Source organism: Algibacter sp. Ld11, assembly GCF_045066735.1.
Classification (GTDB): Bacteria; Bacteroidota; Bacteroidia; order Flavobacteriales; family Flavobacteriaceae; genus Algibacter.
The window spans coordinates 57,672-241,945 of the sequence record NZ_JBISHH010000011.1 but is presented as its reverse complement, the minus strand read 5'-3'; the positions used below and the strand labels follow the sequence as shown (position 1 = coordinate 241,945).

At 33.3% G+C, this 184,274-nt stretch carries 171 protein-coding genes and 3 tRNA genes (1 of these 174 only partly in view); 106 read left to right on the top strand and 68 right to left on the bottom strand.

Annotated features, from left to right (window positions below; translation table 11 throughout):
• The first annotated feature begins 69 nt into the window (after positions 1-69).
• The 4 genes from ACJJV4_RS06510 to ACJJV4_RS06495 all read left to right on the top strand — a co-directional run bounded on the left by ACJJV4_RS06510 (position 70) and on the right by ACJJV4_RS06495 (position 3,030).
• Positions 70-237 (top strand): hypothetical protein, encoded by a 168-nt coding sequence (locus ACJJV4_RS06510; RefSeq protein WP_405292651.1) that lies wholly within the window; start codon positions 70-72, stop codon positions 235-237.
• A gap of 45 nt (positions 238-282) precedes the next feature.
• A complete protein-coding gene (locus ACJJV4_RS06505) occupies positions 283-450 on the top strand; it encodes a hypothetical protein (RefSeq protein ID WP_405292651.1) in 168 nt (55 codons plus the stop codon).
• A 66-nt stretch (positions 451-516) separates the two neighbouring features.
• On the top strand, positions 517-2,346 hold the full coding sequence (locus ACJJV4_RS06500) for an ATP-binding protein (protein ID WP_405292650.1): 1,830 nt from the start codon (positions 517-519) through the stop codon (positions 2,344-2,346).
• A gap of 9 nt (positions 2,347-2,355) precedes the next feature.
• Entirely contained in the window at positions 2,356-3,030 is a 675-nt protein-coding gene (locus ACJJV4_RS06495; protein ID WP_405292649.1) for a response regulator, read from the top strand.
• Positions 3,031-3,297: 267 nt separating this feature from the next.
• Here ACJJV4_RS06495 and ACJJV4_RS06490 read toward each other — a convergent pair whose 3' ends face one another.
• The gene (locus ACJJV4_RS06490; protein WP_405292648.1) at positions 3,298-3,801 is read right to left on the bottom strand and encodes a DUF456 domain-containing protein; all 504 of its coding nucleotides are present in this window, start codon (positions 3,799-3,801) and stop codon (positions 3,298-3,300) included.
• 140 nt (positions 3,802-3,941) lie between these two features.
• Between ACJJV4_RS06490 and ACJJV4_RS06485 the strand changes: the two genes are divergently transcribed.
• The 3 genes from ACJJV4_RS06485 to ACJJV4_RS06475 all read left to right on the top strand — a co-directional run bounded on the left by ACJJV4_RS06485 (position 3,942) and on the right by ACJJV4_RS06475 (position 6,560).
• The gene (locus ACJJV4_RS06485) at positions 3,942-4,307 is read left to right on the top strand and encodes a BlaI/MecI/CopY family transcriptional regulator (RefSeq protein WP_405292647.1); all 366 of its coding nucleotides are present in this window, start codon (positions 3,942-3,944) and stop codon (positions 4,305-4,307) included.
• The gene (locus tag ACJJV4_RS06480) at positions 4,304-5,908 is read left to right on the top strand and encodes a M56 family metallopeptidase (protein WP_405292646.1); all 1,605 of its coding nucleotides are present in this window, start codon (positions 4,304-4,306) and stop codon (positions 5,906-5,908) included. Before ACJJV4_RS06485 ends, ACJJV4_RS06480 begins: the two co-directional genes overlap by 4 nt.
• A gap of 175 nt (positions 5,909-6,083) precedes the next feature.
• Positions 6,084-6,560, top strand: a complete 477-nt coding sequence (locus tag ACJJV4_RS06475) for a hypothetical protein (protein ID WP_405292645.1) — start codon at positions 6,084-6,086, stop codon at positions 6,558-6,560.
• A gap of 38 nt (positions 6,561-6,598) precedes the next feature.
• Here the strand turns inward: ACJJV4_RS06475 and ACJJV4_RS06470 are convergent, their stop codons facing one another.
• Both ACJJV4_RS06470 and ACJJV4_RS06465 read right to left on the bottom strand, forming a co-directional pair.
• Positions 6,599-7,723 carry a glycosyltransferase gene (locus ACJJV4_RS06470; protein ID WP_405292644.1) on the bottom strand — a complete coding sequence of 375 codons (1,125 nt, stop codon included), beginning with the start codon at positions 7,721-7,723 and terminating at the stop codon, positions 6,599-6,601.
• A complete protein-coding gene (locus ACJJV4_RS06465; RefSeq protein WP_405292643.1) occupies positions 7,720-8,640 on the bottom strand; it encodes a hypothetical protein in 921 nt (306 codons plus the stop codon). The genes ACJJV4_RS06470 and ACJJV4_RS06465 overlap by 4 nt, the downstream gene beginning before the upstream one ends.
• A gap of 142 nt (positions 8,641-8,782) precedes the next feature.
• Between ACJJV4_RS06465 and ACJJV4_RS06460 the strand changes: the two genes are divergently transcribed.
• The 9 genes from ACJJV4_RS06460 (at position 8,783) to ACJJV4_RS06420 (ending at position 15,054) form a co-directional block, all read left to right on the top strand.
• The gene (locus ACJJV4_RS06460; RefSeq protein WP_405292642.1) at positions 8,783-9,421 is read left to right on the top strand and encodes an outer membrane beta-barrel protein; all 639 of its coding nucleotides are present in this window, start codon (positions 8,783-8,785) and stop codon (positions 9,419-9,421) included.
• A complete protein-coding gene (gene ruvC, locus ACJJV4_RS06455; protein WP_405292641.1) occupies positions 9,418-9,987 on the top strand; it encodes a crossover junction endodeoxyribonuclease RuvC in 570 nt (189 codons plus the stop codon). Before ACJJV4_RS06460 ends, ruvC begins: the two co-directional genes overlap by 4 nt.
• A 10-nt stretch (positions 9,988-9,997) precedes the next feature.
• Positions 9,998-11,230 (top strand): radical SAM family heme chaperone HemW, encoded by a 1,233-nt coding sequence (gene hemW / locus ACJJV4_RS06450; protein ID WP_405292657.1) that lies wholly within the window; start codon positions 9,998-10,000, stop codon positions 11,228-11,230.
• Positions 11,231-11,244: 14 nt separating this feature from the next.
• On the top strand, positions 11,245-11,997 hold the full coding sequence (locus tag ACJJV4_RS06445; RefSeq protein WP_405292640.1) for a cyclase family protein: 753 nt from the start codon (positions 11,245-11,247) through the stop codon (positions 11,995-11,997).
• 46 nt (positions 11,998-12,043) lie between these two features.
• Positions 12,044-12,652: a DUF4230 domain-containing protein gene (locus ACJJV4_RS06440; RefSeq protein ID WP_405292639.1), complete on the top strand. Its 609-nt coding sequence runs from the start codon at positions 12,044-12,046 to the stop codon at positions 12,650-12,652.
• Between the two features lie 71 nt (positions 12,653-12,723).
• Positions 12,724-13,086, top strand: a complete 363-nt coding sequence (locus ACJJV4_RS06435; protein ID WP_405292638.1) for an MmcQ/YjbR family DNA-binding protein — start codon at positions 12,724-12,726, stop codon at positions 13,084-13,086.
• 150 nt (positions 13,087-13,236) lie between these two features.
• Positions 13,237-13,482: a hypothetical protein gene (locus tag ACJJV4_RS06430; protein ID WP_405292637.1), complete on the top strand. Its 246-nt coding sequence runs from the start codon at positions 13,237-13,239 to the stop codon at positions 13,480-13,482.
• Between the two features lie 127 nt (positions 13,483-13,609).
• On the top strand, positions 13,610-14,188 hold the full coding sequence (locus ACJJV4_RS06425; RefSeq protein ID WP_405292636.1) for a PhnA domain-containing protein: 579 nt from the start codon (positions 13,610-13,612) through the stop codon (positions 14,186-14,188).
• A gap of 221 nt (positions 14,189-14,409) precedes the next feature.
• A complete protein-coding gene (locus ACJJV4_RS06420) occupies positions 14,410-15,054 on the top strand; it encodes a hypothetical protein (protein WP_405292635.1) in 645 nt (214 codons plus the stop codon).
• Here ACJJV4_RS06420 and ACJJV4_RS06415 read toward each other — a convergent pair.
• Both ACJJV4_RS06415 and ACJJV4_RS06410 read right to left on the bottom strand, forming a co-directional pair.
• A complete protein-coding gene (locus ACJJV4_RS06415) occupies positions 15,051-15,713 on the bottom strand; it encodes a polysaccharide deacetylase family protein (protein WP_405292634.1) in 663 nt (220 codons plus the stop codon). The two genes, ACJJV4_RS06420 and ACJJV4_RS06415, sit on opposite strands and share 4 nt — an antisense overlap.
• Positions 15,714-15,716: 3 nt before the next feature.
• Positions 15,717-19,100 carry a DUF2723 domain-containing protein gene (locus tag ACJJV4_RS06410; RefSeq protein WP_405292633.1) on the bottom strand — a complete coding sequence of 1,128 codons (3,384 nt, stop codon included), beginning with the start codon at positions 19,098-19,100 and terminating at the stop codon, positions 15,717-15,719.
• Between the two features lie 162 nt (positions 19,101-19,262).
• Between ACJJV4_RS06410 and ACJJV4_RS06405 the strand changes: the two genes are divergently transcribed.
• Positions 19,263-19,335: transfer RNA gene (locus ACJJV4_RS06405), tRNA-Gln, on the top strand.
• 151 nt (positions 19,336-19,486) lie between these two features.
• Here the strand turns inward: ACJJV4_RS06405 and ACJJV4_RS06400 are convergent.
• Positions 19,487-19,843, bottom strand: coding sequence for a hypothetical protein (locus ACJJV4_RS06400; protein WP_405292632.1), 357 nt, complete (start codon positions 19,841-19,843; stop codon positions 19,487-19,489).
• Positions 19,844-19,990: 147 nt separating this feature from the next.
• Here ACJJV4_RS06400 and ACJJV4_RS06395 point away from each other — a divergent pair, with 147 nt between their 5' ends.
• The 6 genes from ACJJV4_RS06395 to ACJJV4_RS06370 all read left to right on the top strand — a co-directional run bounded on the left by ACJJV4_RS06395 (position 19,991) and on the right by ACJJV4_RS06370 (position 26,836).
• A complete protein-coding gene (locus ACJJV4_RS06395) occupies positions 19,991-20,506 on the top strand; it encodes a CvpA family protein (protein ID WP_405292631.1) in 516 nt (171 codons plus the stop codon).
• Positions 20,507-20,779: 273 nt separating this feature from the next.
• Positions 20,780-22,213 (top strand): stage 0 sporulation family protein, encoded by a 1,434-nt coding sequence (locus tag ACJJV4_RS06390; protein ID WP_405292630.1) that lies wholly within the window; start codon positions 20,780-20,782, stop codon positions 22,211-22,213.
• On the top strand, positions 22,200-22,694 hold the full coding sequence (locus ACJJV4_RS06385; protein WP_405292629.1) for a gliding motility lipoprotein GldH: 495 nt from the start codon (positions 22,200-22,202) through the stop codon (positions 22,692-22,694). The genes ACJJV4_RS06390 and ACJJV4_RS06385 overlap by 14 nt, the downstream gene beginning before the upstream one ends.
• Before the next feature lie 49 nt (positions 22,695-22,743).
• Entirely contained in the window at positions 22,744-25,095 is a 2,352-nt protein-coding gene (locus ACJJV4_RS06380; protein ID WP_405292628.1) for a penicillin-binding protein 1A, read from the top strand.
• 296 nt (positions 25,096-25,391) lie between these two features.
• Positions 25,392-26,093, top strand: coding sequence for a CoA transferase subunit A (locus ACJJV4_RS06375; protein ID WP_405292627.1), 702 nt, complete (start codon positions 25,392-25,394; stop codon positions 26,091-26,093).
• 89 nt (positions 26,094-26,182) lie between these two features.
• Positions 26,183-26,836 (top strand): 3-oxoacid CoA-transferase subunit B, encoded by a 654-nt coding sequence (locus ACJJV4_RS06370; protein ID WP_405292626.1) that lies wholly within the window; start codon positions 26,183-26,185, stop codon positions 26,834-26,836.
• Positions 26,837-27,183: 347 nt separating this feature from the next.
• On the opposite strand, the gene ACJJV4_RS06365 is transcribed toward ACJJV4_RS06370, so the two are convergent.
• From ACJJV4_RS06365 to hemB, 7 genes are all read right to left on the bottom strand, one after another.
• Positions 27,184-28,860 (bottom strand): ABC transporter ATP-binding protein, encoded by a 1,677-nt coding sequence (locus ACJJV4_RS06365; RefSeq protein WP_405292625.1) that lies wholly within the window; start codon positions 28,858-28,860, stop codon positions 27,184-27,186.
• On the bottom strand, positions 28,861-29,574 hold the full coding sequence (locus ACJJV4_RS06360; RefSeq protein WP_405292624.1) for a 3'-5' exonuclease: 714 nt from the start codon (positions 29,572-29,574) through the stop codon (positions 28,861-28,863).
• Positions 29,571-30,722, bottom strand: coding sequence for a serine hydrolase domain-containing protein (locus ACJJV4_RS06355; protein ID WP_405292623.1), 1,152 nt, complete (start codon positions 30,720-30,722; stop codon positions 29,571-29,573). Before ACJJV4_RS06355 ends, ACJJV4_RS06360 begins: the two co-directional genes overlap by 4 nt.
• A 64-nt stretch (positions 30,723-30,786) precedes the next feature.
• Positions 30,787-31,347, bottom strand: coding sequence for a DUF4442 domain-containing protein (locus ACJJV4_RS06350; RefSeq protein WP_405292622.1), 561 nt, complete (start codon positions 31,345-31,347; stop codon positions 30,787-30,789).
• Positions 31,313-31,786 (bottom strand): methylated-DNA--[protein]-cysteine S-methyltransferase, encoded by a 474-nt coding sequence (locus tag ACJJV4_RS06345; RefSeq protein WP_405292621.1) that lies wholly within the window; start codon positions 31,784-31,786, stop codon positions 31,313-31,315. Before ACJJV4_RS06345 ends, ACJJV4_RS06350 begins: the two co-directional genes overlap by 35 nt.
• Positions 31,786-32,871, bottom strand: a complete 1,086-nt coding sequence (locus tag ACJJV4_RS06340; protein WP_405292620.1) for a CNNM domain-containing protein — start codon at positions 32,869-32,871, stop codon at positions 31,786-31,788. The genes ACJJV4_RS06345 and ACJJV4_RS06340 overlap by 1 nt, the downstream gene beginning before the upstream one ends.
• A gap of 187 nt (positions 32,872-33,058) precedes the next feature.
• Entirely contained in the window at positions 33,059-34,051 is a 993-nt protein-coding gene (hemB, locus tag ACJJV4_RS06335; protein WP_405292619.1) for a porphobilinogen synthase, read from the bottom strand.
• A gap of 53 nt (positions 34,052-34,104) precedes the next feature.
• Between hemB and ACJJV4_RS06330 the strand changes: the two genes are divergently transcribed.
• On the top strand, positions 34,105-36,732 hold the full coding sequence (locus ACJJV4_RS06330; RefSeq protein ID WP_405292618.1) for a DEAD/DEAH box helicase family protein: 2,628 nt from the start codon (positions 34,105-34,107) through the stop codon (positions 36,730-36,732).
• 6 nt (positions 36,733-36,738) lie between these two features.
• Here ACJJV4_RS06330 and ACJJV4_RS06325 read toward each other — a convergent pair whose 3' ends face one another.
• From ACJJV4_RS06325 to hemA, 9 genes are all read right to left on the bottom strand, one after another.
• The gene (locus ACJJV4_RS06325; RefSeq protein WP_405292617.1) at positions 36,739-37,125 is read right to left on the bottom strand and encodes a YchJ family protein; all 387 of its coding nucleotides are present in this window, start codon (positions 37,123-37,125) and stop codon (positions 36,739-36,741) included.
• An 18-nt stretch (positions 37,126-37,143) separates the two neighbouring features.
• Entirely contained in the window at positions 37,144-38,046 is a 903-nt protein-coding gene (hemF, locus tag ACJJV4_RS06320) for an oxygen-dependent coproporphyrinogen oxidase (protein ID WP_405292616.1), read from the bottom strand.
• A 6-nt stretch (positions 38,047-38,052) separates the two neighbouring features.
• A complete protein-coding gene (locus tag ACJJV4_RS06315) occupies positions 38,053-38,598 on the bottom strand; it encodes a GNAT family N-acetyltransferase (protein ID WP_405292615.1) in 546 nt (181 codons plus the stop codon).
• Positions 38,585-39,346 (bottom strand): EI24 domain-containing protein, encoded by a 762-nt coding sequence (locus ACJJV4_RS06310; protein WP_405292614.1) that lies wholly within the window; start codon positions 39,344-39,346, stop codon positions 38,585-38,587. Before ACJJV4_RS06310 ends, ACJJV4_RS06315 begins: the two co-directional genes overlap by 14 nt.
• Before the next feature lie 159 nt (positions 39,347-39,505).
• Positions 39,506-40,531: a uroporphyrinogen decarboxylase gene (gene hemE / locus ACJJV4_RS06305; RefSeq protein WP_405292613.1), complete on the bottom strand. Its 1,026-nt coding sequence runs from the start codon at positions 40,529-40,531 to the stop codon at positions 39,506-39,508.
• A 1-nt stretch (position 40,532) separates the two neighbouring features.
• Positions 40,533-41,249 carry a potassium channel family protein gene (locus ACJJV4_RS06300; protein ID WP_405292612.1) on the bottom strand — a complete coding sequence of 239 codons (717 nt, stop codon included), beginning with the start codon at positions 41,247-41,249 and terminating at the stop codon, positions 40,533-40,535.
• 30 nt (positions 41,250-41,279) lie between these two features.
• The gene (locus ACJJV4_RS06295; protein WP_405292611.1) at positions 41,280-43,031 is read right to left on the bottom strand and encodes a TrkH family potassium uptake protein; all 1,752 of its coding nucleotides are present in this window, start codon (positions 43,029-43,031) and stop codon (positions 41,280-41,282) included.
• Between the two features lie 57 nt (positions 43,032-43,088).
• Entirely contained in the window at positions 43,089-44,663 is a 1,575-nt protein-coding gene (gene hemC / locus ACJJV4_RS06290) for a hydroxymethylbilane synthase (RefSeq protein ID WP_405292609.1), read from the bottom strand.
• A complete protein-coding gene (hemA, locus tag ACJJV4_RS06285) occupies positions 44,656-45,918 on the bottom strand; it encodes a glutamyl-tRNA reductase (protein ID WP_405292608.1) in 1,263 nt (420 codons plus the stop codon). The genes hemC and hemA overlap by 8 nt, the downstream gene beginning before the upstream one ends.
• A gap of 182 nt (positions 45,919-46,100) precedes the next feature.
• On the opposite strand from hemA, the gene ACJJV4_RS06280 reads away from it, so the two are divergent.
• The 6 genes from ACJJV4_RS06280 to ACJJV4_RS06255 are packed head-to-tail and all read left to right on the top strand — an operon-like array spanning position 46,101 to position 50,883.
• Positions 46,101-47,009, top strand: a complete 909-nt coding sequence (locus ACJJV4_RS06280) for a helix-turn-helix transcriptional regulator (protein WP_405292607.1) — start codon at positions 46,101-46,103, stop codon at positions 47,007-47,009.
• Between the two features lie 51 nt (positions 47,010-47,060).
• Positions 47,061-47,216 (top strand): hypothetical protein, encoded by a 156-nt coding sequence (locus ACJJV4_RS06275; protein ID WP_405292606.1) that lies wholly within the window; start codon positions 47,061-47,063, stop codon positions 47,214-47,216.
• A gap of 11 nt (positions 47,217-47,227) precedes the next feature.
• Entirely contained in the window at positions 47,228-47,932 is a 705-nt protein-coding gene (locus tag ACJJV4_RS06270; protein WP_405292605.1) for a ThuA domain-containing protein, read from the top strand.
• A gap of 5 nt (positions 47,933-47,937) precedes the next feature.
• A complete protein-coding gene (hemH, locus tag ACJJV4_RS06265) occupies positions 47,938-48,969 on the top strand; it encodes a ferrochelatase (RefSeq protein ID WP_405292604.1) in 1,032 nt (343 codons plus the stop codon).
• Between the two features lie 2 nt (positions 48,970-48,971).
• Positions 48,972-50,327 (top strand): MATE family efflux transporter, encoded by a 1,356-nt coding sequence (locus tag ACJJV4_RS06260; RefSeq protein ID WP_405292603.1) that lies wholly within the window; start codon positions 48,972-48,974, stop codon positions 50,325-50,327.
• Positions 50,328-50,334: 7 nt separating this feature from the next.
• The gene (locus tag ACJJV4_RS06255; RefSeq protein WP_405292602.1) at positions 50,335-50,883 is read left to right on the top strand and encodes a CopD family protein; all 549 of its coding nucleotides are present in this window, start codon (positions 50,335-50,337) and stop codon (positions 50,881-50,883) included.
• Between the two features lie 46 nt (positions 50,884-50,929).
• Here ACJJV4_RS06255 and ACJJV4_RS06250 read toward each other — a convergent pair whose 3' ends face one another.
• A complete protein-coding gene (locus ACJJV4_RS06250) occupies positions 50,930-51,754 on the bottom strand; it encodes a universal stress protein (protein ID WP_405292601.1) in 825 nt (274 codons plus the stop codon).
• Positions 51,755-51,968: 214 nt separating this feature from the next.
• On the opposite strand from ACJJV4_RS06250, the gene rimP reads away from it, so the two are divergent.
• The 4 genes from rimP (at position 51,969) to ACJJV4_RS06230 (ending at position 57,405) form a co-directional block, all read left to right on the top strand.
• Complete coding sequence (rimP, locus tag ACJJV4_RS06245) at positions 51,969-52,430, top strand: ribosome assembly cofactor RimP (protein WP_405292600.1); 462 nt, start codon at positions 51,969-51,971, stop codon at positions 52,428-52,430.
• Positions 52,431-52,443: 13 nt separating this feature from the next.
• Positions 52,444-53,676 carry a transcription termination factor NusA gene (gene nusA / locus ACJJV4_RS06240; RefSeq protein WP_405292599.1) on the top strand — a complete coding sequence of 411 codons (1,233 nt, stop codon included), beginning with the start codon at positions 52,444-52,446 and terminating at the stop codon, positions 53,674-53,676.
• A 100-nt stretch (positions 53,677-53,776) separates the two neighbouring features.
• Positions 53,777-56,620, top strand: a complete 2,844-nt coding sequence (gene infB, locus ACJJV4_RS06235) for a translation initiation factor IF-2 (RefSeq protein WP_405292598.1) — start codon at positions 53,777-53,779, stop codon at positions 56,618-56,620.
• 95 nt (positions 56,621-56,715) lie between these two features.
• Positions 56,716-57,405, top strand: a complete 690-nt coding sequence (locus ACJJV4_RS06230; RefSeq protein ID WP_405292597.1) for an aspartate/glutamate racemase family protein — start codon at positions 56,716-56,718, stop codon at positions 57,403-57,405.
• On the opposite strand, the gene ACJJV4_RS06225 is transcribed toward ACJJV4_RS06230, so the two are convergent.
• The 8 genes from ACJJV4_RS06225 to ACJJV4_RS06190 form a co-directional block, all read right to left on the bottom strand.
• Positions 57,402-58,304, bottom strand: coding sequence for a serine/threonine protein phosphatase (locus ACJJV4_RS06225; protein WP_405292596.1), 903 nt, complete (start codon positions 58,302-58,304; stop codon positions 57,402-57,404). The genes ACJJV4_RS06230 and ACJJV4_RS06225 overlap by 4 nt on opposite strands.
• Positions 58,305-58,397: 93 nt before the next feature.
• Positions 58,398-59,126: an SGNH/GDSL hydrolase family protein gene (locus tag ACJJV4_RS06220; RefSeq protein WP_405292595.1), complete on the bottom strand. Its 729-nt coding sequence runs from the start codon at positions 59,124-59,126 to the stop codon at positions 58,398-58,400.
• 101 nt (positions 59,127-59,227) lie between these two features.
• The gene (locus ACJJV4_RS06215; RefSeq protein WP_405292594.1) at positions 59,228-62,674 is read right to left on the bottom strand and encodes a hypothetical protein; all 3,447 of its coding nucleotides are present in this window, start codon (positions 62,672-62,674) and stop codon (positions 59,228-59,230) included.
• Positions 62,675-62,817: 143 nt separating this feature from the next.
• A complete protein-coding gene (locus ACJJV4_RS06210) occupies positions 62,818-63,996 on the bottom strand; it encodes an acyl-CoA dehydrogenase family protein (RefSeq protein WP_405292593.1) in 1,179 nt (392 codons plus the stop codon).
• A gap of 172 nt (positions 63,997-64,168) precedes the next feature.
• Positions 64,169-64,882, bottom strand: a complete 714-nt coding sequence (locus tag ACJJV4_RS06205) for a tRNA1(Val) (adenine(37)-N6)-methyltransferase (RefSeq protein WP_405292592.1) — start codon at positions 64,880-64,882, stop codon at positions 64,169-64,171.
• Between the two features lie 36 nt (positions 64,883-64,918).
• Complete coding sequence (rimM, locus tag ACJJV4_RS06200; protein ID WP_405292591.1) at positions 64,919-65,449, bottom strand: ribosome maturation factor RimM; 531 nt, start codon at positions 65,447-65,449, stop codon at positions 64,919-64,921.
• 191 nt (positions 65,450-65,640) lie between these two features.
• Complete coding sequence (locus ACJJV4_RS06195) at positions 65,641-66,156, bottom strand: 30S ribosomal protein S16 (RefSeq protein WP_304405957.1); 516 nt, start codon at positions 66,154-66,156, stop codon at positions 65,641-65,643.
• A gap of 118 nt (positions 66,157-66,274) precedes the next feature.
• On the bottom strand, positions 66,275-67,333 hold the full coding sequence (locus ACJJV4_RS06190; protein ID WP_405292590.1) for a lactonase family protein: 1,059 nt from the start codon (positions 67,331-67,333) through the stop codon (positions 66,275-66,277).
• Positions 67,334-67,532: 199 nt separating this feature from the next.
• On the opposite strand from ACJJV4_RS06190, the gene ACJJV4_RS06185 reads away from it, so the two are divergent.
• The 11 genes from ACJJV4_RS06185 (at position 67,533) to ACJJV4_RS06135 (ending at position 81,914) form a co-directional block, all read left to right on the top strand.
• Positions 67,533-67,982: a PA2169 family four-helix-bundle protein gene (locus ACJJV4_RS06185; protein WP_405292589.1), complete on the top strand. Its 450-nt coding sequence runs from the start codon at positions 67,533-67,535 to the stop codon at positions 67,980-67,982.
• Positions 67,983-68,170: 188 nt separating this feature from the next.
• Positions 68,171-72,559, top strand: coding sequence for a DNA polymerase III subunit alpha (gene dnaE / locus ACJJV4_RS06180; protein WP_405292588.1), 4,389 nt, complete (start codon positions 68,171-68,173; stop codon positions 72,557-72,559).
• Positions 72,560-72,737: 178 nt separating this feature from the next.
• Positions 72,738-73,469 carry a hypothetical protein gene (locus tag ACJJV4_RS06175; protein WP_405292586.1) on the top strand — a complete coding sequence of 244 codons (732 nt, stop codon included), beginning with the start codon at positions 72,738-72,740 and terminating at the stop codon, positions 73,467-73,469.
• A 9-nt stretch (positions 73,470-73,478) separates the two neighbouring features.
• Positions 73,479-76,241 (top strand): carboxypeptidase-like regulatory domain-containing protein, encoded by a 2,763-nt coding sequence (locus tag ACJJV4_RS06170; protein WP_405292584.1) that lies wholly within the window; start codon positions 73,479-73,481, stop codon positions 76,239-76,241.
• A 2-nt stretch (positions 76,242-76,243) separates the two neighbouring features.
• Positions 76,244-77,461, top strand: a complete 1,218-nt coding sequence (locus tag ACJJV4_RS06165; protein WP_405292583.1) for a DUF4249 domain-containing protein — start codon at positions 76,244-76,246, stop codon at positions 77,459-77,461.
• A complete protein-coding gene (locus ACJJV4_RS06160; protein ID WP_405292582.1) occupies positions 77,449-79,203 on the top strand; it encodes a hypothetical protein in 1,755 nt (584 codons plus the stop codon). The genes ACJJV4_RS06165 and ACJJV4_RS06160 overlap by 13 nt, the downstream gene beginning before the upstream one ends.
• Positions 79,204-79,462: 259 nt before the next feature.
• Complete coding sequence (gene trxA / locus ACJJV4_RS06155) at positions 79,463-79,780, top strand: thioredoxin (RefSeq protein ID WP_042496930.1); 318 nt, start codon at positions 79,463-79,465, stop codon at positions 79,778-79,780.
• Between the two features lie 85 nt (positions 79,781-79,865).
• Positions 79,866-80,411 (top strand): ClpP family protease, encoded by a 546-nt coding sequence (locus ACJJV4_RS06150; protein ID WP_405292581.1) that lies wholly within the window; start codon positions 79,866-79,868, stop codon positions 80,409-80,411.
• Between the two features lie 110 nt (positions 80,412-80,521).
• Positions 80,522-81,451: a DUF58 domain-containing protein gene (locus tag ACJJV4_RS06145; RefSeq protein ID WP_405292580.1), complete on the top strand. Its 930-nt coding sequence runs from the start codon at positions 80,522-80,524 to the stop codon at positions 81,449-81,451.
• 81 nt (positions 81,452-81,532) lie between these two features.
• Positions 81,533-81,606 (top strand) — tRNA-Asp (locus ACJJV4_RS06140).
• Positions 81,607-81,840: 234 nt separating this feature from the next.
• A tRNA-Asp gene (locus ACJJV4_RS06135) sits at positions 81,841-81,914 on the top strand.
• Between the two features lie 398 nt (positions 81,915-82,312).
• Here ACJJV4_RS06135 and ACJJV4_RS06130 read toward each other — a convergent pair.
• Both ACJJV4_RS06130 and ACJJV4_RS06125 read right to left on the bottom strand, forming a co-directional pair.
• A complete protein-coding gene (locus ACJJV4_RS06130) occupies positions 82,313-82,747 on the bottom strand; it encodes a hypothetical protein (protein ID WP_405292579.1) in 435 nt (144 codons plus the stop codon).
• Positions 82,748-82,851: 104 nt separating this feature from the next.
• A complete protein-coding gene (locus tag ACJJV4_RS06125) occupies positions 82,852-84,087 on the bottom strand; it encodes a 3-deoxy-D-manno-octulosonic acid transferase (protein WP_405292578.1) in 1,236 nt (411 codons plus the stop codon).
• Between the two features lie 160 nt (positions 84,088-84,247).
• Here ACJJV4_RS06125 and ACJJV4_RS06120 point away from each other — a divergent pair, with 160 nt between their 5' ends.
• Both ACJJV4_RS06120 and galE read left to right on the top strand, forming a co-directional pair.
• Positions 84,248-85,402 (top strand): DegT/DnrJ/EryC1/StrS family aminotransferase, encoded by a 1,155-nt coding sequence (locus ACJJV4_RS06120; protein ID WP_405292577.1) that lies wholly within the window; start codon positions 84,248-84,250, stop codon positions 85,400-85,402.
• The gene (gene galE, locus ACJJV4_RS06115) at positions 85,395-86,417 is read left to right on the top strand and encodes a UDP-glucose 4-epimerase GalE (protein WP_405292576.1); all 1,023 of its coding nucleotides are present in this window, start codon (positions 85,395-85,397) and stop codon (positions 86,415-86,417) included. The genes ACJJV4_RS06120 and galE overlap by 8 nt, the downstream gene beginning before the upstream one ends.
• A gap of 71 nt (positions 86,418-86,488) precedes the next feature.
• Here the strand turns inward: galE and ACJJV4_RS06110 are convergent, their stop codons facing one another.
• On the bottom strand, positions 86,489-87,355 hold the full coding sequence (locus ACJJV4_RS06110; RefSeq protein ID WP_405292575.1) for an MBL fold metallo-hydrolase: 867 nt from the start codon (positions 87,353-87,355) through the stop codon (positions 86,489-86,491).
• A gap of 115 nt (positions 87,356-87,470) precedes the next feature.
• Here ACJJV4_RS06110 and cyoE point away from each other — a divergent pair, with 115 nt between their 5' ends.
• The 14 genes from cyoE to tsaB all read left to right on the top strand — a co-directional run bounded on the left by cyoE (position 87,471) and on the right by tsaB (position 99,755).
• The gene (gene cyoE, locus ACJJV4_RS06105; RefSeq protein ID WP_405292574.1) at positions 87,471-88,364 is read left to right on the top strand and encodes a heme o synthase; all 894 of its coding nucleotides are present in this window, start codon (positions 87,471-87,473) and stop codon (positions 88,362-88,364) included.
• A 2-nt stretch (positions 88,365-88,366) separates the two neighbouring features.
• Positions 88,367-88,948: a heme-copper oxidase subunit III gene (locus ACJJV4_RS06100; RefSeq protein ID WP_405292573.1), complete on the top strand. Its 582-nt coding sequence runs from the start codon at positions 88,367-88,369 to the stop codon at positions 88,946-88,948.
• Between the two features lie 316 nt (positions 88,949-89,264).
• Entirely contained in the window at positions 89,265-90,236 is a 972-nt protein-coding gene (locus ACJJV4_RS06095) for a cytochrome c oxidase subunit 3 (RefSeq protein ID WP_405292572.1), read from the top strand.
• Between the two features lie 53 nt (positions 90,237-90,289).
• Positions 90,290-90,670, top strand: coding sequence for a cytochrome C oxidase subunit IV family protein (locus ACJJV4_RS06090; RefSeq protein WP_405292571.1), 381 nt, complete (start codon positions 90,290-90,292; stop codon positions 90,668-90,670).
• A gap of 187 nt (positions 90,671-90,857) precedes the next feature.
• Complete coding sequence (locus ACJJV4_RS06085) at positions 90,858-91,574, top strand: hypothetical protein (RefSeq protein WP_405292570.1); 717 nt, start codon at positions 90,858-90,860, stop codon at positions 91,572-91,574.
• Positions 91,575-91,583: 9 nt separating this feature from the next.
• Complete coding sequence (locus tag ACJJV4_RS06080) at positions 91,584-92,327, top strand: SCO family protein (protein ID WP_405292569.1); 744 nt, start codon at positions 91,584-91,586, stop codon at positions 92,325-92,327.
• On the top strand, positions 92,320-92,850 hold the full coding sequence (locus ACJJV4_RS06075; protein ID WP_405292568.1) for a DUF420 domain-containing protein: 531 nt from the start codon (positions 92,320-92,322) through the stop codon (positions 92,848-92,850). The genes ACJJV4_RS06080 and ACJJV4_RS06075 overlap by 8 nt, the downstream gene beginning before the upstream one ends.
• Before the next feature lie 64 nt (positions 92,851-92,914).
• Entirely contained in the window at positions 92,915-93,133 is a 219-nt protein-coding gene (locus ACJJV4_RS06070; RefSeq protein WP_405292567.1) for a hypothetical protein, read from the top strand.
• Positions 93,134-93,294: 161 nt separating this feature from the next.
• Complete coding sequence (locus tag ACJJV4_RS06065; protein WP_405292566.1) at positions 93,295-93,996, top strand: ABC transporter ATP-binding protein; 702 nt, start codon at positions 93,295-93,297, stop codon at positions 93,994-93,996.
• Between the two features lie 37 nt (positions 93,997-94,033).
• Positions 94,034-95,218: an ABC transporter permease gene (locus tag ACJJV4_RS06060; RefSeq protein ID WP_405292565.1), complete on the top strand. Its 1,185-nt coding sequence runs from the start codon at positions 94,034-94,036 to the stop codon at positions 95,216-95,218.
• Positions 95,219-95,220: 2 nt separating this feature from the next.
• The gene (locus tag ACJJV4_RS06055) at positions 95,221-96,465 is read left to right on the top strand and encodes an ABC transporter permease (protein ID WP_405292564.1); all 1,245 of its coding nucleotides are present in this window, start codon (positions 95,221-95,223) and stop codon (positions 96,463-96,465) included.
• Positions 96,466-96,477: 12 nt separating this feature from the next.
• A complete protein-coding gene (locus ACJJV4_RS06050; protein WP_405292563.1) occupies positions 96,478-97,602 on the top strand; it encodes an efflux RND transporter periplasmic adaptor subunit in 1,125 nt (374 codons plus the stop codon).
• Positions 97,592-98,941: a TolC family protein gene (locus ACJJV4_RS06045; protein ID WP_405292562.1), complete on the top strand. Its 1,350-nt coding sequence runs from the start codon at positions 97,592-97,594 to the stop codon at positions 98,939-98,941. Before ACJJV4_RS06050 ends, ACJJV4_RS06045 begins: the two co-directional genes overlap by 11 nt.
• Before the next feature lie 136 nt (positions 98,942-99,077).
• Positions 99,078-99,755 (top strand): tRNA (adenosine(37)-N6)-threonylcarbamoyltransferase complex dimerization subunit type 1 TsaB, encoded by a 678-nt coding sequence (gene tsaB, locus ACJJV4_RS06040; protein WP_405292561.1) that lies wholly within the window; start codon positions 99,078-99,080, stop codon positions 99,753-99,755.
• Between the two features lie 87 nt (positions 99,756-99,842).
• Here the strand turns inward: tsaB and ACJJV4_RS06035 are convergent, their stop codons facing one another.
• The 4 genes from ACJJV4_RS06035 to ACJJV4_RS06020 form a co-directional block, all read right to left on the bottom strand.
• Positions 99,843-100,658, bottom strand: coding sequence for a mechanosensitive ion channel family protein (locus ACJJV4_RS06035; RefSeq protein WP_405292560.1), 816 nt, complete (start codon positions 100,656-100,658; stop codon positions 99,843-99,845).
• A gap of 85 nt (positions 100,659-100,743) precedes the next feature.
• Positions 100,744-101,097, bottom strand: coding sequence for a DUF1304 domain-containing protein (locus ACJJV4_RS06030; RefSeq protein WP_405292559.1), 354 nt, complete (start codon positions 101,095-101,097; stop codon positions 100,744-100,746).
• Between the two features lie 182 nt (positions 101,098-101,279).
• On the bottom strand, positions 101,280-101,480 hold the full coding sequence (locus ACJJV4_RS06025; protein WP_405292558.1) for a dodecin family protein: 201 nt from the start codon (positions 101,478-101,480) through the stop codon (positions 101,280-101,282).
• An 88-nt stretch (positions 101,481-101,568) separates the two neighbouring features.
• Complete coding sequence (locus ACJJV4_RS06020) at positions 101,569-102,471, bottom strand: NifU family protein (RefSeq protein WP_405292557.1); 903 nt, start codon at positions 102,469-102,471, stop codon at positions 101,569-101,571.
• 172 nt (positions 102,472-102,643) lie between these two features.
• On the opposite strand from ACJJV4_RS06020, the gene ACJJV4_RS06015 reads away from it, so the two are divergent.
• Positions 102,644-103,648 carry a type IX secretion system membrane protein PorP/SprF gene (locus ACJJV4_RS06015; protein WP_405292656.1) on the top strand — a complete coding sequence of 335 codons (1,005 nt, stop codon included), beginning with the start codon at positions 102,644-102,646 and terminating at the stop codon, positions 103,646-103,648.
• Between the two features lie 91 nt (positions 103,649-103,739).
• On the opposite strand, the gene ACJJV4_RS06010 is transcribed toward ACJJV4_RS06015, so the two are convergent.
• Positions 103,740-104,924, bottom strand: a complete 1,185-nt coding sequence (locus ACJJV4_RS06010; RefSeq protein WP_405292556.1) for a vWA domain-containing protein — start codon at positions 104,922-104,924, stop codon at positions 103,740-103,742.
• Positions 104,925-105,145: 221 nt separating this feature from the next.
• Between ACJJV4_RS06010 and ACJJV4_RS06005 the strand changes: the two genes are divergently transcribed.
• The 3 genes from ACJJV4_RS06005 to ACJJV4_RS05995 are packed head-to-tail and all read left to right on the top strand — an operon-like array spanning position 105,146 to position 108,656.
• Positions 105,146-107,323 (top strand): histidine kinase, encoded by a 2,178-nt coding sequence (locus tag ACJJV4_RS06005; protein ID WP_405292555.1) that lies wholly within the window; start codon positions 105,146-105,148, stop codon positions 107,321-107,323.
• A gap of 32 nt (positions 107,324-107,355) precedes the next feature.
• A complete protein-coding gene (locus ACJJV4_RS06000; protein ID WP_405292554.1) occupies positions 107,356-108,090 on the top strand; it encodes a LytR/AlgR family response regulator transcription factor in 735 nt (244 codons plus the stop codon).
• A 50-nt stretch (positions 108,091-108,140) separates the two neighbouring features.
• Positions 108,141-108,656, top strand: a complete 516-nt coding sequence (locus ACJJV4_RS05995; RefSeq protein WP_405292553.1) for a gamma carbonic anhydrase family protein — start codon at positions 108,141-108,143, stop codon at positions 108,654-108,656.
• A 160-nt stretch (positions 108,657-108,816) separates the two neighbouring features.
• Here the strand turns inward: ACJJV4_RS05995 and murI are convergent, their stop codons facing one another.
• From murI to ACJJV4_RS05950, 9 genes are all read right to left on the bottom strand, one after another.
• Complete coding sequence (gene murI, locus ACJJV4_RS05990) at positions 108,817-109,596, bottom strand: glutamate racemase (RefSeq protein ID WP_405292552.1); 780 nt, start codon at positions 109,594-109,596, stop codon at positions 108,817-108,819.
• Between the two features lies 1 nt (position 109,597).
• Positions 109,598-110,233, bottom strand: a complete 636-nt coding sequence (def, locus tag ACJJV4_RS05985; RefSeq protein WP_405292551.1) for a peptide deformylase — start codon at positions 110,231-110,233, stop codon at positions 109,598-109,600.
• Between the two features lie 33 nt (positions 110,234-110,266).
• Positions 110,267-111,544, bottom strand: coding sequence for a rod shape-determining protein RodA (rodA, locus tag ACJJV4_RS05980; protein WP_405292550.1), 1,278 nt, complete (start codon positions 111,542-111,544; stop codon positions 110,267-110,269).
• The gene (mrdA, locus tag ACJJV4_RS05975) at positions 111,544-113,481 is read right to left on the bottom strand and encodes a penicillin-binding protein 2 (RefSeq protein ID WP_405292549.1); all 1,938 of its coding nucleotides are present in this window, start codon (positions 113,479-113,481) and stop codon (positions 111,544-111,546) included. The genes rodA and mrdA overlap by 1 nt, the downstream gene beginning before the upstream one ends.
• The gene (locus ACJJV4_RS05970; RefSeq protein ID WP_405292548.1) at positions 113,478-113,984 is read right to left on the bottom strand and encodes a rod shape-determining protein MreD; all 507 of its coding nucleotides are present in this window, start codon (positions 113,982-113,984) and stop codon (positions 113,478-113,480) included. Before ACJJV4_RS05970 ends, mrdA begins: the two co-directional genes overlap by 4 nt.
• Complete coding sequence (gene mreC / locus ACJJV4_RS05965; protein WP_405292547.1) at positions 113,977-114,798, bottom strand: rod shape-determining protein MreC; 822 nt, start codon at positions 114,796-114,798, stop codon at positions 113,977-113,979. Before mreC ends, ACJJV4_RS05970 begins: the two co-directional genes overlap by 8 nt.
• 24 nt (positions 114,799-114,822) lie before the next feature.
• A complete protein-coding gene (locus ACJJV4_RS05960; RefSeq protein ID WP_405292546.1) occupies positions 114,823-115,851 on the bottom strand; it encodes a rod shape-determining protein in 1,029 nt (342 codons plus the stop codon).
• Between the two features lie 193 nt (positions 115,852-116,044).
• Complete coding sequence (gene purH, locus ACJJV4_RS05955) at positions 116,045-117,577, bottom strand: bifunctional phosphoribosylaminoimidazolecarboxamide formyltransferase/IMP cyclohydrolase (protein WP_405292545.1); 1,533 nt, start codon at positions 117,575-117,577, stop codon at positions 116,045-116,047.
• 253 nt (positions 117,578-117,830) lie between these two features.
• On the bottom strand, positions 117,831-118,286 hold the full coding sequence (locus tag ACJJV4_RS05950) for a GAF domain-containing protein (RefSeq protein WP_405292544.1): 456 nt from the start codon (positions 118,284-118,286) through the stop codon (positions 117,831-117,833).
• A gap of 69 nt (positions 118,287-118,355) precedes the next feature.
• Here ACJJV4_RS05950 and xrtF point away from each other — a divergent pair, with 69 nt between their 5' ends.
• Together xrtF and ACJJV4_RS05940 are read left to right on the top strand one after the other, a co-directional pair.
• On the top strand, positions 118,356-118,907 hold the full coding sequence (xrtF, locus tag ACJJV4_RS05945) for an exosortase family protein XrtF (protein WP_405292543.1): 552 nt from the start codon (positions 118,356-118,358) through the stop codon (positions 118,905-118,907).
• A complete protein-coding gene (locus tag ACJJV4_RS05940) occupies positions 118,900-119,337 on the top strand; it encodes an exosortase F system-associated membrane protein (protein WP_405292542.1) in 438 nt (145 codons plus the stop codon). Before xrtF ends, ACJJV4_RS05940 begins: the two co-directional genes overlap by 8 nt.
• 136 nt (positions 119,338-119,473) lie before the next feature.
• Here the strand turns inward: ACJJV4_RS05940 and ACJJV4_RS05935 are convergent, their stop codons facing one another.
• The 3 genes from ACJJV4_RS05935 to ACJJV4_RS05925 all read right to left on the bottom strand — a co-directional run bounded on the left by ACJJV4_RS05935 (position 119,474) and on the right by ACJJV4_RS05925 (position 123,386).
• Complete coding sequence (locus tag ACJJV4_RS05935; protein WP_405292541.1) at positions 119,474-121,510, bottom strand: M3 family metallopeptidase; 2,037 nt, start codon at positions 121,508-121,510, stop codon at positions 119,474-119,476.
• 160 nt (positions 121,511-121,670) lie between these two features.
• Positions 121,671-122,153 (bottom strand): 5-(carboxyamino)imidazole ribonucleotide mutase, encoded by a 483-nt coding sequence (gene purE / locus ACJJV4_RS05930; RefSeq protein WP_405292540.1) that lies wholly within the window; start codon positions 122,151-122,153, stop codon positions 121,671-121,673.
• Positions 122,154-122,231: 78 nt separating this feature from the next.
• A complete protein-coding gene (locus ACJJV4_RS05925; protein ID WP_405292539.1) occupies positions 122,232-123,386 on the bottom strand; it encodes a 5-(carboxyamino)imidazole ribonucleotide synthase in 1,155 nt (384 codons plus the stop codon).
• Positions 123,387-123,524: 138 nt separating this feature from the next.
• Here ACJJV4_RS05925 and ACJJV4_RS05920 point away from each other — a divergent pair, with 138 nt between their 5' ends.
• The 4 genes from ACJJV4_RS05920 (at position 123,525) to ACJJV4_RS05905 (ending at position 127,128) form a co-directional block, all read left to right on the top strand.
• Positions 123,525-124,634 (top strand): adenylate kinase, encoded by a 1,110-nt coding sequence (locus ACJJV4_RS05920; RefSeq protein ID WP_405292538.1) that lies wholly within the window; start codon positions 123,525-123,527, stop codon positions 124,632-124,634.
• Between the two features lie 210 nt (positions 124,635-124,844).
• Positions 124,845-125,840, top strand: a complete 996-nt coding sequence (gene obgE / locus ACJJV4_RS05915) for a GTPase ObgE (RefSeq protein ID WP_405292537.1) — start codon at positions 124,845-124,847, stop codon at positions 125,838-125,840.
• 163 nt (positions 125,841-126,003) lie between these two features.
• Positions 126,004-126,525, top strand: a complete 522-nt coding sequence (locus tag ACJJV4_RS05910; protein ID WP_405292536.1) for a DUF4136 domain-containing protein — start codon at positions 126,004-126,006, stop codon at positions 126,523-126,525.
• A gap of 39 nt (positions 126,526-126,564) precedes the next feature.
• Positions 126,565-127,128, top strand: a complete 564-nt coding sequence (locus ACJJV4_RS05905) for a hypothetical protein (protein WP_405292535.1) — start codon at positions 126,565-126,567, stop codon at positions 127,126-127,128.
• 1 nt (position 127,129) lies between these two features.
• Here ACJJV4_RS05905 and ACJJV4_RS05900 read toward each other — a convergent pair whose 3' ends face one another.
• Positions 127,130-128,563, bottom strand: coding sequence for a M64 family metallopeptidase (locus ACJJV4_RS05900; protein ID WP_405292534.1), 1,434 nt, complete (start codon positions 128,561-128,563; stop codon positions 127,130-127,132).
• Between the two features lies 1 nt (position 128,564).
• Positions 128,565-129,086 (bottom strand): hypothetical protein, encoded by a 522-nt coding sequence (locus ACJJV4_RS05895; RefSeq protein WP_405292533.1) that lies wholly within the window; start codon positions 129,084-129,086, stop codon positions 128,565-128,567.
• A gap of 121 nt (positions 129,087-129,207) precedes the next feature.
• On the opposite strand from ACJJV4_RS05895, the gene ACJJV4_RS05890 reads away from it, so the two are divergent.
• The 13 genes from ACJJV4_RS05890 (at position 129,208) to ACJJV4_RS05830 (ending at position 141,337) form a co-directional block, all read left to right on the top strand.
• Entirely contained in the window at positions 129,208-129,663 is a 456-nt protein-coding gene (locus ACJJV4_RS05890; RefSeq protein WP_405292532.1) for a GNAT family N-acetyltransferase, read from the top strand.
• A 7-nt stretch (positions 129,664-129,670) separates the two neighbouring features.
• Positions 129,671-130,210, top strand: coding sequence for a DUF1697 domain-containing protein (locus tag ACJJV4_RS05885; protein ID WP_405292531.1), 540 nt, complete (start codon positions 129,671-129,673; stop codon positions 130,208-130,210).
• A gap of 107 nt (positions 130,211-130,317) precedes the next feature.
• Positions 130,318-131,397, top strand: coding sequence for a diphosphomevalonate/mevalonate 3,5-bisphosphate decarboxylase family protein (locus ACJJV4_RS05880; protein WP_405292530.1), 1,080 nt, complete (start codon positions 130,318-130,320; stop codon positions 131,395-131,397).
• A gap of 29 nt (positions 131,398-131,426) precedes the next feature.
• Positions 131,427-132,356 (top strand): mevalonate kinase, encoded by a 930-nt coding sequence (locus ACJJV4_RS05875; protein ID WP_405292655.1) that lies wholly within the window; start codon positions 131,427-131,429, stop codon positions 132,354-132,356.
• A gap of 66 nt (positions 132,357-132,422) precedes the next feature.
• On the top strand, positions 132,423-133,325 hold the full coding sequence (locus tag ACJJV4_RS05870) for a geranylgeranylglycerol-phosphate geranylgeranyltransferase (protein WP_405292529.1): 903 nt from the start codon (positions 132,423-132,425) through the stop codon (positions 133,323-133,325).
• Between the two features lie 106 nt (positions 133,326-133,431).
• Positions 133,432-134,310 carry a pseudouridine synthase gene (locus ACJJV4_RS05865; RefSeq protein WP_405292528.1) on the top strand — a complete coding sequence of 293 codons (879 nt, stop codon included), beginning with the start codon at positions 133,432-133,434 and terminating at the stop codon, positions 134,308-134,310.
• 645 nt (positions 134,311-134,955) lie between these two features.
• Entirely contained in the window at positions 134,956-136,353 is a 1,398-nt protein-coding gene (locus ACJJV4_RS05860) for an arginine decarboxylase (protein WP_405292527.1), read from the top strand.
• Entirely contained in the window at positions 136,343-137,281 is a 939-nt protein-coding gene (gene speB, locus ACJJV4_RS05855) for an agmatinase (protein ID WP_405292526.1), read from the top strand. The genes ACJJV4_RS05860 and speB overlap by 11 nt, the downstream gene beginning before the upstream one ends.
• Positions 137,271-138,245 (top strand): deoxyhypusine synthase family protein, encoded by a 975-nt coding sequence (locus ACJJV4_RS05850; RefSeq protein WP_133969035.1) that lies wholly within the window; start codon positions 137,271-137,273, stop codon positions 138,243-138,245. The genes speB and ACJJV4_RS05850 overlap by 11 nt, the downstream gene beginning before the upstream one ends.
• A 1-nt stretch (position 138,246) precedes the next feature.
• Positions 138,247-139,773: a bifunctional GNAT family N-acetyltransferase/carbon-nitrogen hydrolase family protein gene (locus tag ACJJV4_RS05845; protein ID WP_405292525.1), complete on the top strand. Its 1,527-nt coding sequence runs from the start codon at positions 138,247-138,249 to the stop codon at positions 139,771-139,773.
• A gap of 134 nt (positions 139,774-139,907) precedes the next feature.
• Positions 139,908-140,222, top strand: a complete 315-nt coding sequence (locus ACJJV4_RS05840; RefSeq protein ID WP_042497143.1) for a hypothetical protein — start codon at positions 139,908-139,910, stop codon at positions 140,220-140,222.
• Positions 140,223-140,236: 14 nt separating this feature from the next.
• Complete coding sequence (locus ACJJV4_RS05835) at positions 140,237-140,461, top strand: hypothetical protein (protein WP_159019204.1); 225 nt, start codon at positions 140,237-140,239, stop codon at positions 140,459-140,461.
• Between the two features lie 96 nt (positions 140,462-140,557).
• Positions 140,558-141,337, top strand: a complete 780-nt coding sequence (locus ACJJV4_RS05830; RefSeq protein ID WP_405292524.1) for an RMD1 family protein — start codon at positions 140,558-140,560, stop codon at positions 141,335-141,337.
• Positions 141,338-141,425: 88 nt separating this feature from the next.
• On the opposite strand, the gene ACJJV4_RS05825 is transcribed toward ACJJV4_RS05830, so the two are convergent.
• The 4 genes from ACJJV4_RS05825 to lysS form a co-directional block, all read right to left on the bottom strand.
• Positions 141,426-141,896, bottom strand: coding sequence for a hypothetical protein (locus tag ACJJV4_RS05825; RefSeq protein WP_405292523.1), 471 nt, complete (start codon positions 141,894-141,896; stop codon positions 141,426-141,428).
• A 147-nt stretch (positions 141,897-142,043) separates the two neighbouring features.
• Positions 142,044-144,479: a zinc-dependent metalloprotease gene (locus ACJJV4_RS05820; protein ID WP_405292522.1), complete on the bottom strand. Its 2,436-nt coding sequence runs from the start codon at positions 144,477-144,479 to the stop codon at positions 142,044-142,046.
• Positions 144,480-144,595: 116 nt separating this feature from the next.
• Positions 144,596-145,813 carry a hypothetical protein gene (locus tag ACJJV4_RS05815; protein WP_405292521.1) on the bottom strand — a complete coding sequence of 406 codons (1,218 nt, stop codon included), beginning with the start codon at positions 145,811-145,813 and terminating at the stop codon, positions 144,596-144,598.
• A gap of 859 nt (positions 145,814-146,672) precedes the next feature.
• Positions 146,673-148,370 (bottom strand): lysine--tRNA ligase, encoded by a 1,698-nt coding sequence (lysS, locus tag ACJJV4_RS05810; RefSeq protein ID WP_405292520.1) that lies wholly within the window; start codon positions 148,368-148,370, stop codon positions 146,673-146,675.
• 333 nt (positions 148,371-148,703) lie between these two features.
• Between lysS and ACJJV4_RS05805 the strand changes: the two genes are divergently transcribed.
• On the top strand, positions 148,704-148,862 hold the full coding sequence (locus ACJJV4_RS05805; RefSeq protein ID WP_405292519.1) for a YqaE/Pmp3 family membrane protein: 159 nt from the start codon (positions 148,704-148,706) through the stop codon (positions 148,860-148,862).
• 82 nt (positions 148,863-148,944) lie between these two features.
• On the opposite strand, the gene ACJJV4_RS05800 is transcribed toward ACJJV4_RS05805, so the two are convergent.
• Complete coding sequence (locus ACJJV4_RS05800) at positions 148,945-149,391, bottom strand: hypothetical protein (RefSeq protein WP_405292518.1); 447 nt, start codon at positions 149,389-149,391, stop codon at positions 148,945-148,947.
• A 367-nt stretch (positions 149,392-149,758) separates the two neighbouring features.
• On the opposite strand from ACJJV4_RS05800, the gene ffh reads away from it, so the two are divergent.
• From ffh to ACJJV4_RS05785, 3 genes are all read left to right on the top strand, one after another.
• Positions 149,759-151,087 carry a signal recognition particle protein gene (gene ffh, locus ACJJV4_RS05795; protein WP_304406037.1) on the top strand — a complete coding sequence of 443 codons (1,329 nt, stop codon included), beginning with the start codon at positions 149,759-149,761 and terminating at the stop codon, positions 151,085-151,087.
• 113 nt (positions 151,088-151,200) lie between these two features.
• Positions 151,201-152,079: a bifunctional methylenetetrahydrofolate dehydrogenase/methenyltetrahydrofolate cyclohydrolase FolD gene (folD, locus tag ACJJV4_RS05790; RefSeq protein ID WP_304405996.1), complete on the top strand. Its 879-nt coding sequence runs from the start codon at positions 151,201-151,203 to the stop codon at positions 152,077-152,079.
• Between the two features lie 33 nt (positions 152,080-152,112).
• Positions 152,113-152,367, top strand: coding sequence for a hypothetical protein (locus tag ACJJV4_RS05785; protein ID WP_405292517.1), 255 nt, complete (start codon positions 152,113-152,115; stop codon positions 152,365-152,367).
• 53 nt (positions 152,368-152,420) lie between these two features.
• Here the strand turns inward: ACJJV4_RS05785 and rluF are convergent, their stop codons facing one another.
• The 3 genes from rluF to ACJJV4_RS05770 are packed head-to-tail and all read right to left on the bottom strand — an operon-like array spanning position 152,421 to position 154,394.
• Positions 152,421-153,176 carry a 23S rRNA pseudouridine(2604) synthase RluF gene (gene rluF, locus ACJJV4_RS05780; RefSeq protein WP_405292516.1) on the bottom strand — a complete coding sequence of 252 codons (756 nt, stop codon included), beginning with the start codon at positions 153,174-153,176 and terminating at the stop codon, positions 152,421-152,423.
• 18 nt (positions 153,177-153,194) lie between these two features.
• Positions 153,195-154,022 (bottom strand): alpha/beta fold hydrolase, encoded by an 828-nt coding sequence (locus tag ACJJV4_RS05775; protein ID WP_405292515.1) that lies wholly within the window; start codon positions 154,020-154,022, stop codon positions 153,195-153,197.
• Between the two features lie 3 nt (positions 154,023-154,025).
• Positions 154,026-154,394 carry a cupin domain-containing protein gene (locus ACJJV4_RS05770; RefSeq protein ID WP_405292514.1) on the bottom strand — a complete coding sequence of 123 codons (369 nt, stop codon included), beginning with the start codon at positions 154,392-154,394 and terminating at the stop codon, positions 154,026-154,028.
• A 74-nt stretch (positions 154,395-154,468) separates the two neighbouring features.
• On the opposite strand from ACJJV4_RS05770, the gene lipB reads away from it, so the two are divergent.
• Entirely contained in the window at positions 154,469-155,167 is a 699-nt protein-coding gene (lipB, locus tag ACJJV4_RS05765) for a lipoyl(octanoyl) transferase LipB (RefSeq protein WP_405292513.1), read from the top strand.
• A gap of 53 nt (positions 155,168-155,220) precedes the next feature.
• Positions 155,221-157,245: a DNA primase gene (gene dnaG, locus ACJJV4_RS05760; RefSeq protein WP_405292512.1), complete on the top strand. Its 2,025-nt coding sequence runs from the start codon at positions 155,221-155,223 to the stop codon at positions 157,243-157,245.
• On the opposite strand, the gene ACJJV4_RS05755 is transcribed toward dnaG, so the two are convergent.
• The gene (locus ACJJV4_RS05755; protein ID WP_405292511.1) at positions 157,240-157,872 is read right to left on the bottom strand and encodes a response regulator; all 633 of its coding nucleotides are present in this window, start codon (positions 157,870-157,872) and stop codon (positions 157,240-157,242) included. The genes dnaG and ACJJV4_RS05755 overlap by 6 nt on opposite strands.
• Before the next feature lie 99 nt (positions 157,873-157,971).
• Complete coding sequence (nadE, locus tag ACJJV4_RS05750; protein ID WP_405292510.1) at positions 157,972-158,760, bottom strand: NAD(+) synthase; 789 nt, start codon at positions 158,758-158,760, stop codon at positions 157,972-157,974.
• Between the two features lie 93 nt (positions 158,761-158,853).
• On the opposite strand from nadE, the gene gldB reads away from it, so the two are divergent.
• The 12 genes from gldB (at position 158,854) to ACJJV4_RS05690 (ending at position 172,520) form a co-directional block, all read left to right on the top strand.
• Positions 158,854-159,825 carry a gliding motility lipoprotein GldB gene (gene gldB, locus ACJJV4_RS05745; RefSeq protein WP_405292509.1) on the top strand — a complete coding sequence of 324 codons (972 nt, stop codon included), beginning with the start codon at positions 158,854-158,856 and terminating at the stop codon, positions 159,823-159,825.
• Positions 159,818-160,150 (top strand): gliding motility protein GldC, encoded by a 333-nt coding sequence (gene gldC / locus ACJJV4_RS05740; RefSeq protein ID WP_405292508.1) that lies wholly within the window; start codon positions 159,818-159,820, stop codon positions 160,148-160,150. The genes gldB and gldC overlap by 8 nt, the downstream gene beginning before the upstream one ends.
• A gap of 211 nt (positions 160,151-160,361) precedes the next feature.
• Positions 160,362-160,844 (top strand): cytidine deaminase, encoded by a 483-nt coding sequence (gene cdd / locus ACJJV4_RS05735; RefSeq protein WP_405292507.1) that lies wholly within the window; start codon positions 160,362-160,364, stop codon positions 160,842-160,844.
• Between the two features lie 166 nt (positions 160,845-161,010).
• The gene (pdhA, locus tag ACJJV4_RS05730; RefSeq protein WP_405292506.1) at positions 161,011-162,009 is read left to right on the top strand and encodes a pyruvate dehydrogenase (acetyl-transferring) E1 component subunit alpha; all 999 of its coding nucleotides are present in this window, start codon (positions 161,011-161,013) and stop codon (positions 162,007-162,009) included.
• A gap of 3 nt (positions 162,010-162,012) precedes the next feature.
• Positions 162,013-163,641, top strand: a complete 1,629-nt coding sequence (locus tag ACJJV4_RS05725) for a 2-oxo acid dehydrogenase subunit E2 (RefSeq protein ID WP_405292505.1) — start codon at positions 162,013-162,015, stop codon at positions 163,639-163,641.
• Positions 163,642-163,725: 84 nt separating this feature from the next.
• Positions 163,726-164,655 (top strand): M28 family metallopeptidase, encoded by a 930-nt coding sequence (locus ACJJV4_RS05720; protein WP_405292504.1) that lies wholly within the window; start codon positions 163,726-163,728, stop codon positions 164,653-164,655.
• Positions 164,648-165,331: an SDR family NAD(P)-dependent oxidoreductase gene (locus ACJJV4_RS05715; protein WP_405292503.1), complete on the top strand. Its 684-nt coding sequence runs from the start codon at positions 164,648-164,650 to the stop codon at positions 165,329-165,331. Before ACJJV4_RS05720 ends, ACJJV4_RS05715 begins: the two co-directional genes overlap by 8 nt.
• A 372-nt stretch (positions 165,332-165,703) precedes the next feature.
• Positions 165,704-168,334 carry a gliding motility-associated C-terminal domain-containing protein gene (locus ACJJV4_RS05710; RefSeq protein WP_405292502.1) on the top strand — a complete coding sequence of 877 codons (2,631 nt, stop codon included), beginning with the start codon at positions 165,704-165,706 and terminating at the stop codon, positions 168,332-168,334.
• 4 nt (positions 168,335-168,338) lie between these two features.
• On the top strand, positions 168,339-169,250 hold the full coding sequence (locus tag ACJJV4_RS05705) for a type IX secretion system membrane protein PorP/SprF (protein WP_405292501.1): 912 nt from the start codon (positions 168,339-168,341) through the stop codon (positions 169,248-169,250).
• Between the two features lies 1 nt (position 169,251).
• Complete coding sequence (locus ACJJV4_RS05700) at positions 169,252-171,279, top strand: OmpA family protein (RefSeq protein ID WP_405292500.1); 2,028 nt, start codon at positions 169,252-169,254, stop codon at positions 171,277-171,279.
• Positions 171,280-171,283: 4 nt separating this feature from the next.
• Positions 171,284-171,919: an HAD family hydrolase gene (locus tag ACJJV4_RS05695; protein ID WP_405292499.1), complete on the top strand. Its 636-nt coding sequence runs from the start codon at positions 171,284-171,286 to the stop codon at positions 171,917-171,919.
• A 76-nt stretch (positions 171,920-171,995) separates the two neighbouring features.
• On the top strand, positions 171,996-172,520 hold the full coding sequence (locus tag ACJJV4_RS05690) for a ubiquitin-like protein (protein WP_405292498.1): 525 nt from the start codon (positions 171,996-171,998) through the stop codon (positions 172,518-172,520).
• 42 nt (positions 172,521-172,562) lie between these two features.
• Here the strand turns inward: ACJJV4_RS05690 and ACJJV4_RS05685 are convergent, their stop codons facing one another.
• Positions 172,563-173,882, bottom strand: coding sequence for a hydroxymethylglutaryl-CoA reductase, degradative (locus ACJJV4_RS05685; RefSeq protein WP_405292497.1), 1,320 nt, complete (start codon positions 173,880-173,882; stop codon positions 172,563-172,565).
• Positions 173,883-174,033: 151 nt separating this feature from the next.
• Between ACJJV4_RS05685 and ACJJV4_RS05680 the strand changes: the two genes are divergently transcribed.
• The 4 genes from ACJJV4_RS05680 (at position 174,034) to ACJJV4_RS05665 (ending at position 180,339) form a co-directional block, all read left to right on the top strand.
• A complete protein-coding gene (locus tag ACJJV4_RS05680) occupies positions 174,034-176,220 on the top strand; it encodes a S9 family peptidase (RefSeq protein ID WP_405292496.1) in 2,187 nt (728 codons plus the stop codon).
• A gap of 30 nt (positions 176,221-176,250) precedes the next feature.
• Positions 176,251-177,804: a peptide MFS transporter gene (locus ACJJV4_RS05675; protein ID WP_405292495.1), complete on the top strand. Its 1,554-nt coding sequence runs from the start codon at positions 176,251-176,253 to the stop codon at positions 177,802-177,804.
• 59 nt (positions 177,805-177,863) lie between these two features.
• Positions 177,864-179,648, top strand: a complete 1,785-nt coding sequence (locus ACJJV4_RS05670; RefSeq protein WP_405292494.1) for a peptide MFS transporter — start codon at positions 177,864-177,866, stop codon at positions 179,646-179,648.
• Positions 179,649-179,790: 142 nt separating this feature from the next.
• Positions 179,791-180,339 (top strand): thioredoxin family protein, encoded by a 549-nt coding sequence (locus tag ACJJV4_RS05665; RefSeq protein WP_405292493.1) that lies wholly within the window; start codon positions 179,791-179,793, stop codon positions 180,337-180,339.
• A 16-nt stretch (positions 180,340-180,355) separates the two neighbouring features.
• On the opposite strand, the gene ACJJV4_RS05660 is transcribed toward ACJJV4_RS05665, so the two are convergent.
• The 4 genes in view from ACJJV4_RS05660 to ACJJV4_RS05645 are tightly spaced (at most 37 nt apart) and all read right to left on the bottom strand, a layout consistent with a single transcriptional unit that may run on beyond the window.
• Positions 180,356-182,389 carry a ComEC/Rec2 family competence protein gene (locus ACJJV4_RS05660; RefSeq protein WP_405292492.1) on the bottom strand — a complete coding sequence of 678 codons (2,034 nt, stop codon included), beginning with the start codon at positions 182,387-182,389 and terminating at the stop codon, positions 180,356-180,358.
• A gap of 24 nt (positions 182,390-182,413) precedes the next feature.
• Entirely contained in the window at positions 182,414-182,989 is a 576-nt protein-coding gene (locus ACJJV4_RS05655; protein WP_405292491.1) for a C40 family peptidase, read from the bottom strand.
• A gap of 7 nt (positions 182,990-182,996) precedes the next feature.
• Entirely contained in the window at positions 182,997-184,109 is a 1,113-nt protein-coding gene (lpxB, locus tag ACJJV4_RS05650) for a lipid-A-disaccharide synthase (protein WP_405292490.1), read from the bottom strand.
• Positions 184,110-184,146: 37 nt separating this feature from the next.
• Positions 184,147-184,274: the 3' portion of a hypothetical protein gene (locus ACJJV4_RS05645; protein ID WP_405292489.1), read on the bottom strand. It continues 154 nt past the right edge of the window; the window shows 128 of its 282 coding nt (coding positions 155-282); its start codon lies beyond the right edge, outside the window; it ends in the stop codon at positions 184,147-184,149.

Genomic DNA, 184,274 nt, shown 5'->3' with positions numbered 1-184,274 from the left:
ACAGGCGGCGACATCGACGAATAGATAACAAACAAATAGCGAAACAATTCACATTAAAAACACAGAATAATGAAAGCATTAAAAATCACATTCATATTAGCCTTATTAGTAACAGTATTTACATCATGCACAGAGCAAGACTTAAACGATGATAGCGTATTAGCAGGAAATCAAACCGAGAACACAGATACAGGCGGAGATATTGATGAATTCACAGGCGGCGACATCGACGAATAGATAACAAACAAATAGCGAAACAATTCACTTTAAACACACAAAATAATGAAAGCATTAAAAATCACATTCATATTAGCCTTATTAGTAACAGTATTTACATCATGCACAGAGCAAGATTTAAATGATGATAGCGTATTAGCAGGAAATCAAACCGAGAACACAGATACTGGCGGAGATATTGACGAATTCACAGGTGGTGACATCGACGAATAATAGGAAAAAATTTAATCAACTAAAAAAATAATAATACATTTGGAATAATCCCAAAATGTGGTACTGTTGAGACTTAGTATATTTGTAATAGTGTTTGTCTGTAATCTTTCTTTTTGTCAACAGGAAGATGCTTTTAGAGTAATAGATTCTCTAAAGAAAACTATTTTTAACTACAAAGAGCAAGATTCTTCTTTAATCGCAGATGCACATTATTTAATTGCAGATAGGTTTAGAAAGAGTACGCCTTATGCCGATAGTGCTTACTATTATTATCATAAGGCAGAAAAAATATATATTAATTTAGGAAGCGATTTTAAATTAGCACGTACTATTTACGGCATAGCTGTAATATTAAAAAATGAAAAAGATTTTATAGGTAGCGAGGTCGCCTGTTTTGAAGCTATTAGTTTGTTAGAGCCTCTTTACGAAACTCGTTCGGTTATAGAAACCAAGTCTTATATTTATAACAATTTAGGAATTGTTTTTAAAGAATTAGATGAGTTTGAACAATCAATAAAATATAATAAAAAAGCGCTTGAGCTAAAGAATAGACTAAATATTAAAAGTAGTATCGATGTCACTAAAAATAACCTTGCTAATACTTACAAAAAAAATAAGCAGTATAATCTAGCGCTTAATTTTTACAGTGAAATTTTATCAAATAAAAAATTAATTACAGAACGCCCGAGTATATTCTCTTTAGTACTCGATAATTACGCACATACACTATTTCTTTCCAATAATTTAAAAGAACTTCCAGGTTTATATCATAAAGCGCTTAAAGTTAGCGATAAGGTAAATAAAGATGACTATAATTCCATAATTATAAACCAGCATTTAGCGGAGTACTACTACGATAATCTCAGAAATACTGATTCAGCGAGATATTACGCGTATAAAGCAAAAAATATATCGGAAAAATATTATACCGATGATTTATTAAAATCTTTGCTTTTACTATCTAAAATAGAAGATGATCATATTGCCGTTCAGCATTTTAATGAGTACATTAAACTAAGCGACAGCTTACAAAAAAATGAACGCAGTATCCGTAATAAATTTGCAAGAATTCGTTTTGAAACAGGTCAAAAAGAAAAGGAAAATATACAGCTAACCAAAGAGCGTATGTGGTTGTTTATTATTTCGGTAGTCATCGTGATATCTTCCTTTCTATTATATCTCGTAATCACCCAACGAAATAATAATATTGAATTAAAATTTGTTCAAAAGCAACAAGAAACAAACGAAGAAATTTATAATCTCATGCTTTCTCAAAATGAAAGCATTGAAGAAGCGAGAGATTTAGAAAAAAAACGCATTTCTCAAGAACTACACGATGGTGTTTTAGGTCGGTTATTTGGTACGCGTTTAAGTTTAGACAGTTTGAATAGGAACCATAGCGATCAAGCCGTTAAATCAAGAGATTTATATATATCTGAATTAAAAACTATTGAAGACGAAATTAGAAAAGTATCTCACGAGTTAAATACAGATTTTGTCTCGGGATCTGGATTTATAGATATTATTAAAACACTCGTAGAAACCCAAACGTTGGCTTACGGTTTAAAGTATAATTTACAGCACGATGAATCCATAAGCTGGGACGATGTTAATAATAAAAAGAAAATACACGTTTATAGAATTATACAAGAAACATTACATAATATTTACAAACATGCCAATGCAGAATATGTAAATATTAGTTTAAAATTAAAAAATGACGTAATTTGCTTGTCAATTATAGACGATGGCTCAGGTTACGATGTGGAGAAAGCAAGGTCTGGTATTGGTTTAAAAAACATGAATTCAAGGATTAACGAAATTAACGGCATACTAAAAATAACTTCAATTAAAAATCAAGGAACAACTGTAATGATTGAAGTACCAATGATCTAACCAAAAAAAATGATTGAAAAATTAAAAATATTAATGATCGATGATCACCCTATGATTATTGAAGGGTATCAAAATACATTGCTTTTTACTAAAAAAGAGAATCAAGAATTAGAAATTGATATTGCAAATAATTGCGACGAAGCCATTAAATATATGGATCAGGCCGTATCTAGCAATTTACCTTACAATGTACTATTTGTGGATATTAGTATACCACCTTCTAATGATGGTGTTATGAGTTCTGGAGAAGATTTAGCGGAATACGCTAGAAAAGTTATACCTAATGCTAAAATTATTATTCTAACTATGTTCAATGAATCTTTTAGAATACATAATATTATAAAAACTATAGATCCTGAGGGCTTTCTAATAAAAAGTGATTTAACGTCAAGTGAATTAGCTAGTGCTTTTCAAGCTGTAATTAATAATCCACCTTTTTATAGTGGTACCGTTAACAACCATATTAGAAAATCAATTGTTAGTGACATTGTTATTGATGATAAGAACCGAAAAATACTCCATTTACTATCGCAAGGTGTGAAAACTAAAAACTTAGCGTCGCACTTAGATATTTCATTAAGTGCAGTAGAAAAGCGTAAACGTCAGTTACGAGACATTTTTGATGTGCAAGATGGTCAGGATGAGACGTTACTGAATGAAGCTAGGAAAAAAGGTTTTGTATAGTTTTTCTTACAATAATGTTAAATTTATAAGTTTTTTAGTAAAAAAAAATATTTTTTTTATTCCCGAAAGTAGCACTATACTTCATTTGTGTTATTTATCAGTAAGACTGTTACGGGTTTCCCGCAGTTTGAAAAGAAAAAATCTTTTTATCTTTGATACATCAACACTTCGAAAATTAATTAATCCCTCAATTTTTTTGTTGATAATAGCAATTTACATAAACCCTGTGGAGGTGAGAGACCCACAGGGTTTCTTCTGTTTAATAGTTTAGTAAGTAAAAATAGCACTTCCGTAATCTATAAGTATTCCAATAAAAAGACCTAAATAGATAACAGCAACAAGAAATTTTATAAACGTTGAGGTTAAAAAACCGATAAACGATCCAAATGCCGCTTTTGTTGCCGTTTTAGTATCATTTTTATTTATAAGTTCTCCAATTAAGGCTCCAAAAAAAGGACCAATAATAATTCCTCCTGGAATAGGAGCAAATAAGCCTACAATAAGGCCTACCGTTGTACCTATTACTCCATATTTAGTTCCGCCAAAACGTTTTGTGCCAATAGCGGGAATAATATAATCGAGCACCCAAATGGCAATCGCAATAAGCAATGTTATAATTAGAAAAGATTTATTCATGGGTACAGCATCCGTAAAATGTGCTATTAAAAGTCCAAACCAACTGGTTATTGGTCCGGGTAAAACAGGTAAAAAGCTCCCAATAATACCTAATAGTATAAAAAAAGTGGCAATAATAATTAAAATAATATCCATATAAAGTGTTATGTTTTATAATAATAAGACGAAATACCATGTTAAATGTTACATTTTTAAACTAAAAAATTAGTTTGAACTAAATATTTAGTTATATTTGTAGAACTAAGTTTTTAGTTGAATAAATAATTTCTATATAAATGAAACAACTTACTAAAGCAGAGGAAGATATTATGCAAATACTGTGGCAACTCGGAAAAGCCAATGTAAAAGCTATTATTGAAGAGTTTCCTGAGCCTAAACCCGCTTATAATACGGTGTCTACTATTGTTCGTATTTTAGAAAGTAAAGGTTTTGTTGATTATGAAAAAGAAGGGAAAGGTCATGTGTATTTTCCGTTAATGCAACAACAAGATTATAGTAACCAATCTATAAATAAGTTAGTGGATAATTACTTTCATGGATCATTTAAAAGTATGGTGTCCTTCTTTATGAAGAAAAATGATATCAGTTTAAATGAGCTAGAATCGGTGCTAAGCGAGATTAATAAAAAGGAGAAATCATGATACATTACATTATTCAAACTATAGCTTTTCAGGTGTTCTTTTTACTGATTTACGATGTATTCTTAAAGAAAGAAACTTTTTTTAATTGGAACAGGTTCTATTTAATAATTACGGCATTAATGTCTTTTGTACTTCCTTTAGTAAAAATAGCTAGTTTTAAAAATGTGGTGCCCGAAAACTATATCATTCGGTTACCTGCTGTTATGTTGGGGCAAATGCCAGCAAATATAAAAGAAGAAGGTCTCAGTCAAATAAATTTAGTTTCCGGATTTTCTTTTTTAGAGGTCATATTTTTTTTAGGCGTTGGGGTAGTTGTTTTATTACTTATCTACAAGTTGAGCAAATTGTTAATGCTAATTAGGTTAAGCCCTAAGGAGCGTAAAAAGCATTTTATTATAGTCAGACTTTTAAAAAGTAGTGCCTCATTCTCATTTTTCAAATACATTTTTTTAGGTGAAAGCCTTAGCCAGGAAGAAAAAGAAATTATTTTAAAACATGAATTTGTGCATGTAAAACATTGGCATAGTTTAGATTTAGTGTGTTTTGAGCTATTGCGCGTTCTGTTTTGGTTCAATCCGTTAATTTATATTTATCAAAATAGAATAGCAGAGCTACACGAGTTTATAGCCGATGCCGAAGCAATTAAAATAGAAGGTAAGTTAAACTATTATCAAAACTTATTAGCTCAGGTTTTCGACACGAAAAAAATATCATTCATCAATCCATTTTTTAATCAATCATTAATCAAAAAACGAATCGTTATGTTACAAAAATCAAAATCAAAACAAGTTCATTTATTTAAATACGCGTTACTAATTCCTATGGTTTTGGGTATGCTGGTTTACACCTCATGCGCAGATAATAGTGAGGAAAAAGAAGTTCCAAATTTAATTAATTCAGAAATTAGCGAAGATACAGAGTTAATTAAAACGGTTAAAGAAGTCAAATATTTAATACAGCGGCAAGGTAATATTAGTAATCTAGAAGAAAAGGGACTCGATCTTTTATTGAAGACGGTGAAAGGTTCTACGCTGAGCGGTGCACTTGTTGAAGAAATTCAAGAATTCATAGCAAAGAAAGACGAAACAGAGTTAACTGAAGAAATAGCAAATGTTTTGTATCAAATTCAAGCTCAAGGAGAAGTAAGCGAAGCGGAATCTAAAGCCTTAAAAGGTTTATTGATTTTAACGAGTGAAGACGGCCTAAATGATCCGTTTTTCGCTGATGTTTTAAATGATGTCGAAATCCCTTTCGGAATTATAGATCAGGTTCCTGTGTTTCCTGGTTGCGAAGAATTAGGAGATAATGCAGACAAAAAAGCGTGTATGTCCAAGGGAGTTCAAACCTTAGTTGCTAATAACTTTAACACAAAAATAGCTGATAGTTTAGGGCTTACTGGAAGGCAACGTATTAATGTTATTTTCAAGATAAATAATGAAGGAGAAGTTGTAGATGTTAGATCTAGAGCACCACATCCAGATTTATCTGCAGAGGCTATTCGAGTTATTAAATTATTACCAAAAATGATTCCTGGAGAACAAGGAGGGAAAAAAGTAAATGTACCGTATTCGTTGCCTATAGTTTTTCAAATACAGGAATAGTAGTTTAATTTATATTTAAGAAATGATATTTTTAAACCGAAGTGAAAGCTTCGGTTTTTATTTTGCTTTGTTTTTTGAAAAATAAAGTGCTCAATTATGCTTTTAAGTGCCTTATTTTGAACAAAAAGAGTTTAAAAAGTAAAAAAATCGTACTTTTCGGCTTTAGTTTTAATCTATGAAGCAAATTTGTGTTTTTCTATCTGTTTTAATGCTCTGCTCTTGTGAGTATTTTAATGTGAAAAAAACATCATCTGAAGCCATTTTAAAAGAAGAGCTACAAACCTTCAATTGGAATGATGTTGATGCCTATCCTAGTTTTTCGGCGTGCGATTCCGTGGAAACCAAAACGGATAGAAAGTCTTGTTTTGAGCATGTTTTAACCTTACATATTTGGGAGTATTTAAAACAAGAAAGAATTGTGGTTACTAAGGATGTTAGTGATACTATTATTTTAAGTTTTCGTGTTTCGGAATTGGGTGATTTAAAACTGATTAACACCAAAATAGATTCAATAACTCGACATGAAATTCCAGAGATAGAAGCATTACTTTACAAGAGTTTAGAGCAATTACCACCTGTTTTTCCTGCTACTAAAAGAGGGCAGCAAGTTAAAACTGAATTTCAGTTGCCTATTATTATCGATATCCAGTAAGGGTTTACCAATCAATATCAAATTTGAAAATGGGTGTTTTATTTTTTAAAGCTTCGGCCTTTCCATTTGTAGGTTTTAAAAATGGATAAGAAAGCAACATACACGCTAAAAAACGGATAGATAAAAAAAGAAGGTATATAGCTTTCAAAAACTTTTCTTTGATTAAAAAAGGCAGCTGTTTTACTTATCAGATAAAAATCGATATTGAATTTAATAACTAGAATATAAAACAGTGTTTTCAAAGGGAAGCATCCTATCATTAAAAGTAATATTGCAGATAGTGTTAAAACATTCATTAGTAGAACAATAAGCCCAGTAAGTTTGCCGAAATTATTTTTGTAAGCACTAGTTTTAGAGGCCCATCTTAATCGCTGCTCTATTAAACTATGCCAAGTAGTTTGCGCATTTGTTTTTACTATAGCGTGCTCACATTTTAGATAATGAAGATCACTAGAGTAGTTTTTAGCAACTTTTTCTAACATAAAAACATCGTCACCACTTGCAATATCTGTATTGCCTTCAAAACCGTTAATTGTTTTAAAGAGCGCTTTTGTATAAGCGAAATTAGCACCGTTACATAAAAATGGTTTATTAATACCAAAACTACCTATGGTGGTACCTTGTAAACTTAAAATATCTAAAGTTTGAAACCCGTTTAAAAAACTTGGTTCAATATGGTAAGTTACAGGAGCAGCAATGCATTTTGTTTTTGTAGATTGAATAAATTCATCAAAACTATCAAGCCAATATTTTGGCAAAGAACAATCAGCGTCAGTGGTAATAATCCATTCATGCTGAGCTATAATTATAGCCGCAGTAATGGCGTCTTTTTTAGGGGAATGTGTTAATCGGTTATTAGGGATTATTTTGGTATTTTGTGCTTTCTCATTAAAAAAAGATGTAATAATTTCGATAGAGGTATCTGTAGATTCGTCGTCAATAAAAATAATTTCAAAAAGATCTTTTGGGTAGTTTAGGTTTTCTATCGAGTTTAAAAGGACAGGCAAGTTTTCAGCTTCATTCCTAAAAGGGATTAAAATTGAAAATTTTGTAGTGTTTGGTAGGTTTTTTAATTTAAAAAGTGGAGTTTTATTAAAACCATACGCAAACCGCCATATTAAAATAAGATAAATTAAACTAATAGAAATACTTAAAAAAATCATGAGTTTAATTGGGGTTTCGGCATTTTAAATTGGAACACAAAATAGCTTCCAATAGCACTTGGTATTACAGAATTGAGAATCCACATCATGGTTATTGTACTTAGAATTACCAATTCATTTACGCCTAAAAATTCAAACAAATATACGGCTACGCTACCTTTTATCACAACATCTAATATAAAAATTGTAGGAATAATAGACATTAGTAGGTGCATAGAGGTAATGGCCATCATGCTATTGAAGTATCCAATTTCGATTTTAAATATTTGTAATAGAAAGTAAAATTGAAATGAAAAAAGAGCATACCGAATAACAGATAAGGTGAAACCAATATATAATTCCTTTTTTTGAAATTGAGTAGTGAAGGCTTTTAGTTTTTGTAGAAATAATACATTAAAACCTATATCATATTGTGCTAATCCGTAAACAATAAGGCTAACAATAAGTGTGCCTAGTAGAATGGTAGTTGCGAGTCGAAAATAATGTGTTTCTAAATGGTATCTGCTAATAAAAGTAAACAAGCCAATAACTCCAAAAATAGTGGTAATACTCATTTGCTGTAAGTTACCTAGCAGGTTTGTAAGCATAACGCGTTTGCGTAATTCTGGAAGGTAAAACATAGCTTTAGCTCCATATTCTCCAATACGATTTGGTGTTATTATCGAGGCGGTTAATGATGCTAAAGTTTGTTTTAAGGCTTGGTTTAGAGTTGTTTTTTTTATAGTTGAAATTAAAATTTTCCATTTTACTATTTCGAAAAACCAGTTGAAACCACTTAAAAGAAGTAAAACAAATATGTTTGCAATAGATAGAATAGTGTTTGCAGACAAAAATGAAGTAAAACTGGAAAAACTAAGTTCACTGTTGTAGGCTAATTTCTCATATATAAAATAAAATGCAACAACAACTATGCTCAATTTAATGAGTACAAAAAAGAATTGTTTAGTTTTGTGTGGTCGCATTCAATTAAAATAGTCTTCCATTGAGGTTTGGCAAATCGCGTTTGTTTTTAAATACCTTTTTGGAAGAATAAATTGCAAATTAAATTAATATTATTACATGGCTCTTTTTTTTAAAATTAATAAACATAAACTATTTATTTTAGTTTGTGTTTCATTTTCATATTTAAGCTTTGCACAAAGTGATACAAGCACCTTTAAGGCACAATTTGCTTTGGGGGTAAATAGCCCGTCTAACAGTGGTTTTGTAGATGGTTTTGAGGCGAACGGCGTTAATTTTCCAACTATTAATCTAGGGTTGCAATATATGTTTAAGCCTTTAATTGGTGCTAAGTTAGATTTAGGATACAACCGGTTTTCAAGTGCAGAAAACTCCGTAGAGTTTAAAACCAACTATACACGCGTAAATGCACAGTTGGTTTATAATGCGTCCAACCTTTTGGGTTTATATAATAATATAGGTGTATTTGCACATGCAGGTCCAGGTATTTCCATGATAAAACCTTTGGGTAATTACGGCGACAATAAAACTACGTATTTAAACGCTATGGCAGGTCTGGAATTTCATTATGGAGTTTCAGATAAGTTGTCGTTATATTTAGACACCTCTTATATTCTAGGTTTTGGTAAGGAATTTAATCCTATTAACGATGGTTTTGGCTCGTTTAATGGAAATTTATTAACCATAACCGTTGGGGCGTCTATTTCGCTAAGTGGTTGTAAATATTGTGGGCAATGAAGAAAGAAAGAATAATTTTAGGCATTGATCCAGGTACAACCATTATGGGTTTCGGACTTATAAAAGTGGTTGGTAAAAATATGCAGTTCTTGCAAATGAACGAGTTGGATTTAAAAAAATATAGCGATCACTATTTAAAATTAAAACTCATTTTTGAGCGCACTATAGAACTTATTGATACCCATAACCCAGACGAAATAGCTATTGAGGCACCTTTTTTTGGTAAAAATGTACAAAGTATGCTTAAACTTGGTCGGGCCCAAGGTGTTGCAATGGCTGCAGGTTTAAGTCGCGAAATACCTATTACAGAATATTTGCCTAAAAAAATTAAAATGGCTATTACTGGTAACGGTAACGCCAGTAAGGAGCAAGTTGCTAAAATGCTGCAAAGTCTGTTAGGCTTAAAAACATTACCCAAAAATCTCGATTCTACCGATGGCTTAGCGGCAGCTGTTTGCCATTTTTATAATTCTGGGCGGGTAGAAATTGGCAAAAGTTACACCGGTTGGGATGCTTTTGTAAAGCAGAATGCAACGCGCGTAACCAAAGGAACTCAAAAAAAATAGAGTGTTACATATAAATAAAACTCAAAAAAGTGAATGTTCCGAGATATTGGAACAGGCAGCAGGCGCTATATATATCCATATTCCGTTTTGTAAACAAGCTTGTTTTTACTGCGATTTTCATTTTTCAACTTCATTAAAAAAGAAGGATGAATTAATTCAATGCTTAGTAAAAGAATTGGAATTAAGAAAAAATAAATTTGAAAATATTACGGTTGAAACTATTTATTTTGGAGGTGGTACACCAAGTTTATTATCTACGGAAGAGATTCAACTTTTAATAGATACGGTTTATAAGAATTACAAAGTTGTAACCAATCCAGAAATTACATTAGAGGCCAATCCAGACGATTTATCAGCTGAAATAATTCTAAAACTTTCAAAAAGCCCAATAAACCGACTAAGTATTGGTATTCAATCTTTTTTTGAAGAAGATTTAAAAAGTATGAATAGGGCTCACAATAAAGATGAAGCTTTTCGCTGTTTGGAAGAAGCAACCAAGTATTTCGATAATATAACCATCGATTTAATTTACGGTATTCCAAATATGAGTTTACAGAAATGGAACGAAAATCTAGAAATCGCCCTAAATTTTGGAATTAATCATATTTCTAGCTATGCCTTAACTGTAGAGCCAAAAACGGCCTTAGATACTTTTGTTAAAAATGGGAGTTATCCTCCAATAGACGAGGCTTTAGCGTTAGAGCATTTTAATCATTTAGTAGAGAAAACGGAAGCGAATGGTTTTGTGCATTATGAAATTTCAAACTTCGGGAAACCTAATTATTTCTCTAAACATAACACGAGTTATTGGCAGGGTAAACCGTATTTAGGTATTGGGCCTTCTGCACATTCTTTTTATGGAAATGAGCGCAGTTGGCATGTTGCAAACAATTCTAAATATATTCAGGCTATTCAAATCAGCGAATTGCCTAATACTATAGAAATTCTTACTAAAGAAGATCAATTTAATGAATACGTGATGACGGGTTTGAGAACCATTTGGGGGGTTTCATTTAAAAGAATTGAGGCTGAATTTGGAGACGTTTTTCTTCAGCATATAAAAAAATATTCAGATAAATTTATAAAAGAAGATTTATTGATTATTTCTAATAAAAATGAGCAAATAGCTCAGGGTAAATTCGATACCGATTTAAAAAGTAACGCGAGTAGCCAAATTTTGAAAACAACCCAAAAAGGTAAGTTTCTTGTTGACGGAATTGCTTCCGAATTATTCATGATTTAACTATATTTGATGATATGCAAACAACAATTCAATATAATTCAAGAAAACTTCAAATAGATTTAAAAAAGCCTATAGATATTTCTATTGCAATTCAGGCTTCTAGCAGCAGTGTTAATGCCTGGTATATCGATGGCCCAAAAATTGAGCCTGCTAAAGATGGCGAATGGATTGCCAGCGTTAAAGAAGGTGCGGCTATTAACTTTAATAATATTACTTTTAATCCGCATGCTCATGGTACACACACGGAATGTGTTGGTCATATTACCGAAGAAGTTCATTCTATAAATCAAAATTTAAAGCAGTTTTTCTTCTTAGCTGAGGTTATTACTGTGGCGCCAGAGCGTTTAAATGATGATTTTGTTATTTCTAAAAAACAGCTGCAATATGCCTTAGGTAATAAAAAGCGTGATGCTGTAATAATACGCACATTACCTAACACTAAAGGGAAATTGTCACGTCAATATTCTAATACAAACCCTACGTATATACTAGAAGAAGCAGCTCTTTATTTACGTGAAAAGGGTGTAAACCATTTGTTGGTAGATTTACCAAGTATAGATAAAGAACAAGATGAAGGTGAGCTTTTGGCTCATAATGCCTTTTGGAATACTGGCGGAAAATTACGAATGGATGCTACAATCACAGAGTTTATTTATGTAGATAATAGTGTGGAAGATGGTGAGTATTTTTTAAATCTGCAAATTGCATCTTTTGAGAATGATGCTAGCCCAAGCAAGCCTATTTTGTATAAGGTAGAGCCAGTTTAATAATTTTTGGAACAAAACTTGATTTCAAAAAAGTAAAAACGAAGTAATGGAAGCATTTTTAGGAATAATAATCGGCATATTGTCAACAATGGGTGTGGTAACTTATACCAAATCACTTAAAAAGAAAAGCTTGGTAAATGCGCAGTCGGTTTTATTGCTAGACAAAATAAAAAAGGTGTGTAAGTTTATTACAGTAGAAGGTGATTTTGCCGAAATTTACCACTATGAAGATGTTAAGGAGCGTTTTTTAAAACTTGTAAGCAGTCGAAAAAAAGCTTTGGTAATTATCAATGCCAAAGCGCATGTGGGTTATGATTTAGCTAAAATTGATCTAAAAGCCGATACGGAAAATAAAAAGATTGTTTTAGAACATTTTCCGCAACCTGAAATTTTATCGATAGAAACAAATTTAAATTATTACGATAAATCTGATGGTATCTTTAACAAATTTGAAGCCTCAGATCTTACAGGTTTACATAAAGAAGCTAAACTTCATATACAAGCCAAGGTACCCGAAAGTGGGCTTATTGAAATTGCACAGAAAGAAGCTCTAGAAACTATTTTGCTAATGGAAACTATAGTTGAGACTATTGGATGGCAACTTGATTATTCGGCTTTAAAAATTGAAGAACCAAATAAAAAGTTAATAAAATAATTTCTGTGTCTTCAAATTTATTTTAAATGAAGTTATAGTTTTTTTTAAATTTCAACGTAAAATAAAGACCAATGAACATTGAACAACTCCGTAATTATTGCCTAAGTAAAAAAGGGACAACTGAAGACTTTCCGTTTGATGAAGATACTTTGGTGTTTAAAGTACTTGGGAAAATGTTTGTTTTGGCAGGCTTAGCAAAATGGGAGCGTGGCGAAGCATCCATAAACCTAAAAGCAGATCCAGAATACTCCCAAGAATTACGTGCAGAACACGGAAGTATTCGCCCGGGCTTTCATATGAGTAAAAAGCATTGGAACACTATTTATATTCACGAAGGAGAATTATCTCCTGAACTTATCTATAAACTTATCGATCATTCATACGATATGGTTTTAAAAGGCATGAGTAAAAAAATGCAAAATTCTTTAAAATAATTATTTCGCAAGCACTTGTTTTTCAGTCACTTTGTTGTATGTTTAGGTGCTTCTCTCTCTCCAACAAAATTTTAGCATAATCTATCTAGGCTATACAGCCTTAAAGTCGTAATTAATTAACCATTATATTAACTTTAAAATTAACAGATTATGAAAAAAACGAATCAATTATTCGCTACAATTGTTGTGTTATTATTGTTTTTTGCAACAACTCTCCGAGCACAAGAAAAAAAAGAAGTAAAGTATATTACGGTGACAGAAAGTCACTGGAATATGGACAAGGAGGCTTTTCCGGAGAATGATGAGAATAAGGCTAAAGTAAAAACATGGAATTCTTATTTTACTGGTGTCCATGGTGATTATGTGTATACTATTATCCATGATCTAGCAAAATAAATAACGATAATTGAGTTTAAGGGAGGGCGCACCTTGCGTCCTTTTTTATTTAATAAAAATATTACAGAAACCTAAATTTGTTCAATCTTCTATTTTACTGTACTATTGCAAAATTAAATTTATACTTATGAGCGTTTTACAAACATTACAAGAGCGAAGCAATTCTAGTTGCGAATTATGTACTTCAAAAGAAGACTTAAATCAATATACAATCCCGCCGTCGTTGAACGAAAATGTAGGGAATGATGTTTTAGTTTGTAAAACTTGTTTAGATCAGATTAATGGCGATGTAGATATGGATGCTAACCACTGGCGTTGTTTGAACGATAGTATGTGGAGTGAGCATGTTGCTGTGCAAATTATGGCTTGGCGTATGTTACAAAGGTTAAGAAATGAAGGTTGGCCAAAAGATTTGTTGGATATGATGTATCTTGATGATGATGCTATGGCTTTAGCAAGAGCTACTGGAGAGCATGAAGATGCAGCAAGTAAAATTATTCATCGTGATGTAAATGGTGTTATTTTAGAAGCAGGAGATAATGTAGTGTTAATAAAAGATTTAAAAGTAAAAGGGTCTAGCATGGTTGCCAAACAAGGCACCCCTGTTAGAAATATTAGACTGGATCATGAAAATGCTGAGTTTATAGAAGGTAAAGTTGGGCCAACGCAAATTGTAATTATTACAAAGTATGTGAAGAAAACATAGTTTTTATTCAGCTTAAAAATATTTAAACGGTTAAAGTTTTATTGATAATTTCAATAAAACTTTAACCGTTTTTTTTGTTTCTGGAATTCTAATGAAATAAAATTTTATGTTTTTAATGAAAATTGACAGTTGAGTCTCAAAAAAATACAATTGGGAAATAAAAAATTCTGTAAATTGAAGAATAATCTCAAATTTGAAGTAATAAAACTAATTAACTACAGATGGAAGAAGCGATTAAAATTTTGATATACATTCATGCCTTTTTTGGTGGCCTTGGATTAATTACAGGAATTGGAAGTGTTATTGTGAAAAAGGGAAGTCCTGCGCATAAAAAAATGGGGAAATTATTTTCTATTGGTATGTTGGTGAGTTCTTTAATTTCGCTGCCAATTTCGTGTATGCCCAATCATGAAAATGTGTTTTTATTTTTAATTGGTTTGTTTACCATATATCTGGTTTTAGCTGGAAATCGTACCTTAACTTTTAAAACTAAAAAGCAAGCTGACATGACAGATAAATTGATTTCGGGCTTTATGGTGTGTTTCTCGGTATTAATGATTTTAAATGGTACTTATGGTCTTGTAAATGGTTCTTCTATTAATGTTTTGTTTTTATTCTTTGGTGGTTTCGGGCTGTTTATGAGTATTCAAGATTTTCGATTCTATAAAGCGTCTAAAAAATTTAAAAATACTTGGTTACGATTACATATCGGAAAAATGATAGGTGCTTTAATTGCATCTATTACAGCTTTTATTGTTGCTGGTTTGGGTATTGGAAATATAGTAGCTTGGACGTTGCCAACTATTATCGGTACACTATATATTATATATTGGAAAAGAAAACTGAAACTAGGCGTTAAATCTTAAAAGGTTAACGATTTAAATTGATAACCTTGCTCGCTAAAATGTTTTAAAACCTTTGGGAGTGCGTATTGCATGTTTTTTGAAGCTTTTACACTATCATGAAAAACAACGATACTTCCGCTTTTAGTTTTTGAAATAACGTTTTTTAAGCACTTAATTTCGCTTATATCCCTCTGCCAGTCGAAGGATAAAATATCCCACATTATTATTTTGTAACCAAGCTTAATAATCTGTTTTCCTTGTTTTGGTGTTATTTTGCCATAAGGTGGCCGAAATAATTTAACAGTACCAGATGTTGTATTATGTTGTTGAGGTTTTTCTTTTTGAATTTGTTTTTCAGCGCCATCAACTTCAGTTAAATAATTGGCTGTATTAGTTTTCCAGCCTTTAACATGGTTTTGGGTATGGTTACCAATAGCATGTCCGTTTTCTAGAATGTTACGGAAAATCTCAGGATGCTTTTCAATATTATTTCCAATACAGAAAAACGTAGCTTTAGCATTATGTTTCTTTAATGTTTCTAAGGTCCAATTTGTTATTTCGGGTGTTGGACCATCATCAAAAGTAAGGTAGATTGTTTTTTCATTTGTTGAGATGTCCCAAATGTAATTTGGGAACATCTTCTTTACAACAAATGGTGTTTTTATAGGTGTTAAGGTCATGCCTTATTCTATAGGTTCAATGGTGTCTGTACTTACGCCTGCAGGAATATCTTGGTTTTCTTCCGGAGCGTATTCATCTTGATCACTGTCACCATAAAAATATTTAAACATTTTTAGGTGATCGTTAAAAATATCGCCTTCAGTTTCAGCAAAAGGGATGTCGTATTTTATTAAAACATCAACTAAGCCTTTGTAGCGTTGTATGTCGGTATAAATATCTTCAAACAAACGCTCTTGTTTATCCGTTTTTAACTTACTGTAATATACTAAGTTTTCTTGATATTTTTGAGCGACTTCTTTAAATAAACGTTGCGCTTTTTCTTTGTTTCCTACTTCGTAGTAAGCACTAATATAAGGCTCTAAAAGTGTATAATATCCAAAATATTCAACAGGCATGTTGTCCATGGCTATATCTGCTATTTCCTCAGCTTTATCTATTTTATCCTCATTAATTAATTGCTCGGTTAATCTTGCTAAGTTTCCCCGATATGTAATTGAGTTTTTACGAGTTTCAACATCGTGATAAATGTCTGGACTTCCGCTATTTCCCCAATCCCATTTTTTTACTTTTTCATACATTAAATCGCTATCTACACGTCCCATATCAAACGGGTTCGATCTATCAACCTCAGTTTTAATAGGTACTAGTTTGTAGCACATACCATCAAGTTGAAGGTAATCTTTCATCCAAATATAATCGTCGTCACCAAAGCTTCCGCCTGTAAAATAGATTGGGCGATTCCATTCATTGTTAGCTACAATGTCTAACATAAGTAAACGGTTTTTGTATAGTGCACCGCCTTTAATTGTAAGGTCAATATAAGGCACGATTTTATCTGCATCTTCCGGTTTAACAATACCCGAGTTTAATGCATTTTGTTTATTTACCGGCAGGCGTAATGTTTCGGTTGGTAAATAACTAGCTTTTAAATCTTGTCTTCTTACTTGAGAAATATCGACACCTTGCTGCTCTAAAACATATTTGTATTTAGTTTTAGGATTATCACTTGCAATGAAGTCTAAAAATTTCTTCACTTCGATGGTATCTTTAGTTACAGGCTCTATTACGATATAATCGTTAGTGCCATATTTGTATAAATCGTGCGTTAATTGAGACGGTACAGGGTCGCTTTCGTAAGCCTTCCGTTTCATTTGGTCTATATACCAATCGGTTTGAAATAAACTTGTGTTTACTACACGTACATCGGTTCTGTAGCCCTCAATTTCTTGAGCGTACCAAAGTGCGAATGTATCGTTGTCCCCAATGGTAAATAGAATACCATTTTCTGCACAAGAATCTAAATACATTTTAGCCATAGCATTGGCGGTGTATTTCCCAGAGCGGTCATGATCGTCCCAGTTGCTAGCAGCCATAATTCCAGGAACCAGAATTAAACAGGCTATAGTAACTATTGGTGCGGTAAGTTGTTTTGGTAAATATGTTTTAAAGAAATCGTACAATGCGTAAACGCCAAAACCAATCCATAGAGCAAATACGTAATAAGATCCTACTACGGAGTAGTCGCGCTCACGTGGTTCAAACGGGCGTACGTTGGTATAAACTTGGATAGCAATTCCTGTAAACAGGAAGAATACAAGCATCACCCAAAATAATTTTTTATCTTTATTGTAAAGGAAGAATAAACCGATAATACCTAGAATAAGCGGAAGCATATAATAGGCATTTCTCGCTTTATTATTTTTAACATCGCTAGGTAGGTTATCTTGCGAGTAACCTAAGTGCCATTCGTCAATAAATTTAATTCCTGTTATCCAGTTACCATGATTATCGTAACGACCTTGAATATCATCTTGTCTTCCAGAAAAATTCCACATAAAATAGCGCCAGTACATGTAACCTAATTGGTATTCAAACATGTAAATTACATTACTAATTAGTGAAGGTTTTTCAACTTCAATTAAGCTTTTTTCTTTTTTCAAGAAGTTATTATAATCTTCGTAATCCACATTGCCTTGCGCTACCTGATTTTTAAAATCATTAAGTTGGGCTTTGTATTTTGTAATTTGGTTTAATGCGTATGTTTTAGCTTGTTCTTCGCTTGCTCCTGCATTAATGGCACTTCTGTAATAAGAATTCTGTGCGTCAGGTTTTACTTTAAAATCTAAAAAACCAGAAAACATCATATAGTTTTCTGCATGCTCGGCACTCCACATTCTTGGTAAAATAGAAGCGTGTTTAGAGTTGTAGTTTTGTTTTGCTTTTTTCCAATCGTTTACAACAACGTATTCGCCTTTTTCTTTGTCTTTTTCATACTTAGGTTTATCATCTACATACGGGTTGTTTTCATCTAAATAAGCGTATTGATCGGTAAATTGAGGGCCGTAAAACAAATGCGTTTCGGGGTATTGCTCTAAGTTATAGTAAGCCAATAATTCTCTTGCGCTCGATGGGTTGTTTTCATTAATTACCACATTGGCATTAGCACGAATTGGCAACATTAGCCAGGTCGAAAAACCAATGATAACAAAGGTTAAACAAAGAATGGCAGTGTTTAAATGTACAAAGTGCTTTTTTCGAGTGTATTTTAAACCGTAAAAAATAAGGCCAACAAGTAGTAAGCCAGCAATAATAGATCCTGAATTAAAAGGTAAGCCAATAGTGTTCACAAAAAAGATTTCGAAAGCACTAAATATTTTTAAGATGTTCGGAGCTAAAAGTTTAAAAACAAATAATAAAATTCCAACCGAAGCAATATTTGCAATAATGAAGTTTTTTATAGTAACGGTTTTGTAATTCTTAAAAAAGTAAATTAGGCCTATGGCGGGAATTGTTAATAAGCCCATAAAGTGAACTCCAAAAGAAAGCCCAATAACAAATGCAATTAAAATAAGCCATCGATTCCCTCTCGGGTTATCCATATCTTGTTCCCAGCGTAAACCTAGCCAGAATAAAGCCGACATAATTAATGTCGCCATTGCATAAACTTCGGTTTCTACAGCATTAAACCAAAACGAATCGGTGAAAGTAAAGGCTAAACTACCAACTAAACCACTGCCTAAAATGGCGTAAGCTTGGTTTTTGTTTATCTCACCATCTGTTGTAATCAGTTTTTTTAATAGAATGGTTATAGTCCAAAACATAAAGAGAATAGTGAATGCACTAGAAACAGCACTCATCATATTCATCATCCAACCAATTAAAGCATTATTTCCAAATGTGAAAATGGAGAAAAAAGCACCTAACATTTGAAATAACGGCGCTCCCGGTGGGTGGCCAACTTGTAGTTTCGAAGAGGTTAAAATATACTCTCCTGCATCCCAAAAACTCACCGTTGGCTCAACAGTTAAGCTATAAGTAATAAGTGCTATTAAAAAAGAGAACCATCCTAAAACAGTATTCCATTTTTTAAAGTTAAAATTTGCCATAAAAATCTATACATTAATTGCTTTGGCGAATTTAATAATAAATAGTTAATACCTTAACTTTTTAAGGAAACGTTAAGTGTTCAAAAAAAATAATTGAAAAAAAAATTGAAAAAGTTTGCACAAAGGAAAAAAAGTTCTAAATTTGCCGTCTCGAATAAAGAATGGCCCATGGTGTAACTGGCAACACGTCTGTTTTTGGTGCAGAAGAGTCTAGGTTCGAGCCCTAGTGGGCCAACTCTGAAACCAACCCTAATTACGAAAGTAATTGGGGTTTTTTTTGTGCTATACTTTTTGAGTTTTGAAAATAAAAAAAGGCTCTAAATAGAATTTATAGAGCCTTAAAAATATTATTAACCATAATTTATTATTCAAATTTGAATAATAAATTAAGATATATATTCTGTTTCTAGAAAGTAATTTACAATAGCCTCTTTCATTAAAACACTTTGTTCTCCCGCTTTTAAATGCGGCAGAGCTTCTAGAGTTGTGTAATGCGGCCAGCCATCTTTATCTACAAAATCGAGTTGGTAATATCCATAAGGCATTAATAGTTTGCAAATAGCAATATGCATTAAGTCTAATTTTTGGTCTTTTTTAAAAGCGCGCTCCAATTGCCCGAGTTCTTGTACGCCTATTAAATAAATAATAGCGTCAAGATCTAAGGTGTCCCCATCTGCAAATTGATCAGATAGTTTTTTAACAACCAAGTTCCAGCGTTCCTTTAATTCTTCGTCTCTTGCCATTTTTAGTTTTTAAATTGAAATTTTTAGCAAAGTTAACGAACCTTTTGCTATTCTAAGATAACATAGTTAGCCATTTGCCGTTATTGTTTATATTGGCAGTATTAGTGTGTAAATTCTTTTATTTTATATTTGCATTAAATTGTTACTATGGGTGTTATTGATATTGTTTTAGGGGCATTAATTCTATTTGGTCTAGTTCGTGGTTTTATGAAAGGACTTTTTGTTGAGGTTGCTTCTTTAGTTGCTTTGGTTGCCGGTGTTTATGGTGCCATACATTTTAGTGATTTTGCGGCCGAGTTTTTGCAAACTAAAACCGAATGGGACGAGAAGACTGTAAGTATAACGGCGTTTGCTGTTACTTTTGTAGTTATTATTTTGGCAATTTCTTTAGCAGGAAAAGCATTAACTAAATTGGCCGATTTTGCTGCGCTTGGCATTATTAATAAATTGGCAGGTGGTGTTTTTGGAGCATTAAAAATTGCTGTTATTTTAAGTGTAGTTTTAATAGTTTTTGATAGAATGAATAGCACTATTACTTTTATAGATGAAGAAAATATGGAGGAATCGATGCTTTATGCACCAGTAAAATCTTTAGTGCCTATTATTTTTCCTAATATTCTAACACCAAAAGAAGATGATGGAAATGAGGAAACTGAAGTTTAGTTTCATAAAATTGAAGAACAAATTATATTATAAATAATTGAAATTAACCAAGATAATTGCCATTCACGACTAAAGCAAAAATCTTTGTTTCTAGTCTTTAGAATAATCTTATCTTTACATCTTGAAGTTATGTTTAATTAATAAACTTCATCAACCGTGTTATACTCTTGCTTTCACAATTTAAATAGCTGTAAAGTAAAGATTCAAAATAAATAGTTATAAACCTTCTTCTGGTAAAACTTTGGTTTTATTCAGAATCAATATATAAAATATATGGCTTGCGCAAGTTGCTCAACAAAAGACGGCTCTCCTAGTGGCTGCAAAAATAATGGCACCTGTGGTACAGATAGTTGCAATAAATTAACTGTATTTGATTGGTTAGCAAATATGTCTCTTCCAAGCGGCGAAAAACCATTCGATTGGGTGGAAGTACGTTTTAAAAACGGTAGAAAGGATTACTATAAAAACTCCGAAAATTTAACACTAAGTATTGGTGATATTGTAGCGACACAAGCACAATCTGGTCATGATATTGGTATGGTTACCCTTTCGGGGGAATTGGTACGCGTACAAATGAAACGCAAAAATATTTCGGTAAATCCACCTGAAATTTCAAAAATATACAGAAAAGCAAGTCAAAAAGATATTGATATTTGGCAAGCCGCCCGTGATAAAGAAGAGCCGATGAAGGTTCGTGCACGCCAGTTTGCAATAGATTTAAAGCTTCAAATGAAAATTTCGGATATCGAATTTCAGGGCGATGCTAGTAAAGCTACTTTTTATTATACAGCTGAAGAGCGTGTAGATTTTCGTGAATTAATTAAAGTTTTTGCTCGTGAATTTAGAACACGAATAGAAATGAAACAAGTTGGTTTCCGTCAAGAAGCCTCGCGACTTGGTGGTATTGGTTCTTGTGGTCGCGAACTGTGCTGCTCTACTTGGTTAACAGATTTTAGGTCTGTAAGTACTTCGGCAGCGCGTTATCAACAATTATCACTTAATCCTCAAAAATTAGCAGGACAATGTGGGAAGTTAAAATGCTGTTTAAATTACGAACTCGATACGTATTTGGATGCTTTAAAAAGTTTTCCAAAAACAGACATTAAGCTTAAAACAGCAAAGGGCATAGCGGTTTGTCAAAAAACAGATATTTTCAAAGGGCATATGTGGTATGCTTATGAAGGCGAGTGGATGAATTGGCATAAAATAACCACTGAGCAGGCGAATGAAATTATAGCTGCGAATAAAAAGAACGAACCTATTGCGAGCCTAGAAGAATACGCATCCGATGTTATAGAAGATGTTAAAACGGAGTTTGAAAATGTAGTTGGTCAAGATAGTTTAACACGTTTCGATAGTCCAAAACATAATAACAAACGTAAAAACAATAGAAGGAAGCCGAACCAAAAGGGAAATCAGAATTCTAATCAGAAACCAAATCCAAATCAAAAGGCTGGAGGACCAAATCAGAAAAGGAGAAATCCTAATCAGAAAAATAAGAATCCTAACCGAAAAGTTGAAGGTGCGGTTGCAGCAAAGCCAGCACAAAAAAGAGCTCCAAAGAAAAGAACTCCGGATGGTGCGAAAAATGCGAATACAGCTGCAAAACCAAATAGTAATCCAAGCAAGAATAACAGAAACAGGCATAATAAAAGAAAACCAAAACCAAAACCAAAACCGCAAAACAACAATAATGCTACCGAATAAAAGGGTCTTGTTTTTTTTAGTAATCGCATTGGTGTTTGCATCATGCGACTCTAATCGTATTTTCGATGAGTATCAATCGGTGCCAAATACTTGGAATAGGGAAAACGTTATTCGTTTTAATGTAAATCTAACCGATTCTATTCAACCGTATAATTTATTTGTAAATCTTAGAAATACAAATGCTTATAAATTCAATAATATATTTTTAATTGTTGAAATGGTAAACCCGAATGGAAAAATTCAAAAAGATACGCTTGAGTATAAAATGGCCGAACCTAGCGGGAAATTATTAGGTACAGGCTATACCGATATAAAAGAAAATAAACTTTGGTATAAAGAAGGTTTTGTATTTAATGAAACTGGCGAATATAAGGTTAATATACACCAAGCGATGCGGGAACGCGGTAAAGTAAATGGTGTTATCAATCTAGACGGTATAACCGATGTTGGCTTTAGAATAGAAAATCCAAAAATAAAGTAATACCTAAATTTTAAAACTTAGATCTCACATAATTTAAGGCTATTAAACCATGGCAAAAGCAAAAAAAGAAACAATTACAGTTCAAGATTTTTCAAAATACATTCGATGGTTTTGGGTAGTATTTTTAGGAGGTATTCTTTCAATTATTTTAGTATTTTTATTAGCATCTTGGGGTGTGTTTGGCGAAATGCCAGACCATACCGTATTAGAAAATCCTAAAACAAATTTAGCAACAGAGATTCTTTCTTCCGACGGACAAACGTTAGGGAAATTCTATTTTAATGATAACAGAACACCAGTTGGATATAATGAATTACCTCAGTACTTAGTTAACGCCTTAATTGCTACAGAAGATGCACGTTTTAAAGATCACTCTGGCATTGATGCTCGAGGAACTTTACGAGCGTTGGTAACGCTTGGTAGCGGTGGTGGAGCTAGTACTATCTCGCAGCAGCTAGCAAAACAGTTATTTCATGGTGAAGGTTCTAAAAATATAGTAGAGCGTGTTTTGCAAAAAGTAAAGGAATGGATTATCGCTATTCGTTTAGAGCGTCAGTATACTAAGGAAGAAATTATTGCACAATACTTTAATATTTACGATTTTTTAAATAATGCCGATGGTATTCGAAGTGCATCACGTATTTATTTTGGTAAAGAACCAATAGAGTTAGATTTAAAAGAATCGGCTATGCTTGTAGGGATGTTTAAAAATTCATCTTTATTTAATCCAAGAAAAAGAGTCGAGCTAACAAAAACACGTAGAAATGTGGTGTTAGCGCAAATGGAGAAATATGATTTTATAGATCAAAAAGTTAAAGATTCACTTCAGAAAACCGATTTAGATTTAAACTATTCTCCAGAATCGCATCGTGAAGGTATTGCTACCTATTTTAGAGGGTATTTGGATGGGTTTATGAAGGACTGGATTAAAACAAATCCTAAACCAGACGGAACAAAATATAATTTGTATAACGACGGTTTAAAAATCTATACAACTATCGATTCTCGTATGCAAAAGCACGCTGAGGATGCAGTTCAACAACATATGCCAAGATTACAAGCAGAGTTTTTTAATCAAAACAATCTGAAAAAAAATCCAACAGCACCGTTTTTAGATCTTGATAAAAGTGAGGTTGCTTCCTTATTGAGGAGAGGAATGAAACAGTCTGAGCGTTGGAGGCACCTTAAATATGATTTAAAAAAATCTGATAAAGAAATAGAAGCGTCGTTTGAAACACCATCAGAAATGACTGTTTTTGCATGGGAAGACGGTAGAGCGTCAGAAATAGATACTATCATGAAGCCTATAGATTCTATGCGCTATTATAAATCATTTTTGCGTACAGGTATGATGTCTATGGATCCGCAAACAGGCCATGTTAAAGCATGGGTTGGTGGCATGAATTATCGCCATTTTCAATACGATATGGTAAACCAAGGAAAGCGTCAAGTCGGATCTACATTCAAACCTTTTGTGTACACCGCAGCCATGGATCAGTTGCATTTATCACCATGTTACGAGTTGCCAGATGTTCCATTTTGTATAGAAGCTAATAAGTATGGAAATCCAGAAGAATGGTGTCCTAAAAACTCTAATGGAGATAGTGACTATGGGGGAACAAGAACCTTAAAAAACGCATTAGCTAATTCTGTAAATACTATTACAGCGCAACTTATTGACAAAGTTGGACCGCAAACCGTTATAGATTTAGTTAGAAAATTAGGTGTTGAGTCTGATATTCCAGCGGTGCCATCCATAGCATTAGGAACACCAGATATTAGTGTTTACGAAATGGTTGGTGCTTATTCCGCTTTTGCAAATCAAGGGGTTTATACTAAGCCAGTTATGGTAACAACTATTGCCGATAAAAACGGAACTATTTTATATCAATTTAAACCAGAAACACGCGATGTTTTAAGCGCAGAAACCGCTTATGTTACCGTAAAGCTTATGGAGGGTGTAACACAATCTGGCTCTGGGGCACGATTAAGAGGTCGAGGAAGAGATTCATATAGAAGTGATTTTAGGAAAGCGGTTACAGGGTATCCATACGATTTTAAAAATGCTATTGCAGGTAAAACAGGTACTACGCAAAACCAAAGTGATGGCTGGTTTATGGGTATGGTGCCAAACTTAGTAACTGGTGTTTGGGTTGGAGGTGAAGATCGATCGGTGCATTTTCCAAATATTACTTACGGACAAGGTGCAACGATGGCATTACCAATTTGGGGTGTTTATATGCAAAATTGTTATGCAGATAAACATTTAGATGTTTCTAAAGCTAATTTTGAAAAACCTAAAAACTTATCTATTAATGTAGATTGCTCTAAGGTTGATACTGATAGTGACTCTGATAGTGATCAAGAAGAGGATAATACACCTCATGATTTAGATTTTTAAAACGTAATAGTTTTTTATTATAAAGTAAAAACCATTCTGAAAAGAGTGGTTTTTTTTTGTTTTATAATAAAACGTTTTTAATCTTTTACCTTTAAATTTATTAGGGTTGGGGGCTAATAAATCGATACTTATATCTTGTTGTACTTATTTGATTAGAATCTTTAAACCACTAAATTAGATTGATAATAATATTATATATTTAAATTTTAGTATTCTTTTGAATTATTCGTAAATTTATGCAGCTTTAAATGATGTATTTGTAAATTGTTTGAACTTAAATATAAAATGAATTTATAATGATAAATAAAAAAGTTGATAATGTTGATGTTGCTCTACAAGGTGTAACCGATAACATGACGCTTATGCTTGGTGGATTTGGCTTAAGTGGAATACCCGAAAACGCTATTGCCAAATTGGTTGGTTTAGGTGTAAAAAATTTAACGTGTATTTCCAATAATGCTGGTGTTGATGATTTTGGATTAGGTTTATTACTTCAAAAGCGACAAATAAAAAAGATGGTGTCATCTTACGTTGGTGAAAATGATGAGTTCGAGCGTCAAATGCTTTCTGGAGAGCTCGATGTTGAACTTATTCCACAGGGCACTCTAGCAGAGCGTTGTCGTGCTGCACAAGCTGGTTTTCCTGCTATTTATACGCCAGCTGGTTATGGTACTGAAGTTGCCGAAGGTAAGGAAACTCGTGAATTTGATGGTAAAATGTATGTGTTAGAGCATGCTTTTAAAGCCGATTTTGCTTTTGTTAAGGCCTGGAAAGGCGATGCCGCAGGTAATTTGATTTTTAAAGGAACCGCTCGAAATTTTAATCCGGTAATGTGTGGTGCTGCAAAAATTACTGTTGCTGAGGTTGAAGAGTTGGTGCCACTAGGGAGCTTAGATCCGAATCAAATTCATATTCCTGGTATTTTTGTACAGCGTATTTTTCAAGGAGAACGTTATGAGAAACGAATTGAGCAACGCACAGTAAGACCGCGCAGTTAAATTTACTTATTCTTTTAGGTAGAGTTTTAAAATTAAGAATCCAAATTAAGATGTTTTCGCTTTCGCGGAACTAATAAAGATACAAAATCATGTTAGATAAAATAGGTATAGCAAAGCGTATTGCAAAAGAAGTTCAAGATGGTTATTACGTTAATTTAGGAATAGGTATTCCTACTTTAGTGGCAAATTACGTTAGAGAAGGTATAGAAGTTGAATTTCAAAGTGAAAATGGCGTCTTAGGCATGGGGCCTTTTCCTTTTGAAGGTCAGGAGGACGCTGATGTTATAAATGCAGGAAAACAAACCATAACAACCTTACCTGGCGCTAGTTTTTTCGATTCTGCTTTAAGCTTCTCCATGATTAGAGGACAGCATGTAGATCTCACAATTTTGGGTGCCATGGAAGTAGCTGAAAATGGAGATATTGCAAACTGGAAAATACCAGGACGGATGGTTAAAGGAATGGGAGGAGCTATGGATTTGGTTGCAAGTGCTGAGAATATTATTGTTGCCATGATGCATACCAATAAAAAAGGAGAATCTAAACTTCTTAGAAAATGCACATTACCATTAACAGGTGTTGGGTGTGTTAAAAGAATAGTAACTAACCTTGCTGTAATTGAAGTCACTGCAATCGGGTTTAAGCTTTTAGAGCGTGCTCCCGGAGTGTCAGTAGAAGATATAAAAAATGCTACAGAAGGCACGTTAATAATTGATGGTGTCGTGCCTGAAATGCAATTTTAGGAATTTCGTTAAAGATAGATCAATGGTATAAGTGGTTAAAACGTTAAAATTTAATGTATTTCATCGATAATATATGTTTTTAAACCGATTTATTGAAATAAAAGTATATATTTACAGTGACCAAAGAAACCAAGTTTAATTATAGATTTCCCCAAATCTACCATAACCTAACCATTATGAATTTTGCACCAAATCTACCTGAACAACCTACAGTTAAAGTGAGTAAGTTTCAAGAATCCCTTCAAGGAAATTTACAATTTTTAAAAGGCTTATTTTACTTAACCAAGAAAATTTTCATGCTATAACCTTCCCAAGTTATAGTGTGAATTTATTTTCTAGTACTTTGGTTAAATGCCTTTCGGAATTGCCGCAATGAGTTTTTTGGTATAATCCTTTTTAGGCGTTTTGTAAATAGTATCGGCGTCGTCCAATTCTTCAATTTCACCTTTATTCATAACCAATAATTGGTCGCTCATATATTTTACAACGGCTAAATCGTGTGAAATAAATATGTATGTAAATCCAAAATCTTCTTTTAGTTCATTTAATAAATTTAAAACTTGTGCTTGTACAGAAATATCAAGTGCGGAAACAGATTCGTCGCAAACAATAAGTTTTGGCTGTAAAGCAATGGTGCGTGCAATACCAATTCGTTGACGTTGTCCGCCCGAAAACTCATGAGGATATCTATTAAAATAATCTTCAGATAATCCAACACGGTTTAAAATATCTATTACTTTTTCTTTTCTTTCTTTTGTAGAATTGAATAATCCATGAACCTTCATAGGTTCCATGATAGCTTCGCCAACGGGCATTCGCGGGTTTAAGGAAGAGTATGGGTCTTGGAAAATAATTTGAATTTCTTTCCGAAGTTTTCTAGTTTCCGTTTTAGTTAATTTGGTAATATCGATGCCGTTGTATAAAATTTGTCCGGCCGTGGCTTTATCCAATTGAAGAATAGCATTTCCAAGGGTCGATTTTCCACAACCAGATTCTCCTACTAATCCTAATGTTTCACCAGGATACAATTTAAAACTTACATTATTTACGGCCTTAAAAGATGTTGCTTTTTTTAAGAAACCAGCATTGGAATAATATTCTTTTTCAACATTAATAACTTCTAACAGTGGTGTTTGACTATAAATTTTTTCATGATTAATTTTTCTATCATGGTCGGTTACAATTTGGGTGGACGTTGTGTCTTCCAAAAAGTCTTTTATAGTTGGTAAGGTTTTTAAGCGTGTATCTAAAGATGGACGCGAGTTAATTAAAGCTTTGGTGTAATTATGTTTTGGGTTTTTGAATATGGTTTTAACTCGGCCTTCTTCAACTAAATTACCTCTAAACATTACCAAAACATGGTTAGCAATTTCGGATATTAAAGCCAAATCGTGCGTAATGAATATTATACTCATTTTGGTTTCGGCCTGTAGTTCTTTCAGCAGTTTTATTATATCCTTTTGTACCGTAACATCTAATGCTGTTGTAGGTTCATCGGCAATTAGAACATCGGGTTTGCAGGCAATAGCCATCGCAATCATAACTCGTTGTTTCTGGCCTCCAGATATTTCATGTGGATATTTGGTATAGGTACGTTTTACGTCGGGTAACTTTACTTTTTCAAATAAAGATAGTGTTTCGTTTTCGGCTTCTGTTTTGGATAAACTCGTGTGTTGTAAAAGTATTTCTTGCACTTGCTTGCCGCAAGTCATCGACGGATTTAAAGAACTCATAGGTTCCTGAAAAATCATGGCTATTTGTTTGCCTCTTATATTTTGAAATGCTTTGGGTGATAGTTTGGTTAAATCCTCATTCTTAAATAGAATACTGCCAGAAGTGATTTGAGAAATCTTCTTAGGAAGTAAACCTAATATGGCTAATGAAGATACAGATTTGCCTGAACCCGATTCGCCTACAATACCTAAAATTTCATTTTCTTTTAGGTTGAAAGATATATTATGGATTACTTCATTACCATTAAATGCAATGGATAAATCGGTTACGGTAAGTATGTTTTTCTTCATTTAAATATGAATAATTTCGTCGTCTGTTAAAATGGCATCACCTCGCAATCGTAAAAATATTTGAGCTACCGCAATGGTATCTTTTTCGCAATAGGTAACAATACGGTCGATTTCGTTCTCTTCGTAAAATACGCGATAAACTTCGCTGCCGTCAATATCATCTTTTGGAGACGGAATCCCTAATACATTTGTTAATAATTTTAAGGATGTATAGGTTTTATAATCACCAAACTTCCATAATTCTAGAGTATCTAGATGTGGAACTTCCCATGGTTTTTTACCAAATAAATTTAGTTTTTGCGGTATTTCAATATTGTTTATAATCATGCGTCTTGCAATAAAAGGAAAATCGAATTCTTTACCATTATGACCGCAAAGTAAGTGTTTTGCTTGATTAAAATGAGTGTTTAATAGTATTTTAAAATTGTTTAATAGTTTTGTTTCTTCGCCGTGAAATGATGTTGTTCGAAAAGTTCTAGCGTCATCATTAATTTTAAAGTAGCCTACCGAAATACATACAATTTTACCAAACTCAGCCCAAATTCCGGCACGGTTATAAAATTCTTCGGCGGTTTCATCATCGTTGCGCTGGTATTTAGATTTGTGTTCCCAAAGCGCTTGTTTTGTTTCGTCTAAATCAGAGAAGTATTGTGTTTCTGGAACCGTTTCAATATCCAGAAATAGAATGTTTTCTAAGTTAAGTTTACGTATCATTTTTCCAGCATTTTATAGGCTTCGTTTATATATATAGATATATCATCAGTAAAAGTAGCAACTGTTTTTATTGGCCCCTTAGAGTGTCCTAGCCTTACTATTATTATATTATCGTTTGGTTCTACAATAACGTATTGCCCTAAGTGGCCCCGCATCATAAAAAAGTGTTTGTCCTTTATTGTTTTTAACCACATACCATAACCGTATTCTGGACTGTTTTTAAAACGCGGTGTAATAGATTTTGCTACAAAAGAAGAATCTAAAATTTGCTTACCGTTCCATTTCCCAAAGTCTTTATAAAGCTTACCAAAGCGCGCAAAATCTTTGGCATTACTCGCTATGCAACAGTAGGCTTTTACTAAATCGTGACTGTCGCTATCGACTTGCCATAAGGTTGGGTTTTCAGAATTCAATGGTTTCCAAAAGCTTTCGGTTAAATAGTTATAGAGTTTTTTACCTGTAGCTTTCTCTATAACCATAGCTAACATTTGTGTGTCACCACTGGCGTATTTAAAAGACTGTCCAGGAGTTTCTATAACTTTTAAACTGTTGGTTACCTTGGCTAAATCATCATCAAAATAAGCACGTGTTGTAATGGATAGGGGTGAATAGTACGCTTCATCCCAATTGGTTCCGGAAGCCATACTCGATAAATCCCCAACTGTCATTTTTTGAGCTAAATTGTCGCAAAATTCAGGTAGAAAATCACAAACTGGCTGGTCTATGGTTTTTATGTAACCGTCTTTAATAGCCTTGCCTAAAAGGCCAGATACATAACTCTTCGCCATGGAAAAGGAATTAGAAGGTGTGTTTGCATTAAAACCATCGTAATAATTCTCAAACCAAATACTGTCGTTTTTTATAATCACGTAAGCAATGGTTCCGTTTTCCTTATTAGTTTTGGATAATATCTCTGTTTCTTTTATGGAATTATAGTCTACGTGGTTCGGCCAAGGAATTGGGTTGTTAGTTTCGATAACTCTGTTGTCGAATTCTTTATAATCTTCCAAAAAGGCTGTGGTGTGGCCTTTAAGGTATATGGTTCTAACGGCTTTTATTAAGTAATCTGTGTCGGTTATGTAAAGTATTGCTATAATTAAAGCTAAGAGTATAGCTAGCCATTTTAAAAGTTTTTTAAGGAATGTCATTTATTTAGTTTAATGTGGAAACTAAAGATAATAAAATTCTATTCTAATAAAAATTAAGAATGTTTTATGAAGAAGATTTCGTTTTACGCTTACGCTTTTCTTTGTAATACTGCTTATCGGCAACGTAAATAGTTTTTGATAATTGAGCGATAACGGTATTGTTTTTATCTACAATATTTGGTGTTTTCACTAAGTTAAATTCCCCGTTTTTAGAAACTTCATTTTTAATATTTTTTATATCGTCTTCAGAAAAAATAAATTCAGTGAATACGGTTTCTTTGGCTGGCCGTTTAAAATGTATTGTGGCGCTTTTATCCCAAACCACATAGTTGTCTCCAAGAATATTCATGAGCTGAATCATGTAGATTGGGTCTGTTGCCGAAAATAGACTACCACCAAAAATGGTTCCAACAAAATTACGGTTTTTAATACTTAATGGAATTTTTATTTTAACATATCGTAAATCTTCTGATACCGTAACTAGTCTTCCTGTAGATCGTCTATACATTGGAGACCAGTTAAACCCATATTTATAAATTTGAGCATCGGTAAAAAAGCGTTTTGCAATCTTGGTTATGGTTCTATACATTCTAAAAAAGCGATTGTTGTTTGTATGGGCTTTCATGATTAATTAGCCATTGTTTGCGGTGAAGTCCACCAGCATAGCCTGTTAAACTGCCATTACTGCCTATAACGCGATGGCATGGTACAATAATCCAAAGTGGGTTTTTTCCGTTAGCATTAGCAACGGCCCGAATAGCTTTTACATCGCCTAGTGTCTTAGAAAGTTCTAAGTATGATGTGGTTTTACCATGAGGAATTTGCTCTAAAGCAGCCCAAACGCGTTTTTGAAAATCGGTGCCTTCTGCATTTAATTTTAGGTTGAATTGAGTGCGTATACCTTCAAAATATTCTTTTAGTTGAATAGCGCAATCTTCTAACTCTACAGGTATAATATCGGTTTCTTTTTCTTGAGAATTTAAAACCGTAACCTGAGTGATACCATCTACATCACCAACAATTTTGGTAAAACCCAAAGGCGAGTTGATGATACAGGTTTCCATTAGTTTTCAGGAGTTTGTTCGTCTAAGATACCGAGTTTTTTAGCACGTACTTCCCAACTTTTTCTAGCCATCGATTGTAGGTCTGATACGTTATCACTTTCGTCCATTATTTCTAAGCCTAAAAGGGTTTCAATAACATCTTCCATAGTTACTAAACCGCTAACAGAGCCATACTCATCGACTACTAAAGCCATATGGTTTCTAGTTTCAACAAGTTGTTCAAAAAGCTTTGGTATTGGTAAATTACGTTCTACAATAATTATATTTCTAGTAAGTTCTGATAGTTTTTTTGTGCCGTTACCTAAGGCCATTTCTTTAAAAACTTCATCTTTTAAAACTAAGCCTGTTATGTTATCTGGATTATCAGAATAAATTGGAATTCTAGAAAATCGTAAATTAAGATTTTTATTAAAAAACTCTTCTACTGTCGCGTTTTCATCTTCTGCCAGCATAACCGTTCTTGGCGTCATGATGTTTTTGGCAAAGACTTCCTTAAATGTTAGTAAATTTTTAATTATTTTACTTTCATTTTCTTGAAAAACACCTTCTTCATGAGCCATATCAGCCATTACTAAAAAGCCTTCGCGGCTTAAAACACTGCCGTGACCTTTGCCACCGATAAGCTTTGTTGTTAATTGAAGTAGCCATAAAATACCTGTCCATTTTAACGGGAAAATTAAAACAAGTAAAGTTTTGGATGTAAAGTTCGCCAATTGTTTCCAGTAAGTTGCTCCAATGGTTTTTGGTATAATTTCCGAAGCTACTAAAATTAAGAACGTCATAATTGCAGAAACAACTCCAACCGTGTTTATACCCCAAAATTCAATTTTGTATGGTAAACTTTCGGCTTGTATTCCTACCATCATGGCACCTAAAGTATGCGCAATAGTGTTTAATGTTAATATTGCAATTAACGGTTTATCGACATCCTTTTTTAAGGATTCTAGCGTTAATGCATACTCTTTACCTTCTTGTTTTTTAACGTTTATAAAGGTTGGTGTTACACTGAGTAAAACAGCCTCAAGTATGGAACATAGAAATGAAAAGAAAATAGATACGGTTGCCCAAAGGATTAATGCGGTCATTAATAATGATTTTGTTAAATGCTAATTTACAAAATCAAATCAATTTAAAGATATAATAATACAACTAGGACTAGATTATTATAAAAGAGAGCCGTGAGGTGGATGAATAATTAGAAAAACAAAAAATCGTCGACCTAAATATTAAAATATCTAAGTTGACGATTTGTGAAGTTATATGTTCTAGAAACTATCCGTTTAATATTTTCACGACATCTTTAGCAAAGTAACTCGCTATAATATCTGCGCCAGCACGTTTAAAAGCCATGGTGGTTTCCATCATTACTTGATCGTGATTTAACCAGCCTTTTTCAGCTGCAGCTTTTATCATAGCATATTCGCCAGAAACTTGATATACTGCTACTGGAACATCTACTTCATTCTTGATATCTCTTAAAATATCGAGGTACGATAGTCCTGGTTTTACCATAACAATATCCGATCCTTCATCAATATCCATTAGGGTTTCGCGAATAGCTTCTATTCTATTTCCGCAATCCATTTGGTAAGTTTTTTTGTCTTTAGGTACATCAACCAAATCAACAGGAGCAGAGTCTAGAGCATCACGAAAAGGCCCGTAAAAAGCCGATGCGTATTTTGCTGAATAACTCATAATACCTGTGTTTTTGAAGCCTTCGTTTTCTAATAACTGACGGATTTGTAACGTTCTACCATCATTCATATCACTCGGCGCTACAAAATCGGCGCCTGCTTGTGCATGTGTTAAAGCCATTTGCGATAATACAGCAGCAGACTCATCGTTTATAATCATACCATTTTGTACAATACCATCATGCCCAAAAGACGAATATGGATCTAGCGCAACATCCGTCATCACTAACATATCCGGACAAACGTTTTTTATGGTTTTAATAGCGCGATGCATTAATCCGTTCGGGTTTAAAGCTTCAGTACCATTATTATCTTTTAAGTTGTCTGGTACTTTAACAAAAAGTAAAACCGATTTAAGTCCAAGATTCCAAAGTTCTTTTATTTCACCTTCTAATAAATCTAAGCTATACCTAAAATAGTTTGGCATCGATGCTATTTCATCTTTAATGCCTTTCCCTTCAACCACAAAAAGGGGCACTAAAAAGTCGTTTGGTGTTATTATAGTTTCACGAACTAAACTACGAATAGCTTCATTAGTTCTCAATCTTCTATTTCTTCGTAATGGATACATAGTTTTTATTACTTTTATCGAATACAAAGTTAATAATTTAAACCCTTTTTATCTTGCTCGAATCGTTTCGATTTTTAGAATTTAACTTTCCTTGGCGAAGTTATCAGGCTAATTTGCTAAAACACTTCAAAAGCCATATTGCAGATAATCATTTCCATGTTATTGCACCTCCAGGATCCGGAAAAACCATTCTAGGCATTGAGATTATTCGAAAATTAAACAAGAAAACCTTGGTTTTGGCTCCAACGCTAACCATTAGAAATCAATGGGAAAATCGCTTACAAACCTTTTTTACTAAAGATGAAGACTTTAAGTCGTTTTCTTTCAATTTAAAAGCACCTAAAGATATTACCTTTTCTACCTACCAATCGTTACATGCTTTTTACAAAACGTTCGAAGATAAAAATGATTATTACGCCTTTTTCAAAAAGCATAATATTCAAACATTGGTTTTAGATGAAGCGCATCACTTAAAAAACACATGGTGGACTTGCTTAATAGATTTAAAAGAAAATATTCCGTTTCACTTGGTAGCCTTAACCGCCACGCCACCTTATGATAGCGATAGAACGGAAGTTGCTAAATATTTTAAGCTATGTGGAGACATAGACGATGAAATTGCGGTGCCGGACTTGGTTAGAGAAACCGATTTATGTCCACATCAAGATTTTGTTTACTTTTCTAAACCTGAAGATTTAGAGATTAATTTTATAGTTGAATACAGAGAGAAAATAGCAACGTTTAAAGATGAATTAATAGAAGATGAAATTTTTATTTCTTTTTTAAAAGCACATCGTTTTTATAAAAGCCCGAAGTATCATTTAGAAGCTATTTATAGTAATACCGAATATTTTTCGGCCATACTTATTTTTTTAAATACCTGCGGAATTATTATTGAAAAGGAAAAACTTGAGATTCTTGGTTTTGAAGGAGATGAAACGATTCAGTTTCCAAAGCTACAATTAGAATGGTTGGGTGTTTTATTTCAGAATTTATTAGTGTCCGATCGAGAACTTTTGATAGATCACGAAGTTTATTTATTGGCGTTGGAAAAGAAACTCCGCCAATTAGATGTGTTTCGAAAAAGACGAGTAGATTTTATTGGTGAAAATTTGCTGTATAAATCACTCTCAAACAGCCCGAGTAAATTAAAAAGTATAGTAGATATTGTAAAGGCAGAACGCGAAAATTTAAAAGAAGATTTGCGTTGCGTTATTTTAACCGATTACATTCGAAAGGAATTTTTAAACACGCAAAAAGAACTCATAAATAGTATTGGTGTTATGCCAATATTTCAGTTTATAAGAAGTAGTTGCTCGCATAAAGAAGATTTAGCTGTACTTTCTGGAAGCTTAGTTATTGTGCATAAAAGCGTATTGGAGCCTTTTAATAAGGTTGAAAGTTGTGATGATTTTTCCTTTTCTCCTTTAGAAATTGATGCCGATTTTTTAGTTGTTTCATCAAAAATTAAAACAAAAAAGAGTATTGTTAGCATCATTACAAAGCTTTTTGAAGAAGGAGATATTAAAGTTCTGGTGGGGACAAAATCGTTGCTTGGTGAAGGTTGGGATGCACCTTCTATTAATAGTTTAATTTTAGCTTCCTTTATTGGTTCGTTTGTTTCATCTAATCAAATGCGTGGTCGTGCTATTAGAAAAGATGGCGATAAGCCAAATAAAACTGGGAATATATGGCATTTGGCCTGTGTGGATATTACAGATGCAAACGGTGGGCGAGATGTTGAAGTTTTAAAGCGACGTTTTGATGCTTTTGTTGGTGTTACTAATAATGATATTCCGTTTATTTCTAGCGGTATTGATCGGTTAGAATTTCCTGAGCATTTTTTGGAAGAAGATATTGATGTTTTAAATGAAACGACTTTAAAACGTGCAAAAAACAGAAGTGAAACAACCAAAAAATGGCAAGACTCTATTGGTAAAGGAACTAGATTAACCAAAGATGTGAGGTTGTTTTATATAGGCGATAAACCTTTTACTAGACAGCGACAATTATATTACTTTGATGCTATTCGTTTTTTTGTAGTCGAGTTAATGCTTGCTATTTCTGTGTTTTATGTCGAGTTTATTTTAAGAGGTATAAACCTCGTGATACAACGTGGTGTGCTATATTTTATTTATGCCTTTCTAGCTGCTTTTTTATTTTCGTTTGGACTTAAATTATATCGTGCTATAACGCTTTATATAAAACATGGATATCTGTACAAAAAGATACAAAATATGGGGCTTTCCATATTGGATACCATGGTTGAGTTGAATTATATAACAACGAACAAAGACGTATTAATAGTAGCATCTAGTCTTGTGAATAAAGGCGATGTATCGTGTAGTTTGCTTGGCGGAAATGCTTATGAAAGTGCTGTGTTTTCTAAAGCGTTAAGCGAAATTGTAAACCCGATAGATTCACCGAGATATCTTATTATTAAAAGTAGTTTCCTCAGAAAGCGATTAGATATTGAAAACTTCTACCCGGTTCCTGAGATTTTCGGAGATAAAAAAGCGAAGGCCTTAGTTTTTCAAAAGCATTGGAGCACGCATATTGGTAAAAGTAAATTGTTTTACACAAGGCATAAGGAAGGGCGAAGATTACTCTTAAAAGCTAGATTGGCGCATGTACATAATGCTTTTAAGAAAGTATCAAAAGAGGTTATGGTTTGGAAGTAGAAAGATTTACTTGCTGTGGCCTAAGTAATACCAGTGTTTGTTTTCTCTTGCAAAAGCCGATTTTTCGTGTATCACATCTACTTTTCCGTTTTCGAAAAAGTAAGCGTTAAATGTAACTGTACCTTTGGTGTCGTTTTCTTGTCCTTCGGAAGTTTCAAGAACTTCTAGTTTTATCCATTTTACTGATTTCGCCCAGTTTACTATAGCTTTTTTTTCTTTTATTGGGCGTGTAGATGCGTGATGCGTAGCCATTAAGTAATCGCCATTAGCCAAAACAAAAGCACTGTAGCGCGAACGCATAAGTTGTTCTGCTGTTTTAGCTTCGGCAATATTATGGTGCGCTTTTTGACAACAGTCTGTGTAAGGTTTTGGATTTCCGCAGTGGCAATTCATAGTAAAAACATCAATATTTTAAACCCAGTCAATCGGATTTTGTAAAACTTCAATTAGTTTTTCTTCTTCACTACCAACTTCTGGATGATGATCGTAAACCCATTGTACATGCGGAGGTAAACTCATTAAAATACTTTCTATACGTCCGTTGGTTTTTAATCCGAAAAGGGTGCCTTTATCGTGCACTAAATTAAATTCCACATAGCGTCCACGACGAATTTCTTGCCAATTACGTTGTGCTTCTGTATATGATAAAATTTTACGCTTTTCAACAATTGGTACGTAAGCTTCTAAAAAACTATCGCCTACTTCGGTTACAAAATTGTACCAGTTTTCCATAGTCATGTCTTCGGTTGCTTTGCAGTAATCGAAAAACAAACCGCCTAATCCGCGGCCTTCATTTCTGTGTGTGTTATAGAAATACTCATCACAACGGGTTTTGTATTTTGGGTAAAATTCTGGGTTGTGTTTATCGCAGGCTGTTTTACATGTTTGATGAAAATGTTTAGCATCTTCCTCAAATAAATAATAAGGCGTTAAATCTTGTCCGCCACCAAACCAACTACCTACAATCTCTCCAGTTTTATCATACATTTCAAAATAGCGCCAATTGGCATGCACGGTTGGTACCATTGGGTTTGTAGGGTGAAGTACCAAACTTAAACCGCATGCAAAAAAATCGACATCGCCAACTTTAAAATAGTCTTGCATAGATTTTGGTAATTTGCCGTTTACACCTGAAATATTTACACCGCCTTTTTCGAAAACATTACCGTTTTCTATTACTCGCGTGCGTCCGCCACCACCTTCTGGGCGTTTCCAAATATCTTCTTGAAAGGTTGCCTTGCCATCAATAGCTTCTAGTTTAGAGGTGATGCTGTCTTGAAGGTTTTGAATATATTGGTAGAATTTGTTTTTCATTTTAAATTATTCCATTTCATAATACAACTCATAAAGTTCCATGTCTAATGGGCTTTCGTTTGGAGGTGTATGTTCGTTTTTTAATGTTTTTATCCAGGTAAAGCTGTTATTTGTCGCTACAGCCACACTGGCATGATTATCTTTATGTACTATAATTTGAAGCGTTTTCAAACCTAAAGTTTCAAAAGCATAATCAGATAATATACTAACGGCTTTAGTAGTTATGCCTTTGCCTTCAAATTGATAGCCAATGCAGTAAGCAAATTCGGCTTGTTTGGTTGTCCAGTCTAGTTCTTTTAGATAAACTAGGCCTGCAACTTCATTAGATCCGTTTTCTTTTATGGTGAATAAAAACTCGTTTTTTAATTCAAATTGTTTCACCTTTTTATCAGTGAAGCATTGTGCCAAATCGGGGGTTAAATTCTCTTGTAGTGTTTTTGGAAAATACCGTTTTAAACGGTCGTCATTAGCAGCTATAAAATTACATAATGGCCAAGCATCTGTTGGTTTTATAGCGTTAATGGTGAAGTTGTTAAAACTAAGCGTTACCATATGTTTTGTTATTTTTTAATTCTAATGCATTAACTGTTTTTACAGTAGCTGCAGTTACCGATAAAGGTAGCACTAAAATAACACCAATAATTGGAATTAATAAAAATAGAATAAAAACAATACCATTACCAATGGCTAAGCCACGGTTTTTGCGTACAAATTGAACACTGTGTTTGTATTGAAAATGGCGTTCTAAGGTGTAATCCATATTACCAAAACCGGCATAGTAGGCTTGTAGTAGAAATAGGAGTATGGCTGAAAATATGTTAACAACCGGTATGAATTTTAAAATAAGTAATGGAATAGTTAATAGTAGTTCCATTAATAAGTTTCGGCCATTTATTTTTATCCCACGCATTAATTGTTCTAAAAACGTCGTGTCTCGGTGAGAATGTGGAGCGTTGCCTGTTAGGTGTGCTTCAATTTTTTCGGAAACGGGACTCATAAATGGCGCAGATAGAGCCATTATAATGTGTTTAAACAATATTAGACCTATAACTAGAATAACAAGCCCGCCAATAAAAGTACTGATAGAGGTGAAGGTCTCTTTGCCCCAATCCCAGATCCAAATTTTAGAGATGAAATTACCAACATTATCAGATAACCCATAAGCTGAACTGAAAATAATGGTTGCCGTTACAAAGCTAATTAGCATAGGTACTGCAAAGAATTTCCAGAGTTTTAGCTTTGATATTAAACTGAAAGCACCGAAGTATGCTTTTATTCCTGAAATTATATTTTTAATCATAACGTTGCTCTTGCGTTAGCGATTGAACGGTCTGTTTAAGCTCCCCGACCTTTTTCGGGAGGGAGCGAGTAGTAAAAGCGCGACCTAATTTTTTACAGCTATATATATCATGTTTAGGTAAAATGTTACTAAAAAAATTAGGTAACGCCCAAAAAAACTTTAAACTTTATATTCTTTCACTGCATCGATAAATGCGCGTGCATTTTCTATTGGGATGTTTGGTAAAATACCATGCCCTAGGTTTACAATGTATTTATCTTTGCCAAATTCATTAATCATTTGGTGTACCATTTTTTTGATTTCTGCTGGAGGCGAAAACAAGCGTGTTGGATCGAAATTACCTTGTAGTGTAATATTTCCGCCGGTTAAATAACGTGCGTTACGAGCCGAACACGTCCAGTCAATACCGAGTGCAGAAGCACCAGAATTGGCCATTTCGTTTAGGGCAAACCAGCACCCTTTACCGAAAGCGATAACTGGAGTTTCGTCTTTTAATGCATCAATAATTTGTTGGATATACTGCCAAGAAAACTCTTGATAATCTACAGGAGAAAGCATGCCTCCCCAAGAATCGAATACCTGAACAGCGTTAACACCGGCTTTTACTTTTTCTTTTAAGTAAGCAATAGTTGTGTCTGTAATTTTTTGTAGTAATCCGTGAGCTGCAACTGGATTTGTAAAACAAAATTCTTTGGCTTTATCGAAGTTTTTGCTGCCTTGACCTTGTACGCAATAGCATAAAATGGTCCATGGTGATCCTGCAAAACCTATTAAAGGAATGTCGTCGTTTAATTTTTCTTTCGTTGCTTTTATAGCTTGATAAACATAGTCTAGAGCTACAGTAACATCTGGCACTATAACGTTGTCTACATCTTTTTGAGAACGAATAGGGTTTGGTAAATATGGACCAAAATTAGGTTTCATTTGCACTTCGATGTTCATGGCTTGTGGTATTACCAAAATATCGCTAAATAAAATGGCAGCATCCATACCGAAACGGCGAATGGGTTGCACCGTAATTTCACTTGCTAATTCTGGAGTTTGGCAACGTGTAAAAAAATCGTACTTTGCTTTAATTTCCATGAATTCTGGTAAATATCTACCGGCTTGGCGCATCATCCAAACTGGCGGACGCTCTACAGTTTCACCTTTTAATGCTCGTAAAAATAAATCGTTCTTTATCATGTTATATATTTTTATTTCTTAAATCGTATTCTTCTTGGCCAATGCAGTAGTTTTCTATGTCTTTGTTATTGCCATAAACTACTAAAACATCGTTTTCGAGTACTAAGGTTTCCGAAGTAACACGACCAATACTTTCTTTTATAATTTGTTTTTTACCTAAAATATTATGTTTTTCTCTTTCTCTAATTATGGTAATTAAAGTAAGTTGAAATTTGTTTGTTGTATCTAGTTCTTTTAATGTTTTTCCGAAGAATGCTTTTTTAGCTTTAACTTCTGAAATGGTGAAATTATTATCTAATTGATAATTTTCTAAGGTAGATTTAAAATTTATTTGTTTTGTTAATCGGTTAGCCGAATCTTGCTCAGGATGAATAATGCTATGAACACCCATGGCTTCTAGAACAGTATCGTGAATAGGGGAAAGAGCTCGGCTAATAATTTTTACATCGGATAATTTTTTAACAATTGCTGTGGTAATTATTGCTGCTCCTTCATTTTCACCAATAGCTACAACAACTTTATCGGCATCTTTTAACGGCACAGCATTGTAGGCTAGTTCATTTGTAGAATCCATACAAATAGCAAAAGAAACCTGATCTTTTAGCAAGTTGATTTTTTCCATTTGTTTGTCTATGGCAATTACTTCGTTGCCTGTTTCGGTAAGGCTTATTGCTAAGGCATGTCCGAAATTTCCAAGTCCGATAACAATTATTTTCATTTTATTAATTATTTATTTTTGAGTAACCTTTTAGTTAATCAAAATATTCTCTTTTGGATACTCGTAAAATTGATGGTTTATTTGTCGTAATAAACCTATCATTAAGTTGAGCATACCGATACGGCCGATAAACATGACTAAAATAATAACATATTTACTAGGTTCTGTTAAAGTTGGTGTAAAATTTAAACTTAAACCTACTGTGCTATAAGCCGAAAAGCACTCGAAAGCAGCTGTTAATAGCGGAGTGTCTTTTGGTTCGAATATTAATAATGCCATTATAGAAAAACCTATTACAATAAGCGAAATACATAAAATAGCAAAGGCTCTCGATGTTGACTCTGCTGAGAACCGTTTTCCGAAAATTTCAATACGACTTTTACCTTTTGCCGTTGCAATAATATTTAAGGTTGCTAAAGCAAAGGTACTTGTTTTTATCCCACCTCCGGTTGAAGCAGGCGAAGCACCAATCCACATTAAAAATATAACGAATAAAAGTGATGGTATAGTCATATTGCTATAATCAATAACGTTAAATCCGGCAGTTCTTGGACTAACAGAATTAAAGGCTGCGTTTGTTAGCTTGCCAATTATTGTGGTGTGCTCTAGCATCGTGTTGTTGTATTCTGAAATAAAGAAAAATACCCAGCCTACAAATAATAAAATAGATGTAGTATAAATTACAATTTTGGTGTTTAATGTAATTATCGGAATCCGTTTATGCACAGCATCTCTTTCAAATATTTCAAATAATGAAACCTTAATTTTTTTGTAGAAATTAAAAATGATGTTGTGGCCAAGACCACCAAAGATAATAAGCATCATAATTACCCACTGAAAGCCGTAATTAAAACGAATGCTCTCTTCAAACAATCCTGATGGTAAAATGGAAAATCCTGCATTACAAAATGCCGAGATAGAATGGAAAATTGAAAAGAATAATTTGTCTTGAATAACACTGTTGCCTTGTATGGAAAAATAAATAAATAGGGCGCCAATAAGTTCTAGAGACATGGTAAATATAACCACGTTTAAAGCTGCTCTAAAGACATCTTTTAAACCATCTTGCGCAATAAAATCTTTAGTGTTTAAGCCTTCTTTAAACGAAGAGCTTCCTCTAAAAAAGAACGCGAAAAATGATGTGAACGTTAGAATGCCTAATCCACCTAATTGAATTAGGACAAGTATGATAGATTGCCCTATAACCGTGAAATCGTGGCTGGTGTCTAAAACAGCTAGTCCTGTAACACAAACGGCACTCGTTGCTGTAAAAAGTGCGTTTGTAAAAGTGATACCGTTTAGGGTGGCACTCGGTAGCATAAGTAAAAAGGCACCGAGAATAGCTAGAATTAAAAAACTACCTACAAACACAATGGCTGGGTTAAAGTAGACTTCGTAAATGTACCGTACCAATACAAGTAGCCTCAATAGGAAATACAAAATAAGCCCTAGTTCTAATATGGGCTTAATTTTTTGCAAAATAAAATGGTAGTCGTTATTAATATGCGTTAATGAAACCAGTATAGAAGTTACGAGTAATAGCGAGATAATTGCTATGTTAACTATGGCGACGCGTTTGTTGTTTTTATATTTGTAAATAAAAAGCTTTAGTGTGTTAAATGCAAGTAACAATATGGATAGAGCAATTAACCAAAAAACATGTGGCGATGTATAGTTATCGGCATGGTCATAACCAAAATCAAAAACAATAAAAAATAATACGATTATATCGAAAAAGCGATACACGTAATTTAATAATGATTGTTTTTTTAATTTAGGCATTTTAAATATACTGGTTTATTAAGAAAACCTGTTTTTAAAATAACAGCAAGTTAGTTATTAGATATAGTGTTCGTTCACTAACTCGATAACACTTTCTACCGTTGGTACTTTTGCTACACGAACATCATCAAAATGCTTTCTGGCTTCCCCTGCTGTAGTCTCGCCAATACAAAAAGCAATAACTTCTTTATTGTTTTTTTGTGTAAAACTTTCAACCGTAGAAGGGCTATAAAACATAACCGCTTCTACTGAGTCGCTAACTTTTACACCATCGTATTTTGTTTGGTAGGCTTCAATTTCGTTAACTTTTAAGTTATTTTCACTTAAAATAGTTGGTAAAGCATCTAATCTAATGTCGCTACAGAAATAAGTAACTTCGGCACCTTCCATATAGTCTACTAAGTATTCAGCTAGTTTTTTAGCGTTATTTTCAGAATGTTTTACTTTACCAATTCTGTTTTCAACTAGACGTTTGGTTCTACGTCCAACACAGTAAATGTTTTTAAACTGTAGTTCAACAGCCGAGTAATTTGTTGTAAGCGATTCTACTGCATTTTTACTAGTAATTACGACGTTTTGTATTTCTTGTTTTAAAAATCTTGGATGAATACGGTTTAAACTAATTTTAACCACATCGGTACTTTCAGATTTTACTTTTTCATGAAACAATAAACGTTGGTCTTCTGTTAAAGATTTTGTAGAATATACATTTGTTTTTCTATCAGCATCTTTTATGCTATCCATTAAGCGTTTACCGCCGCGTTCTATTACAAAATCGGCGCAGTATTGTGCAATATCATTATGCTCACCTAATTTTTTAACCCGAGTAACATCAATACGTTTTGTTCCGTCAGGACTTAGTAAAACACCTGTAAAGGTTATTTCTTCATCTTTTATATAAGCTAAGGCTCCAATAGGTGCTGTACATCCGCCTTCCAATTTATTTAAAAATTCGCGCTCTATGGTTGTACAGATTTCAGTTTCTTCGTGGTTTAATTCTGCGCAAATAGCTCGAGTTTCTTCATCATCTTCTAGAGCCGTAATCATAATTGCGCCTTGAGCTGGCGCAGGAATCATCCAATCTAAATTAATAGCATCTTCTGGTCTAATTCCAATACGTCCAATACCAGCAGCTGCAAAAATAGCACCGTTCCAATCGCTGTTTTCTAGTTTTTCTAAACGCGAATTTACATTACCACGTAAATCTGTGATAGTATGCGTTGGGAAACGATTTAACCATTGTGCACGTCTACGTAAACTACCTGTTGCAATAACGGCATCTTTAGAGCCTAAAAATTCTTCATTGTCTTTAAAAACCAAAGTATCTTTTACATTTCCACGTTTTAATACGGCAGCTTGTACAATACCCTTTGGTAAAAGCGTCGGTACGTCTTTTAAGGAATGTACAGCAATATCGATATCGTTATTTAGCATAGCGATATCTAATGTTCTTGTAAAAATTCCGGTTATACCTAGCTCATATAGAGGTTTGTCTAAAACTAAATCACCTGTAGATTTTACAGGGACTAACTGTGTTTTATGACCTAAATGTTCGAGTTGACTTTGTACTATTTTGGCTTGCCATAACGCTAATTCGCTATCGCGAGTACCAATTTTTATAATTTTAGACATTTTTTGTAGAAGGTTCTAATTGGAACACTTTTTTAATAAGTTCAAGACTTTCGTCTGTAGAAACGTCATCATCTTTTAAGTGATGCGCAAAATGATTTGTGATTTTCTGAATGATGTTGTTGCTGATTATTTCGGCTTGAGATTCGTTAAAATCTGATATTTTTTTACGTTGTGTATCTAATTCTGCCGTTGCAAAACCATTCAGTTTATGTTTTAGAGCCTTAATAGTTGGTGCAAATTTTCGTGTTTCTAGCCAACCGTTAAATTCTTCTTTTACTTCTTCTATAATCGCTTCCGCGGAAGGAATGTGTTGCTTTCTAGCTTCTAGAGTTTGATCGGTAATTTGAGATAAATGGTCTAAATGTACCAATTTAACACCGTCTAATTCTAATACATTTTCATCTACATTTTTTGGAATCGATAAATCTAAAATTAAAAGCGGTTTATTGCTTTGTATAATGTGTTTATCAATAGTTGGGCGTTGGGCTCCGGTAGCTACAATTAAAATATCCGAATCGGTTATTTCTTCCTGTAAATTCGAGTAATCTTTAACTAATAGATTAAATTTTCCGGCTATTTGTTCTGCCTTCGTTTTAGTTCTATTTATTAAAGTGATATGTTCGTTTTTGGTATGCTTTACTAAGTTTTCGCAAGTATTTCTACCAATTTTACCAGTTCCAAAAAGAAGAATATTTTTATTGGTAATATCTTTAACTTCATTAAAAATGTATTGTACCGAAGCAAAAGAAACCGATGTGGCTCCAGATGAAATTTCAGTTTCATTCTTAATACGTTTACTAGCTTGTATTACAGCGTTTATTAAACGTTCAGAAAAGGGATTAAGTAATCCATGTTTTCTAGATAGTCTAGCACTAATTTTTAACTGACTAATAATTTCGAAATCACCAAGAATTTGGCTGTCCAAACCAGAACCTACACGAAACATGTGCGATATAGCTTCTTTGTTTTTATAGATGTAAGCCACTTCCTGAAACTCTTCAACGGTACCCCGTGTATTATCGCAAAGTAATTTAATAAGCTGAAAAGGGTGCTGTGCAAAACCGTAAATTTCAGTTCTGTTACAAGTAGAAGTAACTACCAAACTTTCAATATTATTTTCTTTAGCTTGATTTAAAAGTGCAAGTTTACCTTCTTCGCTCAGACTAAAATGTCCACGAATATCTGCATCGGCTTTTTTGTAACTTAAGCCAATAGCATAAAAGTAACTGCTTTTTGAAACGTTATACTGTTGCATGCGTTGGTTAAAAATGTGTGGCAAAAATATACGGAAGGTGACTTAAAAAGTAACGCTCAAAGAACTTTTAGTGTCGTTTGTGGTTTTTTAACGTTGTTTTTGCTCTAAATGTGATAAATATCATATTTTTGTAATGAAATCGGATGATTTGAAGTGATTAATTTAGAACCAATCTAAATAAGATGAATAAAAATAGCGCTGTCAATACCCAGAAAAGTAACGCTCAAAGGTCGTTTTTGGAAACAGAGGTAGATGAGGGTTTTACGGTTTTAATGTATAAAAATGATGAAAGTGAAACGCAAAACATTGTAAAAGATATACATAGCGATTTTATACAATTTCATTTTTGTCTTAAAGGCTCCAGTCAGTTTGTGTTTAATGAAGGGCGGTATACTTTAAGTATTCTTGAAGAAAATTCTTTACTGTTGTACAATCCACAACGGGATTTACCAATAAATTTAAAAATTGAACCGAACTCTTGGATGGTTTCTATATTGATTTCAATCAAGAAGTTTCATGGTTTGTTTTCTCAAGAAGCGGGGTATATTACTTTTTTAAGTGATGATAATAAAGATAAAAAGTATTATAAAGATGGTGTTATTTCGCCATCTATGGCTATAGTTTTAAATCAACTTATAAATTATAATCTCAACCTTTCAATAAAAAACTTATATTTCAAAGGTAAAGCCTACGAGCTTTTAAGTTTGTATTTTAATAGGAACGAAGATGCCGATGTTGAACAATGTCCTTTTTTGGTAGATGAAACTAATGTTATAAAAATTAGAAAGGCAAAAGATATTGTGATTTCTCGAATAGCAGAGCCACCAAGTTTACAGGAGCTTGCTGATGAAATTGGATTAAATATTAAAAAATTAAAAGAAGGCTTCAAACAAATTTATGGCGACTCAGTTTTTAGTTTTTTATTCGACTATAAGATGGAAGTAGCAAGAAAGCTACTTGAAGCCGGTAATGATAATGTAAATGAAGTTGGTTTAAAGGTAGGTTATAGCACATCGAGTCATTTTATAGCAGCTTTTAAAAAGAAATATGGCACCACGCCTAAAAAATATGTGATGTCTTTAACATCGTAAATAATAGAAGTGATTAATTAAACAAGGTTTCTTCTGAAATAAAATAAAAAAATGAAATATTTAACACCAGAAATTGCTGCTTTAGCGAAATTTGCAAACACGAAAACTTTAGCAAGGTCAAGCACATCATGCGGAATTTTTCAAGATTGTGATTATATAGAAGCGCGACCTAAACTATACCACGAGCAACTAAATAAAACCAAATAAAAGACAAATAAATGAGAGTATTATTAATTGCGTTTTTAGCATTTTTCACGTTAACCAGTTATGCTGCCGATAAAGTGTTAGTTTTTTCAAAAACAGCCGGCTTTAGACATAAATCTATTGAAACTGGGGTAAAAGCTATTGAGGCGTTAGGCTTAGAAAATAATTTTACAGTAACGCACACAGAGGATGCTGCAGTGTTTTTAGATAAGAAATTAAAAAAGTACGACTTAATTATTTTTTTAAATACTACAGGAGATGTTTTGAATGCTAAAGAAGAGCAAGGTTTTAAAAAATATATTAATAAAGGCGGAAGTTTCTTAGGTGTTCATGCTGCAACAGACACAGAATTCGAGTGGGCATGGTATGGTAAATTAGTTGGGGCTTATTTTATAAGTCATCCAAAGCAAACCGAGGCTACTATGCGTGTTAAAGATAATAAGCACAAGGCTACAAAACATTTGCCTAGCCCTTGGACGCACTACGATGAGTGGTATAATTTTAAAAATATTAGTAAAGACTTACATGTGCTATTAGAATTAGATGAATCGAGTTATAAAGGTGGAGAAAATGGTGATTTTCACCCTATAGCATGGTGTCAGGAATTCGATGGAGGCAAAATGTTTTACACAGGAATGGGACATACTATAGCATCTTACTCAAATCCAGAATTTAAGCAGCATCTTTTAGGTGGAATCTTATATTGTTTAGATAAATAAAATAAATGAAAAAAGGTATATTACTTGTCAATCTTGGTTCTCCAGAAAGTCCAGAACCAAAAGACGTAAAAAAGTATTTAGGCGAGTTTTTAATGGACGAGCGTGTTATTGATATTCCATATATAGCACGAGCTGCCTTGGTTAAAGGTATCATATTAAAGACGAGGCCAAAGGCATCTGCTGCAGCTTATAAAAAGATATGGTGGGACGAGGGCTCTCCGCTTATTGTGCTTTCAGAAAGACTTCAAAATAAAATTCAAAAACAAGTAGAATACCCTGTTGCTTTGGCAATGCGTTATGGAAGCATGACAATTAAAAAAGGACTGCAGGAATTGGTTGATAAAGGTGTAGAGGAGGTTTTGCTTTTTCCGCTTTATCCGCAATTTGCGATGGCAACTACTGAAACTATTACCGTTTTAACTGAAGAGTTGCGCCAGGAGTTTTTTCCAAGTTTAAAAATAGAATCTGTTCCGGCATTTTATAATAAGCCAGATTATATTGAAGTACTTTCAAATTCTATTAAAAAACATTTAGAAGGTAAAAACTACGATCACGTTTTGTTCTCATATCACGGTGTTCCTGAAAGGCACATTAGAAAAAGTGATGTGACACAGTCCCATTGTAAAATTGATAAAAGTTGTTGTATAACACCTAGTAAAGCTCATGAGTATTGCTATAAACATCAATGTTTAGAGGTGACCCGTTTGGTGGGTGAAAGGCTTCAATTTAAAGAAGGAGCGTTTTCAACTTCCTTCCAATCACGTTTAGGTTTCGATCCATGGTTGCAACCCTATACCGATAGAACTATTGAGCGTTTGGGTAAGAGCGGTGTGAAAAATATGGCGATTATTACACCAGCGTTTGTTAGCGATTGTTTAGAAACTCTCGAAGAAATAGCAATGGAAGGTCAAGAGATTTTTCATGAGGTGGGTGGTAAAGATTTTACAACTGTACCATGTTTGAATGATGACGATGAGTTTGTAGCGTTACTTTCTAAATGGATAAATACTTGGGCTGAGTCTAAAATCACTGCTTAATAATGTCAAAAGTACCCTCCGATGGTTTTGGTGCGCAACCCATAAGTAAATTATTGGTTAAGCAAGCCGTTCCTGCGTCTATTGGTTTGTTAGTAATGTCGCTAAATATTTTGGTTGACACTGTTTTTGTTGGGCAATGGATTGGGTCTATCGCTATTGCAGCTATAAATATAGTCTTGCCTGTTTCGTTTTTTATAGCGGCTCTAGGGATGAGTATTGGTATTGGAGGTGCTTCAATAATATCGCGTGCGCTTGGCGCTTCAAATTACGAAAAAGCTTTAAAAACCTTTGGGAATCAAATAACACTTACGTTGTTAATTGTGGTTTCTATGGTTATTTTAGGTTTACTCTTTGTAGACAATATTATTTTATCCTTTGGAGGGAAAGGTGCTATTTTCGAGCCGGCAAAAATCTATTATAAAATTGTACTTTATGGAGTGCCGTTTTTGGCATTTTCCATGTTAGGGAATAATGTGATGCGGGCAGAAGGGAAGCCTAAATTTGCTATGTATGCTATGATGTTGCCATCGGTGAGTAATTTAATTTTAGATTATATTCTTATTAATGTCATGGGGTTTGGGATGGAAGGTGCTGCTTGGGCAACTAGTATTTCTTACCTTTTTTCTTTTGGGTTTATTGTGTGGTTTTTCATTTCTAAAAACTCAGAGTTAAGAATTAGTGGAGCTCATCTGGGGTTAAATTTTCCTGTAGTAAAAGAGATAGCGTCTTTAGGTTTTGTTACACTTGCGCGCCAAGCTGTAGTAAGTGTTACTTATTTATTTATGAATAATATTTTATTCGATTTAGGTGGTGAAACATCGGTTACGGCCTATGCCATTGTGGGTAGAATGCTAATGTTTGCTTTATTTCCGGTGTTTGGTATTACGCAAGGGTTTTTGCCTATTGCTGGTTTTAATTATGGTGCTCACAATTATGAGCGTGTTAGAGAGAGTATAAATATAGCGATAAAGTATGCTGCTATTTTAGCAACACTTATTTTTATTTTACTCATGGTTTTTCCAATATCTATAACCAAAGTGTTTACCACCAATCTAGATGTTATTGCGCAAACGCCAAATGCAATGCGTTGGGTATTTGCAGCAACTCCAATTATAGCGGTGCAACTTATTGGTGCCGCATATTTTCAGGCTATAGGTAAAGCAACACCTGCTTTGTTACTTACCTTATCTAGGCAAGGTTTCTTTTTTATTCCACTGATACTAATATTGCCAAAATTTTACGGAGAATTAGGGGTTTGGATGTCGTTCCCTATTTCCGATTTACTCGCAACAATAGTTACGGCATATTTTTTAAATCGTGAAATACGAAGAGATTTAATATTGAAAACTACAAAATAACTCAATTATGGAATATTATAATTATATAAAATCGTTTCACCTTATTTTTGTTGTCACATGGTTTGCAGGTTTGTTTTACATTCCAAGGCTTTTTGTGTATCAAATTGAAGCACATCATAAACCATCACCAGATAAAGAGATTTTGGGTAAGCAGTTGCAAATTATGACGAAGCGCTTATGGTATATCATAACTTGGCCGTCAGCTATTTTGTGTACTATTTTTGCTGTTTGGTTAATGATTCTACAGCCGTTTTGGTTGGAGCAACCGTGGATGCATGTTAAGCTTACTTTCGTGGTTTTACTTTTTATTTATCATTTAAAAACACATCAATATTTTAAGCAGTTGCAAAATGGTATAGTGAATAAAACATCTAGTTTTATGCGTATTTGGAACGAAGGTGCCACGTTTATACTTTTTGCTGTTGTGTTTTTAGTTATTCTAAAGAGTGCAATTAATTGGGTTTGGGGTGTTGTAGGAATTATTGTTTTAGGTGTTTTAATTATGCTCGGTTTTAAAGTGTATAAAAACATAAGAAGTAAAAATCCTGATGCATAAAAAACAATCTGCCTTAAACTTTATTAAAGCAGATTGCTTAATGTTTTTAAATTTTGAAAGTAATTACGGGGCGTTTTGCGTGGTTTACTAGATCCTCACTAATGCTGCCATTAAAAAAGTGCGAAATACCTTGTCGGCCATGAGTACTCATGCCTATTAAGTTCGCGGAAATGGATTCTGAAAAATTCATAATACCACTTTCAATATTGATGTCGTTATAAATATTTTTGCTAAGTTCGGGGAAATCGAATGCATCTAAAAAGATTTGCATTCTTCCGTTAGCTTCTCCCGAGGTCATAAAATTATTTGGTGTGTTCACTAAAAGTAAATGCATTTTAGCGTTAAAAATTTTAGCGAACTGAAGCGATTTTTCATAGCTAGGTATACTTTCCTCTTTAAAATCGGAAGCGAATACGAAGTTGTCAACTTTGAAAGATTTGTGTTCATTTTTTATTACCAAAACCGGTATTTCCGATGTTCTTACAACTTTTTCAGTATTGCTTCCAATAAGCATTTCTTTCAATCCGCTTACACCATTAGATCCCATAATAATTAAATCAATATCATGTTTTTTACTGACATGAAAAATCCCTTTAAAAATTTCGTGAAAATCAACTGTTTCATGTACGGTAATGTCTTTTAAGTAATCTTTCTTTTTTAGGGCTTCAAATTTTTTGTGTGCTAATTTCATAAAAAACAAAGCTTCAGGAAAGTCGCTATGCGAGTTTAGAGCATCAACCTGATCTATTGGTAATTCAATAATATGTAATAAATAAATTTCGCAATCATAAGTTCGTGCCAATTGGGCGGCAACCTTTAAAGCATTTTCGGCTTGGTCGGAAAAATCTGTGGGAACGAGAATTTTTTTCATAAAGTTATGGGGTGTTTAGTAGTTGGTTAAGACATTATCTGTAGAACAGATACAAAGCTTAAATGTACACTTATTAGGTTGTAATATAAGCTGTGGCATAGCTAAATTTATGAAATATTCCTTTAAAAATCAATAAAATGTTATATATTTGCACCGTTGAAAGGCGAATTAAGGAAATGAGGGGACAGAAAGTCCCCTCTTTTTATACTAGAAAATGTTAAAAACTACCGTAAAAAACTTACTCGAAGAGGCGTTAGCAGAGCGACAAGATTTATTTCTTATCAGCTTAGCTATTAGTGCCGAAAACCATATAAACATTGTTATCGATGGTGATAACGGCGTTTTAGTTGAAGACTGCATTTTTATTAGCAGGTTTGTTGAGAATGATTTAGATAGTGAAGAGCATGATTATTCTATAGAAGTAATGTCGGCAGGAGCAACAGCTCCATTGACAGATCGACGCCAGTATGTAAAAAATATAAATAGAACGCTTAGTGTGCGTACAAGTGCCGAAGAAATAGAAGGTGTTTTAACAAACGCGACCGAAAACGATATTCAACTAGAATGGAAAGCTAGAGAACCTAAGCCAGTAGGTAAAGGTAAAGTGACGGTAAATAAGCAAGCGAATATTGCTTATCAAGATATTATAGAAGCAAAAGTTGTGATAAAATTTTAAATCGAAACCAGTTATGGAAAATATTGCGTTAATTGATTCTTTTTCAGAATTCAAAGACGATAAGCTTATTGACAGAGTAACGTTAATGGCTATTTTAGAAGATGTTTTTAGAAGTGCTTTAAAACGAAAATTTGGAGATGATGATAATTTTGATATTATTGTAAATCCAGATAAAGGCGATTTAGAAATTTGGAGAAATAGAGTCGTTGTAGCTGATGGTGAGGTTGAGGAAGAAAATCAAGAGATTTCGTTATCGGAAGCTCGCAAGATTGAACCTGATTTTGAAGTAGGTGAAGATGTATCGGAAGAGGTAAAACTTATCGATTTAGGTCGTCGTGCTATTTTAGCATTACGCCAAAACTTGATTTCTAAAATACATGAGCACGATAACACTATTGTATTTAAGCATTTTAAAGATTTAGTAGGAGAGATTTATACAGCAGAAGTTCACCATATTCGCCATAGAGCAGTAATTTTGCTAGATGATGAAGGGAATGAAATTGTACTTCCAAAAGATAAACAGATTCCATCAGATTTCTTTAGAAAAGGAGATAACGTTCGTGGTGTAATTGATAGTGTAGAGCTTAAAGGCGCGAAACCAACAATAATTATGTCGAGAAGTTCTCCAGTGTTTTTGGAGAAATTATTCGAACAAGAAATTCCAGAAGTTTTTGATGGTTTAATTACCATTAAAAAAGTAGTAAGAATTCCAGGTGAAAAAGCAAAAGTAGCTGTAGATTCTTATGATGATAGAATTGATCCAGTAGGAGCTTGTGTTGGTATGAAAGGGTCTCGTATTCACGGTATTGTTCGTGAATTAGGAAACGAAAATATTGATGTAATCAATTATACTAGTAACTTACCATTGTTTGTTACTAGAGCATTAAGCCCAGCCCGTGTAACTTCTGTTAAATTAAACGAAGAAACAAAACGTGCTGAGGTAATATTAAAACCAGAAGAAGTAAGTAAAGCTATTGGTAGAGGCGGTCATAACATCCGTTTAGCAGGGCAGCTTACAGGCTTCGAGATCGATGTGTTTAGAGAAGGCGCAGAGGAAGATGTAGAATTACGTGAATTCTCTGATGAAATCGAATCATGGATTATTGATGAATTTAGTAAAGCTGGATTAGACACCGCTAAAAGTATTTTAGAACAAGAGGTGAAAGATTTAGTTAAAAGAACGGACTTAGAGGAAGAAACCATTAATGACGTTATTAGGATTTTAAGAGAAGAATTCGAAGAATAATATCAATTTCATAAAAATTATAAGAAATTATCGTTTGATGTTCCTTAATTTTATGATAGAATTGGTATAATATATATATTTGAGTATTTTAAAGGCAATTATGGCTGAAACAATTAGATTAAATAAAGTATTACGCGAGCTTAACATATCTCTCGATCGTGCCGTAGAATTTTTAGATTCTAAGGGTGTCGAAATAGAGAAGCGTCCGACTACGAAAATATCAAAGGAAACATATAAATTTCTTTCCGATGAGTTTCAAACAGACGCAAGTAAAAAAGTGGCATCTTTAGAGGTTAGTGAAGCAAAACTAAAAGAGAAAGAAGTGTTACGTGAGCAACGCGAGCGTGAACTTGAAGAAAAGCAAAAAGCAGCTGCCAAAAGAGAGGAGATTATTAAAGCAACTAAGCCACTTACCGGACCTAAGCAGGTTGGTAAAATTGATTTAGAAGGTAAAAAAGAAACTCCAAAACCTGCAACTGAGGTTAAACCAGAAGTGGTTGAGCCTAAAGTTGAAAAACAAGAGGTTGTTAAAGAAGTCGCTAAAGAGGTTGCTAAGGAAGAAGCAGTTGCTCCTGAAGTAGCAAAACCAGTTGAAGAGGTTAAAAAAGAACCTGTTAAAACCGAAGAAACTAAGCCTAAAGTTGAAGATAAGCCAGCTGCAAAAGCTGCAACAACTCCAAAGGCGGAAGTTAAACAAGTTGCAACAGAGAAAATAGAAAAACAAGAAAGCATCATTGTTGATGGTGAAGTTGTTACTCCTGAAGAAAAGGTAAAAACACAATACCAAAAACTTACAGGACCAAAAATAGCTGGTGATAAAATTGATTTATCTCAATTTAATAAGCCTAAAAAGAAACCTGTAGAAAAGAAACCTGCAGCAGGTGCAGCGGCAAACAAGAAAAAACGTCGTCGTATTAGTAAAGCTGGAGCTCCTGGAGATAATAGATCTGGAGGAAACAACAGGCCAGGTGGAAATGATCGTTTCAAAGGCAAACCAGGAACAGGTCCAGGACGTCGTAATATTGTTAAAGAAGAACCTAGTGAAGAAGATGTAAAAAAACAAGTGCGTGAAACACTTGAGAAACTTCAAGGGAAATCAAGCAAAGGTCGTGGTGCTAAGAATAGAAGAGATAAAAGAGACAAGCATAGAGAACAAACTGAAATTGATCAGCAAATAGAAGCAGCTGAAAGCAAAATCATTAAGGTGACCGAGTTTGTTACGGCAAGCGAAATGGCAACCATGATGGATGTTGGTGTAACTCAAATTATTTCGGCATGTATGTCGTTAGGTATGATGGTTACCATGAACCAACGTTTGGATGCTGAAACATTATCTATTGTAGCCGATGAGTTTGGTTATCAAGTAGAGTTTGTTACTGCTGATATTGAAGAGTCAATTGAAGAAATAGAAGATAAACCGGAAGATTTAAAATTACGTGCGCCAATTGTTACAGTAATGGGTCACGTAGATCACGGTAAAACATCGCTTCTAGATTATATTCGTAAAGAGAATGTAATCGCAGGAGAGTCTGGTGGTATTACACAGCATATTGGAGCTTATGGCGTAGAGTTAGAGAATGGACAAAAAATTGCCTTCTTAGATACACCGGGTCACGAGGCCTTTACAGCCATGCGTGCTCGTGGTGCTCAAGTTACCGATATCGCTATTATTGTAGCCGCTGCCGATGATGATATTATGCCGCAAACAAAAGAGGCTATTTCACATGCGCAAGCTGCTGGAGTACCAATTGTATTTGCAATTAATAAAATAGATAAGCCAGATGCTAACCCAGAAAGAATTAAAGAAGGTTTAGCACAAATGAATCTTTTGGTAGAAGATTGGGGTGGTAAAATACAATCACACGATATCTCTGCTAAAGTAGGTACTGGTGTTAAAGAATTATTAGAAAAAGTATTGCTAGAAGCCGAATTATTAGAGCTTAAAGCAAATCCTGAAAAAGCAGCAGTAGGTACTGTAGTAGAAGCCTTTTTAGATAAAGGTAGAGGTTACGTATCAACTATACTAGTACAAGCCGGAACACTTCGTGTTGGTGATTATGTTTTAGCAGGTAGAAATAGTGGTAAAGTAAAAGCCATGCATGATGAGCGTGGAAACGATGTTGTAGCTGCAGGGCCATCAACACCAGTTTCTATCTTAGGTTTAGATGGTGCTCCACAAGCAGGTGATAAGTTTAATGTATTTGAAGATGAACGTGAAGCGAAACAAATTGCTTCTAAACGAGCACAGTTACAACGTGAGCAATCTGTTAGAACACAGCGTCATATTACATTAGATGAAATTGGACGACGTATTGCACTTGGTGACTTCCAAGAATTAAATATTATCCTTAAAGGTGACGTTGATGGTTCTGTTGAGGCATTAACCGATTCGTTCCAAAAATTATCTACTGAAGAAATTCAAGTTAATATCCTTCATAAAGGTGTTGGAGCCATTACAGAAAGTGATGTATTGTTAGCTTCGGCTTCCGATGCTATTATTGTCGGCTTTAACGTTAGACCTGTTGGAAACGCAAGAATGATTGCCGATAAAGAAGAAATCGATATCCGTACATATTCTATTATCTACGATGCTATTAATGATCTTAAAGATGCAATGGAAGGTATGTTATCTCCAGAGTTGAAAGAAGAGATTTTAGGTACAGCAGAAATTAGAGAAATGTTTAAAGTATCTAAAATTGGTACTATTGCAGGATGTATGGTAACGAACGGTAAAATAACACGTAATGCAGGTATCCGTTTAATACGTGATGGTGTAGTTGTGTATACTGGTGAATTAACATCGTTAAAACGATTTAAAGATGATGCTAAAGAAGTTACTAAAGGTTACGACTGTGGTATGCAAATTAAAAATTACAACGATATCAAGGAAGGCGATGTAATAGAAGCATTCCATGAAGTTGAGGTTAAGAAAAAGTTGAAATAATTAAAAATTAACTTTATAAATTATAAAAAAGCCAGAACTTAAGTTCTGGCTTTTTTTGTTTTGTAAGTTGATGGAATAGCACTATTTTTAATAATATGAAAACAATAGGCTTAATTGGAGGCATTACTCCCGAATCTACAGTGTTATACTATCGAGTTTTAAATCAATTAGCGGCGTCCAAGTATGGTGAACCACATTCTGCTAAAGTTGTTGTTAATTCAGTAGATTTTGGAGAAATTTCAAAATTACAATCGGAAAATAGGTGGGATATATTAAATGAAGTAATGAGTAGCTCAGCATTAAGTTTAGAGCGTGCAGGAGCTGCTTGTATTTTAATTTGCGCTAATACCATGCATTTAACTATTGGTGCTGTGGAAGCAGCTGTGAACATTCCAGTAATACATATTGCAGAAGCAACTTCAAAACAAATATTAAGTAAAGGTTTAAAAAAAGTAGCGCTATTAGGAACAAAATATACTATGGAAAAGACATTCTATATTGATGTTTTAAAAACCTTTGGTATAGAAACTATAATTCCAGAGTTAGATGATAGAAATGAAATTCATAGAATTATTTATGATGAATTATCTAAAGGAAAATTAACATCAAATTCAAAAGCCATTTATCTTAAAATCATTCAGAAATTAATACAAACTGGAGCAGAAGGTATTATTTTGGGGTGTACTGAAATTCCATTACTTATACAGCAAAAGGATGTAAGCGTGCCTGTTTTCGATACAACAACCATTCATGCCAATGCCGCATTCCATTTTGCTACTACTTAAACAGACGTTTTATAAGCAATTAAGTCTCTAGGTCCTTCTAAAATATCTTTAATAATTTGTAGCGTACCATCATCTTTGGTGGCTATGCTCCATTTTATAAGTGAAATTTTTCCTTTTTCAATTTCTATTCCTGTAATACTTCTAGGGTGTACACAGCTGCCATCATTAAAAAACGCAATGTCTCCTGGTTCTGGAAAACGAGGTCTGTGTGTATGGCCAACTACAGTTACTAAGTTGTTATTATCGGTAATCCAATTTTTCGTTTTTCGTTCTACCTTTATAAGTTCGGTGTAGTTTTTAGCAGGACTCGTGGGGTCGGCAATTCCCATAACATTTAAGGGTTTCCATAATACGCGAACCATAAAACGACTCCATTTCCAGAATAAATAGTTCCACCAATCGGCTTGGTGACCATGCGTTAAAAATATTTCTTGGCTAGTAGAACAATGTTTTAAAACAATGCCTTCGTGATATTTTATATCTGTAAACAACTCTTCATCTTTACCCGTTTTCGGATCAAAATAAGTGGATAGGTGCTTTTTAACATAGCTCGGGTCTCTGTATACCATATCATGGTTTCCCCAAATCATATGCAATCTATTGCCTTTGTGGAAGTTTTTTAAAAGCATATAGACATTTTTGTGAGCGTCTAAAATAGATTTAAACGACAGGTTTTCCCAAAGCTCATCTCCATCACCAATTTCGCAATATTGAAATCCTTCATCGTAATAATGCTTTAAAGCATGATAATAAATGTTTCTATTGTTCGAGAAATCGTCGGCAAAACTATTATCGCCGCGGTGGCAATCACTAAAGAGTATAAACTTGCTATCATCATCAAAGTCGATGATTTTAGCAGTTTTATAAGCATTATCTAATCTTTTTCTGGCTGAAAACATAAGGTAAATGTAACAAATTTTCAGAGAGCATATTCATTATCTCTTTGATGAAAGAAGTAAAAAGCATGGGAGACATTACTATTAACACCGGCTTTATTCTTTTTTGAGTTTCTCAAGAGCTACAGGTAATAGTCGCTCTACAAATTTAGCATAAGCTAATTCCGAAGGATGTAAACCATCTGAAGCAACAAGGGTAGGGTCTGTGAAGCCTAACCTAGTAATATCTGTGATATTCACAAAGCTAATATTGTTTTTTGAGCAATAGTTTTCTGCAAAAGAATTATAAGTATCTATGTCTTCGGATACGTTTGCAAATTCTTTACCAACTGGTGTAAAAGCATAATCTGGAATAGATATAACGATTACATTAGTCTTATTAGATTTTGCTTTACTAATAGCTGTATTAATGAGCTGCGGAAATTCATTGCTGTAAATAGAGAAGGCTTTTCCTTGGTATTGATTGTTAACGCCTATTAAAAGCGTTACTAAGTCAAAATTTTCCGTTTCAGGTTTATTCTCGATTGCGCTAATTAAGTTAGAGGTTGTCCATCCTGTTTGAGCAATAATTTCTAGTTCTATTGCATTAATTAATTCTAATTTTGGAAGCAGCTGAGATTTTAATTGCTCAGGAAATCTACAGGTATCGCATACACTTTGGCCTATGGTATAACTATCACCTAAAGCTAGTATTTTAATCGAATTTATTTCGGGAACTTCTATTTCCATAGTTTCTTTTTGTGGTGTTATGGTTGAGTTCTCAGAACATGCCAGCAGCATAAAAACGATAAATGGTATAGAAAGTAAAGCCAATTTCAATTTCATTTTTTTATTTTAAAGATACGGTTTAGATTATAAAAATGAAAATCATAAAAAAAAGCGTTTCAATTTCGAAACGCTTTTTAATCAATTAAGAAAAGAATACTTTAATGTCTATACAACGGATCTGCGCCAATAGTACCCGCTAATTCCTTTAAATACTCTTTAGATATTACATTGCTGTAATGTTCCTTAGCGGCATGTAAACGATCTTCTATATTCATTTCAGAAACAAGAATATCATTATTGGGGTTTTGCATGAAATCTTGCAAATAGGTTATTTGTGCTTCATAAAAGCTCAGGTCTTTTTGTTGTTTAAGTAATAAACGCTCTTTATACCAATCGCTATTTAAAACATAATCTCTGTCAAAATATTTACGTAATTCTGGGTCGCTAATTTGTTTACCTTCATACGAACCATAAGCCATAATATTTAATAGAATTTTTAATGGCGGAATGGCCGATGTAATGCTACCATCTTCAAAATAACTTAAAGCTACCTTTTCTTGCGCTTCAACAATATTATTAATTCCATCTACATAATCTTCTAAACCTTGTAATTCTGGTTTTAGCATTTTTTCGTTGAAAACAGCTGTTGGCTCATCAAACAAGCGATTTAGACATCTTAAAGAGAACGTTTTTGTAATTCTGTAACCCAATCTACTAGCTAAAATAGTTTTTCCATTATGTTCAAAATCTTCAATTTTTTCTAGTGCACCATGTTCTATTAATTGCTTAGGGTCTCTATCTTCTGGAGTTAAACGTGCCCAAATCTCGGGTATAAGTAAACTAATATCGTGATCTACTTTATTTTCTCCGCCAACATAACCCGCAGCAGTGCTAAACGCATCAGATTCTGTTAAAATATGTGATAATAAGGCATTGTTTAAATCGGTTGTTGGAGTTAACATATTGAAAGGGCTTTTTGTTAAAGCACCTTCCGATCCCGCTCCAGTTGTAGATGGAGATTTACCTGTTAAGCTACAAATAAAATCCATGAATAATTCTGGTGTTTCCTGATAATGTATTGGGTTGTAAACTGCCAATGGGCGTATGCCTGCTTTTCTGTCGGCAGGATTATTTCTACGTCCTGGTAGCACGGCATTCACAACTTGAATTACGGGGTCTTCAGATGGGATTTTACGGAATAATCGAATACCAATTTCACCTAAATAACTTTCTTTAGTTTCCTCAGTATTTATATTACGCTCTAAGTAACGTGGGTTTTTAGTTGGTTCTCCATCTACAATTCTAGTATGCGATGGTAATGCAAAATACTCTTCCTCGTTTGGACTCTTAATAACGCTAATAATTAAGTCTTTTACAGGTTGTGTATATTTATCAAAATTGATGGTGTCTTCATAAATTTCAATGGCGTCTTTCTTTTTAAGTAGCTCGTAATTTGTTAAGTATGTGTTTGGAGATACAATATCTCTTTCTGCATTTTTATCATACCCTCGAACAATGGCTTCATCTGGCCTTTGGAACAAGTACGATTCACAATTTGCGACAACCTTTAAGCTCTTGTTTTGAAACTTAGGACTTAGATGTTTAAAGCGCTCACGTGGAATTGTTATTGAAGCAGAAATATCATCTTCAGTTTGAATTTTTATACTTGCAGAAAAATCTGAGCGTAATTTATTTAGTAACCAATTACCGTTTTCATTAAACCCAATACGTACATAACTACCAACAACAGGTGTGTTATTGTAGAGTAAACCAGTTCCTTTTTTGCCATTGATAAATTCTACCGACATGCAATCTTTCCAATTTAAATCTTCGAAATCTTGGCGGTAAAGACGTTTTACAAAAAGAACTAAGGAACGGATGTGTACCGGGATGTTGGTTACAAAGTCGTTGTATTCATCAGAGCATTCATCCGATGGTGTTAATAATTTTACAGCCGAACCTAAGGTTCTTCCTTTACTTAAAAAACTTCGTGATGGCGGTAGAGTAGGGTCGTAATCTTTCCAACGTTTGGAATAGTTGAATTCAATTATTTCATCGGCCTTTTTAAAATCTTCATCAATATCTCTAATATTGAACGTGCTATATGTAATAGCGTTTAACATAGATTTTGAAATTTCAGATTTACCACCTCCAGAAACCGTGCAAGGTTTATGGCAGAATATGCCTTCGGCCATAGTGTTTACTATACGCCAAAGAGGAATGGCTGGGTGTTTTTCTAAAGTAAATTTATTACCCGTTGGGTGAACATATTTCTTTTTAGGCGATAGCTTAAGTTTGTGCTCTTTTCCGTTATGCTTCCAGGTAATGCTATTCGTGTTTGTATTAATGTAAGATGCTTCTGGAATGTAAATAATGTCCGGGTATTTTTTATCTATCGCATAATTTTCTGGTTGAATTTCAATTCTATCGCCTAAATATGTTTTAACATCTTCAAACGTGAAATTGTCGCCATGTTTCCCAGAAAACGCAACACCATCTACAATGGCCCCCATAACACCTCTAGGGTAAGCAATAGCTCCTCCTGAGTGTTCTTCTTCAACAAGTCCAAATAAATTAGCACTATAGCTTATTTGTGTTTTTATTTCTTTTTTAGAATACCCGTAATAATTATCGGCAATAATAGTAACAACAACACCTCTGTCGTCTCTACAGGTAATTTTAAAGGCACCACCTTCATTGTAAAGCTCATCGTCATTTTTCCAGCACATGCCTTCTTTTTTCTGACGTTCGGTAGCATCATCAATATGTGGTAATCCTACATCTTTCTTTTTTAAGGTTCTTAATTGCGGCGCTAGAATAATACATCCTGTATGCCCTGTCCAATGTTCTGTGTCTAATCCAGCGTCGTTTTCAGCTAAATTGGGGTTGCCAGCATTTCCGAAAATAGATTCAACAAAATCTAAATTACTTACTAAACTTCCTGGAGCAAAAAAACGGACTTCTAAAGATTTTTTAGAAATAACATTTGGAACTTCCGGACAGACCATAGGTCTTAATAGCATGGATACTATTGTTTTTGCCTTATCTTCTTGATTAGAAGTAAAGGGCAATGTTTTTAATTCATCTGAAGGATTAAAAGCAGCGTTTAGAAAGTGAGCAAAAGCAATTTTCGGAACTTCCTTTTTATCTAAAGGAACAGGTAAATTACCTTCCACAATATGAAACGTACCTTTTGTTGTCCGTTTATCGTGTAACGGATTATTTAAAATACCTTGTTTTATTCTATGCGATGTTACGTTGTTACTCTGGAATGAGTTTCCATCTGGTGGTAAGCTAATTTCTCTTGCGTGTCCTTTTTTCGACAAAATAAGTGTATCGTTAGGTAATACGTAAGGTTTGTCGATAGAAATATCTTGGAGATAATCGTTTATAAAATTTTGAATTCTAGTATCAACAGGTGAATGGTGATTTGCTAAAAGCCGAGATTTTTCACGAATGCTCTTTATTAAGCCGCTCGTTAGTTCTTCAAATTTTGAATCACCAAACTTTTCTAAACTATCTTTTTTGTCTCTGTAAATAGGCTGCCCTAATGATGCTAATTGTAGATTGATAAATTGAACGATGTCTTTTCTAGATTCTTCCATAATGCTGTTTTATGCTTTTAAACCGTGTAAAGGGTTCTATTCTACGTAAATATAAAACGTAAAGCGCATACAAAACATGTCAAATGTCAGTAATCTTAAAAATTTAAGGAAAAGGCCGTTTAATATATAAATATTTAACAAATCTACTTAAAAGCGTTAAATCCTGTAATATCTAACCCTGTGATTAATAGATGTATATCGTGAGTTCCCTCGTAAGTAATAACACTTTCTAAATTCATAGAGTGACGCATAATAGAATATTCGCCAGTAATTCCCATACCACCTAGCATTTGTCTAGCCTCGCGAGCAATGGTTATAGCCATATCTACATTATTGCGTTTAGCCATTGATATTTGGGCAGAAGTCGCTTTATTCTCATTACGTAAAACACCCAAACGCCAAGTTAAAAGTTGCGCTTTGGTGATTTCTGTAATCATTTCGGCTAGTTTTTTTTGCTGTAATTGAAATTGTCCAATAGGTTTTCCAAACTGTATACGCTCCTTACTATAGCGTAGCGCTGTATCATAACAATCCATAGCGGCACCAATAGCTCCCCAAGCAATACCGTAGCGCGCAGAATCCAAACAGCCAAGAGGTGCGCCTAAACCAGATTTGTTAGGTAATAAATTTTCTTTCGGAATTTGTACATTATCAAAAATTAATTCGCCAGTTGCCGAAGCCCGTAACGACCATTTATTATGGGTTTCTGGAGTAGAAAAACCTTCCATGCCACGCTCCACAAGTAAGCCATGGATACGTCCATTTTCATCCTTAGCCCAAACAACTGCAATCTCTGCAAAAGGCGCATTCGAAATCCACATTTTTGCACCATTCAATAAATAGTGGTCACCTTTATCTTTAAAGTTAGTAACCATTCCTGACGGATTACTGCCATGGTCGGGCTCGGTTAATCCAAAACAACCAATCCATGTGCCATTAGCTAGTTTTGGCAAATATTTTTGACGTTGTGCTTCGTTACCATATTTCCAGATTGGGTACATCACTAAAGACGATTGTACCGAAGCAGTAGAACGCACACCAGAATCGCCGCGTTCAATTTCTTGCATAATTAAACCGTAGCTTATTTGGTCTAAACCGGCGCCACCATATTCCAGAGGTATGTATGGACCAAAGGCTCCAATTTCTGCTAAGCCACCTATTATTTGTTTAGGAAACTCTGCTTTTTGTGCATATTCTTCTATTATAGGAGAGACGTCTCGTTTTACCCAAGCACGAGCTGTATCACGAATTAGTTTGTGTTCATCGGATAATAAATCGTCTAAATTATAATAATCGGGAGCTTCAAATAAATCTGGTTTCATAGCTAAGATTTAAGTTTTATTCAAAGTAGAAAGCTTAGTAAAAAGAGGATTCTATTAACCACGTTGTACTTATAAAACGTAAACGAGATTATAGGTTCTTTACTAAAAAACTTCTTTTATTAAGAATAAAACAAATTACACTATCAAATTTAAAGAATAATTAGTAAATCGATTACATTTTTAAGTAAAAATCTTTAGTTAAATTAATGTAATCTTGGGTGTATTGATGTCTATCAGTTTCAATAATAAGTTCTGTGTTAGTAGTTTCGCTTTCGCTGAAGGAAAACGTTAGCATACTTCGTTTAACTTCAGTTTCAGGATTACCCTTAACTCGGCAAATGTTGTTAGGATATAATAAGACATTTTTAGCTAATGCAATAAAGTTGTCTTCTTCATTAAAAGGAATGATAACATTGAAACTACCTTCTGGAGAGAGCAAAACAGATACACTTTCTAATAAATGATTAAAAGGCATAGCGTCTTGAAAACGAGCTAAATCGCGCGATTCATTCTCGGTTTTATAATCTTCGGCATAAAATGGCGGATTGCAGATTATTAAATCGTATTCATCATCGATTTCTTCAGCAAACTCTTCTAAAGAGGCATGGTAGCAGAATAATCGATCTGCCCATGGGGATTGCTCAAAATTATCGACACATTGCTCGTAAGCATCATCATCAATTTCTATAGCATCGATAACTTCGGCATAACTGCGTTGTGCGAGCATTAAGCCTAAAACACCAGTTCCGGCTCCAATATCTAGAATAGCAAACGGATTTTTTTCTAAGCTAGCCCAAGCGCCAAGTAAAACAGCATCTGTACCAATTTTCATAGCACATTGATCTTGATTAAGGCTAAATTCTTTGAATTTGAATGGCTTGCTCATAGAAAACATTTTTTTGAAAAAATTTTAAGACGAATTTTATTCTTCTAGATATAAATCAATTAAACCCTCTGGAGTTTCTACTATAATCGTTTTGTTTTTTCGATCTACTTTATTGATAAACTCATCGTTCATGGGTATTAAAATTTCAATACCATCTCGGTCTATTTCAAAAAGCGATTGTGCTGTAGAGTCGTTAATAGCTTTAATAACACCAACGGTTCCAAAATTTATATCTTCAACAGTAAAGCCAATAACTTCATGAAAATAAAACTTATCACCTTCTAGTTTTGGTAACAAATCTAGAGGTAAATAAAGGCCACTTTTCATTATAGCATCGGCATCGGCTTCTTCGTCTACATCTTCAAATTTAATGCGAAGTAGTTCAGATTTGTGTAACTGAGAGCTTTCAATAAAAAAAGGTACCAAGTTATTACGGAGTTCTAAAAATATAGCATCTAAATTTTCGTAAATATCCGGTTCGTCTGTATCTAGTTTGGCTAAAATTTCGCCTTTAAAACTGTATTTTTTTACAATTTTACCTAAGTAAAAACAATCTTCTTTTTTCATGGAATGCTTGGTTTTTTTCTATTTCCGCCTAAGCGTAAACCTCATTTAATAAATGAGAGTCAAAAGTAATTAAATTTTATAATTAATAGTATGCGTAATCTAACAGCATTATTTTCTGCAGACTTTAATTTTAGAAAATAAAAAACTCCGATATTGCTATCGGAGTTTAAAAGTATAAAAAAATTTGTTTTTTATTCTTCTTCGTTTGATGCTTCTGCTTCAACTTCAGGAGCAGCTTCTTCAGCTACTTCTTCAACAACAGGAGTTGCCGCAGCAATTCTTGCTTCGTTAACCGCTTTTTCTGCTGCTAATGCATCAGCTTTTGCTTTTGCTTCAATTTCAGATAAACCATCAGCTTTAGCTTGAACTTTTCCTGTTTTCTCTTCTAACCAAGCTGCAAATTTTGCTTCTGCTTGCTCTTCAGTTAAAGCTCCTTTTCTAACACCACCTGCAAGGTGATTTTTAAGTAAAGCGCCTTTGTAAGACAATAAAGTTTTAGCTGTATCGGTTGGTTGTGCACCATTTTGTAACCATGTTACAGCACCATCAACGTTTAATTCAACAGTTGCTGGGTTTGTGTTTGGATTGTAGATACCTAATTTCTCTAAGTATTTACCATCTCTTTTTGATCGTGCATCAGCTGCAACGATCCAGTAAAAAGGTTTTCCTTTTTTACCGTGTCTTTGTAATCTAATTTTTACTGCCATAATAATTAATTATTTGAGGTTCGCGACCTCGGTTATTAATAAGGGCGCAAATATACTATAAAAATTTAATTATCAGCTTATTATTTCTTTTCAAATTACTTTAAAATAGATTCTTCTGTTAGAAAAGTAAACAAACTGGAGTTGGTACTGCGTAATCTTTTGAAAATGTGAGCTTTCCGGTAGTCGAATCGATACTGTAAACAGCAATGTTATTACTTTTTCTATTGGCTACAAGTACAAATTTACCAGTAGGATCTAAAGTGAAGTTTCTAGGCCAATCGCCATGAACGCTAATGTTTTGAATTTTATCGATTGTTCCCGTTTTTATATTTCTTTTAAAAACAGCAATGGAGTTTTCGCCACGGTTAGAACCGTATAAAAAACGCTCGTCTTTAGATAAGTGAATGTCTGCGCAGGAGTTCTTTCCGGTGTAGTTTTCATCCAAAGTAGAGTCATGGTCTATTTGCTTGAATCCTTTTTTTGTTTTTTTAGCTGTAGTTATTGAACTTCCGTATTCATTTATTATATAAATAAACTTTCCATTTTTGCTTATTGAAAAGTGCCGAGGTCCAGGGTTGCCTTCCGTTTTAATAATGCTGGAAGATTTTAATTGATACGCATCTTTTTTTAATTGGTATTGATATACGCCGTTTCGACCCAAATCTGAAACAAATAAATCTTTTTTATAAAATTGTGCTGAATGGGCGTGCGATTTCTCAGATTTCGAGTTGTGGTCAAAAACTTGCGACGCTTCATTTAAACTCCCATCATCATTTAAATTATAAATAGAAACGGTACCTGCACCATAATTAGAAACTACTGCTTTTGTACTATTTGTATTTACCGATACATGGCAAGGCCCTCTACCATTACTACTTTGTGTGTTTAAAAACTCAAGTTTTCCGTTAGGTTTTAATTTAAATGCGGTTACGGCACTTTTTTGGCCTTCACTAACCGAATAAATCACTTTTTTATTTTTAGAAAATGTTAAAAATGACGGGTTTTCTGTAGCTATAGCTAATTCTTTTTCGCTTAACTCTCCGGTTTCTGTGTTAAATTGAAGTCGATAAATCCCTTCGCTCTCATAATTGGTGTATGTGCCAACGTAGAGTGGTGTGTTTTGAGCGTAAAAATTAAAAAAGGATAAGGATGTGAGTAGTAAGAATATTTTTTTCATGAAAAGGTGTTCTATTTATTTAGCTTAATTATGCTAATTTATGATAAAATATGCTGTGTTTTGTTAATCAATCATAAAGTAATTTAAAATACTGTTAAATGGTTTTATAAAGGGTGTTTGCGCTATTATTTTTGTGTTTAAAATGGCATGACATAAGCGTGTCTAGATAATTTGTTAAATTTTTAAATGACGTATAATTATGCATTACTCAGAAAAAATATCGAAGCAATTGAATGCTTTGTTGGTTAAAAATTACGATGCAGAGAAAAGTTATCTGAGTGCAGCAGAAAATGTAGAAAACCGAACATTAATAGAGTTTTTTGTACGGCAGTCTGTTGAGCGAAGATTGTTTGCTCAAGATATAAAAAAAGAAATTTTACGATATGGTAAAGCCCCTAAAATTTCAGGAAGCTTTATGGGTGATTTGAATAAAATTACCATTAGTTTTAAGGCGATGTTTAGTTCTAATAATGTAGATTTGATTTTGCGTGAAGCCGTTAAAAGAGATATTGCTAATTTGGCAAAATATAACGAAGTACTTAAAGATAGAATTCTACCAACTCGTATTGTGACTCTGTTAGTAAAACAAAAAAATGCTATAGAATTTGCCATATCATCGAGAAAGGTTGAAATGAAACTTGTTCCATAATTGGTATGGTATTCTATTATAGTTGTTTATAGATTAATTTTAATTTGTTCAAAACTCTTTAAGGCCTCGGGTTAAAAAAGAAAATATTCTCTGTATTTTTATAAACTTTTTCTAATCAAATTTTCGTTGTAAAAACAAAGAAAGTTTTAAAGGTTAAATAGCTTAATTTCAAAAGACTAAAATACGGCATGTACTTAATTTTCGATACAGAAACTACCGGATTACCAAAGCGTTGGGACGCACCGATAACAGATACAGATAACTGGCCTAGGTGTATACAGATTGCTTGGCAACTCCATGATGATATGGGGAACTGTATTGAACATCAAGATTATTTGGTGAAACCTGAGGGGTTTAATATTCCTTATGATGCTGAAAAAATCCATGGTATTTCTACGGAATTAGCACAAGAACAAGGTGTTCCGTTAGCCGAAGTTTTGGAGAAATTTAATGAGGCTTTAGGTAAAACCAAATTTGTGGTTGGTCAAAATGTAAAGTTCGATTTAAATATTATGGGCGCCGAGTTTGTGCGTGGTGATGTAGAAAACCCATTGCAAGAACTTCCTGTTTTGGATACGTGTACGGAGCATACAGCTAAATTATGTGAAATTCCTGGTGGACGTTATGGTAAGTTTAAATTACCAACATTATCAGAGTTGCACGAGCATTTGTTTAATGTTGGATTCTCGGAAGCGCATAATGCCACTGCCGATGTGGAGGCAACAACGCGCTGTTTTTTCGAATTGCTACGTTTAGGGGAGTATACCAAAGCGCAGTTAGATGTTGAGCCAGAGTATTTTCAGGATTTTAATGCGGCAAATCCAACCACTATTGATCTTATTGGTTTAAAGCACATAAACCTCAAACGTGAAAGTGCAAAAATTCTTGAGCGTATCAAGAAAAGTGAAAGTAGCGATTTATCTTCTGAAGATATTAAACAGAATGTTTCTGCTTTAGCCGATGTCGATTTTGTTCATCTACATAATCATTCACAATTTTCGGTATTACAATCAACAATGGGAGTTGCCGATATTGTTTCGGCGGCAGCCGAATATAATATGGAAGCTGTAGCACTTACCGATCATGCAAACATGATGGGAGCTTTTCACTTTGTAAATGCTGTAAATAAGCATAACGGCGGCGTAAAAGCTAAAAAGAAAGAAGCAGAAATTACAGGGGCTACAGTTACAGCAAAAGAAATGAAACCTATTATTGGTTGTGAGTTTTTTGTGTGTGAAAATCATTTAGATAAGTCGAGAAAAGATAATGGTTATCAAATTGTGATAATCGCTAAAAATAAAAATGGGTATCATAATCTAGCAAAGTTATCATCACATGCCTTTGTAAATGGATTTTATTATATCCCTAGAATTGATAAGAAGTTAATTGAAGAATATAAAGAAGATTTAATTGTTTTAACAGGGAATTTATATGGTGAAGTACCAAGTAAAATTCTGAACATTGGAGAGAATCAAGCCGAGGAAGCTTTGCTTTGGTGGAAAGAACAATTTGGCGACGATTTATATGTGGAGCTTATGCGCCACAATCAAGAAGATGAAGATCGTGTTAACCCAACATTAATCTCACTCGCAAGAAAGCACGATGTAAAATTAATAGCTTCTAATAATACTTATTATAGAAAGAAAGCTGATTCTAATGCTCATGATATTTTGTTGTGTGTAAAAGATGGTGAAAAACAAGCAACGCCAATAGGTCGTGGTCGTGGATACCGTTATGGCATGCCAAACCAAGAGTATTATTTTAAATCTCCCGACCAAATGAAAGAGCTTTTTAAGGATGTTCCTGAAGCTATTTCTAATGTACAAGAAGTTGTTGATAAAGTTGAGGCTTATCAATTAGCACGTGATGTATTATTGCCAGCCTTTGATATTCCTGAGCAATTTGTTCATGAAGAAGATAAAGTAGATGGAGGTAAACGCGGTGAGAATGCTTTTTTACGCCATTTAGTTTATGAAGGTGCTAAAAAACGTTATGGAGAAGAACTATCGGAGGTTGTTATAGAACGTCTCGATTTTGAGTTAGGCGTAATTGAAAAAACGGGATATCCAGGGTATTTTCTTATTGTAGAAGATTTTATTCGAGAAGCTCGAAATATGGATGTTTCGGTTGGTCCTGGTCGTGGTTCTGCGGCAGGATCGGTTGCTGCATATTGTTTATGGATTACAAACATTGACCCGCTTAAGTATGATTTACTTTTTGAGCGTTTCCTAAATCCCGATCGTGTAAGTATGCCCGATATTGATATCGATTTTGATGATGAAGGTCGAAGTCGTGTTATGGATTATGTAATCGAGAAATATGGCTCCAACCAAGTGGCACAAATTATTACATATGGTACCATGGCGGCCAAATCGTCTATTCGTGATACCGCACGTGTATTGGATTTACCATTGTTTGATGCCGATAGAATTGCGAAATTAATTCCGAATATGTCTAAGCTCGGAAAGATCTTTGGCCTTTCGGAAAAAGAACTCGGACAAAAATTTAGAGCGGAAGATTTAGAAAAAATTAATGAACTTCTAAATATTTCTGATGGTAGTGATTTACAAGCTGAAACTTTAAACCTCGCTAGAACGCTAGAAGGTTCGGTTAGAAATACAGGAATTCATGCCTGTGGTGTTATTATCACGCCAGATGATATTACCAAATTCGTACCAGTTTCATTAGCGAAAGACTCCGATTTATACGTTACCCAGTTTGATAACTCGGTGGTGGAAGATGCCGGACTGCTAAAAATGGATTTCTTGGGGTTAAAAACATTAACCCTAATTAAGGACACCGTTAAAATAGTAAAGGCTAAGCATGATATTTTGCTTGATCCGGATACTTTTCCTTTAGATGATGAAGAAACATATGCTTTATTCCAACGTGGTGAAACGGTTGGTGTATTTCAGTATGAATCTCCCGGGATGCAAAAACATCTTAAAGATTTAAAGCCTACTGTTTTTGAAGATTTAATTGCCATGAATGCCTTATATCGTCCTGGACCAATGGAGTATATTCCAAGTTTCGTTCGCAGAAAACACGGTGATGAAGATATTGAGTACGATTTACCTGCAATGGAAGAATACCTAAAGGAAACTTATGGTATTACCGTTTACCAAGAGCAAGTAATGCTACTCTCGCAAAGTTTGGCTGGGTTTACTAAAGGTGAAGCCGATGTCTTACGTAAAGCAATGGGTAAAAAGCAAATTGCTGTTCTTGATAAAATGAAACCTAAGTTCATTGAGCAAGCCAGTGCTAATGGACACGATGCTAAAATTTTAGAAAAGGTTTGGAAAGATTGGGAAGCCTTTGCAAGTTACGCCTTTAATAAGTCGCACTCTACATGTTATGCATGGATTGCTTACCAAACGGCTTACTTAAAAGCGCATTACCCTGCAGAATATATGGCTGCTGTTTTATCGAATAACATGAACGATATTAAGCAGGTTACATTCTTTATGGAAGAGTGTAAGCGTATGAAATTAGATGTTCTTGGGCCAGATATAAATGAATCGTTTTATAAGTTCTCAGTTAATAAAGATTATGCCGTCCGTTTTGGAATGGGCGCTATAAAAGGCGTAGGGCATGGTGCTGTAATGACTATTGTAGAGCACAGGGAAAAAGATGGGCCTTACAAGTCTATTTTCGATTTTGCTAAACGCATTGATTTACGTGCTGCTAATAAAAGAGCTTTTGAAAATTTAGCTTTAGCTGGTGGTTTTGATGGTTTAGCCGATACACACCGAGCACAATATTTTCATGATGATGGTGATGGTATTACCTTTTTAGAAAAAGCAATTAAATACGCACACAAGCACAAAGAAAATGAAAACTCAGCACAAGTGAGTTTGTTTGGAGAAGCTAGTGATGTACAAATACCTGAGCCCGAAGTTCCGCCTTGTGAAGAGTGGGGAACCATGGAAAAACTAAGCAAAGAACGTGAGGTTGTTGGGGTTTATATTTCTGGACATCCACTAGACGACTTTAAAACAGAAATGAAAACTTTTTGTAACGGTACTATTGGGATGTTTAATGATTTAAACCTTTATGTAAATCGCGAAATTGTTTTTGGTGGCGTAGTTACCGATGTGCAACATCGTGTAAGCAAACAGGGTAAAGGCTGGGCTATGTTTACTATTGAAGATTATACGGATAGTTTTGAGTTTAGAGTTTTTGGCGAAGAGTACTTAAAGTTTAGACACTTTTTCATGATTAATAGCTTTGTGTTTGTAAAAACCTTTGTTCGAGAAGGTTGGACTAATAAAGATACAGGTAAGAAAAGTGATCCACGATTGCAGTTTAATAGTTTCCAATTATTGCATGATGTCATGGAGAACTACGCAAAAAAACTTTCTATTCAATTAGATGTTAGAGATTTAACAGAGCAAAAAATTATGGCTTTAAAAGAGTTGCTTAATGAGCATCCAGGAAGTCAAGCACTTAATTTTTTAGTTTATGATATGAAAGAGAAAATTAAGTTACCTATGATTAGTAGAAAACAAAAGGTGAAAGTATGTCAAGAACTCATAACAGAATTAGAGGTGCAGCAAGTTAAGTATAAGTTAAATTAGTTTTATTTTTTTCAGTGATTTTGATTTTTTGATTAATAATTCTCACTGTTTTATTGTTTTTGTTAAAAAATGTGCATAGTTTAGCTTACTAGTTAATATGTTTTTAAACTGTTATTAACAGTCATTTAAATGGCTGTTTTTTTATTTTGTTTAAATATATGTTATAATAGAAAGTTTTATGAGGCCATTGCTCTTATTGTATTTAGTTTGCTTGTTTTCTTCTAATTTGCTGACTTCGCAACCCAATTATATTGATAAAAATCCAAATTATTATAGTGTTTTAGATTCTTTTTCTAAAGAGGAAAATAGAAGTATTTATAACGGATTAGAATATTTTGATATTTATAGATGTTGGGATACAGATAATAATAAATTCTATCAAAGTTATGATTTTTTTAATGGTACCGTTGTTTATGACGGTGAGCCATTTTTTAATTTAAAATTGAAGTATAATCTCTTAGACGATTTAATAATTCTAGAGTTTGTAAATAAAAAAGTTAATTATTTACAATTAAACTCTAATATGGTAGAATCGTTTTTTTTGGGTGATTCTAAATTTGTTCGATTACCAATAAATGAAGAGTTAACTTCTTTTTATGGTAATGGTTTTTTTAAAGAAATTAATAATACTGGCACTAAATACAAGTTGTATGTTAAATTGAAAAAAGAAAAGCATAAAATAATTAAAGACAATAAGCTTTATTATACATTTAATGAGAAAGCAACCTATGTTTTGTGTTTTGATGATCAATTTTTAAAAATCAATTCTAAAAAGGATTTAATAAAGGGAATACCCTTAAGAAAAAAAGAAATTCAAACATTTTACAGTAAAAATAATCGACTCTATAAAAGAGATAAAGAATTGTTTTACGAAAAGCTTTTTAATCAATTAAATAATTTAGAAAAGTAAAATTGTAATATGATTAGAACAGTATTTACTTGGTTGTTTATTTTGATGGCACAAACAATCATCTGTCAAACAGATAAAGAGATAACAATAGAATTTATTGGTGTTAACAGATTAGAAGCGCTTAAGGATCTTGAGAAAAAAGTTGATTATAAGTTTTATTTTGAAGCAGGTTGGTTTGATGATTCAAAAGTTACAAAATCGTTTACAAATGCTACTTTAGAGTTTATTTTAACTGAACTATTAGAAGAGACGTCTATTAATTTTCTATTATTTGAAGAGAGAGTTATTTTAACTAAAAATAATGCCATCATAGATCAATTACCTCCGGGTTTAAACGGGGTTGTTGAAACTAATGAATCTAGCTCCGTCGTGTCTAGTGTTAATAAAACACCCGTTTTTCAAAAACAGTATAAATCAAATTCATCTAATAGTAATAAAGTTATATCTATAGGTAAAGAGACTAAAAACCGTAATATAGATAAGGTTTCTATTTCCGGGCATATTAGAGATGCTAATAACTTCAAAGGCATAGATAACTTGGTTTTGTATGTAAAAAATAAAAACATTAACACAACTACAGATGCATCTGGGTTTTATACTTTGGAACTTCCTTTAGGAGAAAATATATTAGAAACGTCTTCACTTTCTTATGGTAAAACAAGTAGAACGCTTTTGGTTTATGGAGAAGGAACCTTAGACTTTATGTTATCAGAATCTGCTGAATATTTAGATGAGGTTGTTATAGAGTCTGGTAGAGATGATAATATTAGAAAAGCTGAAGTAGGTGTTACTAGAATAGAAGTAGAGGGAATAAAAAATATTCCGCTAGTATTAGGCGAACGAGATGTGCTTAAGGTAGCTACAACAATGCCTGGTATAAAAACGGCAGGAGAAGGCGCGTTAGGTTATAATGTTAGAGGTGGTAAAGTTGATCAGAATTTGATACTTTTTGATGGTGCTACCATGTATAATCCTTCTCACTTTTTTGGTGTGTTTTCAGCTATCAACCCTTTTGCTACGGGGAGCGTAAATATTTATAAAGGGAGCATTCCTGCGGAGTATGGTGGTCGACTTTCATCAGTAATAGATATTTCAACTAAGGAAGCGAATAATGAGAAATTTTCTGGTGAAGGTAATATTGGCCCTGTAACAGGAAATTTAATGTTAGAAATACCGGTTGTTGAAGGTAAAGCATCTGTTCTAGCAGGAGTTAGAGCAACGTATTCAGATTGGGTTCTTAAGGCTGTTTCCGAGGAGTCTATTAAAAATAGTAAAGCTAATTTTTATGATGCTATTTTAAAGTATAATCATAAAATTAATGATAAAAACGATATACAGGGAACAGGTTATTTTAGTAACGACCAGTTTAGTATTACTTCAGATTCTATTTATGAATACAGTAATAAGCTTGCTTCATTAAAATGGAGTCATGAATTTGATAAAAAAAATAGAGCAACATTGCAATTGGCAACAAGTGAGTATAAATTTAATATAGTTTACGATGGTGATTTTAATCGAAATTTTGATTATGGTTACAGCATTAATGAGACAGAATTGAAGCTAAATGCAAAATATTTACATAGTAAAAAACATAAATTCGGATATGGTTTTAGTAGTAAGTTTTACTCTATAAAACCAGGTAGTATTGAGCCTTTAGGAGACGAGTCTGTAATTGAAAGGCAAAGTGTAGATCAAGAAAAAGGTTTAGAATCTGCTGTTTTTATTTCAGATTTAATTGAAGTAAATAAAAAATTATTATTAGATGTTGGGTTTAGGTACTCTATATACGCCGCTTTAGGAGCAAGTACTCAAAATATTTATGATGTATCGCAACCTAAAAGTGAAGAATCGATCATTGAAGCTAAAACATATAGCAAAAATGAGGTAATTAAAACTTATGGAGGTCCCGAATATCGAATCTCTGCTCGATATGAATTAAAGCCAGATTTATCAATAAAAGCTGGTTACAATAAAACCATTCAGTACTCACATCTACTGTCTACAAATTCAACAGCTTCGCCTGTAGATTCATGGAAGTTGTCAGATTTGAATATAGAGCCTCAGCGTGCCGAGCAGTATTCTTTGGGAGTATTCAAAAACTTTGATGACGGGTTGTATGAGTTAAGTCTTGAAGGGTATTATAAGAAAATGAATAATTTATTAGATTTTAAAACAGGAGCTCAGGTGTTTTTAAATGAAGATATAGAAACAGAATTGCTTCAAGGTAAAGGCAAAGCATACGGCGGAGAAGTATTATTAAAAAAGGAAAAGGGGAAATTTAATGGATGGATAGGGTATTCATATTCTCGATCTTTTGTTAAACTCGATAGTGATATTTTAAGTAATCAAGTAAATAATGGGGAGTATTTTTCTGCAAACCAAGACCGACCGCACGACCTTAGTATAATTTCAAACTATAGACTCACCAAACGTTATAGTTTTTCTTTAAATTTCAATTATCAAACGGGGCGCCCTATTACTTACCCTGTAGGGAAATATAACTATAACGGTAGCGAGCATGTTTTGTATAGTGATAGAAATGAACATAGAATTCCTGATTATTACCGTTTGGATTTAGGAGTAAATATTGAGGGGAATCATAAAAACGTGAAATTGGCTCATAGTTTTTGGAATATTTCGGTTTATAATGTTTTAGGCAGAAATAATCCGTACTCTGTGTTTTTTGTAAATAATTCAGGAGAAATTAAGGCTTACAAATCATCTATATTTTCTGTTCCTGTTCCTACAGTAACTTATAATTTTAAATTTTAAAAATGAAATTAAATAAATTATATACTCATATTTTTTTGTTGTTTGGCTTTTGTTTTCTTTTTAATTGTACCGAAGAAATTCAATTATCAACCGAAAATTTTAAAAATGTTTTGGTGGTTGAAGCTACAATAACAGATGAATTTAAAACTCAAGAAGTAAAAGTTACAAGTACTTTTCTTTTAGAAAGTGATACACCGGTTTTTGATGCTGGTGCCAGTGTACAGGTTGCAACTAGTAGTAAAACTTATAATTTCCATCATGTTGGTGAGGGAGTTTTTTATTCAGATGAACAATTTCAAGCTATTAAAGATGAAAGCTATAAATTATTAATTACAACTTCCGATGGTAAAAAGTATTATTCTAATTCTGAGGTGTTGGCTCCTAAAGCAGAGTTGGAAAACTTGTATGCAGAATTGGGGAGCTCAGAAGAAGGTAGTGGAGTTTATGTTTTAGTCGATAGTAATAATGATTTAGATGGAGCTGCTTTTTTTAGGTATGAATATGAAGAGACCTATAAAATTGTATCGCCATATTTTAGATTTCAAGATATTTCTATTTCTAATATACAAGGCGTATCTAAAGAACGTACCTATGATATTGATATTGTTGAGAGGCCAGCAGATCAGCAAAACTGTTATAGCACAAATACTTCTACCGAAATTCTTCTCATGAGCGTAAGTAGTTTAAGTGAAAACAGAGTTTCGAGATTTCCAATTAAGTTCATTTCGGAGAATAGCCCTTTTTTGAGAGATAGATATAGTATTTTGGTTAAGCAGTATGTGCAATCGGCCGATGCTAATAACTTTTATAAAATTTTGAAAGAATTAGGGGGAGATAGCGAAAGTGTATTTGTAACGAATCAGCCAGGTTTTGTTCAAGGAAATATTTTTTCTGAAGAAAGTTTAGAAGAAAAAGTTATAGGTTTTTTCGATGTGTCTACGGTTACTTCAAAAAGAATTTATTTTAATTATGCTGATTTTAATTTTGTTTTACCACCGTATTATTTTGATTGTGAGGTAAGATTGCTTGATTACGATAAAGTAGGCAGTGTTGATCCATATCAGCTTGATGAAAGGTCAATTTTATTAACGTTATTAACAGATAATCCTCCGTTTAAATATATTTCAGGTTTTGGTACGCTTTATGAGATTGTTGATCCTGAATGCGGAGATTGTTCAACTTTTGCATCTAACATAAAACCAGAATTTTGGGAAGATTAATTAAACAAATACAGTTTTTTATAGGTGTCGTGGTGTGTCTGTTTGTTATTCAGGCTTCGGGACAAATAAGTAAAGAACAGCTAAGCGAGGTTAGAAAAGTAATACCAACTGAAAAAGTTGTTGTGCATGCTAATAAAAGTGTTTATTTGGCAGGCGAAACTCTGTATTATAAATTTTATAGTTTAACAACAAACAATAAGCCAAGTGATGTTAGTGATGTTGGATATGTACAGTTAATTGGCGCAAATAATTATTTGCTGTTTGAACATAAATTAAATTTAGAAAAAGGATTAGCAAGTAGTGATTTTTTTATGCCATCTAGTATTAATACGGGACACTATAAATTATTAGGTTATACTAAATGGATGGAGAATAATGTTTCTTCACCATTTTTCGTAAAGGATATTTATGTAATAAATCCGTTTACTGTAAATGGTAGGTTGTTTCAAGAAAATCAAAATAATACTAAAAATACGGTACGTATAATAAGAAATGAAAATGTAACAAATAATTTCGATAATCAAGTTGATAAAATAAGTCTAGATATAGAAAAGCAATCTTACGCAACACGAAGTAAGGTTGTTGTTAATTTGAAAAGTAATTTGGGAGATGTTTATAATGGAAATTATTCACTCTCTATTCAGCAAATCGATTCTTTAAAACTTGATACATACGAACAAGTCAATGAAAGTGTAAAAGATATTAATGGTTTTTATCTGCCTGAAATTAGAGGTGAAATTATTTCTGGGAAAGTGTTTAGTAGAAAAGATGGAACGTTGGCTACAGATAAAATTGTAACATTAACAATGCCCGGAAAAGATTATATTTTTAAGAATGTTAAAACAAATGATGTCGGAGCTTTTTATTTTAATCTTTATGAAAACTATAAAGGTGGGGTAGCTTTAATTCAGGTGCAAGATGTTTATAAAGATCAATATAATGTTGTTTTAGATTCAGAATCATTTTTATACTCTAAGGATTTAAAGTTTAATGAGGTTAAGTTAGATACTAATATTAAGCCGTGGTTGTTAAAACAAAGTATTCGTAGACAAGTAGAGAATGCTTATGCTAACTCTAAAAAGGACAGTGTTGTGTATAGGGTGCCTGAAGGTGTTTTTTATGATAAGCCATCCCTAACTTATGTTTTAGATGATTATAAAAGGTTTTCAACGGTTAGAGAAACATTTGTGGAGGTTATTCAAAACGCGGCTATTAGAGAGTCTAAAGAAGGTTATAGTTTTAGGGTTAACGCGTTAGTAGAATTTAAAAATAGCGCCTTTAAAGATTATGATCCATTAGTTTTAGTTGATGGGTATTTAATTCAGGATAATGCAGATATAGTAGATTTTGATTGTGATAAAATAGAATCTGTAAGTTTAGTGCGTGGTATTTATTTTTCTGGACCGGTAATTTATAATGGTGTTTTAGATTTTAAAACAAAAAAGGGAAATTTTAAGCCTTTACATAATAACGAAGGTTTAGTAGCATTTAATATTGAGGCTCCGCAAGCGTCAAAATTATATTATCATCCTAATTATACTGTTGAAAACGAAAGTTTAAAAAGAATTCCCGATTATAGAACACAATTATTGTGGGTTCCAAATTTAGAGTTGAAAAAAGAGAACAATACAATAGAATTTTACACATCAGATGTTATTGGAGATTTTGAAATAGTTTTAGAAGGGTATTCTGCAAATGGTGATTACCTTAAATCTAAGCGTGTAATTCAGGTTGGTAATTAAAAATTATTAATTCAAAGCCTGAAATTTAAAACCTATTCTAAATAGCGCTAGGGATTGAACGACATGTTTAAGCTCCCCGACGATAGGAGGGAGCGAGTAGTGAAAGCCCGACCCTTGCGGTAGCGCCAAAATATACTATTAAATAGCTGTACTCAATGCCATTATAGGGAAAACAAATGATAGCTTTGTAAGGATTCGAGAAATTTTTGACTAAATTTGTGTTATTAAAATGAATTAAGAACTTAAAAATATAAATATTATGGCATTAGAAATTACGGATGCAACGTTTGAAGAAACGGTTTTAAAAAGTGATAAACCGGTATTAGTTGATTTTTGGGCAGCTTGGTGTGGACCATGTAGAATGGTTGGACCAGTTATTGAAGAAATTAGCAGTGAGTACGAAGGAAAAGCCGTTGTTGGTAAAGTAGACGTAGATGCAAATCAAGAATTTGCTGCAAAATATGGAGTACGTAACATTCCTACTGTTTTGGTTTTTCAAAACGGTGAGGTTGTTGGTCGTCAAGTAGGTGTAGCGCCTAAAGCGACTTACGCAGAAGCGATTGATGCGCTTTTATAACATATACTAAAAGAAAAATTGAAAAGGTTTGCCGTAATGGTGAACCTTTTTTTATTTTAGATGAAAATTAAAAGATATTAAAAAGATGAGTGGACATAAAAAAATTCAAGACGCAATAGACAGTAATTTTATAGAGCAACGTAAAGTGTTTTTATGGGGTCAGGTTGATGATCATTCTGCAAAGCATGTTGTAGATAGGTTAATGTATTTAGATGCTTTAGGTACCGAAGATATTACGCTTTATATTAATAGCCCTGGAGGTTATGTAACTTCTGGTTTTGCTATTTACGATTGTATTAAATCTTTAAAAAGTGAGGTTTCTACAGTTTGTACGGGGTTTGCCGCATCTATGGGGTCTTTAATTTTATCTGCAGGGCAAAAAGGTAAGCGTTTTATACAACCTCACGCTCGTGTTATGATACATCAACCAAGTGGTGGTGCTCGTGGACAAGCTAGTGATATTGAAATTACGGCTAAAGAAATTGTAATTACGAAAGAATTAAGTGCTCAGATTTTAGCAGACAATTGTGGGCAAACATTTGAAAAAGTAATGAAAGATTTTAATCGTGACCATTGGATGGGTGCAGAAGAGTCTGTTGCTTACGGTATTGTAGATCAGGTTGCTAAATAAAAAGAATCAATTTTTGAGAATATAAAAACAGACCGGCTTGTTAAGTTTAACTTCACAACAAGGTCTGTTTTTTTTTGTTTTATAAGTAAAGTGTAATTAACTGTAGTGATATGAATTTGCAAAACGAACTAAATAAGGCGGAAGGTTTTAAAAATCTAGGATTACTTGCTAAGCAAGTAGTAGAGGGGTTTATTGCTGGCATGCATAAAAGTCCGTTTCATGGATTTTCAGCAGAGTTTGCAGAACATAAAATTTATAACCCGGGGGAAAGCACAAGGCATATAGACTGGAAATTATTTGCCAAAACAGAAAAACTGTATACAAAACGCTATGATGATGAAACCAATTTACGTTGCCACATTATTTTGGATAACAGTAGTTCTATGCACTACCCGCAAATGGATAGTTTTTCTATTGATAAATTAAATAAAGTAGGGTTCTCTGCTTTAGCATCTGCAGCTTTAATGCATATGCTTAAAAAACAGCGTGACGCGGTAGGTTTAAGTGTTTATAGTGATACTTACGATTTTTATGCTTCTGAAAAAGGAAGTGAACGTCATCACCAAATGCTTTTGCACGAATTGAGTAATGCGGTGATCTCGAAACCGCTAATGAAGCAAACGCAAACTTATAAGTACCTGCATGAAATAGCAGAAAACATCCATAGACGTTCTTTAATTTTCTTATTTACCGATATGTTTCAAACATCTGAAGATGAGGTTAAGCTTTTTGAAGCATTACGCCATTTAAAATATAATAAACACGAGGTGGTTTTGTTTCATGTTTTTGATAAAGAAAAGGAGTTAAATTTCGATTTTGATAATAAGCCAAAACGTTTTATTGATGTTGAAACAGGCGAACATATTAACCTATATGCCGATTCTATAAAACAAAACTATAGCAAAACGGTAAATAGCTATTTTTCTAATCTGAAGTTGAAATGTGCACAATACAAAATAAAATACGTTGAAGCGGATATAAATAAAAATTTCAATAACATACTGACAACGTACATGGTAGAGCGACAGCGGTTTATTTGATGAATTTTTTTTGAAAAAAATAATAAAAAAAGTTTGTGTGATTTAAAAAAGCGTGTATCTTTGCACTCGCAATAAAGCAACGGTCTGGTAGTTCAGCTGGTTAGAATGTCGCCCTGTCACGGCGAAGGTCGCGGGTTCGAGTCCCGTCCAGACCGCAAAAATTGCAAACAAAGAAGCTCTGAGAAATTAGGGCTTTTTTTGGCAATAAGAAGTTGTGTTGTTCCCGAATTAATTCGGGGAAGTAGTTTTACCAAATTTAGTTTGGTAATCCAATGAGAAGCTTTCCTTTTTTCTGTAAAGAAGATTGGGATGCTTTTTTGTTTTAATTGTAAATTTAAAATTGGTTAGATTATAATAATAGTGTATATTCGCACTCGCAATAAAGCAACGGTCTGGTAGTTCAGCTGGTTAGAATGTCGCCCTGTCACGGCGAAGGTCGCGGGTTCGAGTCCCGTCCAGACCGCAAAAATTGCAAACAAAGAAGCTCTGAGAAATTAGGGCTTTTTTTGGCAATAAGAAGTTGTGTTGTTCCCGAATTAGTTCGGGGAAGTAGTTTGCCAAATTCAGTTTGGTAATCCAATGAGAAGCTTTCCTTTTTTCTGTGAAGAAGATTGGAATGCTTTTTTGTTTATAGAGGTTTTTATGAAAACAATAGGTTTTAAATGAGAGAAGTTATTCGTTTATTATTGTTTTAATATATTGCCAGACGTGTTTTGTAAGTGTTTGAAAATATTTTGAATCGCTTTTTTTTACCTTTATTTAGCGTTAGAAGGAAGGTGTCTTAAATGAAATAAAAAAATAGAGCATAAAAAAGCCACCTTAAAAAAGGTGGCTTTTGAAATTTTAAAGTAATAATAAATATTAGTGCTTTAATTTATCAGCTTCAGCTTTTACAGCGTCAGCAGCTTTGTCTAATTTTTTACCAGCAGCATCAACAGTTTTGTCAACAGCTTCTCCAGTTGCTTTAGCAGCATCATTTACCGCTTCACCAGTTGCGTTTGCAGCATTTCCAGCAGCCTCAACAGCTCCGTCAACAGCATCACCAGTTGCTTTTGCAGCACCTTCTACAGCATCACCTGTAGCTTTAACAGCACTATCAACAGCGTCTCCAGTTGCAGATGCAGCATTTTCTACAGCATCACCTGTAGCTTCAGCAGCATTTTCAATTGCGTTTCCAGTTGCGTCAGCAGCATTTTCCATAGCGTCTTGAATAGAACCTTTTTTCTCATCTCTACAAGAAGTAAAAGACATACCTAGAGCTACTAATAAAGCTGTACTTAATAATAATTTTTTCATTTGTTTGTGTTTTAGTGTTTTATTTTAATTCTGCAAATCTAATATCTTTTAAATCAGATTTGTTAAAATCTGTTAATATTTACAATTTTGACACTAGATTCGAGTTATATACGCAGATAATCGAGGATTTGGATGACGGCACCCTTATTTTTTTTAATATAAGATGAATTATTTTGTCCAGATTGCTTACGAAATGTGGAATTCTCAATTAATTTATCTAGAATTGTGTTAAATTCTTGCTGGTTTTCTATTGAAAATAAGCCTTTTATGTTTATCATGGCTTGAGCTTCAGGGAATTTTTTGTGATTTTTACCAATTATTATAGGAATACCAAACACAGCAGGTTCTAAAGTGTTATGCAGACCTGTAGTTCCCATAGCACCACCAATATAGGCAATATCTGCATAGCTATAAATTTTTGTAAGTATCCCAATTGTGTTTATAATAAACACCTTTGCTGCTTTTAGGTTTTCATTATTTTTTTCTGAAAACAAAACCGAATTAACTTTTAAGTTTTGTTGAAGTTGATTTATTTGTACATCCTTTATATTATGTGGTGCAATGATGAATTTTACATGATCTAGTGTTCGGGAGTTAATATAGTTGGTTAATAGCTTTTCACCTTCTGGCCAGGTACTTCCTGCAACTACGCAAAGTTTATTGTCTTTAAATTTTTCGATAAAATCAAGGTTGTTATCTAATTCTAATTGACTAGTAACTCTATCAAAACGCGTATCTCCAGATACTGAAACTGCATTATAGTTTATTGATTTTAATAGCGTTTTAGAAATTTCGTTTTGTGTAAAAATGTGTTCAAAAGCAAATAAGGCATTTCGTAAATGTTTTCCGTAAAATTTAAAGTATGATTGATTGTTTCTGAAGGCGGCCGAAATGAGAATAGCTCTCAATTTTCTTTTTTTTACTTCATTTAAAAAATTGGGCCAAATATCATATTTCACAAAAATGGTGAGTTCCGGGTTTACAAGATCTAAAAAGGTTTTGGCGTTCTCTTTTGTGTCTATTGGTAAATAGACTACCACGTCGGCAATTGGTGAGTTTTTCCTGATTTCGTAACCCGATGGCGAAAAAAAGGAAAGTACAATTTTATGGTTAGGGTAGTGCGTTCTTAATTTTGTAAAAACAGGTAAACCTTGCTCATACTCTCCTAAAGAAGCGCAGTGAAACCAAAGGGTTTTGTCTGTTTTTTGGAGTTTTGTTTTTAAAGTTTTAAACGTGTTTTTTCTCCCAATAACACCGCTTTTAATTTTTGAGTTAAATGGCGAAATGGCTTCAAGCGCAACGTCTGTTAGTTTTATGAGTATGTTATAAATAAAAGCCAATTTTTTTCTTTGGCGCTAAAATACATTCTTTAAAAGGAATTCATTGCTTAACGTTTATGAATTTTGTAATTTCGTAGCTGTTTAATTATTAATAAACAAACTAAAGGAGTTCATTAAAATGAGTCTTTCATTCAGAAAAAAAGACTTTAATTTATTTTAGATGAAGAAAATTCAAATGGTTGACCTTAAAGGTCAGTACAACGATATTAAAGATGTCATTAATCCTTCTATACAAGAAGTTATTGAAACCACCGCATTTGTAAACGGACCACAAGTTCACAAATTTCAGAGTAATTTAGAGCAATATTTAGGAGTAAAGCACGTAATTCCATGTGCCAATGGTACCGATGCTTTACAAATAGCCATGATGGGGTTAGGTTTAAAACCAGGTGATGAGGTTATTACTGTAGATTTTACCTTTGCAGCTACCGTTGAGGTAATTGCTTTACTGCAATTAACGCCTGTTTTGGTTGATGTAAACGAAGATGATTTTAACATTAATATTGAAGCTTTAAAAGCAGCTATTACACCAAAGACTAAAGCTATTGTGCCTGTGCATTTATTTGGGCAATGTGCCAATATGGAGGCGGTCATGGAAATAGCAGAAGCTCATAATTTATTTGTAATTGAAGATAATGCGCAAGCCATTGGAGCAAATTACACTTATAAAAATGGTAAAAAAGTAAAAGCAGGTACTATCGGAAATGTTGGAGCAACTTCATTTTTCCCTTCTAAAAACTTAGGGTGCTATGGAGATGGCGGCGCTATTTTTACAAATGATGATGCTTTGGCGCACACCATTCGAGGTATTGTAAATCATGGTATGTACGAGCGTTACCATCATGATGTTGTTGGAGTAAATTCTCGTTTAGATAGTATTCAGGCTGCAGTTTTAAATGCTAAGTTGCCGCACTTGGATAACTACAATAAATCGAGACAAGCATCTGCTAGAAAATATAATAAAGCTTTTAAAGGTATAGCGAGTATTGTGACGCCTAAAGTTTCTAATAATTGTTCTGAGATTTGTGACACATGTGATTGTCATGTTTTTCATCAATATACATTGCGAGTAAAAGGTGTCGATCGTGATGCTTTAGTGAAACATTTACAAGCGAATGATATTCCTTGTGGTGTGTATTATCCAATTCCTTTGCATAAACAAAAAGCATACTTAGATTCTCGATATAACGAGGCAGATTTTGGTGTAACCAATCAATTAGTGAAAGACGTTATTTCTTTACCTATGCATACTGAGTTAGAAGATGATCAAATTGAATTTATAACATCAACTATAATAAAATTTATAAATGGATAAGGTATTAGTAACAGGAGGTCTGGGTTTTATTGGGTCTCATACGGTTGTGGAATTACAAAACGAAGGTTACGAAGTTGTAATTATTGACGATTTATCAAACTCTTCAGAAAAAGTATTAGATGGTATTGTTGCCATTACTGGGAAGAAACCTGTGTTTGAAAAATTAGATTTAAAAGAAAAAGATAAAGTTGAAGCCTTTTTTGCAAAGCATAGCGATGTAAAAGGTGTAATACATTTTGCAGCAAGTAAAGCAGTTGGAGAAAGTGTAAGTGAACCATTGAAGTATTATGAAAATAATATTGGAACGTTAGTTTACATTTTAAAAGAATTAAGAAAATTGCCGTCTGCAGGATTCATTTTTAGTTCATCTTGTACTGTATACGGGCAAGCGGATGAATTGCCTATAACGGAAAATGCGCCAGTAAAACAAGCAGAATCTCCTTATGGAAACACGAAGCAAATTGGTGAAGAAATTATAAAGGACACTTGTAAAGTGTCGCCTAACTTAAAAGCGATAGCTTTACGTTATTTTAATCCCGTTGGAGCGCACGAATCTGTTGAGATTGGAGAGCTACCAATAGGAGTGCCACAAAACTTAGTGCCATTTATTACACAAACTGGAATTGGTTTACGTGAAGAACTTTCGGTTTTTGGTGACGATTATCCAACACCAGATGGAACGTGTATTCGTGATTACATTCATGTGGTAGATTTAGCAAAAGCACACGTAATTGCTTTAAAACGTTTATTGGAAGGTAAGAATAAATCTAGTTACGAAACGTTTAACTTAGGCACAGGAACAGGGAGTTCTGTTCTAGAAGTTATAAAATCTTTCGAGAAAGTTTCTGGTGAAAAACTGAATTATAAAATTGTAGGTAGAAGGGAAGGCGATATTATTTCGGCTTATGCAGATACTGATAAAGCAAATAATGAATTAGGTTGGAAAACAGAATTATCTTTAGATGATGCCATGCGTTCTGCATGGAAATGGGAATGTAAGGTAAGAGGTAAATAGATTATTAAAATATTGTACATTTTTAAAAAGCCGTTTGAAACTAATTTTTCAAACGGCTTTTATATTTTAATTTAGTTTTTTAAACTTTGGTAAACGGTACGTCTCATTTTTTCGCTGTTAATAAAATGGTCACCATAGCCTAAATCATCATATGTTTTGGTTAACAATGTGTTTGCAGAAACTTCATCTTCGGTTTTCCCATTTTTAATTTCTTTTAAAACAGCTGCTTTTACCGTCTCTAGCATGTTTAAAAATGTTAAGTATTCTGCTTTGTTAGATAAGTTTCCGTGCCCTGGAATAATTTTGGTGTCATTATCAACAACCATTAGTCCTGATTTTACTGCATTTATATAGCCGTTTATACTTCCTCCAGAATTAATATCTATATAAGGATAACGTGCGTTAAAATAAGTGTCGCCAGTATGTAAAACATTACTTTCTGTAAAATATAGCATAGCATCACCATCGGTATGAGCATTTTCAACATGAAAAAGAGCAACCTGTTCATTGTTTATTTGTATGTTTAATTTGTCGTTAAATGTAATTACGGGTATTGCCGATTTACCACTGTTTTCCAAAAGACGTGTTCTAACGTTTTCGTGTGCAATAATAGTTGCTCCTAGGTCTCCAAGGTTTTCATTACCACCAGTATGATCGCCATGATGATGCGTATTTGCTACAATCTTTATAGGCTGATCACTAAGTTTTTTTATTGCAGATATTATTTTTGGAGTTAAAGGTGCAAATTGAGTGTCTATTATTAAAACACCATCATTCCCGATTGAAACACCAATATTTCCGCCGCTACCTTCAAGCATGTAAATGTGATCTGATAGTTGTGTAGTTTTTATATTAACCTTATCGAATTTCGATTGGGCATTAATGTGAAGATTAAATAAAAGGAGGAAAATAATTAATAAGGATTTTAACAATTTCATAATAAACGGTTTTACTTTTTGTATAAAGGTATTAAAAATGCTATCAACATTGCTCAAATTATTAATATAGAGTATCTTTGCACTCGCAATATAAAATGCACTATTACAGACAAGTTTGAGCAGATCGAAAACAACTATAGAAAATCCTGGTTTAATTTCAGATTTTAAGGAAATTACAAAAATGCGATTAGCATTAAGTGTTGTGTTTTCTTCACTTGCTGGTTATTTGCTTGGTGTCGATACAGTCGATTTTAAAACCTTAACCTTACTTGCTTTTGGTGGTTATTTTATGGTAGGTGCTTCTAACGCCTATAACCAAATTATTGAAAAAGATTTGGATGCTTTAATGGATAGAACTAAGAATAGGCCTATTCCTGCAGGGCGTATGTCTGTAAACACAGCATTTGCTATAGCAACTATTTTTACCATTTTGGGTCTTGCTATTCTGTATAGTATAAACAAGCAAACTGCCATGTTTGGTGCTATTTCAATATTTCTATATACCTGTGTTTATACGCCTTTAAAAACAAAGACACCTATTTCTGTTTTTGTTGGTGCAATTCCGGGAGCTATTCCATTTATGCTTGGTTGGGTAGCGGCTACTAATGATTTTGGCATTGAGCCAGGAACGTTATTTGCTTTGCAGTTTTTCTGGCAGTTTCCGCATTTTTGGGCTATTGGTTGGTTTCTGTTTGAAGATTATAAGCGTGGAGGCTTTTTTATGTTGCCCACAGGGAAACAAGATAGAGGTACTGCTGTACAAGTTATTATGTATACTATTTGGACCATTTTAATTTCAATAATTCCTGTATTTGGATTTACTGGGCGTTTGCAACTTTCTATTGTTGCTGCAATTATTGTTTTTATACTTGGTTTGGGAATGCTTTATTATGCGATTCAATTATTTAAAAAAATGACAGAGCAATCTGCAAAACAACTTATGCTATCTAGTGTGGCTTATATTACGTTGGTGCAAATTGTTTATGTAATCGATAAATTTATAAGTTAATCATGGATTTAACTCAGGGAACAAGAGAAGAGAAAACAGGCAGAGCAAAAAAAATGATGCTTTGGTTTGGTATTATTTCGTTAATCATGTCTTTTATGGGCTGGACGAGTGCTTTTATTGTAAGTAGCTCACGTCCCGATTGGTTAAGTGATTTTAGATTGCCAAATGCTTTTATTATTAGCACCGTTGTTATTGTAGTTAGTAGTATTACTTTTTTGTTGGCAAAAAAAGCACTGAAAAATGGCCAACATAAGGCAACAAGCTTATGGTTATTAGTAACCTTAGTTTTGGGTATTGTCTTTATTTATAATCAGTTTGCTGGTTTTAGACAAATTATAGATTTGGGTTATAATTTTACAGGACCAACCAGTAATGTTACCATGTCGTACGTTTATTTAATTGCTTTAGTGCACATTTTACACGTTGTGGTAGGGTTAATTTGCCTGTTGGTTGTAATTTATAATCATTTTAAACAAAAGTATAGTGCAACTAATATGTTAGGTTTTGAGTTGGCAGCAACCTTCTGGCATTTTATAGATATTCTTTGGGTTTATTTATTTATGTTTTTATACTTTGTTGGATAGTTTTCTATAGTTTAATTGTTTGTTAAAGCCAGTTTCTAAAGGTGTTTAGCGAATTATTTATAGGAGTGATAAAACTATGGGTTTTAAGTTGGATTTTTGCAAGTTGGCCCGCGTTAGGGATTGAACGGCTTGTTTGAAATCCTTTTTGTTTTCCTAAAAAATAAAAAGATTGAGTAGTGAAAGCCCGACCCTTGGGGAACGCCCAAAGGTTTTTGAAGCAGGAATATGGGATAATAGTAATTTTTATTGTTTCATATTTTATTAGATAAATAAATTGATTATTTTTGTCCAACTTTTAAATAACAACCAATTATATATGAGTACAGCAGTAGCAGAAGGCAAAACTTGGAATGGCGGGAATGAACCGTTAAAGGCAAGTTACGGTAAAATGATGATGTGGTTTTTCATTGTTTCGGATGCTTTAACATTTTCCGGGTTTTTAGCAGCTTACGGATTTTCTAGATTTAAATTTATTGATGCTTGGCCAATTGCCGATGAAGTGTTTACTCACTTTCCCTTTTTACATGGTGTAAATGCACCAATGTATTATGTGGCGTTTATGACTTTTGTACTTATTATGTCATCGGTAACGATGGTATTGGCGGTAGATGCGGGACACCATTTAGATAAAGGAAAAGTTACTATTTACATGTTTTTAACTGTAATTGGTGGTATAATTTTCGTTGGATCTCAAGCTTGGGAATGGAATACATTTATTAAAGGCGAGTACGGTGCAGTACAAACTAAAGGTGGTAATATTTTACAGTTCGTTGATACCGAAGGTCATCGCGTAGCAGTTAAGGATTTTGTTGCTCTTGCCGACCATAAGGATAGAGCGATACATGAGAAAAAGAATGGTTTATGGTTTGTAAGTGAGTCTACTTTACCTGCCTATACTGTTGAAGAGGTTGTTAATGGGTTAGAAGCTCATGATAACGTTTTAATTAGAACTCAAATTTTAAATGAAGAAGGAGAGAAAACAGTATTGTCTAGAGCGGAGTCTTTAAAAACTTTGAAAGATAATGGAACATTATATGTTGAGGGTGCTAACTTGCACGTTAACGAATATGGTTCTCCGTTATTTGCCGATTTCTTTTTCTTTATAACAGGTTTTCACGGTTTTCACGTATTGTCGGGTGTTATTATTAATATCATTATTTTCTTTAATGTGTTATTAGGAACTTACGAAAAGCGTAAAAGCTACGAAATGGTAGAAAAAGTTGGTTTATACTGGCACTTTGTAGATTTAGTTTGGGTATTTGTATTTACATTCTTCTACCTGGTTTAATAAAAAATATATTTTTCAGTTCCTATAAATAGGAGATATAAAAAGCATTTAAAATGGCACACGAGCATAAATTAGAAATATTTAGAGGTTTAGTTAAATTTAAATCTAATACTCAAAAAATTTGGGGTGTTTTAGCATTCTTAACTCTTATAACTGTTATTGAGGTTGTATTGGGTATTATTAAACCAGAATCTTTATCTGGGCATGTTTTTGGTATGAAAGCTTTAAACTGGATTTTTATTATCTTAACTATAGTTAAAGCGTATTATATTACTTGGGATTTTATGCACATGCGTGATGAAACACCTGGTTTACGTCGTGCGGTAGTATGGACAGCTATTTTCTTAATGGCATACTTAGTATTTATTTTATTACAAGAAGGTGGATACGTTTTTAGAGTATACGATAATGGTTATATTAAAAGAGATTTTTAATATGAATTAAATTTTGAATGGTTGAGTTTTCAGCCTTTGAGATTAGATATATAAATTAATCCCGCTGAAAGGCGGGATCTTTTTTTTAAGCAATGTTATTAAGATAAATTAACAAAGTATAGACGGTTTTTAGGCCGTCTTTTTTTATTTTTGCAACATGCTAAATAAAGCCGAAAACGAGTAAGTTATGGATAGAAAAAAAGTGGGTCGCTATGCTGTATTAGGAATTTTATTTTTTCTTCCTGTTGCGTTTTTATTGATTTTATATCCTTCTACACATAACTATCAACCTTTAGACATTGTACAAGATCAGGTTTTGGATATAGATGCCTTTACATCGGATACCGATGAGCCTGTTGTTTTAAAAGATCATATTACTGTTTTGGGTTTTTTAGGTAATGACCCGATGAAAAATGCGATTGAAGCATCTAACTTAAAGGAGCTGATTTACGATAAGTTTAAGGGTTTTAAAAAGTTTCAGTTAGTAATACTAATGCCTAAAGGAACAGAGGAAGCTGTTAAGAAGCTTAAAGCGGAAATAAACTCGTATGATGATATTAGGTTCTGGCATTTTGTTTACGGTGATCCTGCGGATATTAAACGTGTTTATTTTAGTTTGAAAAGTAAGACGGATTTAAATCCCGATTTGTCTACGGCAGATGTTTTTATTATTGATAAAGATTTAAACCAACGTGGTCGCTTAGATGATAGAACTGATAAGGAACTGGAGAAAAACAGTCCAGTTTACGGGCTAAACGGATATAATTGTATTGAAGTTGCAGAAGTTAAGAATAAAATGAGCGACGATTTACGTATTGTATTTACTGAGTATAGACAAAAGCGTAAAGGCGAGTTTAATTCGGATATTAGACGAGCAAGTGATTTAAAAGGTAGTATAAAATAATTTTATAACATGAAGAAAAAGAATAACTACTCATACATTGGGATCGCTTTCGTGATTTTAGTTTTTGGAATTATTTTTATCCCAGAAATTGTAGATCGCGTTTCTAATAACGATATTTCGAGACAATCAGGAAGAAGCGATCAAAAGCAGGTGGTTCCAAAAGTTTCCGATTTAGCGTTTATTGAAATTAATGGAGAAGCTAAAAAAGTGCCAGCCTTTGCATTTACCAATCAAGATGGTAAAACGGTTACCAATAAAGATTACGAAGGTAAAGTATATGTAATAGAATTCTTTTTTACAACCTGCCCAACTATTTGCCCAAGAATGAGTATGAATTTGGTGCAAATTCAAAATACTTTTGATGGGTTTGAGGATTTTGGGGTAGCATCATTTACTATAAATCCGAGTCATGATACACAAGAGGTTTTAAAGGCTTACGCTGAAAAATACGGTATAACCAACCCAAATTGGAATTTAATGACTGGTGAAAAAGAAACTATTTATGAGTTGGCTAATACAGGTTTTAACTTGTATGCGGCTGAAGCTGAAAATGTGGCTGGGGGCTTTGAGCATTCTGGTAATTTTGCTTTAATTGATAAAAATGGATTTATAAGATCACGAACAGACGATTATGGCAACCCTATTATATATTACAGAGGTGTAGTGTCGGAGTCTGAGAAAGTGGATGACGATGGCGTAAAAGAAGAAATTAGCGCGTTAAAAGCAGATATTAAAAAACTATTGAATGAATAACGATAACAATACTTTAGACGATAAAAAATACAATAAACTTATTATTGTACTTTCTGTAGCAATACCTGTGGTTGTAGCTATTTTATTTGGCGTTAAAATTGATGCGGAATTACCTGTGTTTCTGCCACCCATTTATGCGTCTGTTAATGCATTAACAGCTCTTGTTTTGGTATTGGCTTTTATTGCTATCCAAAATAAAAAGGTAAAACTTCATGAACGTTTAATGAAGTTTGCCATACTACTATCTTTGATTTTTTTAGTGATGTACGTTGCTTACCACATGACGAGTGATTCTACTAAATATGGTGGGGAAGGCATGGCCCGTGTAGTTTACTACTTTATACTTATAACGCATATTTTACTGTCTATAGTTGTTATTCCTTTTGTGCTAATCACCTATGCTCGAGCTATTACAAATAACATTGAAAAGCATCGTAAAATTGCTAAAATTACTTTTCCGCTTTGGTTGTACGTGGCTGTATCTGGTGTGGTTGTTTTTATAATGATTTCACCTTATTATTAGTGCCTTTCGATAAGTAAGCCTAAACTGTAATCGATTTGTTAGGTTAATTTATTTTCTAAATACTATGAAAACTAAAATAATATTTTTTCTGTTTACACTGTTTTTCTTTTTAGAAACCAATGCACAATGCGCTATGTGTAGAGCTGTTTTAGAAAGTGAAGAGACTGGAGCTGCGGCCAAAGGTATAAATGATGGCATTGTGTATTTAATGGCAATACCTTATGTTTTAGTTGCAGGAATAGCCTTTGCGATATATAAAAAGTATAATAAAAAAGAAGTGTAATTATTTGATTTTGAGATTTCTATTTTGTTTTTGATGCTGTTAAAAAATTAATAATTATTTTTTTTATCGAATATTGTAACATTTCTTTGTTTGAGTAGTCTTACTATAAAGTCGTTGTTTTTAACCAAAAGAGAAACGATTTTATCAATCAATCAAAACATATGTTAGAAATCCGTCAATTGCACAAATCCTATCCCATAGGAGATTCAAGTTTACATGTTTTAAAAGGCATCGATTTATCGGTAGAAAAAGGAGAAATGGTGGCTATTATGGGCTCTTCTGGATCTGGGAAATCTACATTACTGAACATTATTGGTATGTTGGATGAAGCTGATGAAGGCGAATATATTCTAGACGGCTTACCAATAAAAAATCTTACCGAAAAGAAAGCAGCAGTTTATAGAAATAAGTTTTTAGGTTTTATTTTTCAATCATTCAATTTAATAAATTACAAATCGGCACTCGAAAACGTGGCGCTTCCTTTATACTACCAAGGTATGAAGCGAAAAGAGCGTTTGGAGTTGGCTATGTTTCATTTAGAAAAAGTAGGTTTAGCCGATTGGGCAAAGCATTTACCTAAAGAACTTTCCGGAGGGCAAAAACAGCGTGTGGCTATCGCTAGGGCTTTAGCGGCAGATCCTAAATTATTATTGGCCGATGAGCCAACGGGAGCTTTGGATACCAAAACATCTCATGAAATAATGGATTTTATCCAGCATCTTAATGATGAAGGAAAAACAATTTTAATGGTTACTCATGAAGAAGATATAGCAGCCATGTGTAAACGTAATGTTAGGCTGCGTGATGGGGTTATTATTGAAGATAGAAAAGTTGAACAAGTAAGAGCCAAGTTATATGTTTGATTTAGATCTCTGGCGAGAAATATTCCAAAGTATTAATATGAATAGAACTCGGAGTTTACTCTCTGGGTTTACGGTGGCTTTCGCTATTTTGTTATTTGCTATTTTGTTTGGTATAGCAAACGGTTTACAAAACACCTTTCAGGAGGCTTTTGGTACCGATGCCAATAATTCCATTATTATTTTTCCAGGAAGAACTACCAAGGCAAATAAAGGGATGCAGGTTGGTAGAAGAATTCAGTTTAAAAATGAAGATCGCGAATTTATAAAGGAAAAATATGGCAATAAAGTTCAGTTTATTACTTCTAAGGTAAATAAAAGTGTTAATGCTTCTTTCAAAGGCGAAAAGAATAGTTATCAACTTCGTGGTGTTTATCCCGAGTATATGTTTATTGAAAACAATGTGGTTAAGGAAGGGCGATATATCAACCAAAGCGATTTAATCAATAAAACGAAAGTAGTTGTTATTGGTAAAAAGGTTGAAGATGAATTATTCTTTAAAGAAACTGCCATTGGAAAATATATTAACCTTAGCGGAATTCAATATAAAGTAGTGGGCGTTTTTACTGATGATGAAGGTGATAGTGAAGAAAGTATTATCTACATGCCAATTACAACTATACAACGCGTTTATGGTAATAACGATTTGGTAGATTTAATACATCTAACTTACAATCCGGAAATGAATTCTACAGAAGCACTTGCTTTAGGTGTTTCAATAGAAAAAAGTTTAAAAGAAAAATTTGATGTGGCCCGTAGCGATCAACGAGCTATTCGTATCAGAAATATGGCTCAAGGTACAAAGCAGGTGGATATGATGACTACCAGTTTATCCATAATTATACTCGTTATAGGCTTTGGAACTTTAATTGCAGGTATTGTTGGTATTAGTAATATCATGATTTTTATTGTTAAAGAGCGCACCAAGGAAATTGGTATTCGTAAAGCACTAGGTGCATCACCAAGATCTATTGTTTCTATTATTTTATTAGAATCTATAATAATTACGGCTATTGCAGGATATGTGGGTTTATTGGTAGGTGTTGGTGTTTTAGAACTCGCCACACCGGTTTTAAAAGATTATTTTATAAAAGAACCAGGAGTAAGTAACAGCTTAGTAGCAGGAGCAACCATTACATTAATAGTTGCGGGAGCCATTGCAGGGTATTTACCAGCAAAACGAGCATCACAAATTAAGCCCATTGTAGCTTTAAGAAACGATTAACTATGTTTAAATTTTTACTAGAGAAAGATACCTGGCAAGAAGTTTTCGATAGCTTAAGCAAAAACAAACTAAGGTCTATTTTAACCATGGTTGGTGTTTGGTGGGGTATTTTATTACTTATTGGTTTACTAGGTTCTGCACGTGGTTTAGAGAATTCTTTTAACGTGTTGTTTGGAGATTTTGCAACTAACAGTGTTTTTGTTTGGGGGCAAAGTACTGGGAAACCTTTTAAGGGTTTTCAAGAAGGTCGAGAGGTTAAATTATCATTATCCGACGCTAAAAAAATAGAAGAAAATGTTGAAGGTATCGAGTTTGTACTTCCTAGAAATCAAAGAAGCGCAACGGTTACAAAAAACTTTTTATCTGGTAGTTTTCAAATGGCAGGCGATTATCCGCTTTTAGATCAACTTCAAAAGAAAAAATTAATACACGGCCGTTTTATCAATCAGAATGATATTGATGACAATAAAAAGATTGTAGTCATTTCAGAAGACGCTTATAAACAGCTTTATGAAAAAGATGCCGAAGTTATTGGAACCTATTTAATTATTAATGATATTAATTTTAAAGTTGTTGGAATGTTCGATTCTGGTAACGTTAATATGGGGCCATCTACAGATATGCACATTCCGTTTACTACCTATCAACAAATTTACAATCAAGGCGATCGTATAGGTTGGATGATGATTACTGGAAAACCAGAATATGATATTAAGCAAATAGAAGAAGATTCTAAATTATTACTGAAAAACTTAAATAATATCCACCCAGAAGATAAGCGTGCATTCGGAAGTTTTAATTTAGGAAAAGAGTTTTCTAAAATGACGGGCTTTTTAACCGGTATGCAATTTTTAACATGGTTTGTGGGTATTGCCACATTAATAGCAGGTGTTTTTGCTATTGGTAATATTTTATTAATAACCGTTAAAGAGCGTACTAAAGAAATTGGAGTGCGTCGTGCATTAGGTGCAACGCCATTCGAGATTAAAAGACAAATAGTTGTCGAGGCTGTGTTTTTAACATTAGTAGCAGGCCTGTTTGGTATTATTTCCGGAGGTTTAATTTTAATACTCCTCGATAATCTTTTTGGTCAGGGAGCCGATGCTGCATTAGTAAACGCATCTGTATCTATAGGTGTAGTATTTACAGCCTTATTGATATTAGTCGTTTTAGGTACTTTAATAGGCTTAATTCCAGCAACAAAAGCAACAAGTATTAAACCAATAGAAGCTTTAAGAGAAGAATAAACAATCAAAAAAATGAAAAAAACAGTAAAAATTATTGCAGTAATAGTAGTCATCTTACTATTAGCCTTAGTATTAAAGTATTTTAAGGATGCAAATTCTAAAGGTATTGAAGAGTTTAAGGTCGAGTCACCTTTTTACACATCAATTAATACAAAAGCAGTTGCCACAGGGAAATTAAACCCAGAGGAGGAGATTGAATTGAAACCTCAAATTCCTGGTATTGTAGATAAGATTTTAGTTGAAGAAGGAGACAAGGTTAAAAAAGGAGATTTAATTGCTACTATTAGAGTGGTACCAAACGAGCAAAGTTTGGTAAGCGCAAGTAGCCGTATATCATCTACTAAATTATCTTTTGAGAACTCAAAAGTATTGTACAATCGAAACAAAGCTCTTTTCGAAAAAGGTGTTATTTCTAAGCAAGATTTTGAGAACAGTGAGTTAGGTTACAATCAAGCCAAAGAAACTTACGGACAAGCGCAAAACGATTATCAAATTATAAAACAAGGTTCTATTTCTGGCGGAAGCTCGGCAAACACAAATATTGTTGCTCAAATTCCTGGTACTATTTTAGAAATTCCGGTAAGAGAAGGCGATCAAGTAATTCAAAGTAATAACTTTAATGCAGGAACAACTATTGCCACTATTGCAGATATGAGTTTAATGATTTTTGAAGGTAAAGTTGATGAGGCCGAAGTAGGAAAATTAAAAGAAGGTAAGGTGATTAAAGTTGTTTTAGGAGCTATTGCAAACAAAGAATTTCCTGCAAAATTAACGTTTGTTGCTCCAAAAGGCATTGAAGAAAACGGAGCGGTACAGTTTACTATTAAAGCTGATGTTGAAATAGATTCTACTACAAATATTAGGGCAGGGTATAGCGCTAATGCAGAAATTGACATTGAAGCTAAGGATAGTGTTTTGGCTATTAGAGAAGCGTTACTGCAGTATAATAGAATTACAGAAAAACCTTTTGTTGAAATATCTGAAGGAGATAACAAATACCGTAAAGAAAACGTAGAGTTAGGTCTGTCTGATGGTATAAATGTAGAAATACTAGAAGGCGTTAAAGAAGGCGATAAGATTAAGGTTTGGAATAAAGCATCAAAAGATAACGAAGATGAGGACGAAGATGAAAACTAAAAACACCAAGTTACAAGGTTTTAAAAGTCTTATGTTTTGTGCTGTTATGTGCGCTGCGGTTACATCTTTTTCTCAGGAAAAACTTTGGACTTTGCAAGAGTGCGTAAGTCATGCTTTAGAACATAATATTACCATAAAGCAAGCAGAAAATACACTATTGACAAACGATCAGGATATAATTGCCGCAAAAGGACAATTTTTACCATCATTAAGTGCAAGTACATCTCAAGGTTTAAGTTTAGGAACCTCTTTAGTAGCTCAAGGTATTTTCGCGAATAGAACCAGTCATTCTACTAATGTTGGTTTAAGTGTTTCTCAAACGGTTTTTAATGGTTTTAGAAATTTAAATAACAAAAAATCTGCATTGTTAAACCGCGAAACCAATGGCTTAGAACTTAACAGAATTAAAGACGATATTTCGCTTAATGTTGTAAACGCCTATTTAAATGTACTTTTTAATAAAGAAAATTTAGAAACCGCTCAGGCACAAATACTGTTTAGTGAAAAACAGCTAAATCAAGTAAAAAGCTTAGTTGATGCTGGAGTACAGCCTGCAGCTAATATTTACGATGCCGAAGCTACTTTAAGTCGTGACGAGCAACAAGTAACCTTAGCGGAAAATAATTTCAATTTAGCATTATTATCATTATCACAACTTTTACAAGTGCCTTACAATGGGTTTAATGTAGAAATAATTGATATCAATTCACCTTCTGAAGCGGTAATGTACAACAGCGTAGATCCTGTTTTAAATTATGCTTTAGAAAATAGAAATGAAATTAAAATTGCGGAAAAGAATATTGAAAGTGCAGAGTTAAATACCGAAATTTCTAAAGGAGGTTACTTGCCGTCGGCATCTTTAAGTTACGGTTTTGGTACTAATGCCTTTTATTCAAATTTAACTAATAACGAAGAAGCTTTTTTAGATCAATTAAATACGAATAAAGGACACAGTTTTAATTTAGGTATTAGCATTCCTATCTTTTCTAGATTTCAAAATAAAACAAATGTTGCAAAGTCTAAAATTCAAGAAGATAATTCTAAGCTTCGTTTAGAACAGGCGAAAATTGATTTAGAGTCTAATATCCAGCGTGCTTATACCGATGCTCAAGCAGGTTTAAAAGCGTATTTGGCAGCAAAAAAATCCTTAGAATCTCAAAATTTAGCGTTTAATAACTCTAAAGAGCGTTTTGATATTGGTGTGCTAACTGCTTTCGATTTGGAGCAAGCTCGTGTGCAACTTATAAATGCAGAATCTTCGCTAATTAATGCTAAATACGATTTCGTTTTCAAAACAAAAGTATTAGATTTTTACATGGGTAAATCGTTAGTAAAATAGTTCTCGGTTCTCAATTTTAAATAATAAATTAAGGCTGTCATTTTAAATAAATGATAGCCTTTTTACTTTTTATAGAGTAGTAATATTTTTCTAATAATAAAAACAATATTTTTGCAATTCCAATGAAAATGAAAACATGAGTACATTTATATTAAATATAGAAACAGCAACTACAAATTGCTCGGTATCCATTGCAAAAGATGGTGAAACTATTGTTTTAAAAGAAGATAACGATAAAAGTTATTCGCATGCCGAAAGACTTCATGTTTATATAGACGAAGCCTTAAAAGAAGCTGGGATTGATTCTGTAGATTTAAGCGCGATAGCGATTAGTAAAGGCCCAGGATCTTATACGGGATTGCGTATTGGAGTTTCTACAGCAAAAGGGCTCTGTTTCGCTTTAGGTAAACCTTTAATTTCTGTACCAACACTAGAAGCTCTTGCTTATAAAGTGCAATTAGAAAATGGTGTTATTGTGAGTATGTTAGATGCCCGACGTATGGAAGTGTATTCTGCTATTTACGATTCTAATTATAATGAAATAAGAACAACTGAAGCTCAGATTTTAGATGAAAACGCTTTCGCGGAAAATTTACAGAACGGAAAAGTCTATTTTATAGGAAATGGTGTTGATAAAACAAAAGCACTTATTACAAACCTGAATGCCATTTTTATTGAAGATAAATTACCATCGGCTAATGAAATGAGTGCCTTGGCTTTTAAAAAATATCAAAATAATGATTTTGAAGATGTGGCTTATTTTGAACCTTATTATTTAAAAGATTTTGTGGCTTTAAAGCCAAAGAAAAAATAATAGAATTATTTATTTTGAATATAAAAAAAAGCCCTGATAGTTTTAACCATCAGGGCTTTTTAAATTAATAAGTTTTAAACTAAATGCTTATCCTTCTTTATGTATTTCAACTTGGTGTGGGTAAGGAATTTCAATTCCAGCCGCATCAAGAGCTTCTTTTACATTTTCAGTAATACCAAAATAAACATCCCAGTAATCTGCAGTTGTACACCATGGTCTTACAGCAAAATTAATTGAGCTATCGGCTAATTCCGATACATTTACAGTAGGAGCAGGGTTTTGTAATACTTTAGGGTGCGATGTTAATACATCCATAAGTACTTGTTTTGTTTTCTTAATATCAGAGTCGTAACCAACACCGAACGTTAAGTCTACACGACGAGTTCCTTCTGTAGTATAATTGATAATATTTCCGTTTGATAAAGATCCGTTTGGAATAATAATTTCTCTATTAGATAGGCCAGTTAATTTTGTAGTAAAGATTTCAATTTCCTTTACAACTCCAATTTCACCTTGAGCTTCAATTAAATCACCAATTTTAATAGGTTTAAAAATCATAAGTAAAACACCTCCGGCAAAATTCCCTAAAGAACCTTGTAAAGCTAAACCAACAGCTAAACCTGCTGCTGCTATAATGGCTGCAAAAGATGTAGTTTCTACACCAACGGTACCTAGAACAACAATGATTAAAACAATTTTTAATCCCCAGCCAGCTAAGTTTAATAAGAATTTTTGAAGGCTTACATCGTAATTTCCTTTAGACATTACCTTTTCGGCTGCCTTTAATATTTTCTTAATAACCCAAGAGCCAATAATCCATATGACAATGGCGCCAATAATTTTAATGCCATAATCTGCCGCTAGAGCAATCCATTTTTCTGTGTCAATGTTTTCTAAATCCATAATTTTTGTTGATTTTTTGTTTTGCAAAATTAAAAACTATAATGTTGTTTAATTAATTTATAATGATAAAAAAATATTAAATGTTTTAAGCTATACTTAATATAAGCGCAATAATGGCAGGGATAGACTGAAAGTAAAAAAGCTTAGGCTGTTTGGTTGAATAAGCGCCGTAAACTCCTGCAATAGTTACACATATTAAAAAGAAATGGATAAATGCTTGATTTTCTATAAAAACCGCAAAGAGAATGCCAGCGGCAATGAAGCCATTATACAAGCCTTGGTTTGCCGCTAAAACCTTAGTTTCTTCGGCAAATGCTTTCGATTTAATCCCGAATGATTTTATGGTTCTAGGTTTTGTCCAAAAAAACATTTCTAAAGTTAAAAAGTAAATGTGTTCTATGGCAACAAAGCAGGTGAAAATAAGTGCTAAGGATTTCATATTAAGTTTTTATTTTAGTTGCAACAATATGTTAAAGTTGTACCATTAAATCTTGTTAAAGTTAGTAAAATAATTACCTATAGTATTTAGTCCTTTTTTTTTATAAGTCAGCTTAAAGTTAAAATGATAAAAAAAGCATCCTAAGTAAATTATAGAATGCTTTTTTATTTTAAGTATAACTTTTAGTTTACTTCAAAAGTTATTTTTAAATTTACTCTAAAATCTGCTACTTCACCATCCTTAACGCTTGCGCTTTGGTCTTGAACATATACAGAACGAATATTTTTCACGCTTTTTGCTGCGTGTTTTACTGCTTTTCTAGTTGCATCTTCCCAGCTTTTTTCTGAGTTTGCTAATACTTCAATTACTTTTAATACTGCCATAATGTTTAATTTATTGGGTTAAAAAATAGTTGTCTCAATAACAGAGACCGTTATTAAGTAAGACCCTAAATAAATTAAAACGTCACTATTAACCATTAATAGCTTCTACCATTGCTACTTTTCCTGGAAGCATTTCTTTTAGCATGTTTTCAATACCACTTTTTAGAGTGTAAGTAGACGATGGGCAACCGCTACAAGCACCTTGTAAAAGTACGCTTACATTTTTGGTGTCTTCATCGTAAGAAATAAATTGGATATTTCCTCCATCACTAGCTACGGCAGGTTTTACATATTCTTCAAGAATATTTATAATTTCTTTAGAGGTGTCGTCGAGCGTATCAAAATGTGTATCTACTTGTTCTGTAGATTTTTTTAAAGTTTCAACAGCTTCGGGCACAACAATTTCTTTTCCGTCTTCAATATAACTTCTTATAAATTCACGAAGTTCTAATGTTATTTCTCCCCATTCTGCAATGTCATACTTTGTGACAGATACATAGTTTTCGTCAAGAAAAACACTTTTCACGAAAGGAAAATGAAATAATTCGGTTGCCAAAGGTGAAAGTTTAGCTTCATCAATAGAAGTGAACTCAAAAAGTGCAGCTACAATTTTTTTATTAGCTACAAATTTAATTACAGCAGGGTTTGGTGTGCTTTCTGCGTAGACAGTAACAGGAACTTTTTTAGATACAGCAGTTTCTTCAACTACAACACCGCCATCATTTAAATAGGCTTCTATTTGTTCGGCCATTTCATCTTGGACGTCTGTCCACTCTACAATGCTATAACGCTCAACAGCAACAAAATTACCAGATATGTAAACCTTTTTTACAAATGGTAAGTAAAATAATTGCTGCGCTAAAGGCGATTTTTTAGCTTCGTCTATATTATTAAATTCAAAACTTTGGTGCTGTGTAATGAATTGATTTAACTCAAATTTTACTATGCTATCGTTAGATGTTTCTTTAACAGAAACCTTGAAATTACTCATTTTAACTATTTTTTTACAAAAATACTAAAAGAAAACTTTAGATATCCATATATTTGAGTTTTGTTGCCCGATTGTAGGAGAGAACTAAGTAATGATTTACTATTAAGTTTGAGGCTATAATTTTTTGATAATGAAGGCGTTTATAATAGCAAAAATACCTCGTGTACAAGTTATGAGATTAAAATTTAGTTTTGTGGTAATTGCAAGCATGTTATTTTCCAACATGGCAACTTCTCAAGAAGGATTACCAATTTATACAGATTATCTAACCGATAATTATTATTTAATCCATCCATCGATGGCTGGTGCTGCAAATTGTGCTAAGTTACGTCTTACGGCGCGTCAACAATGGTTTGGGCAAGAAGATGCTCCGAAGTTAATGACTATGAGTGTAAATAGCCGTATTGGAGATACGCCATCTGCAGTTGGTGGTATTTTGTATACCGATAAAAATGGATATCATTCTCAAACGGGTGCCTATGCAACTTATGCACATCATCTTATGTTTTCGAGGTCTCCAGTAGATTTAAACATGCTTTCTTTTGGTTTAAGTGCTGGAATTATTCAGTATAAATTAGATGAAACTTCTTTTCTTTTCGATGGTCCAGATCCAATTATTGATGGTACGGTGCAAAGCGAAACAAACTTTAATTTAGATTTTGGGTTTTCTTACCAATTTTTAGATTTTTATGCACATGGTACAGTAAAGAACTTAGTTAAAAACTCAGGAATTAATAGCGACCAAAATATTACAAGTAACTTAAGACGATACCTGTTTTCCTTAGGTGCTGTTTTTGGTAAATATGGTAGTTCTTGGAGTTATGAGCCGTCGTTAATGTTTCAATATCGTGATGCTACAAAAGAGGGCGGTATTGATATTAATGCTAAGGCTTACAAGCAAATGGATTTCGGGAAAGTTTGGGGTGGTATTTCATATCGTCAAAGTACTGATGGTGCAGAATACTTAACAACAAGTAATTCGGTTAAAAGTCAAAAGCTACAGCAAATAACACCAATTTTGGGTGTAAACTATAATCAGTTTATGTTCGCTTATACCTACACCTATCAGTCTAATTCTTTGGTGTTCACAAATGGTGGGTTTCATCAATTTACATTAGGGTATAATTTTAATTGCAGAAAAGAAGCTTACCACTGTAACTGTCCAGCAGTTAATTAAAAATAATTTTTATTAGAATTCATTATAAAAGAGTAAATCCCGCCAATTTTTGGTGGGATTTACTCTTTTTAGAAAGATTTATGCCGGTATTTTATTTATTCCAGCTATAGTTTTTCTTTTTAGCTTGAGCCTTTATTGCATTCGTCATGGCATTTTCTAAACCGTTTTCGCCTTCTATTTTTTGTTTCGAAATATAGGCTTTACGTTTAGAGTTTAGTTGTTGTATTTCATTTTGAATTTGTGTACGTTCCTTGCGTTTGATTTCAATGTAGCTTTTAATTTCATTAGCAGATTTTCCTTTTAATTCAGTCGGTAATGCATCGTCTTTTAAGTCGGAAATAATAACTTCTTCCATTTCATCTGCATCAACCAAATCCCACGATTTGTTTTTGTATAAGTGTGAACTTTTACTCACAGATCTACTCACAGCATTTGCTTTACTGTAACCTGCGGCGTTTTTATCTTGCTCAGCCTGCATTTCCATTTTGCGTTGGCCTTTTACGCCGTAAATTACGTAAGTGTTGTTTAGTTTTTTATTTAAAATTAAAATCGCATCGTCATAAGGTGATGCTATATGTACTGTTTTAGTATTTTGCTCAATCGCCATATAATCGCCTTGTGTTAACTCCGCACCAGCCTTCCATTTGCTAGAAATGCCTTGTCTGTAATTTCCGCAAAAAATGGTATTTACCGTAACATCTTTTTCGTTAGCATTTGCGCTAGCATCTTGGTAATTTACTTTACCTTGTGTAAAGGCTTCGTTTCCTGCGATAAAAATAAGTTTTAAATCGTCTGGGTTTTTGCCCCATTCTAATTGGCTTAAAGAAGTTTGAATAACTTGTCCGCAATATTCTTCCCCACCGTTTGTAGTTAACGAGAATAGCTCTTTAGAAATATCATCCAAATCATCACTAAAGGCTAAAACCTGTTTAATGTAGCCTTTGTCTGCGTTTAAATTATCATTTCCATATTCATATAATGCAATTTGTAAGTTTGGTTTATTGGTGCCACATTTAGCATACGACAATTCGTTTACAATATCCCAAAGCTGCGCCTTAGCTTGGTCTATTAATCCATCCATGCTATTACTAGTATCTAATAAAAGAGCCACCTTAATAAATTGTTTATTAGATGCTTCGTGGTTCATTTTATTTTCAACTTCGCGCTCAACGCTATGTTCAGCATAAAGTTCAGGTTGTTTTTTTGTGTTGGCATTGCAAGAAGTGAAACCAATTAATGCAGTGCAAAAGGCTATTGTTTTTAAGTGCGTTTTCATAGTGTTTTTGTTTTTTTAATGAGAAAGATTTCAATACTGTAAAGCTAAAATCAATTAACTGAAGAATAAAATGAGAATGAGTAAGGGAGGCATTTAAATACGTGATATTAACTTTTAAATGAGTAAAGGCAACTTTTTGGTTGGTAAAAGACACTTTTTTCTAAAAGCATCATTTTATTATACCAAGTAAAGTGCGTAAGTTTATCATTGTAAAAATTATAATGAAGACTTTATTTAAACATATCACTATTTTAAGCGTTTTACTATGCTGTACTTTTACAAAGGCGCAGATTAGTAATACATTTAATACAAAAGGAGAACGCTTTACAGTGCGGGGTTCTGTGATAGAAAGTGATACTAGAAAACCCATTTCCGATGTAAACATTGAAGTTAATGGAGGCGGATATGCTACAACCGACATTATGGGCGATTTTCGAATTGAAGTTCGAATAGGTGATGAGCTTACTATTAGGTATAAAGATTTTGAAACCGTTTATTATACCATTAAAAGTAACGAACGCATAGAGGTGCAAGTGGAAACGAACAATGTCGATAAGGTTTTCTCTAAATATAGTAAGCGGTCTCGTAGTAATCCTGAATCTTTTAAATCGCTTATCGATTCTGCAGATGTCTATTTAAAAAAAGATGCTCGAAAAAGTATTCAGTTTATTTCTGATGCTTTGTTAGAAACCAATTCTGCTAAAGAAAACAGTATAGCATACGAAACTTTAGGGGATGTGTATTTGTATTGGAAACAGTACGATTTAGCTGTGTATAACTACCGAATAAGCATGCAAAGTACAGAAACTAATGAGGTATCTTTAAAACTGGCAAATGCTTATAAGTTCAACAAAAACTATCAAGAAAGTATTCAGGTCTATCAGACCATCAACAAAAGAGAACTTACCAACTGGCAATTAGTGTCGCTTTATGAAGGTTTGGGCGATGTGTATTTGTTAATCCAGAATTTTGATAAATCTATTGAATATTATACCGAAGGGTTATCTATAGCGAAAACACATTTAATAAAGCCTAAGGAAACCGATTTAAACTCTAAAATAGCTCAGGTTTACAGCGCAAAAGGAGATTCAGACAAGGCCAAAGGGTTTTTCTACAAATCGCTTAACTTGGCAAATAGTGAAAATAAAAAACGCGCTGTTTCTGAAAAATTAAAAGTAGCCGATTTTCAAAATGATATTAATGATTATTCCGAAGAAATTCAACTAAGGAAAGAAGCACTCAATACTATCAATGAGATTGAAACCGATTCGGTCTTCGATAATGAAAGTGCATTAACACCGCAAAAACAAAATTATAAAATAGGGAATGCTTATGCTTCTCAAGGCGATGTGGCAAACGCAATAAGCTATCTCGAAAAAAGTATTGAAGAAGCAGAAAGTAAAGAGGATTTAATAGTGAAAAAAGATGCTAAAAGAAAGCTCTCTGAAGTTTACGAATCTGCAGAAGATTATGAGAAATCTTTAAAAGCTTTTCAGGATTATGTAGATTTAGTAGATCAGGTTTATGCAAAAAAAGAGCAACAAATTTCGCAAGCGGCTCGTTTTAGTAAAGAGCTCGTAAGTAAGCAAAACAGAATAACTAGTTTAGAAAGCGATCGCGAATTATCAGAAAGTAAATACCAACTTTCAACCGAGCAAACCAAACGTCAAAAACTTATTATTTATTCATTAATTGGAGGTTTAGTTTTGTTATTATTGGGTGCTTTTTTTATGTTTAAATATATAAAACAACAACGTTTAGCAAATAATTTATTAGCATTGAAAAGCTTACGCAGTCAAATGAATCCGCACTTTATTTTTAATGCACTTAATTCTGTTAATAGTTTTATTGCATCTAATGATGAGCGAACGGCCAATAAATATTTAACCGATTTTTCACTACTTATGCGAGCTGTTTTAGAGAATAGTGAGCAAGATTTTATTCCTTTAGAAAAAGAAATAAAGCTATTAGAACTTTATACTAAGCTAGAGCATTTTAGGTTTAAAGATAAATTTGATTATAGTATTAGAGTAGATGAGAACATAAATGTGAACGATTTTGTTATCCCGCCTATGTTATTGCAACCTTATATAGAAAATGCCGTATGGCATGGTTTACGCTATAAAAAAACAAAGGGAAGTTTAGAAATAACAATCGCGCAATCCAAACCGGATGAAATAACTATTAGCATTACAGATGATGGTATTGGTCGTGAAAAATCTAAAGCATTAAAAACTGAGCATCAGCAAAAACAAAACTCAAAAGGTATGGGTAATATTAAAAAGCGTGTGTCTATCTTAAACACGATGTACAAAGATAAAGTGGATGTTTCTATTAGTAATTTTCAAGATGAAGAGGATACGGGAACACAAGTTAGTGTAACCCTAAAAAAAGATTAAACGTTTATATTTAAAAAATCAAATTTAGAGATATGAAATTATCCTCAATAATTGTTGAAGACGAAGAAACTAGTCGAGAGATTCTAAAGAATTACTTAAAAAAATATTGTCCAAATGTTGTTATTTTAGGTGAAGCGTCGAACGTTGAGGAAGCGTTGGTTTTAATTCGAAACAACGATTTAGATTTAGTGTTTTTAGATGTAGAAATGCCTTATGGAAATGCCTTTGATTTGCTAGATAAGGTAGGCGATGTTAATTTTGAAACCGTATTCGTAACCGCATACAATCATTATGCAATAGAGGCTTTAAATGCCCATGCGAGCTATTATTTAATGAAACCTATTTCTATTGACGAACTTATAAAAGCTGTTGATTACGTTGCAGAAATTAAGATTAAAGAAAATGCTTTACAAGATGAAATATTAGTACCTAAAACAAATAGTATTACGGGTAAAATTACTATTCCGCAGCTCGATGGTTTTGAGGTTCTAGAAACAGCTGATATTTTGTATTGCAAAGCCGATGATAATTACACTGAAATTTATTTAAGCAACAATAAAAAGAAATTGGTGAGTAAAACGCTTAAGTATTTTGAAGACGCTTTGAGCAATTCTGGCTTTGTTCGTGTGCATAAATCATACTTGGTAAACGTAAACGAAGTTGTAAAATATTTGAAGGGAAAGGGAGGTAGTGTTTTACTTAGTAACGGAAAAGAAATAATGGTTTCTGCATCGAAAAAGGCTCATTTACTATCATATTTTAAATAAGTTCACGATATTATTTCCGCGAAAGCGTAACCTATAAAATTTAATAAATTATGCCCATTATAAAAACAATAAACGGAAAAACACCAAAGTTGCCAAGCGACTGTTATATCGCCGAAAATGCTGTAATAGTTGGGGATGTTACCGTAGGAAATGCATGTAGCATTTGGTTTAGTGCCGTGATTCGAGGAGACGTTCATTACATCAAAATGGGCAATAAAGTAAATGTGCAAGATGGAGCTGTAATACATGCTACCTTCCAGAAATCGCCAACAACCATAGGTAATAATGTGTCTATTGGGCATAATGCTATTGTACACGGCTGCACTATTCAAGATAATGTTTTAGTTGGTATGGGGAGTATAATTATGGACGATTGCGTTATTGAAAGTAACAGTATTATTGCAGCTGGAGCTGTTGTTACTAAAAACACACGTGTTGAATCGGGTAGTATTTACGCTGGTGTACCTGCTAAGAAAGTTAAAGATATAAGTGAAGAGTTAATATCAGGAGAAATAAACCGCATTGCCGAAAACTACATAAAATATTCGAGTTGGTTTAAGGAGTAATTTGTTGAACTAAAATTATTGAGACCTTTATTATTTGAATATAACCTAGTGCTGTGTATTCTATAAAATGGAGCTAAAGTTTTAATACTTCAATAACTGACTTACTTTATCTTTAATAATATACATTTTAAATACGATGACAATTTGATTGTTTTGTTAATTAGAAATCAGCAATTTCAATATTAAATTTTTTGTTTAAAAGAGCATGCATGGTATCCGGATTTCCGTTAGTTAAAAACATGTTTTCAGCTCCGTTTGTGGTAGTGTTTAGTAAATTATATTGTTCTAAAATAGCTTTAGTCTGTCGGGCTACGGCTTGGCCAGAATCTATAATTTTAACGTGTTTTGGAAGTATATCTAGAAGTAACGGCATTAAATATGGATAATGCGTGCAGCCTAAAACCAAATGGTCTATGTTGGCGGCTATCATGGGGTTGAGATAGATTTTTAATAACGACTTCATTTCTGGAGAATGTAATTTTCCTGTTTCAATGAGATCCACAATACCTTCTCCAACTTGCTCAATAATATTAACGCTTTTTGAAAACATACCCGCCGTTTTTGAAAATAAAGCACTGCTTAATGTGCCTTTTGTTGCTAGAATACCAATAGCATTTGTTTTGGTTTGTAAGGCTGCCGGTTTTATGGCTGGTTCTATTCCTATAAAAGGAATTTTATAATGCTCACGAAGGTAATCTATGGCATTTGTAGTTGCTGTATTACAGGCTACTACTATTATTTTACAATTGTTGTGTAGTAGATATTCGGTGTTTTTTATGCTTAAATCTACAATGGCTTCTTTGCCTTTAGAACCGTAAGGCGCATGTTTGCTATCGGCTAAATAAAGCGTGTTCTCGTTTGGTAAAAGCGTGTTAATTTCTTTCCAAATGGAAGTTCCTCCAACCCCAGAATCGAAAATGCCTATTGAGTTTTTATTCATTTTAAAGCTTGGGTTTATTGGCGTCGCGTACTTCTTTTTCTAGATGGTCTAAATATAAAATACCGCTTAAATGATCTATTTCGTGCTGAAATATTACTGCTGTAAAATCGTTAATGGTTTCTTTTTTATGTTCAGCGTTCATAGTGTCATATTCAATATCGATAGAAAAGGCTCGACTGTTAAGCATGTCGCTACGGTTGGGGATGGATAAGCAGCCTTCTTTTACCGATTGTTTTTCCGTTGAATATTTGGTGATTCGTGGATTTAAATACACCTCGAAAGGGTGGTTTTCTTTATCGAAACGTTGTACCCAAATAATGTTTTTTAAAATGCCTACCTGCGGTGCGGCAATACCAACTCCCATAGATAAACTGTCTCTAACTGTAGCGTAGAGCCTGCTAACAAAGGTTTTTAAAACAACATTGTTTGGCGATGGTTTTATGTATGCACTTTTCGAACGTAGTAAAAGTGAATCTTTTTTATTAGTTATTTTAAAAACACGCATGGGTGCTAAGCTATCGGCAATTGAAATTAACTGCGTTTGCTCTTTAGAAAAACTTTGGTCGGTAAGCGTTTTACTACTAGAGCAGCTAGCTAATATAATTAGTGTAAAAAGTGTATATAGTTTATTTTTCATTAGAGTAAACATAATAAAATAACGATGAGTAAACTACCATTCGTTTATTTTGTTGGAATCTAATTTAATAAAAATAAAGATTAAAATAGTAAATGCCCAAAGCCCAGAGCCTCCATAACTGAAAAGAGGTAATGGAATACCGATAGTTGGAATTAAACCCATAACCATACCGATATTAATTAAAAAGTGGATAAAAACAATAGCCGCAACACCATAGCCATAAACACGACTGAATTGCGATTTTTGTAGTTCGGCCAAGTGCAATATACGTAGTAATAATAAAACAAAAACTATAACTACAAACGAGCTACCAAGAAAACCCCATTCTTCGCCTACGGTACTGAAAATGTAATCGGTATGCTGTTCAGGTACAAATTTTCCGGTGGTTCGTGTACCCTCCATAAAGCCTTTACCCGAAACTCCGCCGGAGCTTATTGCTTTTTCCGATTCGTTTAGATTATAGGCAAATGTTTGCTTCATTTTTTGAAGTTTAACAGGGTCTTTTTCTAAACGTAACCAAAGACTTATACGGTCTTGTTGGTGGGGTTGTAAAACGCTTTGATAGAAAAATTTTACTCCAAATGAAACGGCTAATGCCGCTATTATAATAAGTGCTAGGTGATAAACTCTAAGTTTTCTTTTACTTAGAAAATGATAAGAAATCACGATAATAATAGCAATAATTGATGTAACAATAGCTCCAAATTTTAAAGATAAAACAGAAAGCAGTATGACTGAAACGGCAAGTGTTAAATAATATTTAGGTAAGCCTTCACGATACAAAACAAAAAAGAAAGCACCGTAAACAATGGTACTCCCAGTATCGTTTTGCAGTAATACTAAAACGGCTGGAGTAATAATTATAGCAAATGTTTTTATTTGATCGCTAAAATTTTTAATGTTAGTATTTAGATCACTAATGTATTTGGCAACCGCTAATGCTGTGGCTGTTTTTGCAAACTCACTAGGTTGTAAGGTCATGCCGCCAATGGCATACCAAGAGGTGGCTCCGTTTACGTTTTTACCGAATATAAACAACCCAACTAGTGAGAGCATAGAAATAATATAGATTACACTGGAGAAGCGTTCATAAAACTTCGCGTCTATGGCTAGTAACAATATTATTAAACCAAAGGTTAGAAAAATAAAAATTAGTTGTTTCCCGAAGGGTTGTGAAAGATCGAAATAATTTAGTGTGGTTCCGGTGTGTGATGCTGATAAAATATTAAGCCAGCCAAAACCAACCAAAAGAAAGAAAAGGAAAATAGTAATCCAGTCGAATTTAAAATGCCTGTTAGTATCTCTAACCATTAATTTGCTGTTTTATTGATTTTATTCAGCTCTGTTTTCAGTCTATTGTATTCTTGGTCTTCAACAATTTGTAAGCTTGTTTGTCCGTTAATTTTAAATGGTTCGCCAGAATAAGGTTTAGCGTATTCATTTTCTAAACTATGTTTCAATAACCATTCTTCTAAATCTTTTCGGGTAATTTCCTTTTTAATATGTTTTTCAATCATTAAACTAGCAATACGCCCAGCGAAACGACTGCCCCAATATCCGTTTTCAACAAAAACAGCGATTGCTATTTTTGGGTTATCTTTTGGTGCAAAAGCTAAAAATATAGAATGATCTGTAAGTTGTGTTTTTACACTATCAATTTTAACAAAGTTTTCTACGGTCCCTGTTTTTCCGCAAATGTCAATATCTTTAACTTGTAAAGAAGCAGCAGTACCTTTTTTATAAACTTGTAACATGCCTTCGATAACTGGTTCGAAATTCTGTTTGTCTATAGTGGTTACTTTGGGTTTTGTAAATTGCTCGGGGAGTGTTTCATTTTCAATACTTTTTATAATATGTGGTGTAAAGTAATGGCCACGATTTGCAATAGCAGCTGCCATATTAGCTAATTGAATAGGTGTTGTCGCAACTTCTCCTTGACCAATAGCATTAGAAATGGTATAAGTAGAGTAGAACGTGTTAGGGTAGATGTGCTTGTAATAATCTCGATCTGGTATCCGGCCTTTTTGGCCAACAAATAAATCGTTATTTAAAAATTCGCCTAAACCAAAGCTTTTGGCATGCTTGCTCCAAGCGTCAATACCATCGGAAGCATTACCGTTTTTATCTAAAATTTTTCTGTAAGTGGTAGCAAAATAGGCGTTGCATGAACGTTGTATACCCGAAATCATATCGTTTCTAGTTCCACTATGGCAGTGGCATTTCATAAAGCGGTTTCCGTATTTATAACCTCCGTAACAGGTAACAGTTTCATCAGGACCAATAACTTCTTCTTGTAGAGCGATTAGAGCGTTCATTAATTTAAATGGAGATCCTGGCTCGTAAACACCTTGTAAACTTCTGTTGAAAAGAGGTTTTGCTATAGAATCATTATAGAGTTTTGTAAAGTTTTTAGAGCGGTTTCTTCCAACTAAAATATTTGGGTCGTAGGTAGGAGCAGCAACCATCGCTAAAATTTCCCCAGTTGATGGTTCTATGGCAATAACGCCACCACGTTTATTTTGCATAAGTAATTCGCCGTAAGCTTGTAAGTCGGCATCGATAGTGATTTTTATGTCTTTACCTTGTTCGGGAATAATATCGAATTTGCCATCTTTATAAGGGCCAATGTTACGGTTAAATCTGTCTTTTTGAATAAATTTTAAACCTTTAACGCCACGCAATGTTTGCTCATAAGAAGCTTCAATACCTTGCTTCCCTATAAGGTCACCCATTTTATAGTAATCGTCTCGGTTTATAATAGCATTATTTACCTCGCCAATATCACCTAAAACATTGGCTCCAATTGTTGTTTCGTAATGCCGAAGTGAACGTTTTTGTATATAGAATCCTTTAAATTTTCGCATTTTCTCTTGAAGTACCGCATAATCAGATTTTGATAAATGCGAAACAAATACTGAAGATAATCTAGGAGAATAATGACGCGCTTTGTTATATGTTTTTATAAATTTTTCTTTGTCAATTTTTAATAGATTACAAAACTCTAAGGTATCAAGAGGTTCAACTTCTCGTGGAATAACCATGACATCGTAAGATGGTTGATTAGAAACTAAGAGTTCGCCGTTTCTGTCGTAAACAAAACCGCGTTTAGGGTAGTCCCAAACTTTTCTAATGGCGTTATCATCATATAAGCTATCTGAATTCGAGCTGTACACTTGAAGATAAAAAAGCCTAGAAATAAATAAAACACCAACAAGAATGATGGAAATAAAAAGTAAAAATTGCCTCATTTCGTTTTTCTACTAAAAATAATTGTAATTAATATAATCAATATAATACTGAATATACTTGAGAATAACGCTTTTTGAAGGATTAAAATTATTTTTGAAAAGTTAAATATTTCTAAACTAAACAAAACGAGGTGATGTACTATGGTAAGTAGTGCAATATAAGTGAGTTTGGCTCCAAAATCTACGGCGTTAAAGCGAATGGTTTGGTGCTCGTAAATCATACCAAAAGAGGATTTTAATAGAATAGGGCGAATGTATGCTATAAATACGCACGCCGCTGCGTGAATACCACCAGTATCAAGAAATAAATCGATTGAAAGGCCTAAGAAGAAGCTAAGTAGAATAATGACGATGCGATTGTTTCTAACTGGGAAAAAAGCAATTAATAAAATGTAGATGTATGGGTTTATATATCCTAAAAAATTAATGTGGTTGAAAATTAATACTTGAAAAAGAACGAGTATTATAAACCGACTAGCTTGGGCGAAAAATAAACTATTCATTGCTAATGCCGTTTAGAAGGTTTTTAATTTCAGGTAGATTGATGTTTTTAATAATGTAAACATGCTCAATATTCGTCATGTCATTAAACAACAATACATTTATTTCATAATAATTTTCGGTGTTATCCAATTTGAAATCACTCACTGTACCAATGGGAATACCTTTAGGAAAAATAGAAGAAAGTCCAGATGTTACAATAGTATCTCCTGTTTTAAAGTTTGCAATTTTTGGAATATCTACTAATTGTGTAATTCTTGAGTTTTTTCCGTTCCATTTTAGCGAACCGTAGTGGTTGCTCTTTTTTAACTTAGCACTAATATTACTAGTTGTATTTAATATTGAAATAACGGTTGCGAAATTTTTACTTGTTTTATTTACAATCCCTAAAATACCTTTACTTGTTATAACTCCAAAATCTTCATGAATACTATCATTTTTACCTCTATTTAATAGTAAAACATTATCTGATAGGGCATAACTATTCTTGATGATGTTAGCCGAGGTGAATTTGTATTTATTGTTAAACGATAAGCTATCTATGTAAGTCGAATCTTTTGTAGCTTTATTATACAAAAGGGATTTTAGTTGTTTGTTTTCTTCTGCTAATAGATTATTTTGAGATCTTAAATTAAAATAATCTGAAATATTATTTACAGAATTGTAAACACCACCTGTTAAAAAGTTAGCCGAATTAATAAACTTACTTTTATGATAGGAGTGTGACTGAATTGTAAAAACAATAGAAATGCTAAACAGCAACAAGAACAACAAAAAGTTTTTGTTTCTTATTATAAAGTTAATAATCTGTTGCATGGGTTATAGACCTATTTTATGCTTTTATTTTATCAATACACTTTTGTATTTAGGTAAGTTTTTAAGTGTGATACCAGTACCACGCACAACAGCACGTAACGGATCTTCGGCAATGTAAACCGGTAAATCTGTTTTTAAAGATAAACGCTTATCTAAACCACGTAACATAGAACCACCACCGGCTAAATATATACCCGTGTTGTAAATATCTGCGGCCAATTCTGGAGGCGTTTGAGATAAGGTTTCCATAACGGCATCTTCGATGCGTAAAATAGATTTATCTAAAGCTTTTGCTATTTCTCTATAAGAAATTGATACTTGTTTAGGTTTTCCTGTTAGCAAATCACGTCCTTGAACGCTCATGTCTTCTGGAGGTAATTCTAAATCTTCAGTAGCAGCACCAATTTGAATTTTTATTTTTTCAGCAGTGCGTTCACCTACATATAAATTATGTTGTGTTCGCATGTAATAAACAATATCGTTTGTAAATACATCACCTGCAATTTTAACCGATTTATCGCAAACAATACCACCAAGTGCAATGACAGCAATTTCTGTTGTACCACCACCTATATCTACAACCATATTTCCTTTTGGTTGCATGATATCTACACCAATACCAATAGCCGCAGCCATAGGTTCGTGAATTAAGTACACTTCTTTACCATTAACACGCTCACAAGATTCTTTTACAGCACGCATTTCTACTTCTGTAATTCCAGAGGGAATACAAACTACCATACGTAATGCTGGAGTAAAAAACTTCTTTTTTAATGCTGGTATGTTTTTAATAAACATACTTATCATTTGTTCCGAAGCATCAAAATCTGCAATAACACCGTCTTTTAAAGGGCGAATAGTTTTAATGTTTTCATGGGTTTTACCTTGCATTAAACTGGCTTCTTGCCCTACGGCAATAATTTTACCAGAAATTCTATCTCGTGCCACAATAGATGGTGCATCTACAACAACTTTATCATTATGAATAATAAGTGTGTTGGCGGTACCTAAATCTATGGCTATATCTTCGGTAAGGAAGTCAAAAAATCCCATGTGCTATTAATAATTTATTGTGGTTTAAAAACGAATCTCGTAAAAGTACTAAAAGTTACTAAATATTTAGAGTTTTAAAGTGTGCAAAATTCGGTTTACCAAAAGTATTCGTAGGTTATACGTATTTTATTTAATTATGGACGGTTTAAACTATCTTCTGTTTAAAAGTGAAGCTTAAACCGTCCATAAAAATTTAGTGTTTAAAGTGGCGTGTTCCAGTCATTACCATAGCTACATTATTATCGTTACAATAATCAATGCTTAATTGATCTTTAATAGATCCACCAGGTTGAATTACCGAAGCTATACCAGCGTTTTTAGCTATTTCCACACAATCAGGAAAAGGGAAAAAAGCATCACTTGCCATAGCAGCTCCGTTTAAATCAAATTTAAAGGTTTGCGCTTTGTGTATGGCTTGTTCTAAAGCGTCAACACGGCTAGTTTGTCCGGTTCCGCTCGCTAATAGCGTTTTGTTTTTTGTTAAAACAATAGTATTAGATTTAGTATGCTTACAAATTTTAGAAGCAAATATTAAATCGTCAACTTGCGAATTAGTTGGCGCTAAGTTTGTTACTGTTTTTAAATCTTCAGCCTGATCTGTAATATTATTTCTGTCTTGTACTAAAACACCGTTTAAACAGCTTCTAACGTTTGTTTGCGGCATGTCAATATCATGTATTTCTAATAAAATTCTGTTCTTTTTACCTTTAAGAGTTTCTAGCGCTTCCGCAGAAAAAGAAGGTGCGATAACAACCTCACAGAATAATTTATGTATTTCTTCGGCTGTAGCTAAATCAATTTCTTTGTTGCTAATTAAAACGCCTCCAAAAGCAGAGACAGGATCTCCTGCCAATGCGTCTACATAAGCTTGGTGTAATGTGTCGCGCTGGGCTAAACCACAAGCGTTATTGTGTTTTAAAACAGCAAATGTTGGTGCGTCGTTTTTAAATTCGTTCATTAAATTCACTGCAGCATCAACATCTAAAAGGTTGTTGTAGCTTAACTCTTTACCATGCAGTTTAGTGAATAATTCATCAAAGTTTCCGAAGAAAAAACCTTTTTGGTGTGGATTCTCTCCGTAACGTAATGTTTTACCATTTGTTTCGCTAATTTTTAAAACAGTCTCTTCATTGTTTTGGTTGAAGTAGTTAAAAATAGCCGTATCGTAATGAGAAGATACATTAAATGCTTTTCCTGCAAAACGTTTTCTGTTTTCTTCAGAAATACTTCCGTTATTTTCAGAAATAATGTCTAAAAATTCAGCATAATCATCTACTGATGATACACAAATAACATCTGAATAATTTTTAGCTGCTGCACGAATTAAAGAAATCCCTCCAATATCAATTTTTTCAATAATATCTTGAGTACTTGCTCCAGAAGCTACTGTTTTTTCAAATGGATATAAATCTACAATAACAACATCAAGTTGTGGGATGTCGTATTCAGCTAATTCAGCAACATCACCATCATGGTTTTGTCTGTTTAAAATACCTCCAAAAACTTTAGGATGAAGTGTTTTTACACGGCCACCAAGAATAGAAGGGTAAGAGGTTACATCTTCAACAGGAACAACGTTTATGCCTAAATCGTTAATAAATTTTTCGGTGCCACCAGTAGAATATATGGTCACGCCTTGTTCGTTTAACTTTTTTACAATAGGTTCTAATCCGTCTTTACTAAATACAGAAATTAGTGCCGATTTAATGGTTTTTTCGTTGCTCATTAGTGTTGTGTTGTGTTTAAGAGTCCTTTTTATGTGAAATTTTATTGTTTTTCAGCCTTTTACACTGAAAATTTAAAATATTTGCAAAAGTACTTATTTAGTTTAAAAAATAGGTTGTGAAATAATAAAAAAGAAGTTTCATTTTTCAACTAAAAAAAGAAGTTGTTAACAAGTGGAATGCAAAACACATACCCCACGTGACAACAACTTCTATAAATTATTTCTATTTTAAATTATTCTATAAAAAGGTTTTCTATAAAATAGTTGCAACTTGAGCACAAACAAACTCTAGAAAACGCTCATCGGCTTCTGTAAATGGGTCTGGTGTATTCGAATCAATATCAATTTGGCCAATATTTTCGCCGTTTACAAAAACAGGAACAACTATTTCTGCTTTAACCGTGATGCTACAAGCAATATAATTATCTTGAGCAGCAACATCTGGCACAACAAAGTTTTCATTACTAACAGCTACTTGTCCACAAATTCCTTTTCCAAAAGGAATTACAGTATGGTCTGTTGGAGCTCCAACGTATGGGCCTAAAAGTAATTCTTCTTTCTCACCGTTTCTAAAATAAAAACCTACCCAATTATAATACGCTATGTTCTTTTCTAGCAGTTGGCATATGTTTAATAAGCGCTCATTTTTATCTATTTTATTATTAGAAATAATTGCAGATACTTGAGGTTTTAGAGTTTCTAAAATCATAATTTCAAAAGTTTTGGCAAAAGTATTTAAAAAGATGTAATTTCGGTACTTTGTTTATAGCATTTTAATTTGAAATCACTCTTTCTAAAATACCGGTCGGTAATAAAATTTATACTTACATTTTTGTTGGTCTACATTTCACTGTCTGTAATTTATAAATTCTATTTACAGTTTTCCGACGGTTCTAAATTTTACCCCGACTATTTTACCTATTTGGTCGGAGAGCAAAGTAAAGATTTGTTAAACACTATGGGTTATACAACCGAACTTGTGGCGCACTTAAATGAGCCTTCTTTAATGGTTATATTAAAAGATGTTTATGTGGCTAGAATTATTGAAGGGTGCAATGGGCTTAGTGTTCTTATTTTATTCATGTCTTTCATTGTAGCATTTTCAGGAAAGTTAAAAATTACGTTTTTGTATCTGCTCTCTGGGAGTGTTGTTATTTATGTGGTCAACATTTTACGTATTGTAATATTATCGATATGGCTTTATAAATATCCGGAAGAATCGGAGTTTCTACATTCAGTTGTTTTTCCGGCTATTATTTATGGTGTTGTTTTTTTATTATGGATTTTTTGGGTGAATCGTTTTTCTAAACTAAATCAAAAAAATGTCTAAATCGGTTAAGTATCTTTTACTTTTTTTATTGACAGCTTTGTTGATTTTAATTCGTTGGTTTGAAAACGAATTGTTTTACGATCCGTATCTAACCTTTTTTCACAACGATTATTTATATATTGATAGCCCGAGAAGAGAGGTGTTTAAACTCGTTGCTTTTACGGTATTGCGCTATGTTCTAAATGGTTTGGTTTCTTTGGCGATTCTTTATGTAGTTTTTAAAGATAGAAGCATTGTAAAGTTTTCTGCTTTAGTGTACGTGATGGCTTTTATGGTTTTAATCTGTGGGTATTTATACTTTGTAATTAATCCGCAACAATCCGATTATTATCTCTTTTTTAATTTGAGACGTTTTTTAATTCAACCGGTAATTTTAATATTGTTATTGCCTGCTTTTTATTACTATAAACTCACCAAGAATTTAAAGTAGATTTTATTCTGAAGCAGTACAGGCTCGTTTATTTTTAAAGGAAAACGTGGAGTATTTCGATTTTAAACACAAAAAAAAGTGCTTATTTAGTTTGAAAACCGCATAAACACCTTAGGTTGTTTTAATAGATATTAGTTTATTTTATTAACCCTGCCCGTTTTAATAAGGCTTCAGGTTTTGGTTCTTGACCTCTAAAGCGTTTGTAAAGTACCATTGGGCTTTCTGTTCCTCCTTGTGAAAGCACATTGTCTTTAAATTTGGTTGCTACGTCTTTATTAAAAATACCAGCGTCTTGAAAATATTCGAAAGCATCGGCATCTAAAACTTCCGCCCACTTGTAACTGTAATACCCAGATGAATATCCACCTTGAAAAATATGCGAAAACGCTGTGCTCATGCAAGTTTCCTTGGTTGAAGGGTATAGGTTTGTACCAGTGAAAGCTTCAGTCTCAAAATCTTTTACGTTTTTAATGTTTGATGGATCTTGTCCATGCCATTTCATGTCTAATAAACCAAAGCTTAACTGGCGTAGCGTTTGCATCCCTTGATGGAAACTCGCTGAATCTTTTATTTTTTCAACTAAATCCATTGGGATAACTTCTCCAGTTTTATAATGTTTAGCAAACAATTCTAAAGCTTCTTTCTCGTAGCACCAGTTTTCCATAACTTGACTAGGTAATTCTACAAAATCCCAAAACACACTCGTTCCAGATAAACTAGGGTATGTTGTATTTGCTAACATACCGTGCAATGCGTGTCCAAATTCATGAAATAGGGTAGTAACCTCGTTAAAGGTTAATAAAGATGGTTTGCTTTTAGTTGGTTTGGTGAAATTACAAACAATTGAAATATGCGGACGGCTATTTTCTCCGTCTACAATATACTGCGGTTTGTAAGACGTCATCCAAGCACCATTTCGTTTCCCTGATCTTGGGAAAAAATCGGCATAAAAAATAGAAACTAAATCACCATTTTTATCGGTTACTTTATAGGTTAAAACATCTTCGTGATATTTATCGATGGTATCGATTTCTTCAAAATTTAAATCGAATAGTTTATTGGCAACCGCAAAGGCACCATCAATTACATTTTCTAATTTAAAATAAGGTTTTAGTTGCTCATCGTCTAAACTAAATAATTTTTGTTTAAGTTTTTCAGAATAGTACGAGCCATCCCATTTCTCTAATTGATCGATGTTGTCTAGTCCTTTTGCGAATTCTTCTAGTTTTTTAAACTCTTTTTCGGCGGCTGGTTTAGCTTTTTCTAATAATTCATTAGAGAAAGAAAGAACATTTTCTGGCGTTTGAGCCATACGCTCTTCTAAAACAAAATGTGCATGTGTTTTATAGCCTAATAAGTTAGCGCGCTCATGACGTAAATTTACAATTTGAAGCACGATATCTTGGTTGTCTAAATCGTTACCTTTAAAAGCTTTGCTTCCTGCTGCTAAAGTTAATTTTTTACGTAGTTCTCTATTATCGGCATAGGTTACAAAGGGGATGTAGCTCGGGTAGTCTAGGGTAAATAACCAGCCTTCCTTATCTTTAGATTCTGCTAATTGTTTGGCAGCTTCAATAGTGCCTTCTGGTAAACCCGATAAATCCTTATCGTTCGAAATAAGCATTTCAAACTTGTTGGTTTCTGCTAATACATTTTCGCCAAATTTTAAACTTAACTGACTTAATTTTTTATCAATTTCGCGAAGCTTTTCCTTTTTTTCTTCTGGCAAATTTGCACCATTTCTAGAAAAGCCTTTATATTTTTTATCGAGTAAAGTCGCTTGTTCGGTAGTTAAATTTAACTCACTTTTAGTATCGTAAACAGCTTTAACACGTTTAAATAAGTCTTCGTTTAAAGTAATATCATTGCCGAATTCTGATAATAAAGGCGAAACCTCTTGTGCTATTTTCTGAATAGTTTCATTGGTTTCAGCAGAATTTAAATTGAAAAATATACTCGAAATTCTGTCTAGTTGTTCTCCAGAAAAATCTAAAGCAACTATGGTGTTTTCAAACGTTGCTGCCTCTGTATTATCAACTATAGCGTCAATTTCTGCTCTAGCTTGTTGTATCGCTTCTTTAAAAGTTGGAAGATAATCTTCGTTTTCAATAGATGAAAAAGGCGCCGAGTTGTATGGAGTTTGGAATGGGGTAATTAAAGATGTTTTTATCATTTTAATTAAATAAGTGTTAAAATTAAAATTTATTATGCACACATAGTAAATTGTTGTAAGTTTGCAACAACAATTATAGAGTGACTAACTCTTATAGGATTATTGTTAATAGCTAGAAAAACCTTGAAATTTATATTTCGAGGTTTTTCATTTTATAGCATTAGTTTAAATCTTTGGCCGATTCGTTTACCTTCACTTTTAAATCCTCTTTATAAGCTATTATTTTATCGCGTACCGATATATCGCTCGCTCCTAAAATTTGTGCTGCTAATATTCCTGCGTTTTTTGCGCCATTTAAGGCAACTGTAGCAACTGGAACACCACCTGGCATTTGTAATATAGATAACACAGAATCCCACCCATCAATAGAGTTACTGCTTTTTACGGGTACTCCAATAACTGGTAATGGTGATAATGATGCAATCATGCCTGGTAAATGCGCCGCACCGCCAGCTCCAGCAATAATGACTGCAAAACCTTTTGTGTGTGCATTTTTACCGTAATCGAATAATTTTTCTGGTGTACGGTGCGCCGAAACAATATCAACTTCAACATCTACACCAAATTCTTTTAAAATGTCTATGGCATCTTGCATTACTGGTAGGTCGCTTTTGCTTCCCATAATGACTCCTACTTTATTCATTTTTAATATGAATTAAATTTATAATTATATTTCTTTTGTTTGAAAAATTCCTAATTGTACAAACGCTTCAGTATTTTGTTATTCTGAAATTACTCGTATAGATTCTTTAACATCTTGAGCTGTTTTTCTAGCTTCGTTTAGATTTTCGTTTACTATAGTAACATGCCCCATTTTTCTAAACGGACGTGTTTGTTTTTTTCCGTAAATATGTGGTGTTACGCCATCCATACTCATTATTTTTTCTATGTTTTCGTAAACTACATTTCCGCTATAGCCTTCGGCTCCAACAAGGTTTACCATAACACCTCCTACTTTGTTATCTGTACGGCCTAAGGGTAGGTTTAAAATAGAACGAATATGCTGTTCAAATTGCGAGGTGTAGCTGGCTTCTATAGTTTGGTGACCAGAATTATGTGGTCTTGGAGCGACTTCATTTATTAAAATATCATCATTTTCTGTTTGAAACATTTCAACAGCTAATAAACCAACATGGTTAATAGCTTCCGAAACTTTTAATGCTACAGCTTCTGCTTTTTTAGCAACGGCAACATCTATGCGAGCAGGGCAAATTACATACTCTACTTGGTTGGCTTCTGGATGAAATTCCATTTCTACAACCGGATATGTTTTTGTTTCTCCCGATGCATTTCTGGCAACTATTACAGCTAATTCATTTTTAAAAGGTATAAGGTTTTCTGCTATACACTCTACGTTAGGTAAATCTTTTATGTCCTCAAGAGTTCTTACAATTTTAACACCTGTACCATCGTACCCAAATTGTGCACATTTCCAAACAAAAGGTAACTTTAAACCACCATGATTTATGGCTTCTTTTATTTCCGAAGTAAAAGCAAAGCGAGTGAATGGTGAGGTCGGGATATTGTGGTCTACATAAAACAATTTCTGCGTTGCTTTATTCTGGATAATACGCAATGTCTTAGCCGAAGGATAAACTTTTATACCTTCTTTTTCCAGAGCTTCTAAAGCATCAATATTTACATTTTCAATTTCAATAGTTAAAACATCTACTTGTTTTCCGAAATTATAAACGGCATCATAATCCATTAAATCACCAAGGTGAAATTCGTCGCAGGCTGTTTTGCAAGGTGCCTCGTTGCTAGCTTCTAAAACACAGGTGTAAATGTCAAATTTACGCGTGTTGTAAAGTAACATTTTACCGAGTTGCCCACCACCTAAAATGCCGAGTTTAAAATGAGAAGAAAAATAATTCATTTGCTTGTTTTTAACTAAAGTATCCTAAATTGTAAGCAAAAATACGTTATAATCTTAAAATAGGCTTCAATTCATAAATCAAAAAAGCTTAAAACGTTAATCTATTGATTATCTTTGCCACTTTAAAAATTAACAACAGTGATAAAGTTACACGACAAATATTTTAAACCATTTATATCCGCAGAACAAATCGATGATGCGTTAGGCAGAATGGCCGATGAGATTGCAAATGATATTGGTGACGAAATCCCTGTGTTTATTGGTATCTTAAACGGTTCGTTTATGGTGGTGAGCGATTTTGTTAAAAAATATCCAAAACCTTGTGAGGTTACTTTTATCAAATTAGCCTCGTACGAAGGTGTTAAATCTACCGAAGATATTCAACGTTTAATTGGGTTAACCCAAGATTTATCTGGGCGTACTGTTGTTATTTTAGAAGATATTATAGATACCGGAAATACACTTGCCGAAGTACACCGCATTTTTAAAAATGAAAACGTAAAAGCGTTAAAAATTGCAACGTTATTTTACAAGCCGGAGGCCTATAAAAAAGACTTTAAACTACATTATGTAGGTATAGAAATTCCTAATAAATTTATTGTAGGCTATGGCCTTGATTATGATGGTTTAGGGAGGAATATACCAGAAGTATATCAAATAAAAGAAACACAACACATGACAAATTTAGTGCTATTTGGCCCTCCAGGAGCAGGGAAAGGAACACAGGCAAACTTTTTAAAAGAAAAATACAACTTGGTACACATTTCTACCGGCGATGTTTTTCGATTTAACATCAAAAACGAAACGGCTCTCGGTATGTTAGCAAAATCGTTTATTGATAAAGGTGAGTTGGTTCCAGACCAAGTAACTATTGATATGTTAAATGCTGAAGTTGAAAAAAATGCTGATGCAAACGGATTTATTTTCGATGGTTTTCCTAGAACAAATGCACAAGCAGAATCTCTAGATAAATTAATGGAGGCTAAAGATTCGCAAATTGATGCGATGATTGCTTTAGAAGTTGACGATGAGGTTTTAGTTGGACGTTTACTAGAACGTGGGAAAACGAGTGGAAGACCTGATGATGCCGATGAGTCTATTATAAGAAATAGAATTACTGAGTATTATAACAAAACTGCTATTTTAAAAGATTATTACAACGCTCAAGATAAATATTTTGGTGTAGATGGTGTTGGTAGTATTGAAGATATTACAGTGCGTTTAAGTACCGCAATAGATAATCTATAAGGCTATAGAATAGTAACGAAGAACTCAAATAATATTTTAATTTGGGTTATTAAATAGCTATTTCTTTATTGGTCTTGTCCTATTTTATATTTTGTTTTAGGCAAACCAAAATACATTAATACATAACAAAATAGAGTTTTCGCTTACGCGGAAAAAATAAAGGAACAACTGCTATTTTAAGCGTTGTGCTTATAAATATCAAATTGGAAAATGACAGAAGGAAATTTTGTAGATTACGTAAAAATGTATGTATGCTCGGGTAAAGGTGGCCGAGGATCAGCGCATCTACATCGCGAAAAATATATTACAAAAGGTGGTCCCGATGGAGGAGATGGCGGTCGTGGTGGTCACATTATTCTTCGCGGTAACGATAACCTTTGGACTCTTCTGCATTTAAAATTTAAAAAGCACCTGCGTGCTGGTCATGGTGAAAACGGTGGGAAAAGTAGAAGTTTTGGTGCCGATGGTGAAGATTTTTATTTAGATGTACCATTAGGAACTGTAATTCGCGATACTGAAACTAACGAAATACTTCTTGAAATTACAGAAAACGGTGAAGAAAAGATTATTGCAGAAGGAGGAAAAGGTGGTCTAGGAAACTGGCATTTTCGCTCGTCTACAAATCAAACACCTCGCTATGCACAACCCGGTTTGCCAATGGAAGAGAAGTACATAACTTTAGAGTTAAAAGTACTAGCAGATGTTGGTTTAGTAGGTTTTCCAAATGCTGGAAAATCGACACTTTTGTCTGTGGTAACTTCTGCAAAGCCAAAAATTGCCGATTACGAGTTTACAACCCTAAAACCAAATTTGGGTATTGTAAAGTATCGTGATTTTCAAACCTTTGTTATGGCCGATATACCTGGAATTATTGAAGGTGCTGCTGAAGGTAAAGGATTGGGGCATTATTTTTTACGCCATATTGAGCGTAATTCAATCTTGTTATTTATGATTCCTGCCGATGCAGAAGATATTAAAAAGCAATACGATATTTTACTTGATGAACTTCGTCGTTATAATCCTGAAATGTTAGATAAAGATCGTATTATCGCTATATCTAAAAGTGATATGCTAGACGATGAACTTCAAGCGGAACTAAAAGTAGAGCTAGATAACGAATTACCAATTCCGTATATATTTATTTCATCTGTAGCACAAAAAGGTATTACAGAATTAAAGGATATGCTTTGGAAAATGTTGAACTAAAAATAATCTGGTCTCTGATTGAATGGTGAGACTTTTATTAATATATATTTAAACCGCTAAGTCTTGTTTTTAAAACAAGACTTAGCGGTTTTTTTTGTGCTGAATAAGCGGTAATTGATATTCGGAACAATATTTGTTTAAATTTATACAAAAAAACAATACTATGAAACTTGTAAAAACACTCGCTATATTATTTTTAGTAGCATCTTGCGCTCCTATCTATGTAAATTATGATTACGAAAAAAGCACAGATTTCACTAAATACAAAAGTTATAATTATTATGCCGACATGAAAACCGGTTTAAGCGAACTAGATACCAAACGTCTTTTAAATGCATTGGATGTACAATTGCAGGCAAAAGGTTTTACGTTATCTGAAAGCCCCGATTTTTTTATTGATATAAAAAGCACAGAGTTTCAAGGTGCACAAAGGCAAACAGTAGGTGTAGGTGTTGGAGGTGGTGGCCGTAATGTTGGGGGAGGTGTTTCAATAGGTTTGCCGCTAGGGCAAGCACAGGTAACACGACGAATTACTGTAGATTTTGTTGACGAAAATATTAAGCAGCTTTATTGGCAGGCGGTTAGTGAATCTAGTTTTAATCCCAATAGCACGCCAGAAAAGCGCGAAGCACGTTTAAGTGCTATTGTGGCTAAAATACTTAAAAAGTATCCGCCGAAAAAGTAGTTGTTATTCATAAATTAGCATTTTTAAACCATTTTTAATTTGAAAATAACAATCAAAATATACCTTTTAATTTCAATCAATGCCCTCTTTATTAGTTGTGATTATGAGGATAAAGAGATTATAGATAAAATGAATACTGTGTTATCTAATGGGAGGCATTTAGAGGTAGAAAAAACAACAACGCTTTCTACAGCTATAGGTTTGTTTTCTGGGCATAATTACGGAACAACACATCGATTTACTTACAAATTAAGAATAGAACCAGAAGACGTTACTTGGGATGGTGGTAGCGGAGAACCAAAGAGTTTACTGTTCTTTAAAGACACCACATATATTTATTTCTTGAAAGAAAAAGTTATTCGGAAAACGTATACCGATTCTATAACTAACACTTTAAAAGAAGATAGTTACACAGAAATACATGCATTTTACCAAAAGCATATCGACATGCGATATTTTTTTAAGTTTTTTGGTGATGATTATTGGGTAGATATCCCTCACAAAGATTTCAATGCTATAAAGCATTTTTCTAATGAATTTGCTATTCCAAATGATAATGAACTCAGTTTAAAACCTATGGATAGCATTGGTTTCAAGAATTGATTTATTGTCTCACTAATCTTTTTGTAGCTAAAAGTGCGTTGCTCGAGTAGAAATTTGTTAAATAAACTCCAGAAGGCAAGTCGCTCAGGTTTATGGTGGATATTATAGAGTTATTAAGTATTTCCGATTTAATTTTTCGCCCTTCTATAGTTACAATTTCTACAGTGATATATTCTGTGTTATCACTTTCAAATTTTAGATTAACAACATTTAAAACAGGATTTGGAAACATTGAGATGGCAAATGTAGTGTTGTTATTTTCTATAGATTCAATGCCTAATGTAGAGTGTTGTATCGTCCATGTTACTGTGCTTACATGTGTAGTTTCGTGATTGTCTATTTTTAAAAGTGCCGTATTGTCTACAATTACCGCTGTTAATGTATTGGAGCCTATTGTTAAATCGTTTTCTGTTATAGCAACCAAATCTTTATTAGTAGCAAAAGGAGCGTTGTTTAATACCCAAGTGCTTTCTAGTGTATTTGGTATGGGCTTAATTAAATTTAACTCAAACTCTAAGGGAAAAGTATTATCATCAATAACGTTTTCGTTATCGGGAGAAAATGAGTTGATAGGAGGGAGCAGCTCATGAATTTTTTCGATAATTCCCTCTGTGCAAACAGGGCAAAACGTTTGGTGTATAGCTTCCATTATGCAATTTTGGTGAGGTTTATACCATTCTTCGCAATTGCCAGTATCACAAGTGTATTGATAAACACCAACATTATTTGTGTTAATCCAATTTTTCCACTTTACGAGACTTTCATCACTTTCTTTAGTCATATTAATCGCTTCTGCAGCAAAAAAGTCTCCAGGATAGTACTCGTCTTTGAGGTCAAACATGGAGTGTCCAAGCTCGTGAATTACAGTTTTTGGTCCCCAGTATCCTGTGTAGCTCATAGGGAACTCTCCACCACTTGCGCCATACACATCAGAATTTACTAAAATTAAAGCTTGGTCGTACGTAGGGAAATTATCGGCAAGTACACTGTTGATTTTTACTTCAGTTTGGTTGGCATAATCTCCATCTATTTCGTAAAAAAGTCTTCTGTGCGCTCCATAAGAGTCATAAGTTGCATTAAAATAAGTATCAACATTAGTAATTGGAGATATTAGGGCGTCTGGCGTTTCTTCTGGATCAAAACTCTCTCCTGGGTGATCTGCACCACTTTCGTTCGATGGCACGTAGATAATGTGCACGTTAAAGTAGTTTGAATATTCCTTAAACGGCGATTCGGTAAACATATTGTTAGTGTAGTTAACAGCGTCGGTTTTGAATTTAGTAAATTCATTAGGTTGATAACCTTCACTTAAAATTACTAAATTAAGGCGCTTACTGTTTTCTCCTGAATCTTTAATAGTCTCCGTCGTAAAAACCTGAGCTTGCATAAGCTGAAAATTCAGTAAAACGAGTAATAAAAGAAAGGCGTATTTCATGTTATTCAATGCTAGATGTAATAAGCGTTTTTGTGTTTTGTAAGGAGTCTATAACCTCTTTTATTCTAATAAATTTTGTTGAAGCATTTAACTGAATACGTATATTCAATGGCGCTTGTTTTATGGCTACGTTTCGCTTTTTAAATGTAAAAGAATCAGTTGTAATTTCAATAGTTTTTAATAACGGATTAGAGATGGTTTGCTCAGAAATTAGAGTTTTATTTTTACTGAGTTGGGCACAAACTAAATCTCCTGTATTACCAATGTCTATATACTTAGAACCTTTGTTTCTCAGTTTTCCGTCTACTATTTTTTTACCTATAAATTTAATAGATTTTTGTCCGCTTTTATTATTAGAAATCTGATAATTTAAAAATATAAGCTTCGGATTGCTATCTGGAATGTCTTGATTTTGAGTAATTACAGATTTTGAAGCGCACGAAAAACAAGCCAAAATAATTAGCAACAAAAATGCAGTTTTAGGCTTGTAAAAGTTAGTATGTTTTGGGGCAACTTTTTTCACAATTTAAATAAAATATTTAAACAAAGTTAAGGAATATTGTCTTTTATAGCTATGATATAACGATGAATACCTTAGTTTTGGTTGCAAACGTCGCAATTGTATCGTTAAAAAGCGTAAAAGAATGATTAGTATAAAAAGAACGAATTCTGATGATTTAGATTTTCAAAAACTCGTTGAGGCTTTGGATATTGATTTAGGTGTTTATTATAAAGAGGAAAAACAGTTTTACGGAAAACTCAATAATGTTAAAGAAATTAGGCATGCCGTTGTGGCTTACGATGAAAATAATAAGCCTGTTGGGTGTGGAGGTATTAAGGCCTTTTCGGAAAATGAATCTGAGGTTAAGCGGATGTTTGTGCCTTTTGAATCTAGAGGGAAAGATGTTGCTAAATTGGTTTTAGAAGCCTTAGAAGATTGGAGTGTAGAATTAGGTTTTAAAAAATGTATTCTCGAGACTTTAAAAGAGAAACCTTATGCTATCAGGTTTTATGAGAAAAATAATTACCATACTATTCCTAATTTTGGTGATTATGTAAAGGCTGAAAATAGTATTTGCTTCGCTAAAAATTTAAAATAGAATTGCTATGGGGACTTATATTGCATTGCTAAGGGGTATTAATGTTGGTGGAAAGAATAAAATTTTAATGGCAGAGCTTCGCGATTTGTTATTAAATATTGGTTTAAAAGACGTACAAACATATATACAGAGTGGCAATATTATTTTTAATTCTGAAGAAGAAAACGCTTCAAAATTAGAACTTCGAATTGGAGGAGCTATAAAAGAGCATTTTGGATTAAGCGTTCCTGTAATTGTAAAAACTAAAGATGCGTTAAAAACTGTTTTTAGTTCTTGTCCATTTTCCGAAGAGAAAAAACAAAAAAGTTACTTTTCGTTATTATATAAACCTCCAAAAGCAGAATTGGTAAATGAAGTTTTGAGTATAACTTTTGAGAATGAGGACATTAAAATATCTCCAAATTGTGTTTATTTTTATTCATCTATTGGGTACGGAAAAACCAAATACAATAATAACTTTTTTGAACGTAAATTAAGGGTTATCGCTACAGCAAGAAATTATAAAACTATGGTTAAACTTTTAGAACTGTCTGAAAACGTCAACTAAATCAGTTGTTTGGAAACAATAATAGTGAATTACTTAATTGGATATAAATAGCAGAGATATTTCTTATTTTTGCCAAAACAAGCTTCAATAAAGTTCAAAATTAAAACATGACTGAAACCGATTTTATCCCAAAACCATATTCTAAGCATATTAAAAGTGGAGATTTTAAATGGAGTTCGCCAAGTAATATTGCTTTAGTGAAATATTGGGGGAAAAAGAAAGATCAAATACCAGAAAATCCATCTATAAGTTTTACACTAGATTATTGTAAAACAACCACAAAATTAAGTTTTTCTGAAAAAGAAAATAAAGCTGATTTTTCGTTCGATGTATTTTTGGATAATGAGAAAAAAGACGATTTCAAACCTAAAATAGAAACTTTTTTTAAGCGAGTGGAACGCTATTTACCGTTTTTAAAAAACTATCATTTTAAAATTGAAACATCAAATTCATTTCCTCATAGTTCAGGTATTGCATCATCGGCATCAGGAATGAGTGCTTTAGCATTGTGCTTAATGAGTATTGAAAAAGAGTTGGTTCATGATGATTTAGAAATCAATTTTACTCAAAAAGCATCTTTTTTAGCACGATTAGGTTCTGGTAGTGCTTGCCGTAGTTTGGAAGGTGATTTGGTAGTTTGGGGAGAGCATGTGGATGTGTATGGAAGTTCCGATTTGTTTGGTGTGAAATATCCGTTTGAAGTTCATGAGAATTTTAAAAACTATCAGGATACTATTTTATTGGTAGATAAAGGTGAAAAGCAGGTAAGTAGTACAGTTGGGCATAATTTAATGCATGGTCATCCATTTGCGGGACAACGTTTTGAACAGGCTAATAAAAATTTAACAGACATTAAAAGTATTTTAAAATCGGGAGATTTAGATGCTTTTATTGGTTTGGTTGAAAGTGAAGCCTTAACGTTACACGCCATGATGATGACGAGTATGCCTTATTTTATTTTAATGAAACCGAACACGTTGCAGATTATAAATAAAATATGGGCGTTTAGAGAATCTACAGGTTCTAAAGTTTGTTTTACTTTAGATGCTGGGGCAAATGTACATGTTTTATACCCAGAGAATGAGGCAGGATCTGTACTTAAATTCATTAAAAGTGAGTTAGTTACCTTTTGTCAAAAAGGTGAGTATATTAATGATAAAGTTGGATTTGGGGCAAAACTGTTGTAATTTTGCAATTACCAAGTCGACTATCGCTTATGAAAGGACCATTATTTTACTCAAAAATATTACTCTTCGGAGAGTACGGAATCATTAAGGATTCTAAAGGTTTATCTATACCTTACAGCTTTTACAATGGTGCTTTAAAAACAGATAAAAATCCATCGGAAACGGCAATTGCCTCTAACGCAAGTTTAAAGCGTTACGTTGGATATTTAGAGAATATTAATCCGGAATTGGTTGTTTTTGATGTGGCTTCACTAAAAAAACATGTAAATGCTGGAATGTATTTCGATTCGTCTATTCCACAAGGTTATGGTGTTGGTAGTAGTGGTGCATTGGTTGCTGCTATTTACGATAAATATGCACAAGATAAAATTACAGTTTTAGAGAATTTAACACGTGAAAAACTATTAAAACTAAAAACTATTTTTTCTGAAATGGAATCTTTTTTCCACGGAAAATCTTCAGGTTTAGATCCTTTAAATAGTTATTTAAGCATTCCAATCCTTATCAATTCAAAAGATAATATCGAAGCTACAGGTATTCCTGCTCAGCAAAACGATGGTAAAGGCGCTGTGTTTTTATTAGATAGTGGTATTATTGGAGAAACTGCGCCAATGGTGAGTTTGTTTATGGAAAACATGAAACAAGAAGGCTTTCGTAGTATGTTAAAAAATCAATTTATAAAACACACGGATGCTTGCGTAGATGATTTCCTAAAAGGTGATGTTAAATCTTTATTTAAAAACACTAAGAGTTTATCTAAGGTGGTTTTAAGCCATTTTAAACCCATGATTCCGCAACAGTTTCACGAGCTTTGGAAAAAAGGTATCGATACTAACGATTACTATTTAAAACTTTGTGGTTCTGGTGGAGGTGGCTATATTTTGGGCTTTACGGAAGATTTAAGTAAAGCAGAGAAAGCACTTTCAGATTATAAATTAGAGGTTGTTTATAATTTCTAAATTTTATTAAGCAATTTCGAAAACTTTTCGGAAATATTAGGGTATTTTTTTCAAAAGCACGATTTTATGCTGTCCAGAAAACAAAAGCACATTTTACTTAAGTTTTTTAGCATGTTCTCTGTGGTGAGAGGTTACAATATTCTTATTGTAGTTATTGCACAATACCTAACGGCTATTTTTATATTGGGGCACGAGCTACCTGTAAAAGATGTCGTATTAGATTTAAACTTACTCATGCTTGTTTTGGCTTCTGCGGCAACTATTGCAGGTGGTTATATTATTAATAATTTTTATGACTCAGAGAAAGATTTAATTAATAGGCCAATAAAATCGAAGTTAGATAAGTTAATAAGTCAAAATACCAAGTTGTCTTTCTATTTTGTTCTTAACTTTTTGGCAGCCGTTATGGCAAGCTATGTGTCGTTTAAAGGCGTAATTTTCTTTTCTATTTACATTTTTGGAATTTGGTTCTATTCGCATAAATTAAAAAAAATGCCGTTTATAGGCAATTTAACTTCGGCTATATTAACGATTACACCGTTTTTTGCGATTTTTATGTATTATAAAAATTTCGAGCATGTGGTTTTTGTTCATGCTGTTTTCTTGTTTTTAATGATGTCTATGCGTGAACTTACTAAAGATTTAGAAAATATAAAAGGAGATTTGGCTCAAAATTATAAAACCATTCCTATAGTTTATGGTGAAAAGGCATCTAAAATTATGCTAACTATTTTAGCGGTTCTAACTTGGTTACCTATAAGCTTGTTGCTCTCTCGTTACGATATTGGTTACATGTATTTGTATTTCTATTTATGCATTCCGTTGTTATTGGCTTTTTTGCTCATTTTATGGATGTCTAAAACAAAAACACATTATTTAATACTTCATAATATTTTAAAATTTATAATTGTTGTAGGTGCATTTAGTATAGTGCTTATAAAGGTTAGTGTAGTTTTAAATAGAATTTAATAAAACATTGCTATTAAGTGCTTTCGTGTTGTTTACGGAAAACAAAAAGTAAAACTTAAATCGTCAATCATAATTTTAAATATATCTTTGCAGAAAATTATTAGTCATGAACAGAAGTCAAGGAACAAGCGGAAAAGGGAAACCATCGGGTAGAGGTAATCAAGGCGAAGCTAAAAAAGGCGTTGCAAGAGGAGGAGAAGGCGGAAAAAGTAAAAGTTTTTCTAGAGGAAATGCACCTATTAAAAAAGGGAATCCTGCACCTAAAAGGACGAGTAACCCTGATGAAATTAGACTAAACAAATACATTGCTAACTCTGGTATATGTTCTCGTCGTGAAGCCGATGATCATATCGCTATTGGTTTAGTAACCGTGAACGGTAAAGTTATTACCGAAATGGGGTATAAGGTAAAAGTTGCAGACGAAGTTCGTTACGACGGAGCACGTATAAACCCAGAGAAAAAAGCTTATGTTTTATTAAATAAACCTAAAGGTTTTGCTACAACAACTAGTGAAGGTAAAGGTAGAACGGTAATGGATTTGGTTGCGAATTCAACGAGTTCACGTATTAAGCCTATTGGACGTTTAGGTAGAAATTCCAAGGGTTTATTATTGTTTACTAATGACGATGCTATAGTGGCTAAGTTCACGAATTCAAAACATGGTGTGCCGCGTTTATTTCATATTGAATTGGATAAGAATTTAAAATTAGAAGATTTAAAAAAGATACAAGCTGGTTTTAAAATAGAAGGAAAGCTTATTGAAGTAGAAGAAATTAGCTATATAGACAATGCCTCTAAAAAAGAAATTGGCCTTAAAATTAAAAATACTGGAAACACTATTATTCGTAGTATTTTCGATTACATAAAATATGAGATTGTAAGTTTAGATTGTGTTGCTATTGGGCATTTAACAAAAAAAGATATTCCTCGCGGAAGCTGGAAACATTTAACTGAACAAGAGTTGAATACTTTAAAAATGCTGTAAGCTTTACAAAGCAATATATTATAAGTTTTTAGCGTCGACATTTGAATTATAGTTTATGAAACTCTAATTAAATGTCGACGCTTTTGTTTTTATAAACTGATATTTTCATTTCTTATTTGAATTTTCGTAAATAACAAAAAGTTTGGATTAATAGTTTTTTAGCAGATTTATCTTGCGTTAGGGATTGATGCGGCATCCTTTTTGGTTGAAAAACACTATTTTTAGAACCTTTAACAAGGTTAAATAGATGATCTATAAGTTGGTTTAAGGTATTGTTTTACAAAAAGATATAGCGGAAAGCCCGACCTTTAGGTAACGTCAAAAAAATATTTTAAAAATAAATTAAAAAAAAGTTTGTATTTCATTTTTTTGTATTTCATTTGCACTATTATTAGCTGAACGAATTGAACTCTGTTTCTGTGTTCGGGCTTTTGGACATTAGGAAGTCATTTTCAAAAGCTGCTTACCGATTAAGCGACCGAATTTTAAAGCTAACTTCCGTATCTGCCATATATGCTATCCAGTATAAGTACGGCTTTGTGCCTACTACTCAACCGGAAATTCAAATCTGATTTATTTATTTTTATTGACTTAACGTGTAGTTAATCTACAATTTATATCTTTAACTTTCTTAAAATAAATACATTGAATACAAAATATATTGATTTAATCAATCAGACTTATGATTTCCCACAAGAGGAATTTACATTAGAAAACAAAACATTGCAATTTCATGGAGTAGACCTTATGGAGCTCGTAGAGACTTACGGAGTACCATTAAAGTTTACGTATTTGCCACAAATTTCCAACAATATTAATCGTGCAAAAAAGTGGTTTGCTGATGCTATTGAGAAAAACGATTATAAAGGTAAATACAATTACTGCTATTGCACAAAAAGCTCGCATTTTAAACATGTTTTAAACGAAGCTTTAAAGAATGATATACATATTGAAACCTCATCGGCTTTTGATATTGATATTGTTGAAAACCTAAAAAAAGAAGGTAAAATTACAGACGATACGTTTGTAATTAGCAATGGTTTTAAACGTGCACAATATGTAACTAATATTGCTCGATTAATTAATAACGGACATAAGAACGCTATTCCTATAATTGATAACTACGAGGAAATAGAGTTGCTTTCTAATGAAATTAATGGTGAATTTAATGTTGGTATTAGAATAGCTTCGGAAGAAGAGCCAAAATTTGAATTTTATACCTCACGTTTAGGCATTGGGTATAAAAATATTGTGCCTTTTTATAAATCTCAAATTCAGAATAATGAAAAAGTGAATTTAAAAATGCTTCACTTTTTTATTAATACAGGTATTCGTGATAATGCATATTACTGGAACGAGCTTACTAAATGTTTACGCGTTTATACAAACTTGAAAAAGATTTGTCCGAGCTTAGATAGTTTAAATATTGGTGGAGGTTTCCCTATTAAAAACTCTTTGGTTTTTGATTATGACTATGCTTATATGGTTGAAGAAATTGTAAACCAAATTAAAATTGTTTGTGATGAAGAAGGTGTAGATGTACCAAATATTTTTACCGAATTTGGTAGCTTTACTGTAGGCGAAAGTGGTGGAGCTATTTACGAGGTTTTATATCAAAAGCAACAAAACGATCGTGAAAAATGGAACATGATTAATTCATCTTTCATTACAACATTACCTGATACTTGGGCTATTAATAAGCGTTTTGTGATGTTGCCTTTAAACCGCTGGAACGATAGTTACGAGCGTGTTTTACTTGGTGGTTTAACTTGCGATAGTGATGATTATTATAACAGTGAACAGCACATGAATGCCATTTATCTGCCAAAATACGATAAAGATAAACCTTTATATATTGGCTTCTTTAATACAGGTGCTTACCAAGAAACTATTGGTGGTTTTGGAGGTTTACAACACTGTTTAATTCCGTCGCCAAAGCATATTTTAATAGATAGAGATGAAGATGGAAACATCACAAAAAAAATATTTAGTGAACAACAAAAAAGTGAAGACTTACTTAAAATTTTAGGTTATGAGCAATAATACCTACGCTGGCATTGCAGAAGAGTTTGCAAAAAAGGAAACTGCAAAAATTGTTTTAATACCTGTGCCTTATGATGGTACAAGTACATGGCAAAAAGGAGCAGATAAAGGCCCTAAGGCGTTTTTAGATGCTTCGGAAAATATGGAGCTTTACGATATAGAAACTGCGACGGAAGTTTACCGCCAGGGTGTGTATTTGGCCGATGCTGTAACCGAAAACGAATCGCCTGAAGCTATGGTAGAAGCCGTGCATAAAGCGACAAAAAAATATATTAAGAGAAATAAGTTTGTCACCATTTTTGGAGGCGAACATTCTATTTCTATAGGTACTATTCGTGCATTTAATGAGATGTACCCGAGCTTAACAGTTTTGCATATTGATGCGCACGCCGATTTACGTAAGGAATACGATGGTTCTACATGTAACCACGCCTGCGCTGTTTACGAGGCAAGCCAAACAACCAACTTGATACAAGTAGGTATTCGTTCTATGGACGTTATGGAGAAAACTGTAATGGACGAAGAGAAAACTTATTTTGCACACGATATGGCTGTGGATGATACTTGGATGGATTCTGCAATCGATCAAATGACGGATAATGTATTCATTACGTTTGATCTAGATGCTTTTGATCCTTCGATTATGCCAAGTACAGGTACGCCAGAACCAGGTGGATTATTATGGTACGAAACACTAGATTTTTTAAAGCAAGTGTTCGAAGAGAAAAATGTGGTAGGTTTCGATATTGTGGAACTTTGCCCAAATAAAAAAGAAAAATCGTCAGACTTTTTAGCTGCTAAATTGTATTATAAAATGCTTAGCTATAAATTTATGAACGAAGACGCAGGTGATGATTATGATAACGCCTACGACAATACAAAACAAAAAACTAACACTTCTAAATTCAGTGACAACGATGAGTACTAAAGGACCAATTTCGCAATTTATAGAAAAACATTATTTACACTTTAACGCCGCTGCTTTGGTAGATGCTGCAAAGGGATATGAGGCACAGTTAAATTCTGGGGCTAAAATGTTAGTGTCTTTGGCGGGTGCTATGAGTACTGCTGAATTAGGCAAGAGTTTTGCTGAAATGATTCGTCAAGATAAAGTACAAATCATTTCTTGTACTGGTGCGAATTTAGAAGAAGATATCATGAATTTAGTAGCGCACTCTCATTACAAACGTGTGCCTAACTATCGTGATTTAACTCCTGAAGATGAGTGGGCTTTATTAGAAAAAGGCTTAAACCGCGTAACTGATACTTGTATTCCTGAAGAGGAAGCTTTTAGAAGGTTACAAGAGCATATAGTGAAAATTTGGAAAGATGCTGAAGCTAATGGCGAGCGTTTTTTACCTCATGAGTATATGTACAAAATGTTACTTTCTGGAGTTTTAGAAGAGTATTATGAAATTGATTTAAAAGATTCGTGGATGTATGCTGCAGCGGAAAAAAACTTGCCTATTGTTTGCCCAGGTTGGGAAGATAGTACTATGGGTAATATTTTTGCGAGTTACGTTTTAAAAGGAGAATTAAAAGCAAGTACTGTAAAATCTGGTATTGAATATATGACGTTTTTAGCAGATTGGTATACTGATAATTCATCTAAAGGAATAGGCTTTTTTCAAATAGGTGGAGGTATCGCTGGAGATTTTCCAATATGCGTAGTGCCAATGTTGTACCAAGATATGGAGCGTACTGATACACCGTTTTGGAGTTATTTTTGTCAAATTAGCGACTCTACAACCAGTTATGGCTCATATTCTGGAGCTGTGCCAAACGAGAAAATTACTTGGGGTAAACTAGATATTAATACGCCTAAATTTATTATTGAAAGCGATGCTACTATTGTTGCACCTTTAATCTTTGCTTACCTTTTAGGTCAATAAAATGGATACCAATAAAATAGAAAATATAGAATTAAAGTATCTAACAGTTGATGATTTTGAGGAATTAAAAGCAGCAACTTTAGAGTCTTATGGCGGTGTGCTAGATTCATATTGGAAAAAAGATCACATTCAAAAATTAACCACCATGTTTCCAGAAGGACAGGTGGTTATTAAAATAGATGGAAATCTTGCGGGTTGTGCATTATCCCTTATTGTCGATTACGATAAAATTGATGATAACCACACCTATAGCGATATTATTTCGGGAGAATCTTTTAAAAATCACGATCCCGAAGGTGATGTGCTTTATGGTATTGATGTGTTTATAAAACCAGAATATAGAGGTTTACGTTTGGGTAGACGACTTTACGATTATAGAAAGGAAGTTTGCGAAACATTAAACTTAAAGAGTATTGTATTTGGAGGGCGTATGCCAAACTATCATAAGCATAGAGATTTATCGCCTAAGGAGTATATTGAAAAAGTAAAGCGTAAGGAAATTCATGACCCTGTTTTAAACTTTCAAATATCAAACGATTTTCACCCGGTAAGGGTTTTAAAAAATTATTTAGAAGGCGACACTGCATCGAGCGAATACGCTGTTTTAATGGAGTGGGATAATATATTTTATACCAAACCAAATAAAAAAGCAAGCAGTGTAAAAACGGTGGTGCGTTTAGGTTTAATACAGTGGCAAATGCGCCCGTATAAAGGTCTAGACGATTTAATGCAACAGGTAGAGTATTTTATCGATAGTGTTTCGGCATATCGATCAGATTTCGCTGTGTTTCCAGAGTTTTTTAATGCACCGTTAATGGCTGAGTTTAACCACTTACATGAGCCAGATGCTATTAGAGAGTTGGCCAAATTTACAGAAACGATTGTTAATAGAATGCAACAGCTATCTATTTCATACAATATCAATATTATTTCTGGTAGTATGCCAGAATTGGTGGGCGATAAACTTTATAACGTTGGTTATTTATGTCGTAGAGATGGAAGCTTGGAGCGTTATGAAAAAATACACGTAACACCCGATGAAGCTAAGGTTTGGGGAATGCAACGTGGTGATAAATTAAAAACTTTCAATACCGATTGTGGTAAAATAGGCATTTTAATTTGTTACGATTCGGAGTTTCCTGAGTTGTCTAGATTATTGGCAGATGAAGGTATGGATATTTTGTTTGTACCATTTTTAACCGATACGCAAAACGGATATTCTCGAGTGCGTTTATGTGCGCAAGCACGTGCTGTAGAGAATGAGTGTTATGTGGCTATTGCGGGAAGTGTTGGTAATTTGCCAAATGTGAATAATATGGATATACAATATGCGCAATCTGCGGTATTTACGCCATGCGATTTCTCATTTCCAAGTAATGGCATAAAAGCTGAAGCTACAACCAATACTGAAATGATTTTAGTAGCCGATGTAGATCTTAGTTTATTGAGAGAACTGCATTCTTTTGGAGCCGTTAAAAACCTTAAGGATAGACGAAAAGATTTTTATGATGTAATTCGTGTTAAGTAATCATAAATAATTATATTTATCTTTTGGCATAAACAATGCTTTAACCAAAAAAACAATTTTACCCAAAGTAAGAAAATAATATTTCATTAAATAGGGTACATGTGAAACCTAATAAAAAAAATAAAAACCAACACATGAAAAATAGAAACGAAAACTTAAAACGTGTCATAGTTGATTTTAAAAAATTGACACCTGAAATATTAGCTTTATTAGTAGAACGATATCCTGATGGTTATGATGATGATCAAATTATTTCATTTAAAAATCAACATAACGAAATTATAGAAGCGGTAGAAGTAACTACCGAGGATACAAAATATTTAGTAAAAGTAAGTTCGAAATTGGCAGTAACTATGGAGAATTATGATGAAGATGATTATGAAGATTTTGATGATAATGATCCTGAAGCTGTACAAGACCCGAGCTTGGAAGACGACGATAACGATTAACACAATTTAATATTATGAGAACAGCTGTTTTTAAATCTTTCGAAAACGGTTATTTTAATTTTTGGTTTGAAAATGGCGAGGAGCTAGCTTTTGAAGAAGTGCATCCGCGTGTTTTAAAACAATTCGATTTAAAAAACGATGAGTCTATGGTGGATAAAGAATTCAGAATCACATTTGTTGAAGATGCAGATGGAGATGATGCCATATATAGGGTTCAAAGTTTAAAACCGATAGATTAAATATTTAATACAGTATTTTTAGACCTGATAGGTGTTAAAAACTTGTCGGGTTTAAAATTCCCTACTCTAAAAATAACAAATACTTTATAACATAACATGTACCGCGTAGTTGCTTACCAAGTAGCTAGTGCTATCCAATTAAAAACTAGTAAACAAGAGTTGCCGTGGCAATTAGTGTTTCAAGATAGCGATGAACTTTATTATAAAAGTTCAGATCAAAAATTTATATACATCTTTCAATACGGAATGGTGTCTTTTTTCAATTTATCGCACGATGAAATTGAACAAGCATTGAAGCAAATAAAACCGTTTTGTTCTAATTATTTTACCGAAAAACTGTCTGAGTCCGTTTCTGTAATTGTGAAACCAGAGGCATTACGGGTTACTTTTAACCATGTTGTTCTCCCTAAACTAGATAAAGAAATGATACGTTTAGTAATGCTTAATACATCGCAATCTGTTGCTTTAGATCGATATGCTGAAATAACAGAAGAGCTTCTTATAGAAACAAATAAACATACTTTGTTTTTAGAAGAAAAAGGAACGCTTGATATTTCGGGAAATAAACTAAAACGGTTTATAGGAAAGATTTTAAATATCAAAAATAAAATTTCAGAGAATTTATATATTTTCGATTCTCCTGAAATTACATGGGAAAATGAGCAGCTTAATAGGCTAAATCAGGATTTAAAACGCACCTTTGATTTGCAAGACCGTTACCGATTAATTCACGATCGAATTGAGATTATAAAAGATAACCTAGAGTTGTTTAAAGATATTATGGATCATAAGGAAAGTAGCAGGTTAGAATGGATTATTATCATTCTTATTGTTATCGAGGTGGTCGATATGTTTATAGGTAAGGTTTTAGGGTAATACAGGCTAATTTAAAGCAAAATAAAAGCGCATTTCAAAATTTTGAAATGCACTTTCTTATTAACTAAAAACAATCTAACAAAATATTTTAGTCTTTTTTGTGGTTTTGGCCTTTTTTATTGCCGCCTTTATTACCACGTTTTTTATGCTCTCTTTTCTCTAAAGATTTTACCCATTCGGTGTATTGCTCATCGTTTAAAATCTTTTTCATTTTAGCTTTTTCCTCAATTTTGTGGTCAAGCATATCGTTCATCATTTTTAAACGTTCTTCTTTTGACGGTTTTTCTGAAGTTCCAGCTTCTTTCTTAGCTTTTCGTTCATCCATCATAGCTTTGCGTTTTGTGGCATTGTCTAAATTTATAGTGTAAATTTTGTTTTGTTGCCCTTGATCTAAATCTAATGCTAAAGTCATTTTTTTAGTTTGTAGCGTTGCCATTTCATTTGCAGTAAGATTCATCATTTTTTCTCCTCTGTCATGATTTCTTGGTCCGCCTTCTTTTCTTTGAGCAGTTGCTTGTAATCCAATAAAAGCTAATGCAATAATTATTAATTTTTTCATCTTTTTAAGTTTTAATGTTTATTTGCTATTAGGACTTTTACATTTCAAAAAGGTTTAAAAAGGTTTGCGAATTTAACTAGCTTTTAACAAAAAAAAGGCTTCCATAGCGGAAGCCTTTTATAGGTGTGTTAATTAAATAACTCGTTTTTATTTAGGGTCTAAAATAGCATTAATTTGCTCTACCATATCTCTAAGGTGAATATTTGTAATAGCGTTTCTAGAACCAATTCGCGAGCGTACTAGGTTTTTTAAAGTAGTAAGTTCGGCACGAGAAATAGCTTTAATATCCGAGTTACTTGTACTCGTCATTAAATAAGCTAATCTGTTAACATGTGCACGTTGTAAATTACGCTTGTAAGTATCTATATTTTTTCCGGTGTTTAATTCTTTCCAAACGCCGTTTCTTAAGTCACGCATCATGCTTGTAAGCGCGTATGCGTCGTTTCCGTTAAGCGATTCGTTCTCTATCATTCGTTGCATTCTAGAGGTGCTTAAAAGGTTGTTTAACGTTCGTGCTTGCACGGCGTTAATGCGTTCTATAATTCCTGAAGACTGAATTTTATCATTAATTTCTGGAGAGATTAACCATTTTGGAGTTTCAAATAATTGATTGTTTAAAAATAACAAGCAATTTTTTTGATGTGCTTTGTTTACATGGCTGTAAACAGCACCTTCTTGATCGGCTGTTTTATAGTTTTCGTAAACACCACCAACGTTATTGGCAACATGCCCCATATAGCGGTTGAATTGTGAAAACACATGGCCATACATAGTTTTTAAATCCTCGTAATCCGATGTGTTTTTAGTAGTCCATTCAATTAAGTTAGGGACAACGCGTTTTAAATTTTTAATACCATAAGTACTTGCTAAAATAGCGTCGTCTCCTAGGTCTTCGGTTTGCGAGCTAGGATCTATGGTTTCTCTTTGTTGCTTCCCAAATCTGTAAAGTGGATCGCCATCGTGGGCCATAATCCAACCGTCTAAAGTTTCTTTTTCTTCAACAGCTGTTTTGTCTAAAATAGGTTTATATCCCCAAGCAATCGAGTATTTGTCATAAATACCAATATTAGGAAATAGTGAAACTCCAACATCTTCTGGTTGTGCAATGTAATTGAATCGTGCATAATCCATAATAGATGGCGCGGTTCCATATTTTTTTGTGAATTCTGGGTCACGCAAATCTTCAACTTTGTAAGCCGAACTGCTTCCCATGTTGTGCGGTAAGCCTAAAGTATGGCCAACTTCGTGAGAGGATACAAAACGGATTAGTTCTCCCATAACCTCATCTGTAAATTCAGAGTTTTGAGCATTTTTGTTAGCAGCAGCTGTTTGTGTAAAGAACCAACCATTTACTAAACTCATTACGTTATGATACCAGTTTATATCAGATTCTAAAATTTCACCAGATCTAGGGTCGCTAACATGTGGCCCATTGGCATTAGGTATTGGTGAAGCCAAGTAGCGTACAACAGAATAGCGTGCATCTTCTGGAGTCCATTCCGGATCTTCTTCTACGCTCGGTGGGTCTTTAGCGATAATAGCATTTTTAAAACCTGCAGCTTCAAAAGCAATTTGCCAGTCTTCGATACCTTGCTTAATGTATTTTCTCCATTTTACAGGAGTTGCTCTATCTATGTAGTAAATAATTTGTTTCTTAGGTTCAACTAGTTCGCCATTTTTAAATTTTTCTAAATCTTCATCTTTTACTTCTAATCTCCAACGGTCTAAATAGGTTAGTTGTTTACTTTTTTGAGCTTCTAAACCATAGTCGGTTTGGCTACTTGTAAACCAACCAACACGCTTATCGAAGTAACGACGTTTCATTGGTGTTTTGGGTAGTAAAATCATGGAGTTGTTAATTTCAATACTTATCGTACCTGTGCTAGAGTTTGAGGGCGGATTACCAGCGTAATATGTTTTTACGTGGCGCGCTTCAATATTTAATGGGTAACTTTTTACAGATTCTATGTAAGATTTGCTATCGTCTAATCGAGAAACTTTGTAAGTTTTTTTATTTCTAACGCTTAATCCTAAGGAGTTTACATCTTTTTTGTATAAATCGGTTACATCGATAACTGTTGCTGTAGAGTCTTTGCTAAAAGCCTTTATAGGGAAAGTATATAAAATAGGTTCGAAATTAGAATTTACAACGGCCTCGTGAATCGGTAACGATTTATCAGCTACTACGTTATTAGATACTACACGTAGCAATACTTTTTTATCCTTTACTTGCCAGCGCAATACTTGTGTGTTTTCTTTTCCGCCGCCAAAGCCAAGTCCGCTTGCGGTTTTAGCAATACGGGTTACCATGAGCATTTCTCTATCGAAAAGAGAATCTGGAATTTCATATAAATATTTATCGTCTATAGTATGGATTTTAAATAAACCTATATCTGTTTTAGCATCTTTTGTAACGATTTTACTGTAAGGCTGAATTTGTTGTTTTTTAAGTTTGTCGGCCTTCGCTTTTTTAGCGAGCATGATTTTTTTAGCTGCATCGGCTTCAGCTGTCTTTTTTGCAGAATTACAAGACAGTATTATTGTTGTTAGAGACAACAATAAAAGTTTGGTAGTTTTTTTCAAATTATTGTGGGTTAGTATTTAATAACGTGAAAATATTTATTTTATATAAAATTATAACCAGAAGGAGTGAAAATTAACGAAATTTTAATTAAAATTAACAAAAACCTGCTTTTTTATTAATTGAGCACGGGTATTTTAATGTTAAATCCCGTTTGAAAATCCGGAGCGTTATTTACAAGAAAATCTTCTTTTACATAAAAAGCCAATTGCATATTTGGCCTGCCATATGTATAGGTAAAATTCCAATTAGTTAATGTTTTGTAAAGTGTGCTCACACCATGTTGCCAACCACCATTTATTTCTTTCCACTTACCCACAAGTTTATAGTAACTCGCTTCGTCTTTATTGTTATAACGCGATTGTAGTTGGTAGTTAATGCTAAAAGCATTGTAGTTTCCTTTTTTAGTATACTTTGTAATTTCAATAGTACTTTCTGTTGTTGCTATAAAGGGATTATTGCCTAAATCTACATTATCTTGAAAATCTATTATATTTTTACGTAAAAGGTTTGCTCCTAAAGCAATATTGAGCTCGTAATTGTTTTTTAATTTGAATTGTTTAACAGCATTGGCAGATACGCCAATGTCTATAGCCGAGTTATATTTTGAAGTATTTAAACCCAAGTGGCTTCCAAAGTTTATAAAAATATTACGGCTTTTGTTTATTAAAAACTCAGGATAATAAAAGTGATTAAGTTCAATCCCTCCAATAAAAAAATCGTTATTCTCAAATTCTAATACTTTTCCGTTTCTATCGGTGTATTTAAAATCTACTTTATTTAATCCATAATAGCGTCGGCCATATGGATCTTCTCCTCCGGCAATATTGCTGTGGAACCATTCTATACTTTCATCACTTGTAAAAGGTGAAAATGGATATTTGCCCTTTGTTATAAGGTGAGAGCGAAGCGATATACTTAATTCATGATGTATAGATAGGGGTATGCTTAAATTTACGCGGAATTCTTTTATCACAGCATCTACAACAATATTCATGTAGTCGGCAGGTGTGGTTTCTTGATCAATAAAATAAAAAGGTCGATCATGCCATTTTAACTGGCTTAGTTGTGCTCTTGTTTCGGAATCTGTTGGTAAATAAGCTTCCACAAAAGGATGGAAAGTATTTCCGTTAGATATGTTGAAGCTGAAAGTATTACGTTTAGGAGCTTGAAATTTAAAGTTGGTAGAAATTCTAGAACTGAACATTCCAAAATGATGTGTTGCTAAGTGATTTGGGCTATCTATACCATTTTTAAAAACGATACTATCATTTTTTTGTGCTTCTGAAATAAAACAGCACAGTAAATAGGCGATTAATAGGATACTTTTATTCATTAAACAAATGTAAATAAACTAGATGGATAAAATTTAAAGCGGCTACTAATTTGATTACGTAATTAAACTAAAAAGAATACAGCTTAGCAAAATATTCGATTTTTTCATAAAAAATTAACAATTAGTCGGTTCTTATCTTAAAAAAAAGATAAAATTACAACAAAGCATGTTAAACAAATCTAAAGATGCATTAGGTTTTCGAATTTAGATTGTTTCTTTGTATGGAGTTTAAGGAGTAGTTAACCTTAAATTTTTTTCATAAAAAAAGTTGATTAGTTAGTTAGTAAAAAAAGCCCATAACCTTGTTAAATGTTATGGGCTTTTTTATTGCTTTAAAATCACATATCAACATCGTTGTCTTAAAAAATTAACAAATGGATTAGCGTTCTCTTAAAGAAAAGATAAATTTAAATGAAAGCATGTTAAACAAATCTAAACAAGTGTAAAGGTTTCAGATTTAGAGTGTTTCTTTGTATAGAGTTTAAGGAGTAGTTAACCTTAAGTTTTTTTCATAAAGTTGATTAGTTAATTTAGTTAGTTAAAAAGCCCGTAATTTTTATTAAAAATTACGGGCTTTTTTATGTTCAAGAAATAAGTTTGTAAAGACTGTTTTTCTTAAAAAATTAACAAACGCTTCGTTTTAATCTTAATGAAATTATAAAATTGATTGAAAGCATGTTAAACAAATCTAAACAAGTGTAAAGGTTTCAGATTTAGAGTGTTTCTTTGTATAGAATTTAAGAAGTAGTTAATCTTAAATTAATTTCATAAAAGTTGATAAGTTAGTTAGTTATTAAAAGGCCCGTAATTTGAATAAAAATTACGGGCCTTTTTTATGTTATAAACTTTCTTTTAGTTTCTAAAGAGCTTCTACAAAAAGTCCTTCATCGGTTTTGGAAACTTTAGCCAAGTTGTTTTTAGTTAAACCTTTAATGGTTTTGTCCCATTTTTTATTAGATAAGCCGCTTTGAGTTTTTAAAGCGTTCAAATCTATTTTTTCAACCTTTTCAATTAGTGCAAGTAGGGTTTTCTCATCTTCATTTAATTCAACCGAAGATGCTTTCTTTTCAGGGCGCATTTGCGGAAAGAATAGAACTTCTTGTATAGACTGGTTGTTTGTTAAAAACATAATTAAGCGGTCCATACCAATACCCATACCAGATGTTGGAGGCATACCATATTCAAGAGCGCGTAAAAAATCTTCATCTATAAACTCCGTAGCTTCATCGTCTCCCTTTTTTGCTAGTTTCAATTGGTGCTCAAAACGCTCACGTTGGTCAATAGGATCGTTTAATTCCGAATAGGCATTTGCAATTTCTTTACCACAAACCATTAACTCAAAACGTTCGGTAAGTTCTGGGTTATCTCTATGCTCTTTACAAAGCGGGCTCATTTCTTTTGGGTAATCTGTAATAAAGGTTGGTTGTATGTAGTTGCCTTCACATTTTTCACCAAAAATTTCATCAATTAGTTTTCCTTTACCCATAGTCTCATCCACCTCAATGTGCATACCTTTTGCGGCTGCTCTAATTTCATCTTCGGTTTTACCAGTAATATCAAACCCAGTAAAGTGTTTAATAGAATCGGCCATAGTAACACGAGCGTAAGGTGCTTTAAAATCTATTTTATGCTCACCAAAAGTAGCTTCGCTAGTTCCGTTTACGGCAATAGCACAATGCTCTAAAAGTCGCTCGCAGAAATCCATCATCCAGTTATAATCTTTGTATGATACGTAGATTTCCATGGCTGTGAATTCAGGATTATGCGTTCTATCCATACCTTCATTTCTAAAGTTTTTCGAGAATTCGTAAACCCCATCAAATCCACCAACAATAAGTCGTTTTAAATACAACTCGTTGGCAATTCGCATATACAAAGGAATATCTAAACTGTTGTGGTGTGTAATAAATGGGCGAGCCGCCGCACCACCCGGAATAGGTTGTAAAACCGGAGTTTCAACCTCAAAATATCCAGCATCGTTAAAAAACGAACGCATGGCATTAAATAATTTAGTACGCTTGACAAACACCTCTTTTACGTGTGGGTTTACCACTAAATCGGCATAGCGTTGGCGATAACGTAATTCAGGATCCGTAAAAGCATCAAATACTTTTCCGTCTTTTTCTTTTGGTAATGGTAGTGGTTTTAAAGCTTTACTTAATAAAGTAAAATCTTTAACACGAACAGTTTTTTCGCCAACCTTAGTTGTAAATAAATTACCTTCAATACCAACAAAATCACCTAAATCTAGTAATTTTTTAAAAACATCATTGTATTTGGTTTTGTCTTCACCTGCACAAATTTCGTCACGGTTAAAGTAAACCTGAATTCGTCCTTCACCATCTTGTAACTGCGCGAACGATGCTTTACCTTGTATATTTATTGCCATCAATCTACCAGCAACAACCACCTGTTTTTCCTCAATAAAATCCTGTTTTATCGATTTCGATGTGTGGGTCACAGGGTATAAATCCGCTGGATATGGGTTAATACCCATAGCGCGTAATTTTACTAATTTCTCTCTTCTTACAAGTTCTTGTTCTGATAATTGCGACATAGTCTAAATGCTCTAAAAATTTTAAAGGCACAAAGATAAACATTTGGCAGCCCATTTTCCATTATCAATTACCCATTTTTTTTTGGGCGCTACCACAAGGGTCGGGCTATGCGTTGCAAGTCCTCGCAGTGCCAATTACCATTGGCACTACTGTGGGCTTTTCACTGCTATCCCTAGCGCATAGATCATAACGAAGTTATTTGTAAAAGCAGCTGGTTATAGCGTTATTAAGTAAATTTAAGGTTTTAAGAATTGAAAAATTCGGTAATAACTGTAACAAAACAATCGATAAAACGTCAAATAATTAAAATCATCAATCAAAATCAAATCATTATGAGTTTCTGGAGAGTTTTACTTTCAATTATTTGTCCGCCCTTAGCCGTTTTAGATAAAGGCTGCGGATCAATAATTATCGTTTTTTTGCTATGGCTTTGTGGCTGGGTGCCAGGCGTAATTGCAGCATTAGTTATTTTAAATAATCCTAAAAGTTAAGTTTTAGTTTATTTATTAGAATAAAAAAAAGGCATAACAATTAATAATTGTTACGCCTTTTTTAATAAGATTAAAATATGTTTTATTTACAATAAGGTACTGTAAATATACCTTCAATAGTATTCTCAGAGCTGGAAACGGCTTTAATTTTCACAGTAATTTCAGTGTCAGTAAGCGATGTTACTTCAACAATACTATCTAAATAGTTTAGGGGAGCTTCTCCATCTTTATTGAAAACAACATTTATCCCTTCATAAACACCTACTTCAGGTGTAACGTAAGTAGATATTTCTAGGTCATAATCAAGAACAGAAGATTCACAGTCGGCGGCTATATTTGTTATGTTTACAGAAATATCTTCGCCAGAATCGAATGCTTTACCTCCTAAAGCTGTAAAATCATTTCCAAATACTTGTCCTTGTAATATTTGATTGGAAATGTTGTCTTCAGAATTGCTGTTGTCGTCACCTGAACAACTTATCATTAGAGAAATTAATAATGTTAATGAAATTTTAAAGTAGGTTTTCATAGGTTTTGTTTTTTGTGAACAGCAAGGTTAATTATAATATTTGATATAATAAAATTCTTTCATTTATTAAATAATCAGTTTTTCTAATCACCCCAAATTGATGGTTAGTCTTCTTTGCCTGTAATATTTCAGCTTATAAATTCTATTCTGTAGGTTTGGAATTTGTAGCTAATAGTTTGGTTTTTAGTTTGCTTCGTTCTTTTTGTTGCCTGAATTCTTGCGGAACAAAAACGGGTAAATTCATCGAAAAAAACAAAATATTTCATTATTTTTGCACTTCATTTTTAATAAGATAGCAAGCCGTTAACTCTTGGGTAGCCAACCATGGACTGTCAAGTGCGGATTGCCAACTCAATACTTAAAAACCATGTTCAATAATTTAAGCGATAAATTAGATAAAGCCTTACACGTATTAAAAGGTCACGGAAGCATAACCGAAGTAAACGTAGCCGAAACTTTAAAAGAAGTTCGTCGTGCACTTTTAGATGCCGATGTTAATTTTAAAATAGCTAAAGATTTTACCAACCGAGTAAAAGAAAAGGCTCTAGGGCAAGACGTTTTAACCACCCTGCAACCAGGGCAATTAATGGTTAAAATTGTAAAAGATGAGCTTACCGAACTTATGGGTGGCGATGTAGAAGGTATTAATTTATCTGGTACGCCAAGTATTATTTTAATGTCGGGTTTACAAGGGTCTGGTAAAACAACCTTTTCTGGTAAACTTGCAAATTATTTAAAAAACAAAAAAACAAAAAAACCTTTATTGGTAGCCTGTGATGTTTATCGTCCGGCGGCAATAGATCAGTTACATGTTGTTGGTGATCAAATTGGTGTAGAGGTTTTTAGTGATAGAGGTAATACCGATCCGGTAGCTATTTCGCAAGCCGGTATTGCTCACGCAAAAGCAAACGGACATAATGTGGTTATTATTGATACCGCGGGTCGTCTAGCTGTAGATGAGGCCATGATGACCGAGATATCAAACATCCATAAAGCTATCAATCCTCAAGAAACTTTGTTTGTTGTAGATTCTATGACGGGACAAGATGCTGTAAATACTGCAAAATCTTTCAACGATGTCTTAAACTTCGATGGTGTTATCCTTACTAAATTAGATGGTGATACACGAGGTGGAGCAGCAATTTCTATTAAGTCGGTAGTAAACAAACCAATTAAATTTATTGGTACTGGTGAGAAAATGGAAGCTATCGATGTGTTCTACCCATCACGTATGGCCGACCGTATTTTAGGTATGGGAGATGTGGTGTCTTTAGTAGAGCGTGCACAAGAGCAATTTGATGAGGTTGAAGCAAGAAAACTTCAAAAGAAAATTGCTAAGAATCAATTCGGTTTCGACGATTTCTTAAAGCAAATTCAGCAAATAAAGAAAATGGGAAACATGAAAGACCTTATGGGGATGATTCCAGGTGCTGGTAAAATGCTTAAAGATGTAGATATCGATGATGATGCTTTTAAAGGTATTGAAGCTATTATTCATTCTATGACGCCAAGCGAAAGAACAAATCCTGCTATTATTAACGCAAGTAGAAAAATAAGAATAGGTAAAGGTTCTGGTACTTCTGTACAACAAGTAAATCAACTTTTAAAGCAATTCAACCAGATGAGCAAAATGATGAAGATGATGCAAGGTGGTGGCGGAAAGAAGATGATGCAGATGATGCAGAATATGAAATAAGCCGACAGTAATTGAGTCAGCAGTAAGTAGTCAAAAAAATAAAAAATAGAGATTATATTTTAAGCATTTTTTCGAAAATATATTCGTGAATTTGTGATGAAAACAGATAAAAGATGACAATTTTAGACGGAAAAAAAGTAAGTAACGATATTAAAGATGAAATCGCCGAGCATGTTAGTGCTATGGTTGCTAAAGGAGAAAAAGTGCCACATCTTGCTGCTATTTTAGTTGGTACAGATGGTGCAAGTATGACCTACGTAAATGCAAAAGTAAAAGCTTGTGAGCGTATTGGTTTTAATTCTACTTTAATAGATTTACCAGATTATACTACTGAGGAAGAATTACTTCAAAAAATAAATCAATTAAATACCGATAGTGATATTGATGGTTTTATAGTGCAATTACCACTGCCAAAACACATCGATGAGCAAAAGGTATTAATGGCTGTAAATCCAGATAAAGATGTTGATGGTTTCCATCCAACAAACGTAGGGAAAATGGCTTTAGATTTACCTACCTTTTTACCTGCAACACCTTACGGTATTATGGAATTGCTAGAGCGTTATCAAATAGAAACTTCGGGTAAAAACGTGGTTGTTTTAGGTAGAAGTCATATTGTTGGTCGCCCAATGAGTATTTTAATGAGTCAGAAAAGAAAAGCTGGTGATGCTACGGTTACTGTAGTGCATAGTCGATCTAAAAACTTAAAAGAAATTACTTTAGAAGCTGATATTGTTGTTGCTGCTATTGGTATTTCTGAGTTTTTAACAGGAGATATGGTTAAGGAAGATGTTGTAATAATAGATGTTGGAATTACGCGTGTGCCAGATGCTACTAAAAAAGCAGGTTATAGATTAGCTGGAGATGTAGAGTTTGAAAGTGTAAGTAAAAAAGCAAGTTATATTACACCAGTACCTGGAGGTGTTGGCCCAATGACGATTGCGATGTTGCTGAAAAATACATTATTGGCTCGAGAAAGAAATATGCAATAAAAAACCGAATTTAAGCAATTAAGAAAAGAGATTATGCTAGATGCATTAGTATTAAAACGTTTAACAAAAACAGGAGTTATTGCTTATTTTGTTGGACAAGTAGTTTTATTCGCGATTTGGGGATTTTATGTTTTTGGAGTAAAAGATAGCTCGCTAGATGAAGGAGAAATGGCTTTTATTATTGGAATGGTTATTATTGCTTTAATTTGGGCAGGTGTTTGCTTAATGGTTTGGAAAAAGCCAAAGGAAACGGAAGACAGTTTGAATACTACAGAAACCAAAAGTTAACACATAGAAATAAAAAAATAAAAAGGCCTTAAGTTTAAACTTAAGGCCTTTTTTTATGGGTTTCGTCTTTTGTTGTCTTCATAATTTTTTGTAGAATCTTCCAAAAGCTTATTTAAATTAATAAATTCTTCTTTACTTAATTCGCGATATTCACCAATAGGCATATCGAGTTTAATATTCATAATTCGAACACGTTTTAACGACTCTACCTCGTAGTTTAAGTAATCGCACATACGACGAATTTGCCTATTTAAACCTTGTGTTAAAATAATTTTGAATGTATGAGAGTTTATTTTTTGAACCTCACATTTCTTGGTGGTTTTCTTTAATTCTTCTAATGGGATACCTCCTGCCATACGTTCAATAAACGTTTGAGAAATGGGCTTGTCTACCGTTACCACGTATTCTTTTTCGTGATTGTTACTCGCGCGTAAAATCTTGTTTACAATATCGCCATCATCGGTTAATAGAATTAAGCCTTCACTCGGCTTATCTAATCGTCCAATAGGAAAAATACGTTTTGGGTAATTTATAAAATCGATAATATTATCTTTTTCCACAGAAGTGTCTGTTGTACAAACAATACCGATAGGTTTATTGAATGCGAGATACACGAAAGAGGTTTTTGTGTTGGTTATTTCTTTGCCATCAACACAAACCACATCGTTTGGAGCTATTTTGGTACCCATTTCTGGTACGCTTCCATTAATAGTTACTCGTCCAGCATCGATTAATTTGTCGGCTTCTCTACGCGAGCAATATCCAACTTCACTCAAAAATTTATTAATACGTTTTAATTGTACTTCCATCTTGCAAAAATAGGTTAATTAAGTGTTTAAAAAGTCTAAAATATGGTCGTAAACAAGTTCTGATTTTAAACCATGTCCAAAACCTTTTGTAGAAACAAATTCAGCATTTGCATAGTTCTGTTTAAATTTTAGGCCATCCTTGTAGGGAATAATCCTGTCTTTTTTGTCGTGCACTATAAGTCCTTTCTCTTCGAAATTGCTAGTAAATTTTGCAGCATCGAAATATTCGGGCAAGTGATTAAAACGTTTTAATACATATTTTCCCATGGCTTTAGATGTTCGATTATTGTATCCCATCATATCTATATATCTAGAAAAAACACCTGTAAAATCTGCGGGAGCTCCCAAAAGCACAAGTTTTTTTACATGAGGTAATGGATAGTTGTAATTACCAAAAGCCGTAGCCATACCACCAACTGAATGACCTATAATTACAGAAGCATTGAATTTTTTCGCAACAGCATGTATGCATTCAGAATAAATTAAAGCGTTAAAAAGTTTTCCTCCAGAGCTTCCATGCGCAGGAGCATCTAAAGCAACGACATTGTAGTCTTTAGCTCTTAGGAGCTCTATTAAGTCTTTCCATCTGTAGGTGTTACTTTCCCAACCATGTGCCAATAAAACGGTGTCTTTTTTGCCGGTCCACTGGTAGGTTTTAATAGTAATGTCTTTACAGATAACTTCATCTTGGTTGGCGCCTTTTAAATAATTTGCTTGTTTTTCGTTTGTCTTACCTTTTTTAGGAGAAGAGAACAAAGTCATTGATAAATGTGCAGCGTATTTAGGAGCCAATAGGCCAATGCTATTTATACTGAAACCAACAATTTTTGGAATGTATTTTTTCATTTTTTAATCTTCTCGGTTTACTAAATCTATTGAAAATGCGGGTGTGCAAATAGCAATATATTCGCAAACTTCGGTAAACGGGTTAGAGTATTGAACACGGGTATTACGTTCAATTTTTATAGATTCACCAGCTTTTAGAACAACAGTTTCATTGTCTATTATAAATTGTTTTTTACCACTAATGATAAAAGTAAACTCATCAAATTCTGGTGTTTGAAAAGGCTCGCTCCAACCTGCAGGTGCTTTCATGTGTGCCATACTGATGTCTTTATTGCCATCGGTGATGTTTCCAAAATGTTCTTTAATAACTTTACCGTCCGTAGTTGGAACGATAAAAGGATTTGTTTGAATGGTGAATTTCTTTTTAGACATATATTAATTTTGCTTTCGTCTTAATACTATTTTAGATTAATCTATCTCCTTAAAATATTGTAATTTTGCAGCCTATGAATAAGCAAATTGAACTGCAGGATTTAGGCCATAAAGATTATAAAGATACTTGGGATTACCAAGAGGCTTTGTTTAAGGGTATTGTTGATGCAAAAATAAAGAATAGGAGAGAGGAAACCTCTTTAAAAACCAAAAACTATTTTTTGTTTGTTACACATCCCCACGTATATACTTTAGGTAAAAGTGGCGATTTGTCGAACTTACTTTTAAATGAAATTCAATTAGCTGAAAAAGGCGCGAGCTTTTATAAAATAAACCGTGGCGGAGATATTACGTATCACGGACCTGGGCAAATTGTTGGCTATCCCATTTTAGATTTGGAGAATTTTTTTACCGATATTCATAAATATTTACGGTTTTTAGAAGAAATGATTATTTTAACCCTAGCGGAATATGGTTTAAAAGCAGAACGAAGTCCTGGAGAAACAGGTGTTTGGCTTGATGTAGGAACACCTTTTGCTCGAAAAATATGCGCCATGGGCGTGCGAGCTAGTCGTTGGGTTACCATGCATGGATTTGCATTAAATGTAAATGCTAATTTGGGGTATTTTGATAATATTATACCATGTGGTATTCGCGGTAAAGCAGTGACATCACTTAATGTAGAGTTAGCTCAAAAAACAGTTGATGAGGTTGAGGTAAAAGAAAAATTACTAAAACATTTTAAAGCCCTTTTTGAAGCTGAATTCGCTTAAAAAGAATCGCTATTATTTGAATAATAAATTATTTTTACTTTAAAAAAATAAATTTGATATCACCAGCATCCATAGATTTAGTATTTGAAACCGCCCGAGTAGAGGAGGTTATCGGCGATTTTGTAAACTTAAAAAAAGCAGGAAGTAACTTTAAGGGATTGAGTCCTTTTAGTGATGAACGCTCGCCGAGTTTTGTGGTGTCTCCGGTGAAACAAATTTGGAAAGATTTCTCTACAGGAAAAGGTGGTACAGCAGTGTCTTTTTTAATGGAGCACGAGCATTTTACTTATCCAGAAGCGATAAAGTATTTAGCAAAAAAATATAATATTGAAATTGAAGAAACCGAACAATCTAACGAGCAAAAAGAGCAAGCTAACGAGCGTGAAAGTTTGTATTTAGTTAGTGAATTCGCAAATACATATTTTCAGAAAATTCTTCATAAAACAGACCAAGGAAAATCTATTGGTTTAAGTTACTTTAAAGAGCGTGGTTTTACAGAAGAAACTATTAAAAAATTCGATTTAGGGTATTCCCTAAACGAATGGCAAGGGTTTACCGATGAGGCTTTAAAGCAAGGTTATAATATTGATTACCTTGCAAAAACAGGACTAACTATAGTAAAGCAAGATAAGCGTTTCGATCGTTTTAAAGGGCGTGTTTTGTTTCCTATAAAAAGTATGAGTGGCCGTGTTTTAGGTTTTGGTGGGCGTATTTTGGTTCTCGATAAAAAGGCTGCTAAATACATGAATTCGCCAGAAAGCGATATTTACCACAAAAGTAAAGTGCTTTACGGTATTTATCATGCCAAGCAAAGTATAGCAAAAGAAGATAATTGTTATTTAGTAGAAGGATATACCGATGTTATTCAGTTTCATCAAAGAGGAATTACTAATGTTGTAGCATCTTCTGGTACCGCTTTAACGCCAGACCAAATTAGATTAATAAATAGGCTTACTAAAAATATTACAGTACTTTTTGATGGCGATGCGGCAGGTATGCGCGCATCCTTGCGTGGTATCGATTTAATTTTGGAACAAGGTATGAATGTTAAGGTTTGTACATTTCCAGAGGGCGAAGATCCCGATAGTTTTGCAAAGCAAAATACGCTAGAAGAGGTTAATACATATTTATCTGAAAATGCTAAAGATTTTATTCAATTTAAAGCCTCTATTTTATTCGAAGAGTCTAAAAACGATCCGATTAGAAAAGCAGATACCGTTAGAGATATTGTAAATAGTATTTCTAAAATTCCTGATCACATAAAGAAAGAAATTTACATTCAAGAGTGCGCGCGTATCATGGATATGAGTGAGTCTGTATTATTCAGTACGCTTGCCCAAATTGATAGTAAAACGGCTAAAGATAATAGTTCGAAACCAGCAACTAATAAGCAGAATTACAATATGGATCCGAATATGGATCCGAATCAAGACCCTAGAGAAGGACCGCCAGATAATTATCCGTTCGAGGTCATTACTAATAAAGAGCCGGTTAAAAAAGTAGACGTTCAGTATCTTTTAGAACGAAAAATTATTGAAGTATTATTACTTTATGGTAATGAAATTGAGGAGTTTGAAGATTTGGTTTTAAAAGAAAACGAAAAAGGAGATTTGGTTTTGGAGCCCGTTGTTCATGAGGCAAAAGTATTTGAAAAAGTATTTTTGGATTTGCAAGATGATGAAATGGAGTTTACAAATACACAATTTAAAGAGCTGTATTATACTATTATTGATAGATTAAATCAGGATACTAAGTTTGAGCTGAAAACCTTCATCAATACTGTAAGTACAGATATGTCTAGTGAAATTACAACCATATTAATGGATGATGATCGCTATGCTTTAGACGATTGGAATAGGATGAATATTTTTCCGAAGGAGAAGAAAATGAGTATAGCGCAACTAGTAAGTGAAACTATATTGAATTTACGTTGTTTTTTAATAGATCAAAAAGTAAAGGAATTTCAGCAAGAAACTCTTCAAAATAAAAAAGACTCGAATAGAAACATACTAGAAGAAGTAAGAGACTATTCGGGTCTTAAAATGTTGTTATCTCGAAAATTAAACCGCGTACTATAGGTGTTCTGCTAGTTTTGCTTGGTTAACTAAATCAATAAGGTTTGTTACTTTAAGCTTACGCATTAAACGCGCTTTATAAGTGCTTACTGTTTTTTCGTTAATGTCTAATTCTTTAGAGATTTCTTTGTTTTTTCTACCAATAGTTAAAAGCTTCAAAACTTCAGCCTCCCTAGTAGATAGTTTTTTGTAGAACGTTCCAGAGCCTTTGTTTACTCTGTTCCCAAACGCTAATTGTTGGGTTAGGTCATTACTTAAATAAATACCACCATCGTAAACTTTTAAAATAGCTTCGTTGATAGTAATCACATTTACAGATTTATGAATAAATCCAGAAGCTCCTGCTTTAATAGCATTTATTGCATAAACTTCTTCAGGTTCTCCGCTAAAAATAACGGTTTTAATGTCAGGGAAATCATTTTTTAAATAACGTAAAAGTGTTAATCCGTTGAGCTTAGGGAAATCAGCTTCGGTTAAAATAATGTCCACGTCGTTTTTTCGGATAAAGTCTAAAATGTCATTTCCGTCTTGTAGACTTCCAACAATTTCAATGTTTGGAGAGGCAGAAAAAAGCACCTCTAATCCTTTCCTTGTAATAGGATGGTTGTCTGCTATTAATAATTTTATCATAGTTTTTCGAGCTTTCATTGTAAAGGGTTGAGAGAATATACTACTTGAAAGAAAAAAGCTCGGGGCTAATGTATGAGTTTTTTACGTATTTTGCAAAAATCACATCAAATTATCAGGGATATCGCATATTGGTATAGGAATCATTTTGTGTTTATTGCTAGAATTGAATCTTTTGTAAATTTTAAAAACATCCAGTTCTCGACCTGAAAATTCAGTTTCGGTTTTTCCTGCTTCATCCATAGACATAGCCCATTCTAACTCAGGGTACGAGGCGCCAATTTGGTCTTCATCGCTTCTTGTATCTCCAAAAAGTCCGTCACTAGGAGCTGCTTTCATAATCGATTCAGGAACTTCTAAAAATTTGCCTATTTCATAAACTTGGGATTTTAGTAAATCTGCAATTGGGCTTAAATCTACACCACCATCGCCGTATTTGGTGTAAAACCCAACACCAAAATCTTCAACTTTGTTACCGGTTCCGGCAACTAACAGTTTATAAAGCCCTGCGTAGTAGTATAAGGTAGTCATACGTAATCGAGCTCTAGTATTGGCCAATGCCATATCTACTGTTGCCTTATCGCCGTCAGAAAATAATTCTGTTTTAAAAGACTCGAATACAGGTGTTAAATCTGTTCGTGTATCGCTAACATTACCAAAGCGTTTAGATAGTTGTGCAATATGCTCTTGTGCCCGTGTTACGTGGCTTTCGGCTTGGTGTATTGGCATTTCAATACATAAAACGTTTAAGCCTGTTTTTGCGCATAATGTAGATGCAACTGCCGAGTCTATTCCGCCAGAAACACCTATTACAAAACCGTTTACTCCAGCTTTTGTTGCATAATCTTTTAACCAATTTACAATGTAATCTACTACTTTTTCTGTTTGCATTTTAGAAGAGTTTTGATATAAGAATACTACCTTTGCCAACAAAAATAATGTAAACACTCAATTAATAAAAATTTAAATCGTTTAAGTTTTAGTATGAAACAACTGTTATTAATTTTTCTAATTACTATTTGTGTTTTTTCTTGTAAAAAGAAAAGCGATATGGAGTTGGTCTTGGAAAACAACAAGATAGACATTTCAGTAGAGCGCTTCGATCGATTTTTTGCAGAAACTAATCGGTATGAATTGCCTAAGTTGAAAAAAGCATATCCGTTTATGTTTCCAAAATCTATAGCAGATTCTATTTGGATGGATAAAGTGAACGATACGTTGCAACAAGAATTAAGTGGCGAGGTAGATAAAGTGTTTTCTAATTATAAAGAGATAGAAGAGGAGTTGGAAGATTTGTTGACTTATATTAACTATTATTTTCCTGAATTAAAAACACCGCGAGTTATAACAACTACTAGTAACGTAGATTATAGAAATCGCGTTATTGTTACAGATACTATTGTTCTATTAGCTCTAGATGCTTATTTAGGGAAAGATCATTATTTTTATCAAAGCATTCCAAAATATATTTCAAAAGATTTACGTAAAGAACAAATTGTTGTTGATGTTGCAGAAGAATATGCTAAGAAATATGTTTTTCAACCGGAAAGAAAAACGCTTTTGGATGAAATGATCTATTTCGGTAAAATTCTATATTTTAAAGACAAAGTAATTCCTTTTAAATTAGAAAATGAGCGTATAAGTTATACTCAAGAAGAGTTAAATTGGGTTGATAATAATGAGAGTTCGGTATGGCAATACTTTGTAGAACGGGAATTATTATACAGCACAAATTCTAAGTTACCCAATCGGTTTATAAATCCAGCACCATTTTCTAAATTTTATTTAGAAGGTATAGATGACGAATCGCCAGGAAAAATAGGGCAATACATGGGGTGGCAAATTGTAAAAGCTTATATGGAGAGTAATGATACCGCTTTTAAAGATATGTTAATCATGAATGCTGAAGAACTCTTTAATAAATCAAAATTTAAACCAAAAAAAAGTAATGGCTAATATAAAATCTAAGATTGAATTAAATGTGGAGTTAGATGAAAATCGAGTTCCAGAAAAATTAAATTGGACGGCCCAAGATGGCGGTATTTCTAATGCTGAGGCTAAAGCCATGATGCTATCTGTTTGGGATTCTAAAACACAAGAAAGTTTACGTATAGATTTATGGACTAAGGATATGCCCGTAGACGAGATGAAAGTCTTTTTTCATCAAACCCTTGTAGCAATGAGTAACACATTTAACCGTGCCACACAAGACGAAAAAATGACGGCAACCATGAAAGATTTCTGTGATTATTTTGCTGAGAAATTGGAGATTAAAAAATAATTTTTCAAGCATATTTCTAGTTTTATTATTTCTTTTTACATCCCTTTATATCGATGTGAAAAGAAAAAAAATGAAGGCTTTGGTTGTAGATATCAACTTTTAGCTTACATTGTTGCGTTCAAAACTTTAGATTTTTCAATAATTGAGATGAAATGTAAAACAACTTTTTAAAGCTTCTTAAATTGAAAAACCGGTTATACTAAAAAAATATATGAAAGAAGTAAAGATAGAATCCACCTTATACGTTTATGATGATTTAAATGAAACACCTGATGATGTTGTTTCATTAATGGCGAAAGCTATAGAAGCTCGGGATAAAGCCTATGCGCCATATTCTAAATTTCATGTGGGCACTGCCATACTTTTGGATAACAATGAAATCATTACGGGTAGTAATCAAGAAAACGCATCATATCCGTCTGGTTTGTGTGCAGAACGTACTGCTATATATTATGCAGGAGCTAAGTATCCAGACGCAAAAATTTTACGCATGGCTATTACTGCTGGTTCAAAAATAAAAACAACTTTAGCACCTATTCCTCCATGTGGTGCTTGCCGACAGTCTATAGCTGAATATGAGGTGAAACAAGATAGCCCAATCGAAATTTATTTTATGGGTGAAACAGGCAAAGTCGCTAAATCAAATTCTTTAGCTAATTTATTGCCTCTAGGTTTTGATAAATCAGCGCTTTAGATTTTTAAAAAATCAGTATTCATTCAAATTATTTGAAGATAATTTAAAGGCGTTCTTAAATTAAGTTTTTTTAATATTTTTTTCACTTTAAGTGCATTGGGTTTTTACAATTACTTGCAATGTGTTACTTTTGTCTTTCGCGAAATAAAAACATTAACACTAGTCGATGCAAAAAATCACAAAAGAGGTTTACCTCAAATGGTATGAAGACATGTTATTCTGGAGAAAGTTTGAAGACAAGCTAGCTGCCGTTTACATTCAACAAAAAGTAAGAGGATTTCTTCATTTATACAATGGTCAAGAAGCTGTTTTAGCAGGTGCTTTGCACGCTATGGATTTGACTAAGGATAAAATGATAACCGCTTACCGTAATCACGTTCAACCTATTGGTATGGGAGTAGATCCTAAACGTGTAATGGCAGAATTGTTTGGTAAAGTAACAGGGACATCTCAGGGTATGGGAGGTTCTATGCATATTTTTTCTAAAGAATTTCGTTTTTATGGTGGTCACGGAATCGTTGGTGGTCAAATTCCGTTAGGAGCAGGTATTGCATTTGGCGATAAGTATCACGGTAGCGATGCCGTAACTTTATGTTGCTTTGGTGATGGTGCTGCACGACAAGGTTCGCTTCATGAGGCATTCAACTTGGCAATGCTTTGGAAGTTACCAGTAATATTTGTTTGTGAAAACAACGGTTATGCTATGGGAACTTCAGTAGAAAGAACGGCAAACCATACTGATATCTGGAAATTAGGTTTAGGTTATGATATGCCTTGCGGACCTGTAGATGGTATGAACCCAATTAAAGTTGCAGAAGCTTTTGATGAAGCTATTCAAAGAGGTCGTCGTGGTGATGGTCCAACTTTCTTAGAGTTGAAAACTTACCGTTACAGAGGGCACTCAATGAGTGATGCGCAGCATTATAGAACAAAAGACGAAGTAAAGGAGTACAAGAAAATAGATCCAATTACGCAGGTAAAAGATGTTATTCTTGAAAACAAATATGCTACGGAAGACGATATTAAAATAATCGATAAGCGTGTTAAAGATCGTGTTGCAGAATGTGAAAAATTTGCAGACGAATCTCCATACCCAGAAAAGCAACAGCTTTACGATATGGTATACGAACAAGAAGATTATCCATTTATACAACACAAAATATAAGCTATGGCAATAGTAGTAAATATGCCTCGTTTAAGCGATACCATGGAAGAAGGTACCGTTGCAGCTTGGTTGAAAAAAGTAGGAGATAAAATTGAAGAAGGCGATATTTTGGCCGAAATTGAAACTGATAAAGCCACAATGGAGTTTGAGTCTTTCAATGAAGGTACTTTGCTTCATATTGGTGTTCAAGAAGGTGAAACTACTAAAGTAGATGAGCTTTTAGCTATTATTGGTGACGAAGGTGAAGATATCTCAGCGCTTTTAAACGGTGGTGGTGCTTCTACGGAAGCGACAACTGAAGAAAAAACTGAAGAAGCAACAGCTCCTGTAGCTGAAGAGCCTTCGGAAGAAACAACTGCATCTGCTGAATTGCCAGAAGGTGTTATTGTTGTAACTATGCCACGTTTAAGTGATACCATGGAAGAAGGTACCGTTGCAACTTGGTTGAAAAAAGTAGGTGATAATGTTGACGAAGGTGAAATTTTAGCTGAAATTGAAACGGATAAAGCAACCATGGAATTTGAATCATTCCAGTCAGGTACTTTATTATACATTGGTTTACAAGAAGGTGATTCTGCAAAAGTAGATGAACTTTTAGCAATTATAGGCCCTGCAGGAACAGATGTTTCTGGTGTGGCTTCTAGTTTCTCTACATCAGTGGCTCCTGCCAAAGAAGCTCCGAAAGCTGAAACTAAAAAAGAAGCACCAAAAGCAACTCCAGCAGCAGCCACAGCTCCTAAAAAAGCAAGTGCACCAGCTCCAACGCCTGTTACGGCAGACGGACGTGTACATGTGTCTCCATTAGCAAAAAAGCTAGCTGAAGATAAAGGAATTAACTTAACGAAAATACAAGGTTCTGGTGAAAATGGACGTATTGTTAAGCGCGATATTGAAAATTATGAACCTGCATCAGGAGCAGCATCGGCTGGTAAGTTTGTGCCTTCCGGTCAAGAAGATTTTGATGAGGTTGATAACTCGCAAATGCGTAAAGCAATTGCTAAAGCGTTAACAAACTCTAAGTTTTCTGCACCACATTACTATTTAAGTGTGGAGTTTGATATGGAAAACGCAATGTCTTTCCGTACGCAATTTAACTCTATTCCTGATACTAAAATATCATATAATGATATTGTTGTTAAAGCTTGTGCTTTAGCTTTAAAGCAACATCCACAAGTAAACTCACAGTGGTTTGCAGATAAAATGCGTTTAAATAATCATGTGCATATTGGTGTTGCAGTAGCAGTTCCAGATGGTTTGGTTGTACCAGTAGTTAAATTTGCAAACGAGCAATCGTTACCACAAATTGGTAGTGCGGTTAGAGAACTTGCAGGTAAAGCTAAAAACAAAAAATTAACTCCAGATGAAATGCAAGGTAGTACATTTACTGTATCTAACTTAGGTATGTTTGGTATCGATACATTTACCTCGATTATAAATCAGCCTAATTCTGCAATTCTTTCTGTTGGAAATATAGTTGAAAAGCCAGTGGTTAAAAACGGACAAATTGTTGTTGGACATACCATGAAGTTATCATTAGCATGCGACCATAGAACGGTTGATGGTGCTACAGGTGCTTTATTCCTTCAAACATTAAAAGGATATATTGAAAATCCGGTAACTATGTTAGTGTAACCAGATTTTTAAAAATCTAAATATAAAGACCTGTTTCATATTTTTGAAGCAGGTTTTTTTTATCTTTAATTTTTAAATCTAAATATGAAAAATATATTAAGTCTTAGTTTAGTAATGTTTGTTTTTAGCTGTGCTGCTCAAAATAAAATAGAAGAAAAATCTATTAAAACGAGTTTAGAGTATTTAGCATCTGATGCTTTGGAAGGACGAAGTACAGGAAGTGTTGGTATAGAAAAAGCCGCAGTTTTTATAGAGAGTTTCTTTGTTGAGAATAATATAAAACCTTATTTTGAAACTTATAGAGATACTTTTAAAGTAAAAGATATTACAGGCTATAATGTGGTAGGTTATATTGAAGGGAATGATTCTAGTTTAAAAGATGAATTCGTGATTTTAGGTGCGCATTACGATCATATTGGTACAGCAAAAGAAGTTAATGGCGATGTTATTGCAAACGGTGCTAACGATGATGCTTCGGGTACAGTGGCTGTTATGGAATGGGCAAAATATTTTTCTGAAACTAAAACTAATAAACGTAGTGTTTTGTTTACGCTTTATGCTGCAGAAGAAATGGGTTTAAAAGGTTCTGGACATTTAGCTGAGCGTTTAAAAAACGATAGTTTAAATGTGTACACCATGATTAATTTCGAGATGATTGGAGTCCCGAGAGCAGAAGGAGAAACTATGGCTTATGTTACTGGCTATAAAGAATCGAATATGGCGGAGAGGTTAAATAGTTATGCCGACGCTGAAATTATAGGGTTCCTGCCAAAGGCAAAAGAATTTAATTTGTTTAAACGTTCAGATAATTATCCATTCTACCAATCTTTTCAAATTCCGGCGCAAGCCATTTCAACCTTCGATTTTACAAATTTTGATTATTATCATCATGTGGACGATGAAACTGAAAATATGGATTTTATGCACATGACGAATTTTATAAATAAAATGATTCCTGCTCTAGAGGGTATGATAAACGCTTCAACTAAAGAAATAAAACTTACCAATGAGTAAAAATATAATTATTACAGGAACAAGTAGAGGTATTGGTTTTGAGTTGGTACAGCTTTTTGCAAACGAAGGGCATAATGTATTGGCGCTTTCGCGGAATGAAAAGCCTATTAGTAATTTAAATTTAAAGAACGTTACTTCCTTTTCTTTCGATTTAAACAATGAAAAGGCTTATGAGAAAGTTGAAACTTTTATTTCCCAAAATTGGAAACAAGTTGATGTTTTAATCAATAACGCTGGCGCTTTACTAAATAAGCCATTTTCAGAAATAACAATGGCAGATTTTGAAGCGGTTTATAAAACAAATGTTTTTGGTGTTGCCGAAATAACTAGAAAAGTACTTCCGTTTATGCTAGCTTCAAGCCACGTGGTTACTATTAGCTCTATGGGAGGTGTGCAAGGTAGTATGAAGTTTCCTGGCTTAGCGGCTTATAGTTCTAGTAAAGCCGCTGTAATTACGCTTACAGAGCTGTTAGCAGAAGAATATAAAGAATCTGGTATTGCTTTTAATGTATTGGCTTTAGGAGCTGTACAAACCGAAATGCTGGAAGAAGCTTTTCCTGGCTATAAAGCACCAACTACAGCTTTAGAAATGGCTCAGTATATTTTCGATTTCTCACTTAACGGAAATAAATATTATAACGGTAAAATGTTACAAGTTTCTAATTCTACGCCTTAAGATTTAGATAGTATTAGAAAGTATTTATGTTATTCTGTCAATTCAAGTTTTTTAATAAATCAATGGCTAATTCATTTTGTGTGTGATTAGTTGGTGCTGTTTGTCGGTTTTTTCTTTTTATTATTGTGTTTTTTATTAATTTAATCGATGAAATACATAAAAATCAGTTGTTTGGTGTTTTTTCTTCTCGTTTTTTAGTTAGCGATTTTTATTTTTTCCACCTTTGCTCGCACACGGTAATTAATACGGTGTCTAGAATCTAAATTATCTCAATTGAAAAAAGCCTTCTTTTTGACTTTTGCACTTCTAATAACTTGTTTTGCAAAAGTATATGCACAATGCGATGAAATAGTGACTTATAATGTTTGTGACATGACAACCATTGATAAGAACGCTGATGGAACGCCTGACGGAATAATTAATTTGTACGATGTGTACAATAGTATTCCTGGAGCTCAAGCTCCAATAGATTTAACGTCGGGGTCGTGGTTTGATCCTAATTATAATTTTTCTGTAGATTCTTCTACCGGTGATTTGTATTTATGGGATCTAAAGGATGCATCGGTTAATATCGATTCTTATCAGTTTCAATTAATTGATGCATCGAGTACTTGTCCCAATGGGATTATAACAAAACTAAATATTGTTTTAGGACCTTTTGAAGGTAAACCTCTACCTCCTACTGGAGTTAATGACGCTAATGTCACAGTTTGTCAAGCAGTTTTATCTAGTTTCGATTTGTTTCAGGTTTTTGAGTCTCAACCCTCTCCTCATAAAAATGGGGTATGGGAGTTTGTTGGAAATATGGGAGATTCTGATAATTTTAAAAGTTTAAGTGCCGAAGGTAAGTTTAATGCAGAAATTCCTTATGTACCGTATGGTGATTTGGTGGAGTTTGATGTTTTCGAATTTACTTATACCGTTTATGGAGTTACTCCATGCGCTTCAGAAAAAGTATCACATTTTAAAGTCGAGGTTATTCGTGATGTACTATCGGGAGAGCCCTCTACATATGATATTTGCGAAACTGATATATTGTCTGGATTATGGGATGCTGATATTGACTTAACAAACGATGCCTTTTTAATTGGTGAAGATGCAGAGGGAACATGGAGTGCCGTTTTAGACCCTACCAACCAGATTGATAATCCTATAGATTCTACAATAAATATTAGACAAGTTTATGATTATTTAAAAAACACCGAACCTAATTTTGGATGTAAAGAGTTTATTTATAAATATTCGGTAGAAGCTAGATCATCTTTAAGTGATTGCCCAAGTAAAGAGTCTGAAATCGTTTTTAGAATTTACGAGCCCATAAAACCTTTTTATCAAATAGAACCTTTAGAAGTTTGTTTAGATGACAATAAACCAACAAGTATCAATTTATACAACGAGTTAACCTTCACAACAGAAAATGGAGTTTTTTATGATTATCCTGAAATTCTAGGTTGTAACACATGGAGTTTTGTTTCTGGTCCATCGGATATTAGAAGAGATGTGGACTCAGGATATATTGATTTAGCAACACTTACTCAAGCCGACGCTGGCACATATGTTTTTAGATATTATGTTTCTGGTTTATGTAATAATTGCGGTAGTAGTGGGAGTTCGCCATGTGATCCGAAATTTACAAATGTTACAGTGGTTTTATTGCCTAATAATTATGCAGGGGAAGATACTGTTGAGTTAGAGTTTTGTGAAACCGATGTGTTAATTGCAAATCCGTTAAATCTATTTTCTTTATTAGGTACAAATGGTATTGATGACCCCATTTATGAAGGACCTCTAGGAACATGGACTGATAATATTTCGGGAGAGACCTTAACAAACCCAACAACTTATGAGCTACCAGAAATTAATGATAATCAATTTTTCGATTTTACGTATTCAACTTTAACTGATAAAGGTTGTACTAATTCAGCTAATTTATCATTTACAGTTTATGAAGAGTTTAGCGCCGGACTGGATACGCTTCTTGATGTTTGTGATAATAATGGTGTTGTTAATTTGTTTACTGAATTAGGCGGAAATCCAAACCGTACAGGAACTTGGACAGGCCCAAACGGATATACAACTACAGATTATAATGCTGATTTTGATCCTGGTACTTCAGAAGAAGGTATTTATACATATACCGTTCCAGATCATGTTACACCATCGGGAAGTACCATGTGTTCCGGAAGTGAGGCAACCGTTACAGTAACTGTTTATACAAGCCCAAGTGCTGGAGGAGATGTTGCTTATAATGTATGTCGATCTGATTTAGAAATTGATTTAGTAAATTATCTAGATGATACAGCTAATAGTGGAGGTGTTTTTATTGATATGGATAACACAGGTGTTTTAGCCGGAAACTTATTAGATGTTTCTCAATTAGACTCTGGGATTTATAATTTTAGATACGAAATTCAAGGGCATGTTTCCTGTCGTTTAGCTGTAGCCTTTATAGAACTAACTATTGAGGAGGTTGATGTGCCAACAACGTTTAATCAAACATTTTGTGCTGTAGATGGAGAAACTGTAAGCAGTTTGGTAGCTGATAATGGTTATGATTTTAATTGGTATGATACGGAAATAGATACCGCACCATTGCCTTTGGGAACCGTTTTAGTAAATGGTGAAGATTATTTTGTTGCTGCTGTGGATGAAAACGGTTGTGAATCAGAAAAAGTTTCCATGGTGGTTACTATTCTTCCATTTGGTAATGACAATTGTGAGAGCTGTATCAAAGATGGGATTTCGGTTAATGGAGACAATATGAATGATGAGTTTAGTTTATGTAACCTCCCGGAAACCTATCCAAATTTCGAATTAAATATTCATAATAGATATGGTGTTACTGTTTATAAAGGCACCGAGAGTACGCCGCTTTTTAATGGTAAGTCTAACGTCTCTGGAGTACTAGGTAAGCAATTGTCTTCGGGGGTATATTTTTATGTTTTTGATCCAAAAGATGGAGCAACCAAACCTTTCCAGGGTAATTTTTATTTAAGTAGATAAGTTGATGAAGATAAAATTATTTATATTATTTATAGTCTGTAACTTGGCTGGCTTTGCTCAGCAAGAACCTCAGTACACACAGTATATGTATAATATGAGCATGATAAACCCTGCTTATATGATAGATGAACCGAGCCTTATTGAGGTTGGAGCTTTGTATCGAACACAATGGGTTGGCATTGATGGTGCGCCCAAAACGGCAAATATTTTTGCTAATATTCCATTGAATGAAAAAATAGAATTAAGTGTAAATTATTTAAACGATAATATTGGTGGAAATGTAAATACAAGTGAAAATGTATTTAACATCGATGCGGCTTATAAAATTAATTTGAATAAGGAATTAAATTTATCATTTGGGCTAAAGGCCGGATTCGATCATTTAAATTTTAGTGCTATAGGTAGTAATGTATCCAATGATCCTTCTTTCGGCAACACCAATAAAACAGTTTTAAATATCGGTGCCGGAGCATTTTTGTTTCATAAAAATTTTTATGTAGGGTTATCATCTCCTAACTTAATTCCTGCCGATTTAAGTATTAATGAAGATGTGATATACAATAACAGCATTCATGGGTTTTTAATTGCAGGCTATATTTATGAGTTAAATAGTTTGTTTAAAATTAAACCATCAACCGTAGTGAAGATTGTTGGAGGCGCTCCTTTATCATTCGATATTTCTGCAAATATGTTGTATGATAATAAATTTGAGTTAGGTGTTTCTTATCGTTATCAAGATGCTATTTCTGGTTTAGCTGTTTTTAATATAACATCAGATTTACGCATTGGTTATGCGCACGATTTTAATACAAGCCAACTAAAGAGTTACAATAATGGCAGTCACGAATTTGTGTTGCTTTATAGGTTCGATGTGTTAGGGTTAAGTAAAAAATATTCATCTCCAAGATTCTACTAATATGATTAAGAAAATAACTATAATTTTTGCAATCTGTTTTATGTCTCAGATGGCTATGGGGCAGAAATCTAGAGCCGATCGTTTCTTTGAAAAAGGAGATTACATTAATGCGGCTGTATATTATGAAGCAGCATTAGAAAAAGTACGTCATAAAAATGATTTAGAAAACCTTGCAGAATGTTACTATAACACATTTCAGTACCGTTTAGCTTCGCGACATTTAAAGCAATTGGTAAAGGGCAGATTTGGTGAAAAAGATAAAAGTTATAATAACGAATACAACTTTAAACTTTATCAAATGCTTTCCGTTTTAGGGGATTATGAAACTGGTTTAGAATATTTAAAATTATATAAAGAAAATAATTCAACAACCTTAGATATTGCAGAGTCTATTGATGTTATTGAAACCTTTAAACTAAAAAGTCCGGATTATAATGTTGAAAAAGTTCAGTTTAATTCTGATGCATCGGAATTTGGTGCTGTAAAATATGGAGATAGTGTTTATTTTACTTCCGATAGAGGTGTAAATAAATTATTCGGAAAAACTTATAAATGGACGCATCAATCATTTTTGGACTTATACGTTACGGCGGTAAACAAAGAAAATGATACTGTAGGTGCAGTTAAGGCATTGCCAAAAGGTATCAATTCTAAATATCACGAAGGGAATTTCTGTTTCAGTAAAGATGGTAATACACTATACATTTCAATAAGTAATCTTGTAAAAGGTAAACGCGAGTTTAGTGATGATAATACTAATAATATTCATCTATATAAGGCAGTAAAAGAAAATGGAAAGTGGCTAGAGCCTGAGAAATTATCTTTTAATAAAAATGGCTTTTCTTATCAGCATCCTGCACTTAGTCCAGATGAGAAAAAATTATATTTTTCATCTAATATTGAAGGCGGTTTCGGGAGTTTCGATTTGTATTATGTTGTTTTAAAAGAAGATGAAATTGGAGAGCCTGTAAATCTAGGAACTACAATAAACACAGAAAACCGAGAACATTTTCCGTTTGTATCAAAGGAAGGGCATTTGTTTTTTGCTTCTAACGGTCATTTAGGACTTGGAATGCTTGATAATTTTGTGTCGGAGGTTGTTGATGGTGAGTTCTCTATTCCAACAAATTTAGGTGCACCCATAAATTCTCAATACGACGACTTTAGTTTGTCTTATTATAATGAAAACGAAGGCTTTTTTGCTTCAAATAGAAATAAAATAAATGATGATATTTTTCAGTTTAAGCAATCTGGAGAGATTTTTATAAGAGAATATATTAACACTTTTGAAATTCGTGATGCTGTAACGAAGGCTTATATCTCGAATGCTAAAGTTGTTTTAAGTGATAGAAAAAAAGATGAATTGTATAATAATACTTTAAGTAATCCTTCTGTTTTTAATTTGAATTTACTCGCTGCTCATTATGAGCTTAAAGCTGAAAGCGAAGGGTATTATCCTAAATTATTAAAAGTTGAAGTTTTAGAAAAACAAGATCAAAAGCACGTCTTGTATTTAAAGCAAATTCCGCCACCACCACCAGTTGTTGTAGATCCTGTAGAAGCCATTATTGTTGAAAAGAAAATTGATAAGAAATTAAAAGAAAAAGACCCAACACGGTTTGCTTTGCTTACAGATGTCGATGGGCCTCCGGTTGTAGAGAAAGATGGTAAGTTGTTTTTTCAGTTAGAACCTATTTATTTCGATTTTGGTACGTGGAATATTCGTGCGGATTCTAAAAAAATATTAGATGCGTTGGCTGCCAAGTTGGAGCGTTACCCAGAAATATATTTAAAAATTAGTGCGCATACCGATAGCAGAGGTACAGCAAAATACAATCAGATTTTATCTGAACGTCGTGCAGAATCTACTAGAAATTATTTAGCTTTGGAAGGTTATATAAACGCACGTCGATTATCCTTTAAAGGTTTTGGAGAAATGGAGCCTATTGTTTCATGCCCAATGTTAAATTGTACAGAGGAAGAACATCAATTAAACCGACGTAGCGAATTTGAGATTATTAAATACTAGGTTTATGAAAAAATATAAATGTGTCATTTTTGATTGCGATGGTGTTTTGGTCGATAGCGAACCGGTAAGCATTCAAGTATTAGTTGATATAGCCAATGAATATGGTGCCAATATTGATTTAAATTATGGAATGAAACATTTTAAAGGTAGTTTCTTTACAGCTTGCAAACAGATGATTACTGAGCTTGCTCAAAAAGAACTTCCAGACTCGTTAGAAAGCGATTATAGACAACGCAGTTTTGAAGCTTTTAAAAAGGATATGAAGCCTGTTAAAGGGGTTAAAAATGTAATTGAAAATCTAGAGATTCCTTTTTGTGTAGCTTCAAGCGGGCCAGAAGATAAAATTGAACTTAATTTGGGTCTCACAGGATTACTTCCTTTTTTTGAAAACAAAATATTTAGTTGTTACAAGTTGCAAAAGTGGAAACCAGATCCAGCTGTGTTTTTATGGGCAGCCGAAACTATGGGGTTTATGCCGGAAGAATGTGTTGTAATTGAAGATAGCATATCTGGAGTTCGCGCAGCAAAAGCAGGTGGATTTGATGTTTTTGGTTATGTAGAACACGATTATAACAATCAATTGAAAGATGAAGCGACCCAAACTTTTGATAGTATGAGTAAACTCTTAAAAATGATTTAAAAATCTTTTCGTTGCATGAGGTTAAAAAAAACTTTGTTATGAGAATAAAAAAACTAATTCTATTAAAAATATATCTATGAAGAAAAAGTACGCTTTAATTGCATGTCTGTTTTTGTCTTTAAATGTTATGGCGATGCAAATTTTTGTTAAAGTTAGCGATAGTAAAACTATTACTTTAGATGTTGAAGCTAATGATACTATTGATAATGTAAAGGCAAAGATTCAAGATAAGGAAGGTATACCTCCAAATGAACAAGTTATAAAATATAATGGGCAGACTTTACAAGATGGACGTACGTTAGCTGATTATAATATTCAAAAAGAATCTACTTTATTTTTAGAGTCGTCTACATTGTCAGTAAATAATTTAGCTAATGTAGAGCGTAAATTATCTGTATATCCAGTACCTGCTAAAAATTATATTTCTATTTCTAATTTAAAGGAAATTAAAGCGTACCGTATTATTAATGTGTTAGGGCAAAGAATTCAGGAAGGGTTTGTTTCTAGTAGTAAAAATAGAATTAATATTCAAAGTTTAGATAAAGGGTTTTATGTATTGAATTTTAAAAACGAAGAGTCATTACGTTTCTTGAAAGAATAAATAACTCCTTTATATTGAAAATATCTAGGTGATTTTTTTAATCTATTCCTTTCTTAAATTATTGATAGCATCTACAACAGCGCTATGGCTTACTGGGTTGTTTGCAAAATGTTCAACTAATATTACTTTTTCAGCATCGGTAGCTTCAAACTGGTTTAAAATATTCATCAGGTGCATTTTCATGTGTCCTTGTTGAATTCCTGTTGTCGTGAGAGAGCGTAAGGCTGCAAAATTTTGAGCTAAACCAGCAACTGCTACAATTTGCATTAATTCTTTTGCCGATGGTTTGTGTAATAATTCTAAAGCTAGTTTTACTAAAGGGTGTAAACCTGTAAGACCGCCAACGGTGCCTAATGCTAGTGGAATCTCCATCCAAAAGGTAAATATGCCATTTTCTATTTTAGCATGAGATAAGCTGCTATATTTGCCGTTTTTTGCGGCATAAGCATGCACGCCAGCTTCCACAGCTCTAAAATCGTTACCTGTAGCAAGAACAACGGCATCAATACCATTCATAATACCTTTGTTATGTGTTACTGCTCTGTAGGGTTCTATTTCTGCAATATTAACGGCACGCACAAATTTTTCAGCGAAAGCTTTCCCAGAAATGGTTTTGTTTTCAGTTAAATCTTCAACATTACAACTTACTTCGGCACGTACCAAACAATTGGGAACATAGTTAGATAGTATACTCATTACAATTTCTATGTGTTTTTCTTCTTCCGAAAAACTTTTAAATTGTAAAGCTTCATGTTTAAATGTTTTTGCAAAGTGCTCTAAGCATGAGTTTATAAAATTAGCACCCATAGCATCTAATGTTTCGAAAGAAACATGCAGTTGGTAGTAATCTTCGATATCTGTGGTCTTATCGCGTAACTCTATGTCTAAAATACCACCACCACGGGCTTCCATGTTTTTTGTAATTGGCTTTGCATCGGAAATAAGTTTCGATTTAATAGCCTTAAAAAATAAATCTAAATTCTTAGAATCACCTTTGAACATGAAGTGAACTTGTCCAATTTTAGTGCTCGAAATTACAGTAGTTTTAAAGCCACCACGATCTAGCCAAAATTTAGCAGCTTTACTTGCTGCGGCAACAACAGAGCTTTCCTCAATGGCCATTGGTATGGCGTATAGCTTATTGTTTATTAAGAAATTGGGAGCTACACCAAGCGGTAAATAGTAATTACTAATGGTGTTTTCGATAAACTCATCATGTAATTGCTGTAATTTTTCGTTATCATTCCAGTATTGTTTTAATACTGTTTTGGCGTTTTCTGCATTTTCAAAATAAGTGTTTGCAATCCATTCAATTTTTTTAGATTTTGATAATTTAGAAAATCCAGCAATTGTTTTACTCATAATTTGGTTGTTTATCGGTGTAAAGATAATATACTTCTTATAATTATTCGAGAACTTGAGTTTTTCAAGTTATTTATGTGTTAATATAATGGTTTTTTTAAAGGATTTTCACTAAACTTGCCGTTCTCATGAGAAATAAACATCAATTTTAATGAAATACCTAAGAATCAGCTTTCAGATTTGTCTTTTTTTTACAGCAGTTTTATCGGCTCAAACTAAGGAAATTACCCTCGAAGAAATATGGAATGGAACTTTTAGAACAGAAAGGCTGGATGCTTTGCATTCCATGGCAAATGGTCAGCAGTATTCTGTATTAAATTTTAATCGAGAAGAGCGCAGTACTTCAATCGATATTTACGATTATAAAACCTTGGAAAAGGTTAAAACATTAGTAAATTCTTCAGATTTGGAAAGTGTAGATTACTTTACAGATTATACGTTTAGTAAAGATGAAAGTCAGGTTATTTTAGCAACTAATGAAGAGTCGGTTTTTCGTCATTCTGTATTAGGTCATTATTATGTTTATAATGTAGAAAGCGAGTCTTTACAGTTAATCTCTGAAGACAAAATACAAGAGCCTACTTTTTCCCCTAACGGAAGTAAAATAGCTTTTGCAAAAGAAAATAACCTATACGTCAAAGATTTAATTTCTAATCAAACGTTTCAAATTACTTTCGATGGCGTTAAAAACAAAATTATTAATGGTATTACCGATTGGGTTTACGAAGAAGAGTTTGCTTTTGTTCGTGCTTTCGATTGGAATGCAAATGGAACTCAAATAGCCTACATAAGATTTGATGAAGCGAATGTTCCGGAATTTTCAATGGATATATATGGAACTGCACTTTATCAAACACAAGAGGTATTTAAATATCCAAAAGCTGGTGAGGCAAATTCTAAAGTGTCACTTCACATTTATAATTTAGAAACTACAAAAACGACTGCTGTAAATGTTGGTGATAATTTTGAGTACATTGCAAGAATGGAATGGACAAAAGATACGGATGTTTTAAGTGCTCAAATTTTAAATCGTCATCAAAACGATTTGGAATTAATAGCTTATAATTCGGCAACCAATAAAACCAGCGTGCTTTTAAAGGAGGTTGATAAGGCTTATGTTGATGTTACCGACAACTTGACTTTTCTAGAGGATAATAGCTTTATTTGGACGAGTGAAAAGGATGGTTACAATCATATTTATCATTACAGTAAAGCAGGTGAGTTAGTAAACCAAGTAACTAAAGGCAGCTGGGAGGTAACTAATTACTATGGCTTTAATGAAAAAACTAAAACTATTTTTTATCAATCGGTTGAAAACGGTTCGATTAATCGCGATGTGTATTCTGTAAAGCTAAATGGAAGAAGTAAGAGAAGGTTAACAGTAGATGAAGGAACAAACGGGGCTGCTTTTAGTGCCGATTTTTCATATTTTATAAATACATTTTCGAATGCCTCAATACCGCCAAGATATACTTTAAATAATGCGACTTCGGGAAAAGTCATTAAGTTAATAAAAAACAATGATGGTTTAGCGAAGCAACTTTCAGAATATAAAATTTCTAGGAAAGAATTTGGAACCATTGCCATTAACGGTAATGATTTAAACATGTGGATGGTAAAGCCTATTGATTTTGATGCTTCTAAAGAATATCCATTATTAATGTTTCAATATTCCGGACCGGGTTCTCAACAAGTTGCAAATAGCTGGATAAGTTCTAACGATTATTGGTATCAATTATTGGCGCAAAAAGGTTATATTGTAGCCTGTGTTGATGGACGAGGAACTGGTTTTAAAGGTGCTGCTTTTAAAAAGATAACTCAGAATGAATTGGGTAAATATGAAGTTGAAGATCAAATCGCTGTAGCGAAAGAGTTTGGTGCTTTGCCTTATATCGACGCTGAACGCATTGGTATTTGGGGATGGAGTTTTGGTGGTTTTATGAGTAGTAATTGCTTATTTAAAGGAAACGATGTTTTTAAAACAGCTATAGCTGTAGCTCCGGTGAGCAGCTGGCGTTTTTACGATTCTATTTATACAGAGCGTTACATGACGACGCCACAAGAGAATGCAAGTGGTTATGATGAGAATTCACCTATAAACCATGTTGATAAATTAAAAGGTGATTTTCTTTTAATACATGGTTCTGGTGACGATAATGTGCATGTACAAAACACTATGCGCTTAGTTGAAGCCTTAGTGCAAGCTAATAAACAATTTGATTGGGGTATTTATCCAGATAAAAACCACGGTATTTATGGTGGAAATACAAGGTTACATTTATATACTAAAATGACTAACTTTTTAGATGAAAATTTAGGAGATAAAATCAATCAATAACTAATAGTATTACTAACTAACAACAAGTTTATGGCAGCAAAAGCATTGCAATCTCATCAAAAAGAATTATTTGGACAACCAATAGGATTGTATATTTTATTTCTAACCGAAATGTGGGAGCGTTTCTCTTATTACGGCATGCGTGCCCTGTTAGTTTTATACATGACTACGCAAACAACAGGAGATGATAGAGGAGCAGGTTTAGCATGGACCGACCAAGAAGCTTTAGCGCTTTATGGGTGGTATACTATGCTTGTTTACGTGATGTCTATCCCGGGAGGGATGATTGCCGATAAACTTATAGGCCAGAAAAAGGCTGTTTTGTATGGTGCTATAATTTTGTGTCTAGGGCATGCGGTTTTAGTATTAACAGATATTTGGGCTTTTTACACAGGTTTAGGTTTAGTTATTTTGGGTGTAGGATTATTAAAGCCCAATATTTCTACTATGGTTGGTGGCTTATATAAAGCTGGTGATATTAGACGAGATAAAGGGTTTAGTATTTTTTATATTGGTATTAACTTGGGATCGCTTTTAGCAACCATGATTGTTGGTGGTGTTGTTGCAAAATGGGGTTGGCATGCTGGTTTCGGTCTAGCAGGTGTGGTTATGTTATTAGGTTTAATAAACTATATTGCTGGTCAAAAATATTTAGTTCAAGTTGGTAATTTTGTGCCTAGTACAAATGATGAAAGCGAAGTGTCTTATGGTAAGCTTTATAGTGAGTTATTTAATTCGCCAAAACAATTAATGTTCGCAGGTATTTTATTTGTTGCAACTTTAATAGGTTGGTATTTTATGGGATGGGGATATGGATTGTTATTTTTATTCTTAACAGCCATAGCATCTTTATTGATGATGATTTATAAAGATTTAGATACACAAGTATATAAAGATCGTTTTGTAGTTTTATTATTATCTTTCATTATGGTTATAATTTTCTGGGGTGCTTTTGAGCAAGCTGGTGGATTAATGAATTTGTATACCGATACGAAAACCAATAGAATGTTATTAGGTTGGGAAGTGCCAACTGTTATGTTTCAAAGTTTAAATGCTGGTTTTATTATTCTTTTAGCGACATTTATTGCTGGTATTTGGGCGAAAAGAAAACTTAAAGGTGGAGAAGCTTCTTCTTTATTTAAAATGGCGCTAGGTATTATAATTATGGGATTTGGTTTTGTTTTTATGGTATTTGCAGCTTTAGAATTTGAAAATTCGGGTTCTTCTAGTATGATTTGGTTAGTGTTTGCTTATTTATTTCATACCATTGGAGAGTTATGTATTTCGCCTGTTGCGCTTTCTTTTATTACTAAATTAGCTCCTGTAAAATATGCTTCTTTAATGATGGGTGTGTATTTTGCTGCTACTGGTTTAGGTAATAAAGTTGCAGGTATTATTGGAGAGTCTGCGAGTGAGTTTGGTGAGCTATATATATTCTCTGGTATTGTATTGTTTACGGTGGTAATTGGTGTTTTATTTATTATAATTTTGAAACCATTAAAACGATTAACTCACGGAGCAGAAGAAAGTGAGCGTATTTTAAAAAACGATGAAGCTGAAGGTTTCGAGTTAGCTGAAAACTAAAAAAATAAATAACCCTCTTTTGAGGGTTTTCTTCATTATAACCATTAAATATTCTATTTATGAATACAGATATTGAAAATCTATTTAAAGATAAAGTGATAGGGCATCCTGCAGGTTTGTTTATTATTTTCTTTACAGAAATGTGGGAGCGTTTTTCTTTCTATGGAATGCGTATTCTTTTGGTGTTGTTTTTAACTGCGCCAATGCTTGGTACAAATCCTGGTTGGGATTGGCCTCGTGAGCATGCCTTGGCTTTAATTGGAACTTATGGTTCTATGCTTTATTTAACACCTATTGTTGGTGGATGGGTGGCCGATAAAATAACAGGTTATAAATGGGCTGTTATTATTGGTTGTTTTTTTATGATGCTTGGGCATTTGTCAATGGTTTTTGAAACACCTTGGTCGTTGTATTTAGGTTTGGCCTTATTAATTATAGGTACTGGTTTTTTTAAGCCTAACATGACTTCTATGATTTCTGAGATGTATAAAGGTAAGGAGTCTAAAAAAGATGGTGCTTACACTATTTACTATATGGGCGTAAATGCTGGAGCTTTCTTCGGAATGATGCTTTGTGGGTATTTGGCCGAAAATATTGGTTGGAGTTATGGTTTTGGATTGGCAGGCGTTTTTATGTTGCTAGGATTAATTCAGTTTTGGTTAGCAAAAGACTTTTTTGGACAAATTGGAGAAAAACCATCTAAAGTGCATGAAGTAGAATTACCTCAAAATATCAATGAAAGAAATCCTAAAGAACAGGATGTAACCGAGCATGTTGAGAAGTTAAATCCTTTTACAACTATAGATAAGGTTTTGATAATATTATCTGCACTAGGTGGCTTTCTGTATCTTATTAACGATCCGCTTTCTAAAATTGGAAAGGTTAATTTGCTAAACTTTAAATTAGGAGGTTTAGATGGTTCGAGTGTTACCGTTTTAACGGCGTTAGTTCTATTTTTATATTTAATAATAACACGTATTTCTAGATATTCTAGAATTGTACGAGATAAAATTATCGCAGTTTCAGTTTTTGCTGTGTTCACAGTTATATTTTTTGCAGCTTTTGAGCAAGCTTTAGGTTCTATGACGTTGTTTGCAAGAGATTATACGGAGCGCGCGCTTACTGGAAGTTCTGCTACTATTTTTAAAATAATAGATTTAATATTAACAGTAGGTCCTTTGGCTATTATTACTTATGTTTTGCTTTTACTTTTCAAAAAAACGTACAAGAAAATACTTTTGTCTAATATAATTCTAAGTTTATCTTTTGTGTTTCTGTGGTACATTGTTTATTATAAGATTAATAATGAGTTTAGTAAAGATACCACGGAAGTGCCTGCTACTTGGTTCGGGATTTTAAACTCGTTTTTCATTATTACATTGGCGCCATTATTTTCTAGATGGTGGGAAAGTAAATATAACCCGAGTGCAGCCATGAAATATGGTATTGGGTTACTGCTTTTAGGTTTAGGTTTTGGTGTGTTAGTTTTTGGAACATTGGGTATTCCTCAAGGCGCGCAAACAGCATCTGTTAGTATGGTATTTTTAATACTAGCTTACTTATTGCATACTATGGGTGAGTTGTGTATTTCACCAGTAGGGTTATCATATTTAAGTAAATTGGTTCCAGGTAGAATGATAGGGTTTATGTTCGGTATTTGGTATTTGGCCATTGCTATCGGTCAAAAAGCAGCAGGAACCATGGGAGGCATGATTGATAAGATTACAGCAGAGTATTCTCTAAGTAGTTTTTTCTTGATATTTACTATTGTTCCCGCAATATTTGCCTTAATTTCATTGGTGCTAAATCCATTGCTTAAAAGGCTTATGCATGGTGTTCGATAATAAAATAAAATGTTAAAATATATAAGAACGCTCCTTTTTTAGGGGCGTTTTTTGTAAGTTCGGTACGGCTTTTGTTACTTTTGTAACAAGTTAAAGGTTTCAAATAACTAATATGAAGCTGAATACATTAAAATTAATGGCAATGAAAAAAATAACATTCGCGTTTTTATTTACGCTTATTTCCACGGTTTACGTAAGTGCGCAAGAAATTAAATGGTTAACATTAGAAGAAGCTATTACGCTTCAAAAGAAAAATCCAAAAAAGATTATGATGGATATTTATACCAACTGGTGTGGGCCTTGTAAAATGTTGGATAAAAACACATTTCAAAATAAAGAAGTTGCAGATTATGTAAATGAACATTACTATGCCGTAAAGTTAAATGGTGAAGGGAATGCTGTCATAAATTACAAAGATAAATCGTTCAGTAACCCTAATTACGATCCTGCTAAGGCGAATAGACGTAATTCTGCACATGAATTAGCGCGATATTTTCAAATAAACGCATATCCAACTGTTTTGTTTTTTGATGAAACAGCTGAGGTTATTACACCGTTAAGAGGTTATCAAACACCAACACAACTGGAGTTGTATTTAAAGATGTTTAAAAACGACGATCATAAAAATATAAAAACTCAAGATGAATTTAATGCATATTACAATGCGTTTAAATCAGAGTTTAAAGGATAGGGCCTAGAGTATACCCTTAATAGTTTATTATAAAAGCTCCCTTTTCATGCGTGTCATGAAAAGGGAGTTTTCGTTTTTTACAAATAGCTTTCCATTGTTTTGTGTAAGATTTATAGTTGCTGCCATCCGCAACTATATATTTTGGATTAATAGAGTCGATTAATCTGTTTAGGTTTATTTTGGGTGATTGGCGCAGTAGAACATAATCGGGATTAAACGATTTGATGTGGTAGGTGTTTAAGCTATCCACAACTAATAGTTTTTTGTCTTTCAATAGATAAATAGATTGAAGCTTATTGTGTTCAATGTTGTTAATGGAATGACCTACGGTATAGTTTTTTATAGTTGAATTTTTTAAAAGAGCCGTGCTGTCTAAATCATGAGCTACGCTTAATTTGTTTTGCATTGTGTTGCCAATCATGCTAAAACGACTTTTATGAAACACGACAAATTGATTAGAAGGTTTTCTAAAATTTGTGTAAATAAGAGCACACTGAAAACCAATTACAGCTAAAAGCGCCCATTTTAAATTAGAAAACTTATAATTTTTACAGATTTGTATTATTGAAAAAATTATAAGATAAGACGTTAATACATGCCAGGTGGTAAAATGAACATCGTTGAAGATAAATGAATCTTGTTGAGAAATAACACTCATAATATAATTCATTCCGCTAATAATATATCCAAAAAAGTCTGCTAAAAATAAGGGTAATATATTTAGAGAAGCCATTAGAATCACAACGATTCCTAGGCCTAAAATAATAGCTAACGGCGGAATAATAATGATGCTAGACAACAAGAATAGCCCAGCGAATTGATGAAAATAAAAGAGTAGAAGCGGAGCAATACCAAATTGAGCTGCGATACTTATAGTAATAGTATGCCAATAAATATCTAGTAATTTGTTTTTTGGTTGCCATAATTTATAAATCATCGGGTCTATGTAGACAATAGCAAGTACAGCCATATAGCTTAATTGAAAACCAACATCGAATATATAAAGCGGTTTTAGTAATAAAAGAATAAAAACTGAAATTGCTAAGGTGTTGTATATATTAGTTGGTCTATTTAAGTTTTTTGCAATTGCAACAATGCTAAACATCGTTACGGCTCGAGTTACCGATGCTGTTAGACCAGCAATTATGGCAAAACTCCATAGAATGATAAGTATTAATATTGCTTTCTGGAGTTTACCGAACTTTAAACGTTCCATCGGTTTTAAACTCCAATTTAATAGAATTAGTATAACTCCAATATGAAGTCCTGAAATAGCCAATATATGTATAGCTCCTGCATTTCTGTAATCGTTATAAATGTCTTCACTGAGGTCTTGTCTTTGCCCCAGAAAAAGCGCATTAATTACAGCGAGTTCGTCGGGCTTAAAATGATATTTTTTTAATTTCGAATTAATAAATTGCCGAGTGGAATTTGCGTATCCAAATACCGTATGTGTATTATCGTTAATTAAAAATAGCTCGTGCCGTTTTAAGCTGACTTGATGATAAATGTATTTCTTTTCTAAATACGATTCGTAATCAAATTGAAAAGGATTTAACGGATATCCTAAGCTGTTAAAACTGCTTTTTGTGGAATATATGTCGTCTACATTAAGTGATGGATTTATAGTGTCTTTTTTTATGCTTAGTAACGATTTTCCTTTTGTTGGTTTTGTGTCCACTTGTAAAACGTCGATTACATATTTATCGTAATAAGTATTTGATTTTAAAACTTCACGAATTCTAAAAGTTATTGCTTGGTTATTTTTATTTAAAATATGGTGTGTATAATGGTTGGTGAAGTTTTGTTCGTTGTGGATATTTACAGTGAGGATTCCAATAGAAATCATTGAGATAAAAGCAAGGATTCCGAACCAGATAGTTTTAAAAAACTGTTTTTCGGCTATAAAATAAGCTATACCTAAAAAGAAGGATGCGGCTAATGTAAAATACAAAGCCGTCATTAATGCGATTGAAAAAAAATACCCAGTTAGAATGCCAATAACTAGGCAAGTGGTTAGTTTAATTATGGTGAAATTGAGAATTTTCATAATTAAACTAAGATATAAAATATCTTATAAAATCCGACGAGCTTCGTAAAAAGCTTTATGCCAGTAAGTTTCGTTTATCCAAGAGGTCATTACACCTTTGCTACTCGTGGCATGTATAAATTCAATATTGTTATTTTCTATAGAAACAATGAGTCCAACATGGTTAATGGCATTTCTTCTATTTCCGGTTTTAAAGAATAGTAAATCACCTTTATGCACATCTTTTAAATTAATTTTATCACCACGCTTGGCCATGTCTCGAGAAATTCTTGGTAAATTCACGTCGTATGCTCTAAACGATTCGTAAATTAATCCCGAACAATCCATTCCCGCTTTAGTAGTGCCACCCCATTTGTATCGAACACCTTCAAAACTTTCGGCGTACTCAATAATGTTGTCTGCTTTTGTTCTTCTGCTATTTGCGGTTCTTGGTCTATAATTTTTTTCTTCGGAAGAAATAACTACGCGTCCATTTTCGTATGCATCCGATTTTTTAGTGATTATTTTAGAAGAAGAATTGGAATTTCTTTTTGATTGTTTAGAAGATTTACAGCTACTAAAACTAATAAATATAGCAAGTACAAAAATGATTTTTTTCATATAAAGATTAAGCTTTTATGGCGTTGTATATTAATTTCGCAGTTTTTTCACTAGCACCTTTTCCGCCAAGGGCTTTCTCTAATTCGTAGTACTCTAAAAAGAGTTTTTTTCTACCTTCTTTGTCCAAGATACGTTCTAATTCTTTTTTAAGATTTTTTTTATTAAAATCACTCTGAATAAGTTCTGTAACTACTTCTCTGTCCATTACTAAATTTACTAACGAAATAAATTTTAAAGTAATAATGCGTTTTGCGATTTGGTAAGATATGGCACTGCCTTTATAGCAAACTACCTGCGGTACTTTAAATAACGCGGTTTCTAATGTGGCGGTTCCTGAGGTTACTAAAGCGGCAGTAGAAATGCTTAATAAATCGTAAGTTTTGTTGTCAATAAATTTTACGTTAGCCGATTTGATAAAGGTTTGATAAAAACTGTAATCCTGACTTGGTGCACCTGCAATTACAAATTGGTAGTTTTTGAAATCGTTGACAAGGCTAAGCATTACCGATAACATTTTGGTAATTTCTTGTTTTCTGCTTCCTGGTAATAGGGCGATAATAGGTTTGTCGCTAAGTTGGTGAGTTTCTCTAAACGTTTTTTCGCTAACTTGTTCTCTGTTAGCAATGGCATCAATAAGTGGGTGTCCAACAAAGTTTACTTGGTAATCGTATTTTTTGTAAAAATCTTCAACAAAGGGAAGAATAACATACATGGCGTCTATATCATGTTTTATATTTTTAACACGGCTTGCTCTAGAGGCCCAAACTTGTGGCGAAATATAATAATGAGTTTTAAAATGGGCTGCTTTGGCCCATTTGGCAATACGCAAATTAAAGCCCGAATTATCAATAAAAATAACAACGTCTGGTTTGTAGTCAGCAATATCTTCTTTACAAAAATTTATAAATTTAGATATTTTTCTCAGGTTCATAATCACTTCAATAAACCCCATAAAAGCACGCTCTTTGTAGTGTGTTACTAAAGTGCCACCTACAGCTTGCATAAGGTCGCCTCCCCAAAATCTAATTTCGGCTTTTGGGTCTTCTTGAAACAAAGCCTTCATTAGGTTTGAGCCATGTAAATCTCCCGATGCTTCACCTGCGATAATATAATACTTCATTTGCTACAACTTTTATTTTGGTGGGTTTTGTAATTCACTAAAACATTTTAAAGAGAAATGTAAATACCGCAATAAAAACGGTGATTAATAAAACCCCTCTAGCGCGATAATCTTCTTTTCTTCTAATAAAAATAAAAAAACTAATAAGGTTTAAAACAGCACCTA

What these genes read in the sequence shown, in the direction of transcription:
- ACJJV4_RS06510 (WP_405292651.1), top strand. Translation starts at nt 70, where the DNA reads ATGAAAGCATTAAAAATCACATTCATATTAGCCTTATTAGTAACAGTA.
- ACJJV4_RS06505 (WP_405292651.1), top strand. Translation starts at nt 283, where the DNA reads ATGAAAGCATTAAAAATCACATTCATATTAGCCTTATTAGTAACAGTA.
- ACJJV4_RS06495 (WP_405292649.1), top strand. Translation starts at nt 2,356, where the DNA reads ATGATTGAAAAATTAAAAATATTAATGATCGATGATCACCCTATGATT.
- ACJJV4_RS06490 (WP_405292648.1), bottom strand. Translation starts at nt 3,801, where the DNA reads ATGGATATTATTTTAATTATTATTGCCACTTTTTTTATACTATTAGGT.
- ACJJV4_RS06485 (WP_405292647.1), top strand. Translation starts at nt 3,942, where the DNA reads ATGAAACAACTTACTAAAGCAGAGGAAGATATTATGCAAATACTGTGG.
- ACJJV4_RS06480 (WP_405292646.1), top strand. Translation starts at nt 4,304, where the DNA reads ATGATACATTACATTATTCAAACTATAGCTTTTCAGGTGTTCTTTTTA.
- ACJJV4_RS06475 (WP_405292645.1), top strand. Translation starts at nt 6,084, where the DNA reads ATGAAGCAAATTTGTGTTTTTCTATCTGTTTTAATGCTCTGCTCTTGT.
- ACJJV4_RS06470 (WP_405292644.1), bottom strand. Translation starts at nt 7,723, where the DNA reads ATGATTTTTTTAAGTATTTCTATTAGTTTAATTTATCTTATTTTAATA.
- ACJJV4_RS06460 (WP_405292642.1), top strand. Translation starts at nt 8,783, where the DNA reads ATGGCTCTTTTTTTTAAAATTAATAAACATAAACTATTTATTTTAGTT.
- ruvC (WP_405292641.1), top strand. Translation starts at nt 9,418, where the DNA reads ATGAAGAAAGAAAGAATAATTTTAGGCATTGATCCAGGTACAACCATT.
- ACJJV4_RS06445 (WP_405292640.1), top strand. Translation starts at nt 11,245, where the DNA reads ATGCAAACAACAATTCAATATAATTCAAGAAAACTTCAAATAGATTTA.
- ACJJV4_RS06440 (WP_405292639.1), top strand. Translation starts at nt 12,044, where the DNA reads ATGGAAGCATTTTTAGGAATAATAATCGGCATATTGTCAACAATGGGT.
- ACJJV4_RS06435 (WP_405292638.1), top strand. Translation starts at nt 12,724, where the DNA reads ATGAACATTGAACAACTCCGTAATTATTGCCTAAGTAAAAAAGGGACA.
- ACJJV4_RS06430 (WP_405292637.1), top strand. Translation starts at nt 13,237, where the DNA reads ATGAAAAAAACGAATCAATTATTCGCTACAATTGTTGTGTTATTATTG.
- ACJJV4_RS06425 (WP_405292636.1), top strand. Translation starts at nt 13,610, where the DNA reads ATGAGCGTTTTACAAACATTACAAGAGCGAAGCAATTCTAGTTGCGAA.
- ACJJV4_RS06420 (WP_405292635.1), top strand. Translation starts at nt 14,410, where the DNA reads ATGGAAGAAGCGATTAAAATTTTGATATACATTCATGCCTTTTTTGGT.
- ACJJV4_RS06415 (WP_405292634.1), bottom strand. Translation starts at nt 15,713, where the DNA reads ATGACCTTAACACCTATAAAAACACCATTTGTTGTAAAGAAGATGTTC.
- ACJJV4_RS06410 (WP_405292633.1), bottom strand. Translation starts at nt 19,100, where the DNA reads ATGGCAAATTTTAACTTTAAAAAATGGAATACTGTTTTAGGATGGTTC.
- ACJJV4_RS06400 (WP_405292632.1), bottom strand. Translation starts at nt 19,843, where the DNA reads ATGGCAAGAGACGAAGAATTAAAGGAACGCTGGAACTTGGTTGTTAAA.
- ACJJV4_RS06395 (WP_405292631.1), top strand. Translation starts at nt 19,991, where the DNA reads ATGGGTGTTATTGATATTGTTTTAGGGGCATTAATTCTATTTGGTCTA.
- ACJJV4_RS06390 (WP_405292630.1), top strand. Translation starts at nt 20,780, where the DNA reads ATGGCTTGCGCAAGTTGCTCAACAAAAGACGGCTCTCCTAGTGGCTGC.
- ACJJV4_RS06385 (WP_405292629.1), top strand. Translation starts at nt 22,200, where the DNA reads ATGCTACCGAATAAAAGGGTCTTGTTTTTTTTAGTAATCGCATTGGTG.
- ACJJV4_RS06380 (WP_405292628.1), top strand. Translation starts at nt 22,744, where the DNA reads ATGGCAAAAGCAAAAAAAGAAACAATTACAGTTCAAGATTTTTCAAAA.
- ACJJV4_RS06375 (WP_405292627.1), top strand. Translation starts at nt 25,392, where the DNA reads ATGATAAATAAAAAAGTTGATAATGTTGATGTTGCTCTACAAGGTGTA.
- ACJJV4_RS06370 (WP_405292626.1), top strand. Translation starts at nt 26,183, where the DNA reads ATGTTAGATAAAATAGGTATAGCAAAGCGTATTGCAAAAGAAGTTCAA.
- ACJJV4_RS06365 (WP_405292625.1), bottom strand. Translation starts at nt 28,860, where the DNA reads ATGAAGAAAAACATACTTACCGTAACCGATTTATCCATTGCATTTAAT.
- ACJJV4_RS06360 (WP_405292624.1), bottom strand. Translation starts at nt 29,574, where the DNA reads ATGATACGTAAACTTAACTTAGAAAACATTCTATTTCTGGATATTGAA.
- ACJJV4_RS06355 (WP_405292623.1), bottom strand. Translation starts at nt 30,722, where the DNA reads ATGACATTCCTTAAAAAACTTTTAAAATGGCTAGCTATACTCTTAGCT.
- ACJJV4_RS06350 (WP_405292622.1), bottom strand. Translation starts at nt 31,347, where the DNA reads ATGAAAGCCCATACAAACAACAATCGCTTTTTTAGAATGTATAGAACC.
- ACJJV4_RS06345 (WP_405292621.1), bottom strand. Translation starts at nt 31,786, where the DNA reads ATGGAAACCTGTATCATCAACTCGCCTTTGGGTTTTACCAAAATTGTT.
- ACJJV4_RS06340 (WP_405292620.1), bottom strand. Translation starts at nt 32,871, where the DNA reads ATGACCGCATTAATCCTTTGGGCAACCGTATCTATTTTCTTTTCATTT.
- hemB (WP_405292619.1), bottom strand. Translation starts at nt 34,051, where the DNA reads ATGTATCCATTACGAAGAAATAGAAGATTGAGAACTAATGAAGCTATT.
- ACJJV4_RS06325 (WP_405292617.1), bottom strand. Translation starts at nt 37,125, where the DNA reads ATGAATTGCCACTGCGGAAATCCAAAACCTTACACAGACTGTTGTCAA.
- hemF (WP_405292616.1), bottom strand. Translation starts at nt 38,046, where the DNA reads ATGAAAAACAAATTCTACCAATATATTCAAAACCTTCAAGACAGCATC.
- ACJJV4_RS06315 (WP_405292615.1), bottom strand. Translation starts at nt 38,598, where the DNA reads ATGGTAACGCTTAGTTTTAACAACTTCACCATTAACGCTATAAAACCA.
- ACJJV4_RS06310 (WP_405292614.1), bottom strand. Translation starts at nt 39,346, where the DNA reads ATGATTAAAAATATAATTTCAGGAATAAAAGCATACTTCGGTGCTTTC.
- hemE (WP_405292613.1), bottom strand. Translation starts at nt 40,531, where the DNA reads ATGATAAAGAACGATTTATTTTTACGAGCATTAAAAGGTGAAACTGTA.
- ACJJV4_RS06300 (WP_405292612.1), bottom strand. Translation starts at nt 41,249, where the DNA reads ATGAAAATAATTGTTATCGGACTTGGAAATTTCGGACATGCCTTAGCA.
- ACJJV4_RS06295 (WP_405292611.1), bottom strand. Translation starts at nt 43,031, where the DNA reads ATGCCTAAATTAAAAAAACAATCATTATTAAATTACGTGTATCGCTTT.
- hemC (WP_405292609.1), bottom strand. Translation starts at nt 44,663, where the DNA reads ATGTCTAAAATTATAAAAATTGGTACTCGCGATAGCGAATTAGCGTTA.
- hemA (WP_405292608.1), bottom strand. Translation starts at nt 45,918, where the DNA reads ATGCAACAGTATAACGTTTCAAAAAGCAGTTACTTTTATGCTATTGGC.
- ACJJV4_RS06280 (WP_405292607.1), top strand. Translation starts at nt 46,101, where the DNA reads ATGAATAAAAATAGCGCTGTCAATACCCAGAAAAGTAACGCTCAAAGG.
- ACJJV4_RS06275 (WP_405292606.1), top strand. Translation starts at nt 47,061, where the DNA reads ATGAAATATTTAACACCAGAAATTGCTGCTTTAGCGAAATTTGCAAAC.
- ACJJV4_RS06270 (WP_405292605.1), top strand. Translation starts at nt 47,228, where the DNA reads ATGAGAGTATTATTAATTGCGTTTTTAGCATTTTTCACGTTAACCAGT.
- hemH (WP_405292604.1), top strand. Translation starts at nt 47,938, where the DNA reads ATGAAAAAAGGTATATTACTTGTCAATCTTGGTTCTCCAGAAAGTCCA.
- ACJJV4_RS06260 (WP_405292603.1), top strand. Translation starts at nt 48,972, where the DNA reads ATGTCAAAAGTACCCTCCGATGGTTTTGGTGCGCAACCCATAAGTAAA.
- ACJJV4_RS06255 (WP_405292602.1), top strand. Translation starts at nt 50,335, where the DNA reads ATGGAATATTATAATTATATAAAATCGTTTCACCTTATTTTTGTTGTC.
- ACJJV4_RS06250 (WP_405292601.1), bottom strand. Translation starts at nt 51,754, where the DNA reads ATGAAAAAAATTCTCGTTCCCACAGATTTTTCCGACCAAGCCGAAAAT.
- rimP (WP_405292600.1), top strand. Translation starts at nt 51,969, where the DNA reads ATGTTAAAAACTACCGTAAAAAACTTACTCGAAGAGGCGTTAGCAGAG.
- nusA (WP_405292599.1), top strand. Translation starts at nt 52,444, where the DNA reads ATGGAAAATATTGCGTTAATTGATTCTTTTTCAGAATTCAAAGACGAT.
- infB (WP_405292598.1), top strand. Translation starts at nt 53,777, where the DNA reads ATGGCTGAAACAATTAGATTAAATAAAGTATTACGCGAGCTTAACATA.
- ACJJV4_RS06230 (WP_405292597.1), top strand. Translation starts at nt 56,716, where the DNA reads ATGAAAACAATAGGCTTAATTGGAGGCATTACTCCCGAATCTACAGTG.
- ACJJV4_RS06225 (WP_405292596.1), bottom strand. Translation starts at nt 58,304, where the DNA reads ATGTTTTCAGCCAGAAAAAGATTAGATAATGCTTATAAAACTGCTAAA.
- ACJJV4_RS06220 (WP_405292595.1), bottom strand. Translation starts at nt 59,126, where the DNA reads ATGAAATTGAAATTGGCTTTACTTTCTATACCATTTATCGTTTTTATG.
- ACJJV4_RS06215 (WP_405292594.1), bottom strand. Translation starts at nt 62,674, where the DNA reads ATGGAAGAATCTAGAAAAGACATCGTTCAATTTATCAATCTACAATTA.
- ACJJV4_RS06210 (WP_405292593.1), bottom strand. Translation starts at nt 63,996, where the DNA reads ATGAAACCAGATTTATTTGAAGCTCCCGATTATTATAATTTAGACGAT.
- ACJJV4_RS06205 (WP_405292592.1), bottom strand. Translation starts at nt 64,882, where the DNA reads ATGAGCAAGCCATTCAAATTCAAAGAATTTAGCCTTAATCAAGATCAA.
- rimM (WP_405292591.1), bottom strand. Translation starts at nt 65,449, where the DNA reads ATGAAAAAAGAAGATTGTTTTTACTTAGGTAAAATTGTAAAAAAATAC.
- ACJJV4_RS06195 (WP_304405957.1), bottom strand. Translation starts at nt 66,156, where the DNA reads ATGGCAGTAAAAATTAGATTACAAAGACACGGTAAAAAAGGAAAACCT.
- ACJJV4_RS06190 (WP_405292590.1), bottom strand. Translation starts at nt 67,333, where the DNA reads ATGAAAAAAATATTCTTACTACTCACATCCTTATCCTTTTTTAATTTT.
- ACJJV4_RS06185 (WP_405292589.1), top strand. Translation starts at nt 67,533, where the DNA reads ATGCATTACTCAGAAAAAATATCGAAGCAATTGAATGCTTTGTTGGTT.
- dnaE (WP_405292588.1), top strand. Translation starts at nt 68,171, where the DNA reads ATGTACTTAATTTTCGATACAGAAACTACCGGATTACCAAAGCGTTGG.
- ACJJV4_RS06175 (WP_405292586.1), top strand. Translation starts at nt 72,738, where the DNA reads ATGAGGCCATTGCTCTTATTGTATTTAGTTTGCTTGTTTTCTTCTAAT.
- ACJJV4_RS06170 (WP_405292584.1), top strand. Translation starts at nt 73,479, where the DNA reads ATGATTAGAACAGTATTTACTTGGTTGTTTATTTTGATGGCACAAACA.
- ACJJV4_RS06165 (WP_405292583.1), top strand. Translation starts at nt 76,244, where the DNA reads ATGAAATTAAATAAATTATATACTCATATTTTTTTGTTGTTTGGCTTT.
- trxA (WP_042496930.1), top strand. Translation starts at nt 79,463, where the DNA reads ATGGCATTAGAAATTACGGATGCAACGTTTGAAGAAACGGTTTTAAAA.
- ACJJV4_RS06150 (WP_405292581.1), top strand. Translation starts at nt 79,866, where the DNA reads ATGAGTGGACATAAAAAAATTCAAGACGCAATAGACAGTAATTTTATA.
- ACJJV4_RS06145 (WP_405292580.1), top strand. Translation starts at nt 80,522, where the DNA reads ATGAATTTGCAAAACGAACTAAATAAGGCGGAAGGTTTTAAAAATCTA.
- ACJJV4_RS06130 (WP_405292579.1), bottom strand. Translation starts at nt 82,747, where the DNA reads ATGAAAAAATTATTATTAAGTACAGCTTTATTAGTAGCTCTAGGTATG.
- ACJJV4_RS06120 (WP_405292577.1), top strand. Translation starts at nt 84,248, where the DNA reads ATGAAGAAAATTCAAATGGTTGACCTTAAAGGTCAGTACAACGATATT.
- galE (WP_405292576.1), top strand. Translation starts at nt 85,395, where the DNA reads ATGGATAAGGTATTAGTAACAGGAGGTCTGGGTTTTATTGGGTCTCAT.
- ACJJV4_RS06110 (WP_405292575.1), bottom strand. Translation starts at nt 87,355, where the DNA reads ATGAAATTGTTAAAATCCTTATTAATTATTTTCCTCCTTTTATTTAAT.
- ACJJV4_RS06100 (WP_405292573.1), top strand. Translation starts at nt 88,367, where the DNA reads ATGGATTTAACTCAGGGAACAAGAGAAGAGAAAACAGGCAGAGCAAAA.
- ACJJV4_RS06095 (WP_405292572.1), top strand. Translation starts at nt 89,265, where the DNA reads ATGAGTACAGCAGTAGCAGAAGGCAAAACTTGGAATGGCGGGAATGAA.
- ACJJV4_RS06090 (WP_405292571.1), top strand. Translation starts at nt 90,290, where the DNA reads ATGGCACACGAGCATAAATTAGAAATATTTAGAGGTTTAGTTAAATTT.
- ACJJV4_RS06085 (WP_405292570.1), top strand. Translation starts at nt 90,858, where the DNA reads ATGGATAGAAAAAAAGTGGGTCGCTATGCTGTATTAGGAATTTTATTT.
- ACJJV4_RS06080 (WP_405292569.1), top strand. Translation starts at nt 91,584, where the DNA reads ATGAAGAAAAAGAATAACTACTCATACATTGGGATCGCTTTCGTGATT.
- ACJJV4_RS06075 (WP_405292568.1), top strand. Translation starts at nt 92,320, where the DNA reads ATGAATAACGATAACAATACTTTAGACGATAAAAAATACAATAAACTT.
- ACJJV4_RS06070 (WP_405292567.1), top strand. Translation starts at nt 92,915, where the DNA reads ATGAAAACTAAAATAATATTTTTTCTGTTTACACTGTTTTTCTTTTTA.
- ACJJV4_RS06065 (WP_405292566.1), top strand. Translation starts at nt 93,295, where the DNA reads ATGTTAGAAATCCGTCAATTGCACAAATCCTATCCCATAGGAGATTCA.
- ACJJV4_RS06060 (WP_405292565.1), top strand. Translation starts at nt 94,034, where the DNA reads ATGAATAGAACTCGGAGTTTACTCTCTGGGTTTACGGTGGCTTTCGCT.
- ACJJV4_RS06055 (WP_405292564.1), top strand. Translation starts at nt 95,221, where the DNA reads ATGTTTAAATTTTTACTAGAGAAAGATACCTGGCAAGAAGTTTTCGAT.
- ACJJV4_RS06050 (WP_405292563.1), top strand. Translation starts at nt 96,478, where the DNA reads ATGAAAAAAACAGTAAAAATTATTGCAGTAATAGTAGTCATCTTACTA.
- ACJJV4_RS06045 (WP_405292562.1), top strand. Translation starts at nt 97,592, where the DNA reads ATGAAAACTAAAAACACCAAGTTACAAGGTTTTAAAAGTCTTATGTTT.
- tsaB (WP_405292561.1), top strand. Translation starts at nt 99,078, where the DNA reads ATGAGTACATTTATATTAAATATAGAAACAGCAACTACAAATTGCTCG.
- ACJJV4_RS06035 (WP_405292560.1), bottom strand. Translation starts at nt 100,658, where the DNA reads ATGGATTTAGAAAACATTGACACAGAAAAATGGATTGCTCTAGCGGCA.
- ACJJV4_RS06030 (WP_405292559.1), bottom strand. Translation starts at nt 101,097, where the DNA reads ATGAAATCCTTAGCACTTATTTTCACCTGCTTTGTTGCCATAGAACAC.
- ACJJV4_RS06025 (WP_405292558.1), bottom strand. Translation starts at nt 101,480, where the DNA reads ATGGCAGTATTAAAAGTAATTGAAGTATTAGCAAACTCAGAAAAAAGC.
- ACJJV4_RS06020 (WP_405292557.1), bottom strand. Translation starts at nt 102,471, where the DNA reads ATGAGTAATTTCAAGGTTTCTGTTAAAGAAACATCTAACGATAGCATA.
- ACJJV4_RS06015 (WP_405292656.1), top strand. Translation starts at nt 102,644, where the DNA reads ATGAGATTAAAATTTAGTTTTGTGGTAATTGCAAGCATGTTATTTTCC.
- ACJJV4_RS06010 (WP_405292556.1), bottom strand. Translation starts at nt 104,924, where the DNA reads ATGAAAACGCACTTAAAAACAATAGCCTTTTGCACTGCATTAATTGGT.
- ACJJV4_RS06005 (WP_405292555.1), top strand. Translation starts at nt 105,146, where the DNA reads ATGAAGACTTTATTTAAACATATCACTATTTTAAGCGTTTTACTATGC.
- ACJJV4_RS06000 (WP_405292554.1), top strand. Translation starts at nt 107,356, where the DNA reads ATGAAATTATCCTCAATAATTGTTGAAGACGAAGAAACTAGTCGAGAG.
- ACJJV4_RS05995 (WP_405292553.1), top strand. Translation starts at nt 108,141, where the DNA reads ATGCCCATTATAAAAACAATAAACGGAAAAACACCAAAGTTGCCAAGC.
- murI (WP_405292552.1), bottom strand. Translation starts at nt 109,596, where the DNA reads ATGAATAAAAACTCAATAGGCATTTTCGATTCTGGGGTTGGAGGAACT.
- def (WP_405292551.1), bottom strand. Translation starts at nt 110,233, where the DNA reads ATGAAAAATAAACTATATACACTTTTTACACTAATTATATTAGCTAGC.
- rodA (WP_405292550.1), bottom strand. Translation starts at nt 111,544, where the DNA reads ATGGTTAGAGATACTAACAGGCATTTTAAATTCGACTGGATTACTATT.
- mrdA (WP_405292549.1), bottom strand. Translation starts at nt 113,481, where the DNA reads ATGAGGCAATTTTTACTTTTTATTTCCATCATTCTTGTTGGTGTTTTA.
- ACJJV4_RS05970 (WP_405292548.1), bottom strand. Translation starts at nt 113,984, where the DNA reads ATGAATAGTTTATTTTTCGCCCAAGCTAGTCGGTTTATAATACTCGTT.
- mreC (WP_405292547.1), bottom strand. Translation starts at nt 114,798, where the DNA reads ATGCAACAGATTATTAACTTTATAATAAGAAACAAAAACTTTTTGTTG.
- ACJJV4_RS05960 (WP_405292546.1), bottom strand. Translation starts at nt 115,851, where the DNA reads ATGGGATTTTTTGACTTCCTTACCGAAGATATAGCCATAGATTTAGGT.
- purH (WP_405292545.1), bottom strand. Translation starts at nt 117,577, where the DNA reads ATGAGCAACGAAAAAACCATTAAATCGGCACTAATTTCTGTATTTAGT.
- ACJJV4_RS05950 (WP_405292544.1), bottom strand. Translation starts at nt 118,286, where the DNA reads ATGATTTTAGAAACTCTAAAACCTCAAGTATCTGCAATTATTTCTAAT.
- ACJJV4_RS05940 (WP_405292542.1), top strand. Translation starts at nt 118,900, where the DNA reads ATGTCTAAATCGGTTAAGTATCTTTTACTTTTTTTATTGACAGCTTTG.
- ACJJV4_RS05935 (WP_405292541.1), bottom strand. Translation starts at nt 121,510, where the DNA reads ATGATAAAAACATCTTTAATTACCCCATTCCAAACTCCATACAACTCG.
- purE (WP_405292540.1), bottom strand. Translation starts at nt 122,153, where the DNA reads ATGAATAAAGTAGGAGTCATTATGGGAAGCAAAAGCGACCTACCAGTA.
- ACJJV4_RS05925 (WP_405292539.1), bottom strand. Translation starts at nt 123,386, where the DNA reads ATGAATTATTTTTCTTCTCATTTTAAACTCGGCATTTTAGGTGGTGGG.
- obgE (WP_405292537.1), top strand. Translation starts at nt 124,845, where the DNA reads ATGACAGAAGGAAATTTTGTAGATTACGTAAAAATGTATGTATGCTCG.
- ACJJV4_RS05910 (WP_405292536.1), top strand. Translation starts at nt 126,004, where the DNA reads ATGAAACTTGTAAAAACACTCGCTATATTATTTTTAGTAGCATCTTGC.
- ACJJV4_RS05900 (WP_405292534.1), bottom strand. Translation starts at nt 128,563, where the DNA reads ATGAAATACGCCTTTCTTTTATTACTCGTTTTACTGAATTTTCAGCTT.
- ACJJV4_RS05890 (WP_405292532.1), top strand. Translation starts at nt 129,208, where the DNA reads ATGATTAGTATAAAAAGAACGAATTCTGATGATTTAGATTTTCAAAAA.
- ACJJV4_RS05885 (WP_405292531.1), top strand. Translation starts at nt 129,671, where the DNA reads ATGGGGACTTATATTGCATTGCTAAGGGGTATTAATGTTGGTGGAAAG.
- ACJJV4_RS05880 (WP_405292530.1), top strand. Translation starts at nt 130,318, where the DNA reads ATGACTGAAACCGATTTTATCCCAAAACCATATTCTAAGCATATTAAA.
- ACJJV4_RS05875 (WP_405292655.1), top strand. Translation starts at nt 131,427, where the DNA reads ATGAAAGGACCATTATTTTACTCAAAAATATTACTCTTCGGAGAGTAC.
- ACJJV4_RS05870 (WP_405292529.1), top strand. Translation starts at nt 132,423, where the DNA reads ATGCTGTCCAGAAAACAAAAGCACATTTTACTTAAGTTTTTTAGCATG.
- ACJJV4_RS05865 (WP_405292528.1), top strand. Translation starts at nt 133,432, where the DNA reads ATGAACAGAAGTCAAGGAACAAGCGGAAAAGGGAAACCATCGGGTAGA.
- speB (WP_405292526.1), top strand. Translation starts at nt 136,343, where the DNA reads ATGAGCAATAATACCTACGCTGGCATTGCAGAAGAGTTTGCAAAAAAG.
- ACJJV4_RS05850 (WP_133969035.1), top strand. Translation starts at nt 137,271, where the DNA reads ATGAGTACTAAAGGACCAATTTCGCAATTTATAGAAAAACATTATTTA.
- ACJJV4_RS05845 (WP_405292525.1), top strand. Translation starts at nt 138,247, where the DNA reads ATGGATACCAATAAAATAGAAAATATAGAATTAAAGTATCTAACAGTT.
- ACJJV4_RS05840 (WP_042497143.1), top strand. Translation starts at nt 139,908, where the DNA reads ATGAAAAATAGAAACGAAAACTTAAAACGTGTCATAGTTGATTTTAAA.
- ACJJV4_RS05835 (WP_159019204.1), top strand. Translation starts at nt 140,237, where the DNA reads ATGAGAACAGCTGTTTTTAAATCTTTCGAAAACGGTTATTTTAATTTT.
- ACJJV4_RS05830 (WP_405292524.1), top strand. Translation starts at nt 140,558, where the DNA reads ATGTACCGCGTAGTTGCTTACCAAGTAGCTAGTGCTATCCAATTAAAA.
- ACJJV4_RS05825 (WP_405292523.1), bottom strand. Translation starts at nt 141,896, where the DNA reads ATGAAAAAATTAATAATTATTGCATTAGCTTTTATTGGATTACAAGCA.
- ACJJV4_RS05815 (WP_405292521.1), bottom strand. Translation starts at nt 145,813, where the DNA reads ATGAATAAAAGTATCCTATTAATCGCCTATTTACTGTGCTGTTTTATT.
- lysS (WP_405292520.1), bottom strand. Translation starts at nt 148,370, where the DNA reads ATGTCGCAATTATCAGAACAAGAACTTGTAAGAAGAGAGAAATTAGTA.
- ACJJV4_RS05805 (WP_405292519.1), top strand. Translation starts at nt 148,704, where the DNA reads ATGAGTTTCTGGAGAGTTTTACTTTCAATTATTTGTCCGCCCTTAGCC.
- ACJJV4_RS05800 (WP_405292518.1), bottom strand. Translation starts at nt 149,391, where the DNA reads ATGAAAACCTACTTTAAAATTTCATTAACATTATTAATTTCTCTAATG.
- ffh (WP_304406037.1), top strand. Translation starts at nt 149,759, where the DNA reads ATGTTCAATAATTTAAGCGATAAATTAGATAAAGCCTTACACGTATTA.
- folD (WP_304405996.1), top strand. Translation starts at nt 151,201, where the DNA reads ATGACAATTTTAGACGGAAAAAAAGTAAGTAACGATATTAAAGATGAA.
- ACJJV4_RS05785 (WP_405292517.1), top strand. Translation starts at nt 152,113, where the DNA reads ATGCTAGATGCATTAGTATTAAAACGTTTAACAAAAACAGGAGTTATT.
- rluF (WP_405292516.1), bottom strand. Translation starts at nt 153,176, where the DNA reads ATGGAAGTACAATTAAAACGTATTAATAAATTTTTGAGTGAAGTTGGA.
- ACJJV4_RS05775 (WP_405292515.1), bottom strand. Translation starts at nt 154,022, where the DNA reads ATGAAAAAATACATTCCAAAAATTGTTGGTTTCAGTATAAATAGCATT.
- ACJJV4_RS05770 (WP_405292514.1), bottom strand. Translation starts at nt 154,394, where the DNA reads ATGTCTAAAAAGAAATTCACCATTCAAACAAATCCTTTTATCGTTCCA.
- lipB (WP_405292513.1), top strand. Translation starts at nt 154,469, where the DNA reads ATGAATAAGCAAATTGAACTGCAGGATTTAGGCCATAAAGATTATAAA.
- ACJJV4_RS05755 (WP_405292511.1), bottom strand. Translation starts at nt 157,872, where the DNA reads ATGATAAAATTATTAATAGCAGACAACCATCCTATTACAAGGAAAGGA.
- nadE (WP_405292510.1), bottom strand. Translation starts at nt 158,760, where the DNA reads ATGCAAACAGAAAAAGTAGTAGATTACATTGTAAATTGGTTAAAAGAT.
- gldB (WP_405292509.1), top strand. Translation starts at nt 158,854, where the DNA reads ATGAAACAACTGTTATTAATTTTTCTAATTACTATTTGTGTTTTTTCT.
- gldC (WP_405292508.1), top strand. Translation starts at nt 159,818, where the DNA reads ATGGCTAATATAAAATCTAAGATTGAATTAAATGTGGAGTTAGATGAA.
- cdd (WP_405292507.1), top strand. Translation starts at nt 160,362, where the DNA reads ATGAAAGAAGTAAAGATAGAATCCACCTTATACGTTTATGATGATTTA.
- pdhA (WP_405292506.1), top strand. Translation starts at nt 161,011, where the DNA reads ATGCAAAAAATCACAAAAGAGGTTTACCTCAAATGGTATGAAGACATG.
- ACJJV4_RS05725 (WP_405292505.1), top strand. Translation starts at nt 162,013, where the DNA reads ATGGCAATAGTAGTAAATATGCCTCGTTTAAGCGATACCATGGAAGAA.
- ACJJV4_RS05720 (WP_405292504.1), top strand. Translation starts at nt 163,726, where the DNA reads ATGAAAAATATATTAAGTCTTAGTTTAGTAATGTTTGTTTTTAGCTGT.
- ACJJV4_RS05715 (WP_405292503.1), top strand. Translation starts at nt 164,648, where the DNA reads ATGAGTAAAAATATAATTATTACAGGAACAAGTAGAGGTATTGGTTTT.
- ACJJV4_RS05710 (WP_405292502.1), top strand. Translation starts at nt 165,704, where the DNA reads ATGACAACCATTGATAAGAACGCTGATGGAACGCCTGACGGAATAATT.
- ACJJV4_RS05705 (WP_405292501.1), top strand. Translation starts at nt 168,339, where the DNA reads ATGAAGATAAAATTATTTATATTATTTATAGTCTGTAACTTGGCTGGC.
- ACJJV4_RS05700 (WP_405292500.1), top strand. Translation starts at nt 169,252, where the DNA reads ATGATTAAGAAAATAACTATAATTTTTGCAATCTGTTTTATGTCTCAG.
- ACJJV4_RS05695 (WP_405292499.1), top strand. Translation starts at nt 171,284, where the DNA reads ATGAAAAAATATAAATGTGTCATTTTTGATTGCGATGGTGTTTTGGTC.
- ACJJV4_RS05690 (WP_405292498.1), top strand. Translation starts at nt 171,996, where the DNA reads ATGAAGAAAAAGTACGCTTTAATTGCATGTCTGTTTTTGTCTTTAAAT.
- ACJJV4_RS05685 (WP_405292497.1), bottom strand. Translation starts at nt 173,882, where the DNA reads ATGAGTAAAACAATTGCTGGATTTTCTAAATTATCAAAATCTAAAAAA.
- ACJJV4_RS05680 (WP_405292496.1), top strand. Translation starts at nt 174,034, where the DNA reads ATGAAATACCTAAGAATCAGCTTTCAGATTTGTCTTTTTTTTACAGCA.
- ACJJV4_RS05675 (WP_405292495.1), top strand. Translation starts at nt 176,251, where the DNA reads ATGGCAGCAAAAGCATTGCAATCTCATCAAAAAGAATTATTTGGACAA.
- ACJJV4_RS05670 (WP_405292494.1), top strand. Translation starts at nt 177,864, where the DNA reads ATGAATACAGATATTGAAAATCTATTTAAAGATAAAGTGATAGGGCAT.
- ACJJV4_RS05665 (WP_405292493.1), top strand. Translation starts at nt 179,791, where the DNA reads ATGAAAAAAATAACATTCGCGTTTTTATTTACGCTTATTTCCACGGTT.
- ACJJV4_RS05660 (WP_405292492.1), bottom strand. Translation starts at nt 182,389, where the DNA reads ATGAAAATTCTCAATTTCACCATAATTAAACTAACCACTTGCCTAGTT.
- ACJJV4_RS05655 (WP_405292491.1), bottom strand. Translation starts at nt 182,989, where the DNA reads ATGAAAAAAATCATTTTTGTACTTGCTATATTTATTAGTTTTAGTAGC.
- lpxB (WP_405292490.1), bottom strand. Translation starts at nt 184,109, where the DNA reads ATGAAGTATTATATTATCGCAGGTGAAGCATCGGGAGATTTACATGGC.